This window comes from Marinactinospora thermotolerans DSM 45154 (genome assembly GCF_900167435.1).
GTDB classification, from domain to species: Bacteria; Actinomycetota; Actinomycetes; order Streptosporangiales; family Streptosporangiaceae; genus Marinactinospora; species Marinactinospora thermotolerans.
Window position 1 is genome coordinate 63,138 of record NZ_FUWS01000012.1, and the last position, 166,724, is coordinate 229,861.

138 protein-coding genes and 4 tRNA genes (1 of these 142 only partly in view) are annotated in these 166,724 nt (G+C 71.6%); 55 read left to right on the plus strand and 87 right to left on the minus strand.

Translation table 11 applies throughout. The features are described from left to right. From B5D66_RS20195 to B5D66_RS20235, 8 genes are all read right to left on the minus strand, one after another. Positions 1-526 carry the 5' end (the start) of a C40 family peptidase gene (locus B5D66_RS20195; protein ID WP_078763369.1) on the minus strand. 638 nt of this gene lie to the left of the window's left edge, so only the first 526 of its 1,164 coding nucleotides appear in the window; the start codon lies at positions 524-526; its stop codon lies off the left edge, out of view. Continuing rightward, complete coding sequence (locus B5D66_RS20200) at positions 526-1,179, minus strand: hypothetical protein (RefSeq protein ID WP_078763370.1); 654 nt, start codon at positions 1,177-1,179, stop codon at positions 526-528. Before B5D66_RS20200 ends, B5D66_RS20195 begins: the two co-directional genes overlap by 1 nt. Before the next feature lie 187 nt (positions 1,180-1,366). After that, a complete protein-coding gene (locus B5D66_RS20205) occupies positions 1,367-3,718 on the minus strand; it encodes a type IV secretion system protein (protein ID WP_200813726.1) in 2,352 nt (783 codons plus the stop codon). After that, positions 3,718-6,186 (minus strand): ATP-binding protein, encoded by a 2,469-nt coding sequence (locus tag B5D66_RS20215; RefSeq protein WP_078763372.1) that lies wholly within the window; start codon positions 6,184-6,186, stop codon positions 3,718-3,720. Before B5D66_RS20215 ends, B5D66_RS20205 begins: the two co-directional genes overlap by 1 nt. A gap of 256 nt (positions 6,187-6,442) precedes the next feature. After that, complete coding sequence (locus B5D66_RS26355; RefSeq protein WP_078763373.1) at positions 6,443-9,994, minus strand: conjugal transfer protein; 3,552 nt, start codon at positions 9,992-9,994, stop codon at positions 6,443-6,445. Between the two features lie 12 nt (positions 9,995-10,006). Next, positions 10,007-10,321, minus strand: coding sequence for a hypothetical protein (locus B5D66_RS20225; protein ID WP_078763374.1), 315 nt, complete (start codon positions 10,319-10,321; stop codon positions 10,007-10,009). An 85-nt stretch (positions 10,322-10,406) separates the two neighbouring features. Further along, entirely contained in the window at positions 10,407-11,378 is a 972-nt protein-coding gene (locus tag B5D66_RS20230) for a conjugal transfer protein (protein ID WP_078763375.1), read from the minus strand. A 746-nt stretch (positions 11,379-12,124) separates the two neighbouring features. Continuing rightward, the gene (locus B5D66_RS20235; protein ID WP_078763376.1) at positions 12,125-12,673 is read right to left on the minus strand and encodes a GNAT family N-acetyltransferase; all 549 of its coding nucleotides are present in this window, start codon (positions 12,671-12,673) and stop codon (positions 12,125-12,127) included. 391 nt (positions 12,674-13,064) lie between these two features. On the opposite strand from B5D66_RS20235, the gene B5D66_RS20240 reads away from it, so the two are divergent. Together B5D66_RS20240 and B5D66_RS20245 are read left to right on the plus strand one after the other, a co-directional pair. Continuing rightward, a complete protein-coding gene (locus B5D66_RS20240; RefSeq protein ID WP_078763491.1) occupies positions 13,065-13,334 on the plus strand; it encodes a type II toxin-antitoxin system Phd/YefM family antitoxin in 270 nt (89 codons plus the stop codon). Then, positions 13,327-13,590, plus strand: a complete 264-nt coding sequence (locus B5D66_RS20245; RefSeq protein WP_032763468.1) for a type II toxin-antitoxin system RelE family toxin — start codon at positions 13,327-13,329, stop codon at positions 13,588-13,590. The genes B5D66_RS20240 and B5D66_RS20245 overlap by 8 nt, the downstream gene beginning before the upstream one ends. 122 nt (positions 13,591-13,712) lie before the next feature. On the opposite strand, the gene ychF is transcribed toward B5D66_RS20245, so the two are convergent. Then, positions 13,713-14,807 (minus strand): redox-regulated ATPase YchF, encoded by a 1,095-nt coding sequence (ychF, locus tag B5D66_RS20250; protein WP_078763377.1) that lies wholly within the window; start codon positions 14,805-14,807, stop codon positions 13,713-13,715. Positions 14,808-15,041: 234 nt separating this feature from the next. On the opposite strand from ychF, the gene B5D66_RS20255 reads away from it, so the two are divergent. The 3 genes from B5D66_RS20255 (at position 15,042) to B5D66_RS20265 (ending at position 18,016) form a co-directional block, all read left to right on the plus strand. Beyond that, positions 15,042-15,995, plus strand: a complete 954-nt coding sequence (locus B5D66_RS20255; protein ID WP_078763378.1) for an FkbM family methyltransferase — start codon at positions 15,042-15,044, stop codon at positions 15,993-15,995. 81 nt (positions 15,996-16,076) lie between these two features. After that, entirely contained in the window at positions 16,077-17,462 is a 1,386-nt protein-coding gene (locus B5D66_RS20260) for a DNA recombination protein RmuC (RefSeq protein ID WP_144390227.1), read from the plus strand. Positions 17,463-17,494: 32 nt separating this feature from the next. Beyond that, complete coding sequence (locus tag B5D66_RS20265) at positions 17,495-18,016, plus strand: DUF6542 domain-containing protein (RefSeq protein WP_235001122.1); 522 nt, start codon at positions 17,495-17,497, stop codon at positions 18,014-18,016. Between the two features lie 17 nt (positions 18,017-18,033). On the opposite strand, the gene B5D66_RS20270 is transcribed toward B5D66_RS20265, so the two are convergent. Next, the gene (locus tag B5D66_RS20270; RefSeq protein WP_078763379.1) at positions 18,034-19,038 is read right to left on the minus strand and encodes a 4-hydroxy-3-methylbut-2-enyl diphosphate reductase; all 1,005 of its coding nucleotides are present in this window, start codon (positions 19,036-19,038) and stop codon (positions 18,034-18,036) included. 313 nt (positions 19,039-19,351) lie between these two features. Here B5D66_RS20270 and B5D66_RS26185 point away from each other — a divergent pair, with 313 nt between their 5' ends. From B5D66_RS26185 to B5D66_RS20285, 3 genes are all read left to right on the plus strand, one after another. Continuing rightward, positions 19,352-20,218 carry a hypothetical protein gene (locus B5D66_RS26185; protein ID WP_078763380.1) on the plus strand — a complete coding sequence of 289 codons (867 nt, stop codon included), beginning with the start codon at positions 19,352-19,354 and terminating at the stop codon, positions 20,216-20,218. An 82-nt stretch (positions 20,219-20,300) separates the two neighbouring features. Continuing rightward, complete coding sequence (gene xseA / locus B5D66_RS20280; RefSeq protein ID WP_078763381.1) at positions 20,301-21,527, plus strand: exodeoxyribonuclease VII large subunit; 1,227 nt, start codon at positions 20,301-20,303, stop codon at positions 21,525-21,527. Beyond that, positions 21,524-21,766: an exodeoxyribonuclease VII small subunit gene (locus tag B5D66_RS20285; RefSeq protein WP_078763382.1), complete on the plus strand. Its 243-nt coding sequence runs from the start codon at positions 21,524-21,526 to the stop codon at positions 21,764-21,766. Before xseA ends, B5D66_RS20285 begins: the two co-directional genes overlap by 4 nt. A gap of 87 nt (positions 21,767-21,853) precedes the next feature. Here B5D66_RS20285 and B5D66_RS20290 read toward each other — a convergent pair whose 3' ends face one another. The 3 genes from B5D66_RS20290 to B5D66_RS20300 all read right to left on the minus strand — a co-directional run bounded on the left by B5D66_RS20290 (position 21,854) and on the right by B5D66_RS20300 (position 23,580). Beyond that, complete coding sequence (locus tag B5D66_RS20290; RefSeq protein WP_078763383.1) at positions 21,854-22,222, minus strand: hypothetical protein; 369 nt, start codon at positions 22,220-22,222, stop codon at positions 21,854-21,856. 136 nt (positions 22,223-22,358) lie between these two features. Further along, the gene (locus tag B5D66_RS20295) at positions 22,359-22,904 is read right to left on the minus strand and encodes a DUF4245 domain-containing protein (protein ID WP_078763384.1); all 546 of its coding nucleotides are present in this window, start codon (positions 22,902-22,904) and stop codon (positions 22,359-22,361) included. 70 nt (positions 22,905-22,974) lie between these two features. Further along, complete coding sequence (locus tag B5D66_RS20300; RefSeq protein ID WP_078763385.1) at positions 22,975-23,580, minus strand: TetR/AcrR family transcriptional regulator; 606 nt, start codon at positions 23,578-23,580, stop codon at positions 22,975-22,977. A gap of 160 nt (positions 23,581-23,740) precedes the next feature. Here B5D66_RS20300 and glpX point away from each other — a divergent pair, with 160 nt between their 5' ends. Together glpX and B5D66_RS20310 are read left to right on the plus strand one after the other, a co-directional pair. Continuing rightward, positions 23,741-24,766 (plus strand): class II fructose-bisphosphatase, encoded by a 1,026-nt coding sequence (glpX, locus tag B5D66_RS20305; protein WP_078763386.1) that lies wholly within the window; start codon positions 23,741-23,743, stop codon positions 24,764-24,766. Between the two features lie 155 nt (positions 24,767-24,921). Next, the gene (locus tag B5D66_RS20310) at positions 24,922-26,484 is read left to right on the plus strand and encodes a DUF3352 domain-containing protein (protein ID WP_144390228.1); all 1,563 of its coding nucleotides are present in this window, start codon (positions 24,922-24,924) and stop codon (positions 26,482-26,484) included. Positions 26,485-26,527: 43 nt separating this feature from the next. Here the strand turns inward: B5D66_RS20310 and B5D66_RS20315 are convergent, their stop codons facing one another. Together B5D66_RS20315 and B5D66_RS20320 are read right to left on the minus strand one after the other, a co-directional pair. Continuing rightward, entirely contained in the window at positions 26,528-27,340 is an 813-nt protein-coding gene (locus B5D66_RS20315) for an ABC transporter permease (RefSeq protein WP_078763388.1), read from the minus strand. Next, the gene (locus tag B5D66_RS20320; protein ID WP_200813727.1) at positions 27,337-28,290 is read right to left on the minus strand and encodes an ABC transporter ATP-binding protein; all 954 of its coding nucleotides are present in this window, start codon (positions 28,288-28,290) and stop codon (positions 27,337-27,339) included. Before B5D66_RS20320 ends, B5D66_RS20315 begins: the two co-directional genes overlap by 4 nt. A gap of 272 nt (positions 28,291-28,562) precedes the next feature. Here B5D66_RS20320 and B5D66_RS20325 point away from each other — a divergent pair, with 272 nt between their 5' ends. Both B5D66_RS20325 and B5D66_RS20330 read left to right on the plus strand, forming a co-directional pair. Next, positions 28,563-29,159, plus strand: a complete 597-nt coding sequence (locus tag B5D66_RS20325; RefSeq protein ID WP_235001123.1) for a DUF1707 SHOCT-like domain-containing protein — start codon at positions 28,563-28,565, stop codon at positions 29,157-29,159. Positions 29,160-29,425: 266 nt separating this feature from the next. Beyond that, complete coding sequence (locus tag B5D66_RS20330) at positions 29,426-30,817, plus strand: class II fumarate hydratase (protein WP_078763389.1); 1,392 nt, start codon at positions 29,426-29,428, stop codon at positions 30,815-30,817. A gap of 470 nt (positions 30,818-31,287) precedes the next feature. Here the strand turns inward: B5D66_RS20330 and B5D66_RS20335 are convergent, their stop codons facing one another. From B5D66_RS20335 to B5D66_RS20365, 7 genes are all read right to left on the minus strand, one after another. Next, positions 31,288-31,959 (minus strand): aggregation-promoting factor C-terminal-like domain-containing protein, encoded by a 672-nt coding sequence (locus B5D66_RS20335; RefSeq protein ID WP_078763390.1) that lies wholly within the window; start codon positions 31,957-31,959, stop codon positions 31,288-31,290. A gap of 347 nt (positions 31,960-32,306) precedes the next feature. Then, entirely contained in the window at positions 32,307-32,921 is a 615-nt protein-coding gene (locus B5D66_RS20340) for a histidine phosphatase family protein (RefSeq protein WP_078763391.1), read from the minus strand. 105 nt (positions 32,922-33,026) lie between these two features. Then, positions 33,027-34,556, minus strand: a complete 1,530-nt coding sequence (locus B5D66_RS20345; protein ID WP_078763392.1) for an alkaline phosphatase D family protein — start codon at positions 34,554-34,556, stop codon at positions 33,027-33,029. A gap of 132 nt (positions 34,557-34,688) precedes the next feature. Further along, positions 34,689-35,954, minus strand: coding sequence for a PhoH family protein (locus B5D66_RS20350; protein ID WP_078763393.1), 1,266 nt, complete (start codon positions 35,952-35,954; stop codon positions 34,689-34,691). Positions 35,955-36,318: 364 nt separating this feature from the next. Further along, the gene (locus B5D66_RS20355; protein WP_078763394.1) at positions 36,319-37,080 is read right to left on the minus strand and encodes an isoprenyl transferase; all 762 of its coding nucleotides are present in this window, start codon (positions 37,078-37,080) and stop codon (positions 36,319-36,321) included. 104 nt (positions 37,081-37,184) lie between these two features. Then, positions 37,185-37,790, minus strand: a complete 606-nt coding sequence (locus B5D66_RS20360; RefSeq protein ID WP_078763395.1) for an RNA polymerase sigma factor — start codon at positions 37,788-37,790, stop codon at positions 37,185-37,187. A gap of 206 nt (positions 37,791-37,996) precedes the next feature. Beyond that, the gene (locus B5D66_RS20365; RefSeq protein WP_078763396.1) at positions 37,997-40,027 is read right to left on the minus strand and encodes a thioredoxin domain-containing protein; all 2,031 of its coding nucleotides are present in this window, start codon (positions 40,025-40,027) and stop codon (positions 37,997-37,999) included. Between the two features lie 116 nt (positions 40,028-40,143). Between B5D66_RS20365 and B5D66_RS20370 the strand changes: the two genes are divergently transcribed. Further along, a complete protein-coding gene (locus B5D66_RS20370) occupies positions 40,144-40,524 on the plus strand; it encodes a VOC family protein (protein WP_078763397.1) in 381 nt (126 codons plus the stop codon). A 39-nt stretch (positions 40,525-40,563) separates the two neighbouring features. Here the strand turns inward: B5D66_RS20370 and B5D66_RS20375 are convergent, their stop codons facing one another. The 3 genes from B5D66_RS20375 to mca form a co-directional block, all read right to left on the minus strand. Continuing rightward, a complete protein-coding gene (locus B5D66_RS20375) occupies positions 40,564-41,352 on the minus strand; it encodes an SDR family NAD(P)-dependent oxidoreductase (RefSeq protein ID WP_200813729.1) in 789 nt (262 codons plus the stop codon). Positions 41,353-41,598: 246 nt separating this feature from the next. Next, positions 41,599-41,793, minus strand: a complete 195-nt coding sequence (locus B5D66_RS20380; RefSeq protein ID WP_078763495.1) for a hypothetical protein — start codon at positions 41,791-41,793, stop codon at positions 41,599-41,601. A gap of 5 nt (positions 41,794-41,798) precedes the next feature. Further along, on the minus strand, positions 41,799-42,677 hold the full coding sequence (gene mca / locus B5D66_RS20385) for a mycothiol conjugate amidase Mca (protein ID WP_078763398.1): 879 nt from the start codon (positions 42,675-42,677) through the stop codon (positions 41,799-41,801). Between the two features lie 155 nt (positions 42,678-42,832). Here mca and B5D66_RS20390 point away from each other — a divergent pair, with 155 nt between their 5' ends. From B5D66_RS20390 to B5D66_RS20400, 3 genes are all read left to right on the plus strand, one after another. Further along, positions 42,833-43,261, plus strand: coding sequence for a DUF4307 domain-containing protein (locus B5D66_RS20390; protein WP_078763399.1), 429 nt, complete (start codon positions 42,833-42,835; stop codon positions 43,259-43,261). A gap of 200 nt (positions 43,262-43,461) precedes the next feature. Continuing rightward, on the plus strand, positions 43,462-43,962 hold the full coding sequence (gene greA / locus B5D66_RS20395) for a transcription elongation factor GreA (RefSeq protein WP_078763400.1): 501 nt from the start codon (positions 43,462-43,464) through the stop codon (positions 43,960-43,962). A gap of 208 nt (positions 43,963-44,170) precedes the next feature. Beyond that, positions 44,171-44,599 carry an RDD family protein gene (locus tag B5D66_RS20400; protein ID WP_078763496.1) on the plus strand — a complete coding sequence of 143 codons (429 nt, stop codon included), beginning with the start codon at positions 44,171-44,173 and terminating at the stop codon, positions 44,597-44,599. On the opposite strand, the gene B5D66_RS25550 is transcribed toward B5D66_RS20400, so the two are convergent. Both B5D66_RS25550 and B5D66_RS20410 read right to left on the minus strand, forming a co-directional pair. Then, the gene (locus B5D66_RS25550) at positions 44,555-45,949 is read right to left on the minus strand and encodes a hypothetical protein (protein ID WP_159457294.1); all 1,395 of its coding nucleotides are present in this window, start codon (positions 45,947-45,949) and stop codon (positions 44,555-44,557) included. The genes B5D66_RS20400 and B5D66_RS25550 overlap by 45 nt on opposite strands. 83 nt (positions 45,950-46,032) lie before the next feature. Beyond that, positions 46,033-47,193 carry an FIST signal transduction protein gene (locus B5D66_RS20410; RefSeq protein WP_078763497.1) on the minus strand — a complete coding sequence of 387 codons (1,161 nt, stop codon included), beginning with the start codon at positions 47,191-47,193 and terminating at the stop codon, positions 46,033-46,035. Between the two features lie 166 nt (positions 47,194-47,359). Here B5D66_RS20410 and B5D66_RS20415 point away from each other — a divergent pair, with 166 nt between their 5' ends. Further along, positions 47,360-48,784 carry a sigma 54-interacting transcriptional regulator gene (locus B5D66_RS20415; protein ID WP_078763401.1) on the plus strand — a complete coding sequence of 475 codons (1,425 nt, stop codon included), beginning with the start codon at positions 47,360-47,362 and terminating at the stop codon, positions 48,782-48,784. Positions 48,785-48,915: 131 nt separating this feature from the next. Beyond that, positions 48,916-50,871, plus strand: coding sequence for a vWA domain-containing protein (locus B5D66_RS20420; protein ID WP_078763402.1), 1,956 nt, complete (start codon positions 48,916-48,918; stop codon positions 50,869-50,871). 34 nt (positions 50,872-50,905) lie between these two features. Here the strand turns inward: B5D66_RS20420 and B5D66_RS20425 are convergent, their stop codons facing one another. The 3 genes from B5D66_RS20425 to B5D66_RS20435 form a co-directional block, all read right to left on the minus strand. Next, positions 50,906-52,051: a cystathionine gamma-synthase gene (locus tag B5D66_RS20425; RefSeq protein ID WP_078763403.1), complete on the minus strand. Its 1,146-nt coding sequence runs from the start codon at positions 52,049-52,051 to the stop codon at positions 50,906-50,908. Positions 52,052-52,110: 59 nt separating this feature from the next. Beyond that, on the minus strand, positions 52,111-52,794 hold the full coding sequence (locus B5D66_RS20430) for an acyltransferase (protein ID WP_078763404.1): 684 nt from the start codon (positions 52,792-52,794) through the stop codon (positions 52,111-52,113). Positions 52,795-53,428: 634 nt separating this feature from the next. Further along, a complete protein-coding gene (locus tag B5D66_RS20435) occupies positions 53,429-54,796 on the minus strand; it encodes a cystathionine beta-synthase (protein WP_078763405.1) in 1,368 nt (455 codons plus the stop codon). A gap of 246 nt (positions 54,797-55,042) precedes the next feature. On the opposite strand from B5D66_RS20435, the gene B5D66_RS20440 reads away from it, so the two are divergent. The 3 genes from B5D66_RS20440 (at position 55,043) to B5D66_RS20450 (ending at position 57,814) form a co-directional block, all read left to right on the plus strand. Beyond that, positions 55,043-56,083: an SGNH/GDSL hydrolase family protein gene (locus B5D66_RS20440; RefSeq protein WP_200813734.1), complete on the plus strand. Its 1,041-nt coding sequence runs from the start codon at positions 55,043-55,045 to the stop codon at positions 56,081-56,083. Between the two features lie 63 nt (positions 56,084-56,146). Next, on the plus strand, positions 56,147-57,370 hold the full coding sequence (locus B5D66_RS20445; RefSeq protein ID WP_078763407.1) for an acetyl-CoA C-acetyltransferase: 1,224 nt from the start codon (positions 56,147-56,149) through the stop codon (positions 57,368-57,370). A 198-nt stretch (positions 57,371-57,568) separates the two neighbouring features. Beyond that, positions 57,569-57,814, plus strand: a complete 246-nt coding sequence (locus B5D66_RS20450) for a DUF4287 domain-containing protein (RefSeq protein ID WP_078763408.1) — start codon at positions 57,569-57,571, stop codon at positions 57,812-57,814. A gap of 97 nt (positions 57,815-57,911) precedes the next feature. Here B5D66_RS20450 and B5D66_RS20455 read toward each other — a convergent pair whose 3' ends face one another. The 3 genes from B5D66_RS20455 to pruA all read right to left on the minus strand — a co-directional run bounded on the left by B5D66_RS20455 (position 57,912) and on the right by pruA (position 61,645). Continuing rightward, complete coding sequence (locus B5D66_RS20455; protein ID WP_078763409.1) at positions 57,912-58,850, minus strand: Bax inhibitor-1/YccA family protein; 939 nt, start codon at positions 58,848-58,850, stop codon at positions 57,912-57,914. Positions 58,851-58,963: 113 nt separating this feature from the next. After that, the gene (locus tag B5D66_RS20460) at positions 58,964-59,890 is read right to left on the minus strand and encodes a proline dehydrogenase family protein (protein ID WP_078763410.1); all 927 of its coding nucleotides are present in this window, start codon (positions 59,888-59,890) and stop codon (positions 58,964-58,966) included. A 129-nt stretch (positions 59,891-60,019) separates the two neighbouring features. Beyond that, positions 60,020-61,645, minus strand: a complete 1,626-nt coding sequence (gene pruA, locus B5D66_RS20465) for an L-glutamate gamma-semialdehyde dehydrogenase (protein ID WP_078763411.1) — start codon at positions 61,643-61,645, stop codon at positions 60,020-60,022. 191 nt (positions 61,646-61,836) lie between these two features. Here pruA and B5D66_RS20470 point away from each other — a divergent pair, with 191 nt between their 5' ends. Continuing rightward, positions 61,837-63,399 (plus strand): PucR family transcriptional regulator, encoded by a 1,563-nt coding sequence (locus B5D66_RS20470; protein ID WP_394330074.1) that lies wholly within the window; start codon positions 61,837-61,839, stop codon positions 63,397-63,399. 37 nt (positions 63,400-63,436) lie between these two features. On the opposite strand, the gene B5D66_RS20475 is transcribed toward B5D66_RS20470, so the two are convergent. The 7 genes from B5D66_RS20475 to eno form a co-directional block, all read right to left on the minus strand. Further along, positions 63,437-64,948, minus strand: coding sequence for an amino acid permease (locus tag B5D66_RS20475; protein ID WP_235001125.1), 1,512 nt, complete (start codon positions 64,946-64,948; stop codon positions 63,437-63,439). A gap of 214 nt (positions 64,949-65,162) precedes the next feature. Further along, positions 65,163-65,236 (minus strand) — tRNA-Leu (locus tag B5D66_RS20480). Positions 65,237-65,354: 118 nt separating this feature from the next. Then, entirely contained in the window at positions 65,355-66,740 is a 1,386-nt protein-coding gene (locus B5D66_RS20485) for an NAD(P)/FAD-dependent oxidoreductase (RefSeq protein WP_078763413.1), read from the minus strand. 352 nt (positions 66,741-67,092) lie between these two features. Beyond that, positions 67,093-68,094: a Ppx/GppA phosphatase family protein gene (locus B5D66_RS20490; RefSeq protein ID WP_078763414.1), complete on the minus strand. Its 1,002-nt coding sequence runs from the start codon at positions 68,092-68,094 to the stop codon at positions 67,093-67,095. Further along, positions 68,091-68,654 (minus strand): DUF501 domain-containing protein, encoded by a 564-nt coding sequence (locus tag B5D66_RS20495; RefSeq protein ID WP_078763415.1) that lies wholly within the window; start codon positions 68,652-68,654, stop codon positions 68,091-68,093. The genes B5D66_RS20490 and B5D66_RS20495 overlap by 4 nt, the downstream gene beginning before the upstream one ends. Positions 68,655-68,696: 42 nt before the next feature. After that, positions 68,697-69,248, minus strand: coding sequence for an FtsB family cell division protein (locus tag B5D66_RS20500; protein WP_235001126.1), 552 nt, complete (start codon positions 69,246-69,248; stop codon positions 68,697-68,699). Between the two features lie 225 nt (positions 69,249-69,473). Then, positions 69,474-70,757 carry a phosphopyruvate hydratase gene (gene eno / locus B5D66_RS20505; RefSeq protein WP_078763416.1) on the minus strand — a complete coding sequence of 428 codons (1,284 nt, stop codon included), beginning with the start codon at positions 70,755-70,757 and terminating at the stop codon, positions 69,474-69,476. A gap of 374 nt (positions 70,758-71,131) precedes the next feature. Here eno and B5D66_RS20510 point away from each other — a divergent pair, with 374 nt between their 5' ends. Both B5D66_RS20510 and B5D66_RS20515 read left to right on the plus strand, forming a co-directional pair. After that, positions 71,132-72,073, plus strand: a complete 942-nt coding sequence (locus tag B5D66_RS20510) for a sulfite exporter TauE/SafE family protein (RefSeq protein ID WP_078763417.1) — start codon at positions 71,132-71,134, stop codon at positions 72,071-72,073. 210 nt (positions 72,074-72,283) lie between these two features. Continuing rightward, a complete protein-coding gene (locus B5D66_RS20515) occupies positions 72,284-73,672 on the plus strand; it encodes an FtsW/RodA/SpoVE family cell cycle protein (protein WP_078763418.1) in 1,389 nt (462 codons plus the stop codon). Between the two features lie 76 nt (positions 73,673-73,748). Here B5D66_RS20515 and mazG read toward each other — a convergent pair whose 3' ends face one another. The 3 genes from mazG to cysC all read right to left on the minus strand — a co-directional run bounded on the left by mazG (position 73,749) and on the right by cysC (position 76,885). Next, positions 73,749-74,495 carry a nucleoside triphosphate pyrophosphohydrolase gene (mazG, locus tag B5D66_RS20520; protein WP_078763419.1) on the minus strand — a complete coding sequence of 249 codons (747 nt, stop codon included), beginning with the start codon at positions 74,493-74,495 and terminating at the stop codon, positions 73,749-73,751. Between the two features lie 4 nt (positions 74,496-74,499). Continuing rightward, the gene (locus B5D66_RS20525; RefSeq protein ID WP_078763420.1) at positions 74,500-75,258 is read right to left on the minus strand and encodes a SurA N-terminal domain-containing protein; all 759 of its coding nucleotides are present in this window, start codon (positions 75,256-75,258) and stop codon (positions 74,500-74,502) included. 118 nt (positions 75,259-75,376) lie between these two features. After that, positions 75,377-76,885: an adenylyl-sulfate kinase gene (gene cysC, locus B5D66_RS20530; protein ID WP_078763421.1), complete on the minus strand. Its 1,509-nt coding sequence runs from the start codon at positions 76,883-76,885 to the stop codon at positions 75,377-75,379. 295 nt (positions 76,886-77,180) lie between these two features. On the opposite strand from cysC, the gene mfd reads away from it, so the two are divergent. After that, positions 77,181-80,774, plus strand: coding sequence for a transcription-repair coupling factor (mfd, locus tag B5D66_RS20535; protein ID WP_078763422.1), 3,594 nt, complete (start codon positions 77,181-77,183; stop codon positions 80,772-80,774). Positions 80,775-80,814: 40 nt separating this feature from the next. On the opposite strand, the gene B5D66_RS20540 is transcribed toward mfd, so the two are convergent. Further along, positions 80,815-82,014: a globin domain-containing protein gene (locus B5D66_RS20540; protein WP_078763423.1), complete on the minus strand. Its 1,200-nt coding sequence runs from the start codon at positions 82,012-82,014 to the stop codon at positions 80,815-80,817. 103 nt (positions 82,015-82,117) lie between these two features. Beyond that, positions 82,118-82,570 carry an RrF2 family transcriptional regulator gene (locus tag B5D66_RS20545; RefSeq protein WP_078763424.1) on the minus strand — a complete coding sequence of 151 codons (453 nt, stop codon included), beginning with the start codon at positions 82,568-82,570 and terminating at the stop codon, positions 82,118-82,120. A gap of 207 nt (positions 82,571-82,777) precedes the next feature. Here B5D66_RS20545 and B5D66_RS26360 point away from each other — a divergent pair, with 207 nt between their 5' ends. From B5D66_RS26360 to B5D66_RS20585, 8 genes are all read left to right on the plus strand, one after another. Continuing rightward, positions 82,778-84,397 carry a Wzz/FepE/Etk N-terminal domain-containing protein gene (locus tag B5D66_RS26360; RefSeq protein ID WP_078763425.1) on the plus strand — a complete coding sequence of 540 codons (1,620 nt, stop codon included), beginning with the start codon at positions 82,778-82,780 and terminating at the stop codon, positions 84,395-84,397. Next, on the plus strand, positions 84,397-85,794 hold the full coding sequence (locus B5D66_RS20555; RefSeq protein WP_078763426.1) for a ligase: 1,398 nt from the start codon (positions 84,397-84,399) through the stop codon (positions 85,792-85,794). The genes B5D66_RS26360 and B5D66_RS20555 overlap by 1 nt, the downstream gene beginning before the upstream one ends. Beyond that, entirely contained in the window at positions 85,791-87,026 is a 1,236-nt protein-coding gene (locus tag B5D66_RS20560) for a phosphotransferase (RefSeq protein ID WP_078763500.1), read from the plus strand. The genes B5D66_RS20555 and B5D66_RS20560 overlap by 4 nt, the downstream gene beginning before the upstream one ends. A gap of 101 nt (positions 87,027-87,127) precedes the next feature. Then, entirely contained in the window at positions 87,128-87,985 is an 858-nt protein-coding gene (locus tag B5D66_RS20565; RefSeq protein ID WP_078763427.1) for a sulfotransferase family protein, read from the plus strand. 52 nt (positions 87,986-88,037) lie between these two features. After that, positions 88,038-89,597, plus strand: coding sequence for a lipopolysaccharide biosynthesis protein (locus tag B5D66_RS20570; protein ID WP_078763428.1), 1,560 nt, complete (start codon positions 88,038-88,040; stop codon positions 89,595-89,597). Between the two features lie 36 nt (positions 89,598-89,633). Further along, on the plus strand, positions 89,634-90,092 hold the full coding sequence (locus B5D66_RS20575) for a glycosyltransferase family 28 protein (RefSeq protein WP_078763429.1): 459 nt from the start codon (positions 89,634-89,636) through the stop codon (positions 90,090-90,092). Then, positions 90,089-91,573, plus strand: coding sequence for a glycosyltransferase (locus B5D66_RS20580; RefSeq protein WP_078763430.1), 1,485 nt, complete (start codon positions 90,089-90,091; stop codon positions 91,571-91,573). The genes B5D66_RS20575 and B5D66_RS20580 overlap by 4 nt, the downstream gene beginning before the upstream one ends. Before the next feature lie 86 nt (positions 91,574-91,659). Beyond that, a complete protein-coding gene (locus B5D66_RS20585; RefSeq protein ID WP_078763431.1) occupies positions 91,660-92,082 on the plus strand; it encodes a helix-turn-helix domain-containing protein in 423 nt (140 codons plus the stop codon). A gap of 491 nt (positions 92,083-92,573) precedes the next feature. Here B5D66_RS20585 and B5D66_RS20595 read toward each other — a convergent pair whose 3' ends face one another. The 11 genes from B5D66_RS20595 to B5D66_RS20645 form a co-directional block, all read right to left on the minus strand. Continuing rightward, positions 92,574-93,788, minus strand: a complete 1,215-nt coding sequence (locus B5D66_RS20595) for a glycoside hydrolase family 26 protein (protein WP_394330075.1) — start codon at positions 93,786-93,788, stop codon at positions 92,574-92,576. A 465-nt stretch (positions 93,789-94,253) separates the two neighbouring features. Then, complete coding sequence (locus tag B5D66_RS20600; RefSeq protein WP_078763432.1) at positions 94,254-95,177, minus strand: sulfotransferase family protein; 924 nt, start codon at positions 95,175-95,177, stop codon at positions 94,254-94,256. 136 nt (positions 95,178-95,313) lie between these two features. Then, the gene (gene cysN / locus B5D66_RS20605) at positions 95,314-96,606 is read right to left on the minus strand and encodes a sulfate adenylyltransferase subunit CysN (RefSeq protein WP_268805606.1); all 1,293 of its coding nucleotides are present in this window, start codon (positions 96,604-96,606) and stop codon (positions 95,314-95,316) included. 54 nt (positions 96,607-96,660) lie between these two features. Next, complete coding sequence (gene cysD, locus B5D66_RS20610) at positions 96,661-97,587, minus strand: sulfate adenylyltransferase subunit CysD (RefSeq protein WP_078763434.1); 927 nt, start codon at positions 97,585-97,587, stop codon at positions 96,661-96,663. A 40-nt stretch (positions 97,588-97,627) separates the two neighbouring features. Continuing rightward, positions 97,628-98,419 (minus strand): 3'(2'),5'-bisphosphate nucleotidase CysQ, encoded by a 792-nt coding sequence (locus tag B5D66_RS20615; protein WP_078763435.1) that lies wholly within the window; start codon positions 98,417-98,419, stop codon positions 97,628-97,630. Positions 98,420-98,424: 5 nt separating this feature from the next. After that, the gene (locus B5D66_RS20620; protein WP_078763436.1) at positions 98,425-99,897 is read right to left on the minus strand and encodes a sugar transferase; all 1,473 of its coding nucleotides are present in this window, start codon (positions 99,895-99,897) and stop codon (positions 98,425-98,427) included. A 278-nt stretch (positions 99,898-100,175) separates the two neighbouring features. Continuing rightward, on the minus strand, positions 100,176-100,835 hold the full coding sequence (gene pth / locus B5D66_RS20625; RefSeq protein ID WP_078763502.1) for an aminoacyl-tRNA hydrolase: 660 nt from the start codon (positions 100,833-100,835) through the stop codon (positions 100,176-100,178). 26 nt (positions 100,836-100,861) lie between these two features. Continuing rightward, positions 100,862-101,494, minus strand: a complete 633-nt coding sequence (locus B5D66_RS20630; protein WP_078763437.1) for a 50S ribosomal protein L25/general stress protein Ctc — start codon at positions 101,492-101,494, stop codon at positions 100,862-100,864. Positions 101,495-101,747: 253 nt separating this feature from the next. Then, on the minus strand, positions 101,748-102,725 hold the full coding sequence (locus B5D66_RS20635) for a ribose-phosphate diphosphokinase (protein WP_078763438.1): 978 nt from the start codon (positions 102,723-102,725) through the stop codon (positions 101,748-101,750). Positions 102,726-102,742: 17 nt separating this feature from the next. Further along, positions 102,743-104,197 carry a bifunctional UDP-N-acetylglucosamine diphosphorylase/glucosamine-1-phosphate N-acetyltransferase GlmU gene (gene glmU, locus B5D66_RS20640; protein WP_078763439.1) on the minus strand — a complete coding sequence of 485 codons (1,455 nt, stop codon included), beginning with the start codon at positions 104,195-104,197 and terminating at the stop codon, positions 102,743-102,745. A gap of 298 nt (positions 104,198-104,495) precedes the next feature. After that, a tRNA-Gln gene (locus B5D66_RS20645) sits at positions 104,496-104,567 on the minus strand. Positions 104,568-104,885: 318 nt separating this feature from the next. Between B5D66_RS20645 and B5D66_RS20650 the strand changes: the two genes are divergently transcribed. The 4 genes from B5D66_RS20650 to B5D66_RS20665 all read left to right on the plus strand — a co-directional run bounded on the left by B5D66_RS20650 (position 104,886) and on the right by B5D66_RS20665 (position 108,119). Further along, complete coding sequence (locus B5D66_RS20650) at positions 104,886-105,842, plus strand: acyl-CoA desaturase (RefSeq protein ID WP_078763440.1); 957 nt, start codon at positions 104,886-104,888, stop codon at positions 105,840-105,842. 14 nt (positions 105,843-105,856) lie between these two features. Further along, positions 105,857-106,495, plus strand: coding sequence for a TetR/AcrR family transcriptional regulator (locus tag B5D66_RS20655; RefSeq protein ID WP_078763441.1), 639 nt, complete (start codon positions 105,857-105,859; stop codon positions 106,493-106,495). Positions 106,496-106,607: 112 nt separating this feature from the next. After that, positions 106,608-107,117: a MarR family winged helix-turn-helix transcriptional regulator gene (locus tag B5D66_RS20660; RefSeq protein ID WP_078763503.1), complete on the plus strand. Its 510-nt coding sequence runs from the start codon at positions 106,608-106,610 to the stop codon at positions 107,115-107,117. Between the two features lie 69 nt (positions 107,118-107,186). Further along, positions 107,187-108,119, plus strand: a complete 933-nt coding sequence (locus tag B5D66_RS20665) for an SGNH/GDSL hydrolase family protein (protein WP_235001127.1) — start codon at positions 107,187-107,189, stop codon at positions 108,117-108,119. A 65-nt stretch (positions 108,120-108,184) separates the two neighbouring features. On the opposite strand, the gene B5D66_RS20670 is transcribed toward B5D66_RS20665, so the two are convergent. The 3 genes from B5D66_RS20670 to B5D66_RS20680 form a co-directional block, all read right to left on the minus strand. After that, the gene (locus B5D66_RS20670) at positions 108,185-109,969 is read right to left on the minus strand and encodes an ABC-F family ATP-binding cassette domain-containing protein (RefSeq protein ID WP_078763443.1); all 1,785 of its coding nucleotides are present in this window, start codon (positions 109,967-109,969) and stop codon (positions 108,185-108,187) included. A gap of 118 nt (positions 109,970-110,087) precedes the next feature. Beyond that, complete coding sequence (locus tag B5D66_RS20675) at positions 110,088-110,987, minus strand: transketolase family protein (protein ID WP_078763504.1); 900 nt, start codon at positions 110,985-110,987, stop codon at positions 110,088-110,090. 45 nt (positions 110,988-111,032) lie between these two features. Then, positions 111,033-111,725, minus strand: a complete 693-nt coding sequence (locus tag B5D66_RS20680) for a transketolase (protein ID WP_078763444.1) — start codon at positions 111,723-111,725, stop codon at positions 111,033-111,035. Between the two features lie 65 nt (positions 111,726-111,790). Between B5D66_RS20680 and soxR the strand changes: the two genes are divergently transcribed. Next, positions 111,791-112,252, plus strand: coding sequence for a redox-sensitive transcriptional activator SoxR (gene soxR / locus B5D66_RS20685; protein WP_078763445.1), 462 nt, complete (start codon positions 111,791-111,793; stop codon positions 112,250-112,252). A 36-nt stretch (positions 112,253-112,288) separates the two neighbouring features. Here soxR and B5D66_RS20690 read toward each other — a convergent pair whose 3' ends face one another. After that, complete coding sequence (locus B5D66_RS20690; protein ID WP_200813731.1) at positions 112,289-113,209, minus strand: 4-(cytidine 5'-diphospho)-2-C-methyl-D-erythritol kinase; 921 nt, start codon at positions 113,207-113,209, stop codon at positions 112,289-112,291. Between the two features lie 250 nt (positions 113,210-113,459). Between B5D66_RS20690 and B5D66_RS20695 the strand changes: the two genes are divergently transcribed. After that, complete coding sequence (locus B5D66_RS20695) at positions 113,460-115,355, plus strand: protein kinase domain-containing protein (RefSeq protein WP_078763505.1); 1,896 nt, start codon at positions 113,460-113,462, stop codon at positions 115,353-115,355. Between the two features lie 14 nt (positions 115,356-115,369). Here the strand turns inward: B5D66_RS20695 and rsmA are convergent, their stop codons facing one another. Both rsmA and B5D66_RS20705 read right to left on the minus strand, forming a co-directional pair. Continuing rightward, on the minus strand, positions 115,370-116,239 hold the full coding sequence (rsmA, locus tag B5D66_RS20700) for a 16S rRNA (adenine(1518)-N(6)/adenine(1519)-N(6))-dimethyltransferase RsmA (RefSeq protein ID WP_078763447.1): 870 nt from the start codon (positions 116,237-116,239) through the stop codon (positions 115,370-115,372). An 83-nt stretch (positions 116,240-116,322) separates the two neighbouring features. Next, entirely contained in the window at positions 116,323-117,528 is a 1,206-nt protein-coding gene (locus B5D66_RS20705; RefSeq protein WP_235001128.1) for a resuscitation-promoting factor, read from the minus strand. 283 nt (positions 117,529-117,811) lie between these two features. Here B5D66_RS20705 and B5D66_RS20710 point away from each other — a divergent pair, with 283 nt between their 5' ends. Beyond that, positions 117,812-118,912, plus strand: a complete 1,101-nt coding sequence (locus B5D66_RS20710) for a CaiB/BaiF CoA transferase family protein (RefSeq protein WP_078763448.1) — start codon at positions 117,812-117,814, stop codon at positions 118,910-118,912. Between the two features lie 39 nt (positions 118,913-118,951). Here B5D66_RS20710 and B5D66_RS20715 read toward each other — a convergent pair whose 3' ends face one another. Further along, positions 118,952-119,881: a TatD family hydrolase gene (locus B5D66_RS20715; RefSeq protein WP_235001129.1), complete on the minus strand. Its 930-nt coding sequence runs from the start codon at positions 119,879-119,881 to the stop codon at positions 118,952-118,954. Positions 119,882-120,019: 138 nt separating this feature from the next. Continuing rightward, the gene (gene metG, locus B5D66_RS20720; protein ID WP_078763450.1) at positions 120,020-121,837 is read right to left on the minus strand and encodes a methionine--tRNA ligase; all 1,818 of its coding nucleotides are present in this window, start codon (positions 121,835-121,837) and stop codon (positions 120,020-120,022) included. Positions 121,838-122,006: 169 nt separating this feature from the next. Here metG and B5D66_RS20725 point away from each other — a divergent pair, with 169 nt between their 5' ends. Both B5D66_RS20725 and secD read left to right on the plus strand, forming a co-directional pair. After that, positions 122,007-122,459: a hypothetical protein gene (locus B5D66_RS20725; protein WP_144390229.1), complete on the plus strand. Its 453-nt coding sequence runs from the start codon at positions 122,007-122,009 to the stop codon at positions 122,457-122,459. A 12-nt stretch (positions 122,460-122,471) separates the two neighbouring features. After that, on the plus strand, positions 122,472-125,057 hold the full coding sequence (gene secD, locus B5D66_RS20730; protein WP_078763452.1) for a protein translocase subunit SecD: 2,586 nt from the start codon (positions 122,472-122,474) through the stop codon (positions 125,055-125,057). 103 nt (positions 125,058-125,160) lie between these two features. Here secD and rsmI read toward each other — a convergent pair whose 3' ends face one another. Continuing rightward, complete coding sequence (gene rsmI, locus B5D66_RS20735; protein WP_078763453.1) at positions 125,161-126,030, minus strand: 16S rRNA (cytidine(1402)-2'-O)-methyltransferase; 870 nt, start codon at positions 126,028-126,030, stop codon at positions 125,161-125,163. A gap of 406 nt (positions 126,031-126,436) precedes the next feature. On the opposite strand from rsmI, the gene B5D66_RS20740 reads away from it, so the two are divergent. Together B5D66_RS20740 and B5D66_RS20745 are read left to right on the plus strand one after the other, a co-directional pair. Next, positions 126,437-128,056 (plus strand): dolichyl-phosphate-mannose--protein mannosyltransferase, encoded by a 1,620-nt coding sequence (locus B5D66_RS20740; RefSeq protein WP_078763454.1) that lies wholly within the window; start codon positions 126,437-126,439, stop codon positions 128,054-128,056. 292 nt (positions 128,057-128,348) lie between these two features. Then, complete coding sequence (locus B5D66_RS20745) at positions 128,349-128,552, plus strand: cold-shock protein (RefSeq protein WP_067975405.1); 204 nt, start codon at positions 128,349-128,351, stop codon at positions 128,550-128,552. A gap of 179 nt (positions 128,553-128,731) precedes the next feature. On the opposite strand, the gene B5D66_RS20750 is transcribed toward B5D66_RS20745, so the two are convergent. Next, positions 128,732-129,601, minus strand: coding sequence for an ion transporter (locus tag B5D66_RS20750; RefSeq protein ID WP_235001130.1), 870 nt, complete (start codon positions 129,599-129,601; stop codon positions 128,732-128,734). Positions 129,602-129,812: 211 nt separating this feature from the next. Here B5D66_RS20750 and B5D66_RS20755 point away from each other — a divergent pair, with 211 nt between their 5' ends. Continuing rightward, positions 129,813-130,130, plus strand: a complete 318-nt coding sequence (locus B5D66_RS20755; RefSeq protein ID WP_078763455.1) for a sec-independent translocase — start codon at positions 129,813-129,815, stop codon at positions 130,128-130,130. 47 nt (positions 130,131-130,177) lie between these two features. Here the strand turns inward: B5D66_RS20755 and B5D66_RS20760 are convergent, their stop codons facing one another. The 5 genes from B5D66_RS20760 to xylB form a co-directional block, all read right to left on the minus strand. Further along, on the minus strand, positions 130,178-130,624 hold the full coding sequence (locus tag B5D66_RS20760; RefSeq protein WP_078763456.1) for a hypothetical protein: 447 nt from the start codon (positions 130,622-130,624) through the stop codon (positions 130,178-130,180). A gap of 159 nt (positions 130,625-130,783) precedes the next feature. Continuing rightward, positions 130,784-132,673 carry an endonuclease/exonuclease/phosphatase family protein gene (locus B5D66_RS20765; RefSeq protein WP_144390231.1) on the minus strand — a complete coding sequence of 630 codons (1,890 nt, stop codon included), beginning with the start codon at positions 132,671-132,673 and terminating at the stop codon, positions 130,784-130,786. 115 nt (positions 132,674-132,788) lie between these two features. Then, positions 132,789-134,324 (minus strand): alkaline phosphatase D family protein, encoded by a 1,536-nt coding sequence (locus tag B5D66_RS20770; protein ID WP_078763508.1) that lies wholly within the window; start codon positions 134,322-134,324, stop codon positions 132,789-132,791. A gap of 268 nt (positions 134,325-134,592) precedes the next feature. Beyond that, positions 134,593-135,750, minus strand: coding sequence for a xylose isomerase (xylA, locus tag B5D66_RS20775; protein ID WP_078763458.1), 1,158 nt, complete (start codon positions 135,748-135,750; stop codon positions 134,593-134,595). After that, entirely contained in the window at positions 135,747-137,207 is a 1,461-nt protein-coding gene (gene xylB, locus B5D66_RS20780; RefSeq protein WP_078763459.1) for a xylulokinase, read from the minus strand. The genes xylA and xylB overlap by 4 nt, the downstream gene beginning before the upstream one ends. 163 nt (positions 137,208-137,370) lie before the next feature. Between xylB and B5D66_RS20785 the strand changes: the two genes are divergently transcribed. Beyond that, positions 137,371-138,627: an ROK family transcriptional regulator gene (locus B5D66_RS20785; protein WP_078763460.1), complete on the plus strand. Its 1,257-nt coding sequence runs from the start codon at positions 137,371-137,373 to the stop codon at positions 138,625-138,627. A 57-nt stretch (positions 138,628-138,684) separates the two neighbouring features. Here the strand turns inward: B5D66_RS20785 and B5D66_RS20790 are convergent, their stop codons facing one another. The 9 genes from B5D66_RS20790 to galU all read right to left on the minus strand — a co-directional run bounded on the left by B5D66_RS20790 (position 138,685) and on the right by galU (position 146,724). Beyond that, complete coding sequence (locus B5D66_RS20790) at positions 138,685-139,992, minus strand: MFS transporter (RefSeq protein WP_235001131.1); 1,308 nt, start codon at positions 139,990-139,992, stop codon at positions 138,685-138,687. Positions 139,993-140,225: 233 nt separating this feature from the next. After that, the gene (locus tag B5D66_RS20795) at positions 140,226-140,414 is read right to left on the minus strand and encodes a hypothetical protein (RefSeq protein ID WP_078763462.1); all 189 of its coding nucleotides are present in this window, start codon (positions 140,412-140,414) and stop codon (positions 140,226-140,228) included. Between the two features lie 857 nt (positions 140,415-141,271). After that, positions 141,272-141,345, minus strand: a tRNA-Ala gene (locus tag B5D66_RS20800). Positions 141,346-141,405: 60 nt separating this feature from the next. Continuing rightward, entirely contained in the window at positions 141,406-142,062 is a 657-nt protein-coding gene (sepX, locus tag B5D66_RS20805; RefSeq protein ID WP_078763463.1) for a divisome protein SepX/GlpR, read from the minus strand. 473 nt (positions 142,063-142,535) lie between these two features. After that, positions 142,536-143,195 carry a GNAT family N-acetyltransferase gene (locus B5D66_RS20810; RefSeq protein WP_078763464.1) on the minus strand — a complete coding sequence of 220 codons (660 nt, stop codon included), beginning with the start codon at positions 143,193-143,195 and terminating at the stop codon, positions 142,536-142,538. A gap of 218 nt (positions 143,196-143,413) precedes the next feature. Next, positions 143,414-143,926, minus strand: a complete 513-nt coding sequence (locus tag B5D66_RS20815; RefSeq protein ID WP_144390232.1) for a MogA/MoaB family molybdenum cofactor biosynthesis protein — start codon at positions 143,924-143,926, stop codon at positions 143,414-143,416. Then, positions 143,923-144,432: a cyclic pyranopterin monophosphate synthase MoaC gene (gene moaC / locus B5D66_RS20820; protein ID WP_078763466.1), complete on the minus strand. Its 510-nt coding sequence runs from the start codon at positions 144,430-144,432 to the stop codon at positions 143,923-143,925. The genes B5D66_RS20815 and moaC overlap by 4 nt, the downstream gene beginning before the upstream one ends. Positions 144,433-144,538: 106 nt before the next feature. Next, on the minus strand, positions 144,539-145,756 hold the full coding sequence (gene glp / locus B5D66_RS20825; protein ID WP_078763467.1) for a molybdotransferase-like divisome protein Glp: 1,218 nt from the start codon (positions 145,754-145,756) through the stop codon (positions 144,539-144,541). Positions 145,757-145,794: 38 nt separating this feature from the next. Continuing rightward, positions 145,795-146,724: a UTP--glucose-1-phosphate uridylyltransferase GalU gene (gene galU / locus B5D66_RS20830; protein WP_078763468.1), complete on the minus strand. Its 930-nt coding sequence runs from the start codon at positions 146,722-146,724 to the stop codon at positions 145,795-145,797. 182 nt (positions 146,725-146,906) lie between these two features. Here galU and B5D66_RS20835 point away from each other — a divergent pair, with 182 nt between their 5' ends. The 4 genes from B5D66_RS20835 (at position 146,907) to mscL (ending at position 149,439) form a co-directional block, all read left to right on the plus strand. Continuing rightward, a complete protein-coding gene (locus B5D66_RS20835) occupies positions 146,907-147,512 on the plus strand; it encodes a 5-formyltetrahydrofolate cyclo-ligase (RefSeq protein ID WP_078763469.1) in 606 nt (201 codons plus the stop codon). A gap of 160 nt (positions 147,513-147,672) precedes the next feature. Next, positions 147,673-147,990 carry an FmdB family zinc ribbon protein gene (locus B5D66_RS20840; RefSeq protein ID WP_078763470.1) on the plus strand — a complete coding sequence of 106 codons (318 nt, stop codon included), beginning with the start codon at positions 147,673-147,675 and terminating at the stop codon, positions 147,988-147,990. Positions 147,991-148,241: 251 nt separating this feature from the next. Beyond that, complete coding sequence (cpaB, locus tag B5D66_RS20845; RefSeq protein WP_078763471.1) at positions 148,242-148,904, plus strand: Flp pilus assembly protein CpaB; 663 nt, start codon at positions 148,242-148,244, stop codon at positions 148,902-148,904. 130 nt (positions 148,905-149,034) lie between these two features. After that, positions 149,035-149,439 carry a large conductance mechanosensitive channel protein MscL gene (gene mscL, locus B5D66_RS20850; protein ID WP_078763509.1) on the plus strand — a complete coding sequence of 135 codons (405 nt, stop codon included), beginning with the start codon at positions 149,035-149,037 and terminating at the stop codon, positions 149,437-149,439. Between the two features lie 63 nt (positions 149,440-149,502). On the opposite strand, the gene B5D66_RS20855 is transcribed toward mscL, so the two are convergent. Then, positions 149,503-150,522 (minus strand): D-alanyl-D-alanine carboxypeptidase family protein, encoded by a 1,020-nt coding sequence (locus B5D66_RS20855; RefSeq protein WP_394330076.1) that lies wholly within the window; start codon positions 150,520-150,522, stop codon positions 149,503-149,505. A 502-nt stretch (positions 150,523-151,024) separates the two neighbouring features. On the opposite strand from B5D66_RS20855, the gene B5D66_RS20860 reads away from it, so the two are divergent. After that, positions 151,025-151,097: transfer RNA gene (locus tag B5D66_RS20860), tRNA-Arg, on the plus strand. Between the two features lie 642 nt (positions 151,098-151,739). Here the strand turns inward: B5D66_RS20860 and B5D66_RS20865 are convergent. Then, entirely contained in the window at positions 151,740-152,642 is a 903-nt protein-coding gene (locus B5D66_RS20865; protein ID WP_078763473.1) for a serine hydrolase, read from the minus strand. Further along, on the minus strand, positions 152,639-153,547 hold the full coding sequence (locus tag B5D66_RS20870) for a LysR family transcriptional regulator (RefSeq protein WP_078763474.1): 909 nt from the start codon (positions 153,545-153,547) through the stop codon (positions 152,639-152,641). Before B5D66_RS20870 ends, B5D66_RS20865 begins: the two co-directional genes overlap by 4 nt. Positions 153,548-153,753: 206 nt before the next feature. On the opposite strand from B5D66_RS20870, the gene bla reads away from it, so the two are divergent. Together bla and B5D66_RS20880 are read left to right on the plus strand one after the other, a co-directional pair. Beyond that, positions 153,754-154,686 (plus strand): class A beta-lactamase, encoded by a 933-nt coding sequence (bla, locus tag B5D66_RS20875; protein ID WP_078763475.1) that lies wholly within the window; start codon positions 153,754-153,756, stop codon positions 154,684-154,686. A 188-nt stretch (positions 154,687-154,874) separates the two neighbouring features. Then, the gene (locus tag B5D66_RS20880; protein ID WP_235001133.1) at positions 154,875-156,278 is read left to right on the plus strand and encodes an APC family permease; all 1,404 of its coding nucleotides are present in this window, start codon (positions 154,875-154,877) and stop codon (positions 156,276-156,278) included. 37 nt (positions 156,279-156,315) lie between these two features. Here the strand turns inward: B5D66_RS20880 and B5D66_RS20885 are convergent, their stop codons facing one another. Then, entirely contained in the window at positions 156,316-157,383 is a 1,068-nt protein-coding gene (locus B5D66_RS20885) for a DUF2293 domain-containing protein (protein ID WP_327309113.1), read from the minus strand. A gap of 206 nt (positions 157,384-157,589) precedes the next feature. Here B5D66_RS20885 and B5D66_RS20890 point away from each other — a divergent pair, with 206 nt between their 5' ends. Next, complete coding sequence (locus tag B5D66_RS20890) at positions 157,590-159,323, plus strand: hypothetical protein (RefSeq protein ID WP_078763476.1); 1,734 nt, start codon at positions 157,590-157,592, stop codon at positions 159,321-159,323. 72 nt (positions 159,324-159,395) lie between these two features. Here the strand turns inward: B5D66_RS20890 and B5D66_RS20895 are convergent, their stop codons facing one another. Beyond that, entirely contained in the window at positions 159,396-161,474 is a 2,079-nt protein-coding gene (locus B5D66_RS20895; RefSeq protein ID WP_078763477.1) for a SpoIIE family protein phosphatase, read from the minus strand. A 720-nt stretch (positions 161,475-162,194) separates the two neighbouring features. Here B5D66_RS20895 and B5D66_RS20905 point away from each other — a divergent pair. Continuing rightward, positions 162,195-163,355, plus strand: coding sequence for an anhydro-N-acetylmuramic acid kinase (locus B5D66_RS20905; protein ID WP_078763479.1), 1,161 nt, complete (start codon positions 162,195-162,197; stop codon positions 163,353-163,355). A 111-nt stretch (positions 163,356-163,466) separates the two neighbouring features. On the opposite strand, the gene B5D66_RS20910 is transcribed toward B5D66_RS20905, so the two are convergent. Continuing rightward, on the minus strand, positions 163,467-166,004 hold the full coding sequence (locus B5D66_RS20910; RefSeq protein ID WP_078763480.1) for an ABC transporter permease: 2,538 nt from the start codon (positions 166,002-166,004) through the stop codon (positions 163,467-163,469). Positions 166,005-166,007: 3 nt separating this feature from the next. Then, positions 166,008-166,724: ABC transporter ATP-binding protein (locus tag B5D66_RS20915; protein ID WP_235001134.1), on the minus strand; the 717-nt coding region annotated here is incomplete at its 5' end.

Consider the following 166,724-nt stretch of genomic DNA (forward strand, 5'->3'; position numbering starts at 1 on the left):
GAATGGCGTCGGCCGGATCGTAGACGCTGACGATCCCGTCGTCGTTGCCGTCCTGCCCGTAGCCTTCCTCCGGCCGTTCCTCCACCTCCATGATCGGCTCGCCGCCCCAGCTGTTGCCCGCCGCCGAGCCGTCCTTGGCCCCGAACTGCATCGGTCCGGCGGCCCCCCAGTCGTTATGCCCCTCTGTGATCCCCGGTCCTTCCCAGCGGCCGTGGTGACTCTCCACCTGCCCGATACCGGCGAGGACGTTCCAGGGGATGCCCTTCTCCTCCCCGACTTCACGGTAGATCTCCAGGTAGTTCTCGGGGATGGAGTCCTCCGCGTACCCCGACGCCTCCACCTGTTCGGTCCGCGGGGTGCACTGCAACGAGGTCAGGGCCGTCATCCCCTGGTTGATCGAGGCCATCGGGATGACGAGAATCGCGAGCACGAGCACGCCCGCGATGAGCAGGCCGGCCCCGATCGCGAGACGGGTCGCGCAGGACCCGTCATCCGAGGGCGTAGGCCGTACGAACAGCCGGATCATCATCCGCCTCCCAGGTTCCCGGCGTCGGCGGGCTGGAAGTCGAACACCTTCCACCCGCCCTCCTCCTTGACGAGGGTCACCGCGAAGTCCCCAAGGTCCTCGCGGGCTCCGTTGCTGCCTTCGGTGATGGACTGGGCCGTGACGACGAAGACGATCGAGTCGTCGTCGAATCCACGTACCGAGTCGACGGAGGCCCGTCCCTCGGCGACGGCCTCGGCCTCCCGCATCTCGCCCCACAACGCGCCCGCGCCAGAGCTGTTCGCGAGCGTCTCGGCGTAATCGGCGGTCGCCAGGCGCCGCATCCGGTCGTAGTAGGCCTCGGGGGACTCGGAGTAGTCGATGGTTCCGTAGGCGGTGGCGAACTGCTGCGCCACGGCGGCGGCGGCACGGAAGTCCTCCTCGCCGAACGGTAACCACTCCATGACGTCGGCGTCCTGGGCGTCCGTGGTCGGAATCGGGCTGGGAGGCGGCGCGTCAGCGGCCTGACCGTCCGGATCCCGTGGCGTCTCCACGACCGTTCCGGCCTGTGGCTCTTCCTCTGCCCCATCCCCCTGGAACCCTCCCAGACTCAGATAGACACCGAACGCGACCAGGACCACGACGAGGACGCCGAAGACGAGGCGCTGCGCGCCGTCGGAGAGGGGCTTGGGCATGTGGGGGCTTTCTCTTCAGCGATGGACGGTAGAGACAAAACGGGGGTCTTTGCTGACGGACGTCACCGACACGCGTGTTCCCATTCCGGCTTCAACTGTCGTGACGTCCATATCGGGAACATGGGAGAGGCGGGAAACCGATGGAGTCGAAGACGCGCCTTCGCCATCACGTTCCCGCCTCCCCGGATCAGTCCTCGTCCCGCAACCAGAACGGAACGTCCCTGTTCCTGTCCCGCTGCTGTTGGGGATCGGAGGCCCAGAAGGGACTCGTGGGGGCGTCCTTGTCTCGGCCGCCCTGTGAGCCCTTGAACCAGTTGCCACCCTCTTCCCCACCGCCGCCAGGTGCCGGTCGCGGGGTTCGCGGAGGTGCCGGACGTTCCCTTCGGGAGGGCGCGGCCCCCCAACGCGACCCCTTCGCGGTGGTGTTGCCCTGGGGCGGGGTGGCGGAACGACCGTTGAAGATTCCCCGGCCGTTGCCGGGGGCTGGGCGCTCCGGGGCCTGCGGGGCGGGCGCGGCTCCCCCGTCCGATGCGGAGGCGGACCGCCGGCCGTTGCCCCCGCCCGTTCCGAACACGGATGCCCATCCGGTGTCGCCCGCGCCCGTGTAGCCGCCGGCGGGACGGGGCGGGATCGCCCCGCTCGGGGTGGCGGGGCCACTGCCGAGGCCACCGCTGGCGGCGGCGGTCTCGGTGAGCCGAGGAGCCTGGGAGGAGTCGCGCAACGGTGGAGCGGAGGAGGCCCGTCCCCCCTCGCCCGCGGTCGGTTGCGTTCCGAGCTGCAACGGCGGCGGGTTCGCCCCTCCCCGGGCCCTTCCGTATCCGGTCCCCGCGACACCGCGTGCGCGCCCCTGGTCGCCGCGGACCGTGGAAGCGTCGTTCGCACCGGTGTCGGCAGCGGCGATGGCCGCGGCCCCGCGTCCCGTCTCGCCTCCATCAGGCACACCGCCACCCGGCGAGACCGCGGAGGCCGCGGCGGCGAGCTGCGGAGCCTGCTTCAGTCCCCACTTCTGCGCCCGCATGTAGGCGACCGGCGGCAGGAGGTTGGCGCTCTTGCTCAGCGCGGTGCTCGACACGGCGTCGCTGACCATCCGGGAGGTGAAGGTGTTGGCGTTGACCGAGGCGAAGAGATGCGCGAACGGCTTGCGGTAGATGAACGTCGCCAACGTGAACAGGGCCAGCAGAATCATCTGTAGGCCCCACCCGAGATTGGTCGCCATAACCAACCCGTAACACATCACCAGCAACGATATGAGCAACACGATAAAGATCTGCTTCAATAGCAGACCGATCAGCATCTCAAACCAGCGAAGAAGGACAGTCCTACCATATCCCGGATGGATGCCAATCAGGAGGAATACTGGAGCCAAAAGCAGAAGCAGCAGGAAACCGATCTTCAAGACGATGAGAGCCACAGAAGCAGCGAGTATTAGACCTCCGGCGAAGACTGCAGCAAACAGCGCCAAAGTCGCCACTCCAAGCCTACTCCCCTGCTGCTCACCCGAAAAAAGAGGATAGACCTCTGGGTAAGTATTCTGCACATCCGCCGCTATATCTTCATAAGCAGCCTGTTTGTCCGCGTAGAGCTGTGCCGCATCAATCTCTCCAGCACTTATCCCTTGCTGCTCAAAGCGACTAACCCCTTGCGCCTGAATCAGCGCAACCCCGTGCTGCTCGACGGCCGTATTAGCCGCAGGACCGGTTCCGAATACACCCGCAACCCACGGCCTGCAGACAAGTCCCGACCAGAGCATCTGCGAATTATTTCTGACCACAAAGTCATTTTGACTTTCCCAATCAGCCTTTTCTATCTCTGGAGCATTCAAAGGACATGCAACAGCCGCACCCGGAACAGACACTCTAGAGATGGCCGTGTTAATGAGCTGGCCGCCCGAATTGACCAACGTCCCCGCAGACGAGAGGATATACGAAGGGTTGACGAGTATCCATATACCAAGAACTGTCGCCAAGACCATCCAAACCGCGCTTTCGATGGTCAAGGTAACCCTCTTGCGAACTAGCCCATACCAACCGAGCCAGACCGCCCCCAGGATTACGACCGTCGGAAGAAGTGGTCGCCAGACGCCTTCACGGAGCCCTTCAATTACCCCTTCAACGAGAGAGTTGAAACTGTTAAGAAGCCCGTCAGAGGTCGCTGCCTGATAGACAGTTATCGTTGACTGGTTGATCGTCTTCGACAAGTCCCATGCGGTGTTGCTGAGCGTCGCGACTGCACTTGAGCTGAGCTTGTCCACGCAGGATTCACGAATGACATGCCATTGTTGGCCAGCTGTCCCGTACTGACCGTAGAGGCTCGCGTCTGGTGGAAGACCGTCAGGCGAACCAGAGATCGCGGCCTCTGTTCTCGGCGGCACCAGCAACCCGTCGGCTCCTGATCCCGCCGCCTCGGGGACAGGGGCCGGTTCGCCCTCGCAGCCCGGGACGGCCGCGTTGACCGACCCGAGGGGAACCAGGAGGAACGCCAGCATGAGCACCGCCATCATGGCGGCGCGACGCAGGCGCCCTTCGTGTTTCTTCGTCATCACCGCAGCTCCTGCCCCGTGCCCACCAAAGCACCGTCCTCCTCAAGATCGGGCCGTTGTCGCGTCGGGTTCGTGTCGAGCCAGCGCAGCAGCTCACCCGACACCAGGTCGACGGCGATGCGTCCGGCGCGGCCGTCGAGGTCACGGAAGATGCATTCGCCGTTGCCGAGGTTGCGCAGGACGGCGTTGTGTTCCTCTGAGGGGTCCACTCCGAGCAAGGCCATGACGTTGTCGACCTCGACCCGTTCGGTGGAGCGGAAGGCGAACACGGAGGAGAGACAGTTGGTGACCTGTTCGTTGAGCAGGTCACCGGCGTTCTGGCTGACGAGGATGAGGGCGGTGTTGCGGGAACGTCCCATCCGGGAGACCTCGGGGACGAGCTTGGCCCCTTCCGGGGTGGAGGTGACCGCCCACGCCTCGTCGAGGAAGATGGCCTTGGGCAGGCGCCGGTCCAGCCCGTTCATGAGCCGGCGGGCGAACTGGCTGACGAGGTACAGCAGGGCGACGGAAAGGCGCTGTTCGTAGCTGTAGTCGTCCCGTCCGATGGTGGAGTCGGGCAGGGTGAGCCCGCCGAGGGTGAACACCGTGGTCCATCCCTCGGTGTCGACCTGCTGGTCGCCCTGAGGATCGAAGCAGAGGCTGGCCAGCCGCATCTCGGACATGGAGCGGAGGACCGCGCCGAGGTTACGGGAGGCGGGGTCGTGGGAGGACTCCAGATAGGAGACGACCTTGGCGAGGCTGGGCCGCGGCTGGTTGGCGACGGCGGCGACGGCCTGGATCATGGCCGACTCGCGTTCCTCGCTCATGCGTGGCAGGAGCAGCCGCAGCGTCTCGGTGGCCATGGTCTTCTTGGCGGGCAGGTCGTCACCGAACCCGAACGGGTCGAGCAGTCCCGGCGCGGCCGATTCGAGGGACATGATCCGCGCCTTGCGCCCGCGCCGTTGGAGGAGCCTGACCAACGACTCGGCGTCCCCCTTGGGGTCGATGGCGGCGACGGTGACGCCGCGCAGGGCCAGCTGGTAGATGAGCAGCAGCGCGAGGGTCGTCTTGCCTCCGCCCGGTTCCCCGGTGATGGCGATGGCGGTGGGGCGGTTGCGGGCGGCGGCGAGCATCGGGTCGAAGTGGACGATGGAACGCGCCCGTCCCAGCGTCTCGCCGATGTAGGGGCCGACCCAGCCGGCCCCGTGGGAGTCGACGCGGTCACCGAGGTCGACGGTGGCGGTGGGCATCCCTCCGGCGATGGTGCGCAGCGGTTGGCGCTGCGCGTAGGCGTTGAGGCGGATGCGGTCGCCGGGCAGGGACTCGCAGAACAGGGAGAACTGGTCTCCGGTGGAGTTGACGATGTCGATGCCGATGTCGCGGTAGTGCTCGATGACGGCTTCGACCCGTTGGACGAGGAGCTCCTCGGTCGGCGCGGACACCATGAGACGGTGCCACCCGTAGACGAAGGGGAGCCGTTCCTTGGTGATGCCGTGTTCGAGCATGCGCGCGGCGTCGATCTGCTCGGCGAGGGCGATGGGCGCCTCGACCCCGGCCTCGCGGATGTGCGCGTCCATGTCACGGGCGTGGGCGAGCTTGCGCCCGACGTCCTTGCTGGCCTTGGCCGGCGGGACGAGCTTCATCCGCAGGGAGACCTCGACGGGGAAGGGTAGGGCGTCGGCGTAGTGCAGCCAGGGTTCCCCGTCGGGGAAGGGCATGAGGTCGGGGAAGCGGGAGAAGGAGAGGTAGGCCACGTGGGTGGAGCCGTTGGGCTGTTCCAGTCGCAGCATGGAACGCCCGTTGTGCAGCACCCCTTCGACGAGCGCCTCGATCTCGCCCTTGCCCCAGGTGCGGCGCCCCGTCGCGGAGGGGCGGGGTTCCTCGATGCTGCCGGTGACGGCGTGGCGGATGAGCCAGGCGATCTCGGTGCTGGTGGCGTGCCGGGCGTGCAGGGAGCTGGCGGCGAGGGCCCGGCCCAGGCGTTCGGCCTGTTCGGTCCAGCGGGCGATCTCCTTGTCGTCGATCGCGTCGTCCTCCAGGCCGAGGACCTGCTCGGTGCGCTGGTAGGCGGAGAAGAGCTGGGCGAACATCCCTTGGGAGAGCTGGGCCCGCACGCCGCGCTGGCCGAGCCGGACACCGAGGTAGACCTCCTTGGTCCAGAAGTCCTTGGCCCAGACGTGGCGGTACATCTCGTCGAGGTAGTCGTACCAGCCGGGCCCGGAGTCGGAGGTGCGGTCGAGGCGGGTGGCCCAGTCGGCCGCGGGGTAGGTGCGGTGGGCGACGCGCAGGTGGACCTCGGCGTCGGGCATGCGGATCGCGGCGAGGGCGATGGTGATGTTGGTGGCGAGCGCTTCGCGTTCCTCGGGGGTGGAGAACTCGTAGGACACCGTGGGTAGCCGGAAGTAGGCCCAGGCTTCGACGTCGCTCAGCAGGACGCGATCGTCGAAGTAGCGGACCGCCAGGCGGCTGGCGCCCCTGCTGCCGTTCATCGGTTGTCCTCCTGCGGAGTCGCGGTACCGGGTTCGTGGGCACGGGAAGGGTGGTCCGGGGATGCCCCGGGACAGTGGTACCCGTGTGGTGGCCTGTGGAAGCCGTGGACACGCCGTCCGGCCGGGGACGGGCGGTGGGAAACGGACGTGGTCCCGTTCGCGTCCACGGTTCCGCCGCCTGTGGTGGGGACGTCCGGCGGGCGCGGAGCACGACGGTGGGCCGGCAGGGCGAAGGCCACGGCCCGCCTCGCCCGGGTCACCTCTGCGCCTCCGAGGCGACCCGGGACCCTCCGGCGCCACCGTGCCCGCCGGTGAATCCGGTGACGATGACACCGGCGAGGGCGGCGTGGGCGCGACGTGTGGTGGCACGCAGCGTGGTGACGTCGACGACGCCACGCGCGGCGGCCAGGTGGTCGTCCCAAGGGACGCGCACGATCGCGCGGCAGCGACCTCGGGCGACCTGTTCCGCGGCGTCGACGTCGGCGAGGCTGCGCCTGCTGACGCCGTTGATGACGACGATGGCCTTGGCGCGCAGGTCGGCGTAGCCATGGCCGTCCAGCCACTCGAAGGTCATGGCGACCGCGCGCGCGGCGTCGGCGCTGGCCGGCGCGACGAGCACGAGCGCGTCGACGATCGGCAGGGCGCGTGCGACACCGGTGGCCGCCGGGTCGAGCAGGGTGATCTCGTAGAAGCGTTCCAGCAGCCCGGTCAGTCCGGCGTAGTCGCGGTCGTCGAGCGTCTGCACGTAGGGGTCGTCGAGGGTGGTCACGACCTCCAGGCCGGTGCTGGACTGCGAGGTGTACTGACGCATGCCGAGATAGCCCTGGACCCCGCCGGTGTTGGCCAGGAGCGAGGTGAGTGTCTCGGGGGTCTCGGTGCGGATGCGCCGGGACAGGCCCGTGCCGCCGGGGTTGACGTCGACGGCCACGACCGGACGGTCGCGGTGCTCGGCGAGGGTGTGGCCGAGCATCAGGGTGGTCACGGTCTGGCCGGCGCCGCCGGTGCAGCCGAGCACGACGATGCGCCGGCTCCCCTCGAAGGGGGCGCGCAGCCGTTCCAGGTCGGCGGCTGGCAGGTCGGTGCGGGACTGGACGGCGTTGCCTCCGGTGACGACGCGGGCGAGACGCCGCCATCCGCGCGTCCCCGAGTCGGGTGTGTCGGAGGGCGCCGACCGCTCGGTTCTGCCACGGGCGGGCCATCCGGCGCCGGTGCGACGGCCGACCGGATCGTCGTCCGGAGCGGCGGCGCCGGGCAACGCCTCCTGTTCGCCGGTGCCGTGGTCGAGTTGGAGCTCGGGTTTTTTGTTGCCGGCCGCGCTGGAGGGTCGCTCCTGGGGGCCGTTGGGGGTGGGGACGCCGTTGGGCGGGGTGAAGAGGCGGCTGAGCCTGCGGGCGTTGTCGGTGACGCGGGAGAAGACGCCCCCTCCGGTCCGGTCGCCGCGTTCGTCACCCGTCGGGGCGTCCTCTTCCTGCCCGGCCGCGGGCTGGGGTCCGGTGCCGGCGGAACGGACGGTGCGCGAGAGCCGGCCGGAGCGGCGCGGTTCGCCGTGGTCGTCGGGGGTGGCGGCCTCCTCGCGGGCCTCGGGTCCGCCCGTGTCCCGGCGGTCGCGGGCCTGGAAGGCGGCGCGTTCGGCGGCTTCGAGCTGTTCCAGCGTCCGGCGCGGCCGGGGGTCGGTGATGTCGCTGAGGCTTTCGTGCTCGCCGGTGCCGTGGTCGAGTTCCAGGACGGGCTTGACCGGGAGCAGCAACGGGGCGACGGCCGGTTCCCGCGCCGTGTCGTCAGCGGCCCGGGGGGTCGAGGGCTGTGGGGTCTCCTCCGTCTTGGGGGTGTCGTCCGTGACGGGAGTGTCGTCTCGGGGGGTGGCCGCGCGCTCGGAGAGGGACTCCTCGTCGGTTTCGGCCCGCCCGGCCTCGCGGTCCTGCCCCGTGCTCTCGGCCGGTTCGGGGGCGTGCTCCTCCTCGGCCTTGTCAACGGCCCGGCCCTCGACGGGGTCGTGCGCGTCCGCGTGTTCGCCAGCGTCGTATCCGGTTCGTACCGGTTCCTCGGCGGAGGCGGTGGGCGCCGTCGCCGACGCGGTGGTGTCGGCGGTGGGCTTGGGAGCGCGCCGGTAGTGGACGACGTCGATACGGGGCCAGGTGGTGGCGCTCGCTTCGGCGTCCTCCTCCGTCCGGGAGGTGGCCGACACGGTCGCGGCCGTGGTGTCCGGTGCGGGCGCGGCCTCCTGCGGGACGTCCGGTCCGGTCGTGGGCCTATCGTCGGCTTTCTCGTCGTCCGGTCCCTGTTCGCGTGGAGCGGTGCCGTGCCTCTCGTCGCCCTCCGTGCCGGAGCCGGCCGGAGGAAGGTCCCAGGGGGCGGCGTGCGGGCGGGGGCGGGGCCGGCCGACCCGTTCCTGCTCCCGTGCCTCCTCCGGGCCGGCGGGATCGCCGAGCCCGCGCGCGACGGAGGGCGGCGGGGCGGGCTCGACGGTGGACCGTTCGCGGTCCAACCGCCGGGTGACGGCCGCGCTCTGGACGCGACCGCGCAGACGCCGACGCGCTTCGGCGCCGTGCCACGGGTCGCCTTCGGGGGCCGGTTCCCTTCCGGGGGCCTCGGCTCCACGGCGGGCCTCGGCCCGCTCCTTCGGGGTGCTGATGTCGGCGGGACGCGAGTAGCCGTTGGCCTCTGGGACGCGGGGCGTCTCCGTCCCCTCGTCCGCCCGCGCGGTCTCGTGGACGGCCATGGCCGATTCGCGGTCCGACACCGAAGGATCCGGTGCCGCCATGATCTCCTCGGCGCGCCGCCGCGCGATGAGGCGCTCGGGGTCGGGATCGGGGACGCGCATGGGAGCGGTGTCGCCGGTGGTGTAGGCCACCTTGGAGGACAGCGGCCACGGGGTCTCACCAGAGGGGGTGCGCAGCGCCGTGAACCAGGCGTCGTTCTCGCGTTCCTCCTCGGCTTCGCGCAGCTCCTCGGAGGTGCCGGGCCTCGGCGGGGGCGCGACCTCCCGGGCGCGTGTCTCGCGGCCGTCGCCTCCGAAGGGGTCGGGGGCGTCGTCGCGGTGGCGGGTGGTGGCGAGCTCGGTGCGCTCGGCGGCGGGGACGGCCGGGGAGGCGGTGGGCACGGCCTCGGTGTCCTCGGCCTGCGGGCGTGGCAGGGCGAACCCGAAGTAGTTGAGGACCTTGCGGCCCAGGGAGCGCCGGTCTGAGGGGGCGGCCGCACGATCGGCGCTCCCTTCGCGCTCCTCGTCCGTGGCGGGACGAGAGGAAGATCGGGGGGCGTTTCGGGGTCCGGTCTCGACGGCGGGGTGGAGCACCACCTCGGCGTGGTCCTCGGCCGTGGGGACGGCGAGGTCGGTGGCCGTGGTCTCGCGCTCTTCCACCTCGCGCTCCTCGACGGGCCCGCGCGCGCGTCCGCGCCCGCGGGCCGCCCGGCCTCCGACCGCGGGCAGGGGTCCGGCATCGGGATGGCGATGCCAGACCCTGACCGCGACGGTGACCTCGGTGGGTTCGTACTGGGGGGCGAGTCGGGTGTAGACGCGCGCCTCGGCGAGGAAGCGCGCCTGTGACAGCAGTAGTTCGGTGAGCCGTTTGCCCTCGATGACGGGCCGGGTCGCGAAGAACGCGATCACCAGTGGCGGCACCAGCCACAGAACGTGCCAGGGCGTCTGGAAGGGGACGCGTAGCACGCTCATGAGAAAGGCCCAGACGATGGACACACCCAGCCACACACCGAAGGTGACCAGCGGAAGCGGCCTGGGCAGCCGGAAATCGTACAGCTTGTAGAGCCGTTTCTCGATCCGCCAGATATTGGTGTAGGTGGGTAGATCCACGTCCAGGGCCTCCTACTCGGTCTGCACGCCCATCGCCCGGGCAATGGCCACGGCGATGACCTCGATGATCCCCGGCACATAGAAGACGATCCCGATGAAGATCGCCAGGATGATGAATTGCGCGAACCTCGTGATCTCCCGCGTGAACAGGAAGAAGATCGCCACGATGGACACGATCACGAGGAACAGCGGCCCGAAGAAGCCGCGTAGCCAGTCGGCGAGCCCGGAGGTGTCGGGTCCGTCCGTCACGGTGCTCTCGGCACCCGCCAGGACGAGGGGGCCGATGTCGGCGGCGGTCTGCGCCGCGTCGGAAAGCAGGGGGAGCATTTAGCGGACGCCCTCCCTCGTCTCGAATGTGAATTTCATGATCGTTCTCCTCACTGATGCCTGTGCCGGCTCACCATCATGGCGGTCACGAGCCGAAGGAGTTCGAGGCACCCTGGATATCGCGCACGTACCAGTCGCCGTCCCTGACGACGGTCAGACGGTAGCTCTGGGAGAGGTCGGCCTCGCTCCCGGCCAGCCGCCACACGACGGTGGCCCGGACCTGGCGGACGTCCTCGCCTCCGGAACCGCCCGCGGGTACCACCACGTCGCGGAGTTGCGCGAAGGTCAGCGTGTCGGCGGGCAGAGGGGTGATCCGCGCCTCGGACTCGACATAGCGGGAGAGGTGTTCGGGGGTCTCTGCGTAGGCCTCGAAAAAGCCCTCGAGGATCGGTTCGAGCTCACCACGGGCCTGGGCGTCGGTCTCGCCCTCGGAGGTGGCGGGCAGCTCGGCCCGGCCCGGCGCCGCAAGCAGGGCGGGCTCGCCGGAGACGACGAGCTCGTCGCCGCCCGGGGCCGCGTAGACCGGGACGTCCAGGCTCATGGGGGTGTCGTTGACGTCGGCGCTGACCCGGACGACGGCGTTGTTCTCGTCCTGGACGTCGACGCCGAGGACTTCGATGTTCTCGCCGGTGAGGGCGGCGCCGTCGAGGGCGAGGGCGCTGGCCCGCCCCTCGGGCACGAACTCGGCGAGCGCCGCGGCGCGCTCCTGGGCCTGGTCGGGGTCGGCGTTGAGGTAGGCGTGGGAGAAGCGCAGGGCGAACGCCGCCGCCGCGGTCTCGGGGAAGTCGACGGTCTCGGTGGCCTCGGAGTCGCCGGCCGGGGCTTGGGCGATCCCCGATCGGAAGGGCATCCAGATTCCGTTGATCAGGACGACGAGGATGAAGGCCCACAGGAGGGCCCGGCCGACCCAGACCCACCAGCGTCCCCCCGCTCCCGCCCGGGGGCGACGGGGACGGCGGCCCTTGACCGGGGCGTCGTCCCAGGCGTCGGCCGGTGGCGCGGAGGAGACGCCCTCGTCCAGGGCACCGCCGCGCCTCGCGGTCGACTTGCGAGCCATCACGCCTCCATCCACCCCAGACGCGCCGTCGCCGGCGGCCGAGTTCGTCCGTCGCCTGCCTGTCCCATCCTCTATGGTGCGGCATGACCCGGGATCTCCATCGCCATTACGGGATGGTGTTTCTTCCCGGACTCCTGCTTCTTGCCCGCACCACATTCCAGCAAAGCCACATGACCGGGTATTTCATACCCAATCGGAGAAATTAGGTTGACCCGATGGCGCGTTGCTGGCTGTCCGGAAAGGAGAGAATCACCTTTCCGTTAGCCAAGTGTTACCTTGGAGGATCTTTTAGCGAAGAGGGCTCAACATTCCCGGTTATTCCAACTCAGGCAACCCCATCTTCCGAGGTCGGACCTGGGGATGTCGAGGACACGCACGCCCCTGTGGACAACCCCCCGCCCCCATCCGCCCGCCCCGGAGAGGGCGTCGGATACCGACGCGGGACGCCCACAGGTCCGGACCGGGAGCGGAGGTGATCTCGCTCTCCCCTCCGCCCTGCCCCGGAAGAACACAAATTCGGGGCAGGACGCCAGAAACGCCCCAGAGGGCCGGATCCTCCCCGTCACACGAGACCGCCGGGGCGGCCGCCCCGGCCTCCCCCATCGTCATGGCGGCGAGGCGCGGACCATCCGCCCGAAGACCGGTCCGGCCGGGCGGCGCGTGGCACACCTCTCCCCCTTCAGCTCCGCCGCAACGGCGTCAAAGGGCCAAGGATCCATGGCCGGCGCGGGAGGGCGGGAGCCCCGTCAGGCCGCCCGCCATTCGGGGGCGAGCACCGACCAGACCTCGATGTCCTGACGCTCCCCCCGATGCAGGTGGCTCTGGCGCAGCACGCCCTCCCGCGTCATCCCGAGCCGCCGGGCCACGGCGATGCTGGGCTCGTTCGCCGTGGAGACCAGCCACTCGACCCGGTGGAAGCCCCGTTCCCTGATGACCCAGTCGATGATCACGCGCGCGGCCCGGGTCACCAGTCCCCGGCCGACCGCCGCCGGCTCCAACCAGCAGCCGGCCTCGGCCGTGCCCTGCCCGGCGTCCATCACGCGGAAGAGGACCCCGCCGACGAGCCTGTCGTCGGCCCAGATGCCGTAGATCCGGCCGGTGTCGGCGGCGGCCCGGTCGGCGTACCTCTGGAGGAACGCGCGGCTGGACTCCAGGTCGGTGACGGCGTCGGCGAGGCCGACGTGCCTCCCGATGTGCTCGCGTCCGCGGTCCATGTGGGCCAGGAACTCCTCGGCCCGCCATGGTTCCAGCGGACGCAGTCGGGCACCGTCGTCTCCCAGGGACACCTCGTACATCTTCACCTTCCGCCACATCGAGCCCGCAACGCGAAGGATCTTCGCATAAGCGGCATCCCAACGCCTGGGATTTTCACCCGCGGCCCGCTCCGGGGAAGGCCGCCCGATCCGGAAGGACCGCACCTCCACCCGCCCGACCGGCGCAGAACCATAGGAGGGAAAGGGCCGAACCTGACGGTCCGGCCCCATTGGGCTCCCCTGTCCCGAGCGAAGGCCACCCGAGGAGTCACACGTTGAAGCGGAACTCCCGCCACAACGCCCCCACCTGCGGAAACGCACCCTTTCGAGGTCGTATCCAGCACAGATCCAGCACGGTAGCGGCCCACCCGGCACCCTGGAGCGCGACAATGAGCCGTTGTGTACACTTGCGACACTCGGTACTCTTGTGCGCATGACACAGCCGCTGCCCATAGAGTCCATCCGCGATGTCCGGGCACACCTAGCCGAGGTCGTGGAGCGGGCTGACCGCGACGACCTGCCCACGGTGATCACGCGCCGGGGCAAGCAGGTGGCTGCCGTGGTGTCCATCGAAGTGCTCCGGAAATACCAGGAGTGGGAAGAGCGCGAGATCAACCGGATCATCGACGAGCGCATGGCCAACCCGGCTCCCGGCGTCCCGATCGAGGACGTCATGAGGGAGACCCTGGCGCGCAGTGAGTGAGTACCGCACCGTCTTCCGACCCGAGGCTCAGGCCGAGCTCCGCAAGGTCCCGCGAGACATGGCCCTCCGCATTCTGGCCAAGCTGACCGAGCTGGAGAGCGACCCGCTGGGGTTCAACACCACGGCCCTCGTCTCCCAGCCCGACCGGCGCCGCCTACGGGTGGGCGACTACCGCGTGATCTACACGATCGACAACGGTGAGCTGGTGGTGTGGGTCGTCCATGTCGGGCATCGCTCCACCGTCTACGACACCTGAGCGCGCCTGACATCAGGTCGGAAATCCAGCACGGGATCCATGAAGGGGCCGTGCTCCCACGAGCCCGACCCCTTCTGACCTGTATGTTTGTCGCGTCAGCGACGTGGTGTTATTTCATCCGCTCACACATTGAACCGGAATTCCACGACGTCGCCGTCGTGCATCACGTAGTCCTTGCCCTCCATGCGGACCTTGCCCGCGGCCTTGGCCGCCTGCATGGAGCCGGCCGCGACCAGGTCGTCGTAGGAGACGGTCTCGGCCTTGATGAAGCCGCGCTGGAAGTCGGTGTGGATGACCCCGGCCGCCTCGGGCGCCGTGGCCCCCTTCTTGATGGTCCAGGCCCGCGCCTCCTTGGGACCGGCGGTCAGGTAGGTCTGAAGGCCGAGCGTGGCGAACCCGACGCGGGCGAGCTGGGCGAGGCCGGACTCCGTCTGGCCCATGGACTCCAGCAGCTCGGCCGCCTCGGCGTCGTCCAGCTCCACCAGCTCCGCCTCGATCTTGGCGTCGAGGAAGATCGCCTCGGCCGGCGCGACCAGGTCCGACAGCCGCTTGCGCAGTTCGGCGTCTGCGAGCTCGTCGGTGTCGAGGTTGAACACGTAGATGAACGGCTTGACCGTGAGCAGGTTGAGCTCACGCAGCAGGCTCAGGTCGATGCCGGCGGCCGGCCCCCCGGTGGAGAGGGTACGCCCCGAGTCGAGGACCTCGCGGGCGGCCTCCGCCGCGGCGAGGACCTGCTGCTTGTCCTTGTCCTTGGCGTTGGTCCGCAGCTCCTTGTGCAGCCGCGGCAGCGCCTTGTCCAGGGTCTGAAGGTCGGCGAGGATCAGCTCGGTGTTGATCGTCTCGATGTCGCGGGCGGCGTCGATGTCACCGTCGACGTGGGTCACATCGGGGTCGCGGAACTCGCGGATGACCTGGCAGATGGCGTCGGTCTCGCGGATGTTGGCGAGGAACTGGTTGCCCAGGCCCTCCCCCTCGGAGGCGCCGCGGACGATGCCGGCGATGTCGACGAACGTCACCGTCGCCGGGATGATCTTGGCCGAGCCGAAGATCTCGGCCAGCTTGTCGAGCCGGGCGTCGGGGACACCGACGACACCGACGTTGGGCTCGATGGTCGCGAAGGGGTAGTTCGCGGCCAGAGCGTCGTTCTTGGTCAGGGCGTTGAAGAGGGTGGACTTGCCGACGTTGGGCAGGCCGACGATCCCGATAGACAGACTCACGACTTCGAAGTCTAGGCGCTCGCGCGCCTCCCCTCTTCCCGCCCGTTTCCCCTCGTCCCGCGAGGTCGGCCACCCCCGGGAACGGCCCCGGGGGGACGTCCAAGGGGACACACGCCCACCCTGGAAATCCAATGACCTGCGCCTTCCCCCGACTTGGGAGTAGCGTCGGTGCCGGGGGCGTCCGGCACCGGCGTTCCCCGCCGTGACCGGCCCGGGCCGCAGTGGAGGGTTTCAGTGGTACCTGACCAGGTGCGCGCGTTCGTCCGGCGCCACCCGGCCATTCGGCACGCGACCCGGCGCATCCGGGTCCACCTGCCCGAACGTCTCGGTGGCCTGGATCCGGCCCGGGTGCCGCCCCGGGTGCGCGTGTTCGATCTGCGGCTGCCCCGCCGTCCGGGCGGCCCCGCCATCGGCCCCGACGTGCTGCGCGTGCGCGCGCCCGGCGACTACTGGGTGCCACGGCACCTGGAACGCACCGGCCTGGCCGGTTACGAGCCGGAGGCGCTGTCCTGTTTCCTCGCCACGCTGGACCACGCCCGTCCAGGGGCGGTGTTGGACGTCGGGGCCAACGTCGGTGTGTACTCGGTGCTGGCCGCCGCCCGCACCTACCGTCCGGTGCACGCGTTCGAGCCGACCCCCGAGATCGCCGTGACGGCGCGGGCGATCGCCGCGGACAACGATCTCGACCTGCGGGTCGAGGAGCTGGCGTTGAGCAACCACACCGGGAGCGCGTGGTTGCGGTTGTCGGCGACCACCGACGCGTCCAATTCGCTGGCGTCGGGCTACCGGCGCGAGCTGGGCCGGATCCAGGTGCCGTTGGACACGTTGGCGCACTGGCGGGAGCGCGCCTGCGTGGTGCCGGCCGTGGTCAAGATCGACACCGAGACCACCGAACCCGACGTCATCGCCGGAGGGCTGGAGGTGTTGCGCCGTTTCCGGCCGTGGGTGTTCTGCGACGTGCTGCCCGATCACAGCGTGCAGGAACGGTTGATGGCGCTGTTGGAGCCGCTGGGGTACGGCTGGTACCACCTGTGCGGCGATCCCCCCTACCCGGCTCGTGACAGCATCTCCGGGCACGGCCCCAAGGCGCGGGAGCGCATGTGGATGTTCGCCCCCGACTCCCCCGGGCCGCGGTTCTGGCGGACCGTCCTGGGCTGGCGGGAGGCCGTCGGCGCCTGCCTTCCCTGACCCCGCGTCCCTCCCCGCCGTCGGTCTGGCCGGGCGTGGCGCCGCGCCCGCGGGATGGCGCCCCTGAGAGCATGGGCCGCCATGGACGGGCTTTACGTGATCCTGGTGTTCTTGGCGGGTCTGGGCGTCGGCGCCGCGGTGGGGTGGGTTCTGGCGCGCGGCCGCGACGCCGAGGCGCGGGCCGAGGCGAGGGCGGCGCGGGAGCGGGCCGAGTATGTGGAGGAGCGGCTGGCCGAACGCTTCCGGGCGCTGTCAGCGCAGGCGCTCGACGCGACCAATGAGCGTTTCCTCCAGCTCGCCGAGGGCCGGTTGAGGGCGGAGAACCAGGCCGCCGGCCACGATCTGGAGCGGCGCCGCCAGGCGATCGAGCACCTGGTCGCCCCGCTGAAGGACACGCTCGCGCGGGTCGAGGCACAGCTCCGCGAGGTTGACGCCGGTCGTCGCGCCGCCCACGCCGAGCTGGCCAAGCAGGTGGAGATGGTGCGCGAGGGGTCGGAGCGGTTGCGGGACCAGACCGGGGCGCTCGTGACGGCGCTGCGCCGCCCCGAGGCGCGCGGCCGGTGGGGTGAAGTGCAGCTGCGCCGCGTCGCCGAGCTCGCGGGCATGGCCGAACACTGCGACTTCGAGGAGCAGCCGTCGACGGTGACCGACGACGGTCTCCAGCGTCCTGACATGGTGGTGCGGCTGGCCGGCGGCAAGAACATCGTCGTGGACTCCAAGGTCTCGCTCTCCGCCTATCTGGAGGCGGTGGAGAGTGACGACCCGAAGACACGATCCGCCCGGCTGGACGCGCACGCCCGGCAGGTGCGCGCGCACGTCGACCGGCTCGCCGCCAAGTCCTACTGGGCGGCCTTCTCCCCCGCCCCGGAGTTCGTGGTGCTGTTCATCCCGGGCGAGGCGTTCCTCGCCCCGGCGCTGGAGCGCGATCCGGGGCTGTTGGAGCACGCGATGGGGCGCCGGGTGCACATCGCGACGCCGACGACGCTGATCTCGCTGTTGCGCACCGCGCAGTACGCCTGGCAGCAGGAGGCGTTGAGCGAGAACGCCCGTGAGGTGTTCGAGCTGGGACGCCAGCTCCACGCGCGGCTGGGCACGTTGGGCGGGCACGTCGATGGGCTGGGTAAGGCGCTGTCGCGTGCCGTCGTGGCCTACAACCAGGCGGTGGGTTCGTTGGAGAGCCGGGTGCTGGTGACGGCCCGGCGGTTCGAACGTCTCGGGCTGGTCGAGGGCGGGCTGGAGGCGCCGGCGGGGGTGGAGGAGCAGGCGCGTCCTCTGGCCGCGCCCGAGTTGGCCGCGCTGGCCGGGGAGGGGCCGGATTCGGTCGGGGAGGAGAGTGGAGGGTCACTCCCGCGCGCGGGTTCCCCTGGGTACGGTGACGGGCAGGGAGCGGAATCGGCCGGGCCCACCCCGTCCGGCGACACGGCCGGTCGAAAAGATCACGATTTTTCACACGAGATGACACACTGAACACTGTGAGTTATACGAGGGAGCCCACGGCGATGCCCACGCGCAACGCGGAAGGATCCCGGCCGGCCCGCCCGGCCCGGGCACGGCGCGGTGGGCACCGCGCGGTGCCCGCCGCCGCTCCCCGCGGCCCCGTCCGGCTCACCGCGCGCGGCGCGCTCCTGGGAATCGTCTTCGTCGCCTTCGGGGCGGCGCTGCTCGACTCGGCCGTGGGGCTGCCCGTGGTCAACGGCGCGGGGTTCGTGGTGGCGGGCGCCAACGCGGCGCTGTTCGTCCGACGCGAGGACCTGTTGACCCTTTCGGTCAGCCCGCCGCTGGCCTATTTCGTGGGCGCGCTGGCCGCCGAGATCGTCCTATCCCTGGGCGGTTCGGGGTTCGCCCGTTCCGTGGCCATCGGGTTGGGCACCCGGCTGGCCGAGGCCGCGCCGTGGCTGTTCTGCGGCACGATTCTGGTCCTGGTACTGGCGTTGCTGCGGGGGATGGCGCAGAACGTGCGTGACCTCAGCGCGGAGCTGAACGGCCGGCGCCCACGCACGCACCGCGACACCTCGCACTGATCCGGTCCGGGACCGGCTCAGACCGGCGTGACCGGGAGGGAGCGGTGGCGCAGCGATCCCTCGGAGTCGCCGCGGCGGCTGGGGCGCAGCTCCTTGGGCAGCGCGAAGGTGAGTTTCTCGCGCTCGGTCTCGATCTCCTCAACGTCGCCGAACCCGCGCTCGGCGAGCCATTCGAGCACCTGCCGCACCAGGATCTCCGGCACCGAGGCGCCGCTGGTGACGCCGACGGTGGCGACCCCCTCCAGCCACTCGTCCTTGAGGAACGAGGCGTTGTCGACGAGGTAGGAGGCGTCGGCGCCGGCCTCAAGGGCGACCTCGACCAGCCGCACGGAGTTGGAGGAGTTGGCCGAGCCGACCACGACGACGAGTTCGCACTGCGGGGCGATCTCCTTGACCGCGGCCTGGCGGTTGGAGGTGGCGTAGCAGATGTCGTCGCTCGGCGGGTCGATGAGGTTGGGGAAACGCTTGCGCAGGGCGTCGACGGCGGCCTTGGTCTCGTCCACGGACAGGGTCGTCTGTGACAGCCAGGACACCTTGTCGGGGTCGCGCACGACGACCTTATCGACCTCGTCGGGGCCGTCCACGATCTGGATGTGCTCGGGCGCCTCGCCGCTGGTGCCCTCGACTTCCTCGTGGCCGGTGTGGCCGATCAGGATGATGTCGTGGTCCTCGGCCGCGAAGCGCTGGGCCTCCTTGTGAACCTTGGTGACCAAGGGGCAGGTGGCGTCGATCGTCTTGAGGCCGCGTTCGGCCGCCTCCCGGTGCACCGCCGGCGATACGCCGTGGGCCGAGAACACCACGGTGGCGCCTTCGGGCACCTCGTCGGTCTCCTCGACGAAGATGGCCCCGCGCTCCTCCAGCGTGCGCACGACGTGCGTGTTGTGCACGATCTGCTTGCGCACGTAGATCGGCGCCCCGTACTGCTCTAGGGCCTTCTCGACCGTGACGACGGCACGGTCGACCCCGGCGCAGTAACCACGGGGCTTGGCGAGCAGGACACGGCGGCGATTCGTCGCAGTCATGCCCCCATCCTAAGGGCCACGCAAGGGCCGGGGGCGCGGTGTGAACCAGCCTGTGAGCGGCTCCACCCCGGTCCGGCCGGACGGGAGGGCCGGATACGGGGTTCCGGGCCGCCCCGCCCCGCCGCGGAAGAGCGAATTCGCCGTCATTCGCCCCGCTGTGGACGCATTGTTCTGCCTTATTCTGGCTAGTCTGCGTAATACAAGAGCGTCGTGCCAGCGGCCCGCACGCCGGACGGCCCTCCTCCTCGACCACCTTCCGGGGAGGCACACACTCCGCATTCCCGGCCGCGAGTACCCAGGAGTCTCCGAGTCCATGTCGAAACCGTCGTTCGCCAGCAGATTCTCCGGAGCGGTCAAGCGCCTCTTCGGCAAATCCACCCGGCCCGTCGTATCCAGTAAGCCCGAAGACCTCAAGGCCGGCGACGCCGCCGTGCAGGACAGCTCCTCTGAGACCAACGAGGCGCTTCCCGCGGACACCTCCTCCTCCGTCGCCGAGGAGTTCACCACCGAGGCCGTCAACTCCAGCGAGTCCCCCGTGACCACCGGGTACGTGGGCTCCACGCCCACCCCGCTGTCGGACCGCGCCGAAGCGGAGAAGCCCTCCGCCGGGGAGGAGCCGTCGAGGGCGGACGCCTCCGCGAAGCCCCCCGCCGGTGACGCCGGCGACCGGGCGGAGGAACCCGCCGTCTCCGCGGCCGAGGACGCCCCGGCCGCCCAGGGGGACGCGGCGCGGCCCCGTGAGGACGAGAAGGACGAGAAGCCGGAGCCTCCCGGCGACGACCCGGCCGGCGGCCCGCGCCCCGGCCCGGGCGCGGCGCTGGTGACCGCTCCCGCCGACGAGCCGAGCGCCCCTGCCGCGCCGACCGCCGAGGGCCCTTCCGCCGCCGAGGGCGCGGCGATCGCCCGCGAGCTCGACGTCGCCGAGGCGCCCACCCAGGCGGCTGACGCGCGCCTGCTCGCCGAGATCCGCGCCGGTGGCCCCGAGCCGGCCGAGGAACTGCCCGTCCCCGGCTACGACGGGCTGACGCTGCCCTCGATCCGGGCGCGTCTGCGCCGCCTGACCATCGACGAGGTGCGCCGGCTCCGCGTCTACGAGAGCGCCAACGCCGCGCGGCCGGAGTTCCTGCGGATGTATGACAACCGCATCGCCAAGCTGGAGGCCGAGGCCACCGCCGAGTGATCCACGACGCGGTCCGTCCCCGCGTGGGACGCGCCCCCGCGCGTCCCACTCCTGTCCTCGTCCTCCTCTAGGCTCGACTGCCATGGGGATGGAGAGTTCGCCCGAATCACCGCAGCCGGTGCGCGTCGTCATGCAGGCCGTCGGCGGGTGGATCGGACGACTGGGCCGCATCTGGGTCGAGGGGCAGATCGCCGAGCTGAACCGCCGGGGTTCGACCGTGTTCGTGACGCTGCGCGATCCCGTTGCCAACGTCTCGGCCCGGGTGGTGTGTCAGGCGAGCGTCTTGGCCGCCGCGGCGCCCGAGCCGCAGGCCGGCGCGCGGGTGGTCGTCCACGCCCAACCCGATTTCTGGGTGGCGCGTGGCACGTTCTCGCTGCGCGCGCTGGAGATCCGGCATGTCGGGCTGGGCGAGCTGCTGGCCCGCCTGGACCAGTTGCGCAGAACGCTGGCCGCCGAGGGCCTGTTCTCCGACACCCGAAAGAAGCCGCTGCCTTTCCTGCCCACCGCGGTCGGCCTGGTCTGCGGCCGCGACTCCGCGGCCGAACGCGACGTCTTGGAGAACGGTCGGCGGCGTTGGCCCGCGGTCCGGTTCGAGGTGCGGCAGGTCGCGGTGCAGGGCGACCGCGCGGTCGGCGAGGTCATCGAGGCGGTGCGTGAGCTGGACTCGCGCCCCGACATCGACGTGATCATCGTCGCCCGCGGCGGCGGCTCGCTGGAGGATCTCCTGCCCTTCTCCGACGAGGCGCTGGTACGCACGGTCGCCTCGACGCGCACGCCCGTGGTCAGCGCCATCGGGCACGAGCAGGACAACCCGCTCCTGGACCTCGTGGCCGATCTGCGCGCCTCCACCCCCACCGACGCGGCCAAGAAGGTCGTGCCCGACGTCGGCGAGCAGCTCCAGCTCGTGGAACAGCTACGCGACCGGGCGCGGCGGGTCATCACCGGCGGCCTGGCCCGCGAGGAGGCGTGGCTGGCGGGCATGCGGTCGCGTCCGGTCCTCGCCAGTCCGCTGCGTGAGATCGACCGGTTGGCCGAACAGGTCCAGGGCCTGCGCGACCGGGCGCGACGGTCGGTCTCGACGGCGTTGGACCGGGCCGGCGACGACCTGGGGCACACCCGGGCGCGACTGTTGGCGCTGTCGCCGGCGACGACGCTGGCCCGCGGCTACGCGATCGTGCGACGCGCGGACGGTTCCGTCGTGCGCTCGGCGGAGCAGGTCGAACCGGGCGAGACGCTGCGGGTGCGCTTCGCCGAGGACGGCATCACCGTGACGGCCGGGGAGAAGACCGGCGACGAGGGGGACGAATGAGCACCGAGGAAACGGCCGAACCCGAGCTGAGCTACGAAGAGGCACGCGAGCAGCTCACCGAGGTGGTGCGCCGGCTGGAGTCGGGCGGGTTGACGCTGAAGGAGTCACTGGCGCTGTGGGAGCGCGGCGAACGTCTCGCCGTGACCTGCGAGGAGTGGTTGGAGGGGGCGCGGGCGAAGCTCGCCGCGGCCCTGGACGAGGGACCAGGTGATGGGGACGACGCCTCCGCCCCCTTCTGACCGCCGCCGGAAACGGTCCGATCCGTCCGGCGGAAGACGAGGAGGAGCCGCCGCCCTGGGGGCGGCGGCTCCCGGTTCCGGAGCGGGCTAACGCCCGGCGTCCGGATCCGCCAGGTGATCCATGATCGCGCCGGTGGCGGCTCCGGTGGGATCCTGGACGACCTGGCCCGCCTGGTCGACGTAACCGTCGACGACCTGTCCGGTCTCGGCGAGATGGCCCTGGACGGCCTCCTCGGCCGCGGCGGCCGGATCCTGGAACGTCTGGGCCGCCTCCGCGGCGTAGGACTCGGCGGCGGCCGCCTGGTCGGTGAACGTCTGCCCCAGGGCGTCGACCTGCCCCTCGGCCCCCGCCGCCCACTCCCCGGCCTGTCCGGCTGTCTCCTGGACGGTTCCGGCGGCCTCCTCGACCGTGCCGCCGACGAGCCCCTTGAACCAGTCGAAAATCTCGTTGAGCACCTGACATCAACTCCAAGCTGGGACGCCTCGTTCGCGTCCGGGTCGTGGAGGTCCAGGTGTACCCGCTGTTACCTTAACGTCGCGCTAAAGCGCGCCGAATCCGGCCCGTGACCTGGCCCACGTCCCTCGTGGAGGCTCACCGCTCCCCTTCGGAACGTTGCAGCGAACCCGCGAGGGTCTCCAGCTCGGCGTAGTCGGAGCTGCCGGCGACGACGATGGTCGCCCCGTCCTCCTCGCGCACCAGCGAACGCTCGCTCTCGTCCTCGTTGTAGTAGCGCTCCCAGGTCTGTCCTCCGACCTGGGACCGCCCGTCGGGCTCTCCGCCGAGGGTCTTCTCGGTGATGAACGTCTCGGCGGGGGCGTTGCTCATCGAGAACGCGGCGTGGCGGTCCTCGGGCGTGGCGAATCCCAGCGTCCAGGTCACCGGGCCGCCCTCCTCCTCGCCGGTCTCCAGGCGGGAGCTGGTCGGCACCCATCCCTCCGGCAGCCCTTCGGGGGCGTAGACGGGGTAGGGGGCCTCCTCGGAGAAGGACGCGAGGTCGATCCTGTAGTCGACGCTGGGGATGTGCTCCTTCTGGCGCCCGTTCACCACCAGCGCCATGGCCACCACCACGGCGACCACGATGCCGAGGGCCACCGCGTAGCCGCCGAATGTCGCGTTGGAACGGTCGTACTTGCTCATCTCGCGCGGCCCCCGGGATCTTCGCTGCTCTTGCTCACGATTGTCCAGCTTGCCGCAGGTCGCGCGGTCGTCAGGACCGGGGTGACTCCAAACGCGCGAGGATGGCGATGACGTCGTCGGCGAGCCGGCGCGCCTGGGCCAGATCCTCGCGCCGCACGACCTCGGTGACGGCGAGGAGCATCGCCCCGCTGACCACCATCAGCAGCGCCTCGTCGACGGGCTCGTCGGCCTTGCGGAACAGGGCGACGTTGCGGTCGGTCCACTCGGTCAGCCGGTCGCGCATCGTGGAGTCGAACCCGGGCGGGCTGTCCCCGCTGAAGAACAACCAGGCGGTCTCACGCTCCTCGATGCACCCCTCGAGGTAGGCGCGAGCGGCGGTGTTCATCAGCCGGGTGGGATCGGACTCACCCGCGGTGCGCGCCTCGGCGACCGCCTGGTGGGTGCGGTCCTGCTGGCGCTGCTGGAACTCCTCGTACAGGGCCTGGAACAGGTCGGCCTTGCCGGTGAAGTGGTGGTACAGGCTGCCCACGCTGGCCCCCGCCTGGGCGACGACCTCGCTGACCCCGGCCTTGGCGAAGCCGACGGTACGAAAGACCTTCGCCGCGGCGTCGAGCAGGGCGCTGCGCGTGGCCGCCCCTCGCACCGACGTCCGCACTGGTCTGTCCACCTTCTCCACCTTCCAACCCCATCATGCTCATAAGTGGGCGATCGGCCCGCCTGGGATGAGGTTACGCCAGGTGACTACCCTGGTCCCAGCAGCCGAGGACGCCCCGGCGACCCCGGGGACCAGCGCGCCCACTCCCACCAGGGTGCCAGAGCCGAACGAAAGGCCGACCATGACCACTCCGTCAGCTCCCGTGCCGACTCCCGCAGACGCGCCCGATCGCAACCTCGCACTGGAACTGGTGCGGGTCACCGAGGCCGCCGCGCTGGCCGCCGCGCGCTGGGTCGGCCGAGGGGACAAGAACGGCGCCGACGGTGTCGCCGTCCACGGTATGCGCCACCTCATCAGCACGGTCTCCATGAACGGCACGGTCGTCATCGGCGAGGGCGAGAAGGACGACGCCCCGATGCTCTACAACGGCGAGCGGGTGGGCGACGGCAGTGGTCCCGAGTGCGACGTCGCCGTGGACCCGATCGACGGCACCCGGCTGACCGCCATGGGCATGCCCAACGCGGTGTCGGTCCTCGCCGTCGCGCCGCGCGGCTCCATGTTCGACCCCTCGGCCGTGTTCTACATGGAGAAACTGGTCGCCGGACCGGAGGCGGCCGACGCCGTGGACATCTCCGCCCCGGTCGCCGACAACGTCCGCGCGGTGGCCGCGGCCAAGGGCGTGCGGCCCCAGGATGTGACGGTGGTCATCCTCGACCGCCCCCGGCACGAGGACATCGTCCGCCAGGTCCGCGAGGCGGGCGCCCGCATCAAGTTCATCACCGACGGCGACGTGGCCGGGGCGATCATGGCGGCGCGCGCCGGCACCGGCGTCGACCTGCTGCTGGGGATCGGCGGGACGCCCGAGGGGATCATCGCGGCGTGCGCGATCAAGTGTCTGGGCGGGGTGATCCAGGGCCGGCTGTGGCCCAAGGACGAGGCGGAGCGGCGTAAGGCGGTGGACGCCGGACACGACCTGTCCCGGATCCTGACGACCGACGATCTGGTCTCCTCCGAGGACGTGTTCTTCGCGGCGACCGGCATCACCGACGGCGAGCTGGTCGACGGGGTCCGTTACGCCGCGGGCGGCGCGACCACCGACTCGCTGGTCATGCGCGGTCGCAGCGGAACGATCCGCCGGGTCCGCAGCGAACACCGGCTGAGCAAACTCGCCACCTACAGCGGTATCGATTTCGACTCCGCGAACTGAACGCGTCCCCGCCGCGGTCCCGGGAATGGCGTTCCCGGGACCGGGAAATCGCGTTCCGCCTTCTCACAAAACCGCAAAGATGCTGAGAGCAGGGGGAATTACCGAAAAAGGGGTTGGTACCTTCGTACGGCATACGTATGCCTTCCGGAGGTTTGATGTCTTATCCCGACCCCCCGAATCAGCCCTCCTGGCCGTCGGCGCCGCCGCCCGGCGGCCAGGCTCCCCCTCCGGGTGCGCCCTTCCCTCCGCCCCAGCCGTCCGGGCCGCGCAGCCGCGCCTGGCTGATCCCCGTCGCCGCCGGTCTGAGCGTGGTGCTGATGGGAACGACCGTGTGGGCCTCCTCCGCGCTGGTCGACAACGTTTTCGGCGGCGCGCAGCCCGAGAGCGCGCTGCCCGCCTCGGCCATCGTCTTCGCCGAGCTCGACCTCAAGCCCACCGGCCGGCAGTGGGCCTCCTACGCCCAGTTCGCCGGAAAACTTCCCGACACCCTCAAGAACGAGCTCGGTGACGTCGAGGAGGGACCGGCCCGCCAGCTCGTCGAGGAGGCCTTCCCCGAGCTCGACTACGACTCCGAGGTGGAGCCGTGGCTCGGCCGGCGCTTCGGCCTGGCCCTGTGGCCCACCAGCACTCCGGGGGCGTCGCTGCCCGGTGACGAGGGGCTCGCCCTCGCGCTCGCGGTCGCCGTCGAGGACGAGGAGGCGGCCGGCGAGGCCCTGGCCAAGGTCCGCTCCCGGCAGGAGCACTTCTTCTTCGAGGTCGACGACGACTTCGCGCTGCTGTCCTACTCCCAAGGCGCCCTCGACGACCTGGCCGCCCAGATGGAGGCGCACGGCTCCCTGGCGGACGCCCCCGACTACTCCTCCGACATGAACGCGATCGGCTCCGACAACATCGCCTCGGCCTGGGCCGACCTGGCCGCGGCCGCGGAGGTCGCCACGACCGCCACGGGCCTGTCCTCCCCTTACGGCACCGGCCCCGACGACTTCGGCGAGGTGAGCGGGCGCCTGGCCATGGCCCTGCGGATCGAGGGCGACTACCTGGAACTGCGCGGTGACGCGTTCGAGGTCACCTACGGCGGCTCCCCCATGGAGGGCCTGGCCGGGGACGATCCGGGGCTCAGCGAGCTGGCCGAACTCCCCGACGACTCGGTGCTGGCGGTGGGCGGGGACAACCTGGACACGCTCGCCACCCGGCTGTGGGAGGACAACCGGGAGCTGCTGGAGGAGATCCCGGAGTTCCCCGACTTCGAGATGGCCCTGGCCGAGATGGGGGTGTCCCTTCCGGGGGACTTCCCCCGGTTGCTGGGAAGCAGGACCGCGTTCGCGATCACCGGTTCGCTGGCGGGTTCCTCGGACAGCTGGTCGTCGGGAACCTCGTTCCAGTACCGCGCCGCGGGGGCCGACCGGGAGCTCTTCGAGGACCTGCTCGCCGGCTCCGGGGGCGGACCGGCTCCCGGCGTGAGCGACGACGGCGGCACCGTGGTGGTGTCCTACGGGACCACCGGCACCGGGCGGCTCGGCGACGATCCGCTGTTCGGGCAGACGATGGCCGGGCTGGAGAAGTCCAACATCGGCTTCTACCTGGACGTTCGCGATGTCCTGGCAGCGGAGGGGCAGGGCGACGCGGCACAGTGGGGGGCTCTCGGCGGCTCGGTCTCCTACGACGACGAGGGGAACAGCTCCCTGGTGGCCCGTTGGGCCCCCAGCGGCGGCGCCTAGAAGGGGCGCGGGGCGGGGCCGCGCCCCCGCCCCGCCGCCGACCTCAGTCGATGAGCCGGCGCCGCATCTGGAAAACCGCCAGGCACCAGACGAGCGCGACGAACGCCAGGATGGCGGCGAAGTGGCCGAGGTCGGCCCATGGCCTGAGGCCGAACGCCGCGTGCCGTACCAGCTCGACGCAGTGGTAGAGGGGGTTGACCTGGGCGAGGGCGCGTGCCCACCCCGGGAAGTCGTCGAGCGGGAAGAAGGTGCCGGCGATGAGGAACAGCGGCGTGATCAGGCCCGAGATGATGTAGTCCATCGTCTTGATGGACGGCACCAGCGCCGACAGCCAGATGCCCAGGAGGGCGAACCCGAATCCGGTCACCAGCGCGATGAGCGGGACGAGCAGCATGGTGCCCCGGGGCTCCAGGCCGAACGCGATCGCGACGAGCAGCGGCGCGCAGCCGTAGACGCCCGACTTCAGCGCGATCCACGAGGCCTCGGCGGTGACCAGTTCGCGCACGTCGACCGGCGCGGCGAGCATGCCCTCGTAGGCGTGCTGGAAGACGCGCCGCACGTAGGTGTCGATCAGGCCGGGGAACATCGAGGTGAATAGGACCGACATCGCCACGATCCCGGTACCGATGAATTCGATGTAGCGGTACCCGCCGATGGCGCCGACCAGCGACCCCATGCCGAACCCGAAGGCGAGCAGGTAGATGACCGGCTCGACGACGGCGGCGAAGGTGGTCGGCGCCCAGCTGCGCCGGTACAGCGCCCATTCGCGGGCGAGCACACCGCGGACCGGGGCGAACTCGAACCGGCCGGGCGGGGTCTGGGGCGGGCGGGCCGCGGGGGTGGTGGTCGTCGTCATTCCACGGTCTCCCCGGTCAGGGTCACGAACACGTCCTCCAGGTTGGCGGCGCGGCGGTCGCCCTCGCCGATCTCGTCGCGCACGGAGTCGGGAAGCTCCTCGGCCCGCAGCACCGCGAGGGAGGCACCGGTACGGCGCGTGGGGAGCCCGGTGGGGCGGAGCAGGCGTTCCAGCCGTTCCAGGTCGGTGGGGGCGGCGGGGAACTCCTCGACGGCGCGTCCGGCGTAGCGTTGGACGAGCTCGGCCGGAGCGCCCCGGCTGACGACGCGGCCCTTGGCCATGAGCGCGACCTCGTCGGAGAGGCGCTCGGCCTCCTCGATGTAGTGCGTGGACATCAGGACGGTGACACCGTCCTCGCGCAGTTCGGTGATCAGTCCCCACAGCTCCTGACGGATCTGGGGGTCCAGACCGACGGTGGGCTCGTCGAGGAGGACCACGCGCGGCCGGTGGACCAGGCCACGCGCGATGAGCAGGCGCCGCCGCATGCCGCCGGAGAGCTTGTCGGTGCGGGTGTCGGCGCGGTCCTCCAGGTGGGCCATGCGCAGGGCCCGCTGGACCGCCGCCGGACGTTCGCCGCGGGGAACCCGGTACAAGTGGGTGAACACCGTCAGGTTCTCCCGGACCGTGAGCTCCTCGTCGAGGTTGTCGTGCTGCGGGACGACCCCCATGAGCGCGCGGGCGCGCTTGGACTCGCGTGGGATGCGGTGGCCGAGGATGGTGATCTCTCCCTCGTCGGCGCGGCTTTGGGCGGTGAGCATCCGCATGGTGGTCGACTTGCCCGCGCCGTTGGGGCCGAGAAGTCCCAGCACGGTCCCGGCCGCCACCTCCAGGTCCAGCCCGTCCACCGCGGTGAAGGAGCCGAAGCGCTTGACCACCCCGCGCAGGGAGACGGCGGAGGAGGTCGCGGGCGCGAGGGTTTCGGAGGGGGCCCGGAGCCGAGACGAAGTCATGAGGACAAGCTAGAAGCCGTCTCCCCGGTTTATCCAGCGATTTTCCCCCGTGCCGCCGTGCCTTGCCGTGGGATTCACGCCGCGGACGCGGAAGATGCCGGTCCGGGGAAAAGAAAACGAGAGGGGAGGATGGATATTCGCGATCCTCTTTCGGGGAAGGCGTACGTCGAATGGATCGGTCTTCCCTCCGCGATGCCGCCACCGCCGTTCCCGTCGACGGGGCGACAGGAACGTAACGCCGTCAAAGGGAGAATACGGATAACGTGATGTTCGTGAACGAGAGTGTGCCGCCGGCCGGTCTGCGGGCCGCCAACGCCGATCGGGAGCGTGTCCTGGAGGTCCTGCGCGCGGCCGTGGCGGACGGTCGTCTGGACCTCTCGGAGTTCGACGAACGGGCCGACCGGGTGAACGCGGCGCGCACCCTGGGGGACCTCGCCCCGGTGACCGCCGACCTGCTTCCGCCGGAGCGGCAACCCATCCTGCTGGACGAGGCCCCGGTGGCGGCGCTGTTCGGCAACCAGACCCGTTCGGGACGCTGGGTGGTCCAGGCCCGGCAGGTGGTGTTCGCGCTGGGCGGTACGGCCGAGGTGGACATGCGCGAGGCCCTGTTGGTCCGCGGCCACATTCGGATGACGGCGTCGGCCCTCTTCGGCCGGATCCGACTCCAGGTCCCCGAAGGGGTCGAGGTGCGGGTACGCGGCTGGTCGTTCCTGGGCCTGCGGAGCACGTCGACCCGGCCGCCGCGGTCCGGGGACGCGCCGGTCCTGGAGATCCAGGGGTTCTCCCTGCTGGGCAGCCTGCGCGTGAGTTCGCCCCGGCGCCGCCGTGGTCTGCTGGGCCGGGGCCGGGAGCGGCGGGGACTGGCCTGAGCCTCCCTGACCGCCCACGTCCCGGCCCACGCGGAACTGAGACTTCCACCACTCGCCGCCGGGGCGGCGCCCTTCCCCCGCGCCGGCCCGCCACGCGAAACCGCGCCCTTCCGCGTGGGACGCGCCCGCCGGCGCCGGTCCCCGGGGGATGGTCCGCCGCCACCCCGGTTGTGAATCCGTGTGTCCGTGCCCGGGGGCGCTGACACGACCTCACCTGCCCATCTGGCAGTCTTGAACGCAGGTTTCCGTGGAGGTGTCTTACATCTATGAGTGAGTTCCGCATCGAGCACGACTCGATGGGCGAGGTCAAGGTCCCCGTCGACGCCAAGTGGCGCGCGCAGACACAGCGCGCGGTGGAGAACTTCCCCATCTCGGGGCAGGGGCTGGAGCACGCCCACATCGCCGCGCTCGGCCACATCAAGGCCGCCGCCGCGAAGGTCAACGCCGAGCTGGGGGTGATCAAGGCCGACCTCGCCGAGGCCATCCGCGAGGCCGCCCTGGAGGTCGCCGAAGGCAAGTGGAACGACCAGTTCCCCGTCGACGTGTTCCAGACGGGCTCGGGCACGTCGAGCAACATGAACACCAACGAGGTCGTCGCGACGCTGGCCAGCGCCCGCCTGGGGGAGCCGGTCCACCCCAACGACCACGTCAACGCCTCGCAGTCGTCCAACGACGTCTTCCCCTCCTCCATCCACATCGCGGCGACCTCGGCCGTCATCAACGACCTCATTCCGGCGCTGCGCCACCTGGAGGGTGAGCTCTCGCGCAAGGCCGAGCAGTTCGCCACCGTCGTCAAGAGCGGCCGGACGCACCTGATGGACGCCACCCCGGTGACGCTGGGGCAGGAGTTCGCGGGCTTCGCCGCTCAGGTCCGCTACGGCGTGGAGCGTCTGGAGAGCGCCCTGCCGCGCGTGGCCGAGCTGCCGCTGGGCGGGACCGCGGTCGGCACGGGCATCAACACCCCCGAGGGCTTCGCCGCGCGGGTCATCGCCGAGATCGCCCGCGAGACGGGGTTGCCACTGACCGAGGCGCGCGACCACTTCGAGGCCCAGGGGGCCCGTGACGGCCTGGTCGAGCTGTCCGGCCAGCTGCGCACGATCGCGGTCGGCTTCGTCAAGATCGCCAACGACATCCGCTGGATGGGTTCGGGCCCGCGCACCGGTCTCACCGAGATCTACCTCCCCGACCTCCAGCCGGGTTCCTCGATCATGCCGGGCAAGGTCAACCCGGTGCTGTGCGAGGCGATGCTCCAGGTCGCCTCTCAGGTCGTCGGCAACGACGCCGCCGTCGCCTTCGGTGGCGCCAGCGGCAACTTCGAGCTGAACGTCCAGCTGCCGCTGATCGCGCGCAACGTCCTTGAGTCGATCCGACTGCTCGCCAACGTGTCGCGGGTGTTCGCCGACCGTTGCGTCGCCGGCATCGAGGCCAACGAGGAGCGCTGCCGCGAGTACGCCGAGTCCTCCCCCTCCATCGTCACGCCGTTGAACCGCTACATCGGCTACGAGGAGGCGGCGAAGGTCGCCAAGCAGGCGCTCGCCGAGCGCAAGACGATCCGCCAGGTCGTCATCGAGCGCGGTTACATCGCCGACGGCAAGCTGACCGAGGCCCAGCTCGACGAGGCCCTCGACGTGCTGTCGATGACCAACTCCGGGCGCTGAGGTCTTCAGCTGCTCCGCCGGGCCGGCGTTCCCTTGGGGGCGCCGGCCCTTTCCGTCCGCTTTTCGTCCTCCCCCTCCCTCAAGAGGCCGCGGCGAAGTGCGCTGCCGTGGAACCCAGTCCCCACCGGGCGCGAGCGTCCTCCCGGCCGTCGACGCCGTCTCATCCCGGCGGGGACCGCCGCGGCCCCGAAAGGCAGCGACATGGCCTCCCCGCCCGACACCCGCGTCATCGCCGGGCGCTATCAGATCCGCAGACGGCCCGGTCGCGGCGGCATGGGCGCCGTGTGGCAGGCGTGGGATCCGACCCTGGAACGCGAAGTCGCGATCAAGGAGATCCTGCTCCCCGAGGACTCACCGAGGCCGAACGCGAGGAGTACCGGGCGGTCATCGAGGAGGTCTCCCACTCCTTCCGTCCCCATCCGTGACGAAGGACCCGCGGACGAGTCCGCGGGCCCTTCATCACGTTCGGGTCAGTACCAGTTGTTGGCCTGCGAGTGCTCCCAGGCGCCACACGGGGTGCCGTAGCGGTCCGAGATGTAGCCCAGCCCCCACTTGATCTGGGTGGCGGGGTTGGTCTGCCAGTCGGATCCGGCGCTGGCCATCTTGTCGCCGGGCAGCGCCTGGGGGATGCCGTACGCCCCGGAGCTGGGGTTCTGGGCGCTGGGGTTCCAGTTGCTCTCCTTCTCCCACAGCGGTTCCAGGCAGCTGAACTGGTCGGAGCCCCAGCCGTAGTCGGCGAGCATGGCCTGGGCGATCGACTTGGGGTCGCCGGAGGGGGCCGGCGCGCCGCCGCCATCGTCGGTGCTCTCTTCGCCGGCGGGCTCCTCCTCTTCCTCGGGCTCCTCCTTCTCTGCCTGGACGGAGACGGCGGCCCGGATCGAGGCGGCCCCGCTGGCCTCGTCGCGCTGCGCGCGGGCCTCGTTGATCCGCGCCTCGCGCTCTTCGGCGGGGAGATCCTGCGCCTCGGGGAAGAAGGACGCGGTCGAGGCGGTCTCGGAGGGCTGCGGGAGGGCCGCGGAGGCGGCCTGCTCCGGCGGAGTACCACTGTCGGCGAACGCGGAGATGGCGAATGCGCCGCCGCCGACGAGGACGGCCGCTCCGACGGCACCGGCGGCCCGCAGCGAAATCCGGTTGAGTAGCAAGGACTGCCCTTTCGTCAGTCGCGCGCCCGGTGTTTCGCGCGCGATCGACCCCCGGTCTCCGGTGGGCGGGGAGGAGGTTCGGGAGCGGCGGGAACTGTGAGGGGACCGGCCGCCGGCTCCACCGGGATCTCTGCGCGGGCTTTCGGGCCGTCGGGGGCCGCACAACCGCGCTTCGGGGGTTCCTTCTGGACGGCCCCCAGCCTGCCGCATGATCACGGGCGAGTAACACCAAATCCACGGTGGGGTGGATCACACTACATAGCGTCATACAGCAGGCGGTGTCACGACCAGGCGGTTATTACGAAGTGTGAAAACCTTCGATACGGTCCGCCCGGATCACAGGGGTTTCAGTCCATGCGCCCCGGAACCGGCGGAACGTTGAACCCCTCCATGGCGATGCGCTCGCCGTCGACCCGCAACAGGGTCAGGCCGACCGAGCGGACCGCGGGCATCGCGCGACGGTACTCCTTCAGCGGGATGCCCATGGCCGAACAGAGCACCAGGCGGATCAGCGTCCCGTGGGCGACCGCGAGCACGCGACGTCCCTCGTGGCCCCGGCCCACCTCCACGACCCACTCCACCGCGCGCTCGGCGGCCTCACGCGGGTCCTCCCCGCCGGGAAAGTGGTCGGTGACCGGATCGGCCCGGAACCGGCGCGCCACCTCCTCGTCCACCTCGTCGAGGGTGCGCCCCTCCCCGATCCCGAAGTCGACCTCGCGTAGCCGCGGGTCCACGGTCGCCTCGACACCGACCGCCGCCACGACCGGCTCCATCGTCTGCCGGGTGCGCCTCAGCGGCGAACAGAACAGGGCGGACGGCGCGAACTCCCGCGCCCAGCCGGCCAGCTCACGCGCCTGTCTACGGCCGACCTCGTCGATGGGGATGTCACTCGACCCGACATAACGGTGGTCGGCGTGCCAGGGCGTGCGGCCATGCCGGGCGATCGCCACCGTGGTGCTCATCGCGTCCTCCCCTCCGCCGGACTCACGGCCCTCCCCTGACCGGTTCGGACCGGAGCAAACGGAAGGGCCCCGGTCCGCGGAGCGCGGACCGGGGCCGACCCGGCCCTACTTCTCGGGGCGCAGTGTCCTCGTCCACAGGGACCGGCCGTCGATGTCGCGCAGGTGGACGGTGAACTCCCTGCTGCGCGGGTCGATCTCGACCTCCCCGAAGTGCTGGAATCCCTCCATGGGCGAGGCGTTGGCCCGCGGCGGCGCGTTGACGAACACCTCGCGCGGCCCGAAGGTCGGGTCGAGCCGGTTGGGGCCGAAGGCCCCTGCGTGCAGGGGACCCGACACGAACTCCCAGAACGGAGAGAAGTCCAGGTGGGTGGTCGCCCGGTCGGGCGAGTAGTGGTGGGCCGCGGTGTAGTGGACGTCGGCGGTCAGCCAGACCACGTCGGTGACCCCCCGGCGGTGCAGGTGGTGCAGCAGCCACTGGATCTCCGCCTCGCGCCCCAGCGCCTGTCCCGGCAGGTCGTTGGCGACGCCCTCGATCGCCTCCCCGTCGGGGATGACCACGCCGACCGGCATGTCCGAGGCGATGACCTTCCAGGTGGCCGTGGAGGCGGAGACCTGCTCCAGCAACCAGCGGGCCTGGGTGTCGCCGAGGACCCGCTCGTAGGGCAGCGAGCCGCCGGAGTTGGCGTCCCGGTAGGTCCTCATGTCGATGACGAACACGTCCAGGTGCGGGCCATAGGAGATCTTGCGGTAGATCCGGCCGTCGACCGCCTCCCGGGCGATGATCGGCTGCCATTCGTGGAACGCCCGGTGCGCCCGCCGCGCCAGGGTGTCGACGTCGCGTTCGGTGTAGACCCCCTCGGGCAGGATCTCGCCGGGGTACCAGTTGTTGGTGACCTCGTGGTCGTCCCACTGGACGATCTGCGGCACCCTCGCGGAGAACGCGCGCAGCGCCTCGTCGGACAGGTTGTAGGCGTACTGCCCGCGGAACTCGGCGAGCGTCTCGGCGACCTTGGACTTGGCCTCGGACACCACGTTGCGCCACACCCGCCCGTCGGGGAGTTCGACGCGCTCGGCTATGGGGCCGTCGGCGTAGCAGGTGTCCCCGCTGTGCAGGAAGAAGTCGGGGTCGCGCTCGGCCATCGCGCGGAAGATCCTCATCCCGCCGAAGTCGGGGTTGATGCCCCAGCCCTGTCCGGCCACGTCACCGCCCCACACGAAGCGGATGGGCTCGTCCTCGCCGCCGGGCGTGCGGAAGGATCCCTCGACGACCTCACTGCGCGTCCGCTCCGTTTCGGCGTGTACGCGCAGGTGGACGCGGGTTCCGGGCTTCATACCGGTCAGCCGGATCCGGCCGGTGCCGTCGCTGCCGGGGGTGAGCTGGGGTCCGCGGACGGTGCGGGCGTTCTTGAAGTCGGGGCGGGTCGACACCTCGACGACCATCCGCGCGGCCCGGTCGGCGCGGGTCCACACGACGGCGCCGTCGGTGCGCGGGTCGCCGATCTGGATGCCGTGGGTGAGGACCGGGCGGTTACGTCCCTGGGCGAAGGCGGGCGCGGCGCCGGAGAGGGCCACGGCTCCCGCCCCCACCGCTCCGGCACGCAGCAGGGTTCGTCGGGACAGGGGGTGAGGGGACATCAGGCGCTCCTCCGGCTCGGAGACGGACGCCTAGAGGTTGTATCGGGGGCCCGCATCGCGGACCCCAATTCCGCTCGAATGCCGCGTGAACAGCCGTCCGGCCCCGCGCGTGGAGCCGGACGGCTCGCCCGATCAGCCCTCCAGCATCTCCGTGACCAGTGCCGCGATCGGCGACCGCTCGGACCTGGTCAAGGTGACGTGGGCGAACAGCGGGTGCCCCTTGAGCTTCTCGATCACCGCGACCACACCGTCGTAGCGGCCCACCCGCAGGTTGTCCCTCTGGGCGACGTCGTGGGTCAACACCACGCGGGAGTTCTCACCGAGCCGGGAGAGCACCGTCAGCAGCACGCCCCGTTCCAGGGACTGCGCCTCGTCGACGATGACGAACGAGTCGTGCAGGGAGCGCCCGCGGATGTGGGTCAGCGGCAGTACCTCCAGCATCCCCCGGTCGACGACCTCGTCGATGACGTCCTGGGTGGTCAGCGCCGAGAGCGTGTCGTGGACCGCCTGCGACCAGGGGGTCATCTTCTCGTACTCGCTGCCCGGGAGGTAGCCGAGGTCCTGGCCGCCGACGGCGTACAGCGGCCGGAACACGACGACCTTGCGGTGCAGGCGGCGTTCCAGGACCGCGTCCAGGCCGGCGCACAGCGCCAACGCCGACTTTCCGGTGCCCGCCCGGCCGCCGAGCGAGACGATGCCCACCTCCGGATCGGTGAGCAGGTCCAGCGCGATGCGCTGTTCGGCGCTGCGGCCGTGCAGCCCGAAGACCTCGCGATCGCCCCGCACCACCTTGACCGACTTGTCCGGCAGGACCCGGCCGAGGGCCTTGCCTCGCTCCGACACCAGCACCAGACCGGTGTGGCAGGGCAGCTCACGCGCGGCCTCGATCTCGGCCGTGCCGTCCTCGAAGAGTTCCTGGATCTCGTGAGCGGGCACCTCCAGCTCGGCCATGCCGGTCCAGCCGTGCTCGATCGCCAGCTCGGCGCGGTACTCATCGGCGGCGAGCCCGATCGAGGACGCCTTGATCCGCAGTGGCAGGTCCTTGCTGACGAGGACGACATCGTGCCCCTCGGCCCCGAGGTTGCCGGCGACCGTCAGGATCCGGGTGTCGTTGTCGCCGAGCCGGAATCCGGCCGGCAGGACGTTGGGATCGCTGTGGTTGAGCTCGACACGGAGGGTCCCACCCTGGTCGTTGACCGGTACCGGGACGTCCAGGGAGCCGTGGGCCACCCTCAGATCGTCCAGTCGGCGCAACGCCTCGCGGGCGAAGTAACCGAGTTCGGGGTGGTGCCGCTTGCTCTCGAGCTCGGTGACGACCACGATCGGCAGGACGACGTCGTGCTCGGCGAACCGAGTGATCGACATCGGGTCGGCCAACAGGACGCTGGTGTCGAGCACGTAGGTCCGCCGTTCGCCTGCCTCGCCGGAGGAAACAGCGGACGGAAGGTCGCGGCGGTGGGACGAGGAACTAGCCACGCGTTCTCCCCTTGGGCGCCTCAAGGGCACCCTAGACTCACGGGATTCCAAGGACCGGGTCCAGCCCCGAAAGGGCCGGGACCGGCCCTTGTCACGTTGGGTTCCTGTGTCCAGGACCGTCAATGAGTCGGGGCCTCCCGAACGGACGGATGCGCACCGTCCGCTGGTACCGACGCTACCCGGCGCGCGCAAAAGAGCAAGACCCGTGGAATTCCCGGCGTGTGAACACCGGGTTACCGTGACGGTTCCCTGGTCGGGGACAGGAGAGAACGGGAAGCCGCCGGGGTCACGTGCCGAAGCGTCGGTGCCGCACGCCGTAGGAGCGGAGCGCGCGCAAGAAGTCCACCTTGCGAAACGCCGGCCAGAAGACCTCGCAGAAGTAGAACTCCGAGTGGGCGCTCTGCCAGAGCAGGAAGCCGGAGAGGCGCTGCTCCCCCGAGGTCCGGATGAGGAGATCCGGGTCGGGCTGGCCGCGGGTATAGAGATGCTCAGCGATGTGCTCGGAATCGAGGCGCTCGGCGAGCTCCTCGATGCCGGTGCCCTTCGCCGCCTCCGCGAGGAGGAGCGACCGCACCGCATCAGCGATCTCACGCCGTCCTCCATACCCCACGGCGACGTTCACAATCAGACCGGGATAGCCGGATGTGGCCGATCCAGCCTCTTTCAGGACAGCAGCGGTCTCTCCCGGCAGGAGGTCGAGCGCGCCCATGGGGTTGACGTGCCACCCCTCGCGCTGGAGACGGCGGACGGTGTCCTCGATGATCCGCAGGAGGGGGTCGAGCTCCTCGCGCGCCCGGGACAGGTTGTCGGTGGACAGCAGCCAGAGCGTGACGACCTGGACGCCGACCTCGTTGCACCAGCCCAGCAGCTCGAAGATCTTGTCCGCGCCGGCCTGGTGCCCCTTGTTGACGTTGGCCAGTCCGCTCGTCTTGGCCCAACGCCGGTTGCCATCGAGGATGACCCCCACGTGCCGGGGGGTCTGGCAGGACTGGAGCTTGCGTTCCAGTCGCCGCTCGTACAGCCAGTAGAGGGGATCACGCAGCCCCATGACTAGCACCTTTCCCGCTGCTCCGACAGCGCATGATCGTTCCGGTCCCCGGCGCGGACCCCCCTCACGCCGTCGCCTGACCCGACCGCGGTGACGATCGGGGATCAGGCCGCGCTGAGCGACCTGCGCACGTGCTTGCGCCCTTCGTGGATGCGCAACTTCACCGTGCCCAGCGCGAGGTCGAGCTCCTCGGCGATCTCCCCGTAGTCCATCTGGAACAGGTCCCGCAGGACCAGGGGGACGACCAGGTGCGGACGGTCGCGTTCCAGACGGTCCAGCGCCTCCAGCAGATCGATGCGCGAGCCCGCGACGACACTGGTGGTCCGGGGATCACGTTGACGTGGGATGGGCTCGGCTCCGGTGGTCGGCTCCGCCGATCTCCGTTTCATCGACCTGTAGGTCTGCCGCGCCGAGTTCGACACCACCGTATACAGCCACGTGGTGAACAGCGAATCACCGGTGAAACCGGTAATGCCCGCGGCGACCCGCGCCAGGGCGTCTTGGCAGGCCACCTCGGCGTCCTGCCGGTAGGGCAGGAAACGCGCGCAACGGCGCAGCACCTCGGGCTGGACGCGCCGCAGCAGCTCCTCCAGCGCCGTCTTGTCCCCGTCCCTCGCCCTGCGCGCGAGTTCTTCGACGGAGTCGGTGATCGTAGGGCTGGGACGGCGCGCCTCGGGGACGACCGCTCCTCCCGCGTCTGTGTTCCGCACGACTGACAACTCCCCACTGGGAACGGTTGGTTGGGTATTACACGCGCGACCCCCACCCGGGGGTTCACGCGGCGGACACCCTGTCACGCCCCAGCCGGGAGAGGGCCGGTCCACATCGATCTTGGGACGGCCCGATGTCGCCGTGGAGGCGGGGCCGTCCCCAAGATCATCTCGGAAGAGTCGAGCGCGCGAGAACGGGTGGGGGCTCAGCCCCCGTCGGCGGCCAGTTGCGCGACGAGCTCCCCCACGGTGGTGACCGGCAGGCGGCAGGTGAATCCCCGGCAGACGTAGGCGGTCGGCCGGCCCTCGACGAGCGGACGTCCGCGCAGCAGGCCGATCCCGCCGTCGTCGGCGCCGTCGCCGCGGCTGACCACGGCGCCCGGCGAGGTCGCCATCAGCGCGGCGCGGTGCAGCGCCTCGGTGTCGGGGTCGCCGGCGGGGCCGACGACCGCGATCTCCAGCGGGCCGGCCAGCCGGGCCTCGGCGACCGCCAGCCCCCACCCGGCGAAACGGGGGGCCTTCTCCGCGAGGAGCGTCACCGTTGCCAGCGCCCTCTCGGCTGCCTCGCGGTGTCGCGTCGAACCGGTGAGCGCCGCATAGGACAGCAGGGCCCCGGCCGCGGCCGTCCACCCCGAGGGGGCGGCGTTGTCCGTGGGGTCCTGCGGCCGGTTGAACAGTCCTTCGGCGTCGTCGGCGGTGTCGTAGAAGCCCCCGCGACCGTCGGAGAAGCGCTCCAGGACGGTGTCGAGCAGCCGTCCCGCCACGTGCACCCACCGCGCCTCCCCGGTGACGGCGTGGAGGGTGAGCAGTCCTTCGGCGACGTCGGCGTAGTCCTCGAGCACCCCCGCGCTCGGGCCGAGTGTCCCGGCCCGCGAGGTCCGGCCCAGACGGTCGCCGGTGACGTGGAGGTCGGTGAGCAACCGGGCGGCGTCACGCGCCCGGTCGATCAGGTCGGGGCGGTCCAGCAGCGCGCCGGTCTCGGCCAGGGCGGCGACCGCCAGGCCGTTCCAGGCCGCCACGATCTTGTCGTCTCGGGCCGGGGGCACCCGCTCGGCCCGCGCGCGAAGAAGCGCGTCGCGGATCCGGGCGTAGCGGTCGGGGTCGTCCGGGTCGGTCGGGAGCCGCAGCACCGAGGTGCCGCGTTCGAAGGTCCCCCCGTCGGTGACGCCGAACAGCCGCGCCGCCCAGGCCCCGTCCTCGTCTCCCAGGACGGCGCGCAGCTGGTTAGGGGTCCAGACGTAGTAGCGTCCCTCCTCCCCCTCGCTGTCGGCGTCCAGGGCGGAGGCGAACCCCCCTTCGGGGGTGAGCAGGTCGGCGACCATCCAGTCCGCGGTCTCCAGGGCCACCCGGCGGGCGAGGGCGTCCCCGGTGGAACGCCACAGATGGGTGTAGGCGCGCAGCAGCAGCGCGTTGTCGTAGAGCATCTTCTCGAAGTGGGGCACCACCCACCCGGCGTCCACGGAGTAACGCGCGAATCCGCCGCCGAGCTGGTCGTAGATGCCGCCTCGGGCCATGGCGTGCGCGGTGTGGACGGCCATCTCCAGCGCGGTGCCGCGCGTCTGCGCCGCCTCCCCGTTGAGGTGTGCGGGGTCGCCGGTACGCGCGTGGTGGCGCAGCAGGAACTCCAGCAGCATGGAGGGCGGGAACTTCGGCGCGCCGCCGTAACCGCCGCCGGAACGGTCGTAGGTGTCCTCCAGTCCGCGCACGGCGGCGTCGAGTACCGCCGCGTCGGGCGGCTGGGCTCCGGGCAGGATCCGGGGGGCGCTGAGCGCGTCCACCACGCGCTGGCCCTGTCCGACGACCCCCTCCCGGTCCTCCCGCCAGGCCTGGGAGACGCTGAACAGCAGCCGCTGGAAGTGTTCGCGCGGGAAGTAGGTCCCGCAGTAGAAGGGGGCGCCCTCGGCGGTGAGGAAGACCGTCATGGGCCAGCCGCCCTGGCCCGTCATCGCCTGGGTGGCCTCCATGTAGACCGCGTCGATGTCGGGGCGTTCCTCGCGGTCCACCTTGATGTTGACGAAGCCGGCGTTCATCATCTCCGCGGTACGCGGGTCCTCGAAGGACTCGTGCGCCATGACATGGCACCAGTGGCAGGCCGCGTAGCCGACCGAGAGCAGGACGGGCACGTCGCGGCTCCGGGCCTCGGCGAACGCCTCCTCCCCCCACGGATACCAGTCGACGGGGTTGTCGGCGTGTTGGAGCAGATAGGGGCTGGTGGCGTCGGCGAGACGGTTCGGCATGTCCCCACTCTGCCCCACGGCGCGTCGGCGACACACGGCCGGTCGCGGTGTCAAGGGATGGGTGTTCTGTCCGTGGGGAGAGGGACGGGGGGAGGAGCGGTTCCTAGGGTGGGGCCATGCGCATCGACCGGTTGGACCATTTGGTGTTGACCGTCGCCGACATCGAGACGACGGTGGACTTCTACAGCTCGGTGCTCGGCATGAGGGTGGTGAGGTTCGGCGAGGGGCGCACCGCGCTCGCCTTCGGTCGCAGCAAGATCAACCTGCACCAGGCCGGACGCGAGTTCGAGCCGAAGGCCGCCCGACCGCTCCCCGGCAGCGCCGACCTGTGCCTGGTCGCGGTCGAACCCCTGGAGCAGGTGATCGAGGAGCTCGCCGCGCACGGTGTTCCCATCGAGGAGGGGCCGGGCGAGCAGCCCGGGGCGACCGGCCCGATCCTCAGCGTCTACTTCCGGGATCCCGACCACAACCTGATCGAGGTCTGCACCTATCGCTGAGTTCCGCCCCCTCCGGCCGGGGCGGGGCCGTCGCGCGGCCTAGTCGCCCTTGCGGCTCAGCTCCTTCCACGCTTCGGCCTCCGCCCGGCGCGCGTCCTCGGCCTGGGCCGCGAGCTCGTGGGAGTAGCCGCCGACGGCCAGCCTCCGCGGCGGCTTCTCCAGGTCGAGGAGTTCCATGAGTACCGGGGCGGCTTTGGCCGGCGGCGGGTCCTGCACGCCGCTCCACATCTGCGTGAGGCGGGCGCGTAGCCCGGCGTAGGCCGGATGCTCCTCGGTGGCGGTGGTGCCCCTGGTGAAGAGCTCGGTGTCGTAGGAGGTGGGCTGTAGAACGGTCACCTTGATCCCGAACTCCTCGACCTCCAGGGCGAGGGCCTCGCTGATGGAGTCCAGCGCGGTCTTGCCCGCGGAGTACATCCCCACGCAGGAGAAACCGCCGAATGAGCCCACGGTGGCCACCTGGACGATGTGTCCTGATCCCTGCTCCCGCATGAGCGGTACGACGGCCTGGCACACCCACAGCGGGCCGAAGAAGTTGACGTCCATGTGCCTTCTCGCCTGCTCCTCGGTGACCTCCTCCAGCATCCCGTAGAGCATCTGGCCGGCGTTGTTGACCACGACGTCCAGGCGGCCGTAGACGTCGAAGGCCCGCTGGACGCCCGCCAGGACCTCGTCGCGGTCGGTGACGTCGAGGGGGGAAGGCGTGCAGCCGTTCCGGGAAGCGGGCGCGCAGGTCGTCGAGGGGGGTGACGTCGCGCGCGACGCCGATGACGCGCTCCCCCGCCTCCAGGGCGGCCTCGACGAACGCGCGGCCCAACCCGCGCGAGGCACCCGTGACGAACCAGGTGCGTTCGGCGGTTCGGGACCGCTGTCCGGTCGGGGTCATTCCCTCTCCTTTCCGAGACGAGACGTCTCGTCTTGTTTGATGGGCCCATCCTGCCCCGCGGGCCCGTTGCCCGTCAAGTCGCCCCCTCCGCGCGCGGGATGGGAGACGGCGAGGGGCCGTTCGGCGCCAACGCGCCGAACGGCCCCTCGCCCACGACCGGTGGCCCCGCCCCTGGCGGTGGCCGCTCCGGCTCAGTCCTCGTGCTTGTCCCCCGCGGCCAGGAAGGTCCCCGACCTCGTCACCGACAGGTGCCGGCGCATGCTCTTCATCAGGAAGTACAGCGCGGTGGCGATCCCCGCGATGACGATGAAACCGAGGACACCCGGCGTGATGTCGGCCTTGAAGTCCGCCGAGAGGCTGGCCAGATACAGTGGTGCGGCGTTCATGTCCATCATGTTCTCACCGTCTCCCGGACCCCTGCGAAGAGGTCGTCCTCGGGAAGTTCGGTGTCGACCAGCGAGCGCGCCAAGTGGTAGTCCTCATAGGGCCACGCCTCGCGCTGGATGTCGAGCGGGACCGCGAACCAGAAGCCGTTCGGGTCGATCTGGGTCGCGTGGGCGATGAGCGCACGGTCGCGTGTCTCGAAGTGCTCGCCGCACTCGACCTGGGTGGTGATCTCCCACTGGGGGAAGTTCCGGTCCTTCATCCGCTCGATCCACTCGGCGAACGGATTGGTCAGACCGCGCTCGGCCATGATCTCGGCGATGCGCTCGAACCTTTGGCGCGGGAACGAGACGTGGTAGTAGAGCTTCAGCGGCTGCCACGGCTTGCCCGTACCGGGATAGCGATCGGGGTCGCCCGCGGCCTCGAACGCCTCGACCGAGACCTTGTGACACATGATGTGGTCGGGGTGAGGATAGCCACCCTGCTCGTCGTAGGTGATGATCACGTGCGGGCGGAACTCGCGGACCGAACGGACCAGGGGTTCGGCCGCCACCTCCAACGGCTGCACGGCAAAGCACCCCTCGGGCAACGGGGGCAGGGGGTCGCCCTCGGGCAACCCCGAGTCGATGAACCCGGAGAACTCCTGGCGGACGCCAAGAATCTGACGGGCCTGCTCCATCTCCTTACGACGGACCTCGCCGATGTTCTCGCGAATCTCGGGCCGGTCCATCGCGGGGTTGAGGATGGAGCCACGTTCCCCACCGGTGAGTGTGACGACCAGTACGTCGGCACCCTCGTTGACGTAGCGGACCATGGTGGCCGCGCCTTTGCTGGACTCATCGTCGGGGTGGGCGTGAACGGCCATCAGCCGCAAGCGCTCAGACAACGGACATCCCCTTGGGTGGATAGCGAAAGCCGACGTCGACCGCTCCGGGAACCGCGCGGAAGACGCGCCGGTCCCGTCCAAGTGGGGGTGGAGCGGGAGCCTGCTGGACCGGAGCTATCTTAGACAACGTAGACCCCACGTTCGGAGATTCCCGTATGCAGCCGAAGCCCTCTGACCACGCATCCGACGCCGACGGGCCGGCTCCCGCACCCCGACGCCGTCTGGGCAACCGGCCGGTCTTCTTCGTCCTGGCCGTCCTGGCTGCCGCGATCTTCACCGTCGGTTGGGGAACAGCGTTGCTGGGCTACAGCGGCACCCTCAACCAGGCGCACTACCAGACGATCGCCTGGAAGGTCGACTCCGCGACCGAGGCGAGTATCACCTTCCAGGTCAACGCCCGGAACCCCACCCTGTGCCTCATCACCGCCACCGACGCCCAGCACGTCCAGGTGGGGCAGACCGAGGTGGCCGTCGAGGCGGGACTGCGTGACGTCAGGGCGACCGTCGAGACGGTCCGCGAGGCCACCTCGATTCAGGTGGCCTCCTGCCGGGAACAGGAGCCGGCGGAGGCTTCCGGGGAGTGACCCGAGCGGCCTCTCCGGCCGTCCGGACGCCAGGGGAAAAGATTCTCTTGCCCAGCCTGTCACCTCCGCAAACCCGGGAGGCGCATGGCCTGGGGAGCAGGGTTTCATGCCCCTGGTTTCCAGGGGGCTCGGTGCTAATCTCGTAAGTTCAGCCGCGTTCATGAGGTAACGCGGTCACTAGACGCACCAAGGGAGTTCCCGTGACCGAGACCCGAGATGACAACGTCACCTGGCTCACCCAGGAGGCGTACGACCGGCTCACAGCGGAGCTGGAGCACCTGTCGGGGCCTGGTCGCATCGAGATCGCCGACCGGATCGAAGCCGCTCGGGAAGAGGGCGACCTGAAGGAGAACGGCGGCTACCACGCCGCCAAGGAGGAGCAGGGCAAGATCGAGGCCCGCATCATCCAGCTCCAGAGCATCCTGAGTAACGCGCGCGTCGGCGAGGCTCCGCGCAGCGCCGGCGTTGTCGGCCCCGGTATGACCGTGACCATCAAGTTCGAGGGTGACGACGAAGAGGTCACCTTCCTGCTCGCCTCCCGCGAGGAGAGTGGCGCGCCGATCGACGTCTATTCGCCGAAGTCGCCACTGGGGAGCGCCATCAACGGCAAGAAGGTCGGCGAGAAGGCCACCTACACCCTCCCCAACGGTCGCAACCTGACGGTCGAGATTCTCGACGCCGTCCCCTACGGCGGGGCATAACCCCTGAAGCGTCAACGCGGAAGGGGTGGCCACGGGCCACCCCTTCCGCGTTGGGGCACTCTTCACCGTCTCCCGCCCCGTCCGAAGCGACGATAATTCCAGAGTGCACTCCTCCCCTTCTTCTTGGAATCCCGGACCCTCCTCCCCCGCCCCCGTGGGCTACAGCGGCGCTCCCGGTCCCCGTCCCGCGGGTTTCAGCGCGCGCCTGATGGCCAGGATCGTCGACTACGTGCTGATAGCCGTCCTCGCCCTCCTCTTCTTCCTCGGGGTGGTCATGCTCCTGACCATGACCACCCCGCCGGACGAACCCTTCACCGTCGCCTTCGTCGACGCCTGGACCCTGCTGTTCCTGTTCGGTTGGGGGCCGCTGACCCTGCTGTACGACTGGCTGTTCCACGCCGGCTGGGGGATGACCCCGGGCAAGGCCCTGCTGCGCATCCGGGTGGTCCGGGCCGAGGACGCCGGGCGGCCGGGCCAGTGGCGCACCCTGGGCCGCGCCGCCCTGTTCGGCCTGCCCCAGTCGGTGCCCTGCCTGGGACACGTCTTCACGCTCGTCGACTGCGTCTGGGCGGGGTTCGACGGCCTGGGCCGGTCACTGCACGATCGGGCGACGCGCACCCTCGTCGTCCGCTACTGATCCGGCGGGCGCCAGGGGGGCGTGGTGGGGCGGTGCCTCGTCGGGAACCGTCGTCTCCCCCGCCGTGCCGCACACCTCGACGTCGGCGTCCTCCTCGGCGAAGACGGCGGGCACGTACTCCCCCGCGGCGAGGCGGTACCACTCGTCCTCGGTGCCGCGGGGACCGCTCACCTCGTCCCCGTGGACCCGGCAGGCCACATCCACCACCACTCCCGAGGCCGCGCTGCCGACCTGGCGGGCCCCGCTCCGGGGCTGGGAGCGCAGCTCGACCGTTCCGCCGTTCTCGGCGCTGAGATGGACCGGATGGCTGATGCGGCCGGTCCACAGGTAGTCGACGTCGACCCATCCGCCCCGTTCGGCTCCGAGCACCTCCTGGAACGTCCCGTCGGCGAGGTCGATGCCGGCCGGGTCCAGCACGTCGCGCGCGAACCCGTCGACGCCCCCGTTGTAGCTCTCCTCGTAGGCGGCCTGGGCCTGCGGTTTACCCCTTGGCAGGTCGGTCCACATCTCCCGGCGCGCGTTCCAGTGGTCGTCCTTGACGTTCCACGGCCCCACGTCCCACACCGGGACGTAGGCGCAGCGTTGCTCACCGCACACTCGCACCACGTACTCGCCACCGTCGCGTGCGGCCAGGGGACGGCGCGACGGTAGAGCGGCGAAGCGGTCCGCGACCCGGATCTCGTGGCCGTTGGCGGTGACCTCTCCCTCCCGGCCGATCCGGGTGGCGTACAGCCGGGCGGAGAAGGGCTCGGCCGGCAGCGCGCGCCGTTCGGCGGCCCCGACGCGCGGACGCAGCCGTACCGCGCTCACCCTCGCGTCCTCACGCGCCGCCGAGGGACCCAGTCCGATGCGCACCTGGAGCTGGTCGACCGGCACGGGCAACACGACCCGACGGGACCGACCCCCCGTCGGCGACGGCGCACCACGCCACTCGGTCCAGTGCCCGTCGGCGCGCCTGCCCCGTACCTCCACGAGGAGGTCGTGTCCACTGGCCGTCGACTCGACCGCGATCTCGGCGGCCCCGGTCCGGTACCCCAGGGCGCGCGCCGGGAACGTGGCGAGCGCGGCCGGAGCGGCGGCGCGGGCGTCGCGTAGCGAGGCCCCCATCGGCGCGCGCTCGGCGTTCTCGACGCCCAGTCCGTTCTCGTCCAACAGGGCGCCGACCCGTTCGGCCGCGGCCAGGTCCTCGGTGAACCATCCGGCGTCGCGGTCGGGCCACGTCGCCGCCACGGCGGCGCCCCGGTGGGGGCTCGGCGTCGTCGCGAGCACGAGCGTCCCCAGCAGGGCGACGGCCCCCCATCTCCTCCAGGCGTGCACCACTTCCTCCATCCCACGAGCGCGTTCGACCACGAACAGTAAGCATGCAGCAACGCTCGGCGACGAAGACGGCGCGCCGGGGAGCCCGGCCCTCATCGGTAAAGCTTGCGGAGAGGTCAGCTCTCGAAGGCGAGCAGGCAGGCCGTGAGCCCGTGCAGGTGGTTGCGTCCGGCCACGGGACCGATCTCGCCCGCGGCGAAGAACCCGGTCACCGCCTCGATGCCGAGGGTCTGACGGACACAGCGCACGTCGTGGTCGGCCGAGGAGAACATCGCGGCCCCCCGGCCGTTGCACGAGAACAACAGGGCCGCCCGGGTACGGCCGCCGGTGTCCTCCCCGAAGGAGCGCAGCCGTTGCAGGAGGTCGTCCTCTGCGGTGTCATGGTCCCGGACCTGGAAGCGGACGGTCTGCCCCACCTCGGCCACGTCCCCGATCGTCAGCGCCCCGGATTCCGGATCGGCGCCGATCAGGGCGCGGATCAAGAAGTCTCCCTGTTCGTGCTGGTCGGCGTACTCGTCCATCGCGATGCCGATGTGCAGCCCCTGCGTCAGCAGGTCCTGTTCCTCCGGTGGCAGCGCGTTGACGATCTGCTCCAGTTTGCGGTAGGCGGGGGTGCCCGCGAGTTCCAGCACGGTGTTCCCCTCGGCCGCCGTCACCACCATGGACGGCCCGATGGGGCGGCACCCCTGGCTGACGGTGGTGCCCACGACCCCCTCCCCGCCCAGGAGGAGGCCGACCGCGCCGTTGTCGACGGTGTGCCCGTCGGCGAACAGCCGGACCGACTCCCGGCCGCGAAGCCCATCAGCGAGCCCACCGACGATCGGCAGTCCGCCCAGCACGGCCGTCGAACGGCGCACGAACGAGTGCGCCGGGAACTCGTAGGGATCGGCCAGGAGCAGGGCGACCCGGTCCTCGGGGCCCGGCTCGACCATGCCGACCACCGCCAAGTGGTCGCCTTCGGGGATGGTGTCGAGCCGGAACGGGGTGATCGCGACCCCGGGCAGCATCGCCGCCCAGACGCTGACGGCCCCCTCGCCCTCGACACCACGGCCGCCGCCGATCACGCCGGTCGAACTGCACCCGATCGTGGTGGCCTCGCCGGCCAGCGCCATGGCGCGCTCGGCCGCCAGCTCCACCTCCTCGGGGTCGGCACCGGAGACGAACACGCACACGAGGTCGGCCGCGCCATCGAGCGGGGCGAGCGCCCCGCGCACCGCGCGCTCGGCCGCGCTCACGAGGTCGGCCCCCGTCGCCAGAGCATCGCCGAACCTGGCCACCGGCAGCCCCCTCACGTCCGTCCGTGCCGCGCACACCCGGGTCCATGCTCCCGAGCCGCTTCGGTGAAACCTCCGCGTGGACGATCTTGTTCCCTTCTCCTGCCCACTACCCCCGTGGTGGCGCGCGTCACCGGCCTGTCCCCCGCGTCTGCATAGACTCGTCCCCATGTCCGCCGCCACACGGGAATCCGCTCCCCGCCCCACCACCCTCGGCGCGCTGCGCGCCCGTGGGCACGCCCACCGCACGGTCCGGGCCGAGATCCGCGAGAACCTCCTGGAACGTATGCGCGCGGGGGTCGACCGGTTCCCCGGCATCGTGGGGTTCGACTCCACCGTGCTGCCCCATCTCGAACGGGCCCTGATCGCCGGCCACGACGTCGTGCTGCTGGGAGAGCGGGGGCAGGGGAAGACACGGCTGATCCGGACGATCGCCGGCCTGCTCGACGAGTGGAGCCCGGTCGTCGCGGGCTGCCCGATCAACGACTCGCCCCACGCGCCGGTCTGCGCCCGTTGCCGCGGAATGGCCGCCGAGCTCGGCGACGACCTGCCGGTGGCCTGGCGGCACCGCGACGAGCGCTACGGCGAGAAGCTCGCCACCCCCGACACCAGCGTCGGGGACCTCATCGGCGACGTCGACCCGGTCCGGCTCGCCGAGGGACGCAGCCTGGGCGACCCCGAGACCGTCCACTACGGGCTGATCCCGCGCGCCAACCGGGGCGTCTTCTGTGTCAACGAGCTGCCCGACCTCGCCGCGCGCATCCAGGTGGCGCTGCTCAACGTGCTGGAGGAACGCGACGTCCAGATCCGTGGCTACACCCTGCGCCTCCCCCTGGACGTGCTGGTGGTGGCCAGCGCCAACCCCGAGGACTACACCAACCGCGGCCGGATCATCACCCCGTTGAAGGACCGTTTCGGGGCGGAGATCCGCACCCACTATCCGCTCTCGCTCGACGACGAGGTCGGGCTCCTCCTCCAAGAGGCCGACCTCCCCTCGCGCGGTCCGGCCGTCCCCCGCCATCTGGTGGAGATCGTCGCCCGGTTCACCCGCCTGGTCCGGGCGTCGTCCGCGGTGGACGCCCGTTCGGGGGTGTCCGCCCGCTTCGCCATCGCCGCGGTCGAGACGGTCGCCGCGTCGGCCGCCCGCCGCGCCGCCTTGTGGGGCGAGGAGCCCGCCATGGCCCGGGTGTGCGACCTGGCCCCCGTCGTCGAGACGCTGCGCGGCAAGGTCGAGTTCGAGGTCGGCGAGGAGGGACGCGAGTCGGAGGTGCTGACCCATCTGCTGCGTCGCGCGACGGCCGAGACGTTCCGGCACGTGCTGGGCGGTGTGGACCTGGGTCCACTGCTGGAGCGGTTCGCCGAGGGGGGCACGGTCGAGTCGGGCGAGTCGGTCACCGCGGCGGAGCTGCTGCGGCGGGTGGGACCGTTGCCGGGACTGGCCGAGCTGGTCGCCCGGGTCGCGCCCGAGGACGAGGGGCCGGGCGAGACCCCGGGGTACGCGGCGGCCGCGCTGGAGTTCGCGCTAGAGGGGCTCTACCTGAACCGCCGATTGTCAAAGGACGACCTCGCAGACCGCTCGGTCTACCGATTCTGAGACGGCACGCCGGATCGCTTGTCCACAGGAAGGGGGGCACGGCTGGCGGGCGGGGCCGGCGGAGGCGAGGATCGTGGTGAGGACGCCGCCCGGCCTCCGCACATCCACCCACCATGCTCGGGGAGCAGCCGATGAGCCGGTTCCGCTACGGCGAGTACCACGACGGACCCGATCCGCTGGCGCCGCCCTACGACGTGCGCGCGGCACTGGACGAACTAGGCCGTTCGGTCATGAACGGAACACGCCCGGCACAGGCATTGCGCGATCTCGCGCGCCACGGGACCCGGGACGTGCCGGGCCTGGACCACCTGCTGCGCCGGGTCCGCGAACAACGCGCCGCCCTGCGCGCCGCGGGCCGTCTGGACGGCACCCTGGACCAGGTCCGTTCCCTGCTGGACCGCGCCGTCGGCCAGGAACGGGCCGAGCTCTTCCCCGATCCCTCCGACGACGCCCGGTTGCGCGAGTCCGAACTCGACGCGCTCCCCTCCGACACCGCTGCGGCAGTGCGCCGCCTGGCCGGATACGAGTGGCGCTCCGCCGCGGCCCGCGCCACCTTCGATGAGCTGCGCGGTCTCCTGCGCGGTGAGGTCCTCGACTCCCACTTCCGCGGGATGAAACGCGCCCTGGAGTCGGGACGGCCCGAGGACCTGCGTCGCGTCCGCGCGATGGTCGGGGCCCTCAACGCCATGTTGGAGGCCGATGACCGAGGCGAGCACACCCAGGACGACTTCGACCGCTTCATGGCTGAATTCGGTGACATGTTCCCCGATCGGCCACGCGACCTCACCGAACTGGTGGACTCCCTGGCCCGCCGGGCCGCCGCGGCACGACGGCTGCTGGACTCCCTCACCCCCCGACAACGCGCCGAGCTGAACGACCTCATGGCCCACACCGTCGAGGAGGCGGGGCTTGAGGACGAGATGGGCCGCCTGTCCGCGGCCCTCCAGGCACGCCGTCCCGAGCTCGCCTGGACCGGCGGTGAGCCCACGCGCGGGACCGATCCGCTGGGCATCGGCGACGCCACCACCGTCCTGGAGGAACTCGCCGACCTGGCCGAACTCGAAACCTCGTTGGGCCAGGACTACGCCGGCGCCGGGCTCGACGACATCGACGAGGACGCCGTGCGGCGCGCGCTGGGACGCTCGGCGGTCGACGACCTCGCACGCCTGCGCGAACTGGAACGGGAGCTGCACGACCAGGGGTATCTCCGCGGCTCCCGGTCCCGGCTCCAGCTGACCCCCAAGGCCCTGCGCCGACTCGGCGAGACCGCGCTGCGCGAGGTCCTCTCCGCCGCTCCGACCTCCCGCAGCGGACACCACGACAGCACGGGAGCCGGAGCCGCCGGGGAACCCACGGGCGCCACCCGGCCCTGGCGCTACGGTGACGAGCAGCCTCTCGACGTCGTGCACACCCTGCGCAACGCGGCCACACGGCCACACGCCCCCGGCGACCCCCCGGGACGGCTACGGCTACGCCCGGACGACTTCGAGGTGGTCGAGACCGAGCGCCGCAACGCCGCGGCGGTGTGCCTGCTCGTGGACCTGTCCTACTCGATGGCGCTGCGCGACCTGTGGTCGACCGCGAAGCAGACCGCCATGGCGCTGCACTCGCTGGTCACCACGCGCTTTCCGCAGGACGCGGTACAGGTCGTCGGCTTCAGCGACTACGCCCGCGAGCTCCCCGCGTCGGGACTGGCCGAGCTGGAGTGGGAACCCGTCCAGGGCACGAACCTGCAACACGCGCTGATGCTGGCGGGCCGCCATCTCGATCGGCACCCCGAGTTCGACCCGATCGTGCTCGTCGTCACCGACGGCGAGCCGACCGCCCACCTGGAGCGTGACGGTTCCTCGTCCTTCTCCTGGCCTCCGTCGGCACGCACCACCGACCTCACCCTGGCCGAGGTGGACCGGATGACCCGCAGGGGCGCCGCCCTCAACGTGTTCCTGCTCGCCGACGACCCCCGCCTGCGAGCGTTCGTGGACGAGGTCGCCCGCCGCAACGGGGGGCAGGTGGCGCGCCCCGATCCCGCGCGGCTGGGCTCCTACGTGGTGCACGACTTCCTGGAGCGACGGCGCCGGGCCGGCTGACCGGCTCGCGCCGGACGCCGGCCCGGCTGCGACGCTACCCCTCCAGGGCCTGAAGCAGGTCGGCGGTCAGGTCGTCGGCCGACTCGATCCCCACCGAGATCCGCACCAGGTCGTTGGGGACCTCCAGGGCCGACCCCGCCGTCGAGGCGTGGGTCATGCGCCCCGGATGCTCGATCAGCGACTCGACACCGCCCAGCGATTCGGCCAGGGTGAACACCCGGGTGCGGTCGCAGACCCGCAGCGCGGCCTCCTCGCCCCCGCGCAGACGGAAGGAGACCATCCCCCCGAAACCACGCATCTGCTCCGCGGCGATCTTGTGCCCGGGGTGTTCCGCCAGGCCCGGGTAGAGGACCTCCGTCACCGCGGGGTGCCCCACCAGCTCGGCGACGATCCGCTCGGCGTTCGCGCAGTGACGGTCCATCCGCACCGCCAGCGTCTTGATGCCCCGCAACGTCAGCCAGGCGTCGAACGGACCGGCCACCGCGCCCATCGTGTTCTGGTGGAAGGCCAGCCGCTCGCCCAGTTCCGGGTCGGCGGCCACCAGCGCGCCGCCCACGACGTCCGAGTGTCCGCCCAGGTACTTGGTCGTGGAGTGCACGACGACGTCGGCGCCCAACGCGAGCGGTCGCTGGAGGTAGGGCGAGGCGAAGGTGTTGTCGACGACGAGCAGGGCCCCGGCTCCGTGCGCCACGTCGGCCAGTGCGGCGATGTCGGAGATGTTGAGCAGCGGGTTCGTCGGCGTCTCGGTCCAGATGGCGACGGTCTCGGGTCGCACGGCGGCCCGTACCGCCGCCACGTCGGACTGCGCCACCGCGTCCCATTCGACCCCCCAGCGCTGGAGCACCTTGGAGAAGAGCCGGAAGGTACCGCCGTAGGCGTCACCCGGGATGATCACGTGGTCGCCGGGCTTGGCGATGGTGCGCAGCAGCGTGTCCTCGGCCGCCATCCCCGAGGCGAACGCCAGACCGCGCGCGCCGCCCTCGAGCGCGGCGATGCACTCCTCCAGCGCGGTACGGGTGGGATTGCCGGTACGGGTGTACTCGTAGCCGCCGCGCAGGCCCCCCACACCGTCCTGACGGTAGGTGCTGGTCTGGTAGATGGGGACCACGACCGCACCGGTTTCGGCGTCGGCCTCCTGGCCTGCGTGGATGGCCAGCGTCTCAAAGCCCTCAAACGTCATGGGCCCCAGGGTAGCCGTGTGTCCCACGGTTATCGCGCGAATCCGCGACCGGCCACCCGCTAGGACTCAGGGGCCACGATCCTGTCGTCGCCCACCACCCCGGTCCTGGGAACGGGCGCCTGGCGCAACGGGGGGATCCAGCCGGCCGCGGGATCGTAGCGACGTACGATCCGCCCGGGAACACCCGCGATGACGCTGTGGTCGGGGTAGTCCCCCGGCCGGACGACCGAGCTCGCCGCGACGACGCAGTTACGGCCCAGCCTGACCCCCGGCAGGATCACCGCGTTGGCTCCGATCCAGCTGCCCGATCCGATCCGGACCGGATCATCGGCCGGCCACTGCCGTCCCACAGGGGTCTCGGTGTCGGCATAGACGTGGTTCTGGTCGGTGATGTAGACGTGCGGGCCGGTGAAGACGTCGTCGCCGAACTCGATGGACGTGTGCGCGACCACGTGGGATCCACGGCCGATCGTGCACCCGTCACCGATGCGCAGCAGCGGACGTGGACCAAGATCCAGGCCGGGTACGAAACCGGCGGTGAGCGTGATGTCGGCGCCGATCAGGGTGTGCGCGCCGATCTCGATCCAGGGTTCACCGAAGATCGTGGCCGGCGGGAAGGCGATGGAGGTGCCCGGCCCGTAGGAGGCGAAGCGGCGCGCCGCGCGTGACCCCGCCCGGATGTCGGCCCTGCGTCGAGCCCATGACCACGTCGAGCGCACTATCCAGGAGAGCAGCCTCGACACCTGACCCCCAGGTCTACTAGTGGGTAACGACGAGGAACACCGTATTGGGTCCACTTCACGCTTCTCGTCCCTCCCCTGCCCCAAGAGGGCGACCACGGGGAACACCGGGAAACGGGATGGTCCGACGAAAGGACCCGGCTCCGTGGCGGCGGGATGTCACGGCGCTCGGGGCCGTTCCACGCCGGGTTCCACGCCACGTCCTCGCGGACCCACCTCGTCTCGCCGGGGCCGGACCCGTCGAGCGCGACGCTGGCCCGTTCCAGGGGACGAAGGCCGGGCGGCGCGGTCCCTGGCCACCCGCTCCCCTCGCCTCCGCGCCGGGCCGTCCCTGCGCGACCGAGCGTGCTTCCGACCCGAAGGCGCTACGACGCCGTGGCGGCCCCATGAGGGACGATCAGGAGCACGGCCCGGCCGGCCGGGGGCCCGCGCGTGCCGCGTCGGTGAACGTCCCGGCCCGCCGGACGGGGACGAACGGAACCGCCCGGGCTCCCGTCCGGACGGACGGAAAACCCCGACGACACCGCTCCCACGACCGTTCCGCGTGTCCGGCCGGCCCGTCCCACGGTGGGCTCGGCTGCGGGGGCGTCCCGTTATCCGGGACGCCCCGCCCCTCGATCCCGGGGGCGGACTCCGCTCAGCGCGAGAGGTGGGCCAGGAGGTCCTGCCGGGTGAGCACGCCGGCGGGCTTGCCGTCGACCAACACGACCAGCGCGCCGGAGCGCTCCAGCTCCTGCACGCAGCGGCTCACCGGCTCACCGGAGCCGACCATCGGCAACGGACGGCCCATGTGGCTCTCGACCGGGTCGTCGATGTTGACGCTGCCCTTGAACAGGCCGTCGAGGACGTCGCGTTCGGCGATCGCCCCCACGACCTCGGCGGCCATGACCGGCGGTTCCTCCTTCATGACCGGAAGCTGGGACACCCCGTACTCGCGCATGATGGCCACCGCGGTCCCGACCGTCTCGTGCGGGTGGGCGTGGACGAACTGCGGGAGGTCGCTCCCCTTGCTCGCGAGCACGTCGCCCGCCGTGGCCTCCTCGGTCTCGGCCGAGAGGAAACCGTAGTCGGCCATCCACTCGTCGTTGAAGATCTTGCCCAGGTAGCCCCGGCCGCCGTCGGGCAGCAGCACCACGATGACGTCGTCGGGTCCGGCGGTCTCGGCGACCTTCAGCGCGGCCACGACCGCCAGGCCGCAGGAGCCGCCGACGAGCAGCGTCTCCTCCCTGGCCAGCCGGCGGGTCATGAGGAAGGAGTCCTTGTCGCTGACCGCGATGACCTCGTCGCAGATCGCCGGGTCGTAGGTGCTCGGCCAGATGTCCTCGCCGACCCCCTCGACCAGGTAGGGACGCCCGGTCCCCCCGGAGTAGACCGAGCCTTCGGGGTCGGCGCCGATGACCTTCACCCTGCCGCCGGAGACCTCCTTGAGATAGCGGCCGGTGCCCGTGATGGTGCCTCCGGTGCCGATGCCGGCCACGAAGTGGGTGATGCGTCCGTCGGTCTGCTCCCACAGCTCCGGTCCGGTGCCGTGGTAGTGCGACTCGGGGTTGTTGGGGTTCTCGTACTGGTTGGGCTTCCAGGCTCCCGGGATCGTGGCGGCGAGCCGGTCCGACACCGAGTAGTAGGAGTCGGGGTGGTCGGGGGCGACGGTGGTGGGGCAGACGACGACCTCGGCCCCGTAGGCGCGCAGCACCGCCAGCTTGTCGGAGCCGACCTTGTCGGGGCAGACGAAGACGCAGCGGTACCCCTTCTCGGCCGCGACGATGGCCAGGCCCACGCCGGTGTTGCCCGAGGTGGGTTCGACGATGGTGCCCCCCGGCTTGAGCAGCCCCTTCTTCTCGGCGTCCTCGACCATGCGCAGGGCGATCCGGTCCTTCACCGAACCGCCCGGGTTGAAGTACTCGACCTTGGCCAGGACCGTGGGGGCCAGGCCCGCGGCCACCTTGTTGAGGCGCACGAGCGGGGTGTCCCCGACCAGCTCGATCAAAGAGTCGTGCACCCGCATCAGCGGCTCCCCCTCACATTCACCGCCGCGGTTCTCGCGGCCGGTTGTCGACCTAATGCGGCCCGTTGCGCCGCCCGTGGGCCGGTCGGCCCCGTTTCCCCGACTTTAACGCCCTGGCCATTGTGCGGGGACAGGATCGAGGGGACTGTCCGGCCCCGGGCGAAGTGAGGGAGCGTGCCGTAACCTTACTGGTGAGTAGGTCCGGACGTGGAAGCAAGCACTCACAGGTTCGGAGGCGAGGGTATGCTGCTGCGCGCCGCACGAGCTCGGAGGATCGCCACCGCGACCGCCTTCGGTGGCGGGGGGCTGACCGTCTTGGGGGCGAGCACCGTCGCGCTCCTGTACCTGCAGGCCCGGCGGGCCCATCGGACGATCGGTTTCACGGCCTGGGATTCACCCAGGGCCGACGGGCTCTACGGTTCCGGGGACGGCGCCGTCATCTCGTTCGCGATGATGGGCGACTCCACGGCCGCGGGTTTCGCGGTCACCGACGTCCTCCAGACCCCCGCGGGCATGCTGGCCGAGGGGATCTCCGCCGTGGCCGACGGCCCGGTCCGGCTGCGCAACGTCGCCCGGGTGGGGGCCACCTCCAAGGACCTGCCGGGTCAGCTCGATCGGATCCGCCGCGACCCGCCCGACCTGGCCGTGATCTTCATCGGCGCCAACGACGTGATCCGCCGGGTCCGGCCGGCCGACTCGGTGCTCTACCTCCAGAACGTGGTGCGCGAGCTGGTCGGGATGGGTGCGGCGGTCGTGGTGGGAACCTGTCCGGACCTGGGCACGGTCCAGCCGATCGCCCAGCCCCTGCGCTACGTCGCCCGCAGGGCGTCACGCCAGCTCGCGGCGGCCCAGACGATCGCGGTGGTCGAGGAGGGCGGGCGGACCGTGTCGCTGGGCAGCCTGCTCGCCGACGACTTCCTGACCTACCCCGACGAGATGTTCGGCCCCGACCGTTTTCATCCCTCCGCGCGCGGCTACGCGCAGGCGGCCTCGGCGGTGCTCCCCTCGGCGTGCGCGGCGCTGGGCCTGCTGCCCGACCTGGCCGTGGCGTCTGAGGCAACACGCGACCGCGGGGTGCTGCCGGTGGACCTCGCCGCGGTCGAGGCCGCCGAGACGTCCGGCACGGAGGTCAACGCCACCCGGATCGCCGGCCGCGAACGGGGGCCACGGGGCCGCTGGGCGACCCTCATACGCCGCCGTCTCGGCTGGGAAGCGGTGGAGCCGGCCGAGCACGCGCACGCCGCCGAGCCGACCCCTGAAGGGGACTCACCCGGTCCGGCACGTTAACGTGCCGGTAGCAAAGCGTCCGACCGCCTGGTCGGTCTGTCATCTCCAGAAAGGGCCGCGAGCATGCCCGAAGCCGTCATCGTCGCGACCGCGCGTTCCCCGATCGGGCGGGCGTTCAAGGGTTCCCTCAAGGACCTGCGCCCGGACGACCTGGCCGCCCAGATCATCTCCGCCGCGCTCGCGAAGGTTCCGCAACTCGACCCCACGACCATCGACGACCTGCTGCTCGGCTGCGGGTTGCCCGGCGGCGAGCAGGGCAACAACCTCGCCCGGGTGGTCGCGGTGCAGCTCGGCCTGGACACCGTCCCGGGCGCGACGATCACCCGCTACTGCTCCTCCTCGCTCCAGACGACCCGCATGGCCTACCACGCGATCAAGGCCGGTGAGGGCGACGTCTTCGTCTCGGCCGGGGTCGAAATGGTGAGCCGGTTCGTGAAGGGCAACAGCGACTCCCTGCCCGACACCCGCAACCCGTTGTTCGCCGACGCCGAGGCCCGCACCGCGCGGCGCGCCGAGGGGGGCGCGCCGCAGTGGCACGACCCGCGCGAGGACGGAGAGCTCCCCGACGTCTACATCGCCATGGGGCAGACCGCCGAGAACGTGGTGCAGCTGCGTGGCCTGTCGCGGCAGCGGCAGGACGAGTTCGGCGTGCGGTCGCAGAACCTCGCCGAGAAGTCGCTGGACAACGGTTTCTGGGAGCGCGAGATCACACCGGTCACCCTGCCCGACGGCACGGTGATCAGCGCTGACGACGGGCCGCGCCGGGGCACCACCTACGAGGCGGTCTCCCAGCTCAAACCCGTCTTCCGTCCCGACGGCACGGTGACGGCGGGCAACTGCTGTCCCCTCAACGACGGCGCCGCCGCCGTTGTGATCATGAGCGACACCAAGGCGGCCCAGCTCGGCATCACCCCGCTGGCCCGCATCGTCTCGACGGGGGTCAGCGCCCTGTCCCCCGAGATCATGGGCCTGGGTCCGGTCGAGGCGTCGCGCCGGGCCCTGGCCCGCGCGAACATGTCCATCAGCGACATCGATCTGGTCGAGATCAACGAGGCGTTCGCCGCCCAGGTGCTGCCGTCGGCCGACGACCTGGGGATCGACATCGACTCCCAGCTCAACGTCAACGGCGGCGCGATCGCCGTGGGCCACCCGTTCGGGATGACCGGCGCCCGCATCACGACCACCCTGCTCAACGGCCTGCAGTTCCACGACAAGACCTTCGGTCTGGAGACCATGTGCGTGGGCGGCGGCCAGGGCATGGCGGCGGTGTTCGAGCGGCTGAGCTGATCCGGCGCGCCGCCCGGCGGGCGGCCGCGCGGCGGGGCGGGACGTCCGGGGCGTCCCGCCCCGCGGTGTCATGACCCGCCGCCCCGCCCCGGGAACGCATTTGCCGAGGCGAACGTAAAAGCTGTCCCGCACCCCCTTGTCCGAATCGTCATCGTGTTGCAGTCTCACTGTTACGACGACGCTCTCTCGGAGGTGCCCATGTCGGTAACCCACTCGCCGGAGACGCACGCGCTGCTCATCGCTCGCGTCCCGACCGTGACAGGCCGCGAACTCCACGAGTGGTTCACCACGCTCGACAACGGGCCAGGGCTCAGGCGTTGCTCGGAACGTTCGAACTGGCTCGCCGACGAGCACAGAATCAGCCTCGGCTACGCCCGCGCCATCGTCCAGGAGTACGACCGGCGCCGCCACAACCGTTCCGCCGTCCCGCCGCAGCGTTCCTGAGGCCCGACCCCGACACCCGTCCCGACCGGATCGGGAAAGGACGACGCCCCGCCCGGATCTTCCGGGCGGGGCGTCGTGCGCGTAACCGACACGAGGGTCAGTCGCTGCTGAAGATCGCCTGGATCATCCACAGCAGACGCAGGATCTCGACGTAGAGCCAGACCAGCGTGACCGTCAGGCCGAAGGCGAGCTGCCAGGAGTACTTCTCGGGCAGGCCCATGCCGATGGCGTCGTCGACGTTCTTGAACTCGATCGCCAGTACCAGGGCGGCGAGCACGATGGCGACGGCGCTGACGAGCAGGCCGAGCGGGCCGGCCTCGCGCAGGCCCAGACCGAAGCCGCCGTTGAAGAAGCTGATGACGAAGTTCACCAGCAGCAGGATGGCCAGGCCGAGGACCGCGGCCGTGACCACCTTGACGAAGGTCCCGGTGACCCGGATGACCTTGAACTTGTACAGCGCCAGCATGGCGCCGGCGACGAACAGGGTGCCGAAGATCGCGGGCACCACCAGGCCGCCGGGGGAGACCCCGGAGTTGTACAGCGAAGCCTCGAGCACGAAGCTGATGCCGCCGACGAACAGACCCTCAAGAACCGCGTAGGTGAGGATCAGCGCGGGGTTGGTGGACTCCTTGAAGCTGATGACCAGCCCCAGCACCAGCGCGCCGATGGCGCCCACGACGGCCATGATCATGGCCAGGCCCGGGTTGGCCAGGGCCAGGAAGTAGGTGATCACGGCGGCGACGACCACGGCGCCGAGCGTGAACCCGGTGCGCATGACGACGTCGTCGATGGTCACGTTCCGGCCGCCCGCCATGGGCATGCCGGGCTGGGGGTGGCCCGGGTACTGGCCCTGCGGCGCGTACCCGGGGTGACCCTGCTGATAAGGCTGGCCATACCCCTGCTGGGGGTAGGGCTGGCCGTAGGGCTGCTGGTAAGGAGCCTGCCCGTACGGTGCCTGGTAGGGCTGCGCGCCGACGCCCCCCTGCCCAGCTGACATAGCCCGCTTGAGAGCGGGGTTCGAACTCCGCATCCGCATGTTCGTCAAAGCCTTTCAGGGCGTAATTGTCCTGCGGTCAAGGTAACGCACGAACCCTCCGTAGGAGTTCCCCCGCCCCGTCACAGCTCGGACTCGTCGTGATCTCGGACGCCTCAGCCCTTGGGCGCGAGCGCCCGGAGGAAGAACACGAGGTTGGCGGGACGCTCGGCGAGGCGGCGCATGAAGTAGCCGTACCACTCGTCGCCGTAGGGGACGTAGACCCGCATGCGGCGCCCCTCGGCGGCGAGGCGCACCTGCTCGGCGTCGCGGATGCCGTAGAGCATCTGGTGCTCGTAGTCCTCGGGGGAACGGCCCGCGTCCTCGGCGAGCCGGCCCGCGATGGCGATCATGCGCGGGTCGTGCGAGGCGATCATCGGGTACCCCTCGCCGTTCATGAGGATCTTGGCGCAGCGCACGTAGGAGCGGTCGACCTCGGCCTTGTCCCGGTAGGCCACCGACGCCGGCTCGTCGTAGGCGCCCTTGCACAGCCGCACCCGGGATCCCGCGTGGGCGAGGTCACGGCAGTCGGCCTCGGTGCGGCGCAGGTAGGCCTGGAGCACGGCCCCCACCCAGGGGAAGTCGACCCGGAGTTCGCGCAGGATGCCCAGCGTGGAGTCGACCGTGGTGTGGTCCTCCATGTCCAGCGTCACCGTGGTGCCGACCGCGGCGGCGGCCTCGCAGATGCGCCGCGCGTTGTCCAACGCGATCTTCTCGCCGTCGGCGGGCAGGAACTGGCCCACGGCCGACAGCTTGACCGACACCTCCGCGCGCCCGGCCAGGCCGGCGTGGCCCAGCTCGCCCAGCAGCCGCGTGTAGGCGGTGACCGTGGCCGCGGCCTGGGCCTCGTCCGTCACGTCCTCACCCAGGTAGTCGAGGGTGACGTAACGGTCCTCGGTCAGCTCGCGCACGGCGGGGAGGGCCTCCTCCAGCGTGGAACCGGCGACGAAGCGGTCGACGAGCCCCTTCGTCAGGGGCATGCGCTCGACGAGGGTGCGGCAACCCGTGGAACGTGCCGCGAGCAGCAGTGGGGTACGAAGCATGGTGGACCTCGCCCTTTCGAACCGGTGGGAGGGCGGCCCCGGACGGGTGACCGGGGCCGCGGGGAAGGCTCCCGCGGGAGCGGAGACGGGACGGGCCGGACCCCGATCGAGGTCCGACCCGCGCCGGGTTCAGCCCTGGTGGGGGTAGGAGGAGACCGTCGGCGCGACGAACGTCTCCTTGATCGAGCGAGGGCTGGCCCAGCGCGCCAGGTTCTGCGCCGAGCCGGCCTTGTCGTTGGTGCCGGAGGCCCGGCCGCCGCCGAAGGGCTGCTGGCCGACGACCGAGCCGGTGGGACGGTCGTTGACGTAGAAGTTGCCCGCGGTGAAGCGCAGCGCCTCGTGGGCCTTGATGATCGCCGCGCGGTCGCGGGCGATCACCGCACCGGTGAGCGCGTAGTCCGAGCCCTCGTCGACGAGCTTGAGCACCCGGTCGTAGTCGCCGTCCTCGTAGACGTGCACGGCGAGGATCGGACCGAAGTACTCGGTGCGGAAGACGTCGTTGGAGGGGTCGCTGCCGAGCAGGACCGTGGGACGCACGAAGTAGCCCTCGGAGTCGTCGGCGGTGCCGCCGGCGAGGATCTCCAGGGTGGAGTCGGCGCGGGCGCGGTCGAGCACACCGGAGAGGCGGTCGAAGGAGCGCCGGTCGATCACGGCACCGAGGAAGTTGCCCAGGTCGGTGACGTCGCCCATGGGCAGCGACTCGACCTCGGCGATGAAATCGTCGCGCATGCGCTCCCACACCGAGCGGGCGATGAAGGCGCGAGAGGCCGCGGAGCACTTCTGCCCCTGGTACTCGAAGGCGCCGCGCACCAGGGCGGTGCGCAGGATCTCGGGGTCGGCCGAGGCGTGGGCGACGACGAAGTCCTTGCCGCCGGTCTCGCCGACGATCCGCGGGTAGGAACGGTAGCCGGCGATGTTCTCGCCGACCGTGCGCCACAGGTGCTGGAAGGTCCGGGTCGAACCCGTGAAGTGCACGCCGGCCAGGTCGGGGTCGGCCAGCGCCACATCGGAGACGGCCAGCCCGTCGCCCGTCACCATGTTGATGACGCCCGGGGGCATCCCCGCCTCTTCGAGCAGCCGCATCGTGAGGTCGGCGGCGAACTGCTGGGTCGGCGACGGCTTCCACAGCACGACGTTGCCCATGAGCGCGGGCGCGGTGGGCAGGTTGCCGGCGATCGCGGTGAAGTTGAACGGGGTGATCGCGTAGACGAAGCCCTCAAGGGGCCGCTGCTCCACCCGGTTCCACTGCCCGGCCGGGCTGTGGGGCTGCTCCTGCATGAGCCGGCGCGCGTAGGAGACGTTGAAGCGCCAGAAGTCGATGAGCTCACACGCCGAGTCGATCTCGGCCTGGATCGCGGTCTTGGACTGGCCGAGCATCGTGGCGGCGTTGAGGCGGGCGCGCCAGGGGCCCGAGAGCAGGTCGGCGGCGCGCAGCAGGATCGCGGCGCGCTCGTCGAAGGGCATCGCGCGCCAGGCGGGGGCCGCCTTCTTCGCGGCGTCGATGGCGGCGCGGGCGTCGTCGTGGGTGGCGTTGGCCAGGGTGCCCAGGACCGCGGAGTGCTTGTGCGGCTGGACGACGTCGACGCGCTCGCCGCCGCCCATCCGGCGCTCGCCGCCGATGGTCATGGTGAGCTCGACCGGCTCCTTCGCCAGCGCGTCCAGCTGCTTGACGAGCTCGTCCCGCTCCGGGCTTCCCGGGGCGTACGACAGGACGGGCTCGTTCACCGGCGTGGGAACGTTCGTCACGGCGTCCATGAGCGGCTGCCTCCCCTACAGAGTCATCTTTGAACTGCACAAACGTTATGTTCACGAAGCCATCGGAAGCTTGTGGGCAAGCCCACTCTTTGCTGGACTGTCTTGTCCGATCGGACAAAACAAGGGAGGCCACGATCACCACCGAAACCCCGCGTCCCACGGGGATCCCACTGCGCAGGATTCTGCTCACCGTGGGGGAACCGCTCCTGGACGTGCTGTCCGCCCCGAACGGACTGGACGTCGAGGTGCACGACGTCGTCATCCTCGACCCCGAGGACGAGACCGGCGCCTACGCCGGGGACCTGGTGCTGCTCATCGGCGCGCGGGGCCGCATCGCGGCCCGCTCGGTCAGGATGGCGGGCCGGCGCGGAGCCTGCGCGGTGGCGGTCAAGGTGGACAGCGACGAGGAGGCCGAGGTGCTGCGCGCCGCGGCCCGCGACACCGGGGTCGCGCTGCTCGCCGTTCCGCCGGACGTGCGCTGGGAACAGCTGCAGTCGCTGTGCCGAGGCGTCGTGGACGACGCCCACCTGTTCTCCGGAACCGACCCGGGCGAGTCCGCCGGTGACCTGTTCTCGCTGGCGCAGACCACCGCGACGCTGACGAGGGGGCTGGTCAGCATCGAGGACGCGGCCAACCGGGTGCTCGCCTACTCCAGCGGCGAGGAGGTCGACGAGCTGCGCCGCCTGTCGGTCCTGGGCCGGCAGGGGCCCGAGCAGTATCTCGCGCTGCTGCGGGAGTGGGGGGTCTTCCAACGGTTGCGCGCCGGTGAGGAGGTGGTGCGCATCGACGAGCACCCCGAGCTGGGGATCCGGCGCAGGCTGGCGGTGGGGATCCACGCCGGGCGCCAGCCCCTGGGGACGATCTGGGTGCAGGAGGGCTCCCAACCGCTCGCGGAGCAGGCGGAGGAGGCCCTGCTCGGAGCGGCCCGCATCGCGGCGCTGCACCTGCTGCGCCACCGCACCGAGGTCACCGCGGGGCTGCGGCTGCGCGAAGACCTCCTGGCCGGCCTGCTGGAGGGGCGGGTGGAGGCCGCGGCCCTCTCCGACGGGGTGCCCGTCGACCGCGACCGGCCGGCCGTGGTCGTCGTCTTCACCCTGCGGCCGGAGAACGCCGAGCGCTCCGAGAGCGAGCTGAAGCGGCGTCGGATGACCAACCTGGTCTCGGTCCACGCCGCCGCCTACCGCCGCAAGGCACTGGTGACCGCCATCGGCTCGCGCGTCTACGCGCTGCTGCCGGAGCTTCCCCGGCGCTCCGCCGAAGCGCCGGTCCTCGCGCTGACCCGCAAGATCGTCGCGGCGGCCCGGTCCGCCTCGGACATCACGATGCAGGGGGCCGTCGGGTCGGTGGTGGACTCCCTCGCCGAGGTCCCCCAGTCGCGCGGGGAGGCCGACCGGATCCTCGACGCGATGGCGCGCGACCTGGCGATGGACGTCGCGACGATCTCCGACGTGCGCGCCCGGGTCCTGGTCAGCGAGACGCTCGCGGTACTACGGGACACCCCCCGGCTGCGCGACCCGCGGATCGCCCGGCTGGCGGAACACGACGCGCGGCACGGGTCGGAGCTCGCGCTCTCCCTCATCGCCTACCTGGACGCCTTCGGCGACGTGCGGGCCGCGGCCGAACGGCTGCACATCCATCCCAACACCCTGCGCTACCGGGTACGCCGGGCGGTGTCGGTGAGCGAGCTGGATCTGGGCGACCCCAACGAGCGTCTGTTCGCCCACCTCCAGCTGCTGATGGAGCGCGGAGGGTGAGGTCCGGGACGGAGCGTCCCCGCCCCGGACCCCGACCTCAGCCGCCGGACGGGGGCGGCCCGGTCACGGCCCCACCGGATCGGGGCCGATTGAGGTTGGACTTGCGGTAGGAGTAGCCGAAGTAGACGACCAGGCCGATGAGCAGCCAGGCGCCGAACCGCAGGAAGGTCTGAAGGTCGAGGAAGCTGATCAGCCACAGCGAGAACACCACGCCCAGGATCGGGACGAACGGCATGCCCGGGCAGCGGAAGGAACGCGGCAGGTCGGGGCGGCGGTAGCGCAGCACGATCACCGCGATGCAGACCACCACGAACGCGGACAGGATGCCGATGTTGGTGAGCGTGGCGGCCTCGCCGATCGGCAGCAGACCGGCCAGGATCGCCGAGAGCACGCCCGCGATCCAGGTGACCCGGACCGGGACGTGGTGCTTGGGGTCGGTCTTGGCGAACCACTTCGGCAGCAGGCCGTCGCGGCTCATCGCGAACCACACCCGGGTGACACCGAGCATGAAGGTGAACATCACGGTGAGGATGCTGATCACCGCGCCGACCGCGATCAGGTTGGCCAGCCAGCCCAGGCCGACCGACGCGAAGGCCCCGGCGAACCCGGCCTCGGGGTCGATCTCGGTGTAGTTCTGCATGCCGGTCAGCACCAGGCAGGCCAGGACGTACAGGACCATCGAGATGACCAGCGACAGGATGATCGCCTTGGGCATGTGCCGCTGGGCGTCGGTGGACTCCTCCGCCGCGGTGCTCATCGCGTCGTAGCCGAACACCGCGAAGAACACCACCGCCGCGCCCGCGAACGTGCCGCCCACCCCGTAGGGGAAGAACGGCGTGTAGTTGCCGGCGTCGACGTAGAAGACGCCGATGACGACGATGGCGAGGACGATCGCGATCTTGAGCCCCACGATGGCGGTCTCGAACCGGGCCGCGTTCTTCACCCCGCGGGTCAGCAGGAAGGCGATGAACAGGCACAGCACCACCGCGACCAGGTTGATCCTGTAGGTGCCATCGGGCACGCCCTCAGGCTCCGTCCCGGGCGCCCCCATCATCCACAGCGGCATCTCCAGGCCGATGGACTGGAGGAAGAAGTTGAAGTAGCCGGAGATGCCGATGGCCACCACCGCGACGATCGCGATGTACTCCAGCAGCAGGTCCCAGCCGATGAACCACCCCACGATCTCGCCGAGCACGACGTATCCGTAGGTGTAGGCCGACCCTGCGCGCGGGATCAGTCCGGCGAACTCGGCGTAGGAGAAGGCCGCGGCGGCGCTGGCCACGCCGGCGATGAGGAAGGAGATCAGCACCGCGGGACCGGCCGTGTCGCGGGCGACCGCGCCGGCCAGGGAGAACACCCCGGCCCCGATGATGGCCCCGACGCCGATGGCGGTGAGCTGCCACAGCCCGAGCGACTTGGCGAGACCCCCGCCGGGGGTCTCTTCAGCCCCGTCGTCGATCGGTTTACGGCGCAAGATCCCCGATCCCCGTCCGAATCCCTTCTCCGCGGTCGCCATGTCGCTCCTGTCCGGTCGAGAGGTGTCGGTCATGGCGCGTCACTGTACGCGCACGGTCCGACGCACCGTACGCCCACCGCGGGCATGGCGGCTTGTCCTGGAGGACGACACTTCGGCGGAGGGTTTGTCCGGACCCACCAAGAGATCCCACGATGCCACGTCACCATGGGGCGGGGCTGGGGACGCGCGGAGGCCCGGAGAGAGGGGATAACGCGGGAGCAGTCCGGGTCATGGCTGCTCGGCTGGGTGCCCCCGGTCGGACTCGAACCGACACTTGTGACCCTTTTAGGGGGCCTGCCTCTACCATTGGGCTACGAGGGCCCGACCATCATACCGCCACCGACAAATCCGGCTTCGTCGTCGCGCGTGGCCTGTTGCGGCCCTTGACGACAACGGCCGGCCCCCTTCCGGGGACCGGCCGTCAGCGCTGAGGCGCGGGTCAGCTCACGCGGCGCAGGAGCTGGCCGTTCTCGACCTGGGGCCTGCTGGCCTCCTCGAACGCCTGGCGCGGCTCGCCCATCTCCGGCAGCGACGCGAAGTCACGGCGCAGGAAGAAGCCGAGCGTCCAGTCCGACAGGACGCGGAACTTGCGGTTGAAGGTGGGGACCGCGAACAGGTGGTAGCCGCGGTGCGCCCACCAGGCCAGCCGGCCGGTCAGCTTGATCTTGCCGAAGAGCTGGGCCGCCCCCTTGTGCATGCCGAGCCCGGCCACCGCGCCGAGGTTCTTGTGCCGGTAGGCCTTGGGCTTGCCGCCGCGCAGCGCCGCGATGACGTTGTCGGCGAGCACCGGGGCCTGCCGGACCGCGTTCTGGGCGTTGGGCGGGTAGAAGCGGCCGGGGTTGTCCAGGTCGGGGACCTGGGCGTTGTCGCCACCGGCGAAGGCGTTCTCCACCCCGTTGACCTGGAGGAACTCGTTGGTGTCGATGTGCCCCTTGGGGCCCAGCGGCAGGTCGGAGGCCTGCACCACCGGGCTGGGCTTGACACCCGCGGTCCACACCAGGGTCCCGGCGTCGAACTCGGTGCCGTCGCTCAGCTTGATGTGCTGGTCGACGGCCGACTCCAGGAAGGTCGAGAGCCGGACGTCGATGCCGCGCAGCCGCAGCTGGTTGAGCGCCTTGGCGCCGACGTCGGGGCCGACCTCGGGCAGGATCTTGTCCGCGGCCTCGATCAGGTAGAAGTGCAGGTCGTCGACGCTGATCGAGGGATAGATCCGCGTGGCGTCACGGGCCAGGTCCTCCAGCTCGGCGATGGCCTCGGCACCGGCGAAACCGCCGCCCACGAAGACGAAGTTCAACGCCTTGCGGCGGATCTCGGGGTCGTCGGTGGAGTCCGCGATGTTGAGCTGTTCGAGGACGTGGTTGCGCAGGTAGGCGGCCTCCTCGACGGTCTTGATACCGATGCCCCACTCGGCCAGGCCGGGGATGGGCAGGGTACGCGAGACGGCGCCGGCGGCCATGACGAGGTAGTCGTAGGCGATCTCACGCGGCTCACCCACGGCGGGCTCGAACTCCACCTTGCGGCCGGCGTGGTCGATACGGATGACGCGGCCGGTCAGGACCTTGACCCGGTGGAGGACCTTGCGCAGCGGGACGACCACGTTGCGCGGGGAGATGCTGCCCGCGGCCGTCTCGGGGAGGAACGGCTGGTAGGTCATGTAGGAGTTGGGGTCGACGACCGTGATGCGGGCCTCGCCGGCTCCCAGCTTCTTCTGCAGCCGCATCGCGGTGTACATGCCCAGGTAGCCGCCACCGACGATGAGGACGTGCGGGATCTCCGATTCGTCCCCACCACCGTGGACCAGACGGTAGTTCCTGCTCTCGGTCATCGCATATCCGCCCTTAGCTCCCCGTTCATCCCGCCCGGCAAGGCGGAAAAAACCGGTAAGTCTTCTTTGACTGTCATCTCTGCATTCTGTTTCAGCGGAAAGAAGCGCTTTCTTTTCGCCGATCCGGGATCTCACCCGTCCCGTACACGCTTGTGCATTCTTTCACAAGCATCACCTGTCAAGGAAGAGACGATCCCGAAAGGTTTAGACCATCATAAAGCCGGACTTGACCGCGTTATGCCAGGTCAGCCCCCTTGTGAAGGGAGTAACACGCCTCCGGCAACGTGATCGGTCTCACCCCGGTCCGCGCAGGCCAGGGGCTTGCGCCCCTTGCCCGCCGCCGGATCGCGGCTCATCCCTCTCCGACGCCCCCCAGAGACAGGCCCCAGGCGATGCCGTCGAGGATGTCGTGCTCGCTCGCCACGAACTCGCTCGCCCCGGTACGCGCCAGAACCCGGTCGAGGATGAGCGCGCCCGCGCCGATCACATCCACCCGCCCGGGGTGCATGACCGGGATCGCGGCGCGCCGCTCGCGCGGCATGGCCAGCAGCTCCCGGGCGATCTCGTGCACCCGGGCGGCCGGGACCCGGGCCTGGTGGATGCGCTCGGGGTCGTACCCCTCAAGGCCCAGGGCGATGGCGGCCACCGTCGTGGCGGTACCGGCGACGCACACCACCGTCTTGGCCCCGTCCAGCGGGACGTCGAGGGCCGCCTGGTCCAGCGCCGCGTCGATGTCGGCGGTCGCCGCCGCGATCTGCTCGGCCGTGGGCGGATCGTCGTGGAGATGGCGCTCGGTCATCCGGACGCAGCCGATGTCGACCGAGCGGGCCGCGCGGACCGGCCCCTCGTCCCCGCCGTCCCCCTCGTGGCCGAGCACGAACTCGGTGGACCCCCCACCGATGTCGACCACCAGGTAGGGGCGGGCGAACCCCGCGCCGGGCCCCTCTTCCGTCTCCAGCTCCGCGGTGGCCCCGATGAAGGACAGACCGGCCTCTTCCTCACCGGTGATGACCTCGGGCTCGACCCCCAGGATCGCGCGGACCCCGTCGACGAACTCCTCCCGGTTGGCGACGTCGCGGGTGGCGCTGGTCGCGACCATCCGCACGGTGTCGGGCCCGGGTTCGACGCCGTGGCGCCGCATCAGCTCGACGTAGCCGCGCAGGGCGGCGAAGGTGCGCTCCAACGCCTCGGGCGCGAACGCTCCCGTGCGGTCGACGCCCTGGCCCAAGCGGACCACCTCCATGCGCCGTTCCACGTCGAGGAGCTGCACCTCGTCATCGCCCAGCTCCATGACGGAGGAGACGAGAAGGCGGATGGAATTGGTGCCGCAGTCGATGGCCGCCACGGTGTTCACTGGCCGTCCTCGGATTCTTCGGTGTCGTCGTCGACGTGGACGCAAGGCCCCTTCGCCCACCAGTCGGGCAGGGCGTCCAATGCCTCGCGGCCGAACGGGTTGGTGCCCGGCGCGGCGAGTTCATGCCCCACCAGCGCGTGCAGGCACTTGACCCGTGTCGGCATCCCGCCCGCGCTCTGCATCCCCTCGGGCAGCGGCTCGACCCCGTCGGCCCGGGCGAGCGCGGCCCGATCGGCCACGTAGGACTCGTGGGCCTTCTCGTAGGCGGCGCGCAGCTGCGGGTCCGTGTCGAGCCGGTCGGTCATCTCGCGCATGAGGCCGTCGGCCTCGAGCCTTCCGATGGCCGACGCGGCGCGAGGGCAGGTCAGGTAGTAGGTCGTGGGGAACGGGGTGCCGTCCTCAAGACGAGGCGCGGTGCGCACCACATCGGGCAGTCCGCAGGGACAGCGGTGCGCGACGCCGCGCACCCCCCGAGGCGCGCGGCCGAGCTGGAGCTCGACGGCGGCGCGGTCGGCGCTGGTGAACCGCCCATCGGGGGCGGGGGATTCGGCGGAATTCATCTCGCGTTCAGGGTATCCGGTACGGCGGCCTGAGTGACCGGTTCAGTGCCGTGGGGGCTGGGCCTCGGGGATCTCCTCGGGCTCGGTCCGCGCCCGGTCGGCCTCCTCGATCGACTCCCACAGCCGGGCGAACCACGGCTTGTCGGGCGCCTCGGACTCGCGGGCCCCCTCTTGCGCCCCCTCGCTGTCGAGCACGACGTAGGCGGTCTCGCCCGGATACTGGTAGTGCAGCCGGGTACGCGCCTCGCGTTCGACGTAGGCGGGGTCCTCGAGTTCGTCCTGGCGCTGCTGGAGTTCCTCGACCTCGCGCCGGATCTGCTCCTGCTCGGCCTGGAGTTCGGCGATCCGGTAGCGCTGGGCGACGTACTCGCGCAGCGGGTAGGCCAGGCTCAGCGCGATCACGCACATGACCAGCGCGAGGATCGCCGCCCGGCTGGTCAGCGCGGGCCGGCCGCGTTCGGCGCCGTCGCCGCCCCGTTCGGGGCCGCCGGCCGTCCGGGGGGCCGGATCCACCGTGACCCGGCGCGCGCCGCCCGTGGCGGCACGGGCCTTCCGCCCGCGCGGGGCGGGGGTCCCGGCGTCCGCCTTCTTCACCGCCCCCGCGCGACCCGCCCCCTTCGGGGAGGTCCCGGAAGCGCCGGCCTTCGCGGCGGGCGTCCGCCCCGTGGAGGGACGTTCCGGTTCGCCCCCGGCGCCGCCCTTCTTCTTCGCGTTCCCGCGCTGTCGCGGGACGCCGCCGGAGGCGCCGGAGGCCGGAGGTCCCGCCTTACCTTCGCGGCGGGACCCCTTCGGCTGTTCCGGCACCTTCGGCACAGCGCGTCAGCCCTCGTGCTTGAACCGCGGGAAGGCCGAGAAGCCGGCGTAGACCGCGGCGTCGTCGAGCTCCTCCTCGATCCGCAGGAGCTGGTTGTACTTGGCGACGCGCTCGCTGCGGGCCGGGGCCCCGGTCTTGATCTGGCCGGCGTTCACCGCGACCGCGATGTCGGCGATCGTGGTGTCCTCGGTCTCGCCGGAACGGTGGCTGATCATCGCGGTGTAGCCGCTGCGCTGGGCCAGGGAGATGGCGTCCAGCGTCTCGGTGAGCGTACCGATCTGGTTGACCTTGACCAGCAGGGAGTTGGCGACGCCCTCGGTGACGCCACGCTGGAGACGCTCGGGGTTGGTGACGAACAGGTCGTCGCCGACGAGCTGGACACGGTCGCCGACCGCGTCGGTCAGCGCCTTCCAGCCGGCCCAGTCCTCTTCGTCCAGCGGGTCCTCGATGGAGACCAGGGGGTAGGCGTCGAGGAGTTCGCCGTAGTAGGCCGCCATCTCCTCGGAGCTGCGGCTCTTGCCCTCGAACTCGTAGGCGCCGTCCTTGTGGAACTCGCTCGCCGCGACGTCCAGGGCCAGCGCGATGTCGCGGCCCGGGGTGTAACCGGCCTTGCGGATGGCCTCGACGATGAGGTCGAGCGCGGCCCGGTTGCTCTCGAGGTTGGGGGCGAACCCGCCCTCGTCGCCGACGCCGGTGGCCAGGCCGTGCGACTTGAGCACGGACTTCAGCGCGTGGTAGACCTCGGCGCCCCACCGCACTGCCTCGCGGAAGCTCGCCGCCCCGATCGGGGCGATCATGAACTCCTGGATGTCGACGTTGGTGTCGGCGTGCGCGCCACCGTTGAGGATGTTCATCATCGGCACCGGCAGGAGGTGGGCGTTGGGCCCGCCGATGTAGCGGAACAGCGGCAGGTCGGCGCTGTCGGCCGCGGCCTTCGCCACGGCCAGGGAGGCGCCGAGGATGGCGTTCGCGCCGATGCGGGACTTGTCCGGGGTCCCGTCGAGGTCGATGAGCGCGCGGTCGATCAGGCGCTGCTCCTCGGGGCCGTAACCGAGGATCTCGTCGGCGATCTCGTCGTTGACCGCGGTCACCGCGTTCTCGACGCCCTTGCCGAGGTAGCGCTCGCCGCCGTCGCGCAGTTCGACGGCCTCGAACTGACCGGTGGACGCGCCGCTGGGGACCGCCGCGCGGGCGGTCGTCCCGTCGTCGAGCAGAACCTCGACCTCGACCGTCGGGTTACCGCGGGAGTCGAGGATCTCCCTCGCCTGCACTGCCTCGATCGACGACAACGTTGTACTCCATTTCTGGCGTCGGATCGTGAGGCCCCGTGCGCTGGACACGGGGTCACGTTCGGCCTGATGGCCGGACGGCGCCCGGGATCGCCCCGCGCCAACCGTCCGTGGACCATCCCCGAGCCTACCGAGCCGATCGACGCGGGTCTCCCCCGCTCCCGAAATTGGTTTAGTCCATTCCGGGGGTTCCGCGCGCGGACGCCCTCCCGCCTCCCACGATGCCGGACACCGGTGCCGCGACGGGCGTCCAGGCCCGGCGTGTCGCCGCCCCGCCCTCCCGATGGAAAAGCCGCCCGCGCCCCATTGGATCGGGGACTTCGATCCTCTACTATTCCGACTAAAGAGGTAGAAATTAAGGGAAGGCTCCAGCGATGCAAACCCTCGTGCTCCTCGGCCTCGTCGGCCTGCTCGCCCAGCTGGTCGACGGCAGCCTGGGGATGGCCTACGGAGTCACCTCCACCACCCTGCTGCTCCTGGTGGGCACGAACCCGGCCGCCGCGTCGGCCACCGTCCACCTGGCCGAGATCGGCACGACACTGGCATCTGGCCTGTCCCATTGGCGCCTGGGCAACGTGGACTGGAAGGTCGTGCGCCGCATCGCACTGCCCGGAGCGATCGGCGCGTTCGCCGGCGCGACCTTCCTGAGCTGGCTCTCCACGGAGGCCGCGGCCCCCATCATGTCCGGCATCCTGCTCGCCCTGGGCGTCTACATCCTGATCCGCTTCACCGCCTGGGGAACGCCGCGCGGCCAGCTCGGCAAGCCCATCCGGCGCCGCTTCCTCACCCCCTTGGGCCTGCTCGCCGGTTTCGTGGACGCCACCGGTGGCGGCGGCTGGGGCCCCGTGGGCACCCCCGCGCTGCTCGCCAGCGGCCGCATCGAACCCCGCAAGGTCGTCGGTTCGATCGACACCAGCGAGTTCGTCGTGGCGCTCGCGGCGAGCCTGGGCTTCCTCGTCGGGCTGGGATCGGCCGGCGTGAACTTCGCCTGGGCCGCGGTCCTGCTCATCGGCGGCGTCATCGCCGCGCCGATCGCCGCCTGGATCGTGCGCCACTTCCCGCCTCGGGTCCTGGGCTCGGCGGTGGGCGGCCTCATCATCTTGACCAACGTGCGCACCATCCTGCGCAGCGACGCGGTCGGCGCCTCCGACACCGCACAGAACATCGCCTACCTCGTCATCGCGCTGCTGTGGGTCGGGGCCATCGCCTGGTCCGTGCGCGCCCACCTCGCCGACCGCCGGGCCGAGGCCGCCGAGGCCGTGGCCGTCCCCGGCCAGGCGAGCGGCGAGGAGCCCCGCGTCGAGGTCAGGGACTGACCTGCGGCGCGGGGGAGGACGCGCCCCTCCCCCGCGCCGTCTCGGAACCCGTCGGGGCCCCGACACCACCGGGACGCCGACCTCCCACAGCCCCCTCCCCGAACGGGCCCCTCCCCGTCCCGGACCGGCCGCCGCCGCTCGTGTCCGGAAGGTGCCACGCGGACCACCCCGGCCACACGGGTAGCGTCCTGTGGGGGTGAGGGGAGGGCCATGGTCGACGCGCGGACGAGACCGTCCCCCGACACCGGGCGCGCCACGGAGCTGCTCCTGCTCCTCATGGCGCTCGGGGTGGGCCTCTGCTGCCTGGCACTGGCCGGCCTGGAACTCTCCGGTTCCCTTCCCGCGTGGTTCGCCGCCCAGGCGGCGACGCTCGCCGGCGTGGCGATCGCCCTGCACGTGGCCCTACGGCTGCTCGCCCCCTGGGCCGACCCGTTGCTCCTGCCGCTGGCCGTCGCGCTCAACGGGATCGGGCTCGCCGTGATCCGGGGGCTGCACGGGGGCGAGGAGGACTGGACCGGCGTCGCCGGACGGCAGCTGCTGTGGACCGTCCTCGGCGCCGCGGCCGCGCTCGCGGTGCTCGTCCTCGTACGCGAACCGCGCCGGCTCCAGCGTTTCCCCTACCTGCTGGCCGTGGCGACCATCCTGCTCATCGCCGTTCCCGTCGTCCCCTTCGTCGGCATCGAGATCTACGGTGCCCGCCGCTGGATCGGCTGGGGCGGGGTCACCGTGCAGCCCTCGGAGTTCGCCGAGATCACGCTGGTGCTCTTCCTCGCCTCCTACCTCACCCTCAAACGCGACGTGCTGTCGCTGGCGGCCAAACAGGTGATGGTCGGCCCGGTCAAGGTGTTCAGCCTCCCCCGACTCCGCGACATGGGACCCATGGCTGCGGCGTGGGCGCTGTCGATCCTGCTGCTCGTGGGCACCAGGGACCTCGGCACCTCGTTACTGCTGTTCGCGCTGTTCCTCGCCATGCTCTACGTCGCGACGGGGCGCAAGTCGTGGGTGGGGATCGGCCTGGCGCTGTTCTTGGGCGCGGCCTACGTCTCATGGTGGCTCTTCTGGCACGTCCGCCAACGGGTCACCATCTGGCTGGACGCCTTCGAGCCCGAGCTCTACCACGGCGCCGACAGCAGCCGGCAGGTCGTGGAGGGCCTGTTCGCGCTCGCCGACGGCGGCCTCACCGGAACCGGGTTCGCGCACGGGCGCGCCGCGACGATCTTCGCCGCGGACAGCGACTACATCCTCGTCTCCATCGGCGAGAAGTTCGGCCTGACCGGCCTGATGGCCGTCGTCGTCCTCCTGTTCCTGCTGGTGGAGCGCGGGTTGCGGACCGCGCTGGCGACCCGGGATCCCTTCATCAAGATGGCCTCGGCGGGATTCGCGTTCCTGTTGGCCTTCCAGGTGTTCGTGGTGCTCGGCGGGGTCACCCGGCTCATCCCGCTCACCGGTCTGACCACGCCCTTCCTGTCGGCGGGCGGCTCGTCGCTGGTGTCGAGCTGGATCACGGTGGCGCTGTGGCTGCGCATGAGCGACACGGTCCGCCGCCCGGAGACGCCACCGCCCCCCGGGGAGCCGCCCACCCAGGCGCTGCGCCCCTGAACCACCCGCCCGGCCGGCCCCCTCCCCGGGGACCGGCCGGGCGGACGGGGACGCACCCGCCGCGCGAACCGACCGATCAGCCCTGTGCGGCCGCCCGCGCCCGCTCCCAGTAGGACCGCCACTGCTCGGGGTCCAGGTCGCGGGGATCACGCCCGTCGGCCCTGGCCGCGTCCTCGGCCGCGCGGACCCGCTCGTCGAACCTGCGGGCCGCGGCCCGCAGGTCCATCTCGGGGTCGGCGCCCCGGCGGCGTTCGGCCTCGATCGCGGCGAACAGCTCGCCGCCGGGACCGCCGTCGTCACCGATGAGCTCCTGGGGCAGACCGTTGCGCACGGCGCGCTTTTGAAGCTCGTAGGCGAGCAGGGCGGCGGGCTGCCCGAAGGGGACCCCCGCCAGGATCGACGCCTCGGCCTGCCCCTTGGCCGCGCGCTCGGCCGCCTTGATCGTCTCCCAGTTCGCGCGCACGTCGTCGGCCCCCGCCACCGCGGTGTCGGCGAACACGTGCGGATGGCGGCGGGTGAGCTTGTCGATGATGGCGCCGGCGACGTCGTCGATCGTGAATCCGTCCTCGCCGGGAGAGCGCTCCTGGGCGACCCGGGCGTGGAAGACGACCTGGAGCAGGACGTCGCCGAGCTCTTCGCGCAGCGTCGCGTAGTCGCCCTGCTCGATCGTCTCCAGCGTCTCGTAGGACTCCTGGATCAGGTACTTGGCGAGGGACTCGTGGGTCTGGTCGGCGTCCCACGGGCACTCCCGGCGCAGCCTGTCCATGACCTCGACCAGGTCGAGCAGGCGGTGGCCGGGAGGCGTGGTCGGGTCGGTGCTCATGCCCTCAGCCTCCCACGCCCCCCGGGAGGGCCGGCAGGGGCTCCACCGCCGGGGCCGACAGCTCACCGACGCCCGGGACGATCGTCAGCGTGGCCGGGTCGATCTCGCCGTAGCGCGGGCTCACCTCGATGTCGACGTCCCTGAGGTAGGGGGCGAGGCTCAGGGCCAGGTAGTCGTTGACGACCTGCTGGCGCACGACGGGTTCGTTGCGGGTCAGCGCCGCCTGGATCTCGCGTTCCAGCTCCTCGCCGGACAGCCCCGCCACCGCCCCCTGGGCGGCCATGTCCTCGCGCATGGTGGCGCGAGCCCGCTCGGCCAGCACGGAGATCTCGGCGGGGTCGGCGCGCTCGACCAGCTCCTCGCCGATGACGGCGAGACGGACCTGGTCGTCGATCTGCGGGGCGGCGAGCCCCTGGGCGAGCAGGGTGTCGCGTCCGCCCAGCTCGGTGAGCTTCTCCTGGGTCCGTTGCGCTCCCGTGTCGATGCCGTTGTCCTTCGCGATGCGGTCGAACAGGGTCATGGCGATGCGGTTGCTCAGCACGCGGCCGGCCAGCATCGGCCGCTGTTCGTCGGCGACCTCTTGTCCCTGACCGGCCAGCGCGGCCTCGTACTCGGCGATCTCGGAGCGGATCTCATCGTTGCCGATCCGCTCGCCGCCGACGATGGCGGCGGCCCCGGCCTGGCCGGTGGAACAACCGGTGAGGGCGGCGAGGGCCAGGGCGGTCAGGAGCAGGGGGGCGCGGCGCGAAGAGGTGGGGCGCACGGCAGGGCCTTTCGGTCGGCGGAGGCGACCCGGGGCGGTCGCCGCGCACCACGTTACTTCGCCGGTGGCACAGAGTCCCGGACCGGACGCGCTCCGCCACCCCCGGCTCCCGCGCGTCTCAGCGGGGCAGCCAGCCCCCCTCGCCCAGCATGGTGACGACCTCGGCGACGGACTCCTCGATCGTGGCGGCGGCGGTGTCGATCGTGAGGTCGGCGTCCTCAGGGGCCTCGTAGGGATCCGAGACCCCGGTGAACTCCGGGATCCGCCCGGCCCGCGCCTGGGCGTACAGCCCCTTGCGGTCGCGCGCCTCGCACACCTCGATCGGGGTGGCCACGTGGACCAGCAGGAAGTCGCCCGTGGCCTCCGCCATGGCGCGCACCTCGGCGCGGGTCGCGGCGTAGGGCGCGATCGGGGCGCAGATGGCGACGCCGCCGTGCCGGGCGATCTCGGCGGCGACGTAGCCGATACGGCGGACGTTGAGGTCGCGGTCGGCCCGGGAGAAGGTCAGCCCCGACGACAGCATCCGCCGTACGACGTCACCGTCGAGGAGGGTCACGGTCCGCCCGGCGGCGCGGACGGCCTCGGCCACGCCGCGCGCCACCGTGGACTTGCCCGAACCGGACAGACCGGTGAAGAAGAGGGTCAGGCCGCGGCGGACGCGCGGCGGCCGGCGGGCCGCGAGCGCCGCGGCGACCTCGGCGGGGGTGAACCAACCGGGCAGTTCCTCGCCGCGCGCGAGCATCAGGGCGACCTCGGCCTCGTCGGGCTCCTCGGCCGCGTCACCCGGTGCGACCAGGTCGGCCGGCCGCCAGGCGCCACGGGCCAGGTCGTAGCGCAGCGGAGGCGGGGCCAGGAAGGGGATGGGGGCGCCGTCGGCCGGAGGGGTGGCCATCGGCGTGGCGTGTTCGACCAGCACGTGCGTCGCGCCATAGGCCCGCGCCACGTGCGCGGCGAGGAGGGCGCGACGCGAAACGACGTCCTCGCCCGGGTCGAACCCGTCGCCGGGGCCGGGCAGGGTGACCACGACGACGCGGGTCCCCTCGGGCAGCGCTCCGACCGCCGCGAGCACCATGGGCGCCGCCCCCTCGGAGTCGAGAGGGGCGTCGACGAGCACGAGGACATCGGCCGGGACGCCGCCACCGGCCTCCCGCGCGGCGGCCCGGACACGGTGCAGCGCCCGGTGGTGCAGTGGGGTGTCGGTGACGACCGCGAGCAGCGGTCGGTCGCCGCCCCCGTCACCGCGCTCGGCCCGCACCTCCTCGGCGGTGCGGCGGAGGTGGCGCAACGCTCCGTGGACCGGCGGTGCCACCGGGCGCACCGGTCCGGCGAGCCGGTGCCCTCCCTCCGCCCACCAGCGCTCGGTGACCTCCAGCTCGGCCAGCGGCGCTCCCTCGGGGTCGGTGAGCAACAGCCTTTCGACACCGGCGAGTTCGTCGGGGATCGGGAGCGTGACCGGCACCGGCCAGTCGGTCCCGTCGGGCAGCCGGCCGTGCTTGACCACCGAGGCCGCCTCGGCCGCGGTGAGGAAGCCGGCCAGCGGACAGGCGCCGCCCAGGATCAGTTCCAGGTGGGCCATCGCCTGGGGGTCGGGGGTGAAGGTCGGGCGGTCGCCGGCGGACCCGCTCATGGACGCTCCCTCAGTGTGCGCAGACGCTTCGCACCAGCGTATTACCCGGGGTCGCGGCGCCGGCCGGCCGGTCGGAAACGCCCTTCTTGGCCCGGATGGGCGGGAACAGCGGTAAGCCGCCATGTGTTGTCATCAGATGTCCGATGACTTCCCCCCACCGTCCCGGCCCTGGTGATCCCGGCCCCCGTGGTACGGGTCCGCGCGTAGGCTAGGAACGGGGAGCCCACCGATCCAGCACCGCGCGTCCCGCCCGCCGCATCCATCGGTACCACCGTCACACGCCCCACCTGGTGATATGAGCCTTTCTGGACTTCTCGCCGTCGTCGCCGACGATCCGGCCCTCAAGAAAGCGATCGCAACCGCCCGCGGCGGCCACGATCCTCGTCTCGATCTCGTGGCGCCGCCCGCGCTGCGCCCGTTCCTGTTGGCCGCGCTGGCCGCCGGGGCCCCCGTGGGGGCGGACCGTCCGGTCCTCGCCGTCACGGCGACCGAGCGCGAGGCGGCCGACCTCGCCGACGCCCTCGGATCGCTCCTGCCCGCCGAGTCGGTCGCGCTCTTCCCCGCCTGGGAGACGCTGCCGCACGAGCGGTTGTCGCCGCGCTCCGACACCGTGGGCCGCCGGCTGGCGGTGCTGCGCCGCCTGGCCCACCCCGACCCCTCCGACCCGCTCACCTCGCCGCTGCGGGTCGTCGTCGCCCCGGTGCGCAGTGTGCTCCAGCCGCTCGTCGCCGGGCTCGGCGACCTGCGGCCCGTGCGCATCCGGCCGGGCGATGAGGCCGAGCTCGACGACGTCGTGCAGGCCCTGGTCGAGGCCGGCTACGCGCGGGTCGACCTGGTCGAGAAGCGGGGCGACATCGCCGTGCGCGGCGGCATCCTCGACGTGTTCCCGCCCACCGAGGAACACCCGCTGCGGTTGGAGTTCTGGGGCGACCGGGTCGACGAGATCCGCTACTTCCAGGTGGCCGACCAGCGTTCCCTGCCCGGCAAGCCCGACGAGACCCGCGCCGGCTCGGCGCCGGGTCTGTTCGCCCCTCCCTGCCGGGAGCTGCTGCTCACCCCGGCGGTACGCGAACGCGCCCGCGCGCTCGCGGCCGACCACCCCGCCCTGGCCGACATCCTGGCCAAGCTCGCCGACGGTGTCGTGGTCGAGGGGATGGAGGCGTTCGCGCCGGCGCTCACCGACCACATGGAGCTGCTGCTGGAATACCTGCCGGCCGGAGCCCACATCGTGGCCTGCGACCCCGAGCGCATCCGCACCCGGGCGCTGGAGCTCGAGGCGACCAGCAAGGAGTTCCTGGACGCCTCCTGGGTCAACGCCGCCTCCGGCGGCGAGGCCCCCATCGACCTGGGCGCCTCCGCCTACAGGTCGATCGCCCAGGTCCGTTCGGACGCCGACCGGCTGGGCCTGGCCTGGTGGACGATCACCCCGTTCGACCCGGGCGCGCCGGCGACGGCCGAGGAGGACGACTCCCTCCTCATCGGCGCCACCGCCGCCGACGAGTACCGCGGCGACACCGAGCGCGCGCTCGCCGACGTCAAGTCGTGGCTGCACGACGAGTGGCGGGTCACGCTGGTCACCCAGGGGCAGGGGCCGGCGGAACGGTTGGTGTCGATGTTGCGCGACTCCGGCCTGGGCGCCCGGCTCCAGCCGGACCTGTCCTCCGCGCCGGACCCCTCCGTCGCGACGGTGACCACCGGACGGATCGAACACGGCTTCGTCTGGCGTTCGGTGCGCACCGTCGTGCTCACCGAGACCGACCTCGCCGGGCAGAAGTCCTCCACCAAGGACATGCGGCGCATGCCCAGCCGGCGCAGGGGCGCGATCGACCCGCTCCAGCTCAAGTCCGGCGACTACGTGGTGCACGAGCAGCACGGTGTGGGCCGCTACATCGAGATGGTCAGCCGCAGCGTCCAGGGGGCCACCCGCGACTACCTGGTCATCGAGTACGCGCCGTCCAAGCGCGGGCAGCCCGGCGACCGGCTGTTCGTGCCCACCGACCAGCTCGACGAGGTCACCCGCTACGTCGGCGGCGAGGCGCCCACGCTGAGCAGGATGGGCGGGGCCGACTGGACCAAGACCAAGAACCGCGCGCGCAAGGTCGTCCGGGAGATCGCCGGCGACCTAATCCGGCTGTACTCCGCGCGCCAGGCCTCCCCCGGCCACGCCTTCGGCCCGGACACGCCCTGGCAGCGCGAACTCGAGGACGCGTTCCCCTACGTCGAGACGCCCGACCAGCTCGCGGCCATCGACGAGGTCAAGCGCGACATGGAAAAGCCCGTCCCGATGGACCGGCTGATCTGCGGTGACGTCGGCTACGGCAAGACCGAGGTCGCCGTCCGCGCGGCGTTCAAGGCGGTCCAGGACGGCAAGCAGGTGGCCCTGCTGGTGCCGACCACCCTGTTGGTGCAGCAGCACCTGTCGACGTTCACCGAACGCTACGCCTCGTTCCCGGTCACGGTGAAGCCGCTGTCGCGCTTCCAGACCGACTCCGAGGTCGAGGCCACCCGCGAGGGGTTGCGCACCGGCCAGGTCGACGTCGTCATCGGCACGCACCGGTTGCTGTCGTCGGAGACGAAGTTCAAGAACCTCGGCCTGGTGATCATCGACGAGGAACAACGGTTCGGCGTCGAGCACAAGGAGGCCCTGAAGCGGCTGCGCACGCAGGTCGACGTGCTGGCGATGTCGGCGACCCCGATCCCGCGGACCCTGGAGATGGGCCTGACCGGCATCCGCGAGATGACGACGATCCTCACGCCCCCGGAGGAGCGCCACCCGGTGCTCACGTTCGTGGGCCCCTACGACGAGAAGCAGATCGCCGCGGCGATCCGCCGCGAGCTGATGCGCGAGGGCCAGGTCTTCTTCGTGCACAACCGCGTGGCCTCGATCGACCGCGTGGCCGCGTCCCTGAGCAGGCTGGTCCCCGAGGCCCGGGTCGCCTACGCCCATGGCCAGATGAACGAGCAGCAGCTCGAGAAGGTCATGGTCGACTTCTGGGAGAAGAACTTCGACGTGCTGGTCTCGACCACCATCGTGGAGTCGGGGCTGGACGTGCCCAACGCCAACACCCTCATCGTCGACCGCGCCGACACCTACGGCCTGTCGCAGCTGCACCAGCTCCGCGGCCGGGTGGGGCGGGGCCGCGAACGCGCCTACGCCTACTTCCTGTACCCGCCCGAGAAACCGCTGACCGAGACCGCGCACGAGCGGTTGGCGACGGTCGCGCAGCACACCGAGACCGGCGCGGGCATGTACGTGGCGATGAAGGACCTGGAGATCCGCGGCGCGGGCAACATCCTCGGCGCCGAGCAGTCCGGGAGCATCGCCGGGGTCGGTTTCGACCTGTACGTGCGCATGGTCGGCGAGGCGGTCCGCGAGCTCAAGGGCGACGCCTCGGCCGCCGAAGAGGTCGAGACCAAGGTCGAGCTGCCGATCAACGCCCACATCCCGCACGACTACGTGCCCGGCGAACGGTTGCGCCTGGAGGCCTACAAGCGGATCGCGAGCGTGTCGGGCCTCGACGACATCGTGGCGGTGCGCGAGGAGCTGGCCGACCGTTACGGCGAGCCTCCGCAGCCGGTCGACAACCTCCTGGCCGTGGCCCGCTTCCGCGTGCTGGCCCGCAGCGCCGGACTGAGCGACGTCGTTCTGCAGGGCAACCAGGTCCGCTTCGCGCCGGTGGAGTTGCCGGAGTCCCGCCAGTTGCGGTTGCGGCGGCTGTATCCGAAGTCGCTGTTGAAGGAGGCCACGAGCACGCTGCTGGTCCCCGCGCCCAAGTCCGGGGGGCTCGGCGGCCGTCCGTTGCGCGACCTGGAGCTGCTGAAGTGGTGCAGCGATCTGGTCGAGGCCATCTTCGAGCCGGACCTGGCCGGGGCCTCGACCAGGTCCTGACCCGTCACACGGCGAGGCCCCGCGGGGCCTCGCCGTGTGTTCAGGCGTCCTGGGGCAGCCACAGATCCGGGCCGAACACCTCGTAGTGGATGGAGCGCGGGGAGATCCCCGCGGCGAGCAGGTCGGCGCGGACGGCCCGCATGAAGGGGAGCGGCCCGCACATCAGGACCTCGGTGTCGGCGGGGATGTCCAGGCCGGTCAGGTCCATGCGCCCGGGTCGGGCGTCACTGTCCCCGGGGTCCTCGTACCAGACGACGCCGCGTGCCCGGGGCAGCCGGTCGATCAGGCCGGCGACCTCCTCGCCCAGCGCGTGGGTGCGGGGGGAGCGGTCGGCGTGCAGCGCGAGGACGGGCCGCTGCGAGCCGCTGTCGACGAGGTCGTGCAGGACCGCGGCCATGGGGGTGATCCCGATGCCCGCGGAGACGAGGAGCAGCGGGGTGTCGCCGGGGCCGGGGACGACGTCCCCGAACGGGGCGGACAGGGTGAGTTCGGCTCCGACGTCCACGGTGTCGTGGAGCAGGGTCGAGACCTCTCCCTCGGGGGCGCCGGGCTCGCGGACCCGCTTGACGGTGATGCGCCGGGTGTCCCCGCCGGTGCCGCCGGAGAGGGTGTACTGGCGGAGCTGGTGCAGGCCGTCCGGCATGCGCACGCGGACGCTGACGTACTGGCCCGGCCGGGCCGGCGGGAGCGGGGCGGGGCCGGCGGTGGGACGCAGGAGGAACGACACCGCGTCGGGCGTCTCCTGGCGACGTTCGACGACCGTCCAGGTCCGCCACACGTCGTCGCCGTCCTGGATCCCGGCGACGGCGCGCAGGCGCGCCTCTGCGGCGATGAGGGCGCCGGCCATGAGCCAGTAGACCTCGTCCCAGGCGGCGGCCACGTCGGGCGTCAGGGCGTCGCCGAGGACCTCGGTCATGGCGCCGAACAGGTACTTGTGGACGATGACGTACTGGTCGTCGGTGACTCCGACGGCGACGTGCTTGTGGGCGATGCGGGAGAGCAGGGCGTCGGGACGCTCGTCAGGGTGGTCCAGCAGCGCTCGGGCGAAGCCCGCGATGGAGCCGGCGAGGGCCCGCCGCTGTTCGCCATTGGCCTGGTTACCCCGGTTGAACATGCCGTCGAGCAGGTCGGGGTGCTCGGCGAACATCGTGTCGTAGAAGCGAGCGGTGATCTCGTCCAGGGCCGCACCGACGACGGGCAGGGTCCGGCGGACGAGTTCGGCGGATTCAGCGGACAGCATGCTGGGCCTCCTTCGGCGCGGAACACGACGCCTGAATAGGAATCTGAAATGCATATTAAGACGCCCACGCGGCCTCCCCCATCCGGGTCCCGCCTACCCCGTTTCAGACGGGAAGACCGTCTCCCGGGGGCCGCAGCGCGTGGAGGACCGGCCCGGTCGGGGGCGCGACCAGCGATTCGACGCTGACCCCGTCGAGGGAGGCGAAGAAGGCCTCCTGCGCGGCCCGCAGGGCCCCGCGCAGGCGGCACGCCGACCGCAACGGACAGGGCGGGTCGTCCTCGCAGCCGACGACGTCCCCGCCCCCTTCGAGCTCGCGCACGATCATCCCGACCGAGGCGCGCCGCCCGGCCTCGGTCAACCGCAACCCGCCGCCCCTGCCGCGACGGGCCTCCACCATGCCCATGTCGGAGAGGCGGGCGACCACCTTGACGGCATGGCTGTAGGGCACCACCAGGAGTTCCGCGACCCTGCGCGTGGTCAGCAGCTCCCCCTCTTCCGCCACCGCGAGCCGCATCACGATGCGCAGTGAGAGGTCGGTGAAAGCCGTCATCCGCATACCCCCACGGTAGGTCCTCGTCCAGGGGCGAACGGCCATCGCCCTCGACCACGCCACGGAAAAGAGACGGGCAGCCCCGGTTCAACATGCACGCCGAAAACCCTGTGCAAGGTAAACCACGGAACGCACCCGAGCGACTACCCTTGGTGATTAACGTCCTCCGGACCGTGACCGGCCCCCGCCCCTCCCAGAAAGGATCGGCACCCCATGGACACCGCCGCCCCCGGACCCGAGCTCGCCGACTACACCGCCCTGCTGCGACGGCGCTGGTGGGTGGTCGCCGCCGGTACCGCGGCCGGCGTCGTCGTGGCCACCACGGCCCTGTTCCTCGTGCCACGCTCCTACACCGCCGAGACCGCCGTGCAGGTCCTGCCCACCGGCATCGCCGAACTCACCGGCGAACGGTCGGGCCGCACCAACGGCGAGGTCAACCTCGACACCGAGGCCCAGGTCGTCCGCTCCGCCGAGGTCGCCGGCACCGCGGTGGCCCGGCTGGGCACCGGCGAGGACGTCACCGAGGTCCGCGAACGGGTCGAGGTCACGGTCCCGCCGAACAGCAGCGTCCTGGAGATCTCCTACTCGGCCGGCTCCCCCGAACACGCCCGCGCGGGCTCCACCGCGTTCGCCGAGGCCTACCTCGACTACCGCGCCGAACAGGTCGGCGGCCAGATCGAGGGAAGGTTGGAGGCGCTACGCGCCGACCGCGACGAACGCTACGAGGAGCTCGAGGAACTCGCCGAGCGCGCCGCTTCGGGCACCGGCGCCACCCGGTTGCGCGCCGAATCCCGCCTCACCTCGGTCCAGGACGAGATCTCCGAGCTCAACGCGCGGATCAACCCGCTCGCCGCGCTGGCCGACTCCCTCGACCCCGGCCGGATCATCACCGCCGCGGTCGCCCCCGAATCCCCCAGCTCGCCCATCCCCCACCTGTGGCTGGGCAGCGGCGCCCTGCTGGGACTGGTCCTGGGACTGGCCGTCGCCTACCTCGTCGACCGTGGCGACCCCCGGCTGCACACCGTCCGCGAGCTCCAGCGCGCCGACGCGCCGGCGCTCCTGCTGGACCTGACCGGTGAGGGCCACGGCGGCGGCCGGATCGGGCTCTCGTCGTCCGGCTCCCGGACCGGTCAGGCCTTCAACGGCCTCGCGCACGCCCTGGGGGCCGCGCTCGGCGAGGACGGCCGCACCGTGGTGGTGACCGGTGCCTCGACCGGTCACGCCGGGGCCACCGTGGCCGCCAACCTCGCCGCCGCCCTGGCCCGCACCGGAGCCGACGTCCTCCTCGTCTGCGCCGACCCCGACGGCGCCTCCGCCACCAGGGTCCTCAACCTGCCCGCGGGCCCCGGGCTCGCCGAGGTCCTCGCCGACGCCGCCGACCCCACCACGCTGGAGCGGCGCCCGGCCGCCCTTCCCGGCGTGCGCGTGCTCCTTCCCGGCGACGACCCCTCCCGCGCGGCCGAGCTGCTCCAGCGCGAGACGATGACCAGCCTGGTCGGGCGCCTGCGCGCCGACACCCGCCACGTCGTCATCGCCACCGCGCCCATGTCCGAACGGGCCGACGCCGCGGCGCTGGCCTGCGTGGCCGACGCCGTTCTCGTCGTGGTCGAGCTGGGGCACACCCACGTGGCCGACCTCACCCAGGGCGCGCGGCGCCTGGACGGCAGCGGTACCGGGCTGCTGGGCACGGTGGTCCTGCCCCGCCAGGCCGTTTCAGCCCCGGCCGCCCCGTCACCGGCGGCCCCCGCGCGGTCGGAGCCCGCCGGCGACGACCTTCCCGACGCCACCACGAACGTCGGCAGCGACGACGCCGACCTGGCCTCGCGACGCTGATGGACGTCTCCTCCACGTCGGGCGCGCCCGCGTCCCTCTCCCCGGCCGCCACTACTCCGTCCCGGTTCACCTCCTGGCCCGCCGGATGGCCGTTCGTCGCGCTGTTCGCCGGTTACCCCCTGTGGTGGGCCCTGGGGCTCGGCCAGTTCGCCTTCTGGGTATTCGCGCTGCCCATGGCGCTGCACCTGTGGCGCCGCAAACGCGCGGGCCTGCTGCGGCTGCCCCCGGGGTTCACGCTGTGGGCGCTGTTCCTGGTGTGGTCGGTGGCCGGTCTGGCGCTGCTCGGGCTCACCCCGCCCGGCGCGCTGCCCGGCAGCGCCGGACTCGCCGGCGCGCTCGTCCGGGTCCTCACCTACCTCGCCCTGACGGTGCTGCTGCTCTACGTCGGCAACCTCTCCCGCGCCGAGTTCTCCGACGGTGCCGTCGCGCGCGCCCTGGGCTGGCTGTGCCTGGCGACCGTCGCCGGGGGGCTGCTGGGCACGTTCGCGCCCTACTTCGAGTTCACCGCGCCGCTGGAGCTGCTGCTGCCCGGCCCCCTGGCCCGCGACCCCTACCTCCAGACGCTCATCCATCCCGCCGCGGCCCAGGTCATGGACGTCCTGGGGTACGAGGCACCCCGGCCCAAGGCGCCGTGGGAGTACACCAACTCCTGGGGCAACAACCTGTCGCTGCTGGTCATCTGGCTGGTCATCGGCTGGGTGTGCCGTGGGCGGGGATGGCGGCGGTGGACCGCCTGCCTGGCGCTGGCGCTGTCCGTGGTGCCGATCGTCTACTCGCTCAACCGGGGTCTGTGGGTGGGGCTGGCCCTGTCGATCCTGTTCGCGCTGGTGCAGCTGGCGCGCCGGGGCCGGATCGTCGAGGTGGGGCTGTGCTGCCTGGCGGGCCTCCTCGCCGCGGGGGCCCTCCTGCTCTCCCCCTTGATGGGGATCGTCGAGGACCGGGCCGCCAACCCGCACAGCGACGACGGCCGGGCCGTCGCCAGCGCCGCCGCCGTGCGCGCCGCGATGGACTCCCCCGTCATCGGCTGGGGCTCCACCCGCGAAGCCCTGGGCAGCGGCACCTCCATCGCCATCGGCAAGTCCCCCGAATGCCCCCAGTGTGGCAACCACGTCATCGGCAACAACGGCCAGCTGTGGCTCCTCCTCATCGCGAACGGGTGGGTCGGGACCGCGTTCTTCCTGGGCTTCTTCGCCCAGGCGGTGTGGCGGCACCGGTTCGACGTGTCCCTGGTGGGTTCGGGTGCGCTGCTGACCGTCCTGCTGCTGTTTTGGTACATGTTCTTCTACGTCGCGCTCACGGCGCCGCTGGCCCTGTCGTTGACCGCCGTCGCCCTTCTGTGGCGCAGGTCCACGCCCGCCCCCGGCGCCGTCGCGACTCCCGAGGGGGTTGGGCGATGACCAGCGAAGCCGCCTATCTGACCGAGCTCGCCGAGATCCTGTGGCCCTGCGGCGGCACACTGGGCCGCGGCCGCGACGACTCCCCGTTCAACGGCGCCGTCCCCCTCAGGTCGGGAGCGGCCCGCGAGTACCTTCCCGTGCCCTCGGCGCACAATCCGCGCATCATCCTGCCCGTCGCCAACCGCCACGCCGCCGCGCGCGGCGTGGCGGCGTTCGCCCAACGGCACTCGCTGCGCGACCGGGTCCGCCTCGTCCTGCTCACCGGCGCGTTCGCCAGCGGTGTGGCGCCCCTCCTCCTGCGCGACCGGCTGCGTGTGGCGTCGGGGCACGCGATCGAACACGCCCTGTCGGCCGCGCTGGACCGCGAGGTGGTGATCGCGATCCACGTCGGGCCCCCGCGGGCCAACCGCAAACCGGTGCTGTTGCTGCTCACCCCCGGCGGACGGACGATCGGCTACGCCAAGGTGGGGGTCAACCCGCTGACCTCGCGACTGGTGTCGGCCGAGTCCGAGGCGCTGCGCCTCCTCGCCGAGACCCGTTTCAGCGGCATCACCGTGCCCCGGCCGTTGCACACCGGAACGTGGAACGGCCGACCCCTGCTGGTCCAAGAGCCCTTGCCGGTCGGCGACCAGACCGACCGCCCCACACGCCGCCAGCTCCTGCGCTGCGCGCTGGAGATCGCGGAGCTGGAGCCCCTGCGCGAGGAACACCTGTCGGCCTGCGCCTACCGTCACACCCTGGCCGAACGCATCACCGAGATCGGCGACCGCGCCGAGGCCCCGGCGCTGCGCGCCGCGCTGGAGGGACTGCCCGACGTGCGTCTGCCGTTCGGGGCCTGGCACGGCGACCTCACCCGGTGGAATCTCGCCTGTACGCCACGGCGCGCGTTCGTGTGGGACTGGGAGCGGTTGACCTTCGGTGTCCCCATCGGTTTTGACGTGCTCCATTACGAGCTGAACGAGTGCGTGCAGGCCGGCGTCCACCCGGGGGTCCACCGCTGGTTGGACAGTGGGGCGCGGCTGCTGCGCGACCCCCTGATGAGCGGTGCCGGGGTGCGCCCCGATTCCGTCTCCACCGTGATGGCGCTCTACCTGATCGACCTGGCAACACGCTACCTGCGCGACCGTCAGGCCGAGGCCGGCGGTCGCCTGGCCGCCATCGACGACTGGCTCCTCCCGGCGCTGGCCGGACTGGAGGAGCGGGCCGCCCACGAGGCACGCCTGTCCTGTTGACCCGCGTGCCCTCGCTCCGCCCGCCCACCGGCGGGCGGTCCCATCCACCGCCGCGCACCCGTCCGTTGGACGCGGTCCTCACAACCAGGAGCAACCAACCCATGTCCGCCACCTTGTCCATCCCGCCGGCGATCGGCGCCCCGTTGCAGCGCACCGCGCGATCCGCCTCGGGGCTGTTCGGCCAGGCCACCCGGTCCATGCGCGTGCTTCCCACCTTCCTCATCGTGGGCGCGCAGCGTTGCGGGACGACGTCGCTGTTCAAGGCGCTGCTCCAACACCCCGACGTCTTGGGGCCCACCCTCCGCAAGGGGGTGCACTACTTCGACACCGGCTACGACCGGGGATCGGCCTGGTACCGGGGTCACTTCCCCACCCGGTCGCGGGCCCGCGACCGGCAGGTCGGCGAGTCCAGCCCCTACTACATGTTCCACCCGCTGGCCGCCGAGCGGATCGCCCGCGGCCTGCCCGGGATCAAGGTCATCGTGGCCCTGCGCGACCCGGTCGAACGCGCCTACTCCGCCCACGTGCACGAGAGCGCGCGCGGTTTCGAGACCGAGCCGTTCGAGCGCGCGCTCGAGCTCGAGGAGGAGCGGCTGCGCGGCGAGGAGGAGCGGCTGCGCGCGGAGCCCTGGGCCTACTCCCACAGCCACCAGCACCACGGCTACCTGGCCCGTGGCCGCTACGCCGACCAGTTGGCGCGCCTGGAGAAGCACCTGGGCCGCGGCCGGATGCACGTCGTGGACAGCGAGGAGTTCTTCGAACGGCCCGAGGAGACGTTCGCGCGGATCGAGGACTTCCTCGGCCTGCCGCACCACTCCGACATCCGCTTCGAACGGCACAACGCCCGCCCCCGCGCGGGGATGGACCCCGTTCTGCGCGCCCGGCTGACCGAGTACTTCGAACCGCACGACGAGCGCCTGGCCCACTGGTGGGGGCGCACCCCGTCGTGGCGGCGCTGACCCGCGGCGCGTACGAGGGCCGCACGGCGGTGGCGAGATCCGGGAGGGGACGATGGGGCACGGAGGCGACGGCGACACCGGACTGGGCCGGGTGGCCCGCGGCGGCGCGGTCGGCATGGCCGGCGCGGCGGCGGGTGCCGCGCTGAACGTGGCGCTCGTCGTGGCGGTCACCCGCGCCTTCGACCAGGAGACCGCGGGGGCCTTCTTCTCCGCCACCTCGGTGTTCCTCATCGTCGTCGCGGTCGCGGGCCTGGGCACGCCCAACGCGCTGGTCCACTTCACCGCTCGATCGCGGGCGCTCGGCGCGGCCGGACGGGTGCCGGCGCTGTTGCGGGCGGCCCTGGGGCCGGCGACCGCGGTCGCGGTGCTGCTCGCCGGTGTCCTGGCCGTCCTCGCCGACGACTTCGCCGCCTGGCTCGGGGTGCCCGAGGCAGCCACCTACCTGCGGCTGCTCGCGCCCTTCCTGCCGTTCGCCGTGTGCATGGAGGCTGCGCTGGCGGTGTCCCGCGGGTTCCGCGACATGCGGGCGAGCGCCCTGTTGGACAAGGTGGCCCGCCCTCTGGCCCAGCTGGCGTTGCTCGGCGCGGTCACGGCCTCCGGCGGGGCCGCGTTGCTCGCGGTGGCGTGGGCCGGCCCCTACCTGCCGGCCGCGGTCCTGGCCTGGTGGTGGATGCGGCGCATCGCGCGCGGCCCCGCCGCCGGACCGTCGGCCGACGACGCCGGGGCCGTCGTCCCACGCCCGGTCGCCCGCCGTGAGCTGTGGTCGTTCGCGCTTCCCCGCTCGCTGGCCGACATCGCCCAGATCGGCAACCAGCGCAGCGGGATCGTGCTGGTGGCGGCCCTGCGCGGCGCGGCCGACGCCGCGTTGTTCACCGCGGCGACCCGGTTCATGGTCGTCGGCCAGTTCGGCGCGCAGGCGATCCAGTTCGCCGTCCAGCCCCGGCTGGCCGAGCTCCTGGCGGTGGGGGATCGGGACGGCGCGAACCGGCTCTACCAGGCGAGTACGGCGTGGCTGATCTGTCTGGCCTGGCCGTTGTACCTGTTGACGGTGGTGTACGCGCCCCTGCTGTTGCGCCTGTTCGGCGCGGATTACGCGGCCGGGGCCGAGGTGCTCGTGGTGATCACGTTGACGATGCTGCTGGCCTCGGGCTGTGGCATGGGCGACCTCGTCTTGATGACCGCCGGGCGCACGAGCCGCAACCTGCTGAACAATCTCGCCTCGCTCACCGTGAACGTGGCGTTGTGCCTGCTCCTGGTCCCCATGTGGGGGGCCGTGGGCGGCGCGCTGGCCTGGTCGGCGGCGATCGTGCTGCGCAACCTCGCGCCCATCGTCCAGCTCGCCGGTTCGCGGGGGCTGCATCCGTGGAGCCGGGCGTGGCCGCTCGCGGCCGGGGTGTGCCTGTGGTGGTTCGGGGCGGTCCCCCTCGCCCTCCAGGCGCTGCTGGGGGGCGGGGTGGTGTCGTTGGCCGTGGCGTTGGCCGTGGGGGGCGCCGGGCACGCCGTGTCCCTGTGGCGGCTGCGCGTCCCCCTCGCGCTGGACGGTCTACGGGCCCCTCTGCGGGGAAGGGGCGAGGCGGTCACGTCCACGACGACGCGACATCACGTGAAGTGACGTTTAAATTACTCACTGTTATGAGATCATGGCGGCATGTCTTCCGCCCCTGTTCTGTTCGTCGCGTCCAGCGGGGGACACCTCGCCCAACTGTGTGCCCTGCGGCCGTGGTGGGAGGAACGAGAACGGGCCTGGGTCACGTTCCGCACCCCCGACGCGGAGTCCGCACTCGCCGGCGAGGACGTGCGCTGGGCCTACCACCCGACCACCCGCCACCTCGGCAACCTGGTGCGCAACACGGTGCTGGCCGCGCGCACGCTCGCGCGCACGCGACCCTCGGTCGTGGTCAGCACGGGCGCCGGAGTCGCCCTGCCGTTCTTCGCACTGGCCTGGTTGCTGCGGATCCCCACCGTCTACATCGAGGTCTACGACCGCATCGACACCCCGACCCTGACCGCTCGGCTGTGCCGTCCGTTCACCCGCCTGTTCCTCGCCCAGTGGGAGGAACAGCGCGCGTTCATGCCAACCGCGATCACCGTAGGGCCGCTGCTATGACCGAGCTTCGCATCCAGGCCGATCCCCGGCCGCTCATCCTCGTCACGGTCGGCACCGACCACCATCCCTTCGACCGGCTCATCGACTGGATCGACGCCTACGCCGAGCAGCACCCCGGCATCCGCGTCCTGGTCCAGCACGGTGCGACACGCGCCCCCTCGATCGCCGAGGGCATCGCCTTCCTCGAACGCGAGTGGCTGGACTCCGCGATGCGGCGGGCCACCGCCGTGGTCACGCACGGCGGCCCGGCCACGATCACCGAGGTTCGCCGGCATGGCCGGCTGCCCATCTCGGTGGCCCGCGATCCCGAGCTTGGCGAGCACGTCGATGATCACCAGCTCCGCTTCGTGGCCCGGTTGGACGAGGCGGGGATGATCCGGTCCTGTGCGAGCTCCCAACAGTTGTGGGCGACCCTGGACAAGGCGCTCAAACAGCCGGACGACTTCGTGCTGGGGGAGACCGAGGGCGAGCGGCCCGACGTGGTCCGGCGCGCCGGTTCGCTCATCGACCTGCTGGTCACCGCGGAGCGGGGGCCCGTCGACCGCCCGCTCCCGCCGCCCGCCGAGCACACCGAGATGCCCGACGTGACCGTCGTGGTGCCCACCCGCGACCGGCCCGAGCTGCTGCGCCGCACGCTGCGCGCCATCGCCGTACAGGACTACCCCGGCCGGATCGTCACACTGGTGGTCTACGACCACGACGAGCCCGACCACTCCCTCGCCGAGGACGGCGGCGACCGGCCGGTCCGGGTGGTGACCAACACCCACAGCCCCGGCCTCGCCGGTGCGCGCAACACCGGGGTGCTCGCCGCCGAGACCGACCTCGTCGCGTTCTGCGACGACGATGACACGTGGCTGCCGAGCAAACTGCGCCGCCAGGTCGAGGTGCTGCTGGCGGAGCCCGAGACCGAGATCGTGTGCTGTGGTATCCGGGTCGCCTACGAGGCGACCGAGGCCGATCGGATCCTGGAGCGCACCACGATCACCTTCGCCGACCTTCTGCGTTCCCGGCTGACCGAGCTGCACCCCTCCACCTTCGTGATCCGCCGCGATGCGATGGTGCACGGCTGCGGGACGGTCAGCGAGGAGATCCCCGGCAGCTACGGCGAGGACTACGAGCTGCTGCTGCGCCTGGCCCGTAGGGCCGCCATCCGCAACGTCCCCGAGGTGGGGGTGCGGGTGCTGTGGCATCCACGCTCCCACTTCACCGGCCGTTGGCAGACGATCTCGACGGCCCTGCGCTGGCTGCTGACGGAGTACCCGGAATTCCGGCTGGTCCGGGCCGGTTACGCGCGGGTGGCGGGACAGATCGCCTTCGCCGAGGCGGCGGCCGGTCGCCGGCGCGCCGCGCTCGCGTGGGCCGCCGCCACGCTGCGCGCCCGGCCACGGGAGCCGCGCGCCTACCTCGCCCTGGCAGTGGCGTGCGGGGTGTCCCCCAACGCCGTCCTGCGCGCGTTGCACCTGCGGGGCAAAGGGGTGTGACCGCGGGACCGGGCCGGTCTTCACGGCCCGGTCCCGTCGCGCGGCCCCACCGGTGCGCTGTCACACCGCCGTGGTGTCATGTCCGGATGGACCGCGCCATCGAGGAGACCAACCGGCGGATGTTGCGCGCCCGGGACGCGATGGACCGCGCCTACGGTGCCCCTCTGGACATCCCCGCCCTCGCCCGGATCGCTCACGTGTCCGAGGCCCACTTCATCCGGACGTTTCGCGCCACCTTCGGTGAGACGCCCCACCGTTACCTGCAACGGCGTCGGGTGGAGCGCGCGATGTTCCTGCTGCGCACGACCGAGCACAGCATCACCGAGATCTGCTTCGACGTGGGTTTCAACAGCCTGGGAACGTTCGGCCGCACGTTCCGCGCCATCGTCGGGGAGTCCCCGGGTGCCTACCGGCTGCGCGGCCCGCTGCCCGCCGTGCCGAACTGTTTCGCGATGGCCTGGATGAGACCGAGCAGTCTCGGAGCAGCCGCCCCGGCGGTAGACGACTAGCGTCGTCACCGTGTTCACCGCGATCGCGCGGTCTCAGATCTTCGTCTTGGCCCAGGACGAGACACTCGATTTCCACGTCGGCGAACTGGGTCTTGAGGTGGGTGCCGAGGCCGACCTGGGCTTCATGCGCCGGCTGACCGTCCACGCCCCCGGCGGCCCCTCCCGCCAGATCCCGCTGGAGCGGCCGGAGCCCCCGCCATGGACGAGGCGACGGCGCGGCAGGTCCGTGAGATGGTCGCCAAGGGCGCCATGGGCGGCCGGCTCATCCTGGCCACCGACGACTGCCGGAAGACGTATGAGCTGCTCGAACGGGGCGTGGAGTTCACCGATCCGCCGCTCCGGCGCCCCTACGGCATCGACTGCGGCCTGCGCGCCCCCTTCGGCGATCGGGATCCGGATCGGGCGGCTCGACCCCCTTCCCTAGTTCCCCGCCGACCGTCGCGGGCGTCCCCCGACCGGCCCATGGCCGGGTCGGTCGGGGTGGGAAGCGGTCAGTCGCGCTCCTGGCGGGGATCGTCGCCGATCCCCTTCAGTTTGTCGACGAGCTCCAACGCCTCCAGGATCGCCTCACGGGCCTCGTCGGGGATGTTGAGGTAGTCGTGCCGGCTGGCCTCGACGAACCCCTCGCGGGCGGCCTCGTTCTTCAGCACCCGGAAGTCGCAGGTGGGAGCGGTCATGTCATCCCAGATCTGCACCGCCCGGACCCGCTCGTACTTGGTCAGGGTCTCGGGGATCTCGGCGTACCACTGGGCGGTGGCGTCGGGATCGCCGGGGATCGGCACGGTCCCGGCCTCGCCGATCATCACCGGCTTGTCCGGGTCGATGCCGTGCCGCTCGCCCTCGGTCTGCACCCACTCGTACATGGGCGCCAGGGCCTCCTCGAACGACAGGACGTGGTCCCATCGCGGCTGCAGCTCGCAGCCGGTCATGTTGTAGGCCTCCCAGCTGATCCAGTCGACGTAGTCGTTGCCCGGCCACAGGCCCGGCAGACGGTCGAAGTTGTGCGGCCAGCCGGTCACGTTCCACACGAAGATCGCGTTGTCCGCGCCGTTGTCGCGGTACAGGTCGACGATGTGCCGCCACGCCTGGACGAACTCCCGTGGGGTGCCGCGCTTGTTGTAGCGACGGTTGGCGTCGGCCTCGTGGTCGAAGGTGATGAACACGGGCGCGCCGAGCTCGGCGACGCCCCGGGCCTGGGAGCGCAGCGAGTCGTCGAAGCGTCCCTCGATGATGTCGCTGTAGTCCACCGCGGGATGGCCCTTCCTGGTGAACCTGCGCGCCTCGACGTTGGCGTGGATGAAGCGCCCCTCGGCGGCGAGGTGCCGTTCCCGTTCGTTGGGCAGCTCGTGCTGGTCCACCCCGTGCCAGGTGTAGACGATGTCCATCCGCCGCCCGCTGGCCTCCTCCAGCGGGTAGACGTTGCCCCGCCACGGGCTGGCTCCCCACCAGACGCCGCACGACGGTTCGAGGATCTCGTCGACGCGGCAGTCGGGATCGGTCCCGGGAGAGGGAACGGTCGAGGGCCGCGGCGAGGGCGTACCGTAACCGGGCGGCAGGGAGAACGCCGGATGTGACGGGGTCGGGGAGGGCGCGTCGTGCCCTCCGATGGTCGTGGACGGTTCGTAGGTGGGCGAATCCGAAGGGTCGTCGTGCACGTTCGCGGGCCGTATGGTGTAGTCGCCGCAGCTGGTGACGAACAGTGTCACCGCGATGAACAGGGCGCCGGACCATGCGGCCCGGTGCCGTTGGCGACCTGGCCGAACCCGGCCCGTCCCTTTGCCCGATCCCCCCGTCTTCGCGGAATCATCTTTTCCGCGCATACACAACTGATTACCATATGAACACTTCTCGTAACGCTAAGTAACGGAAAACGGCGAGTTGCGGACCATCGGCATAGCCCGGGTCACGTTCTACCGGCGATCGCCCCCCCGCGGCCCCACAGCGCGCGTGGTCGCGCCCGCGTCCCTCCCGGTCCGGGCGCGCCGCCCACGGATCACCGGGGCCGCGACGGGGCACGGGGCGTCGGCCATCGCCGGCGGCGCGATCCGCCGCCCCTCGCCCTGATCGGACACGGGCCGCCGGGTTCCCCGAGGACGTCGACGAGGCCGGCCGGCGCCGCCGGCCCCCCATGCGCCGGCCCGGTCCGAACCCGCCGGACGGGCCGTGGCGGCTCAGTAGCCGTACCGCCGCCGCACCGGGGCGGTCAGCGCCGAGACGACGACCCGGTGCCGGACGGCGAGCCCGCTCCGCCACGCGGTGTCCGCCCGCACCTCGACGGGCCCCGTGGTGAAGCGCATGGGGTTGCCCGAGACCGTATGGGACTCCGACAGCCTCACGGTGCCGTCCACGGCGACGGGGACGTCCCCGCGGTGACCGGCGAACTCCGCGATCGCGCGGAACTCCGCCGCCGGCGCCGCGACGAAGTCCTCGTAGCGCACCCGGCGGGTGGGGACGCCGGCGCGGGCCAGCGCTGCGAACACCGTGTTCTGCGCCATCCACTGCACCGCCGCGCGCGGCGGGGAGTAGCGCGCCATCTCCTGTTCGAGGCTGCTCGCGGTCGCCTCCGGACGCGGCAGCCGCTTGCCCCAGGAGTGGGCCACGGCACGCGGGTCGCGCACGACGTGCAGGACGCGCAGCCCGCCGCCGTAGCGTCGGCGCAGGCACGCCGCGAGTGAGGCGTGCTTGCTGGAGTCGACCACGACCTCACAGCCGCTCACGGCCGCCACCGCGGCGTAGAGGCGGTCGTACAGGGCCGTGTAGCGCGCCACGCGCTCGGCCATCCCCTCGGGCAGGTCCCGCCCCAGCAGCCGGGGGACGAAGCGCGTACGGTCCACCGAGTCCTTCAGCGCCAGCACCTCGGACGGGTCCAGGCGTTCCCAACCGCCGAACGCCTCGACGCCGACCTCACGCCAGAAGCCGCAGTCGCGGAACGGCGCCCCACACCCACAGGGCTCACCGTCCACCAGGCTACGCCGCCACATGTGCACGACCTCGCCGACCGAGCACACACCGGGAAGCTCGCCGAGAAGCCGTTCGATCAGGGTCGACCCGGAGCGGCCGATGCCCCCCACAAAGACCAGCCGGAAGTTGTCCATGGGTAGCCATACTGCCACGCTCGGTAGCGTTCGCGGCGAGGGCGGGCCGTCGGGGCCGCCGGCGAACCGGGTCGGGCCGGACGGGCGGGACCCCTCGTCCGAAGGGGTGGCCGTGGCCGCCCGGCCCACGGTCGGCTCAGCCGGTCTGGACGATCATGCCGGCCCCCACCGTCGTGTTCGTCCCCTCGTCGATGAGGACGAACCCGCCGGTGAGGCGGTTGCGCTTGTACTCGTCGGCGAACAACGGCTGGGTCGCGCGCAGGCGCACCCGGCCGATCTCGTTGAGGGAGAGGCGGTCTGCGGCCTCGTCCCGGTGGAGGGTGTTGACATCGAGCCGGTAGTGGAGGTCGCGGACCATCACCTTGGCCGTGCGCGTCGTGTGCTTGACGATCAGCCGGGAACGCGGGGTGAGGTCGCGCGCCTCCGACATCCAGCACACCATCGCGTCGATGTCCTGGGTGACGGCCGGCTGGTTGTTGGGCCGGCAGATCATGTCGCCTCGGGAGATGTCGATGTCGTCCTCCAACAGGAGCGTGACCGACATCGGCGCGAACGCCTCCTCGACCTCCCCGTCGGCGGTGAGGATGCGGGAGATCCGGGTCGGCAGGCCCGAGGGCAGGTGGACGACCTCGTCGCCCGGCTTGAGCACGCCTCCGGCGACCTGACCGGCGTACCCGCGGTAGTCGTGCAGCCGGGGGTCGTCGGCGCGCTGCGGCCGGATCACGTACTGCACCGGGAACCGCACGTCGATGAGGTTGCGGTCGGAGGCGATGTGCACGTTCTCCAGGTGGTGCAGCAGCGAGGGGCCGTCGTACCACGGCATGTTGAGGGAGCGCTCGACCACGTTGTCCCCGTGGAGCGCGGAGATCGGGATGAAGGTCAGGTCGGTGACGTCGAGCTTGGTGGCGAAGGCCGAGAACTCGCGCTTGATCTCCTCGAAGCGCGCCTGGTCGTAGTCGACCAGGTCCATCTTGTTGACCGCGAGCACCAGGTGCGGGACCTGGAGCAGGGTGGCCAGGAAGGCGTGGCGGCGGCTCTGCTCCTGGAGCCCCTTGCGGGCGTCGACGAGGATGATCGCGAGGTCCGACGTCGACGCCCCGGTGACCATGTTGCGCGTGTACTGGATGTGGCCGGGGGTGTCGGCGATGATGAAGGTCCGGCGCGGCGTCGCGAAGTAGCGGTAGGCCACGTCGATCGTGATGCCCTGTTCGCGTTCGGCGCGCAGACCGTCGGTGAGCAGGGCCAGGTTGGTCTGCTCCTCGCCTCGGGTGCGGCTGGTCCGTTCGACCGCGTCGAGCTGGTCCTCGAAGATCGACTTGGAGTCGTACAGCAGGCGGCCGATCAGTGTGCTCTTGCCGTCGTCGACGGACCCGGCCGTCGCGAATCGCAGGATGTCAGTGCTCATGTGCAGGTGTCCCCAGGGGTCGATAAGGGCGCGGCGGTGGAGCGTGGGGTGCGGGAGAGGGCGTCCCGCCGGGCGGGTCTAGAAGTAGCCCTCGCGCTTACGGTCCTCCATGGCCGCCTCGCTGGCGCGGTCGTCGGCGCGGGTCTGTCCGCGCTCGGTGATGCGGGTCGCCGCGATCTCGGCCATGACCTCGTCCAGCTCGGTGGCCGAGGAGCGAACCGCGCCGGTGCAGGTCATGTCGCCGACGGTGCGGTAGCGGACCATGGCCTCGAACACCGGTTCGTCGTCGTCCCGGGAGATGAACGGGCTGTCGGCGAGCAGGATCCCGTCGCGCTCGAACACCCGGCGCCGGTGCGCGAAGTAGATCGAGGGGAGTTCCAGCCGCTCGCGCGCGATGTAGCCCCACACGTCGAGTTCGGTCCAGTTCGACAACGGGAAGACGCGGATGTGCTCGCCGCGGTTGATGCGGGTGTTGTAGATGTTCCACAGTTCGGGCCGCTGGTTCTTCGGGTCCCACTGGCCGAACTCGTCCCGGAAGGAGAACACCCGCTCCTTGGCCCGCGCCTTCTCCTCGTCGCGTCGCGCCCCGCCGAACGCGGCGTCGAAGCCGTTGTCCTCGATGGCTTCGAGCAGGGCCGCGGTCTGCAACCGGTTCCGGCTGGCCCAGCGCCCGGTGGGCTCGGTGACCTTGCCGGCGTCGATCTGCTCCTGGACCGAGGCCACGACCAGGCGGACCCCGGCCTGGGCCACCCGGCGGTCCCGGTACTCCATGACCTCGGGGAAGTTGTGCCCGGTGTCGACGTGCATGACCGGGAACGGGATCGGTCCCGGCCAGAACGCCTTCTCCGCGAGACGGAGCATCACGATGGAGTCCTTGCCGCCGGAGAACAGCAGAACCGGCCGCTCGAACTCGGCGGCCACCTCCCGCATGATGAAGATCGCCTCGGCTTCGAGGAAATCGAGTTGGGAGAGTTGGTAACGCCCCAGGGCCGCCGACTGACTCATGAAACCGCCTCGCTCGCGTCACTTCCGGACGCGGGAGCCCTCAGCCCCCCGCGTGTGGTCCGGCGCTGTCCAGATCCGCGACGTTGCGGATACTGGCCAACAACATACTCGACAATTCCGGTCGGCATACAAGGATATCGGGGAGCGACGGATCGGTCTCGTTGTAGGTCAGCTTCGAGCCGTCGATTCGCGAGGCGTGCAGGCCGGCGGCCCGCGCCACGGCCACCGGGGCCGCGCTGTCCCACTCGTACTGTCCACCGGCGTGCAGGTAGATGTCGGCGATCCCCAACAGCACCGCGCAGATCTTCGCGCCGGCCGACCCCATCGGGACGACCTCGGCGCCGAGCCGGGTCGCGAGCCGCTGCACGAACTCCGGTGGCCGGGTCCGGCTGGTGGTGATGCGCAGTCGCTGGTCGGCCGGACGCTCCTCGGGCAGCCACGGCGGGTCGACCGTGGACAGCGTGCTGCCCTGGGCCGGCAGCGACACCGCCCCGGCCACCAGGTCGCCGTTCTCCCACAGCGCGACGTGCACCGCCCAGTCGCCCCGTCCCGCCTCGGCGAACTCACGCGTCCCGTCGAGCGGGTCGATGATCCACACGCGCCGGGCCGACAATCGGGCGGGGTCGTCGACCCCCTCCTCGGAGAGGACCGCGTCACTGGGGCGCAGGCGTCCCAGCGCGGAGAAGAGGAACTCGTGGGAGAGTCGGTCTCCCAGGGTGCGCAGGACGTCGGGCTCCTCGAAGCCGTGCCGGTCCCGCAGCCGGAGCAACTGCTGCCCGGCTTCGGTGGCGAGGTCGCGCGCCACCTCGTGGTCGTTTCGGATGCTGCTCACCAGACTCAGTATGCTCCCGCCCCGCGGATCACCGCTGAACACGTCTTCCACAGGATCTGGACGTCGAGGGTCAACGACCAGTTTTCCACGTACCTCAGATCCAGCCGGACGGATTCCTCCCAGGAGAGGTCGGAACGTCCACTGACCTGCCACAGCCCGGTCATTCCCGGCTTCACGACGAGCCTCCGCCGTACGTCGTGACCATAGCGGGCCACCTCCTCGGGCAGCGGGGGCCGCGGCCCCACCAGGGACATGTGCCCCAGCAAGACGTTGAACAGCTGCGGCAGCTCGTCCAGCGAATAGCGCCGCAGCCAGGCCCCCAGCGGGGTGACCCGCGGGTCCTTGCGCATCTTGAACAGCACGCCGTCGTGCTCGTTGCGGGGGCGCAGCACCGCCTTGAGCGCCTCCGCTCCGACCACCATCGTACGGAACTTGTAGACGGTGAACTCGGCCCCGTCCTTGCCCACGCGGGTCTGCCGGAACAGGGCCGGTCCGGGTCCCCCCATCCGGATCAGCAGGGCCAGCACCACGAACAACGGGGACAGCAGCACCAGCGCGCACGCCGCGGCCACCCGGTCGAACAGCCCCTTCACCAGGCGGCGCACACCGGCCAGCTCCGGGTGCTCCACGTGGAGCAGCGGCAACCCCGCCACCGGGCGGATCGTGGTCCGGGGACCGGCCACCTCCATCAGGGCGGGCGCGACCGTCAGGTCGGTGCCGCTCTTCTCCAGCTCCCAGGCCAGCCGGCGCAGCTCCACCCCGTCCATCTCGGGACAGGACAGCACCGCCACCGTGTCCGCGCGGACCACCCCCACCACGGCCGGGATGATCGAGAAGTCCCCGTAGACGGGACAACCGTCCACATCGGTGACGCCGGAGTCGTCCCAGGAGCCGGGCAGGCACACGCCCACGACGTTCATCCCGTGATAGGGCTCCGAGCGGAACTGCCGGATCAGCTCCCGCGCGGCCTCCCGGTGCCCCACGACCACGACCCGCCGCATGCACGCCCCCCTCGTCCGCATGCGGTGCAGGCGCTTGCGCAGCGCGTAGCGCAGGACCAGGCTGAGGAGGGTGGTGGCCGGCAGGGCCACCAGCACGTAGCCGCGGGCGACGTCGGTCTGACTCGTGTAGGCGGTGATCGCCACGGTCGCGGTCAGCGTGGCCCCGGCGGTCAGGACCCGCCGGAACTCCTCGGTCCCCACCCCGATGAAGCGGCGCTCGTAGCCGCCGGCCACCGCGATCACCGCCGCCCACAGCAACGGCAGCGCGAGGGACAGCATCACGTAGGGGGACGTCGCCGGCGCGGGGACCACGTCGGCGAAGCGGGTCTGTGCCACGCCCAGCCCGGCGACCGCGGCCGCCCCCATGTCAACCGCGAGAAGGGCGCGAACGTAGGAACGTGTCCATCCCGGGGACGGTGACGTCGCGACGGTCCGTATCCGTTTGACGTCGGTCCGCACGCCACTCAATACGGCCATAAACTCCCACCTTCGACGGGGACCCCCTGTTTCCACGCACAACGACGTCACACAACGGCGGAGCCGGTCTCATTGGTGGGGATCAGGGGGCGCGGAATGCGCTCTGACCCGTAAAGAGTAGCTAAACGTGATCACTCTGTCGCGTGACGTGACGGATCGTAATCAGAAAAGCCCTCTGAGCAGCGCGGATAACGGATGGCTGTAAGTTCTCCGCCACCCCGCAGACGACGAGGGGCCTCCCGCTCGGGCGGAAGGCCCCTCGTCAGCCGCGGCGCGGCTCAGCGCGCGGTGTGGAACACGTTCTGGGCCCGCTCCAGGCCGTCCTTGAGCACCGCCTCGACGGCGTCGGCGGCCAGCTCGACGTTGAGGTCCAGCTCCTTGGCCTCGGTCGAGGAGAAGTTCGTCAGCACGTACTTGGCCGGGTCCATGCTCCCCGGCGGCCGACCCACGCCGAACCGCACCCGAACGTAGTCGGGGCCGCCCAGCGACGCGGAGATCGAACGCAGACCGTTGTGGCCACCGGCGCCCCCGCCGCGCTTGAGCCTGAGCGTGCCGTAGGGGATGTCGAGCTCGTCGTGTACGACGAGAACGCGCTCGACCGGGATCTTGTAGAAGGAGCACAGCCCGGCGACCGGGCCACCGGACAGGTTCATGTAGGAACGCGGCTTGGCCAGCACGACCGGGACCCCCGCCAACCGGGTCTCGACCACCTGGGCGTTCGCCTTGTGGGACTTCCAGCGTTCGCCCCCACGCCGGGCCAGCGTGTCGACGACCATGAACCCGGCGTTGTGCCGATGCCCCGCGTAGTTGGGTCCGGGGTTGCCCAGACCCACGATCAGCCACCTCTCGGTGTTCACGTCACTCCCATGCGCCTCGGGGGAGCGGTCCTCCGACACGAATGCGCGGCCCCCCGACAGGCGTCGCAGGAGACCGCGCATCATCGGCGGAAGACCCGTTCCGGGGCTTACTCGGCTTCCCCGGCGGGAGCCTCGGCGACCTCGGCGTCAGCGGCCTCGCCCGTGGGGGCCTCGGCGCCCTCGCCCTCGATCTCCTCCTCGGTGCGCTCGGCGGCGACGGTGAGGAGGATGGTCTCGGCGTCGGTGGACAGCTCCACACCGGAGGGCAGCTTCAGGTCGCCGGCGGTGACGTGCGCGCCGACCTCAAGGCCGTCGACGTCGAACTCGACGCCCTCGGGGATGTGGGTGGCCTCGGCGAGCACCTCGACCTGGACGAGCTCCTGGTTGAGCACGCCGCCCTTGGCGATCTCGCCCGTGAGGTTCACCGGGATCTCGACCGCGACCTTCTCGCCCCGCTTGACGACCAGCAGGTCGACGTGCTCGAGGAAGCCCTTGATCGGGTCGCGCTGGACGCTCTTGGGCAGGGCCAGGTTGTCCTTGCCCTCGATGCCGTCGACACGCAGCAAGACGTTGGGGGTCTTCAGGGCGAGCATCAGGTCGTGGCCCGGCAGGTGGATGTGGCGCGGCTCGGTGCCGTGGCCGTAGAGGACGGCCGGCACCTTACCCGCGCGGCGGGCGCGACGAGCGGCACCCTTCCCGAACTCGGTGCGCGGTTCGGCAGCGATGCGTACCTCGGACACGACGAAACTCCTCGGGATCACCCCCGCAATGGCGGGGAAACACGACTTCTGTAGAACCACTCCCGCATGGGGCGGGGAGACCCGCATTCACGGGGAACACGACCGCGCCGCGCCACCCAGAGAGCCCACGCGACCGCGGGGACGAGCCCCACAGACGCGGGGACACTCATTTCAGTCTACCGGCTCGCGGGACGACTCCGGACACGGGCGGCAGGCCCGGGACGCGATCCTTTCCCGGGCCTGCGTCGTGGGACTAGCTCGCGCCCTCGAACAGGCTGGTGACCGAGCCGTCGCTGAAGACCTCGTTGATGGCCCGGGCCAGCAGCGGGGCGATCGACAGCTGGGTCAGCTTGTCGAAGGAGCGCTCCTTGGGCACCGGCAGCGAGTTGGTGATGACGACCTCGGAGATCCGGGAGTTCTGGAGGCGCTCCGCGGCCGGCCCCGACAGCACGCCGTGCGTGGCGGCGGCGATGACCTTCGAGGCGCCCTGCTCGAACAGCGCGTCGGCGGCCTTCACGATCGTGCCGGCGGTGTCGATCATGTCGTCGACCAGGATGCAGGTGCGGCCCTCGACCTCGCCGACCACCTCGTGCACCTTGACCTCGTTGGCGACGTCGGGGTCGCGCCGCTTGTGGATGATCGCCAGCGGCGCGCCCATCCGGTCGGCCCAGCGGTCCGCGGTGCGGACGCGTCCGGCGTCGGGAGAGACCACGGTGGCGTCGGCGACGTCGACCTGCGAGGCGACGTAGTCGGCGAGGATCGGCAACGCGAAGAGGTGGTCCACCGGGCCGTCGAAGAAGCCCTGGATCTGGTCGGTGTGCAGGTCGACCGCCATGAGCCGGTGCGCGCCCGCGGTGTAGAACAGGTCCGTCATCAACCGGGCGGAGATGGGCTCGCGCCCGCGGTGCTTCTTGTCCTGCCGGGCGTAGCCCAGGAAGGGCGTCACGACGGTGATGCGCTTGGCCGAGGCCCGCTTGAGCGCGTCCACCATGATGAGCTGCTCCATGATGGACTCGTTGATCGGGTCGGAGTGGCACTGCAACACGAAAGCGTCGCAGCCGCGCACCGACTCCAGGTAACGCACGAAGATCTCGCCGTTGGCGAAGTCCTGGAACTTCGTCGGCGCCACGTCGATACCGAGCTGTTCGGCCACCTGTCCTGCCAGCTCAGGGTGGTTGCGCCCTGAGAAGAGCATGAGTTTCTTCTGACCTGCGGCCTTCATGCCGGTCACTGCTGTTTCCCCCACAATCAGTCGCTCGCAGCGCTGTTCTCGTCCGCCCGTCGCGCGGCCTCGGCCGCGGGCGTCCCAGGGCGCTTGCGCTGTACCCACCCCTCGATGTTGCGCTGCTGACCGGCCGAGACCGCCAGTGCGCCGGGTGGGACGTCTTCGCGGACCACCGTTCCGGCGCCGGTGTAGGCGCCGTCCCCGACCCGGACGGGCGCGACGAACATGTTGTCGCTGCCGGTGCGGGCGTGGTCGCCGATGGTCGTGCGGTGCTTGGTGACACCGTCGTAGTTGACGAACACCGACGAGGCGCCGATGTTGACCCCACGGCCGATGTCGGCGTCGCCGACGTAGGTCAGGTGCGGAACCTTCGTCCCCTCGCCGATGTTGGCGTTCTTCACCTCGACGTAGGTGCCGATCTTGACCTTGCGGTCCAGCACCGCGCCGGGACGCAGGTAGGCATAGGGACCGACGGTCGCCTCGGGGCCGATGAGCGCCTCGTGGGCGACGGTCATCGACACCACCGCGTCGGCGCCGACCTCGGTGTCACGCAGGACCGTGGCCGGACCGATGTGGGCGCCCTCGCCGACGACGGTGCGCCCCTGGAGCTGGGTCTGCGGTTCGATGACCGCGTCACGGCCGACGCGGACCCCGGCGTCGACCCAGGTGGTGGCGGGGTCGACGATGGTCACGCCGTCGCGCATGAGAGCGGTGAGCAGCCGGTCGTTGAGCAGCCGGCGGGCCTCGGCGAGCTGGACGCGGTCGTTGACCCCCTGGATCTCGACCCAGTCGCCGGCCAGCGCCGCGCCGACGCGGTGACCGTCGCCGCGCAGGATCCCCACGGCGTCGGTGATGTACTCCTCGCCCTTGGCGTTGTCCGTGGACAGCCGCTTGACGACGTCGCTGAGGAGGGCGCCGTCGAAGGCGTACATGCCGGAGTTGATCTCGTCGATGGCGAGCTGCGCCTCGTCGGCGTCGGCGTGCTCGACGATCCCGGTGAAGACGCCATCGGCGTCGCGGACGATCCGGCCGTACCCCGCGGGGTCGGGGACCCGGGCCGAGAGCACGGTGACGGCGTTCCCGGCCTCCTCGTGGGCGGCGACGAGCCCGGCCAGCGTCGCGCCGCGCAGCAGCGGCGTGTCGCCGTAGGCGAGCACGACCGTGCCCGACAGCTCGACACCCTGCTCACGCAGCGACTCCACCGCCATGCGGACGGCGTGGCCGGTGCCGTTCTGGCTGTCCTGGACGGCGGTGCCGACTCCGGGGGCCACATGCTGGAGGTGCTGGACGACCTGCTCGCGCCCGTGGCCCACGACGACCACGGTGCGCTCGGGGTCGAGTTCGGCGGCCGCGGCCAGGACGTGGCCTAGCATGCTGCGGCCGCAGATCTCGTGCAGGACCTTGGGAAGCCGGGACTTCATTCGGGTGCCCTCGCCCGCCGCGAGGACGATGACGGCAGCCGGGCGGCTCACGCTCACTGGCGGAGACTCCTCATGTCGCTGGCGGATGATCTGTGCGTCGGCGCACGACGGGATCGAACCCACGAAGCCGACGTGACGTGTCGGCGAAACTGACGGCAGTTTGCGGGCGCGCGAACAGAGAAGAGCCCGGGCCGACATGGGCAGCATACATCCGGGGCAATGCGACGGTGGGGGCGGTCCCACCCGGAGGACGGGACGCCGCGCCCGGCTCCGTCGGAGGCCGGGGCCGTGGGCGGCCCGCTCGGCGCGCCGCCTGTGAGATCGGCTACCCCCGCAGCGAGGCGGACCTGAAGGGCTCCCGGGCTAGGACTCGAACCTAGAACAGACGGACCAAAACCGCCGGTGTTGCCGATTACACCACCCGGGACCGCGATCAGAGCACACCCGGACCGACGTCGCTTCCGATCGGGGTTCGACCGCTGAGGCAAACGATAGCGGGTCGTCCCCACCAGAGCACACCCATATGTCGCGGTCAGGCCGCGCCGAGGTGACACGCCCCTCTCCCCTTTTGTCGCGAGCGGGACTTTGCCGCCTGTTTTCCCGCTCACATCTTGCCAAACCTACGGCTGCGTAGGTTACGGTTACGTAGGTATAGGTTACGCGGCCGTCGTCCGGGCGTCGCGTCCTCGCCCCTACCCGGCGAGGACGCGACGATTCACACAACGGCCTTGAACGAGGTGGGCAGATGACCACAGCACCCGAGACCGCTCTCGACTCCACGAAACGCACGCCCGAGCCGGAGCTGGACCCGGAGGGCCAGTCACTCGGCAACCGGATCACGGTCTTCTTCTTCGTCCTGGTCCCCCTGCTCGCTCTCATCGCGGCCGTCCCCTTCGCCTGGGGGTGGGGACTGACCTGGCTCGACATCGCCATCGGCGCCGTGTTCTACGTCATCGGCGGCCTGGGCATCACCGTGGGCTTCCACCGGCACTTCACCCATGGCTCCTTCAAGGCCAAGCGCCCGCTGCGCATCGCCCTGGCCATCGCCGGCAGCCTCGCCATCGAGGGCGGCGTCATCAAGTGGGTCGCCGACCACCGCCGTCACCACAAGTACGCCGACGCCGAGGGCGACCCGCACTCGCCGTGGCGCTTCGGCGACGACTGGCGTTCGGTCGCCAAGGGCCTGTTCTACGCGCACATGGCCTGGATGTTCCTCAGCGAGGAGAAGACCTCTCCCAAGCGCTTCGCGCCCGACCTGCTCAAGGACAAGGACCTCGTCAAGATCGACCGCTGGTTCGGCGCGATCGTGTTGTTCTCGCTCCTGGCCCCGGCCGTGATCGGCGGTCTGATCACCATGTCCTGGTGGGGGGCCTTCACCGCCTTCTTCTGGGGCGGCCTGGTGCGCGTGGCCCTGCTGCACCACGTGACCTGGTCGGTCAACTCGATCTGCCACACGATCGGTGAGGAGAACTTCGAAGTCCGCGACCGTTCGCGTAACGTGTGGTGGCTGGCGATTCCCTCGTTCGGGGAGTCCTGGCACAACCTCCACCATGCCGACCCCACCTGCGCCCGGCACGGCGTCCTGAAGGGTCAGATCGACATCTCCGCTCGCGTCATCTGGGCCTTCGAGAAGCTGGGCTGGGCCACCAAGGTGCGCTGGCCCAACGCGGAACGTCTCGCCGCCAAACGCGTCAGCGTCTGATCTGATTGGCGATCATGGAAGCCGTGAGCGAGCAGAAACCCCGGTCCCGCAGGAAGCGCATGACCGGCAAGGAACGTCGAGAACAACTTCTCGACATCGGGCGGGAACTGTTCGCCGAGCGCGGCTTCGACGGTACGTCGATCGAGGAGATCGCGGCTCGGGCGGGCGTCTCCAAACCCGTGGTCTATGAGCACTTCGGCGGCAAGGAGGGCATCTACGCCGTCGTCGTGGACCGTGAGATGCAGCGGCTGCTGGGCATGGTCAGCGACGCCCTGATCGGTGACCACGCCCGCACCAAGCTGGAGCGCGCGGCCTTGGCACTGCTGCGCTACATCGAGGAGAGCAGCCAGGGTTTCCGGATCCTGGCCCGCGACTCCCACGCCGCGTCGGCCACGGGGAGTTTCGCCAGTCTCATCAGCGACATCGCCTCACAGGTCGAGCACATCCTGGCCGAGGAGTTCAAGTCACGCGGCTACGATCCCAAGCTCGCCCCGCTGTACGCGCAGTCGCTGGTGGGCATGGTCGCCCTCACCGGACAGTGGTGGCTGGAGGTGCGCAAGCCCAAACGCGAGGTGGTCGCCGCGCACCTGGTCAACCTGGCCTGGAACGGCCTGTCGAGCCTGGACCCCAAACCGCGGCTGGAGAGCGCGTAACGGCGCCGTGCCGCCGGGTGCCCCTGCCGGCCGGAGCCGCGCCGCCGGATCGGTTGAGGGGGAACTCGCTCTCCGACCGCACTATCTCGATATCGAGAGATAAGCTGTGGCCATGCGCGACGAGGTTGATGGGCTGGTCGAGGCGTGGCGGGCGGAACGCCCCGACCTCGACGTCGAGCCGCTCCAGGTCCTCAGCCGGGTCTCCCGCCTGGCCCGGCACCTGGACCGCGCACGACGCACGGTGTTCACCGAACACGGCCTGGAGCCGTGGGAGTTCGACGTGCTCGCCGAGCTCCGCCGCTCCGGACCGCCCTACGAGCTGAGCCCGGGCCGCCTGCTGCGCGCCACGCTCGTCACCTCCGGCACCATGACCAACCGGATCGACCGCCTCGCCGCGGCCGGCCTGGTGCGCCGCTTCCCCGATCCCGCCGACAAGCGGGGCGTCCTGGTCCGCCTGACCGATGAGGGCCGGGAGCGGGTCGACGGCGCGCTGACCGCGCTGCTGGACTACGAGAAGACGATCCTGGGAGCGATGCCCGCCTCGGAGCGGCGCCGGCTCGCCGCCCTGCTCAGGTCCCTGCTGTCCCCCCTCGACGAGCCCGACCCCCGCCAGCGCACCTGAGACCGTGGACGGGCGCGTCCCGGCGCGGCCGTCCCGACCGCCTGTGCCCGGACGTCCCGAGGAGCAGACGTGACCCCACGCAGATGGGCCTCCGCCATGGCCGCCGCCGCCCTGACCCTCCTGGCCGGATGCACCGCCGCCTCGGAAGGTCCGTCCACGGCGCCCTCCGACCTCCCGCGTCACTACCTGTCCCTGGGAGACTCGCTGGCCGTGGGGGCCCGCCCCGACGGGACCGGCGGCCTGGTCGAGACCGACGAGGGCTACCCCGACGTGCTCGCGCGCACCCTGCGGGAACGCCTCCCCTCCCTGGAACACGAGCGGCTGGGGTGCTCGGGAGAGGACAGCGCGAGCTTCCTCGGCGGAGGGGCGCCGGGATGCGACCACCCGGCCGGGTCCCAGCTCGCCGCGGCCGAGGGGTTCCTCCGCGAGCACCGTGACCGGACCACGCTGGTGACGATCGACATCGGCGCCAACGACGTCATGCGCTGCGCCTCCCTGACGGAGGGGCTCTCGTCCGCGCGCATCGACGAGACCTGCGTCCGCGAGGGGCTGTCGGCCGTCGAACGCAATGTCCCGCAGATCGCCGAGCGGCTGCGCGCCGCGGCCGGCGAGGACGTCCCCATCGTCGGCATGACCTACTACAACCCGTTCCTCGCCGTCCTGCTGCTCGACGGCGCCGGGACGGCGGCCCCACCCCTGGCTGAGGGGCGCGCCCCCGGGGAACTCGCCCGCTACTCGGCGGACGTCGTGGCCGAGCTGAACGCGACGCTCACCGACGCCTACGCCTCCGCGGGGATCGAGGTCGCCGACGTCGCCGCGGCCTTCGACTCCGACGATTTCCAGGTCCCCGCCGACAGCGAGACCGGCCTGCCCGCCAACGCGCAACTGATCTGCGACACCACCTGGATGTGCGACATCGGGGTGGGGCCGGACATCCATCCCCGCCCCTCCGGAGCCGAGCGGATCGCCCGGACGTTCGCCGACACGCTCGAAGGGACCTGAGCCGGCGTAGCGCGCGGCGCGGGGAGGACGGGGCGGGGCGGCCCGGCACCGGGCCGCCCCGCGGGCTACTCGCCCAGTTTCTCCGCCTCGATGAGCCAGAGTTCCTCCAGCTCCTCACGCTCGGCGGTGAGCGTCTTGAGCTCGGCGTCGAGCTCGGCCAGCCGGGTGTAGTCGTTGGCGGCCCCGGCCATCAGGTCGTGCAGCTCGGCCTCCCGGGCGCCGATGCGGTCGATGCGGCGCTCGATGCGCTGCATCTCCTTCTGCACCGCCCTGCGCTCGCCGGCCGACAGCCCCGGCTCCGCGCGCTCGGCGGCCAAAGGACCGGACCGGTCCCCCGAGCCGCCCGAGACGGGGACCCGCCCGGACTCCGGGTCGACGCGCCGGGCCAGGTACTCGTCGACACCGCCCGGCAGGAACACCATGCGGCGGTCGCCCAGCAGCGCGAGCACCTTGTCGCACACCCGCTCCAGGAAGTAGCGGTCGTGGCTGACCAGGACGAGCGACCCGGGCCACCCGTCGAGCAGGTCCTCAAGCTCGTTGAGCGTCTCGATGTCGAGGTCGTTGGTCGGCTCGTCCAGGAGCAGCACGTTCGGCTCGTCCATGAGCAACCGGAGCAGCTGGAGACGCCGCCGCTCCCCGCCCGACAGGTCGCCGATCGGGGTCCACTGGCGTTCGCCCCGGAATCCGAAGCGTTCCAGCATCTGGCTGGCCGAGTACTCGCGCTTGCCGATCGTGACGTGCTCGCGCACGTCCATCACGGTCTCCAGCGGGCGCCGGCCGGGGTCCAGCTCGGTGAGGTTCTGCGACAGGTGCGCGAGCCGCACCGTCTTGCCCCTGCGCACCCCGCCCTCGTCGGGCTCGCGGTCACCGGCGAGCACGCGCAGCAGCGTGGTCTTGCCGGCGCCGTTCACACCGACCAGCCCGACCCGCTCGCCGGGCCCGAGCTGCCAGGTGAGACGTTCCAGCAGGGTGCGGTCGCCCACGCGCAGCGTCACGTCGTCGAGGTCGATGACGGTCTTGCCGAGCCGCGAGGTCGCGAACCTGACCAGCTCCACCGTGTCGCGGACGGGCGGCACGTCGGCGATGAGCTCGTTGGCGGCCTCGATCCGGAACTTGGGCTTGGAGGTGCGGGCGGGCGGGCCGCGGCGCAGCCAGGCGAGTTCCTTGCGCATGAGGTTCTGCCGGCGTTCCTCGGCCGCCTGCTCCAGGCGACGGCGCTCGGCCTTGGCGAGCACGTAGGCGGCATAGCCGCCCTCGTAGCGTTCGACCCGGCCGTCCACGACCTCCCACGTGCGGTTGGTGACCGCGTCGAGGAACCAGCGGTCGTGGGTGACGACCACCAGGGCCTCACGGCGTGCCCGCATGTGCTCGGCGAGCCAGGCGATGCCCTCGATGTCGAGGTGGTTGGTCGGCTCGTCCAGCAGGATCAGGTCGTGGGTCTCGACGAGAAGCCGCGCGAGTGTCGCCCGGCGCCGCTCCCCGCCCGACAGGTTCGCCATCGGGAGGTCGAGGTCCCAGCCGCCCAGGAGGCCGCGCAGCACGTCGCGGATGCGGGCGTCGCCCGCCCACTCGTGCTCGGAGCGCTCCCCGAGCACGAACGCGCCGACGGTGGTGTCGGGAAAGGAGTCGCGCTGGTGCAGGAACCCGACGCGCAGGCCGCGGTTGTGCACCACCCTGCCGGAGTCGGGCTCGACACGTCCGGCGACCACGGACATCAGCGTGGACTTGCCACCCCCGTTACGGCCGACGACGCCGATCCGGTCCCCCTCGTCGACCCCGAGCGAGACCGAATCGAGGAGCACCAGCGGCCCGTAGGCGAGGGAGACGTCCTGAAGGTTGACCAGATTCATCGTGGTTCCATTGTGCTGGCTCCACCCGACCGCGCGGACCATTCCTCTTCCTGCGCGCACTCCCCGAAACGCCGGCGACCCCCGCCGATCATCGTGCGAGGGCTCGCCGGTCGCGGGGTCAGGCGGCGAAGAAGGAACGTACGGCGGCGGCGATGCCCGGCACGTCGAGGCCGTGGAGGCGATCATGGTCGGCCGTCGTCCCATAGGCCCGCACCTCCGTCTCGCGGGAGACCCCCAGCGACCTTTGCCGGTGCCGCCGGTCCTCCAACGCGACCGCGACCTCGGGGGCGGAGGTTCCCGCCAGGTAGGGCTCGACCACCATCACGTCGGCCCGGCCGGCCGCCGCGACGATCCTGTTCAGCCCCGCGCGGTCGAACGGTCGCACCGTGGCCAGGTAGGCCACCGTCACGTCGACCCCCTCCGTCGCGGCGAGCACCCGGTCCAGCATCGGCCCCACCGCCACGACCACTCCCAGTGACCGCGCCGACCCCGCCCGGACGACCACCATGCCCTGTCCCACCGGACGGGCCGCCGCGTTGCCCCGGGAGGACAGGCGCAGGTAGACGCGCTCGTCCGAGGCCAGCGCGGAGCGCAGCAGGTCCGGCACCTCGTCCTGGTGGCCGGGGACGTGCACGGTCCAGCCCGGCAGGGTGTCCAGCAGGGCGACGTCGCCCGGCGCCATGTGGGTGCGCCCGGCCTCGGGCGCGTCGTAGGAGCCGCCGATGCTGACCAGCACCGCGCCGACGTCCTGGTGTCCCAGGTCGAGTTTGACCTGCTCGAACGGACGCTCCAGCAGGAAGGGGGTGTAGGTGTGCACGACCGGGCGCAGACCGGTCAACGCCAGGCCGCCGGCGACACCGATCATCAACTGCTCGCGTATGCCGACGTTGATGACCCGGTCCGGGTGCCGGGCGGCCACCGCGGTGAACCGATCGGCGGAGATGTCGGCGAGGACCAGGGCCACCCGGGGGTCGGCGTCCAGCGCCTCGGTCACGGTGGTGATGAACACCTCCCGCATCTCCTGGGAGGTGACGGTCGGTGGGACGGTCAGGGTCATCTGTTGTCACTCCTTGGGTGCGACCCGGGCCACGACGGCCAGCGGGTGTCCGGTGTGGGGGGCGGTGAACGCCTCGTAGAGGGCCGCGTGGTCGCGTCCGTTGACGGTGCGGGTGGCCCACCCCTCACGGGCGAACCGGTCGGCGATGCCGCCCGGCCAGCCGAGTGACGCCGAGCGGTTGTCGATGACGACGGCGGTGAGTTCGGTCATCCCGAGCCTTCCGGCGACCGCGATCGCCTCGTGGTTGCTGCCCTCGTCCAGTTCGGCGTCGCCGAGGAGGACGACGACGCGCGGGGTGGTGCGGCCCTGGGCGCGCAGCCCCAGCACCGTGCCCAGGGCGAGCCCCAGGCCGTGTCCGAGCGAACCGCTGCCGATCTCCACCCCGGGGATGAGGGTCCGGTCGGGATGCTGTCCGAGCGGGGAGTCGACGCGGTTCCAATGGCGCAGCGTGCGCGCGTTGAGGAACCCCTTCGCCGCGAGCACCGCGTAGTAGCAGATCGGCCCGTGCCCCTTGGAGAGGAGGAACCGGTCACGGTCGGGGTCGTCGATCCGGTCGGGGGCCACGTTGAGGACGCGGTCGTAGAGGACCCAGAGCACATCCAGGGTGGACGTCGCGGCCGCCTGGTGTTTCTCGTCGCCTGACATCAGTCCGATGAGCGCGGGCAGATCGGCGTACCTGGAAAGAGTCGTCGTCGCCATGCCGCCAGTCTCGAACCTCGAGTTAACTAGAGGTCAAGCGTCCGGACCCTGGAACGGAGAGTGACGTGGCACACCTTCCCGTACGACTGACCATCGGCCAGCTGGCCGAACGCAGCGGCGTACCGCACACCACCCTGCGCTTCTACGAGGAGCGCGGCCTCATCACCAGCGAGCGCACCAGCGGCAACCAGCGCCGCTACCACCGCAGCACGCTGCGCCGGCTCGCGTTCATCTCGGCCGCCCAGCGCGTCGGCCTGTCCCTGAGCCAGATCCACGACGCGCTGGCGACCCTGCCCGACCAGCGCACCCCGACCGCCGCCGACTGGGCGCGCCTGTCCGAGCAGTGGCGGACCGAGCTGGACACCCGCATCGACGCGCTGCAACGGCTGCGCGACCGGCTCACCTCGTGCATCGGGTGCGGGTGTCTGTCGCTGCGCTCGTGCGGCCTGCACAACCGCGACGACGTTCTCGCCGCCAACGGCCCCGGGGCTCCCCTGCTCAAACCGGCGCGGGAGGGCGGCATGTGACCCGCCGCCCGGCCGTCTCCACGGGCTTGCCGGCGCTCAGCCGACCACGGTGGTACCGGGCACGTCCCCGTGCGCCCGGACCGTGCGCGCGCACCGCCCCGACCCGTCGAGCGCGGCGGCCACCTCGGCCGCCGCGGTCTCGTCGGCCGCGAGGAAGGCGCACGTCGGCCCCGACCCCGACACGATCGCGCCGAGCGCGCCGGCCCGCCTGCCCGTCGTCAAGACGTCGCGCAACCGCGGGCGCAGCGAGAACGCGGCCCGCTCCAGGTCGTTGGAGAGGGCGGCGCCCAGCGCCCGGGCGTCGCCGGCGGCCAGTGCCGCCACGAGGTCGTCATCGAGCCTGGGCCGCGGCGCGTCCGGGCGCAACCGGTCGTACTCGGCGAACACCGAAGCGGTGGACAGGCCCGCCTCGGCCAGGGCGAACACCCAGTGGAAGCGGCCACGGCAGGGCACCGGGGCCAGGCGCTCGCCCCGCCCGGTGCCCACGGCCGTCCCACCGACCAGGGGGAAGGGCACATCGCTGCCGAGCTCGGCGGCGAGCCGCAACAGCTCCTCCCTCGGGACCCCCGTCCCCCACAATGTGTCGCACGCCACAAGGGTGGCCGCGGCGTCCGCGCTGCCCCCGGCCATGCCGCCGGCCACCGGAATGGCCTTGCGCAGGTGGATTCGGACAGGACCGCCGGCACCCGTCTCACGTGCCAGAAGTCGAGCGGCCTTGGCGGCCAGGTTGCTGGCGTCCAGCGGGACGTCCGCGGCGCGGGAGCCGATCTCGCCGTCGATGCTCAGCGACACCGGCCCCCGGCCCGAACCGGGTTCCCCCGGCGTGACGGTAACCTCGTCGAAGAGCGAAACAGCGTGAAAGACATTGACCAGATCGTGGTATCCATCTTCACGCGCTGGCCCCACCGCTAGCTGAAGGTTCACCTTCGCGGGTACCCGGACGGTTACGGCGGTCATAGCGGTCACGAGTCCTAGATCGTAAAGGAAACCCCACCCCCGTGAACCCACCCGTCCACATGGGCTGTTCACGCGGTTCACTTCCCGTGTCCGCGACAGCGGACGGCTCCGCCCTTTCCTCCCCGGCCCCCGTCGCCCTTGCGACACGGCTGGCCGAAAAGAGCGCGGCGACCGGTGCGGGTGGGTATCAGGACACGATCCCCGCTACCTTTGGGCCAGACGGAGTTTGGACACCGTCGGGGAGGGTCGCTTGCCGTCGGATGGGCTCCCGAAGAACCTGGAACCGTTGGCCGCCGGAGATCCGGCGACCATCGGTCCATACGTGCTGGCCGGACGCCTGGGCAGCGGAGGAATGGGGACGGTCTACCTCGGCCGCGCCCCCGAGAAGGGTGCCCAGGTTGCGATCAAGGTGATCCGGCCGGAGCTGGCCTTCGACGAGGCCACCCGGGCCCGCTTCCGCGACGAGATGGAGAACGCCCGCAGGGTGGCCTCCTTCTGTACCGCCAAGGTGCTCGACCACGGCACGTTCGAGAACCGGCCCTACATGGTCACCGAGTACATCGCCGGGACCGCGTTGGCCGAGCACATCGCCACGCATGGGCCGCTCGACTCCAGCACCCTGCACGGTTTCGCCCTGGGCGTGGCCGCCGCGCTCGCCGCGATCCACGGCGCCGGCCTGGTCCACCGCGACCTCAAGCCCGCCAACGTCCTGCTGTCGTTGTCGGGTCCCCGGGTGATCGACTTCGGCATCGCCAGGGCGCTCAACACCGCCACCAACCACACCCAGACCGGGATCGTCATGGGCAGTCCCGGTTGGATGGCCCCCGAGCAGCTCCTTGAGGAGAAGGTCACCACCGCGGCCGACATCTTCGCCTGGGGATGCCTCGTGGCGTTCGCCGGGACCGCGACGCACCCCTTCGGCAACGGTGACGCGATGACGCTCGGCAAACGGGTGCTCTTCGCCGAACCGCAGATCAACGGTCTCGACAGCCCTTTGGACCGGCTCGTCGCCCAGGCCCTGGCCAAGGAGCCCGAACGGCGTCCCAAGGCCCAGGACCTCCTGCTGGCCCTGGCCGGAGGCGGCGGGAACACCGAGGACAGCGGCGACGCCAACGACATGGTCAGCCACGCGCTGCACCAGTCGTGGCGGCCGAACCTGCCCCCGATCCCGCCCATGCCCCCGCAACAGCACCAGGGCGCGCCGGGACCGCACCAGGGCGGCGGCCCGCGCCACCCTCAGCAGCCCGCTCCCCTGCCCGGCCAGGCCCCGCAGCACGCCCCGTCCTATCCCGGCCACCCCGGCCCGCCCGGCGCGGCCCCGCAGGGCGCCCACCAGGGCCGGCAGATGGGGCACCTCGGCGCGCCCGGCCCCGCTCCACAGCGGCCCGCCCACCACACGGGGCAGTTCCCCACGGCCGGCCCCCAGCACGGCGGTGCGGGAGCGTCCTCGGGGACCCAGCATCCGGCCCCCGCCCGAGGTCCCTCCGGCGCCCGACCCCAGGCCCAGCCCTACGTCCCGCCGGTTCCACCGCCCCCGCGCGCACCCGCGCAACCCGCCGGCCGGCGCAACCGCTGGCTCATCGTGGTCGCGGTCACGGCGGTGGTCCTGCTCATCGCCCTGTTCGCGCTGCTGACCGCGCTCGGCGCCAACGGCCTGTCCTGGCCCTGGCAGGACAACGCCTCCTCCTCCGGGCAGGAGGCCCCCTCGGCCGACGGCCCCGCCGAGGACGGCGACGGCGCCGACCCCGCCCCCCGGTTCTCGGGCAGCGACGGGACGCTGAACTTCACGGTGCTGGACTACCGCTGCGGCACCGGGATCGGCGGCCGGCCACAGTTCCCCGAGCGCACCTACTGCGTCTTCCCGGTCCAGGTGCGTAACCTCACCACCCAGACGGTCGAGATCCAGCCCGAGTGGAACCGGCTGTTCGACAGCGAGTCCATGGAGTACCTGGCGACCGATCCGACCCCGGAGGAGGCCGACCAGTCCCTGTGGGGGCGGATCGGCCCCGGCGAGACGGCCGAGGGGGAGATCGTGTTCGCCATGGCGGCCGACACGCAGCCCTCGGTCCTCATCCTGCACGGCCGCGAGACGAGCGAGGGCGCCCGGATCAGGCTGGCGACGACGCCCGCGGGAGAGCCCGCCTGACGGCCGCGGTCCGATCAGGCCGGGCGGTTCTCGGCGATGCGGGCGAACGCCTCGACTCCCAGCGCCTCGCCCCGGGTGGCGGGCTCCACCCCGGCCGCGCGTAGCGCCGCCTCGGCCGCGGGCGCCGAGCCCGCCCACGAGGCCAGGGCCGCCCGCAGCGTCTTGCGGCGTTGCGCGAAGGCGGCGTCGATGACGGCGAACACCTCTTCCCGGGAGGCCGTCGTCGCGGGAGCGGCCCGGCGGCGCAGCTCGACCAGGCCGGAGTCGACGTTGGGCGCCGGCCAGAACACGTTGCGCCCGATCGCCCCAGCCCGGCGCACCTCGGCGTACCAGGCGGCCTTGACCGAGGGGGTGCCATAGGTGCGGCTTCCCGGCTCCGCCGCGAGACGGTCGGCGACCTCGGCCTGGACCATGACCAGGCCCCGCCGCAGCGAGGGCAGCAGTTCCAGGAGGTGCAGCACCACGGGCACGGCCACGTTGTAGGGCAGGTTGGCCACGAGCGCCGTGGGCGCCGGTCCCGGGAGCTCGGTGATCCTCATCGCGTCGGCGGTGACCACCTCCAGGCGGTCGGCGAGGCCGGGGGCGTGTTCGGCGACCGTCCCGGGCAGCGCGGCGGCGAGCCTGGGGTCGATCTCGACCGCGGTGACCCGGCTGACGTGGGGGAGCAGCGCGAGCGTCAACGATCCCAGCCCCGGGCCGACCTCGACGACGACGTCGTCGGCCTCGACACCGGAGGCGCGCACGATCCGGCGCACGGTGCCGGCGTCGATGACGAAGTTCTGGCCCAGGGTCTTGGTGGGGCGCACGCCCAACCGGTCGGCCAGCCGCCGAACGTCGGCGGGGCTGAGGAGCCGGGCGGTGCCGGAGGTGTCGGGAGAGGTCACCCTCCCATTTTCGCAGGACCGCGACGCGCCCCGGCCCCGGACCGTCCTCACGCGAGGAGGACGGTCCGGGGCCGGGGAAGCGGTCACTGGTGCAGGTGGACGCCGCACACGGGCCACTGGCTCTGCCAGTTGCCGCCGACCATGTTGTAGAGGGTCTTGGCGCGCATCGTCTGCTCCTCGGGGCTGGCCTCGCTCGGCAGGCCGCTGCCGCCGGCCGACTGCCAGGTGGGGATGGAGAACTGGTACAGGCCGTAGTAGCCGGCGGGGTTGACCGCGGTGGGGTCGCCTCCGGACTCGCACTGGGCCAGCCCGGCCCAGTTGAGGCTGTCGGCGGAGCCGCCCACGTTGGGGTCGACCTCGGGCTCCTCTTCCTTGGTGCCGATCTCGGTGACGCCGGCCACCGGTTCCTTGACGACCTCCTCCTTCAAGACGACCTCGGTCTCCTCGCCCTCCTCCATGACCATGGCGTAGGTGACCTTCTTCACGCCGTCCTCGGGCTCGGTGACGACCTTCTTCTCGCCCTCGTCGAGGTCGGGGTTCTCGCGCTCCTCGACCTCGGCCTCGATCGGGACCTCCTTGGTCTTGGGCTCGCCGAGCAGTTGCGTGACGTCGATGACCATGCCGTCGGTGACCTTGGTGTCGGCCGCGGGCTCGACCTCGTCGTGTTCGCCGAGCGTGATGCCGTTCTCCTCCAGCACCTCTCCGACGGTCGCGGCGACGGTGTCGACCTCGATCCGGACCTGGTCGCGCAGGATGACGAGGTGGCGGCCTTGACGCGCTTCGACGCGCAGGCCCTCCAGGGGGATCTCCTCGCTGCGCTCGACCGACAGGGTGAGGGCCTCGTCGGCCAGCCCGATCTGGCCGAGAGCCTCGCCGACGGTGAGGGCGGTGACCCGGTGGGTCTGCTCCTCGCCCTCGATGTCGAGGATGAGGTCACGGGCGCTGCGGACGAGGATCATCCCGCCCTGGCCGAGCTCGGTGTCGGGGGAGGGGGCCACCGCGTCCTGCTCGTCCAGGGCGACCCCGGCCGAGTCGAGCACCTCGGCGACGGTTCCGCCGAAGGTGTGGACCGTACGGGTCTGGCCGTCGACGTCGACCGTGATGCGCTTGTCCATGGCGAAGGCGGTACCCCCGCCGGCGACCAGGAGGGCGACCGCGGCGGCGACGCCGATGACCAGACCTCGGGGACGTCTACCGCGGCGGGGAGAGGAAGCGGAGGGACCGGCCGAGGCGGCGGGGGCCTTGGCCCGGCGGCGGGAACGGCGGGAAGGTGCAGACCGGATGCGCACGATTCTCAGACCTTCGCGATCACAGGGAGGAGGAAGCGGGGGCGGAGCGGTCCGCCGGCTCGGGCCCGGCGGTCTCCGGCGAGGGGCGCGCGGCGCGCGGAATGCCCGCTGTACCGACGATCGCCGGCATCCGGAAGTTACCACAGGGGCCACATTTCTGCTTTGGGGATGGCCGAATCAGAAGCCATTGGCGGCTGTCACGACCCGAACGCCATCTGGAGACGGACGAGTCGGCACAATGAGGAGCCCAACCGGAAACGCCGCACCACCGTGGAGGTCGCGCATGGGTCCCCTCAATGGAATACGGGTCGTGGAGTTCACCGGGATCGGCCCCGGCCCGATGGCCGCCATGCTCCTCGCCGACCTGGGCGCCAGCGTCATCCGGATCGACCGGCCCGCCGCGGCCGAGGCGGCCGGCCGGGGACAGGTGCCGCACATGAGCGCGGGCCGTCCCGTGATCGGCGCCGACCTCAAAAGCGAGGCGGGGCTGCGCACCGCGCGCGAACTCGTCGCGGCGGCCGACGTCCTTCTGGAGGGCTTCCGGCCCGGTGTCATGGAACGGTTGGGCCTGGGGCCGGACGAGTGCCTCCAGGCCAATCCGGGGCTGGTCTACGCGCGGATGACCGGCTGGGGCCAGGACGGACCGCTCGCCCACCGCGCCGGACACGACATGAACTACATCGCGCTCAACGGCGCACTGCACAGTTTCGGACGCGCCGGACAGGCACCGCTGCCACCGGCCAACCTCGTCGGTGACTTCGGCGGCGGCACGATGTTCGTCGTCACCGGCATTCTCAGCGCGCTCGTGGAGCGCCAGCGTTCCGGGCGGGGGCAGGTGGTCGACGCGGCGATGGTCGACGGCAGCGCGCTGTTGATGTCCATGGTCTATGAGGACCGCGACCGTGGCGCCTGGAGCGACGAACGCGGCACCAACTACCTCGACACCGGCGCCCCCTGGTACGACGTCTACGAGTGCGCCGACGGCCGGCACGTCAGCGTCGGCTGCATCGAACCCCGGTTCTACGCCGCGTTCCTCGACGGGTTGGGGCTGGCCGACGCGGACCTGCCCGACCAGTGGGACCGGGACCGCTGGCCCGAGCTGCGTGCCCGCTTCGCCGCGGTGCTGCGCACCCGCACTCGCGCCGAGTGGGCGGAGGTCTTCGGCGACACCGACGCCTGCGTCCAGCCGATCCTGTCGATGGCCGAGGCCCCCGACCACCCGCACGTGCGGGCGCGCGGCTCGGTCGTCCGCAAGGGCGATCGCGTCTTCCCCGGCCCCGCCCCGCGTTTCAGCCGGACCCCCGGCCGGACCACCCGCGACCCCGACTTCGCCGCGCCCTCGTTGGAGGACACGCTGAAGGAATGGGGGGTCTCCTCCCCCTGACCGGGGACGGCCCGGGCGGGGCCGGGCCCGTCCCCGCCGTCAGGCCAGGCCGAACGCCCGCACCGCGTTGGCCGCCACGGCGGAGGCGAGCTCGTCCTCGGCCATGTCCTTGGTCTGGGCCAGCGAGCGCAGCGTGTGCGGGATCAGGTAGGGGGCGTTGGGACGCCCCCGGTAGGGCTTGGGGGTCAGGAACGGGGCGTCGGTCTCGACCAGGATCAGTTCGGACGGGGCGACCCGCGCGGCCTCGCGCAGCGGCTCGGCGCTGGCGAAGGTGACGTTTCCGGCGAAGCTCATGAAATAACCACGGTCGGCGCACACCTTGGCCATCCGCGCGTCCCCGGAGAAGCAGTGGAAGATCACCGTGCGCGGCGCGCCCTCCTCCTCCAGGACCCGCAGCACGTCGTCGTGGGCGTCCCGGTCGTGGATCATCACCGCCAGGTCGTGGCGCCGGGCGATGTCGATGTGCCGGCGGAAGGACTCCTGCTGGGCCCGCACCCCCTCGGGTCCGGTGCGGAAGTAGTCGAGACCGGTCTCGCCCACCGCGCGCACCTGGGGCAGCGCGGCGAGCCGGTCGATCTCGGCGAGCGCGTCCTCAAGAGCGGCCATGCCGCCCGCCGGACGACGCTTGCCGGCCCAGTCGGTGTCATCGGGTTCCACGCCCGGCGCGCCGTCGCCGTGGACGATCCTGGGCGCCTCGTTGGGGTGCAGCGCGACGGCAGCCCACACCGTCTCGTGGCGGGCGGCGACGTCGGCCGCCCATTGTGAGGACGGAAGGTCCACCCCCACCTGGATCAACGGGGTGACGCCGACCGCGGCCGCCGCCGCGATGATGTCGGGGACGTCCGGCGTCTGCATGTCCATGTGGGTGTGGCTGTCGGCCACCGGGATCCGCAGCGGCTCGGGCGCGGGTGGCGGCGTCTGGGCGTTGCGGTTGCGCACGGCCTCACCGCTGCGCTTGCTGGTACTCACGGAAGTCCAGTCTATGGACGGGCGGGCGAGAGCGTTGCGGACGGCTTCGGCGGGCACCCGCGTCATCGGGCGGCGCCCGCCGGGATGCACCCGTCTCGCGTCTCCGGTCCCCGCGCGGGGACCGGAGACGCGACGGGATCAGCCCGCGGCCTCTTCGAGACGCGCCAGCTCCTCGTCGACCACGCTGGGGTCGAGCTTGGCGAACAGCGGGGTCGGGGGCTCCAGCGGGGTCCCCGGCCGGATCGGGATGGACTCCCAGCGCGCCTCGCTGTCGGCGTAGTCGCCGGTGATGACCGGGTAGGTGGAGGTGCCCTCCTCGCCGCCGATGGAGTCGGTGACCTCTTCCAGGCGCGGCATCGCCGACCAGACCCCGGTCCCGCCGAGCATGGCGTAGACCTTGTTGGAGGACGCGGGGAGGAAGGGCGTCAGCAACGTCTTGGCGTCGTCGACGAGCTGGAGCGCGACGTGCAGCACCGTCCTCATCCGCTCCGGGTCGGTCTTCTTCAACGCCCACGGGGCCTGGTCGGAGATGTACTTGTTGGCCTCGGCCACGGTGCGCATGGCCTCTTGGAGGCCGGCCTTGAACCGGGAGCGGTCGATGTGGCCGCCGACGACGTCGAAGGCCGCCTTGGAGGCGTCCAGGACACGGCGGTCCTCGTCGGTGAGCTCGCCCGCCTCGGGGATCGCGCCGATGTTCTTGGCCGCCATCGAGATGGAGCGGTTGACGAGGTTGCCCCACGCGGCGACGAGCTCGTCGTTGTTGCGACGGACGAACTCGGCCCAGGTGAAGTCGGTGTCCTGGGTCTCGGGTCCGGCCGCGATGATGTAGTAGCGCAGCGCGTCGGCGGAGTAGCGCTGGAGGAAGTCGCGCACGTAGATGACGACCCGGCGGGAGGAGGAGAACTTGCGCCCCTCCATGGTCAGGAACTCGCTGGAGACCACCTCGGTGGGCAGGTTCAGCTCACCGAGCGTCCCGGGCCGGCCGCCGCGGTCGCCCTTGCCGTTGTAGCCGAGCAGCATCGCGGGCCAGATCTCGGCGTGGAAGACGATGTTGTCCTTGCCCATGAAGTAGTAGGACTCGGCGTCCTCCGCCTGCCACCAGCGCCGCCACGCCTCGGGGTCGCCGCTGCGCTGGGCCCACTCGATCGCGGCCGAGAGGTAGCCGACGACCGCGTCGAACCACACGTAGAGCCGCTTGTTGGCCTGTTCGCTCCACCCCTCGATCGGGATGGGAACGCCCCAGTCGAGGTCGCGGCTGATGGCGCGCGGCTGGAGGTCGTCGAGGAGGTTGAGCGAGAACTTCAAGACGTTCGGCCGCCACTGCCCGGCCTTGGACTTCAACCACGTTCCGAGGATCTCGGTGAACGCCGGGAGGTCGAGCATGAAGTGCTCGGTGTCGACGAACTCCGGGGTCTCGCCGTTGATCTTGGAGCGGGGGTCGATGAGGTCGACCGGGTCGAGCTGGTTGCCGCAGTTGTCGCACTGGTCGCCGCGGGCGCCGTCGTAGCCGCAGATGGGACAGGTGCCCTCGACGTAACGGTCGGGCAGGGTGCGCCCGGTGGAGGGCGAGATGGCGCCCTTGGTGGTCTTGGTGAAGATGTAGCCGTTGTTGTAGAGCCCGGTGAAGAGCTCCTGCACCACCGCGTAGTGGTTGGCGGTCGTGGTGCGGGTGAACAGGTCGTAGGAGAGGCCGAGCGCGACGAGGTCCTCGGCGATGATGCGGTTGTACCGGTCGGCGAGCCGGCGCGCCGTCACCCCTTCCTGGTCGGCGAGGACCTGGATGGGGGTTCCGTGTTCGTCGGTGCCGCTGACCATGAGCACGTGGTTGCCCGACATTCGCTGGAACCGGGCGAAGACGTCGGAGGGGACCCCGAATCCGGAGACGTGCCCGATGTGGCGAGGGCCGTTGGCGTAAGGCCAGGCCACTGCGGTCAGGATGTGGCGTTTCGACGACATGACACAAGCCTAAAGCCGCACGCGCCCGGATTCGCACGTCTTCCCGACCGCGCGCGGCCGCTGCGGCGCGACCTTTTCGTGAGGTCCCCTCGGTAGGGTGTGAAACCTGAGGCCCAGGTGGCCGCGCCCGCCCCCGTGGGACGTCACGGCGGGTGTCCCGCGGCCTCCCATGACCCGAGGGAAGGTGGTCACCCCGGTGCTGCGTGCCCTGGCCACCCTGCTGGCCGCCTTGGTGGTCGCGCTGTGCGCGCCGGCTCCGCCGGCCGCGGCCCTCGGGCTGCCCGAGCCCTCGCCCCGGCCCGAACGGTCGTCCTCCTTCACCGTCGGCTTCGGGCCGCACGCGGTCATCGGCCCCGCCGACTCCGCCTCCATCGCGCTGGCCCTCGCCAAGTGGGGCGGTGAGCACCGGTCGGCCCCGCGCGACCTCCCCGACGGCTACCTGCCCGGTGTTCCGGCGCCGCGCCGGTCCGACGGCGACCACCGCCTCCCGCCGCCGCCGGGGGAACAGGGCCGGCCCGACGCGGGCGTGCCCTCGGTTCTGCCGCCCAGCCGCGCGCCCCCTCACGACGCCGCTCCCCCATCCCCGTCCCCGGCCCTGCCGGGGAGTCCCGACCAGTCGTGAGAGGCCTTTCCATTGTCCAGTTCATCGGGAGCCGGAAGCCGCTGGCTACGCGGTATCGTCTCCCTTCTCATCGTGCTCGGTGCGTTCACCGCGGCATGGTTCATCCCGCCGAAGCTGGGGCTCGACCTCAGTGGCGGCACCCAGATCATCCTGGAGACCCAGGACGGTGACGACGGCACCGAGGCCAACGCCGAGAACACCGACAAGGTCGTCGAGGTGCTGCGCCAGCGCATCGACCGGCTCGGTGTCAGCGAGGCGACGATGTCGCGGTCCGGTGAGAACCGGATCATCGTCGAACTGCCCGGCGTGCAGGACCCGACCGAGGCCGCCGAGATCATCGGCCAGACGGCGCAGCTGACCTTCCACCCGGTCCTCGGCGTGGCCCCGGCCCAGGGGACCGGGGTGCAGGCGCCGGCCGACGAGGCCAACGCCCCGGCCTCGGGCAGCGAGGAGACCCCCGAGGAGGGGTCGGGCGGTTCGGAGCTGTCGGAGCAGGACCTTCAGGAGCTCCTCCAGGGCCAGACCGGCGGCGCCCCGGCCGGTGGCGCCCCCGCCGCCGACCCCGAGGACGTCGCGCTGACCCTCCCCGACGACCAGGGCCAGCAGCTCCAGCTCGGCGAGGCGTCCATCAAGGGCGACCAGGTGGGCAACGCCGAGGCCGGACTCGACCAGTTCCAGAGCAACTGGATGGTCAACGTGACGTTCCGCGGCGAGGGCCGCGAGGCGTGGCGGAAGCTGACCGCCGACGCCGCCTGCTACGACACCGGCGACGTCCGGCGTCGCGTCGCGATCGTCCTGGACAACGAGATCATCTCCTCCCCCGAGGTCAACACCGACGTGGCCTGTGACGCCGGCATCAGCGGCGGCACCACCTCCATCACCGGTGACTTCGACCAGGAGAGCGCCAACGACCTGGCGGTCCTGATCGAGGGCGGTTCGCTGCCGCTGCCGGTCCAGGAGGTGCAGCGCCAGACCGTCGGACCGACGCTGGGCGAGGAGGCCATCCGCGCCAGCTTCATCGCCGGCGGGGTCGGCATCCTGCTGACCGCGGTCTACATCTGCTTCGCCTACCGTTTCGCCGGCTTCCTCGCCTCGGTCGCGCTCGCCTGCTACACCCTGATCGCCTACGCGGCGCTCGTGGTGCTCGGCGCGACGCTGACGCTGCCGGGCCTGGCCGGGTTCGTGCTCGCGATCGGCATGGCGATCGACGCCAACGTGCTGATCTTCGAGCGGGCCCGTGAGGAGTACCAGCGCCAGGAGCGGGTCTACGAGGCGAACAAGTCCGCCGGCATGGCCGACGCGACCGAGTCCGAGGCCGAGCAGGCCGAGGCCGGCGTGCTGTCGCGCCGCCGCCGCCGGGCGATCCCGCCGAACCTGCAGAAGGCGTTCCTCACGGGTACCCAGAAGGCGTGGAGCGCGGTCCTCGACACCAACGTCACCACGTTGATCGCCGCGGCGCTGCTGTTCTTCCTCGCCTCGGGCACCGTGCAGGGCTTCGGTGTGACGCTGGGCCTGGGCACGCTCGCGTCGATGATCTCGGCGCTGGTCATCGCCCGGGTGTTCGTGGAGTGGGCGGTGCGCCGCAAGGTGGTGCGCAAGCACCCCGGCATCAGCGGCATCTCGCGGATCAGCCGGGTCCGCGCGTGGCTGACCCGCCGCAACCCCGACCTGATGAAGCGCAGCACGCTGTGGCTGGCCATCAGCGGGCTGATCACGGTCGTGGCCGTCGTCGGCATGGTGGTGCGCCCGCCGAACTTCGGTGTGGAGTTCACCGGCGGCCGGGTCATGGACTTCACGACGAACGAGACCATCAGCGTCTCCGAGGCCCGCGGGATCGTCTCCGACGCGGGGTTCCCCGAGGCGGTGGTCCAGGAGTCCGGCGACGGCGACATCTCGGTGCGCACGGGCGAGATCAGCGACCAGGAGGCCGCGAGCATCCAGGACGCGCTGGGCGAGCAGGCCGGTGGGGCCGAGCGGATCAGCGACGAGAAGATCGGCCCGAGCATGGGCGACGAGCTGCGCAACAAGGCGCTGCTCGCGCTGCTCGCCGCGCTGGTGCTCCAGATGGGCTACCTGGCCTGGCGGTTCCGGTGGTCCTTCGGCGTGTCGACGATGGCCGCGCTGGTCTTCGACATCGTGCTGGTCATCGGCCTGTTCTGCTGGCTGGGCAAGCCGATCGACGGCGTCTTCCTCGCCGCGATCCTGAGCGTCATCGGCTTCTCGGTGAACGACTCCGTGGTCGTGTTCGACCGTGTTCGCGACGAGTGGGCCCACGACACCAAGTCGCCGTTCTCGCGGATCGCCAACAGCGCGATCCTGCACACCCTGCCGCGAACGGTGAACTCCGGTATCGGTGGCCTGTTCATCCTGGCGACACTGGCGATCTTCGGTGGTTCGTCGTTGACGGACTTCTCGATCGCGATGCTGGTGGGCCTGATCTCGGGCATGTTCTCCACGATCTTCGTGGGGACACCGCTGGCGATCTGGTTGCAGAAGTTCGACAAGACCCCGCCCCCGCACGTGGTACGGGAGAAGAAGACGCGGCAGCGCTCCGAGATGCGCAAGGCCCGCGAGAAGAGCGACGGCGCGGTCGTGTGACCGCCGCCGTCCCGGCCTGACGACGCCCCTGGCGCCTCCCGCGCCAGGGGCGTCGTCCCTTTCGGGCGGGGTCGGGAGCGCGCCTGAGCGGGGCCGGCCCCGCTCAGGCGCGGTGGACGGCGTCGTAGACCTCGCGTTTGGGGACCCCCAGGCGCCGGGCCACCTCCTGGATCGCCTGCTTGCGGGCGACCCCCTCGGCCTCGCGGGCGGCGACGGCCGCGGCGAGCTCCTCGGGGGTGCGGTGCCGCTCGCCTTCCACGGCCCCCGCGACGACAATGGTGATCTCGCCGCGCACCTCGCCCGCGGCCCACGCGGCGAGCTCCCCCAGGGGGGCGCGGCGCACCTCCTCGTAGGTCTTGGTGAGCTCCCGGCACACCGCCGCGCGCCGGTCCTCGCCGAACACGCGCGCCATCGCGGCGAGCGTGGCGGCCAGGCGGTGCGGCGACTCGAAGAAGACCATCGTGCGGCGCTCGGCCGCCAGCTCGGTCAGCCTGGTGTCCAGCCCCTTGCGGGGCGGGAACCCCTCGAAGCAGAAACGGTCGGTGGGCAGGCCCGACAGCACCAGGGCGGTGGTCACCGCCGAGGGTCCGGGGATCGCGGTGACCCGCACGCCGGCCTCGACGCAGGCGGTGACCAGCCGGTACCCGGGGTCGGACACGCCCGGCATCCCCGCGTCGGTCACGACGAGGACGTCGCGACCGGCCCGCAGGTCGTCCAGCAGTTCCTCGGCGCGGCGGCGTTCGTTGGCGTCGTAGTAGGAGACCACGCGGGCGCCGGCGGTCCCGCCGAGCCGGACGCCGATGCGGGCGGCGAACTGGCGCAGCCTGCGGGTGTCCTCGGCCGCGATGATCGCGGCGTCCTCCAGCGCCTCGCGCAGCCGGGGCGGCGCGTCGTCGTCCTGTCCGATGGGCAGGCCGGCCAGGACCAGCGTCCCGGTCCCCGCCTCGACGGTTCCGCCGTTTTCGCGCTGCATCACTGGAAAATCCCCCGAACCGCGTGGAAGGTACGGCCATGAGAGCCGTTGGAAGCGTCTGGCCCCCCGCTTCCGGACGAAACCGGCATGACGCCGATCCGCGTCCGGCCGTGTGCATCTAGTATGGCGGCGTCGACGCCATCGCCCCGTCCCCGGGGCGGGCACCGAAGTCCTTCTCCGCCGGTCCGGGCCCAGTGCCGGGCCGGGGAACCGGACGGCCGTGCGGTGGCCCACCGGTTCCGCGGGTGTCGCGAGGCCCCGCCGTCGCCACGGCGGCGTCGCGGTGCCCATCCCGGCAGCTGACCCCCTTGCTGCCGTCAGCCGAAGGTAGCGGAAAGGAGACGGCGCTCCCCCGCCCCCCGCGTGCCGCGGGACGCGGGCCGGGGGCTCCTCGCCGAAGAGACGCATGACCACCACAGCCCTGACCCCGGCCCCGGCCCCCGGCCCCTCCCTCCGCTCGCGGCTGGTGCCCCCGATGCCCCGGCCCGCCTGGGTCGGTTGGCTGGCGGCGGTGCTCGTGGCCCTGTTCGCCGGCGCACTGCGGTTCATCCGTCTGGGAGAACCCGCCCAGATCTACTTCGACGAGACCTACTACGCCAAGGACGCCTTCGCGCTGCGCGAGTTCGGGGTCGAGCACGAGTCCCTGGAGAACGCCGACGAACTGCTCGCCCAGGGGGTGCACGACATCTGGACCGGCGGGGGCGACTTCGTCGTGCACCCGCCGCTCGGCAAGTGGCTGATCGCCCTGGGCGACTCGGTGTGGGGGCTGCTCCCGTTCGGCGTGTCGATGTCACCGACCGGGTGGCGGGTCGCCGCGGCCTTCTTCGGCGCGCTGTCGGTCCTGCTGTTGGTGCGCGTCGCGTTGCGGATGACGCGCTCGGTGCTGCTGGGGGCCACGGCCGGGCTCATCATGGCCCTGGACGGGCTGCACTTCACCATGAGCCGGATCGCGATGGTGGACATCTTCCTGATGACCTGGGTCCTGGCCGGCTTCGCCTGCCTGGTGGTCGACCGGGACCGGACCCGGGCCCGTCTGGCCGGCCTGGTCGACGCGGGCCGGGAGCCGGCCTCGTGGCTGGGCGTGCGCTGGTGGCGGATCGCGGCCGGCCTGTTCCTGGGACTGGCCTGCGCCACGAAGTGGTCGGCCCTGTTCTACGTGGCGGCCTTCGGCCTGCTCACCGTCGCCTGGGACTACGGGGCGCGGCGCACCGCCGGACAGCAGCGGGCCGGCCGGGTCTGGTTCCTGGCCGACGCGGTCCCCGCCTTCTTCTCGATCGTGGGCGTCGCCGCGGTGACCTACCTGGCGTCGTGGGCGGGCTGGTTGACGAGTTCGCTGGGGTGGGGCCGCGGTTGGGCCGCGCAGAACGTGACCGGGCTGTGGGCGAAGCTCCCCGAACCGGTGCTGGCGGTCGTCAACCCGTTGCGCAGCCTGGCGTACTACCACGCCGAGATCATGTCGTTCCACAGCGGCCTGTCCAGCCCGCACGACTACGCCTCCCGCCCCTGGGAGTGGATCGTCATGCGCACGCCGGTCGCCTTCTACTACAACGGCGACGAGACCGAGTGCGGCGCGGTGAACTGCTCCAGCGCGATCCTGGGCATCGGGTCGCCGGCGGTGTGGTGGCTGTCCATCATCGCGTGTGTCGTGCTGCTGGGCTGGTGGGTCACCTACCGCGACTGGCGGGCGGGGGCGGTGCTGTTGGGTGCGGCGGCGAGCTGGCTGCCATGGTTCGCCTACCCCGAGCGCACCATGTTCGTGTTCTACGCGCTGCCGATGCTGCCCTTCCTCGCGCTGGCGATCACGCTGTCCCTGGGACTGCTGATGGGCGGCCCGTCCGGCGAGGCGTCGCGGTCGACCGTGGCCCGGGCGGCGACCGGGGTGGTCTTCGGCGTGGTGATGCTGTTGATCGTGGCCAACTTCGCCTACCTGTACCCGGTCCTCAGCGCCGAGGTCATCCCCTACGACGCCTGGGCCGACCGCATGTGGTTCCCCACCTGGATCTACGGCAACGCCTCTCCGGAGTGATCCGTCACCGGTCTTCCCCTACCGTTCATCGGGAATTCTCGTGGGCTCGCCACGCCGGATTATTCGCTTTTCGGCTATGAATTTCCTCGCGTGAAAGTCTCGGCAATCCCGGGATAGGGCTGGTAGTGTCATTGACCGGTTGCGGTTGTAGTTTCCATGGATGCCCTAGGCGCCTCGCGGAACTTCACGTGGGCGCTTGTTCGAAGGGCGTTTGATCACTCCCGGGGGCGGGCGCCCGGCAACCCGAGACCAGCAGGGTGCGGTCTCGTTGTAGTCCCCAAAGGGAGAGCAGATGGCTCAGGGCACCGTGAAGTGGTTCAACTCTGAGAAGGGTTTCGGGTTCATCGCCGTCGAAGGCGGCGGCCCGGACGTGTTCGTTCACTACTCGGCGATCGCGGGTACCGGCTTCCGGAACCTGGAAGAGGACCAGTCGGTCGAGTTCGAGATCACGCAGGGCCCCAAGGGCCCGCAGGCGTCGAACGTCCGCGCGCTCTAGTGTTCAAGGACTTCTCGTGACGGACTCCGGGGGTCCTCCCCCCGGAATCCGTTCCGATGGTCCGGCGTACCCGTAGCGGGTACGTCCGCCCCGGCTGGCCGGGGCGGGAACGGCGGGCCACGTCTGTCGTCTTACTCGGCCCTTCGCTCGTCTCCCGGGCGAAGGGCTTTTCCGTTCCCTCAGGTCCGCATCCCGTCGGGTTCCCCGCCCGACCCCTCGATCTGCGCCGGGGCCACGGCCCCCAACCTGCGCACCTGCTCCCCGAGCGCCGCCACCTGCTCGCTCAGCGCCCGCAGTTCGGCCATGACCACCTCGTGCTGGACCAGTTCGAGTTCCTGGTCCTCCTCCCAGCGGGGCGCGTTCATCTCCTGCTCCATGGTGGTGACCATGACCGCGATGATGAGGTTGAGCACGATGAACGCGCTGAGCACGATGAAGACGACGAAGAAGACCCAGGCGTAGGGCGCGTCGTCGATCACGGAGCTGGAGATGTCGGGCCAGTTCTCCGTGGTCAACAGCATGAACAAGGTGTACATCGTGGTACCGAGGTCGCCGAAGTACTCCGGCGCGATGTCCTCGAACAGTTTCTCGCCGAGCACCGCCGCCGTGTACATGATCACGAACAGCAGCCCGATGACCGTCCCCAGGCCGGGCAGCGAGCGCAGCAGCGCCGAGACCACCTCGCGCATGTGCGGGATGACGCTGATGAGACGCAGTAGGCGCAGCACCCGCAACAGCCGTAGCACCGACAGACCGACCGCGGCCGGGATGACGGACAGCCCGACGATGGCGAGGTCGAACCAGTTCCACGGATCGCGGAAGAAGCCCCTTCCGTGGGCGAAGACGCGCAGCGCCAGCTCGGCGACGAAGAACGCCACGAAGACGTGCTCGACCGTTTCCAGGTGGTGGAAGAGATGGGAGAAGCGGTCCTGGTAGGTCTCGATCCCCAGGGTGATCCCGTTGAGGACGATGACGGCGACGACGGTGTTCTGGAACCACCGGGCCTCGACCATCCGCCGTGTCCGTTCCCGCGCTCCGCCGTTGCGCACCGTCTCCTCCTCACGCGCCCCGGCCACCCTAGCGGGCGCCCCCTTCGCCGCCCGCGGGTGGATCCGGTTCGCGCGTGAGCCTGGTCCCATCCGTCCGCTCCGGCTCCGCCGGCGTACGGGACGCGGCCGGACCGCTGTCCCCGATCACCAGGACAGCGGTTAGTCTGCTAGGTGGCGTGACCGGCCACGAGGGGTCGCTGGAGGAGAACGGATGTTCAACATTGGGGCGGGCGAGTTCATCGTCCTCGCTGTCCTGGCCCTCCTCGTCTTCGGCCCGGACCAGCTCCCGAAGGCCGCGGCGCAGGCGGGGCGGGCGTTGCGGCAGCTCCGCAAGCTCGCCGACAGCGCCAAGAACGACATCCAGCAGGGGCTGGGACCGGAGTTCAAGGACTTCGAGGTCGAGGACCTCAACCCGAAGAGGTTCGTGCAGAAGCACTTCTGGGCCGAGGACGACGACGAGCCCGCGCCCCGCAGTCCGGCCGCGCGCCTGAACGGTCGGCGTCCGCCGTTCGACCCCGAGGCGACCTGAACCGTAACTTCGGGGGAAATCCGCGCCGTGGGCGTCCGCTCCCACGGTCACCCGAAGGTCAGCACCACGACCAGGCCCACCACCAGCACGACCGCCGAGCCGAGCATCACCACCGGTGAGCTCGCGACGAGGACGAGGAGCTCCGTGACGGCGGTGCCCCCTATGATCGCCGCGCCCCACGGCCACCGCGCGGCCGGCTGCCACCCGTGGCGCTGTTCCCGCTGGATGACGACGAGCAACGCCACGCCCACCGCGGCCCACATCAGCAGGTGGGCGACGACCCTGGCGGTCACCGGAACGTAGTCGGCCAGGCTCGCGGTGACCATCACGAACAGCGCGGTGCCGGCCAGCAGCCCCCAGTGGCCCCTGCGGCGCAGGACCGGGATGGGTTTGAGCCGGGCCGGGGTGGTGCGCCGGAAGTCGCGCACCGGGGGCGTCTCGGCCTGCGTGGCCTCCTCGTCGTACCCGTCCCAGCGCTCCGACGCCTGTGTCACGTGGCCTCCCGTCCCGCGCGGGCATCCGGCACCGCCCCGCGCCCTCCTGGAAAGCATCACCGCCCGTGGAACGGCCCAACCGTGGACCGCGGCGACCGAACCGGGATGTACCCGAACGGTCAGGTCCGGTCGCCGCGCGGTCAACCCCCGTGGCCGGGATCAGTCGTAGTAACGGTCGTGCTCCGCGTGGTCGGTGCGCCGGTCGCCGCTGAGCGGCCGGAACCGCAGGACCTGCGGGTCGTGGTCGCTGACCTGGTCGTGGAACTCCGCGTTGACGTGCACGATGTCGTAGTCGACGCGATCGGCGAGGCGGGGGGCGGCGAGCATGTGGTCGAGGGCCTGGGAGTTGCCGTCGTAGACGTAGCTGTAGCGCTCGGACTCCGGCAGCCGGGTCATCGGGTTGTGCAGACCCCCGCGGCCGGTGAGGATGCGCAGCGTCGGGGCGAACCAGAAGTCGTTGAGGTCGCCGACGACCAGCACGTTGGCGTCGCGGTCGGCCGCGAGGAGTTCGTCGGTGAAGTCCCGGACGAGTTCGGACTGGGCCTCGCGCTGCGCCTCGGTGACGCGCTGCGGAGGCTGCCGGACGCCGTGGAGGGGCTGGTCGCCTCCCTTGGAGGCGAAGTGGACGGTGACGACGAAGACCCTGCGCCCCTGGAACTCGAACTGGCCGACGAGCGGTTTGCGGCTGTCCGTCCACGCCTGGTCGCCGGGCTGGATCCGGCCGGGGGAGACACTGAGCCCGGGCCCGCCCCGGCCCGTGTCACGGACCTCCACGGGGGTGGTGGCGTCCCCGCCGGGGATGTCGGTGAAGGAGACCCGCGCGGGGTTGACCAGGAAGGCGTTGCGGATGTTGCCTCCGGGTTGGCCGCCGTCGGCGTTGTTCACGGGGCTGACCTGACGCCATTCGTAGGCGGGACCGCCGGCCGCCTCGATCGCGGCGGTGAGCCGGTTCAGGGTCCGGGTCGGGTCGACGGTGCCGTCGTCGGTGGGGCCGCTGTCGTCTTGGATCTCCTCCAGGGCGAGGATGTCGGGGGAGGCGAGGTTCTCGGTGATCTCGGTGGCGAGCCGGTCGAACTTCTGCTGCCCGTCACGCGCGGAGAGGTTCTCGACGTTGTAGGTCGCCACCGAGAGCTCCCAGTCGCGCGCCCGCCTGGTGGTCTCGCGGCGTAGCCCGTTGTCGACGTGTTCGCCGAGCGTGGTCGCCTTGACCAGGTAACCGCCGTAGGCGCTGTAGTACAGCGGCCCTTCGGTGACCCCGGCGAGCTCGTCTCCCACGTCGGCCCGGGGGAAGGGGCGCTGGGAGAAGGGGATCAGCGACTCCACCTTGAGACGTCCGGTGTTGGGACCGTCGTAGGAGGTGTAGGCGGTGCCTCCCCGTCGGGTGGGGTTCTCGCGGGGTTTCGTGGTCACCCACAGGGCGTCGTATCCGTCGGTGGGACCGACGACCCGGGCGTCGGTGACGCGCACGCGCATGTGCTCGTGGGCGGCCCAGTAGTCCAGCGCGTAGCTGCCGGGACGCAGTTCCCGTTCGGAGAGGTCGCCGCGGCGGGAGGGCGCGTGGGTGTCGGGCACCGCGCCGCGGTCCACATCGACCGCGGCGGGCAGCTCCTCCCCGGAGGAGGTGACCGTCCACGTCGCGTCACCGAGTTGGGTGATCGTCTGGTTGACGCTGTCAGCTCCCCCGGGCCGGTACTCCTCGACCGTGCCCGCGACCTGGACCGCGTCACCCGGCCGGACGGCGGGGGTGGTCGTCCCGGTGAACACGAACAGCGCCTCGCTGGTACGCGGGTCCCCGTCCCCCTGGGGGTCCTGGAACCAGAACCCGCGGGCCTGGCCGAAGGCGTTCACCGCGGTGACCACCCCGGTCAGTCCGCTGACGTCGGTGCCGGCGTAGGGCGAGGTCCGTGTCACGCCCTGGATGTCGTGGACACGCAGGCCGTCGCCCGGCCCGGCCCAGGCCGGCCCGGCCGCGAGCAGGGGACATGTGGTGAGGACCGCGACCACCGCGGCGGCCGTTCGGGGATATGAGAGGGCCACGCTCTCCTCCAAGTGGGATCGGGAGGCCCATCGTGCCCGTCGCGCGTAGCGGACGGGAGGACGCTGAGTGAAGAAAGCGTCTCGGAGCGCGTCCGCGCCCCGGCGGCGCGGGGCGCGGACGCCACCGTCAGCGCAGTCCCCGGGGGTCGAGGTAGGGGAGCCGGCGGTCGCGGGCGACGGTGTAGCGGGTCAGGGACTTCACCGGTGATCCCGGACGGGTCACGTAGGACAGCACCCGGAAGTCGGCCTGGATCGCCTCGGGGGTGATGTCGCAGCGCACGTAGCCTCGCTGGGCGTTGTACATCTGCACGTGCGGGTTTTGGAGCCAGATGTCGGCGAGGTCGTCGCTGGCCCGCCCGTCCATGTCGGAGGAGATGGAACTTCCGACGAGCTCGACACCGAGCGTGGCGGAGTCGGGGTCGTCGAAGTCCTTCTTGAGCTCGGCGGCGACGTTGCGGTGGGTGTCACCGGTGAGCACGACGAGGTCGGCCTGCTCCCGTTGCGCGGCCGCGGCCAGCACCCGGTCCCGGCAGGCGGGGAACCCGTCCCACTGGTCGTTGCTGAAGGCGCGGCCCGATCCGGTGTCCCGGTTGATCTGGGACATCACGACCTGGTTGGCGAGCAGGTTCCAGCGGGCCCGGGAGTTCCTCAACCCGTCGATGAGCCAGCGCTCCTGGTCCTCGCCGAGGATCGAGCGTTCGGGGGCGTGGCGCTCCTCCGAGTCGTCGATGACCCGGCCGGCCGGATAGGCGTCGCGATACTGGCGGGTGTCGAGCACGTGGATGTCGGCGAGGGAGCCGTAGGACAGGCGGCGGTAGAGCCGGACCGACGGCCCCGAGGGCGTCTGCACCGAACGCAGCGGCAGGTTCTCGTAGAAGGCCTGGTAGGCGGCTGCCCGCCGGTTGCGGAAGGTCTCCTTGGCCGTGCCCCGCACCGACACGTCGGCGGCGTAGTTGTTCTCGACCTCGTGGTCGTCCCAGGACAGCACCCACGGCGCGGCGGCGTGCGCGGCCTGGAGGTCGGGGTCGGTCTTGGTCAGGGAGTAGCGCAGCCGGTACTGCGCGAGCGAGACGACCTCGGCGGAGTGCTCGTCGCCGAGGTCGACGTCGCGTTGGAGGTTGCCTCCGGCGACGATGCCGTACTCGTAGACGTAGTCGCCGAGGAACAGGACGGCGTCCAAGACCTCGTCGGCCATGTGCCGGTAGGCCGTGTAGTAGCCGTGGTACCAGGCCTGGCACGAGGCCGTCGCGATGGACAGCAGCGGGACCATGGCGCCGGCCTCTGGCGCGGTCCGGGTACGCCCGACCGGGCTGATGTGCTCGCCGACGCGGAACCGGTAGTAGTAGTCGCGGGCCGGGCGCAGCCCGCTGACCTCCGGGTGGACGGAGTGGGCGAGTTCCGGGGTGGCGACGGCCGAACCGCGTCTGACCACTCGCGCGAACCCCTTGTCCTCGGCCACCTCGTAGGACACCTCGATGTCGCGGTCGGGCATCCCACCGCGCCCGTCGGGGTCGAGGGGGTCCATCGCGAGTCGGGTCCACAGGACCACGCCGTCGGGGAGAGGGTCTCCGGAGGCGACACCGAGGGTGAACGGGTCTTTCGGGAGGCTGCCATCGGCGAACACCGGTGTGGGCGAGGTCCCCAAGCCCAGCATGAACGCCATGCCGCTCACCCCCGTGAGCTGGAGGAACGTACGTCGGCTGGTTCCTCGCGCGAGTGAAGCGGCGAGATCGGACACGATGCCTCCCGACTGTTCTGCGTCGAAACCGGGCATCATTCTCCGAGACATCATCACTTTGGGTAATGAGACGCGCACGGATTGGTGACATCCATACGAAAGATTCGCGGTCCCGCCCACCGGTGAGGGCGACGCCCCTCCCACGACGACGGCCCCGGCCCGTGGGGGCCGGGGCCGCGACGGCGGCACGGGGTCAGCGCACGCCGAACAGGTGGTCCATCGCCAGCTGGTCCAGCCGCTCGAAGTGGTAGCCGCGTTCGCCCGCCGCGTCGACGTCGAAGTCCTCGGCGAGCAGGTCGGCCAGGCTCTCGCCGGTCCCCAGGGTCGGCTCGGACAGTTCGGCCACTCGGGACGCCGCGAGCGCGTCGGCGACCTCGGGGTCGGCCCGGAACGCCGCCGCCTTCTCCTTGAGGATCAGGTAGTTGCGCATGCAGGCGGCAGCCGACTCCCACACGCCGTCGACGTCCTCGGTCCGCGGCGGCTTGAAGTCGAAGTGGCGCGGACCGTCGTAGCCCGAACGCTCCAGCAGGTCGACCAGGAAGAAGGCCTCCTTGACGTCGCCGGCGCCGAACCGCAGGTCCTGGTCGTACTTGACGCCGCGCTGGCCGTTGAGGTCGATGTGGAACAGCTTGCCGTGCCACAGCGCCTGGGCGACGCCGTGCGCGAAGTTGAGGCCGGCCATCTGCTCGTGGCCCACCTCCGGGTTCACCCCGACCATTTCGGGGTGCTCCAGTTCGCCGATGAAGGCGAGGGCGTGGCCGACCGTCGGCAGCAGCACGTCACCGCGCGGCTCGTTCGGCTTGGGCTCCACCGCGAAGCGCAGGTCATACCCCTGCTCGCGGACGTAGCCGCACATCAGGTTGAACGCCTCGCGCAGCCGCTCCAGCGCGGCGCGGTCGTCCTTGCCCGCCTCGGTCTCGGCGCCGTCCTGGCCACCCCAGCAGACGAAGGTGCGCGCGCCGAGCTCCGCCGCGAGGTCGATGGCGCGCACCGCCTTGCGGATGGCGTAACGCCGGGTGGCCCGGCTGTTGGAGGTGAAACCGCCGTCTCGGAACACCGGGTGGCTGAACAGGTTGACGGTGGCCATCGGGACGGTCAGGCCGGTCTCGTCCAGCGCCTTGCGGAAACGGCCCAGGATCGCGTCGCGTTCGGCGGCGCTGCTGCCGGGCGGGATCAGGTCGTCGTCGTGGAAGGTGATGCCGTAGGCGCCGAGACCGGCGAGCCGGTGCACCGCCTCGGCGGGGTCCAACGGCGGGCGGACGGCGTCGCCGAAGGTGTTCACCCCGCGCCAGCCGACCGTCCACAGGCCGAAACTGAACTTGTCCTCGGGTTCGGGCCGGTAACTGCTCATCGCTGACCTCTCGTGTCGTGGGCCGAAGGCGTGGCTCCGGACGTTGCGGGCTCGGTGGGCGGGGGCACGATCGTGTCGCGGGCCGCGGCGTACTGTTCCCGGATGACCGGTTCGGGGTCGGCCTCATAGGTGCTGGGGGCCGCCGTGGCCGTCCATTCGGGCGGCTCGGGGGTGGCCGCGAGGGCCCAGGCCGCCTGGCGGGCCGCCCCGTCGGCGACGTACTCCCCGTCGGAGGGCACGAGCACCGGACGGCCGAAGACCTGCGGGGCGACCGCGCGTACGGCGGCGCTTCGGGCGCCTCCTCCGATGAGCAGGATCCGGCGTACCGGGACCCCCTGGGCGGCGAGGGCGTCGACCCCGTCGGCCAGGCCGCACAGCAGCCCCTCGACGAACGCGCGGGCCAGATGTCCGGGACGCAGGTTGGCGCGGGTCATCCCGGTCAGGTGCCCGGTGGCGTCGGGAAGGTCGGGGGTGCGCTCGCCGTCGAGGTAGGGCAGCAGGGTCAGGCCGCCCGCCCCCGGCGGGGCGGCCAGCGCCGCGGCGTCGAACTCATCGCGGTCCAGGCCGAGGGCTGCCGCGCCCGCGCTGAGGACCCGGGCGGCGTTGAGGGTGCACACCAGAGGCAGGAACCTGCCGGTGGCGTCGGCGAATCCGGTGACCTGTCCGCTCGGGTCGGCGGTCGGCCGCTCGGCGACCGCGAAGGCGGTTCCAGAGGTCCCGATGGAGACGACGACATCGCCCGGCCGGGCGTCGAGGCCGAGGGCCGCCCCCATGTTGTCGCCGGTGCCGACGGAGACGACCTCGATCGGGGGCATGCCCTCGGCGGTGACCGGGCCGAGGGCGTCGGCGGGCGCGGCCACGCGGGGGACGGCGAGGTCGCGGCCGAAGGCCAGACGCAGCAGGTCGGGCCGGTAGGCGCCGGTGGCCGGGGAGAAATAGCCGGTCCCCGAGGCGTCGCCGCGGTCGGTGACCGGCTCCGCCGCGCCGGTGAGGCGGGCGGTGAGCCAGTCGTGCGGAAGCATCACCTGGGCGACACGGGCCGCGTTGGCGGGCTCGTGTTCGGCCAGCCAACGCAGTTTCGTCACCGTCAGGCTGGCGACGGGGACGGTGCCGACCGCGTCGGCCCACGCCCGTGGGCCTCCGAGTTCGGCGATGAGGTCGCGGGCCGCGCCGGCGGAGCGGGTGTCGTTCCACAGCAGCGCGGGGCGCACCGGGACGCCGGACTCGTCGAGCGCGACCATCCCGTGCTGTTGCGCGGCGACGCCGATCGCCGTGACGCCGTCGAGCAGGCCGTCCCCCGCCGCGCGGCGCAGCGCCTCCCACCACACCCCCGGGTCGATCTCGGTCCCCTCGGGATGTTCGGCGCGCGCGGAACGGACCTGGGCGCCGGTGACCGCGTCCCGCACCACGATCTTCGTGCCCTGGGTGGATGAGTCAACGCCCGCGACGAGCGGCATCGGACCTCCGTGGAGTCGAATCGTGCCGGTCTGCCGGGCACTTGTACGTTCCCGGTCCGCCAATTAGTTTGGTTACTGAACTAACGAGGTGTCAACACCCCCGGAGCCGCGCCCACGGGTGTGCCGTGGCCGCGCACCGGCCCATGACGAGACGAGCCCGCCGATGCCCACTCCTCCCCCTCCCACCGGCCCGGCCGGTCTGCACGACATCCGCGAGACGAATCTCGGCAGCGTGCTGCGGGCCATCCGCGAAGGCGCACCGTGCTCGCGGGCCGAGGTCGCCGCCGCCACCGGGCTGACCAAGGCGACCGTCTCCAGCATCGTCACGGAGCTGATCGACCGCGGGCTGGTCCGCGAGTCCGGCGCGACGGCCGAACGCCGGGTCGGCCGCCCAGGGGTCATGCTCTCCCTGGACGATCGGGGTTTCGTCGCGTTGGGGCTGGAGGTCAACGTCGACTACCTCACCCTGGTCGCCGTCGACCTGCTGGAACGCGAGGTGGTGGCCCTGCACGAACCGTTCGCGGCCCGTGACGCCGGCCCCGAGGAGTGCGCCGCGCGGCTGGCCGACCTGGCGCTACGCGCGCTGGAGGAGCCGTCACTGGCCGGACGCGCGCTCCTCGGGGTCGGGGTCGCGGTCCCCGGGATGATCGACGCCGCCGAGGGGAGGGTGTACGACGCGCCCAACCTGGGCTGGCGCAACGTCCCCCTGCGCGCCTGGCTGCGGGAGCTGCTCCGCAAAGGCGGAACGCCCGACGTCCCGGTGCTGGTCGACAACGACGCCAACCTGGGAGCGGTCGCCGAATACCGCGGCGGGCACCTGAGCCACACGCCCGACCTCGTCTACATCACCGGCGAGGTGGGCATCGGCGCGGGCGTCCTGGTCGGTGGCGCGCTGTTGCGCGGCTCCACCGGCCAGGCCGGCGAGATCGGGCACATCCCGCTGCGCCGGGGCGGCCCGCGGTGCGGCTGTGGCCGCCGGGGCTGTCTGGAGTCACTGGCCGGGATCGACGCGATCCTGCGCCAGACCGTCCCCGACCTCGTGCCGGCCGGTCCGCTTCCCGGGACGGACCTGGCCGCCGCCGTGGCGGCGACCGTCGAACGCGCCCAGGAGGGGCGCGGGGCCGTCCAGCGCGCGCTGCGCCGCTCGGGCACCTGGCTGGGACGCGGGGTCGCCACGCTGGCCAACCTGGTCGATCCCGACGTGGTCATCCTCGGCGGCTACTTCGCGCCGTTGGCCCCCTGGCTGCTGCCCGCGTGCCGCGCGGCGGTCCAGGCCCACGCCATCGCGCCCCGCCGCGGCGGGTTGCGGGTCGAGGTCTCGGAGCTGGGGCTGACCGCCGCCGCCCGCGGGGGCGCGGCCGCGCTCATCGAGGCGCTGGACACCGGACGCACCCCGCCTCCCTCCCCCGCCTCGCGTTGAGCCCGTCGGCGGATCTCCGGCCGATCGCGTCCGCCCCCTGCCGGGGCAGGGGGCGGGTCAGTCGAGCATCGTGACGCCCCGCGTCTCCCGCAGGGCCCACAAGGCCGCCATCGAGACGAGCCCGACCACCGAGACGAACAGTCCGACCGCCGTCGAACCGAGCGGCGTGGCCTGCAGGCCGGTGGCGACCAGCGGCGGCACGGCTCCCCCCAGGACACCCCCCAGGCTGTAGGCCAGGGAGGAGCCGCTGTAGCGGTAGCGCGCGCGGAACAGTTCGGGCAGGAAGGCCCCCATCGGCCCGAAGATCAGCCCCATCACGACCAGGGCGATCGTGAACGCGATCGTCGTCCCGACCACACCGCCGGCGTCGACCAGTGGGAACATGACCGTGCCGTAGCCCACCGCCAGTCCCGTGCACACGAGCATGGTGGGCCGCCGCCCGTAACGGTCCGACGCGGCGGAGGACCAGGCGATGCTCCCCGCCATGCACACGGCGCCGACCATCGTCGCCAGGATGACGGAGTTGCGGTCCAGGCCCAGCTCGGACGTCGCGTAGGACAGGCCGTAGGCCGTCGCCATGTAGAAGAGGCAGTAGGTGACGGCCATGGCCAGTGCCCCGAGGACGACCTCGCGCCACTGGTGACGCAGCAGCTCCAGGAACGGGGCGCGGGCGACCCTCCGCTCGTCCATGACCGCCCGGAAGACCGGTGTCTCGGCGATCCGCAGCCGTACGTACAGGCCGATCACGACCAGGACGAGACTGAAGAGGAAGGGCACCCGCCACCCCCACGCCGCGAACTGCGCGTCGTCGAGCAGATAGCCGAGGGCCAGGAAGAGCCCGTTGGCCGCGATGAACCCGGCGGGCGGTCCCAGCTGGGGGAACATCGCGTACCGGCCCCGGCTCCGCTCGGGCGCGTGTTCCGTGGCGAGGAGTGCCGCGCCACCCCACTCGCCCCCGAGGCCGATCCCCTGGAGTAACCGCAGCAGCACCAGGAGCGCGGGCGCGAGGACGCCCCATTCGGCGTAGCCGGGCAGAAGGCCGATGGCGACCGTGGACAGGCCCATGACCAGGAGCGAGGCCACGAGTACGGATTTACGGCCGATGCGGTCGCCCCAGTGCCCGAAGAGGAGGGACCCCAACGGCCGGGAGAGGAAGGCGACGGCGAAGGTCGAGAACGAGGCGAGGCTGCCGGCGACCGGATCCAGGGCGGGGAAGAACGCCTCGTCGAGGACGAGGGCCGCCGCCGTGGCGTAGATGTAGAAGTCGTAGAACTCGATGGCCGTGCCGACGAAGGCCGCGACCGCCACCCGCCGCATGGGGACGGGTCCGGAGCGTGACGATGTGTGCGCGGGGGACGCCGCCACCTCGGTCTCCTTCCAGGCGCATGATCGGGGAGACGGCCTTCGGGTCCGCCGGCCTTTCCCCGATCCGCGCCAGAGACGCGCCGGGGTCGGGTGGCCCCGGTCACAGCAGAACCCTAGGGGAGATCCGGCTGCGCGGGGGCGTTCTCGGCCGGACCCCTCCCTGGACGAGCCGGCCCCCGTCCCACCGAGGTGGAACGGGGGCCGGCCGATTGACGACGCGTCGCCTGGACCTATCAGTACCAGTTCCAGCTACCGCTGGCGAGGACGCGCTGGTCCTCGCCGCCCTGGGCCTGGTCGGCCCCGGTCAGGTAGGAGGCCAGCTGCGTGGCCGTAGTGGCAGCGTCCTCGGCAACAGCCGGCAGGGCCGTTCCCAGGAGTGCCGCGGCCGAGATCGCGATGACAGCACTGATCTTCTTGAGCACAATGCACCTTTCGCTCGTAGCGCGAGTCCATCCCCGGCCACAAAATGACGTATCGACCACAGAGTGCACAACCCCCGCAGCCGCGCAGTGACCGCGATTGAAATCATATTGGGATATCTGACTTACGTTAGAAAAAGCACATCTCCCCCAAACCGCCCATCGACACCTCTCGGGAAACGGAACATATCGCCACTTCAGCGCCCTATTTCCGATCGCTGACGTGAACGCTCCCGCCCCGAGCTCGCATCCCTTGCCTCTCACGGGACACGAGAGCCCCTCGACCGTCTCCCCCACGGGTCATCCGCCGCAGGCCGGCCGCCCTCGCCGCCGAAAGATGACGGGCATACCATCACAGGCGAGGCGGAAACCCCTCTGAGAGGGTGGAACACACAGTCGTCCACACACGGAACGAACTGCCGGAATTCCGATTGGCCGCTCCCGGCCACAACCCGGCCACCAGGAGGGCTCCGGCACGTTTCCCGCTCGCCGAGGAGCACCATCCCCCGGAACCCGCGCCCCGCCTCGCCGCGCGCGAACGCGCACCCGCGTCCCAGCGCCGACCGAGGAGAGCAGGCCTTCGGTCTCCACGGCTCCACAGGAGCGGATCGGACCCCACCCTCCCCGCGCCAAGGACCGAGGAGCCGGAGGAAGACTCCGGGTGACTTCTCACACGTCGCACTCTAACCACAGCATCGGCCCATTCGCGGGCGAATTTGGAGATTCACCCATTCACAGAGTCGACGTCCAGTACGCCCCAGGCGGTGACGGCCTCCCGCCACGGCGGCGTGGCGGCAGCGCCACCCCGGATACGCGGAAGGCCCGTTCCGCTTTGGCGGAACGGGCCTTCCATCCATGGGTGGAGCTGAGGGGATTTGAACCCCTGACCCCCTCGATGCGAACGAGGTGCGCTACCGGACTGCGCTACAGCCCCTCAGGACGTGATAAACACTAGCAGCTTTCGACGGATGCTCGAAACCGACCGCCTCGCCGGTCAGTCGCCGGCCGCCCGGAGCTGGGCGTCGGTGTACTGGTCGTACACCTCGTCGCGCCGCCCGGCCAGCTCGATGACCTCGGCCTCGCGGGCGGCCGCGGCCTGCCTGCGCGCGCGTGCCATCTCACGGCGGCGCAGGTACTCGGCCTCGGCCATCCTCTGCTCGGCGTCGGCCTTGGCCGCCTCGCGCAGCAGCGCCAGGTGGCCCAGCAGCAGGCCCGCGGGGGGAAGCACCACCCACCACGGTCCCAGCTCGGCGATCACGGCGAGGGCCGTCACGGTGAACAGGGTCGCCAGCCCCGCGGTACGGCGGCGCCTGCGCGCGATCACCCGGGCGCGCCCGTGGGAGATCTGCGGTTGCGGCGGCGCCTCGGAGCGGGCCTCGGCCTCCTCCTCGGGGTCCTCCCCGGCGCGGGCGGCAGCGGCGCGGGCGGCGACCACGGCGGCCGAGCCGTAGTCGATCACCTGGGTCTCCACCGCGTCGGGGGACACCTCGTCGGCCGCCCCCTCCTCGGTGGCGTCCTCGTCCCCCTCCTTGGCGGTGTTCCGGCGCAGCGATTCGGGCGCGGGATCGGTGGCGTCGCGGCGCAGCATCATGGGGATCAGCACGATGATCCACACCACGACGATGGCCACATACAGAGGAGAGCTGCTCATCGCCCCTCCTCGCACCGCCGGCCGTCGAACATTCCTGGACACACCCACGAGGCGGCGGCGACGCCCCGGCCCCCGGAGGGGAGGGGTCCGACGCTATCCCGTCGCGGACCCGACCTCCGTCGGGATCCGGTCCGGGTGCACCGTCCGGTCTCCTGCCGCCCCCGCGCGCCATACGCACATGTTGCCCACATCGCCGATGCGCCTACGTTCCGCACCGTACGACCCGGTGTCTGGAAATGCGCAGTATTCGGGCCGGAGTGTCGTGAGATCGCTGTCTTTCCTCATCCACAGACGAATTCGCCACCCCTGAACATGCAGGTCAAACCATCAACCACATACAGTTAAAGCAAAAAAGCAAAGAGTTACGATCCGCGTTCACTCCCCTGACGGCCACACGGGCTTGGGGAATTATCCCGCGAACGCGGGAGCGCTGTCGGCGGTTCGGCGGCGCTCCTCTCGCACGCTGTGCGAAGCTACACCGTTTCGGGGCCCGCGGTATCCGACTTCCGGTCCCCCAGGTCGTCCCCTGTGCGGCGGCGCCGCCACCGGGCGAGCAGCCCCTGGGGGACGTCCTCGACCGTCAGGGCGTAGCAGATGTGGTCGCGCCACTCCCCGTCGATGTGGAGCTGCCTTCGGCGCACCCCCTCCTCGCGGAAGCCGAGTTTCTCCGCGACCCTGCGGCTGGCCCTGTTCTCCGGACGGATGTTGGCCTCGATCCGGTGCAGTCCCACCGTGAAGAAGGCGTGGTCGACCGCGAGCGCGACCGCGGTCGGCGTGACCCCCCGCCCGGCGCAGGCCCGATCGATCCAGTACCCGACCTGGGCGGAACGGGCCGACCCCCAGGTGATCGCCCCGACGGTGAGCTGTCCGGCGAAACGCCCTTCGTAGGTGACGGCCCACGGCATGGCGATACCCAGGCGAGCCTCCCTGCGGATGGCCTGGACCATGCCGAGGTAGGGGGCCAGGCTCGTGGTCTGCAGGGGCATCTCGGGGTGGGTGGGCTCCCAGGGCTTGAGCCAATCGGCGTTGCGCACGCGCACCTCGCGCAGCGCGGAGGCGTCACGCAGACGCAACGGACGCAGTCCGACCGGCCCTTCCTCAAGGGACACCGGCCAGCCTCGAATCCGGTTCACAGTCTTCCCTCCGCCGCCTCGGTCCTCTGCCGCCCGCGGGATGGGGGCGACCGCCTCGTGGGGCGCGGGGGGCGTGCCGCCTCCCGAGGTGGTAGGGCTCAGTATTCCACTCCGGCCCCGAACCTCACGGCACTTACCGGACATAAAAGGCAAAGCGGACTGGCGAATTTCGTCGTCCGGGAGCACGGGACCCCCTCTCGGCCCCGCGCCCCCGTCGCTCAGCTCCCGCCCTCGGAACGCGGGTGGTCACCGCCGCGCACCTGGTCGACGGCATGGCGCAGGATCGGCCCGAGGACCGCCATGCCATCGCGGACCCCGCCACTGGACCCCGGCAGGTTGACCACGAGCATGCGGTGCCCGTCCGACTCGGCCACCCCGGCCAGACCGCGCGACAACGTCGCCGTGGGAACGCCCTTGTCCCGGCCCGCCGCGCGCAGCGCCTCGGGGATCCCCGGGATCTCGTAGGCGAGCAGGGGACGGGTCATCTCGGGCGTGGCGTCATGGGGGTTCAGCCCCGTGCCCCCCGTGGTGACGGCCACGTCATACCCCTCCGCCAGCGCCCGCCGCAACGCCTCGGCGACCGGCGGCCCGTCCGGGACCACCCACGGCCCCACCACCGCGCACCCGGCCTCCGCCAGGGCCGCGGCGAGCACGGGGCCCGACCGGTCGGCGTACACGCCCGCGGCGGCCCGATTGGAAACGGTGATGGCGACGGCCCGATAGGCGTTCACGCCCTCTCCCCCTCCGCCCGCGCCGGCCTGCGCCAGTGGCCCGTCTTGCCACCGGTCTTCTCCTCGACCCGGACATCGGTGACGACCGCCGCGGGATCGAGCGCCTTGACCATGTCGACCAGGCCGAGCGCCGCCGTCATCACACAGGTGAGCGCCTCCATCTCGACACCGGTGCGGTCGGCCGTGCGGACCGTGGCACGGATGTCGACACCGTGATCACCGACCTCGAGGTCCACATCGGCGCCGTGCACCGCGATCGGATGGCACAGCGGCACCAGGTCGGGGGTGCGCTTGGCGCCCTGGATGCCCGCGATGCGGGCCACGGCGAGCGCGTCGCCCTTGGGGACCCCCGCCCCACGCAGCGCGGCGACGACCTCGGGGGACAGCAGGACCCGGCCGGTCGCGGTGGCGGTGCGGGCGGTGACCTCCTTGGCCGAGACGTCGACCATGCGGGCGGCCCCCGCGGAGTCGAGATGGGTGAGCCCGGACGGATGGGAGTCGGACATGGGTATCTGCGAACCTTCCTCGTGACGACGCCGTTTCACGCCCGACGTTACGCACCCACGGCGCCGACGTGACAAGCGGCGGTCGGCCGCGCGGCACCGCGCCTCGTCACACGGCGGGCAGCCGCAGCGCCTCCACCTCTTCGCCAGCGGGAAGCTCGGTGACGTCCTCGGGGATCACCACGAGCGCGTTCGCCTCGGCCAGCGCGGACAGTTGGTGCGACCCCTGGCGCAGCGCCGGAGCCGCGGTGTAGCCGTCGGCGTCGTACTCCACCACGGCCCTGAGATAGGAGCGGCGCCCCCGGGGCGAGGTGACCGGCTCGGCCAGCCTGGCCCGCACCGACGGCAACGGCTCGGGCGGCAGGCCGCGCAGCCGGAACAGGGCCGGGCGCACGAAGAGGTGGAAGGAGACGAAGGAGCTGACCGGGTTGCCCGGCAGTGTCAGGATCGGGGTGGCCGGGGAGCCGACGGTACCGAACCCCTGGGGCTTGCCCGGCTGGACGGCGACCTGTTCGAAACGCACCGTGCCCAGCCGCGACAGCACCTCCTTGACGACGTCGTAGGCGCCCATGCTGACCCCGCCCGTGGTGACGATGACGTCGGCCCGGGGCACCACGTCGTCGAGCGTGGCGAGCACCGTCTCGGGCCGGTCCCCGATGAACCCGTGGCGGTAGGCGTCACAGCCGGCGTCCCGCGCCGCCGCGGTGAGCATGAAGCTGTTGGACTCCCAGATCTGGCCCGGACCGATCGGCTCGCCCGGCTCCACCAGCTCCTCGCCCGTGGACAGCACGACGACGCGCGGGCGGGGGCGGACCCGGACCGACCTGCGTCCGACCGCCGCGAGCACGGCCAGCTCCGCCGCCCCCACCCTGGCCCCCTCGCGCAGCACCGTGGTGCCCTTCTCCACGTCCTCCCCGGCCCTGCGCACGGCGTTTCCCGGACGGACCGGGTGGTGGATCGCCGCGCGGGCGACACCCCCGTCGGTCCACTCGACCGGCACCACCGCGTCGGCCCCCGTCGGCATCGGCGCCCCGGTCATGATCCTGGCGCACGTCCCCGGCGGGATCGCCCCCGAGGAGGCGTCCCCCGCGGGGATGTCGGCGACGACCGGAAGCGTCACGGGCGCCCCGGGCACGGCGGCGGCCACGTCCGCCGCGCGCACGGCGTAACCGTCCATCGAGGAGTTGTCGAACTGGGGCAGCGCCACCGGCGAGGCGACGGTCTCGGCGAGCACACCTCCGTGCGCCCGGAGCAGGTCGAGCTCGATCGGGTCGATCGGGCCCACCACGTCGAGAATGTCGGCGACGTGCTGTTCGACGGATTTCATCCCGCTCCTCACACCCGTTGTCATGGGCACGCCGGACGTCACTCCTGCGTGCCCGTCCCGCGCTCCGCCACGAACTTGCGCAGCCAGGGAAGGAACTCCTCGGCGAGGTCGGGACGGTCGCAGGCGAACTCCACCACAGTGCGAAGGTAGTCGACCTTGTTCCCGGTGTCGTAGCGCTGGCCGCGGAACAGCACCCCGTGCACCGGGCCGCCGTCGGCGGGCTTGCGGTGGGCCAGCTCGCGCAGCGCGTCGGTGAGCTGGATCTCCCCACCGCGGCCGGGCGGGGTCTCGCGCAGCACGTCGAACACCGCGGGGTCACAGATGTAGCGACCGATGATGGCCCAGCGGCTCGGGGCCTGGTCCGCCGGGGGCTTCTCCACGAGGTCGGTCACGGTGACGACGTCGTCCTCGTCGGTGGCCTCGATCGCGGCGCAGCCGTACAGCGACACCTGTTCGGGCTCGACCTCCATGAGCGCGACGACGCTGCCGCCGTAGGTCTCGCGCACCTCGATCATGCGCTGGAGCAGATGGTCGCTGTCACCGATGAGGTCGTCACCGAGCAGGACGGCGAACGGCTCGTCGCCGACGTGGGCCGAGGCACACAGCACCGCGTGCCCGAGACCGCGTGGCTCTCCCTGACGCACGTAGTGGACCTGCGCCAGTTCGCTGGACTCCCGGATCGAGTGGAGCCGCTGTGTGTCGCTCTTGGCCCGCAGCGCCTCCTCGAGTTCGTAGGCGCGGTCGAAGTGGTCCTCGATCGACCGCTTGCTACGACCGGTGATCATCAGGACATCGTCCAGTCCCGCCGCGACCGCCTCTTCCACCACGTACTGGATGGCCGGTTTGTCGACGATCGGCAACATCTCTTTGGGCGTCGCCTTGGTCGCGGGCAGGAAGCGAGTGCCCAGGCCCGCGGCGGGCACCACGGCTTTGCTGACGGAGGCGACGGCGCGTTGGGAATCAGCCATGCCGGAACTTTAGGCCAACGGATGGACCCGATCCCCGGCAACGCGCGCGGAGAAGGCCCACTGCTTGGGGAAAACCGCCGTTCGGCGGGCGGGGGCGCGCCGACTGTTCACCCTCTTTTCCGCGATTCCTCACCCCCGACGCCCCCTATGGTCCCCAGCGGGAACCTGGGAGACTGCCCCGCATGGACGGCACTGGCACGAAACCGGAGCTGCGCAGGCGGATCCTCGCCGCCCGCGCGGCCATGTCCGAGGCCGAACGCGACCGCGCGGCCTCGGCCATCCGCGACGCGGTTCTCGGGCTTCCCGGGATCACCATGGGCGGAACGGTCGCCGCCTACTACTCGGTGGGCTCGGAACCCGGCACCCGCAAACTGGTCGCGGCCCTGTGGCGGCACGGGGTCTACGTCCTGCTGCCGATCTTCCTGCCCGACGGCGGGCTGGACTGGGCCGTCTACGAGGGCCCTGACAGTCTCTCCCCCGCCGCATACGGGTTGCTGGAGCCCACCGGGCCGCGCTACGGGGCCGACGCGCTACGGCGCGTCTCGACCGTCATCTGCCCGGCCCTCGCCGTCGACCGGCGCGGCGTCCGCCTGGGGCGGGGCGCGGGCTGCTACGACCGCGCGCTGTCGCTGGTAGGGCCCAACACGACCACGCTGGCCGTGACATACGACACCGAACTGCTCGGCGAGCTCCCCGCCGAAGAGCACGACCGCGCCGTCAAAGGGGTGGTGACGCCCGGGAGCGGGGTGATCCGCCTTCCCGCCGACGGCGGGGACGCCCGGGGATGACCCGCCCCACCGGGCGTCCCGTGGAACACCTCCCCCGCCGTCCGCGTTACACCGGCGGGCAGCAGTTCACGACGGCGCCCCGCCCCCGATGTCGCGTTCCCGCTGTCCGAGCGCGTACTATTTAGCAGTCGTCGGGCGAGAGTGCCAGCAAGGAGGATCCGTGCCTACGTACCAGTACGCATGCACCGAGTGCGGCGCCGAGATGGAGGTCGTGCAGAGCTTCAGCGATGACGCCCTGACCGTGTGCCCCGAATGCCAGGGCAAGCTCCGCAAGGTCTACTCCGCCGTGGGGATCGTGTTCAAGGGGTCCGGCTTCTACCGCACCGACAGCGGTTCCAGCTCCAACAGCTCCGCCCTGACCGGTTCCTCCTCGAAGAGCCCGGAGTCCTCCGGCGCCTCTTCCGGCGGCTCCGACTCCTCCTCGTCCGCCAAGGGGGCGAGCGCGGACTCCGCGGCGTCGTCGACGAAGGTCGCCTGAGCCCCTCCCCGTGTGGCGCGCGGGCGTCGCGGCCGTGGCCGCGCGCCCTCTCCTCCCGGAGACCTCCCGCGGCGCCGGAGGCCGCGCCGATTCCCGGCGACCTGGCGCGGGCCCCGGCCGGCCGGGGCCACCACGCTCTGCTCGATCCACATCGGACCGGGGCCGTCCCACGCGGGGCGGCCCCGGTCGTGGTGTCACCACCCTGTGGACGACGCCGACACCGCCCGGCCCGCCGCGCCTAACGTGCGGGCATGGACATCCTCGCCCCCCGCCGCGGGTTGCGCCGCGGCCCCGCCCGCACCGCCCTGCTCCCCGTCCGCTGGCGCCGCGCCCTCGGCGCCGGCTGCGCCGCGCTGGCCCTGACCTCCGCCGTCTTCCTCCTGCGCCCCTCCGCCCCGCCCTCCGTCGACGTCGTGGTGGCGGCACGCGACCTCACCGCCCGGTCCCCCCTGGGGCCCGGCGACACCGAGGTCCGCGCCATCCCCCGCTCCGCCCTCCCCGACGGCGCGTTGGACGCCGACACCCGCCTTGACGGCACCGCGCTTCGCGGACCGTTGAACCGCGGCGAGATCATCACGTCGGCCCGCGTCGCCGACCCGCCGGCGCGCGGGTACGGCGACGGGCTGGTCGCCGCCCCCGTCCGGATCGCCGATTCCGGCTACGTCTCGCTGCTGCGCCCCGGCAGCCGTGTCGACGTGCTGGCCGCGCGGGGCGATCCGCTCGGCACCGGTCCGGGCGGGCCCGGGCCCCCGGCCGAATCCGTCGTGACCGACCGTCCGGTCCTCGCCATCCCCTCGGAGGGGTCCGTCGACGAGCCCGGCGCGCTCCTCCTCGTCGCCGTCACCCCCGGCGAGGCCGCGCTCCTCGCCGCCCGATCCGCTACGGATCGACTGTCCGTCACCATCCGGGGCTGAACGTTAACCTGGCGTGGTGGGCGCGAGCCTCCTCTCGCCGCGCCACCGGCGGCGGCACCCGCCGACCCACCTCCCTGATCTCCCGGTGCCCGTGTGGAGACACCTGACGTTTCTTGGGGAACGGCACATGATGAACGGTTTCAAGAAGTTCCTGCTCCAGGGCAACCTGGTCCAGCTCGCGGTGGCGGTCGTCATCGGCGCCGTGTTCTCGAATCTGATCACGGCCTTCACCGAAGGGTTCATCACCCCGCTGCTCGGCATTTTCGGGGGCGTGCCGAAGTTCGGCGACCTCTACTTCACCATCAACGGGAGCAGGTTCCTCTACGGTGCGTTCATCGACGCCCTCATCGCCTTCCTGATCACCGCGACGGTCCTGTACTTCCTCATCGTGCTGCCCATGACGCGCCTGCTGGAGCGGTTCGTCAAGGCCGAGGAGGCCACCACCCGCCCCTGCCCCCAGTGCCTGAGCGAGATCGACATGCGGGCCACGCGCTGCGCCCACTGCACCTCCGAGGTCGTCCCCGAGAAGGTCTGAGAACGGCGACGGGCGGCTTGGGACGGGTCTCCCCGTCCCAAACCGTCCGTCGGCGGACCGGGCTCAGCTGCCGCCGGAGGCGGTGTGCTCCCAGTGCCACGGTTCGAAGGGACTGGAGTAGGCCCACTGCGGATGGAACCAGTTGTACTCGCGCGAGTTGGCCTCCAACCAGTTGAACTCGGGCGACCCCTGGGTCTGCACCCCGCCGCACAGGTCCACGGCGAGTCCCAGACCGTGGTTGCTGGTGCCGGGCACCGCCGCGTAGCCGGGGGGCTGCTCGGCGTAGACCCGTTGCTGGTTGGCCAGGTCCCGGTAGGAGCTGGTGATGCACAGTTCCTTGCCGAAGTGCTCGGTGAACGCCTCGTTCAGCCTGAGCAGGTCGACCGCGGCGTCGGCCCGCAGGAAGTGACCCGACTGGTGCAGCTCGCACAGCGAGCCCTGGGGCAGCAGCCCGTTGGGGTAGCCGGCGGCCGCGGTGCCCGCCGAGGCGTCGCACTCGATCCCCGCCATGTAGGCGTCCACGGACAGGCCGCGGTTCTCCAGCTCCTGCATGAGCCGGTCGGTGCTCTCCTCGGACTGGGCGCGCAGCGCGTCCAGGTCGTCGGCCAGTTCGACCCGCTCCAGCTGTGTCTCGGACTGGAGTTCCTGGGCGGCGCTGGTCAACTCGATCTGCCTGTCCCGCAGGTCGTTGGCCTCGGAGAGGACCGCCTCCTGGTTCTCCGAGAGCTTGAGGACGTGCGCCTCGGCCTGGAGGTCGCTGTCGATCGACCCCGAGGTCATCAACCCGAGGACGCCGACGTCGGGCTGCTGGTACAGGGTGCTGGCGAGCTGGGCGAGGGGTTCGCGCATCTCCGACAGACGCACCTCCGTCTGCTGGAGCTCGTGCAGCGTCTGGACCAGTTCCTCCTGGGCGGCCTCCAGGGCCTCTTCCCGCTGGGTGTAGTCCTCGGTGGCCTGTTCCAGTTCCTCCCTGGCCTGATCGGCCTGTTCCTTCAGGGAGTCGAGGTCCTCGTCGGCGGCGGCCTGCGACAGCGCGGACGCCGTGATCACCTGGCCGGTGGGGGCCAGGAAGAGCGTCAGCACGAGGGTGCAGGCGACGCCGAGTAGGGACCTCGACCGCGGCCGGAGGGGTGCATCGGGCGAGGCCCCGCTTCTCGGTCCGCGGTCTCTTCGCCGCTTCGAATCGAGAACGAACGGCACGTGGATCCTCCGGGCTGCCTTTTCGGTAATTCGCGTAGCCGAATCGCAACGTACTACACGTCCGCAATCGGACGCGCTAACGAAATCGACCGAACGTCGCGTAATAGTGCGTCCGATACCGGAATCCGGCCGTCGAACGCGCGGACGCATAATGAAACGCCTGTTCAAGGGCCGTTAATCCCCCCGGAGATCACGTCGCGCGGGAGGCTCCGGCCATACCGGTCCCCCGCCGGACGCCGCCACCGTGTGGCGAGTATCACCCGGGGTCGATGACAACCCTACTCTCCGAAGCGTACTGAACCCGCCCCCCTTCGGCTTCGGCGCGTCCCATGCGGCTCCTCTCGCACCACGGATCGCGTTCGTCCGTTAGGCTTGGATCCGCATCGGCCTCATAGCTCAGGGGACAGAGCACCGCTCTCCTAAAGCGGGTGTCGCAGGTTCGAATCCTGCTGGGGCCACAGATTCGGGCCGGGACCTCCCGCCGAGGAGCCCCGGCCCTCACCTCCTCTCGCGTCCCTCCTGAGGGTCGCCCGCGGGCCGCATCCGCTCCGTCGATCCGCGCGCTGTCGGCTCGCTCCACGAACCCCTCGTTTCCCGGGGCCCGGAACGGCGCGCGTCCTGCGGGGACGGCCGCGCCTTCGGCCCGGAGAGGGAAGTACGTCACATCCGGGATGCCTGTCCGCCGGCGTCGGCTCCGTCACCCGGGCCCACGCGCTTCTCGTGGAACCGCCGAGGTCGTCCGACTTCCCGGCCGCATCGGGGGAGAGACGCCCCCGTGTCGCCTCAGCGACTTCCACCCGGAACCGAAGACGAGGCGCCGATGGGACGGCCTCTGCGACCGCCGGGGGAGGGCCGCGGGCTCCCGCCCGCCCTTGACCACCAGTCCGGCCTCGCGCGACCTGACGGAGGAGACACCCGTCTCCAGGACCGCCCCGCACGGTTCGCAGCCTCTCCACGGTCGCTCCGGCCGTTTCGATCCCCCTCCCGCATGACCGTGGCCGCCAAGGCCGAAGAGCCCCATGACCGCGACCACCGCGATAGTCCGGGAAAGAGGCCGGCCGCTCCCGGAATCAGGGGACACGGGGCCGGACGGGCACGCCCTACATCCCCCTCAGGTGGTCGCGCAGGGCGCGCGCGACCCGGCCCATGACCGCCTCGGCCCCCGGCTGGTGGATGGCCGGCACACGCGACTCGGTGAGCGCGGCGACGGCGAAGAGCTGACCGTCGTCGTGTTCGACGACGCCGACCTCATGGCGGAGGTTGAGCAGGGTCCCGGTCTTGGAGGACCAGGTCGAGGCGTCGGAGACGAAGTCGGGGGTGAGGCGCTGGCGCAGGAGATTGTCGGCCATGAGCTCACGCACCCGCGCGGCCACCCCGGGATCGATCGCCGACGGCCTCCACAGGGCCTGGAGCAGGTCGACGAACGCCCGGGCCGACCCCGAGCTGGCGCGGGTGACGTCGAGCTGGGGGACCCGGTGGCCCCGCCCCTCCGTGCCGGCCTCGATCGCCAGGAAGTGGGCGAGGTGCGCGTCGTCCGGACCGAGGCGGTCGGCCGGGGTCTCGTTGAGCAGCCGGATGGTGTGCCGGATGGTGATCCCCCGAAGGCCGTACTCCCGCATCAGCGCGGCGACCCGGGCGGGCGGGGTGAAGGCGAAGAGCACGTCGGAGGCCGTGTTGTCGCTGACGCACAGGCTGAGGTAGATCAGGTCCTCGATCGCGATCCGGGCCGGGTGGCGGAACTTGCTCAACCCGCTGGGTCCGGGCGCCAGCGTGTCCGAGAGGTGCACCAGGACGGGCTCGGCCAGGTCGATCTCCCCCTTCCGGGCGCGTTCCAGCGTGGCGACGGCGAGCGGGACCTTGACGAGGGAGGCGGTGGGGTACTCCAGGTCCGGCTCGATGCCGATCTCCTCTCCGGAGCGCAGGTCGCGGACGAGGAAGGAACCGCGCAGTCCCGCGTCGTCGAGGACCCGCCGTAGTTCCCTGAGCAGGGCCGCGGCGCTCACTGCGCCTCCCCCTGGTCGGCCGGCGTCGCGCTGTCGGCGGGGACGCCGAGGCATCGGGCGATCTCCTCGGTCAACGGCAGGCGGACGCGCTCGGCGTCCTCCCCGGTCCCCGCCGACACGTCGAACCCCCGAACGAGGCGGACCCCGCCGATGGGGCGCCAGTGCAGTCCCAGTTCTTCCGCCTGGGCCGGCGAGCACAACAGCAGGTCGGCCGAACCGAGGACGTCGGCGACCGCGGAGGTGAGGGCGGGAGCGACCGCGACCTGCGCCGGCTGGAGTCCCACGGCGTCGCGGATCCGAAAGAGCCGGTCGCGGATGTGGGGAACGTCGTCCTCGGGTTGCAGCCAGACGCGCCGCCGCACGACGGGGTCGGCCCGGCCGGCGCGCAGGGTCTCCAGGTGGACGGTCTCCACCCGGGGCGGGGCCGCGGACGCCAGCCCGAGGGGGACCCGCCAGTACCCGTCGTCGGCGGGCACCGCGACGAGGGCCGCGCGCACCTGCCCGAAGGCGAGCAGTTCGGCGCGGCGCGCCGGCGCCGCGGGAACGAAGTCGAGGTGGAGCCCCTGCCGTCGGGCCTCGGCGTCGAGGAACGCGAGGTCGCGGGTGGGACAGGTGTCGGGCACCGCGAACCGGATGGGGGTGAGCCGGGCGCGCTCCGCGTCGTGTTCCATGGCCTCGGCCAGCTCGACCAGGCGCTTGGCCGAGGCCAGCATCTCGCGTCCGAACGGGGTGAGCGTGGCGCGCCGCGTCGAGCGGTCGAAGAGCCGGCCTCCCAGGTGCCGTTCCAGGGCCGCGATGCGGCGGCTGGCGACGGGTTGGGGGATGCGCGCGGCTGCGGCGCCGAGGGTGAAGCTGCCCCGCTCGCTCACGCTGACGAATGCCTTGCAGGCGCCGACGAGATCCACTCCCAGAGAGTATGCCAATTCAACATCGAAACCCTTGTTTTCGTCTTAGACGGTATCGAAGGACGGGGTGAGACTTCCCTGAGTCCCGTTCCACGGCGTCGCCCCGGGGCGACGGCCCGGTCGGAGACGTCCGCGGTGGCCTCGTTGCGCGCCGGGACGGGACCCCCGCGGAGGCCCCGCGGGGACACCAGGACGGAAGAAGGACGATGAACAACATCCGCATGCCGCGCGGCGGGGTCGCGGCCCTGGCCGCGCTCGCGCTCGCTCCGCTCGCCGGCTGTTCGACGGCCGACGAGCCCGTGTCCCCCGCCGCCGCGGAGTCGCCCATCGCGGCCGGGTCGGCCTCGGACCGGTCGGACGCCCACGCGGGGGACTTCGAACGGCTCGAAGGCGAGTTCGACGCCCGCCTCGGCGTCTACGCGATCGACACCGGCAGCGGCGAGACCGTCACCCATCGCGCCGACGAGCGGTTCGCCTACGCCTCCACCATCAAGGCGCTCCAGGTGGGTGCCGTCCTCCAGCAGAACACGCTCGAGGAGATGGAGGAGGTCGTCACCTACGACGAGGAGGACCTGGTCACCTACTCCCCCATCACCGAACAGCACGTCGACACCGGGATGACGCTGCGCGAGGTGAGCGACGCCGCCGTCCGCTACAGCGACAACACCGCGGCCAACCTGTTGTTCGAGGAGCTGGGCGGTCCCGCCGCCCTCGACGCCGCGCTGGAGGGGATCGGCGACGACGTCGCCGAGGTGGTGCGGATCGAACCCGAGCTCAACGCGACCGCTCCCGGCGACACCCGCGACACCAGCACCCCGCGGGCCATGGCGGACAGCCTGCGCGCCTACGCGCTGGGCGACGTCCTGCCCGCCGACGAGCGCGCGGTCCTCACCGACATGCTCAAGGGCAACACGACCGGGGACGCGCTGATCCGCGCCGGCGTCCCCGACGACTGGGAGGTCGGCGACAAGACCGGCGCGGCCGACTACGGCACCCGCAACGACATCGCGATCCTGTGGCCCCCGGACGAGGACCCGATCGTCGTCGCGGTCATGTCCGACAAGGACACCCCCGACGCCGAGTACGACGACGCGCTCATCGCCGAGGCCGCGCAGGTGGTCGTCGAGGCGCTGGGGTAGGCCCGTTCGACAGGCGCGGCGCGGGGATCGGTCCCCGCGCCGCGCCTTCGGCGTTCTCCAGGGGTGTTGGCCCCGCGGTTGGTCCCGATGTGGCCGAATTAGCAGTTCTCAGTTCCATAAGCCGTGAACGGGTAGATGCCTTCCACAACGCGAAAAGAACACCAGGCGAGAGAAGGGGCGGGATCGACGTGGACAACGAGACGAAGCCGGTCCCCGGAGCACCGGTGGAAGAGCCCCGTGGCGGAAACACCCCCTTGAAGCGGGTCATCGGTCCGCGACTCCTGTTGTTCTTCGTCGTCGGCGACATCCTCGGCACCACGGTCTACTCGCTGACCGGCCAGGTCGCGGGACGGGTCGGCGGCGCGCTGTGGGTACCGTTCCTGGTCGCCTTCGCGGTGGCGTTCCTGACCGCGTTCAGCTACCTGGAGCTGGTCGGCAAGTATCCGCGCGCGGCGGGCGCGGCGTTGTACGTGCACAAGGCGTTCGGGGTGCACTTCCTGACGTTCATGGTGGCCTTCGCCGTCATGTGCTCGGGCATCACCTCGGCGTCGTCGGCGGCGCAGGGGTTCAGCGGCGACTACCTGAAGGCGATCGTCGGACCGGACGTCCCGTCGTGGATCGTGGCCATCGGTTTCCTCCTCCTGCTCGCCGGCATCAACCTGCGCGGCGTCAGCGAGTCGGTCCGTGTCAACGCGGTCCTCACCACGATCGAGGTCGCCGGCCTGCTCATCGTCATCCTCTTCGGCGCCATCGCGCTGTTCGGTGGGCCGATGTCCGGCGATGTCGACCCGGATCCCGGACGGCTGCTGGAGTTCAACCCCGACAACGGTCCCTTCCTGGCGGTCACCTCGGCCACCGCGCTCGCCTTCTTCGCCATGGTCGGTTTCGAGGATTCGGTGAACATGGCCGAGGAGACCAAGGACCCCGTGCGGACCTTCCCGCGGGTGGTGCTGCTGGGGTTGTGCATCACCGCGGCGATCTACCTGCTCATCGCCGTGATCACCTCGTCCCTGGTGCCGACGGGCCTGCTGGCGGACTCCGACGGCCCGCTGCTCCTGGTCGTGCAGGCCGCCGCGCCGTGGTTCCCGCCGGTCCTGTTCTCGCTCATCGCGATGTTCGCGCTGACCAACACCGCGCTGATCAACATGCTGATGGCGAGCCGGCTGCTCTACGGCATGGCCAACGAGCGCATCATCCCGCGCGCCTTCGGCAGGGTGCTGGCGCTGCGGCGGACCCCGTGGGTGTCCATCCTGTTCACCAGCGCCATCGCCGTCATCCTGGTCAGTTCGGTGTCCATCGCCGAGCTCGGCGGCACCACCTCGCTGCTGCTGTTGATGGTGTTCGCGGTGGTCAACGTCGCGGTCCTGGTGCTCCGTAAGGACAAGGTCGCCCATCCCCACTTCACCGCGCCCACGTGGGTCCCCGTGCTCGGCGTCCTCACCTGCGTGTTCTTCGCCCTGCCCATCACCGGCCGGCCGTTGCAGGAGTACGTGATCGCGGGCGCGCTGCTGGCCGTCGGCGTGCTCTTCTGGCTGCTCAACCATCTCCTCCACCGCGGGACCGACTTCGACCCGGCCGCCCTCAGGAAGTGACCGCGCGGGCGGGGAGCCCGGCGGGAGGCCGCCGGGGTCAGCCGGACCAGCGCGCGAGGACCCGGTCGATACCGGCCGCGATGCGCTCCCGGGCCGCCTGCCGGGGCACCCCGGCCATCAGCAGCGCGTCGTAGTCGGTGTCCTCGTGGCGCACCGAGGCGATGACGGCGGCCCGCACGGCCCGGGGTTCGAGTTCCCGGCCCGCCGCCGAACGGCCGACCCGGCCGCTGCCCCGCGCCCCGGCGTGCCGGGCGATCCGCTCGGCCCGTTCCGGCGGGCATCCGGGGAACATGCGGACGATCTCCTCGGCCATGCGCGCCTGGAAGTCGACGTCCCACTCCTGCCTGCGGACGCGGTCGCGCTCCCTGCGCCGTGCCCGCGCGTCCTCGTCGGCGAGGACCTGCTCCTCCGCGCGTTCCAGCGCCCCCTCCTCCACCAGCAGGCCCGTCCGGTCATAGCGTTTGCGGCGCCGGTTCCACCGTGTCACCACCGCTGAGAGCGCGCTCTCCTTCTTGGCCCGGCGGGTCAGTACCGCGCTGCCCGCGGGGAGGAAGACCAGGTGGTCCATGTCCGCGCAGGTCAGACAGATCTGCTGGTCCTCGTCGGCGATCGAGAACGGGGCGTTGTCCGCGCACTCGGCGCAGGCCCACCCGGGGCCGGTCTCGACGACGACGAGGTCGGGGGCCTTCTCGTGCCGTTCGGCCAGGCGCCGACGCCGGGCCGGTGACAGGTCGGGCGAGACCCAGTGGCGGCGGTAGGCCTGTTCCACGCTCTCGTCTCCCGTGGCGGTGAAGCGCAGCGGACGCCGGTCGCGCGTGGCGGTCACGTAGACGGCCTCCTCGGGCGTCAGGCCGTTGCGTTCGGCCCAGCGCCGCACCAGCCGGACGGCCGCCACGAGCCTGTCCTCGGGCACCGCGACCGCCTCCCCGAGGTGGCCGAGGCGTCCCTGCCGCCAGGCGTCGGCCGGTTTCGCGGTCAACCAGCCGAGATCGGTCAGCACGTCCACCGGTGCGACCACGCCGCTCTTGGTCAGTCTCCTGTCCGCGGCGGCCACGATCCTGCGGCCGAGTCTCGTGTCGAGGTCGTCGTGTTGCACGCTGTTCACCGATCCAACCGTGGGGCATGGGCCTGTCCGACGGCGTGCAGGTTATCCGTTGCGGCGGACTTCCCCCTTCCGTCACCGTCGCGTGACCTGGCGGTGCTTAGGATCCTGGTGTCGTCGTCCGTCGCCCCGGCCTGGTGCGCGCCGGCCCGAGGACCCCCTCGGCCCGTCCCCGGGCACCGCCGCGCCGGTGCGGGTGAGGAGCCCCCATGTCCCGTTCCCGCGGCCCCGCCCGATCCGTGCGCCGCCTGTCCGCCGTCTTGACCGCGGCGGTGGTCGCGTTCGGGGCGTCGGCGGTCTGGGCGTCGGCGGCCCACGCCGACGACACGCTGGACCGGGCGGCGCGCGCCCTGCGTGATGGCGGCGGCCTGTGGGTCGAGGACGGCGCCGAGGGGCTGGACCCCCAGAGCCGGGAGATGATCGACGCCCGGCTGGCCGGGGCGCACGGCCCGGTACGGGTGGCGCTGACCGCCTCGGGGGACCCCTCCGAGACGGTCCGGGCGCTCGCCGAGGAGATCGGGGAGCCCGGGGTCTATGTCGCCCTGACCGAGGAGCGCGGGATCACCGGCGACACGACCCTGCACGTCTCCTGGGAGAACGTGGACACCGGCGTGGACGACGGCGCGCTGGAGGAGCACCTCTCCTACGGTCCCGGCGGCATCGAGGGGCAGCTCATGTCCCTGCCCGAGCTGCTGGGCGACGACCTGCTCGGCGAGGTGGGCGACGCCGCTCGGACGCAGACCGTCTACGTCCATCCTGCCGTCCGCGCCGGGCTGCCCGGCTTCGACGCGGACGCGGTCACCGGGTTGTACGCGGACGTCCCCGGCGTCCGGATCGCCGTGCTGCCCACCTCCGTCCGCGAGGAGGAGGAGCTGGCCGAGGCCCTGCTGGCCCCCTTGGGGGACGACGGCGTCGCCCTGCTGGCCTTCTGGGAGCACGGTCGGTTCACCCTGGTACCGGCCGCGGGCCCCGAGGCGACCGACCCCGCCGACCTCGCGTCGGCCCTCTTCTCCGCCGGGACCGGCCCCGATGAGCTGGCGGCGACGTTGACCGAGTTCGCCCCGATGGTCGAGGGCGACGTCGTGGCGGCGGCGCGGGCCGGGCTGCGGGAGGGGCACCTCTACGTCCACCCGCTGCTCGTCGACGACCTCGCCGAGGAGGAGCGCCGGCGCCTGGACTCCGAGCTCGCCGGCCTGGCCTCACCGGTGCGGATCGCCGTTCTCCCCGCCCGGGCGGTGGAGTTCGAGGTGCGGCGGGAGGAGGGGAGCGTCGACGACGGTCTCGCCCGGCGGGTGGCCGGGGAGGGAGACGACCCGGTGGTGCTGCTCACCGTGGACGGCCGGGGGCGGGTCTGGGACCGGCTCACCCACGGTGAGCCGCCCGGGGGCGTCGGCGAGGACGGGATCTTCTCCCTGTCCACGGCGGTCGAGGTCGGTTACACCCCCGACAGCCTCGACGCCTCCCTCACCGAGCTGGTCGGTCTGCTCGGCGAGCAGGAGCCGGCGCCGCCGGCCGGTGGCGGGGAGGGTCCCGGCTGGCCGGTCCTGGCCGTGATCGCCGGCGGACTGCTGTCCCCGCTCCTGGTCCTGAGCACGGTGCTCGTTCTCGTCAACTCCCGCGCGGCGGCGCGCCGGCGTCGGGAGGAGGCCGACGACGCCGAGATCATGGCGCGGCTTCGCGCGGAGGAGGCCGAACGGGTGGAGGCGATCAGGGCGGAGAACGACCGGCTCATCACCGACCTCGGCGAGGGGCTGGCCGGGGCCGCCTCCCCGGTCGTGGACCCGGCCTCGGTGTTCGAGGAGCACCTGCGCGGCTACGAGGAGCTGAAGCGGGACAACCGCGACGCCCACGACATCGACGCGATCGTCGCGGTGCGCGACCGGGCCCGAGCGGCGCTGGCCGGCCTGGCGGAATGGGATCGCCGCCAGGAGGAGGGGGCCTGACCTGGGAGCCGCCGGTCGGCGTGCCCCCGGGCCGTACCGTTGGACGGCCCAGGCGCGCCAGGACGGCGCGGTTCAGCCCTCGCCGACGGTGCGCAACAAGAGCAGCACGACGTCGTCGGTGCGGTGCTCGGCCAGATGCGCATGGCTGGTGAGCCGGTTGGCGAGGTGCCCGAGCGGTCGGTCGCCCTCACGGCCCAGCCGGTCGGCCAGGTCCGACACCGCGTCGTCGAGGTCCACACCGGGCTCCTCGACCAGGCCGTCGGTGTAGAGGGCGAGGATTGCCCCCGGCGGCATCGGCAGCCGGACCTCCGGGTACTCCGCCGTCGGGTCGATCCCGAGGAGCAGGCCGCCCGGCACGTCCACGACCTCGGTCCGCCCCGAGGGGTGGCGCAGAAGCGGCTGGGGATGGCCGGCCCGGGCCAGGCACGCCTCGTTGCGGCGCAGGTTCAGGTGCAGGTAGACGCAGCTGACGAACAGCCCCGGATCGAGGTCGGTGAGCAGCCGGTTGGTCCGGGCCAGGACCCGTTCCGGATCGCCGTTGGAGGTGGCCGCGTAGGCGCGCACCGCGGTGCGGACCTGCCCCATGAGCGCGGCGGCCGTGACGTTGTGTCCCTGGACGTCGCCGACCACCGCCGCGATCTCGTCCTCGCCGAGCCGGATCAGGTCGTAGAAGTCGCCGCCGATGTCCATGCCCTCGGTGCCGGGGAGGTAGCGGGCCGCGCTCTCCAGTCCCGGCAGCGCGGGCAGCTCATGGGGCAGCAGCCCCGACTGGAGGCCGCGGGCGAGCTCGTGCTCGACGTCGTAGAGGCGGGCCCGTTCGAGGGCCTGGGCGATGAGGCCCCCCAACGAGTTCAGCACCGCCCGCTCCTCGACGCTGAACTGGTGGGAGCGGGTGAAGGCGAGCACGCAGGTGCCGATGGGTCGGCCCGAGGCGATCAACGGCAGGAACGCCCACGCCCCCATCCCCTGCTGGGTGCCCGAACGCGCCGGGTAGACGCGTTCCAGATCCTCGCGCGTCTCGAAGAACGTGGGCGCGCCGGTGACCAGCGCGTGGGCCCCGGGCGTGAACGAGGTGATCGGGGTGTGGTCGAACAGTTCGGCGGTGCTGGGCTCGTAACCGCGGTAGCCGATGACGCGCAGCCGCCCGGCCTCGACCGTCAGCAGGGCCAGCGCCTGCCCGCCGAACGCCGGCATGATCTGGTCGGCCACCGTGTCCACGACGTCGCGCACTCCCCGCGCCTCGGTCAGCGCGCTGGCGAGTTCGAGCAGGTGGTAGAACGCCCCCACCCGGGTGGGGGTGGCCGGCCCCGGCGGGGACGCGCTCGGAGAGGGCGGTTCGGCCCGGCCGTCCGCGTTGACCGGGCGGACGCGCGCCGTCACCCCCGAACGGTCGGGGTACAGCTCGAAGGAGAGCCACCGGTCCGGTGGGCGCACCGCGACGAAGGAGGTGGAGCGCTGGGTGATCAGCGCGGCCCGGTAGCGGTCCTCATACACCGGGTCGCGCAGCCAGGACAGACCTCCCCACAGGCGGACGCCCACCAGCCGCTCGGCGGGTTCGCCGAGGAGCCGGGCCGCGGTGGGGGTGACGGCGGTGAGGCGGCCCCGCAGGTCCAGGGAGCACATCCCCTCCGGTAACCGGTCGGCCATCGATGCGAGCACGTCGGGGGTTGACGTCCCCTGGTCGTGGGGAAGGAATTCCAGCGTGTCGGATGTCGGGCGGATCGGGGCGCCGGCCCGTTCCGCCTCGTCCAGGAGGCCGGCGATGTCGGCGACGCCCGCGCGCATCCGCTCCCAGACCGTCTCGTCCGGTGGCGCCTCGGCCCGCCCTCCCGGCCACAGCACGAACACCGCGCCGTGGACCGTGCCGTCGGCGATGATGGGCAGCGCGGCCAGGGGGAAGTCGTAGGGCAGGGCGATGGCCGCGCGCGGATACCTGCGGACCATCTCCTGGGCCCCGCTGACCCATACCGGGCTGCGCCGCCGCACGACGTCGGCCAGCGGCAGGGGGACGTCCAGGCCGATGCGCAGCCAGGGGTGGGCGAACTCCGTCGGCAGCCCCACCATCACCGTGATGCCGAGGGAGTGCTCGTCGGGGACCAGGAGATAGAGCGCTCCCACATGCGCTCCGACGTCACCGAGCATGTCGGCCATCCGACCCGCCAGTTCCTGCCTGCCGGGAATTGCGCCAACGGGTTCCACGCGAAGTCTCGGCTGGTCACCCACCACGGTCCCCGCCTTCCGGCGCGCGGGGGTCGCGCTCTTGACGCCCCGCACCGCCTTTGGTGTGACCGTTCCCGCGTGTGTCGGCCGGCCCCTCTCGGCCTCGGGGAGACGGTCGTCCCTCACCACCCATAATCCCGACGATACGCGCACCCGCCGGAGAGGACACCCCGCCTTCGTCCCACGGTATGAGGGGACCTCCGGGGCGGGGACGGAGATCGCCCGCCCTCCCCGCAAAGGGAATTCCCGACTTGGGGAAATCCCTGGTCAACCCGCGAACGCCGGTCCGGGCCGGATCGGCTGCCGCCCGTGCCCGCCGGGCTGAGAAGCCGCACCGCCGCGTCGAGGAAGCGGACCGTCCCCGCCCGGCCAGGTCGGGCTCCCGGCCGGGCCCCCCATCGGGGAGCCCGAGGGGACGGTGGGCACCGCACCGGCACCACAGCGCGCTCTCGCGGGACCCCGCGCCACCGCCGTCGGGCGGCCCCTCGCCCAGCCCGCACCACCACGTGGCCCGACGGCCCGGTTCCGGGTTTGCCGCGCGGGGCGGGACGGGCAGGTAGGGCACGACGCCACCCGCCTCCGCGCCGGCCCGTGGACGGCGGCCCACCACGCGGGTCCCGTGGCCGGAACAGGCCGGGAGGGGAGACGCGCGTGATCGTGATCGGCCTGTCATCAGGGACCTCGGTGGACGGCATCGACGTGGCGGTGGCCGACCTCGCCCTGGAGGGCGGGGAGGTCACGCTCGCCCCGATCGCCCACGACACGTTCGCCTACCCCGCGGACCTGCGCGCGGACATCCTGGCCGTACTGCCGCCCGCCACCACCACGATCGGTGCCGTCTGCCGGTTGGACACCCGTGTCGGACGCGCCTTCGCCGCCGCGGCCCGGCACGCCCTGGACCACCTGTGCCCGGCCGGCCGGGCCGACCTCGTCGCCTCGCACGGGCAGACCGTCTTCCACTGGGTCGAGGAGGGCGCCGTCCAGGGCACCCTGCAACTCGGGCAACCGGCGTGGATCGTCGAGGAGACCGGCCTGCCGGTCGTCTCCGACCCGCGGTCCCGCGACATCGCGGCCGGCGGTCAGGGCGCTCCGCTGGCCAGCACCCTGGACACGCTGTGGCTGGCGGGCCGCGACGCCCCGGTGGCGGCGCTCAACCTGGGCGGGATCGCGAACCTCACCGTCGTCGCGCCCGATGGCACAGCCGTTGCCTTCGACACCGGCCCGGGCAACGCGCTGCTGGACGCCGCCGCGGCGCGCCTGGGCGAGGCGATGGACCGGGACGGGCGGCGGGCCCTGCGCGGGCGGGTGCACGCGGAACTGTTGGCGCGGCTGCGCGCCGAGCCCTACTACGCCCGCCCCTTTCCCAAGACCACCGGCCGGGAGCTGTTTCACGCCGGCCATCTCGCGGCGGCGCTGCGCGGGCTGGAGGTGGCCGAGGACGACGTGTTCGCGACGTTGGCCGAGCTGACCGCCTCGACCGTGGCCGACGCCTGCCGCGGCCACGGGGTCACCGAGGTCGTCGCCTCGGGTGGGGGGGTGCGCAACCCGGCGCTGGTGGCCGCGCTGCGGAGGACGCTGGCACCGGTACCGTTGCGCGCGGCGGAGGACCACGGGATCCCCTCCGACGCCAAGGAGGCCTACCTGTTCGCCCTGCTCGGCTTCCTTACCTGGCGGGGCGCCGCGGCGACGGTCCCTTCCTGCACCGGCGCGCGCGTGCCCACGCCGGTCGGGCGCGTCTCCCCCGCCTCGGCCACGCTCCCGTTTCCCCGGAGCCTGCGCGTCGTGTCCTCCACCGGTGGGGCGGGGCGCTAGGCCGTCCCCGTTCGGGCGGTACCGCGCCGGGTCCTGGCCCCGTGATCCGCGCCGGGGCCGCGCCCGCCCCGGACGGCCCGGGGCGGGCGCGGCCGGTTCCGGCCGGTCCCGTCACTCGGCGGCCAGGGACGCCGTGATCGAGGCCCGCGCGGCCACGCGGGAGGGCAGCAGCGCCGAGAGCAGGCCGGCCACCGCCGCGGTTCCGACGAACAGCGCGATCTCCCCCACGGGGACGGCGACCGCCGCGCCCTCCATCACCACCCGGCCGGTGACAGAGCCGAAGAGCACGCCGAGGGCCACCCCGACCACCCCTCCGATGACGGAGACCACCACGGCCTCGGCACCGACCATGACGCGCAGCCGCGCCGTCGACAGCCCCAGGGCGCGCAGCAGCGCGGACTCGCGGGCGCGTTCCAGCACCGACAGGGCCATGGTGTTGGCGATCCCGAACACCGCGATGAGAATCGCCAGTCCCAGCAGGGCGGCGACCACCAGGAAGACCTGGTCCAAGATGGCGGTGTACTGCTCCTTGATCACGCCGACGCTGTTCAGCGCGACCGTCGGCTCGTCGGCGATCGCCTCCTCCAGGACGGCGCGCGCCCGCTCGCCGGAAACACCGTCGGCCAGCACGACGTAGACCATCTCGTCGGCGTCCCGGTCGAATCCGGTGGCGAAGTCCCGCTCGGGCAGCGTCACCCCCGGCAGGATCGTGTCGTCGCCGACGACCGCCACGATCTGTGTGGCGCGTTCGCCGTCGTGGGTCGCCAGGGACAGCGTGTCGCCGACCGTCACGTCCAGCTCCCGCGCCACCCGCTCCTTCAGCACGGCGGTCCCCTCGACCGCGGCGTCGAGGTCGCCCTCGACGTCGCCGCCACGGCCGCCCTCGGCGATGGAGATCCCGGTGACCGTGCCCACCGGGACCGTGACACCGTCGACCTCGGCGTCGACGACCCGGGTCGTGTAGACCTCGGTGAAGATGCCGTCGTCGCGCAGCCCTTCGGCGATCTCCCCCGGGATTCCGGCGTTCTCGTCGTCGTAGTAGCGGGAGAGCGCGTAGTCGATGGGGAACTGCCGGTCGAGCTTGTCCTCCACGCTCTGCTCGATCGACGCCGCGATGACCGAGTAGCCGCTGACAAGGGTGACCCCGACGGTCAGGGCGATCATGGCGGTGGCGGCGCGGCGGGGGCTGCGCCGGACGTTGTCCGCGGCCAGCGTGCCGGCCACACCGGCGCGGCGCAGCACCACGCCGAACACGGGGGCCAGCAGCCGGACCAGCAACGGTCCCAACGCCACCACGCCAATGAAGGCGAGCAGGCCGGCCGCCGCGGCGAGCCCCATCGCGGTCTCCCCGGGTTCCCCGCGCAGCGCGACGGCGCACAGGAGGGCGGAGCCCGTGAGGAACGGCAGGGCGCCCACCACGCGCACCACGCCGGCCCGGCGTCCCTCGGGCGCGTCGGCGACCATGCCCTCGCGCAGCGCGGCCAACGGTGGGACCCGGGTCGCGCGCGCGGCCGGCACCAGCGCCGACGCCAGCGTCACGACCGTGCCGACGGCCAGTCCGGCCACGATGCTCACCGGTCCCACGACCGGGGAGACCGGCACCGTTTCGGCCTGGGATGCGGTGAGCACCGCGAACCCGGCGACGCCCAGTCCGACGCCGGCGGCGACGCCGAGCGCGGAGGAGAGCAGGCCGGTGACGAGGGCTTCGGTGAGGACGCCGCGGAAGACCTGGGCGCGGGTGGCGCCGGCGCAGCGGAGCAGGGCCGTCTCGCGGCGCCGTTGGGCGATGAGGATGGCGAAGGTGTTGTAGATGACGAGGGCGCCGACGAACACCGCGACCGCCGCGAACAGCAGCAGGGCGCTGCCGATCGTGCGCGCCTGGAGGCCGGCCGCGGCGGAGAGCTCCTCGGCGTAGTCCTGTCCGGTCGCGACGGTGACGGCGCCGGCGTCCTCCGCGACGACGGCGGCGCGCACGGCCTCGGCGACCCGCTCCTGCGGCACGCCCTCGGCCCCGATGACGTCGATCTCGGCGTAGTCCGCGCGGCCGGTCAGCTCCGCCGCGGTCGCGGGGGTGTAGAACAGCGCCCCCCGGTGGTTGAGCTCGGGGTCGACGCCGCCGTCGACGAGGCCGACGACGGTGAACACGTGGGTTTCCCCATCGGCTCCGGCCACCTCGACCTCGTCGCCGATCCCCTGGCCGGTCTGGCGCGCGGTGGAGGTGAGGAGGGCCGCCTCGTCGGCGGCCCCGGGAGCGCGGCCGGTGACGATGGGGTAGCGGTGCAGCGCCTCGTCCTCGGGCAGGGACAGCCCCAGCGTCGGGACCTGGCCGGCGGCCCGGCCCCGCTCGTCGAGCAGCGCGGCCGTGCCGTGGACGAGGCCGGCCGCGTCGGCCACCTCGGGCAGGTCGCGGACCGCCCGGAGGGTGTCCGGTCCCAGTCCGCTGGGTTTCTCCCCTCCGGGCTCTTCGACGTAGGCCAGGGCGTCGAGGCGGTCCACCCCGCCGAGCGCCTGGGTGCGGTAGCCGTGGCGGAGGGTGTCGGTGAAGACGAGGGTGCCGGTGACGAACATGACGCCCAGCACGATGGCCAGGGCGGTGGTGAACAGGCGGCCCTTGTGCAGGCGCAGGCCGGCCAGGGTGGTGCGTAGCACGGTTCAGCCCTCCAACGCCAGCAGGTGGTCCAGCACCGACTCGGCGGTGGGATCGTCGACCTGTCCGGCCGGGCGGCCATCGCGCAGGAACACCACCCGGTCGGCGTAGGAGGCCGCCACCGGGTCGTGGGTCACCATCACCACGGTCTGGCCCATCTCACGCACCGAGTCGCGCAAGAACGCCAGTACCTGGGCGCCCGACCGCGAGTCGAGGTTGCCGGTGGGCTCGTCGGCGTAGACCACCTCGGGCGCGCCCAGCAGGGCGCGGGCCACGGCCACGCGTTGTTGCTGGCCGCCGGAGAGTTTGGCGGGCAGGTGGTCCAGTCGGTCGGCCAGGCCCACCACTTCCACGATGCGGGCCAGGCGTTGGTGGTCTATGCGGCGTTTGGCGATGCGGGCGGGCAGGGTGATGTTGTCGCGGGCGGTGAGCATGGGCAGCAGGTTGAAGGCCTGGAAGACGAAGCCGATGCGGTCGCGGCGCAGTTGGGTGAGTTGCCGGTCGGTCAGGGCGGTGATGTCGGTGCGGCCCATGGTGATCTGGCCGGAGGTGACGGTGTCCAGTCCGGCCAGGCAGTGCATCAGGGTGGATTTGCCCGAGCCGGAGGGGCCCATGATCGCGGTGAACGCGCCGCGGGCGAACTCCAGGTCCACCCCGTCCAGGGCCCGTACCAGCGTGCCACCGGTGCGAAACGTCTTGGTCACCCCACGCGCCACCACCAC

What these genes read in the sequence shown, in the direction of transcription:
- B5D66_RS20200 (WP_078763370.1), bottom strand. Translation starts at nt 1,179, where the DNA reads ATGCCCAAGCCCCTCTCCGACGGCGCGCAGCGCCTCGTCTTCGGCGTC.
- B5D66_RS20205 (WP_200813726.1), bottom strand. Translation starts at nt 3,718, where the DNA reads ATGACGAAGAAACACGAAGGGCGCCTGCGTCGCGCCGCCATGATGGCG.
- B5D66_RS20215 (WP_078763372.1), bottom strand. Translation starts at nt 6,186, where the DNA reads ATGAACGGCAGCAGGGGCGCCAGCCGCCTGGCGGTCCGCTACTTCGAC.
- B5D66_RS20225 (WP_078763374.1), bottom strand. Translation starts at nt 10,321, where the DNA reads ATGCTCCCCCTGCTTTCCGACGCGGCGCAGACCGCCGCCGACATCGGC.
- B5D66_RS20230 (WP_078763375.1), bottom strand. Translation starts at nt 11,378, where the DNA reads ATGGCTCGCAAGTCGACCGCGAGGCGCGGCGGTGCCCTGGACGAGGGC.
- B5D66_RS20235 (WP_078763376.1), bottom strand. Translation starts at nt 12,673, where the DNA reads ATGTACGAGGTGTCCCTGGGAGACGACGGTGCCCGACTGCGTCCGCTG.
- B5D66_RS20240 (WP_078763491.1), top strand. Translation starts at nt 13,065, where the DNA reads ATGACACAGCCGCTGCCCATAGAGTCCATCCGCGATGTCCGGGCACAC.
- B5D66_RS20260 (WP_144390227.1), top strand. Translation starts at nt 16,077, where the DNA reads ATGGACGGGCTTTACGTGATCCTGGTGTTCTTGGCGGGTCTGGGCGTC.
- B5D66_RS20265 (WP_235001122.1), top strand. Translation starts at nt 17,495, where the DNA reads ATGCCCACGCGCAACGCGGAAGGATCCCGGCCGGCCCGCCCGGCCCGG.
- B5D66_RS20270 (WP_078763379.1), bottom strand. Translation starts at nt 19,038, where the DNA reads ATGACTGCGACGAATCGCCGCCGTGTCCTGCTCGCCAAGCCCCGTGGT.
- B5D66_RS26185 (WP_078763380.1), top strand. Translation starts at nt 19,352, where the DNA reads ATGTCGAAACCGTCGTTCGCCAGCAGATTCTCCGGAGCGGTCAAGCGC.
- xseA (WP_078763381.1), top strand. Translation starts at nt 20,301, where the DNA reads ATGGGGATGGAGAGTTCGCCCGAATCACCGCAGCCGGTGCGCGTCGTC.
- B5D66_RS20285 (WP_078763382.1), top strand. Translation starts at nt 21,524, where the DNA reads ATGAGCACCGAGGAAACGGCCGAACCCGAGCTGAGCTACGAAGAGGCA.
- B5D66_RS20295 (WP_078763384.1), bottom strand. Translation starts at nt 22,904, where the DNA reads ATGAGCAAGTACGACCGTTCCAACGCGACATTCGGCGGCTACGCGGTG.
- glpX (WP_078763386.1), top strand. Translation starts at nt 23,741, where the DNA reads ATGACCACTCCGTCAGCTCCCGTGCCGACTCCCGCAGACGCGCCCGAT.
- B5D66_RS20310 (WP_144390228.1), top strand. Translation starts at nt 24,922, where the DNA reads ATGTCTTATCCCGACCCCCCGAATCAGCCCTCCTGGCCGTCGGCGCCG.
- B5D66_RS20315 (WP_078763388.1), bottom strand. Translation starts at nt 27,340, where the DNA reads ATGACGACGACCACCACCCCCGCGGCCCGCCCGCCCCAGACCCCGCCC.
- B5D66_RS20320 (WP_200813727.1), bottom strand. Translation starts at nt 28,290, where the DNA reads ATGACTTCGTCTCGGCTCCGGGCCCCCTCCGAAACCCTCGCGCCCGCG.
- B5D66_RS20330 (WP_078763389.1), top strand. Translation starts at nt 29,426, where the DNA reads ATGAGTGAGTTCCGCATCGAGCACGACTCGATGGGCGAGGTCAAGGTC.
- B5D66_RS20340 (WP_078763391.1), bottom strand. Translation starts at nt 32,921, where the DNA reads ATGAGCACCACGGTGGCGATCGCCCGGCATGGCCGCACGCCCTGGCAC.
- B5D66_RS20345 (WP_078763392.1), bottom strand. Translation starts at nt 34,556, where the DNA reads ATGTCCCCTCACCCCCTGTCCCGACGAACCCTGCTGCGTGCCGGAGCG.
- B5D66_RS20355 (WP_078763394.1), bottom strand. Translation starts at nt 37,080, where the DNA reads ATGGGGCTGCGTGATCCCCTCTACTGGCTGTACGAGCGGCGACTGGAA.
- B5D66_RS20365 (WP_078763396.1), bottom strand. Translation starts at nt 40,027, where the DNA reads ATGCCGAACCGTCTCGCCGACGCCACCAGCCCCTATCTGCTCCAACAC.
- B5D66_RS20370 (WP_078763397.1), top strand. Translation starts at nt 40,144, where the DNA reads ATGCGCATCGACCGGTTGGACCATTTGGTGTTGACCGTCGCCGACATC.
- B5D66_RS20380 (WP_078763495.1), bottom strand. Translation starts at nt 41,793, where the DNA reads ATGAACGCCGCACCACTGTATCTGGCCAGCCTCTCGGCGGACTTCAAG.
- B5D66_RS20390 (WP_078763399.1), top strand. Translation starts at nt 42,833, where the DNA reads ATGCAGCCGAAGCCCTCTGACCACGCATCCGACGCCGACGGGCCGGCT.
- B5D66_RS20400 (WP_078763496.1), top strand. Translation starts at nt 44,171, where the DNA reads ATGGCCAGGATCGTCGACTACGTGCTGATAGCCGTCCTCGCCCTCCTC.
- B5D66_RS20415 (WP_078763401.1), top strand. Translation starts at nt 47,360, where the DNA reads ATGTCCGCCGCCACACGGGAATCCGCTCCCCGCCCCACCACCCTCGGC.
- B5D66_RS20420 (WP_078763402.1), top strand. Translation starts at nt 48,916, where the DNA reads ATGAGCCGGTTCCGCTACGGCGAGTACCACGACGGACCCGATCCGCTG.
- B5D66_RS20425 (WP_078763403.1), bottom strand. Translation starts at nt 52,051, where the DNA reads ATGACGTTTGAGGGCTTTGAGACGCTGGCCATCCACGCAGGCCAGGAG.
- B5D66_RS20435 (WP_078763405.1), bottom strand. Translation starts at nt 54,796, where the DNA reads ATGCGGGTGCACGACTCTTTGATCGAGCTGGTCGGGGACACCCCGCTC.
- B5D66_RS20445 (WP_078763407.1), top strand. Translation starts at nt 56,147, where the DNA reads ATGCCCGAAGCCGTCATCGTCGCGACCGCGCGTTCCCCGATCGGGCGG.
- B5D66_RS20450 (WP_078763408.1), top strand. Translation starts at nt 57,569, where the DNA reads ATGTCGGTAACCCACTCGCCGGAGACGCACGCGCTGCTCATCGCTCGC.
- B5D66_RS20455 (WP_078763409.1), bottom strand. Translation starts at nt 58,850, where the DNA reads ATGCGGATGCGGAGTTCGAACCCCGCTCTCAAGCGGGCTATGTCAGCT.
- B5D66_RS20460 (WP_078763410.1), bottom strand. Translation starts at nt 59,890, where the DNA reads ATGCTTCGTACCCCACTGCTGCTCGCGGCACGTTCCACGGGTTGCCGC.
- pruA (WP_078763411.1), bottom strand. Translation starts at nt 61,645, where the DNA reads ATGGACGCCGTGACGAACGTTCCCACGCCGGTGAACGAGCCCGTCCTG.
- B5D66_RS20475 (WP_235001125.1), bottom strand. Translation starts at nt 64,948, where the DNA reads ATGACCGACACCTCTCGACCGGACAGGAGCGACATGGCGACCGCGGAG.
- B5D66_RS20485 (WP_078763413.1), bottom strand. Translation starts at nt 66,740, where the DNA reads ATGACCGAGAGCAGGAACTACCGTCTGGTCCACGGTGGTGGGGACGAA.
- B5D66_RS20495 (WP_078763415.1), bottom strand. Translation starts at nt 68,654, where the DNA reads ATGAATTCCGCCGAATCCCCCGCCCCCGATGGGCGGTTCACCAGCGCC.
- B5D66_RS20510 (WP_078763417.1), top strand. Translation starts at nt 71,132, where the DNA reads ATGCAAACCCTCGTGCTCCTCGGCCTCGTCGGCCTGCTCGCCCAGCTG.
- B5D66_RS20515 (WP_078763418.1), top strand. Translation starts at nt 72,284, where the DNA reads ATGGTCGACGCGCGGACGAGACCGTCCCCCGACACCGGGCGCGCCACG.
- mazG (WP_078763419.1), bottom strand. Translation starts at nt 74,495, where the DNA reads ATGAGCACCGACCCGACCACGCCTCCCGGCCACCGCCTGCTCGACCTG.
- cysC (WP_078763421.1), bottom strand. Translation starts at nt 76,885, where the DNA reads ATGAGCGGGTCCGCCGGCGACCGCCCGACCTTCACCCCCGACCCCCAG.
- mfd (WP_078763422.1), top strand. Translation starts at nt 77,181, where the DNA reads ATGAGCCTTTCTGGACTTCTCGCCGTCGTCGCCGACGATCCGGCCCTC.
- B5D66_RS20540 (WP_078763423.1), bottom strand. Translation starts at nt 82,014, where the DNA reads ATGCTGTCCGCTGAATCCGCCGAACTCGTCCGCCGGACCCTGCCCGTC.
- B5D66_RS20545 (WP_078763424.1), bottom strand. Translation starts at nt 82,570, where the DNA reads ATGCGGATGACGGCTTTCACCGACCTCTCACTGCGCATCGTGATGCGG.
- B5D66_RS26360 (WP_078763425.1), top strand. Translation starts at nt 82,778, where the DNA reads ATGGACACCGCCGCCCCCGGACCCGAGCTCGCCGACTACACCGCCCTG.
- B5D66_RS20555 (WP_078763426.1), top strand. Translation starts at nt 84,397, where the DNA reads ATGGACGTCTCCTCCACGTCGGGCGCGCCCGCGTCCCTCTCCCCGGCC.
- B5D66_RS20560 (WP_078763500.1), top strand. Translation starts at nt 85,791, where the DNA reads ATGACCAGCGAAGCCGCCTATCTGACCGAGCTCGCCGAGATCCTGTGG.
- B5D66_RS20565 (WP_078763427.1), top strand. Translation starts at nt 87,128, where the DNA reads ATGTCCGCCACCTTGTCCATCCCGCCGGCGATCGGCGCCCCGTTGCAG.
- B5D66_RS20570 (WP_078763428.1), top strand. Translation starts at nt 88,038, where the DNA reads ATGGGGCACGGAGGCGACGGCGACACCGGACTGGGCCGGGTGGCCCGC.
- B5D66_RS20575 (WP_078763429.1), top strand. Translation starts at nt 89,634, where the DNA reads ATGTCTTCCGCCCCTGTTCTGTTCGTCGCGTCCAGCGGGGGACACCTC.
- B5D66_RS20580 (WP_078763430.1), top strand. Translation starts at nt 90,089, where the DNA reads ATGACCGAGCTTCGCATCCAGGCCGATCCCCGGCCGCTCATCCTCGTC.
- B5D66_RS20585 (WP_078763431.1), top strand. Translation starts at nt 91,660, where the DNA reads ATGGACCGCGCCATCGAGGAGACCAACCGGCGGATGTTGCGCGCCCGG.
- B5D66_RS20600 (WP_078763432.1), bottom strand. Translation starts at nt 95,177, where the DNA reads ATGGACAACTTCCGGCTGGTCTTTGTGGGGGGCATCGGCCGCTCCGGG.
- cysD (WP_078763434.1), bottom strand. Translation starts at nt 97,587, where the DNA reads ATGAGTCAGTCGGCGGCCCTGGGGCGTTACCAACTCTCCCAACTCGAT.
- B5D66_RS20620 (WP_078763436.1), bottom strand. Translation starts at nt 99,897, where the DNA reads ATGGCCGTATTGAGTGGCGTGCGGACCGACGTCAAACGGATACGGACC.
- pth (WP_078763502.1), bottom strand. Translation starts at nt 100,835, where the DNA reads ATGCGCGGTCTCCTGCGACGCCTGTCGGGGGGCCGCGCATTCGTGTCG.
- B5D66_RS20650 (WP_078763440.1), top strand. Translation starts at nt 104,886, where the DNA reads ATGACCACAGCACCCGAGACCGCTCTCGACTCCACGAAACGCACGCCC.
- B5D66_RS20655 (WP_078763441.1), top strand. Translation starts at nt 105,857, where the DNA reads ATGGAAGCCGTGAGCGAGCAGAAACCCCGGTCCCGCAGGAAGCGCATG.
- B5D66_RS20660 (WP_078763503.1), top strand. Translation starts at nt 106,608, where the DNA reads ATGCGCGACGAGGTTGATGGGCTGGTCGAGGCGTGGCGGGCGGAACGC.
- B5D66_RS20670 (WP_078763443.1), bottom strand. Translation starts at nt 109,969, where the DNA reads ATGAATCTGGTCAACCTTCAGGACGTCTCCCTCGCCTACGGGCCGCTG.
- B5D66_RS20675 (WP_078763504.1), bottom strand. Translation starts at nt 110,987, where the DNA reads ATGCGGGAGGTGTTCATCACCACCGTGACCGAGGCGCTGGACGCCGAC.
- B5D66_RS20680 (WP_078763444.1), bottom strand. Translation starts at nt 111,725, where the DNA reads ATGGCGACGACGACTCTTTCCAGGTACGCCGATCTGCCCGCGCTCATC.
- B5D66_RS20690 (WP_200813731.1), bottom strand. Translation starts at nt 113,209, where the DNA reads ATGACCGCCGTAACCGTCCGGGTACCCGCGAAGGTGAACCTTCAGCTA.
- B5D66_RS20710 (WP_078763448.1), top strand. Translation starts at nt 117,812, where the DNA reads ATGGGTCCCCTCAATGGAATACGGGTCGTGGAGTTCACCGGGATCGGC.
- metG (WP_078763450.1), bottom strand. Translation starts at nt 121,837, where the DNA reads ATGTCGTCGAAACGCCACATCCTGACCGCAGTGGCCTGGCCTTACGCC.
- B5D66_RS20725 (WP_144390229.1), top strand. Translation starts at nt 122,007, where the DNA reads ATGACCCGAGGGAAGGTGGTCACCCCGGTGCTGCGTGCCCTGGCCACC.
- rsmI (WP_078763453.1), bottom strand. Translation starts at nt 126,030, where the DNA reads ATGCAGCGCGAAAACGGCGGAACCGTCGAGGCGGGGACCGGGACGCTG.
- B5D66_RS20740 (WP_078763454.1), top strand. Translation starts at nt 126,437, where the DNA reads ATGACCACCACAGCCCTGACCCCGGCCCCGGCCCCCGGCCCCTCCCTC.
- B5D66_RS20745 (WP_067975405.1), top strand. Translation starts at nt 128,349, where the DNA reads ATGGCTCAGGGCACCGTGAAGTGGTTCAACTCTGAGAAGGGTTTCGGG.
- B5D66_RS20755 (WP_078763455.1), top strand. Translation starts at nt 129,813, where the DNA reads ATGTTCAACATTGGGGCGGGCGAGTTCATCGTCCTCGCTGTCCTGGCC.
- B5D66_RS20770 (WP_078763508.1), bottom strand. Translation starts at nt 134,324, where the DNA reads ATGGCGTTCATGCTGGGCTTGGGGACCTCGCCCACACCGGTGTTCGCC.
- xylA (WP_078763458.1), bottom strand. Translation starts at nt 135,750, where the DNA reads ATGAGCAGTTACCGGCCCGAACCCGAGGACAAGTTCAGTTTCGGCCTG.
- xylB (WP_078763459.1), bottom strand. Translation starts at nt 137,207, where the DNA reads ATGCCGCTCGTCGCGGGCGTTGACTCATCCACCCAGGGCACGAAGATC.
- B5D66_RS20785 (WP_078763460.1), top strand. Translation starts at nt 137,371, where the DNA reads ATGCCCACTCCTCCCCCTCCCACCGGCCCGGCCGGTCTGCACGACATC.
- sepX (WP_078763463.1), bottom strand. Translation starts at nt 142,062, where the DNA reads ATGAGCAGCTCTCCTCTGTATGTGGCCATCGTCGTGGTGTGGATCATC.
- moaC (WP_078763466.1), bottom strand. Translation starts at nt 144,432, where the DNA reads ATGTCCGACTCCCATCCGTCCGGGCTCACCCATCTCGACTCCGCGGGG.
- glp (WP_078763467.1), bottom strand. Translation starts at nt 145,756, where the DNA reads ATGAAATCCGTCGAACAGCACGTCGCCGACATTCTCGACGTGGTGGGC.
- galU (WP_078763468.1), bottom strand. Translation starts at nt 146,724, where the DNA reads ATGGCTGATTCCCAACGCGCCGTCGCCTCCGTCAGCAAAGCCGTGGTG.
- B5D66_RS20835 (WP_078763469.1), top strand. Translation starts at nt 146,907, where the DNA reads ATGGACGGCACTGGCACGAAACCGGAGCTGCGCAGGCGGATCCTCGCC.
- cpaB (WP_078763471.1), top strand. Translation starts at nt 148,242, where the DNA reads ATGGACATCCTCGCCCCCCGCCGCGGGTTGCGCCGCGGCCCCGCCCGC.
- mscL (WP_078763509.1), top strand. Translation starts at nt 149,035, where the DNA reads ATGAACGGTTTCAAGAAGTTCCTGCTCCAGGGCAACCTGGTCCAGCTC.
- bla (WP_078763475.1), top strand. Translation starts at nt 153,754, where the DNA reads ATGAACAACATCCGCATGCCGCGCGGCGGGGTCGCGGCCCTGGCCGCG.
- B5D66_RS20890 (WP_078763476.1), top strand. Translation starts at nt 157,590, where the DNA reads ATGTCCCGTTCCCGCGGCCCCGCCCGATCCGTGCGCCGCCTGTCCGCC.
- B5D66_RS20895 (WP_078763477.1), bottom strand. Translation starts at nt 161,474, where the DNA reads ATGGCCGACATGCTCGGTGACGTCGGAGCGCATGTGGGAGCGCTCTAT.